The organism is uncultured Erythrobacter sp. (assembly GCF_947502395.1).
Taxonomy (GTDB): Bacteria; Pseudomonadota; Alphaproteobacteria; order Sphingomonadales; family Sphingomonadaceae; genus Erythrobacter.
The window spans coordinates 171,610-402,295 of the sequence record NZ_CANMZM010000001.1 but is presented as its reverse complement, the minus strand read 5'-3'; the positions used below and the strand labels follow the sequence as shown (position 1 = coordinate 402,295).

At 55.9% G+C, this 230,686-nt stretch carries 222 protein-coding genes, 6 tRNA genes and 1 pseudogene (2 of these 229 running past the window's edge); 115 read left to right on the top strand and 114 right to left on the bottom strand.

What is annotated here, in order from left to right:
• From Q0778_RS01865 to hflX, 4 genes are all read left to right on the top strand, one after another.
• A protein-coding gene (locus Q0778_RS01865; RefSeq protein ID WP_298305230.1) for an ATP-binding protein crosses the window boundary here: on the top strand, positions 1-374 show its 3' portion. 1,888 nt of this gene lie to the left of the window's left edge; the window shows 374 of its 2,262 coding nt (coding positions 1,889-2,262); the start codon falls outside the window, past its left edge; its stop codon occupies positions 372-374.
• 72 nt (positions 375-446) lie between these two features.
• A complete protein-coding gene (locus tag Q0778_RS01860) occupies positions 447-1,832 on the top strand; it encodes a sigma-54 dependent transcriptional regulator (protein ID WP_298305233.1) in 1,386 nt (461 codons plus the stop codon).
• A gap of 168 nt (positions 1,833-2,000) precedes the next feature.
• Positions 2,001-2,591 (top strand): RNA chaperone Hfq, encoded by a 591-nt coding sequence (gene hfq, locus Q0778_RS01855; RefSeq protein WP_298305236.1) that lies wholly within the window; start codon positions 2,001-2,003, stop codon positions 2,589-2,591.
• 17 nt (positions 2,592-2,608) lie between these two features.
• On the top strand, positions 2,609-3,907 hold the full coding sequence (gene hflX / locus Q0778_RS01850; RefSeq protein ID WP_298333588.1) for a GTPase HflX: 1,299 nt from the start codon (positions 2,609-2,611) through the stop codon (positions 3,905-3,907).
• A gap of 8 nt (positions 3,908-3,915) precedes the next feature.
• On the opposite strand, the gene mazG is transcribed toward hflX, so the two are convergent.
• The 11 genes from mazG to Q0778_RS01795 form a co-directional block, all read right to left on the bottom strand.
• Positions 3,916-4,698: a nucleoside triphosphate pyrophosphohydrolase gene (gene mazG, locus Q0778_RS01845; protein ID WP_298333586.1), complete on the bottom strand. Its 783-nt coding sequence runs from the start codon at positions 4,696-4,698 to the stop codon at positions 3,916-3,918.
• Positions 4,699-4,775: 77 nt separating this feature from the next.
• Complete coding sequence (locus Q0778_RS01840) at positions 4,776-4,958, bottom strand: hypothetical protein (RefSeq protein ID WP_298333584.1); 183 nt, start codon at positions 4,956-4,958, stop codon at positions 4,776-4,778.
• Complete coding sequence (locus Q0778_RS01835) at positions 4,955-5,737, bottom strand: MBL fold metallo-hydrolase (protein WP_298333582.1); 783 nt, start codon at positions 5,735-5,737, stop codon at positions 4,955-4,957. The genes Q0778_RS01840 and Q0778_RS01835 overlap by 4 nt, the downstream gene beginning before the upstream one ends.
• A complete protein-coding gene (locus Q0778_RS01830) occupies positions 5,734-6,510 on the bottom strand; it encodes a TatD family hydrolase (RefSeq protein ID WP_298333581.1) in 777 nt (258 codons plus the stop codon). The genes Q0778_RS01835 and Q0778_RS01830 overlap by 4 nt, the downstream gene beginning before the upstream one ends.
• Complete coding sequence (metG, locus tag Q0778_RS01825; RefSeq protein ID WP_298333579.1) at positions 6,510-8,072, bottom strand: methionine--tRNA ligase; 1,563 nt, start codon at positions 8,070-8,072, stop codon at positions 6,510-6,512. The genes Q0778_RS01830 and metG overlap by 1 nt, the downstream gene beginning before the upstream one ends.
• On the bottom strand, positions 8,065-9,039 hold the full coding sequence (locus Q0778_RS01820; protein ID WP_298333577.1) for an AAA family ATPase: 975 nt from the start codon (positions 9,037-9,039) through the stop codon (positions 8,065-8,067). The genes metG and Q0778_RS01820 overlap by 8 nt, the downstream gene beginning before the upstream one ends.
• A complete protein-coding gene (tmk, locus tag Q0778_RS01815) occupies positions 9,036-9,692 on the bottom strand; it encodes a dTMP kinase (RefSeq protein WP_298333575.1) in 657 nt (218 codons plus the stop codon). Before tmk ends, Q0778_RS01820 begins: the two co-directional genes overlap by 4 nt.
• A complete protein-coding gene (locus tag Q0778_RS01810) occupies positions 9,689-10,873 on the bottom strand; it encodes a D-alanyl-D-alanine carboxypeptidase family protein (RefSeq protein WP_298333573.1) in 1,185 nt (394 codons plus the stop codon). Before Q0778_RS01810 ends, tmk begins: the two co-directional genes overlap by 4 nt.
• Before the next feature lie 50 nt (positions 10,874-10,923).
• A complete protein-coding gene (locus tag Q0778_RS01805) occupies positions 10,924-11,985 on the bottom strand; it encodes a lytic transglycosylase domain-containing protein (RefSeq protein ID WP_298333571.1) in 1,062 nt (353 codons plus the stop codon).
• A 64-nt stretch (positions 11,986-12,049) separates the two neighbouring features.
• The gene (locus Q0778_RS01800) at positions 12,050-12,793 is read right to left on the bottom strand and encodes an HAD family hydrolase (RefSeq protein WP_298333569.1); all 744 of its coding nucleotides are present in this window, start codon (positions 12,791-12,793) and stop codon (positions 12,050-12,052) included.
• Positions 12,790-13,704 (bottom strand): aminotransferase class IV, encoded by a 915-nt coding sequence (locus Q0778_RS01795; protein ID WP_298333568.1) that lies wholly within the window; start codon positions 13,702-13,704, stop codon positions 12,790-12,792. The genes Q0778_RS01800 and Q0778_RS01795 overlap by 4 nt, the downstream gene beginning before the upstream one ends.
• 74 nt (positions 13,705-13,778) lie before the next feature.
• Here Q0778_RS01795 and Q0778_RS01790 point away from each other — a divergent pair.
• Positions 13,779-13,868 (top strand) — tRNA-Ser (locus Q0778_RS01790).
• Between the two features lie 46 nt (positions 13,869-13,914).
• Here the strand turns inward: Q0778_RS01790 and lpdA are convergent.
• Positions 13,915-15,327, bottom strand: a complete 1,413-nt coding sequence (gene lpdA / locus Q0778_RS01785) for a dihydrolipoyl dehydrogenase (protein ID WP_298333566.1) — start codon at positions 15,325-15,327, stop codon at positions 13,915-13,917.
• Positions 15,328-15,418: 91 nt separating this feature from the next.
• On the bottom strand, positions 15,419-16,816 hold the full coding sequence (locus Q0778_RS01780) for a 2-oxo acid dehydrogenase subunit E2 (RefSeq protein WP_298305276.1): 1,398 nt from the start codon (positions 16,814-16,816) through the stop codon (positions 15,419-15,421).
• A gap of 184 nt (positions 16,817-17,000) precedes the next feature.
• On the opposite strand from Q0778_RS01780, the gene Q0778_RS01775 reads away from it, so the two are divergent.
• Positions 17,001-17,453: a universal stress protein gene (locus Q0778_RS01775; RefSeq protein WP_298333564.1), complete on the top strand. Its 453-nt coding sequence runs from the start codon at positions 17,001-17,003 to the stop codon at positions 17,451-17,453.
• Positions 17,454-17,472: 19 nt separating this feature from the next.
• Here the strand turns inward: Q0778_RS01775 and Q0778_RS01770 are convergent, their stop codons facing one another.
• From Q0778_RS01770 to radA, 8 genes are all read right to left on the bottom strand, one after another.
• The gene (locus Q0778_RS01770; RefSeq protein ID WP_298333561.1) at positions 17,473-19,767 is read right to left on the bottom strand and encodes a VacB/RNase II family 3'-5' exoribonuclease; all 2,295 of its coding nucleotides are present in this window, start codon (positions 19,765-19,767) and stop codon (positions 17,473-17,475) included.
• Positions 19,768-21,318, bottom strand: coding sequence for a proline--tRNA ligase (gene proS / locus Q0778_RS01765; protein ID WP_298333559.1), 1,551 nt, complete (start codon positions 21,316-21,318; stop codon positions 19,768-19,770).
• A gap of 57 nt (positions 21,319-21,375) precedes the next feature.
• Positions 21,376-21,963, bottom strand: coding sequence for a polyhydroxyalkanoate synthesis repressor PhaR (phaR, locus tag Q0778_RS01760; protein ID WP_298333557.1), 588 nt, complete (start codon positions 21,961-21,963; stop codon positions 21,376-21,378).
• A gap of 96 nt (positions 21,964-22,059) precedes the next feature.
• Positions 22,060-23,100 (bottom strand): alanine racemase, encoded by a 1,041-nt coding sequence (gene alr / locus Q0778_RS01755; protein ID WP_298333555.1) that lies wholly within the window; start codon positions 23,098-23,100, stop codon positions 22,060-22,062.
• A complete protein-coding gene (locus Q0778_RS01750; protein WP_298305296.1) occupies positions 23,087-24,745 on the bottom strand; it encodes an MFS transporter in 1,659 nt (552 codons plus the stop codon). Before Q0778_RS01750 ends, alr begins: the two co-directional genes overlap by 14 nt.
• 71 nt (positions 24,746-24,816) lie before the next feature.
• Positions 24,817-25,269, bottom strand: coding sequence for an iron-sulfur cluster assembly scaffold protein (locus Q0778_RS01745; protein ID WP_298333553.1), 453 nt, complete (start codon positions 25,267-25,269; stop codon positions 24,817-24,819).
• Between the two features lie 5 nt (positions 25,270-25,274).
• Positions 25,275-25,799, bottom strand: coding sequence for a CvpA family protein (locus Q0778_RS01740; RefSeq protein WP_298305299.1), 525 nt, complete (start codon positions 25,797-25,799; stop codon positions 25,275-25,277).
• 13 nt (positions 25,800-25,812) lie between these two features.
• Positions 25,813-27,180: a DNA repair protein RadA gene (gene radA, locus Q0778_RS01735; RefSeq protein ID WP_298333551.1), complete on the bottom strand. Its 1,368-nt coding sequence runs from the start codon at positions 27,178-27,180 to the stop codon at positions 25,813-25,815.
• 74 nt (positions 27,181-27,254) lie between these two features.
• On the opposite strand from radA, the gene Q0778_RS01730 reads away from it, so the two are divergent.
• Positions 27,255-29,585 (top strand): patatin-like protein, encoded by a 2,331-nt coding sequence (locus Q0778_RS01730; protein ID WP_298305304.1) that lies wholly within the window; start codon positions 27,255-27,257, stop codon positions 29,583-29,585.
• 40 nt (positions 29,586-29,625) lie between these two features.
• Here the strand turns inward: Q0778_RS01730 and Q0778_RS01725 are convergent, their stop codons facing one another.
• The 3 genes from Q0778_RS01725 to dnaK all read right to left on the bottom strand — a co-directional run bounded on the left by Q0778_RS01725 (position 29,626) and on the right by dnaK (position 33,727).
• The gene (locus Q0778_RS01725; protein ID WP_298333550.1) at positions 29,626-30,516 is read right to left on the bottom strand and encodes an MBL fold metallo-hydrolase; all 891 of its coding nucleotides are present in this window, start codon (positions 30,514-30,516) and stop codon (positions 29,626-29,628) included.
• 64 nt (positions 30,517-30,580) lie between these two features.
• Positions 30,581-31,723, bottom strand: a complete 1,143-nt coding sequence (dnaJ, locus tag Q0778_RS01720; RefSeq protein ID WP_298333549.1) for a molecular chaperone DnaJ — start codon at positions 31,721-31,723, stop codon at positions 30,581-30,583.
• A gap of 66 nt (positions 31,724-31,789) precedes the next feature.
• On the bottom strand, positions 31,790-33,727 hold the full coding sequence (gene dnaK / locus Q0778_RS01715; RefSeq protein ID WP_298333548.1) for a molecular chaperone DnaK: 1,938 nt from the start codon (positions 33,725-33,727) through the stop codon (positions 31,790-31,792).
• Positions 33,728-33,925: 198 nt separating this feature from the next.
• Between dnaK and Q0778_RS01710 the strand changes: the two genes are divergently transcribed.
• Complete coding sequence (locus Q0778_RS01710; protein ID WP_298333546.1) at positions 33,926-34,396, top strand: copper chaperone PCu(A)C; 471 nt, start codon at positions 33,926-33,928, stop codon at positions 34,394-34,396.
• 50 nt (positions 34,397-34,446) lie between these two features.
• Positions 34,447-34,923: a vgr related protein gene (locus Q0778_RS01705; protein ID WP_298333544.1), complete on the top strand. Its 477-nt coding sequence runs from the start codon at positions 34,447-34,449 to the stop codon at positions 34,921-34,923.
• Here the strand turns inward: Q0778_RS01705 and Q0778_RS01700 are convergent.
• The 3 genes from Q0778_RS01700 to hrcA form a co-directional block, all read right to left on the bottom strand.
• A complete protein-coding gene (locus Q0778_RS01700) occupies positions 34,914-35,555 on the bottom strand; it encodes a hypothetical protein (RefSeq protein WP_298305323.1) in 642 nt (213 codons plus the stop codon). The genes Q0778_RS01705 and Q0778_RS01700 overlap by 10 nt on opposite strands.
• A 307-nt stretch (positions 35,556-35,862) precedes the next feature.
• Positions 35,863-36,453 (bottom strand): nucleotide exchange factor GrpE, encoded by a 591-nt coding sequence (gene grpE / locus Q0778_RS01695; RefSeq protein WP_298333542.1) that lies wholly within the window; start codon positions 36,451-36,453, stop codon positions 35,863-35,865.
• Positions 36,454-36,473: 20 nt separating this feature from the next.
• The gene (hrcA, locus tag Q0778_RS01690) at positions 36,474-37,526 is read right to left on the bottom strand and encodes a heat-inducible transcriptional repressor HrcA (protein ID WP_298333540.1); all 1,053 of its coding nucleotides are present in this window, start codon (positions 37,524-37,526) and stop codon (positions 36,474-36,476) included.
• Positions 37,527-37,606: 80 nt separating this feature from the next.
• Here hrcA and rph point away from each other — a divergent pair, with 80 nt between their 5' ends.
• From rph to rdgB, 3 genes are read left to right on the top strand one after another with little or no spacing between them, the layout of a single operon-like run.
• Positions 37,607-38,320 carry a ribonuclease PH gene (gene rph / locus Q0778_RS01685; RefSeq protein WP_298305334.1) on the top strand — a complete coding sequence of 238 codons (714 nt, stop codon included), beginning with the start codon at positions 37,607-37,609 and terminating at the stop codon, positions 38,318-38,320.
• Positions 38,321-38,324: 4 nt separating this feature from the next.
• The gene (locus tag Q0778_RS01680; RefSeq protein WP_298333538.1) at positions 38,325-38,837 is read left to right on the top strand and encodes a YcxB family protein; all 513 of its coding nucleotides are present in this window, start codon (positions 38,325-38,327) and stop codon (positions 38,835-38,837) included.
• On the top strand, positions 38,834-39,466 hold the full coding sequence (gene rdgB, locus Q0778_RS01675) for an RdgB/HAM1 family non-canonical purine NTP pyrophosphatase (RefSeq protein WP_298333537.1): 633 nt from the start codon (positions 38,834-38,836) through the stop codon (positions 39,464-39,466). The genes Q0778_RS01680 and rdgB overlap by 4 nt, the downstream gene beginning before the upstream one ends.
• Positions 39,467-39,475: 9 nt before the next feature.
• On the opposite strand, the gene Q0778_RS01670 is transcribed toward rdgB, so the two are convergent.
• Complete coding sequence (locus Q0778_RS01670) at positions 39,476-40,108, bottom strand: CAP domain-containing protein (protein WP_298305342.1); 633 nt, start codon at positions 40,106-40,108, stop codon at positions 39,476-39,478.
• A 216-nt stretch (positions 40,109-40,324) separates the two neighbouring features.
• On the opposite strand from Q0778_RS01670, the gene hemW reads away from it, so the two are divergent.
• From hemW to Q0778_RS01650, 4 genes are all read left to right on the top strand, one after another.
• Positions 40,325-41,476 (top strand): radical SAM family heme chaperone HemW, encoded by a 1,152-nt coding sequence (hemW, locus tag Q0778_RS01665; RefSeq protein WP_298333535.1) that lies wholly within the window; start codon positions 40,325-40,327, stop codon positions 41,474-41,476.
• Entirely contained in the window at positions 41,473-42,372 is a 900-nt protein-coding gene (locus Q0778_RS01660; RefSeq protein ID WP_298333533.1) for a tyrosine recombinase XerC, read from the top strand. Before hemW ends, Q0778_RS01660 begins: the two co-directional genes overlap by 4 nt.
• A 118-nt stretch (positions 42,373-42,490) precedes the next feature.
• The gene (locus tag Q0778_RS01655) at positions 42,491-43,237 is read left to right on the top strand and encodes a phytanoyl-CoA dioxygenase family protein (protein WP_298333530.1); all 747 of its coding nucleotides are present in this window, start codon (positions 42,491-42,493) and stop codon (positions 43,235-43,237) included.
• 45 nt (positions 43,238-43,282) lie between these two features.
• Entirely contained in the window at positions 43,283-44,308 is a 1,026-nt protein-coding gene (locus Q0778_RS01650; protein ID WP_298333528.1) for an alpha/beta fold hydrolase, read from the top strand.
• A 112-nt stretch (positions 44,309-44,420) separates the two neighbouring features.
• On the opposite strand, the gene gshB is transcribed toward Q0778_RS01650, so the two are convergent.
• From gshB to rsmI, 3 genes are read right to left on the bottom strand one after another with little or no spacing between them, the layout of a single operon-like run.
• Positions 44,421-45,374, bottom strand: coding sequence for a glutathione synthase (gshB, locus tag Q0778_RS01645; protein WP_298333526.1), 954 nt, complete (start codon positions 45,372-45,374; stop codon positions 44,421-44,423).
• A 12-nt stretch (positions 45,375-45,386) separates the two neighbouring features.
• Entirely contained in the window at positions 45,387-45,743 is a 357-nt protein-coding gene (locus tag Q0778_RS01640) for a YraN family protein (RefSeq protein ID WP_298305360.1), read from the bottom strand.
• Positions 45,740-46,606 carry a 16S rRNA (cytidine(1402)-2'-O)-methyltransferase gene (gene rsmI / locus Q0778_RS01635; RefSeq protein ID WP_298333524.1) on the bottom strand — a complete coding sequence of 289 codons (867 nt, stop codon included), beginning with the start codon at positions 46,604-46,606 and terminating at the stop codon, positions 45,740-45,742. Before rsmI ends, Q0778_RS01640 begins: the two co-directional genes overlap by 4 nt.
• A 31-nt stretch (positions 46,607-46,637) precedes the next feature.
• Between rsmI and Q0778_RS01630 the strand changes: the two genes are divergently transcribed.
• From Q0778_RS01630 to Q0778_RS01605, 6 genes are all read left to right on the top strand, one after another.
• Complete coding sequence (locus Q0778_RS01630; protein ID WP_298305367.1) at positions 46,638-47,861, top strand: penicillin-binding protein activator; 1,224 nt, start codon at positions 46,638-46,640, stop codon at positions 47,859-47,861.
• An 89-nt stretch (positions 47,862-47,950) separates the two neighbouring features.
• The gene (gene parE, locus Q0778_RS01625) at positions 47,951-49,927 is read left to right on the top strand and encodes a DNA topoisomerase IV subunit B (RefSeq protein WP_298333520.1); all 1,977 of its coding nucleotides are present in this window, start codon (positions 47,951-47,953) and stop codon (positions 49,925-49,927) included.
• Positions 49,924-50,463: a hypothetical protein gene (locus Q0778_RS01620; RefSeq protein ID WP_298333518.1), complete on the top strand. Its 540-nt coding sequence runs from the start codon at positions 49,924-49,926 to the stop codon at positions 50,461-50,463. The genes parE and Q0778_RS01620 overlap by 4 nt, the downstream gene beginning before the upstream one ends.
• The gene (locus Q0778_RS01615) at positions 50,460-50,828 is read left to right on the top strand and encodes a hypothetical protein (RefSeq protein WP_298305373.1); all 369 of its coding nucleotides are present in this window, start codon (positions 50,460-50,462) and stop codon (positions 50,826-50,828) included. The genes Q0778_RS01620 and Q0778_RS01615 overlap by 4 nt, the downstream gene beginning before the upstream one ends.
• A gap of 16 nt (positions 50,829-50,844) precedes the next feature.
• Positions 50,845-52,155 (top strand): serine hydrolase, encoded by a 1,311-nt coding sequence (locus Q0778_RS01610; protein ID WP_298333516.1) that lies wholly within the window; start codon positions 50,845-50,847, stop codon positions 52,153-52,155.
• Positions 52,156-52,266: 111 nt separating this feature from the next.
• Positions 52,267-53,130 (top strand): MoxR family ATPase, encoded by an 864-nt coding sequence (locus tag Q0778_RS01605; protein WP_298305378.1) that lies wholly within the window; start codon positions 52,267-52,269, stop codon positions 53,128-53,130.
• On the opposite strand, the gene Q0778_RS01600 is transcribed toward Q0778_RS01605, so the two are convergent.
• On the bottom strand, positions 53,127-54,539 hold the full coding sequence (locus Q0778_RS01600) for a methyl-accepting chemotaxis protein (protein WP_298333514.1): 1,413 nt from the start codon (positions 54,537-54,539) through the stop codon (positions 53,127-53,129). The two genes, Q0778_RS01605 and Q0778_RS01600, sit on opposite strands and share 4 nt — an antisense overlap.
• A 168-nt stretch (positions 54,540-54,707) precedes the next feature.
• Here Q0778_RS01600 and Q0778_RS01595 point away from each other — a divergent pair, with 168 nt between their 5' ends.
• On the top strand, positions 54,708-55,892 hold the full coding sequence (locus tag Q0778_RS01595; protein WP_298305551.1) for a VWA domain-containing protein: 1,185 nt from the start codon (positions 54,708-54,710) through the stop codon (positions 55,890-55,892).
• Between the two features lie 4 nt (positions 55,893-55,896).
• Positions 55,897-56,424, top strand: coding sequence for a hypothetical protein (locus Q0778_RS01590; protein WP_298333512.1), 528 nt, complete (start codon positions 55,897-55,899; stop codon positions 56,422-56,424).
• Here the strand turns inward: Q0778_RS01590 and Q0778_RS01585 are convergent.
• Positions 56,418-57,638 (bottom strand): DUF1343 domain-containing protein, encoded by a 1,221-nt coding sequence (locus Q0778_RS01585; RefSeq protein WP_298334845.1) that lies wholly within the window; start codon positions 57,636-57,638, stop codon positions 56,418-56,420. The two genes, Q0778_RS01590 and Q0778_RS01585, sit on opposite strands and share 7 nt — an antisense overlap.
• A gap of 104 nt (positions 57,639-57,742) precedes the next feature.
• Here Q0778_RS01585 and Q0778_RS01580 point away from each other — a divergent pair, with 104 nt between their 5' ends.
• Positions 57,743-58,237 (top strand): TspO/MBR family protein, encoded by a 495-nt coding sequence (locus Q0778_RS01580; RefSeq protein ID WP_298333510.1) that lies wholly within the window; start codon positions 57,743-57,745, stop codon positions 58,235-58,237.
• A gap of 7 nt (positions 58,238-58,244) precedes the next feature.
• On the opposite strand, the gene Q0778_RS01575 is transcribed toward Q0778_RS01580, so the two are convergent.
• The gene (locus tag Q0778_RS01575; RefSeq protein WP_298333508.1) at positions 58,245-58,775 is read right to left on the bottom strand and encodes a hypothetical protein; all 531 of its coding nucleotides are present in this window, start codon (positions 58,773-58,775) and stop codon (positions 58,245-58,247) included.
• A gap of 76 nt (positions 58,776-58,851) precedes the next feature.
• Between Q0778_RS01575 and tyrS the strand changes: the two genes are divergently transcribed.
• The 6 genes from tyrS (at position 58,852) to Q0778_RS01545 (ending at position 64,108) form a co-directional block, all read left to right on the top strand.
• Complete coding sequence (gene tyrS / locus Q0778_RS01570; RefSeq protein ID WP_298333506.1) at positions 58,852-60,078, top strand: tyrosine--tRNA ligase; 1,227 nt, start codon at positions 58,852-58,854, stop codon at positions 60,076-60,078.
• 158 nt (positions 60,079-60,236) lie between these two features.
• Complete coding sequence (locus tag Q0778_RS01565; protein ID WP_298305399.1) at positions 60,237-60,575, top strand: PilZ domain-containing protein; 339 nt, start codon at positions 60,237-60,239, stop codon at positions 60,573-60,575.
• Between the two features lie 69 nt (positions 60,576-60,644).
• Complete coding sequence (locus tag Q0778_RS01560; RefSeq protein WP_298333504.1) at positions 60,645-61,943, top strand: MFS transporter; 1,299 nt, start codon at positions 60,645-60,647, stop codon at positions 61,941-61,943.
• Entirely contained in the window at positions 61,940-62,860 is a 921-nt protein-coding gene (gene cysK / locus Q0778_RS01555) for a cysteine synthase A (protein WP_298333502.1), read from the top strand. Before Q0778_RS01560 ends, cysK begins: the two co-directional genes overlap by 4 nt.
• Before the next feature lie 22 nt (positions 62,861-62,882).
• Positions 62,883-63,653 (top strand): aspartyl/asparaginyl beta-hydroxylase domain-containing protein, encoded by a 771-nt coding sequence (locus Q0778_RS01550; RefSeq protein ID WP_298305407.1) that lies wholly within the window; start codon positions 62,883-62,885, stop codon positions 63,651-63,653.
• A gap of 29 nt (positions 63,654-63,682) precedes the next feature.
• A complete protein-coding gene (locus Q0778_RS01545) occupies positions 63,683-64,108 on the top strand; it encodes a GNAT family N-acetyltransferase (protein WP_298333500.1) in 426 nt (141 codons plus the stop codon).
• 12 nt (positions 64,109-64,120) lie between these two features.
• Here Q0778_RS01545 and Q0778_RS01540 read toward each other — a convergent pair whose 3' ends face one another.
• The 5 genes from Q0778_RS01540 to Q0778_RS01520 form a co-directional block, all read right to left on the bottom strand.
• Positions 64,121-66,403, bottom strand: a complete 2,283-nt coding sequence (locus Q0778_RS01540) for a penicillin acylase family protein (protein WP_298333498.1) — start codon at positions 66,401-66,403, stop codon at positions 64,121-64,123.
• Positions 66,404-66,555: 152 nt separating this feature from the next.
• Positions 66,556-68,361: an acyl-CoA dehydrogenase C-terminal domain-containing protein gene (locus Q0778_RS01535; protein ID WP_298305416.1), complete on the bottom strand. Its 1,806-nt coding sequence runs from the start codon at positions 68,359-68,361 to the stop codon at positions 66,556-66,558.
• An 88-nt stretch (positions 68,362-68,449) separates the two neighbouring features.
• The gene (locus Q0778_RS01530) at positions 68,450-68,914 is read right to left on the bottom strand and encodes a MerR family DNA-binding transcriptional regulator (protein WP_298305420.1); all 465 of its coding nucleotides are present in this window, start codon (positions 68,912-68,914) and stop codon (positions 68,450-68,452) included.
• A gap of 31 nt (positions 68,915-68,945) precedes the next feature.
• The gene (gene hisI, locus Q0778_RS01525; RefSeq protein ID WP_298305423.1) at positions 68,946-69,347 is read right to left on the bottom strand and encodes a phosphoribosyl-AMP cyclohydrolase; all 402 of its coding nucleotides are present in this window, start codon (positions 69,345-69,347) and stop codon (positions 68,946-68,948) included.
• A 409-nt stretch (positions 69,348-69,756) separates the two neighbouring features.
• Positions 69,757-70,464 carry a ComF family protein gene (locus Q0778_RS01520; protein ID WP_298333496.1) on the bottom strand — a complete coding sequence of 236 codons (708 nt, stop codon included), beginning with the start codon at positions 70,462-70,464 and terminating at the stop codon, positions 69,757-69,759.
• Between the two features lie 56 nt (positions 70,465-70,520).
• Here Q0778_RS01520 and Q0778_RS01515 point away from each other — a divergent pair, with 56 nt between their 5' ends.
• Positions 70,521-71,252 carry a methyltransferase gene (locus tag Q0778_RS01515; RefSeq protein WP_298333494.1) on the top strand — a complete coding sequence of 244 codons (732 nt, stop codon included), beginning with the start codon at positions 70,521-70,523 and terminating at the stop codon, positions 71,250-71,252.
• Between the two features lie 3 nt (positions 71,253-71,255).
• On the opposite strand, the gene ppdK is transcribed toward Q0778_RS01515, so the two are convergent.
• Genes ppdK through Q0778_RS01500 form a run of 3 tightly spaced genes read right to left on the bottom strand, consistent with a single transcriptional unit; the run spans position 71,256 to position 77,157 of the window.
• A complete protein-coding gene (gene ppdK, locus Q0778_RS01510; RefSeq protein ID WP_298333492.1) occupies positions 71,256-73,919 on the bottom strand; it encodes a pyruvate, phosphate dikinase in 2,664 nt (887 codons plus the stop codon).
• Positions 73,919-76,288: a glycine--tRNA ligase subunit beta gene (glyS, locus tag Q0778_RS01505; RefSeq protein WP_298333490.1), complete on the bottom strand. Its 2,370-nt coding sequence runs from the start codon at positions 76,286-76,288 to the stop codon at positions 73,919-73,921. Before glyS ends, ppdK begins: the two co-directional genes overlap by 1 nt.
• Positions 76,288-77,157, bottom strand: coding sequence for a glycine--tRNA ligase subunit alpha (locus Q0778_RS01500; RefSeq protein WP_366519519.1), 870 nt, complete (start codon positions 77,155-77,157; stop codon positions 76,288-76,290). Before Q0778_RS01500 ends, glyS begins: the two co-directional genes overlap by 1 nt.
• A 283-nt stretch (positions 77,158-77,440) precedes the next feature.
• Here Q0778_RS01500 and Q0778_RS01495 point away from each other — a divergent pair, with 283 nt between their 5' ends.
• From Q0778_RS01495 to pth, 6 genes are all read left to right on the top strand, one after another.
• Complete coding sequence (locus tag Q0778_RS01495) at positions 77,441-77,635, top strand: helix-turn-helix transcriptional regulator (protein ID WP_298305441.1); 195 nt, start codon at positions 77,441-77,443, stop codon at positions 77,633-77,635.
• Entirely contained in the window at positions 77,622-78,239 is a 618-nt protein-coding gene (locus Q0778_RS01490) for a hypothetical protein (protein WP_298305447.1), read from the top strand. Before Q0778_RS01495 ends, Q0778_RS01490 begins: the two co-directional genes overlap by 14 nt.
• A 78-nt stretch (positions 78,240-78,317) precedes the next feature.
• Positions 78,318-79,244, top strand: coding sequence for a TraB/GumN family protein (locus Q0778_RS01485; RefSeq protein WP_298333488.1), 927 nt, complete (start codon positions 78,318-78,320; stop codon positions 79,242-79,244).
• Positions 79,245-79,252: 8 nt separating this feature from the next.
• Positions 79,253-80,191: a TraB/GumN family protein gene (locus Q0778_RS01480; RefSeq protein ID WP_298333486.1), complete on the top strand. Its 939-nt coding sequence runs from the start codon at positions 79,253-79,255 to the stop codon at positions 80,189-80,191.
• A gap of 129 nt (positions 80,192-80,320) precedes the next feature.
• Positions 80,321-80,992: a 50S ribosomal protein L25/general stress protein Ctc gene (locus Q0778_RS01475; protein ID WP_298305459.1), complete on the top strand. Its 672-nt coding sequence runs from the start codon at positions 80,321-80,323 to the stop codon at positions 80,990-80,992.
• An 89-nt stretch (positions 80,993-81,081) separates the two neighbouring features.
• The gene (gene pth, locus Q0778_RS01470; protein ID WP_298333484.1) at positions 81,082-81,651 is read left to right on the top strand and encodes an aminoacyl-tRNA hydrolase; all 570 of its coding nucleotides are present in this window, start codon (positions 81,082-81,084) and stop codon (positions 81,649-81,651) included.
• Between the two features lie 3 nt (positions 81,652-81,654).
• Here the strand turns inward: pth and Q0778_RS01465 are convergent, their stop codons facing one another.
• The gene (locus tag Q0778_RS01465) at positions 81,655-82,086 is read right to left on the bottom strand and encodes a hypothetical protein (RefSeq protein ID WP_298333482.1); all 432 of its coding nucleotides are present in this window, start codon (positions 82,084-82,086) and stop codon (positions 81,655-81,657) included.
• On the opposite strand from Q0778_RS01465, the gene Q0778_RS01460 reads away from it, so the two are divergent.
• Both Q0778_RS01460 and ychF read left to right on the top strand, forming a co-directional pair.
• Complete coding sequence (locus Q0778_RS01460; RefSeq protein WP_298333480.1) at positions 82,076-83,068, top strand: SDR family oxidoreductase; 993 nt, start codon at positions 82,076-82,078, stop codon at positions 83,066-83,068. The genes Q0778_RS01465 and Q0778_RS01460 overlap by 11 nt on opposite strands.
• Positions 83,069-83,141: 73 nt before the next feature.
• Positions 83,142-84,242: a redox-regulated ATPase YchF gene (ychF, locus tag Q0778_RS01455; RefSeq protein WP_298333479.1), complete on the top strand. Its 1,101-nt coding sequence runs from the start codon at positions 83,142-83,144 to the stop codon at positions 84,240-84,242.
• 68 nt (positions 84,243-84,310) lie between these two features.
• Here the strand turns inward: ychF and Q0778_RS01450 are convergent, their stop codons facing one another.
• Positions 84,311-85,402 carry a carbohydrate porin gene (locus Q0778_RS01450; protein WP_298333477.1) on the bottom strand — a complete coding sequence of 364 codons (1,092 nt, stop codon included), beginning with the start codon at positions 85,400-85,402 and terminating at the stop codon, positions 84,311-84,313.
• Positions 85,403-85,430: 28 nt separating this feature from the next.
• On the opposite strand from Q0778_RS01450, the gene Q0778_RS01445 reads away from it, so the two are divergent.
• A complete protein-coding gene (locus Q0778_RS01445; RefSeq protein WP_298333475.1) occupies positions 85,431-85,604 on the top strand; it encodes a hypothetical protein in 174 nt (57 codons plus the stop codon).
• Between the two features lie 354 nt (positions 85,605-85,958).
• On the opposite strand, the gene mutL is transcribed toward Q0778_RS01445, so the two are convergent.
• Positions 85,959-87,821 (bottom strand): DNA mismatch repair endonuclease MutL, encoded by a 1,863-nt coding sequence (mutL, locus tag Q0778_RS01440; RefSeq protein ID WP_298333473.1) that lies wholly within the window; start codon positions 87,819-87,821, stop codon positions 85,959-85,961.
• Between the two features lie 192 nt (positions 87,822-88,013).
• Between mutL and Q0778_RS01435 the strand changes: the two genes are divergently transcribed.
• The 6 genes from Q0778_RS01435 (at position 88,014) to Q0778_RS01410 (ending at position 93,957) form a co-directional block, all read left to right on the top strand.
• Positions 88,014-89,057: a rod shape-determining protein gene (locus Q0778_RS01435; protein ID WP_298305482.1), complete on the top strand. Its 1,044-nt coding sequence runs from the start codon at positions 88,014-88,016 to the stop codon at positions 89,055-89,057.
• A 31-nt stretch (positions 89,058-89,088) separates the two neighbouring features.
• Complete coding sequence (gene mreC, locus Q0778_RS01430) at positions 89,089-89,994, top strand: rod shape-determining protein MreC (RefSeq protein WP_298305485.1); 906 nt, start codon at positions 89,089-89,091, stop codon at positions 89,992-89,994.
• Entirely contained in the window at positions 89,991-90,551 is a 561-nt protein-coding gene (locus tag Q0778_RS01425) for a rod shape-determining protein MreD (RefSeq protein ID WP_298333471.1), read from the top strand. The genes mreC and Q0778_RS01425 overlap by 4 nt, the downstream gene beginning before the upstream one ends.
• The gene (gene mrdA, locus Q0778_RS01420; protein WP_298333469.1) at positions 90,548-92,647 is read left to right on the top strand and encodes a penicillin-binding protein 2; all 2,100 of its coding nucleotides are present in this window, start codon (positions 90,548-90,550) and stop codon (positions 92,645-92,647) included. The genes Q0778_RS01425 and mrdA overlap by 4 nt, the downstream gene beginning before the upstream one ends.
• A gap of 50 nt (positions 92,648-92,697) precedes the next feature.
• Positions 92,698-93,771, top strand: a complete 1,074-nt coding sequence (gene rodA, locus Q0778_RS01415; RefSeq protein ID WP_298334843.1) for a rod shape-determining protein RodA — start codon at positions 92,698-92,700, stop codon at positions 93,769-93,771.
• A 110-nt stretch (positions 93,772-93,881) separates the two neighbouring features.
• Positions 93,882-93,957 (top strand) — tRNA-Lys (locus Q0778_RS01410).
• A 67-nt stretch (positions 93,958-94,024) separates the two neighbouring features.
• On the opposite strand, the gene Q0778_RS01405 is transcribed toward Q0778_RS01410, so the two are convergent.
• Positions 94,025-94,486: a hypothetical protein gene (locus tag Q0778_RS01405; protein ID WP_298333467.1), complete on the bottom strand. Its 462-nt coding sequence runs from the start codon at positions 94,484-94,486 to the stop codon at positions 94,025-94,027.
• On the bottom strand, positions 94,476-94,856 hold the full coding sequence (locus Q0778_RS01400) for a YopX family protein (protein WP_298333465.1): 381 nt from the start codon (positions 94,854-94,856) through the stop codon (positions 94,476-94,478). Before Q0778_RS01400 ends, Q0778_RS01405 begins: the two co-directional genes overlap by 11 nt.
• 367 nt (positions 94,857-95,223) lie before the next feature.
• Between Q0778_RS01400 and Q0778_RS16325 the strand changes: the two are divergent.
• The 5 genes and pseudogenes from Q0778_RS16325 to Q0778_RS01375 all read left to right on the top strand — a co-directional run.
• Positions 95,224-95,604: pseudogene (locus tag Q0778_RS16325) on the top strand (transglycosylase SLT domain-containing protein); the annotation flags it as partial.
• A 717-nt stretch (positions 95,605-96,321) separates the two neighbouring features.
• Positions 96,322-97,572 carry a 3,4-dihydroxy-2-butanone-4-phosphate synthase gene (gene ribB / locus Q0778_RS01390; RefSeq protein WP_298334841.1) on the top strand — a complete coding sequence of 417 codons (1,251 nt, stop codon included), beginning with the start codon at positions 96,322-96,324 and terminating at the stop codon, positions 97,570-97,572.
• 144 nt (positions 97,573-97,716) lie between these two features.
• The gene (gene ribH, locus Q0778_RS01385; protein ID WP_298333462.1) at positions 97,717-98,139 is read left to right on the top strand and encodes a 6,7-dimethyl-8-ribityllumazine synthase; all 423 of its coding nucleotides are present in this window, start codon (positions 97,717-97,719) and stop codon (positions 98,137-98,139) included.
• A gap of 190 nt (positions 98,140-98,329) precedes the next feature.
• Positions 98,330-98,542: a hypothetical protein gene (locus tag Q0778_RS01380; protein WP_298333460.1), complete on the top strand. Its 213-nt coding sequence runs from the start codon at positions 98,330-98,332 to the stop codon at positions 98,540-98,542.
• A gap of 394 nt (positions 98,543-98,936) precedes the next feature.
• Entirely contained in the window at positions 98,937-99,572 is a 636-nt protein-coding gene (locus Q0778_RS01375) for a winged helix DNA-binding protein (protein ID WP_298333458.1), read from the top strand.
• Positions 99,573-99,584: 12 nt separating this feature from the next.
• Here the strand turns inward: Q0778_RS01375 and eno are convergent, their stop codons facing one another.
• Entirely contained in the window at positions 99,585-100,874 is a 1,290-nt protein-coding gene (gene eno, locus Q0778_RS01370) for a phosphopyruvate hydratase (RefSeq protein ID WP_298333456.1), read from the bottom strand.
• Positions 100,875-101,068: 194 nt separating this feature from the next.
• On the opposite strand from eno, the gene Q0778_RS01365 reads away from it, so the two are divergent.
• From Q0778_RS01365 to Q0778_RS01340, 6 genes are all read left to right on the top strand, one after another.
• On the top strand, positions 101,069-101,683 hold the full coding sequence (locus Q0778_RS01365; RefSeq protein WP_298303255.1) for a hypothetical protein: 615 nt from the start codon (positions 101,069-101,071) through the stop codon (positions 101,681-101,683).
• A 34-nt stretch (positions 101,684-101,717) separates the two neighbouring features.
• Entirely contained in the window at positions 101,718-102,167 is a 450-nt protein-coding gene (locus Q0778_RS01360; protein WP_298303253.1) for a phage holin family protein, read from the top strand.
• A complete protein-coding gene (locus Q0778_RS01355; RefSeq protein WP_298303252.1) occupies positions 102,164-102,550 on the top strand; it encodes a hypothetical protein in 387 nt (128 codons plus the stop codon). Before Q0778_RS01360 ends, Q0778_RS01355 begins: the two co-directional genes overlap by 4 nt.
• Positions 102,540-103,160: a hypothetical protein gene (locus Q0778_RS01350; RefSeq protein WP_298303250.1), complete on the top strand. Its 621-nt coding sequence runs from the start codon at positions 102,540-102,542 to the stop codon at positions 103,158-103,160. The genes Q0778_RS01355 and Q0778_RS01350 overlap by 11 nt, the downstream gene beginning before the upstream one ends.
• A gap of 126 nt (positions 103,161-103,286) precedes the next feature.
• Positions 103,287-103,517 (top strand): DUF4170 domain-containing protein, encoded by a 231-nt coding sequence (locus tag Q0778_RS01345; protein WP_298303247.1) that lies wholly within the window; start codon positions 103,287-103,289, stop codon positions 103,515-103,517.
• 18 nt (positions 103,518-103,535) lie between these two features.
• Positions 103,536-104,012, top strand: a complete 477-nt coding sequence (locus Q0778_RS01340) for a GNAT family N-acetyltransferase (RefSeq protein WP_298333455.1) — start codon at positions 103,536-103,538, stop codon at positions 104,010-104,012.
• Positions 104,013-104,031: 19 nt separating this feature from the next.
• Here the strand turns inward: Q0778_RS01340 and greA are convergent, their stop codons facing one another.
• From greA to carA, 5 genes are all read right to left on the bottom strand, one after another.
• A complete protein-coding gene (gene greA, locus Q0778_RS01335; protein ID WP_298303243.1) occupies positions 104,032-104,508 on the bottom strand; it encodes a transcription elongation factor GreA in 477 nt (158 codons plus the stop codon).
• A 118-nt stretch (positions 104,509-104,626) separates the two neighbouring features.
• Positions 104,627-107,950 (bottom strand): carbamoyl-phosphate synthase large subunit, encoded by a 3,324-nt coding sequence (gene carB / locus Q0778_RS01330; RefSeq protein WP_298333453.1) that lies wholly within the window; start codon positions 107,948-107,950, stop codon positions 104,627-104,629.
• A complete protein-coding gene (locus tag Q0778_RS01325; protein ID WP_298303239.1) occupies positions 107,950-108,483 on the bottom strand; it encodes a hypothetical protein in 534 nt (177 codons plus the stop codon). Before Q0778_RS01325 ends, carB begins: the two co-directional genes overlap by 1 nt.
• Positions 108,480-108,809, bottom strand: a complete 330-nt coding sequence (locus tag Q0778_RS01320) for a hypothetical protein (protein ID WP_298303238.1) — start codon at positions 108,807-108,809, stop codon at positions 108,480-108,482. Before Q0778_RS01320 ends, Q0778_RS01325 begins: the two co-directional genes overlap by 4 nt.
• A 59-nt stretch (positions 108,810-108,868) precedes the next feature.
• On the bottom strand, positions 108,869-110,050 hold the full coding sequence (gene carA / locus Q0778_RS01315; RefSeq protein ID WP_298333451.1) for a glutamine-hydrolyzing carbamoyl-phosphate synthase small subunit: 1,182 nt from the start codon (positions 110,048-110,050) through the stop codon (positions 108,869-108,871).
• Between the two features lie 150 nt (positions 110,051-110,200).
• On the opposite strand from carA, the gene Q0778_RS01310 reads away from it, so the two are divergent.
• The 10 genes from Q0778_RS01310 to rpsD all read left to right on the top strand — a co-directional run bounded on the left by Q0778_RS01310 (position 110,201) and on the right by rpsD (position 120,105).
• The gene (locus tag Q0778_RS01310) at positions 110,201-110,665 is read left to right on the top strand and encodes a GatB/YqeY domain-containing protein (RefSeq protein WP_298333449.1); all 465 of its coding nucleotides are present in this window, start codon (positions 110,201-110,203) and stop codon (positions 110,663-110,665) included.
• Between the two features lie 60 nt (positions 110,666-110,725).
• The gene (dnaG, locus tag Q0778_RS01305) at positions 110,726-112,582 is read left to right on the top strand and encodes a DNA primase (RefSeq protein WP_298333447.1); all 1,857 of its coding nucleotides are present in this window, start codon (positions 110,726-110,728) and stop codon (positions 112,580-112,582) included.
• Between the two features lie 108 nt (positions 112,583-112,690).
• Positions 112,691-114,715 carry an RNA polymerase sigma factor RpoD gene (rpoD, locus tag Q0778_RS01300; protein ID WP_298333445.1) on the top strand — a complete coding sequence of 675 codons (2,025 nt, stop codon included), beginning with the start codon at positions 112,691-112,693 and terminating at the stop codon, positions 114,713-114,715.
• A gap of 11 nt (positions 114,716-114,726) precedes the next feature.
• Positions 114,727-115,329 carry a hypothetical protein gene (locus tag Q0778_RS01295; protein ID WP_298333443.1) on the top strand — a complete coding sequence of 201 codons (603 nt, stop codon included), beginning with the start codon at positions 114,727-114,729 and terminating at the stop codon, positions 115,327-115,329.
• Positions 115,330-115,447: 118 nt separating this feature from the next.
• Positions 115,448-116,095, top strand: coding sequence for a ParA family partition ATPase (gene parA, locus Q0778_RS01290; protein WP_298333442.1), 648 nt, complete (start codon positions 115,448-115,450; stop codon positions 116,093-116,095).
• Positions 116,096-116,312: 217 nt separating this feature from the next.
• On the top strand, positions 116,313-116,792 hold the full coding sequence (locus tag Q0778_RS01285; RefSeq protein ID WP_298303224.1) for an RpiB/LacA/LacB family sugar-phosphate isomerase: 480 nt from the start codon (positions 116,313-116,315) through the stop codon (positions 116,790-116,792).
• Positions 116,789-118,099, top strand: a complete 1,311-nt coding sequence (gene glyA, locus Q0778_RS01280; RefSeq protein ID WP_298303222.1) for a serine hydroxymethyltransferase — start codon at positions 116,789-116,791, stop codon at positions 118,097-118,099. The genes Q0778_RS01285 and glyA overlap by 4 nt, the downstream gene beginning before the upstream one ends.
• Before the next feature lie 9 nt (positions 118,100-118,108).
• Positions 118,109-118,585 (top strand): transcriptional regulator NrdR, encoded by a 477-nt coding sequence (gene nrdR / locus Q0778_RS01275; RefSeq protein ID WP_298303220.1) that lies wholly within the window; start codon positions 118,109-118,111, stop codon positions 118,583-118,585.
• A gap of 2 nt (positions 118,586-118,587) precedes the next feature.
• Positions 118,588-119,340, top strand: a complete 753-nt coding sequence (locus tag Q0778_RS01270) for an RNA methyltransferase (protein WP_298333441.1) — start codon at positions 118,588-118,590, stop codon at positions 119,338-119,340.
• 150 nt (positions 119,341-119,490) lie between these two features.
• Positions 119,491-120,105, top strand: coding sequence for a 30S ribosomal protein S4 (rpsD, locus tag Q0778_RS01265; RefSeq protein WP_298303217.1), 615 nt, complete (start codon positions 119,491-119,493; stop codon positions 120,103-120,105).
• Between the two features lie 99 nt (positions 120,106-120,204).
• On the opposite strand, the gene Q0778_RS01260 is transcribed toward rpsD, so the two are convergent.
• The 10 genes from Q0778_RS01260 to Q0778_RS01215 form a co-directional block, all read right to left on the bottom strand.
• Positions 120,205-120,519 (bottom strand): chorismate mutase, encoded by a 315-nt coding sequence (locus Q0778_RS01260; RefSeq protein WP_298334839.1) that lies wholly within the window; start codon positions 120,517-120,519, stop codon positions 120,205-120,207.
• Between the two features lie 76 nt (positions 120,520-120,595).
• Positions 120,596-122,569 carry an alpha/beta fold hydrolase gene (locus Q0778_RS01255; protein WP_298333439.1) on the bottom strand — a complete coding sequence of 658 codons (1,974 nt, stop codon included), beginning with the start codon at positions 122,567-122,569 and terminating at the stop codon, positions 120,596-120,598.
• 95 nt (positions 122,570-122,664) lie between these two features.
• Positions 122,665-123,789, bottom strand: a complete 1,125-nt coding sequence (gene tgt, locus Q0778_RS01250) for a tRNA guanosine(34) transglycosylase Tgt (protein WP_298333437.1) — start codon at positions 123,787-123,789, stop codon at positions 122,665-122,667.
• 8 nt (positions 123,790-123,797) lie between these two features.
• Positions 123,798-124,577 carry an ABC transporter permease gene (locus Q0778_RS01245; RefSeq protein WP_298303211.1) on the bottom strand — a complete coding sequence of 260 codons (780 nt, stop codon included), beginning with the start codon at positions 124,575-124,577 and terminating at the stop codon, positions 123,798-123,800.
• Positions 124,577-125,530 (bottom strand): ABC transporter ATP-binding protein, encoded by a 954-nt coding sequence (locus tag Q0778_RS01240; protein ID WP_298333435.1) that lies wholly within the window; start codon positions 125,528-125,530, stop codon positions 124,577-124,579. Before Q0778_RS01240 ends, Q0778_RS01245 begins: the two co-directional genes overlap by 1 nt.
• A 13-nt stretch (positions 125,531-125,543) precedes the next feature.
• Positions 125,544-126,581, bottom strand: a complete 1,038-nt coding sequence (queA, locus tag Q0778_RS01235; protein WP_298333433.1) for a tRNA preQ1(34) S-adenosylmethionine ribosyltransferase-isomerase QueA — start codon at positions 126,579-126,581, stop codon at positions 125,544-125,546.
• 67 nt (positions 126,582-126,648) lie between these two features.
• Entirely contained in the window at positions 126,649-127,338 is a 690-nt protein-coding gene (locus Q0778_RS01230) for a peptidylprolyl isomerase (protein WP_298303204.1), read from the bottom strand.
• Between the two features lie 104 nt (positions 127,339-127,442).
• Positions 127,443-127,955: a pantetheine-phosphate adenylyltransferase gene (coaD, locus tag Q0778_RS01225; protein WP_298303202.1), complete on the bottom strand. Its 513-nt coding sequence runs from the start codon at positions 127,953-127,955 to the stop codon at positions 127,443-127,445.
• Positions 127,956-128,003: 48 nt separating this feature from the next.
• Positions 128,004-128,918, bottom strand: a complete 915-nt coding sequence (locus Q0778_RS01220; RefSeq protein WP_298333431.1) for a polyprenyl synthetase family protein — start codon at positions 128,916-128,918, stop codon at positions 128,004-128,006.
• Complete coding sequence (locus Q0778_RS01215; RefSeq protein WP_298303198.1) at positions 128,918-129,190, bottom strand: exodeoxyribonuclease VII small subunit; 273 nt, start codon at positions 129,188-129,190, stop codon at positions 128,918-128,920. The genes Q0778_RS01220 and Q0778_RS01215 overlap by 1 nt, the downstream gene beginning before the upstream one ends.
• A 74-nt stretch (positions 129,191-129,264) precedes the next feature.
• On the opposite strand from Q0778_RS01215, the gene Q0778_RS01210 reads away from it, so the two are divergent.
• The 6 genes from Q0778_RS01210 to Q0778_RS01185 are packed head-to-tail and all read left to right on the top strand — an operon-like array spanning position 129,265 to position 134,622.
• Positions 129,265-129,669, top strand: coding sequence for a DUF2177 family protein (locus tag Q0778_RS01210; RefSeq protein WP_298333429.1), 405 nt, complete (start codon positions 129,265-129,267; stop codon positions 129,667-129,669).
• Between the two features lie 48 nt (positions 129,670-129,717).
• Positions 129,718-130,392, top strand: a complete 675-nt coding sequence (locus Q0778_RS01205; RefSeq protein WP_298333427.1) for a hypothetical protein — start codon at positions 129,718-129,720, stop codon at positions 130,390-130,392.
• A 15-nt stretch (positions 130,393-130,407) separates the two neighbouring features.
• Positions 130,408-132,663, top strand: coding sequence for a phosphoribosylformylglycinamidine synthase subunit PurL (purL, locus tag Q0778_RS01200; RefSeq protein WP_298333425.1), 2,256 nt, complete (start codon positions 130,408-130,410; stop codon positions 132,661-132,663).
• Entirely contained in the window at positions 132,648-132,989 is a 342-nt protein-coding gene (locus tag Q0778_RS01195) for a DUF6122 family protein (protein WP_298303188.1), read from the top strand. Before purL ends, Q0778_RS01195 begins: the two co-directional genes overlap by 16 nt.
• Positions 132,989-133,396, top strand: a complete 408-nt coding sequence (locus tag Q0778_RS01190; protein WP_298303186.1) for a DUF3052 family protein — start codon at positions 132,989-132,991, stop codon at positions 133,394-133,396. Before Q0778_RS01195 ends, Q0778_RS01190 begins: the two co-directional genes overlap by 1 nt.
• Positions 133,393-134,622: a TCR/Tet family MFS transporter gene (locus tag Q0778_RS01185; protein ID WP_298333423.1), complete on the top strand. Its 1,230-nt coding sequence runs from the start codon at positions 133,393-133,395 to the stop codon at positions 134,620-134,622. Before Q0778_RS01190 ends, Q0778_RS01185 begins: the two co-directional genes overlap by 4 nt.
• Here the strand turns inward: Q0778_RS01185 and Q0778_RS01180 are convergent.
• Positions 134,610-135,416 (bottom strand): Coq4 family protein, encoded by an 807-nt coding sequence (locus tag Q0778_RS01180; RefSeq protein WP_298333421.1) that lies wholly within the window; start codon positions 135,414-135,416, stop codon positions 134,610-134,612. The two genes, Q0778_RS01185 and Q0778_RS01180, sit on opposite strands and share 13 nt — an antisense overlap.
• Positions 135,417-135,505: 89 nt before the next feature.
• Between Q0778_RS01180 and Q0778_RS01175 the strand changes: the two genes are divergently transcribed.
• On the top strand, positions 135,506-136,192 hold the full coding sequence (locus Q0778_RS01175) for a nitroreductase family protein (RefSeq protein WP_298333419.1): 687 nt from the start codon (positions 135,506-135,508) through the stop codon (positions 136,190-136,192).
• A gap of 6 nt (positions 136,193-136,198) precedes the next feature.
• Here the strand turns inward: Q0778_RS01175 and Q0778_RS01170 are convergent, their stop codons facing one another.
• The 3 genes from Q0778_RS01170 to serB form a co-directional block, all read right to left on the bottom strand.
• Positions 136,199-137,074: a class I SAM-dependent methyltransferase gene (locus Q0778_RS01170; protein ID WP_298333417.1), complete on the bottom strand. Its 876-nt coding sequence runs from the start codon at positions 137,072-137,074 to the stop codon at positions 136,199-136,201.
• Between the two features lie 126 nt (positions 137,075-137,200).
• Entirely contained in the window at positions 137,201-138,034 is an 834-nt protein-coding gene (locus tag Q0778_RS01165) for a Coq4 family protein (RefSeq protein ID WP_298333415.1), read from the bottom strand.
• A 124-nt stretch (positions 138,035-138,158) separates the two neighbouring features.
• On the bottom strand, positions 138,159-139,064 hold the full coding sequence (gene serB, locus Q0778_RS01160) for a phosphoserine phosphatase SerB (protein ID WP_298333413.1): 906 nt from the start codon (positions 139,062-139,064) through the stop codon (positions 138,159-138,161).
• Between serB and miaA the strand changes: the two genes are divergently transcribed.
• The 5 genes from miaA to Q0778_RS01135 all read left to right on the top strand — a co-directional run bounded on the left by miaA (position 139,057) and on the right by Q0778_RS01135 (position 144,251).
• On the top strand, positions 139,057-139,995 hold the full coding sequence (gene miaA / locus Q0778_RS01155; protein WP_298333411.1) for a tRNA (adenosine(37)-N6)-dimethylallyltransferase MiaA: 939 nt from the start codon (positions 139,057-139,059) through the stop codon (positions 139,993-139,995). The genes serB and miaA overlap by 8 nt on opposite strands.
• A 275-nt stretch (positions 139,996-140,270) precedes the next feature.
• Entirely contained in the window at positions 140,271-142,031 is a 1,761-nt protein-coding gene (gene ilvB, locus Q0778_RS01150; RefSeq protein ID WP_298334837.1) for a biosynthetic-type acetolactate synthase large subunit, read from the top strand.
• A gap of 21 nt (positions 142,032-142,052) precedes the next feature.
• Positions 142,053-142,568, top strand: a complete 516-nt coding sequence (gene ilvN, locus Q0778_RS01145) for an acetolactate synthase small subunit (protein ID WP_298303166.1) — start codon at positions 142,053-142,055, stop codon at positions 142,566-142,568.
• A 45-nt stretch (positions 142,569-142,613) separates the two neighbouring features.
• Positions 142,614-143,633: a ketol-acid reductoisomerase gene (ilvC, locus tag Q0778_RS01140; protein WP_298303164.1), complete on the top strand. Its 1,020-nt coding sequence runs from the start codon at positions 142,614-142,616 to the stop codon at positions 143,631-143,633.
• An 18-nt stretch (positions 143,634-143,651) separates the two neighbouring features.
• Entirely contained in the window at positions 143,652-144,251 is a 600-nt protein-coding gene (locus Q0778_RS01135; protein WP_298303162.1) for a DUF4329 domain-containing protein, read from the top strand.
• Positions 144,252-144,342: 91 nt separating this feature from the next.
• Here Q0778_RS01135 and Q0778_RS01130 read toward each other — a convergent pair whose 3' ends face one another.
• Positions 144,343-144,621 carry a hypothetical protein gene (locus Q0778_RS01130; RefSeq protein WP_298333409.1) on the bottom strand — a complete coding sequence of 93 codons (279 nt, stop codon included), beginning with the start codon at positions 144,619-144,621 and terminating at the stop codon, positions 144,343-144,345.
• Between the two features lie 167 nt (positions 144,622-144,788).
• Positions 144,789-145,268: a YHS domain-containing (seleno)protein gene (locus tag Q0778_RS01125; protein ID WP_298303158.1), complete on the bottom strand. Its 480-nt coding sequence runs from the start codon at positions 145,266-145,268 to the stop codon at positions 144,789-144,791.
• A 298-nt stretch (positions 145,269-145,566) separates the two neighbouring features.
• On the opposite strand from Q0778_RS01125, the gene Q0778_RS01120 reads away from it, so the two are divergent.
• Both Q0778_RS01120 and Q0778_RS01115 read left to right on the top strand, forming a co-directional pair.
• Entirely contained in the window at positions 145,567-146,715 is a 1,149-nt protein-coding gene (locus Q0778_RS01120; protein WP_298303156.1) for an alpha-hydroxy acid oxidase, read from the top strand.
• Positions 146,716-146,786: 71 nt separating this feature from the next.
• Positions 146,787-147,230: an I78 family peptidase inhibitor gene (locus Q0778_RS01115; protein WP_298303154.1), complete on the top strand. Its 444-nt coding sequence runs from the start codon at positions 146,787-146,789 to the stop codon at positions 147,228-147,230.
• Positions 147,231-147,316: 86 nt separating this feature from the next.
• On the opposite strand, the gene Q0778_RS01110 is transcribed toward Q0778_RS01115, so the two are convergent.
• Complete coding sequence (locus Q0778_RS01110) at positions 147,317-147,871, bottom strand: YHS domain-containing (seleno)protein (protein ID WP_298303152.1); 555 nt, start codon at positions 147,869-147,871, stop codon at positions 147,317-147,319.
• A gap of 344 nt (positions 147,872-148,215) precedes the next feature.
• Between Q0778_RS01110 and leuA the strand changes: the two genes are divergently transcribed.
• The 4 genes from leuA (at position 148,216) to Q0778_RS01090 (ending at position 153,466) form a co-directional block, all read left to right on the top strand.
• Positions 148,216-149,886 (top strand): 2-isopropylmalate synthase, encoded by a 1,671-nt coding sequence (gene leuA, locus Q0778_RS01105; RefSeq protein WP_298333407.1) that lies wholly within the window; start codon positions 148,216-148,218, stop codon positions 149,884-149,886.
• A gap of 18 nt (positions 149,887-149,904) precedes the next feature.
• Complete coding sequence (locus Q0778_RS01100; protein ID WP_298333406.1) at positions 149,905-151,092, top strand: serine hydrolase domain-containing protein; 1,188 nt, start codon at positions 149,905-149,907, stop codon at positions 151,090-151,092.
• A gap of 270 nt (positions 151,093-151,362) precedes the next feature.
• Positions 151,363-152,409: an amidohydrolase family protein gene (locus Q0778_RS01095; RefSeq protein ID WP_298333404.1), complete on the top strand. Its 1,047-nt coding sequence runs from the start codon at positions 151,363-151,365 to the stop codon at positions 152,407-152,409.
• Between the two features lie 52 nt (positions 152,410-152,461).
• A complete protein-coding gene (locus tag Q0778_RS01090) occupies positions 152,462-153,466 on the top strand; it encodes a nitronate monooxygenase family protein (protein WP_298333402.1) in 1,005 nt (334 codons plus the stop codon).
• A 12-nt stretch (positions 153,467-153,478) separates the two neighbouring features.
• On the opposite strand, the gene Q0778_RS01085 is transcribed toward Q0778_RS01090, so the two are convergent.
• The 3 genes from Q0778_RS01085 to Q0778_RS01075 form a co-directional block, all read right to left on the bottom strand.
• Positions 153,479-154,054, bottom strand: a complete 576-nt coding sequence (locus tag Q0778_RS01085) for an AHH domain-containing protein (protein ID WP_298333400.1) — start codon at positions 154,052-154,054, stop codon at positions 153,479-153,481.
• 30 nt (positions 154,055-154,084) lie between these two features.
• A complete protein-coding gene (locus Q0778_RS01080; RefSeq protein WP_298303140.1) occupies positions 154,085-154,828 on the bottom strand; it encodes a hypothetical protein in 744 nt (247 codons plus the stop codon).
• A gap of 225 nt (positions 154,829-155,053) precedes the next feature.
• Positions 155,054-155,536, bottom strand: a complete 483-nt coding sequence (locus tag Q0778_RS01075) for a flavodoxin family protein (protein ID WP_298333398.1) — start codon at positions 155,534-155,536, stop codon at positions 155,054-155,056.
• Between the two features lie 81 nt (positions 155,537-155,617).
• Here Q0778_RS01075 and recJ point away from each other — a divergent pair, with 81 nt between their 5' ends.
• From recJ to phoB, 10 genes are all read left to right on the top strand, one after another.
• The gene (recJ, locus tag Q0778_RS01070) at positions 155,618-157,405 is read left to right on the top strand and encodes a single-stranded-DNA-specific exonuclease RecJ (RefSeq protein WP_298333397.1); all 1,788 of its coding nucleotides are present in this window, start codon (positions 155,618-155,620) and stop codon (positions 157,403-157,405) included.
• Between the two features lie 105 nt (positions 157,406-157,510).
• Positions 157,511-157,585, top strand: a tRNA-Glu gene (locus tag Q0778_RS01065).
• A gap of 105 nt (positions 157,586-157,690) precedes the next feature.
• Positions 157,691-158,908: an ATP-binding protein gene (locus Q0778_RS01060; RefSeq protein WP_298333394.1), complete on the top strand. Its 1,218-nt coding sequence runs from the start codon at positions 157,691-157,693 to the stop codon at positions 158,906-158,908.
• Between the two features lie 168 nt (positions 158,909-159,076).
• Positions 159,077-160,471: a porin gene (locus tag Q0778_RS01055; RefSeq protein WP_298333392.1), complete on the top strand. Its 1,395-nt coding sequence runs from the start codon at positions 159,077-159,079 to the stop codon at positions 160,469-160,471.
• Positions 160,472-160,589: 118 nt separating this feature from the next.
• Complete coding sequence (locus tag Q0778_RS01050) at positions 160,590-161,636, top strand: substrate-binding domain-containing protein (RefSeq protein ID WP_298333390.1); 1,047 nt, start codon at positions 160,590-160,592, stop codon at positions 161,634-161,636.
• Between the two features lie 25 nt (positions 161,637-161,661).
• Positions 161,662-163,038, top strand: a complete 1,377-nt coding sequence (gene pstC, locus Q0778_RS01045; protein ID WP_298334835.1) for a phosphate ABC transporter permease subunit PstC — start codon at positions 161,662-161,664, stop codon at positions 163,036-163,038.
• The gene (pstA, locus tag Q0778_RS01040; RefSeq protein ID WP_298333388.1) at positions 163,031-164,323 is read left to right on the top strand and encodes a phosphate ABC transporter permease PstA; all 1,293 of its coding nucleotides are present in this window, start codon (positions 163,031-163,033) and stop codon (positions 164,321-164,323) included. Before pstC ends, pstA begins: the two co-directional genes overlap by 8 nt.
• Before the next feature lie 38 nt (positions 164,324-164,361).
• Positions 164,362-165,108: a phosphate ABC transporter ATP-binding protein PstB gene (gene pstB, locus Q0778_RS01035; protein WP_298303402.1), complete on the top strand. Its 747-nt coding sequence runs from the start codon at positions 164,362-164,364 to the stop codon at positions 165,106-165,108.
• Positions 165,108-165,776, top strand: a complete 669-nt coding sequence (phoU, locus tag Q0778_RS01030; RefSeq protein ID WP_298303126.1) for a phosphate signaling complex protein PhoU — start codon at positions 165,108-165,110, stop codon at positions 165,774-165,776. The genes pstB and phoU overlap by 1 nt, the downstream gene beginning before the upstream one ends.
• Positions 165,777-165,818: 42 nt before the next feature.
• On the top strand, positions 165,819-166,508 hold the full coding sequence (gene phoB / locus Q0778_RS01025) for a phosphate regulon transcriptional regulator PhoB (protein ID WP_298303124.1): 690 nt from the start codon (positions 165,819-165,821) through the stop codon (positions 166,506-166,508).
• Here the strand turns inward: phoB and Q0778_RS01020 are convergent.
• From Q0778_RS01020 to Q0778_RS01005, 4 genes are read right to left on the bottom strand one after another with little or no spacing between them, the layout of a single operon-like run.
• Positions 166,505-167,248 carry an extensin family protein gene (locus tag Q0778_RS01020; RefSeq protein WP_298333386.1) on the bottom strand — a complete coding sequence of 248 codons (744 nt, stop codon included), beginning with the start codon at positions 167,246-167,248 and terminating at the stop codon, positions 166,505-166,507. The genes phoB and Q0778_RS01020 overlap by 4 nt on opposite strands.
• Positions 167,249-167,256: 8 nt before the next feature.
• On the bottom strand, positions 167,257-170,925 hold the full coding sequence (locus Q0778_RS01015) for an error-prone DNA polymerase (protein WP_298333384.1): 3,669 nt from the start codon (positions 170,923-170,925) through the stop codon (positions 167,257-167,259).
• Between the two features lies 1 nt (position 170,926).
• Positions 170,927-172,369 (bottom strand): UdgX family uracil-DNA binding protein, encoded by a 1,443-nt coding sequence (locus Q0778_RS01010; RefSeq protein ID WP_298333382.1) that lies wholly within the window; start codon positions 172,367-172,369, stop codon positions 170,927-170,929.
• On the bottom strand, positions 172,369-173,607 hold the full coding sequence (locus Q0778_RS01005) for a putative DNA modification/repair radical SAM protein (RefSeq protein WP_298333380.1): 1,239 nt from the start codon (positions 173,605-173,607) through the stop codon (positions 172,369-172,371). The genes Q0778_RS01010 and Q0778_RS01005 overlap by 1 nt, the downstream gene beginning before the upstream one ends.
• A gap of 202 nt (positions 173,608-173,809) precedes the next feature.
• Between Q0778_RS01005 and Q0778_RS01000 the strand changes: the two genes are divergently transcribed.
• Positions 173,810-174,370: a phosphoribosyl-AMP cyclohydrolase gene (locus Q0778_RS01000; RefSeq protein ID WP_298303114.1), complete on the top strand. Its 561-nt coding sequence runs from the start codon at positions 173,810-173,812 to the stop codon at positions 174,368-174,370.
• Between the two features lie 76 nt (positions 174,371-174,446).
• Here the strand turns inward: Q0778_RS01000 and Q0778_RS00995 are convergent, their stop codons facing one another.
• The 4 genes from Q0778_RS00995 to Q0778_RS00980 all read right to left on the bottom strand — a co-directional run bounded on the left by Q0778_RS00995 (position 174,447) and on the right by Q0778_RS00980 (position 178,777).
• Positions 174,447-174,782, bottom strand: a complete 336-nt coding sequence (locus Q0778_RS00995) for a PilZ domain-containing protein (protein WP_298333378.1) — start codon at positions 174,780-174,782, stop codon at positions 174,447-174,449.
• Between the two features lie 69 nt (positions 174,783-174,851).
• Positions 174,852-176,486, bottom strand: a complete 1,635-nt coding sequence (locus tag Q0778_RS00990; protein WP_298333376.1) for a DNA polymerase Y family protein — start codon at positions 176,484-176,486, stop codon at positions 174,852-174,854.
• Entirely contained in the window at positions 176,377-177,276 is a 900-nt protein-coding gene (locus tag Q0778_RS00985; RefSeq protein WP_298333374.1) for a recA-like protein, read from the bottom strand. Before Q0778_RS00985 ends, Q0778_RS00990 begins: the two co-directional genes overlap by 110 nt.
• 94 nt (positions 177,277-177,370) lie before the next feature.
• Positions 177,371-178,777, bottom strand: coding sequence for a sodium-dependent transporter (locus Q0778_RS00980; RefSeq protein ID WP_298303106.1), 1,407 nt, complete (start codon positions 178,775-178,777; stop codon positions 177,371-177,373).
• 323 nt (positions 178,778-179,100) lie between these two features.
• Between Q0778_RS00980 and panB the strand changes: the two genes are divergently transcribed.
• Entirely contained in the window at positions 179,101-179,973 is an 873-nt protein-coding gene (gene panB, locus Q0778_RS00975; protein WP_298333372.1) for a 3-methyl-2-oxobutanoate hydroxymethyltransferase, read from the top strand.
• On the opposite strand, the gene Q0778_RS00970 is transcribed toward panB, so the two are convergent.
• The 6 genes from Q0778_RS00970 to Q0778_RS00945 form a co-directional block, all read right to left on the bottom strand.
• Positions 179,963-180,931 carry a bile acid:sodium symporter family protein gene (locus tag Q0778_RS00970; protein ID WP_298333370.1) on the bottom strand — a complete coding sequence of 323 codons (969 nt, stop codon included), beginning with the start codon at positions 180,929-180,931 and terminating at the stop codon, positions 179,963-179,965. The genes panB and Q0778_RS00970 overlap by 11 nt on opposite strands.
• A 46-nt stretch (positions 180,932-180,977) precedes the next feature.
• Positions 180,978-182,444, bottom strand: a complete 1,467-nt coding sequence (locus Q0778_RS00965; RefSeq protein WP_298333368.1) for a tetratricopeptide repeat protein — start codon at positions 182,442-182,444, stop codon at positions 180,978-180,980.
• On the bottom strand, positions 182,437-183,801 hold the full coding sequence (gene prsR, locus Q0778_RS00960; RefSeq protein WP_298333366.1) for a PEP-CTERM-box response regulator transcription factor: 1,365 nt from the start codon (positions 183,799-183,801) through the stop codon (positions 182,437-182,439). Before prsR ends, Q0778_RS00965 begins: the two co-directional genes overlap by 8 nt.
• The gene (gene prsK, locus Q0778_RS00955) at positions 183,801-185,948 is read right to left on the bottom strand and encodes an XrtA/PEP-CTERM system histidine kinase PrsK (RefSeq protein WP_298303096.1); all 2,148 of its coding nucleotides are present in this window, start codon (positions 185,946-185,948) and stop codon (positions 183,801-183,803) included. The genes prsR and prsK overlap by 1 nt, the downstream gene beginning before the upstream one ends.
• Before the next feature lie 2 nt (positions 185,949-185,950).
• Positions 185,951-187,336, bottom strand: coding sequence for a TIGR03013 family XrtA/PEP-CTERM system glycosyltransferase (locus Q0778_RS00950; protein WP_298333364.1), 1,386 nt, complete (start codon positions 187,334-187,336; stop codon positions 185,951-185,953).
• 146 nt (positions 187,337-187,482) lie between these two features.
• Positions 187,483-188,817 (bottom strand): short-chain fatty acyl-CoA regulator family protein, encoded by a 1,335-nt coding sequence (locus tag Q0778_RS00945; protein WP_298303091.1) that lies wholly within the window; start codon positions 188,815-188,817, stop codon positions 187,483-187,485.
• A 149-nt stretch (positions 188,818-188,966) separates the two neighbouring features.
• On the opposite strand from Q0778_RS00945, the gene Q0778_RS00940 reads away from it, so the two are divergent.
• Together Q0778_RS00940 and Q0778_RS00935 are read left to right on the top strand one after the other, a co-directional pair.
• On the top strand, positions 188,967-190,565 hold the full coding sequence (locus Q0778_RS00940) for an isocitrate lyase (protein ID WP_298333362.1): 1,599 nt from the start codon (positions 188,967-188,969) through the stop codon (positions 190,563-190,565).
• A gap of 120 nt (positions 190,566-190,685) precedes the next feature.
• Positions 190,686-190,865 (top strand): hypothetical protein, encoded by a 180-nt coding sequence (locus tag Q0778_RS00935; protein ID WP_298333358.1) that lies wholly within the window; start codon positions 190,686-190,688, stop codon positions 190,863-190,865.
• A gap of 286 nt (positions 190,866-191,151) precedes the next feature.
• Here the strand turns inward: Q0778_RS00935 and Q0778_RS00930 are convergent, their stop codons facing one another.
• From Q0778_RS00930 to efp, 5 genes are all read right to left on the bottom strand, one after another.
• On the bottom strand, positions 191,152-192,951 hold the full coding sequence (locus tag Q0778_RS00930) for an SLC13 family permease (protein ID WP_298303085.1): 1,800 nt from the start codon (positions 192,949-192,951) through the stop codon (positions 191,152-191,154).
• Between the two features lie 80 nt (positions 192,952-193,031).
• The gene (locus tag Q0778_RS00925; RefSeq protein ID WP_298333355.1) at positions 193,032-193,817 is read right to left on the bottom strand and encodes a hypothetical protein; all 786 of its coding nucleotides are present in this window, start codon (positions 193,815-193,817) and stop codon (positions 193,032-193,034) included.
• 167 nt (positions 193,818-193,984) lie between these two features.
• Positions 193,985-194,069: transfer RNA gene (locus Q0778_RS00920), tRNA-Leu, on the bottom strand.
• A gap of 45 nt (positions 194,070-194,114) precedes the next feature.
• A complete protein-coding gene (locus tag Q0778_RS00915; RefSeq protein WP_298303081.1) occupies positions 194,115-194,933 on the bottom strand; it encodes an inositol monophosphatase family protein in 819 nt (272 codons plus the stop codon).
• Positions 194,934-194,939: 6 nt separating this feature from the next.
• Positions 194,940-195,500: an elongation factor P gene (gene efp, locus Q0778_RS00910; protein ID WP_247272426.1), complete on the bottom strand. Its 561-nt coding sequence runs from the start codon at positions 195,498-195,500 to the stop codon at positions 194,940-194,942.
• Between the two features lie 276 nt (positions 195,501-195,776).
• Between efp and Q0778_RS00905 the strand changes: the two genes are divergently transcribed.
• Positions 195,777-196,193, top strand: coding sequence for an elongation factor P (locus tag Q0778_RS00905; protein ID WP_298333353.1), 417 nt, complete (start codon positions 195,777-195,779; stop codon positions 196,191-196,193).
• Positions 196,194-196,202: 9 nt separating this feature from the next.
• On the opposite strand, the gene thiE is transcribed toward Q0778_RS00905, so the two are convergent.
• On the bottom strand, positions 196,203-196,841 hold the full coding sequence (gene thiE, locus Q0778_RS00900; RefSeq protein WP_298333351.1) for a thiamine phosphate synthase: 639 nt from the start codon (positions 196,839-196,841) through the stop codon (positions 196,203-196,205).
• A 138-nt stretch (positions 196,842-196,979) separates the two neighbouring features.
• Here thiE and Q0778_RS00895 point away from each other — a divergent pair, with 138 nt between their 5' ends.
• Complete coding sequence (locus tag Q0778_RS00895) at positions 196,980-197,411, top strand: hypothetical protein (protein WP_298333349.1); 432 nt, start codon at positions 196,980-196,982, stop codon at positions 197,409-197,411.
• 10 nt (positions 197,412-197,421) lie between these two features.
• Here the strand turns inward: Q0778_RS00895 and Q0778_RS00890 are convergent, their stop codons facing one another.
• From Q0778_RS00890 to tkt, 8 genes are all read right to left on the bottom strand, one after another.
• A complete protein-coding gene (locus Q0778_RS00890) occupies positions 197,422-197,898 on the bottom strand; it encodes a hypothetical protein (protein ID WP_298333346.1) in 477 nt (158 codons plus the stop codon).
• Positions 197,899-197,907: 9 nt separating this feature from the next.
• Positions 197,908-198,798 (bottom strand): fructose bisphosphate aldolase, encoded by an 891-nt coding sequence (locus Q0778_RS00885; protein WP_298333343.1) that lies wholly within the window; start codon positions 198,796-198,798, stop codon positions 197,908-197,910.
• Between the two features lie 84 nt (positions 198,799-198,882).
• Positions 198,883-199,341 carry a PaaI family thioesterase gene (locus Q0778_RS00880; protein ID WP_298303066.1) on the bottom strand — a complete coding sequence of 153 codons (459 nt, stop codon included), beginning with the start codon at positions 199,339-199,341 and terminating at the stop codon, positions 198,883-198,885.
• Between the two features lie 19 nt (positions 199,342-199,360).
• A complete protein-coding gene (locus Q0778_RS00875) occupies positions 199,361-199,789 on the bottom strand; it encodes a nuclear transport factor 2 family protein (protein WP_298333341.1) in 429 nt (142 codons plus the stop codon).
• 1 nt (position 199,790) lies between these two features.
• On the bottom strand, positions 199,791-200,990 hold the full coding sequence (locus Q0778_RS00870; RefSeq protein WP_298333339.1) for a phosphoglycerate kinase: 1,200 nt from the start codon (positions 200,988-200,990) through the stop codon (positions 199,791-199,793).
• Between the two features lie 23 nt (positions 200,991-201,013).
• Positions 201,014-201,436, bottom strand: a complete 423-nt coding sequence (locus tag Q0778_RS00865; RefSeq protein WP_298303061.1) for a hypothetical protein — start codon at positions 201,434-201,436, stop codon at positions 201,014-201,016.
• A gap of 15 nt (positions 201,437-201,451) precedes the next feature.
• On the bottom strand, positions 201,452-202,459 hold the full coding sequence (gene gap, locus Q0778_RS00860; protein WP_298303059.1) for a type I glyceraldehyde-3-phosphate dehydrogenase: 1,008 nt from the start codon (positions 202,457-202,459) through the stop codon (positions 201,452-201,454).
• Positions 202,460-202,475: 16 nt separating this feature from the next.
• Positions 202,476-204,488, bottom strand: coding sequence for a transketolase (tkt, locus tag Q0778_RS00855; protein ID WP_298333337.1), 2,013 nt, complete (start codon positions 204,486-204,488; stop codon positions 202,476-202,478).
• Between the two features lie 271 nt (positions 204,489-204,759).
• On the opposite strand from tkt, the gene Q0778_RS00850 reads away from it, so the two are divergent.
• From Q0778_RS00850 to Q0778_RS00825, 6 genes are all read left to right on the top strand, one after another.
• Positions 204,760-205,002: a hypothetical protein gene (locus Q0778_RS00850; protein WP_298333335.1), complete on the top strand. Its 243-nt coding sequence runs from the start codon at positions 204,760-204,762 to the stop codon at positions 205,000-205,002.
• On the top strand, positions 204,995-205,573 hold the full coding sequence (gene zapA, locus Q0778_RS00845) for a cell division protein ZapA (RefSeq protein WP_298333333.1): 579 nt from the start codon (positions 204,995-204,997) through the stop codon (positions 205,571-205,573). The genes Q0778_RS00850 and zapA overlap by 8 nt, the downstream gene beginning before the upstream one ends.
• Before the next feature lie 311 nt (positions 205,574-205,884).
• The gene (locus Q0778_RS00840) at positions 205,885-206,454 is read left to right on the top strand and encodes a 5-formyltetrahydrofolate cyclo-ligase (RefSeq protein ID WP_298334833.1); all 570 of its coding nucleotides are present in this window, start codon (positions 205,885-205,887) and stop codon (positions 206,452-206,454) included.
• Positions 206,454-206,672, top strand: a complete 219-nt coding sequence (locus Q0778_RS00835) for a DUF2842 domain-containing protein (protein WP_298303051.1) — start codon at positions 206,454-206,456, stop codon at positions 206,670-206,672. Before Q0778_RS00840 ends, Q0778_RS00835 begins: the two co-directional genes overlap by 1 nt.
• A 261-nt stretch (positions 206,673-206,933) precedes the next feature.
• A complete protein-coding gene (locus tag Q0778_RS00830; protein WP_298303048.1) occupies positions 206,934-207,269 on the top strand; it encodes a hypothetical protein in 336 nt (111 codons plus the stop codon).
• A gap of 93 nt (positions 207,270-207,362) precedes the next feature.
• Positions 207,363-208,817 carry an MFS transporter gene (locus Q0778_RS00825; protein WP_298333332.1) on the top strand — a complete coding sequence of 485 codons (1,455 nt, stop codon included), beginning with the start codon at positions 207,363-207,365 and terminating at the stop codon, positions 208,815-208,817.
• Here the strand turns inward: Q0778_RS00825 and Q0778_RS00820 are convergent.
• The 9 genes from Q0778_RS00820 to Q0778_RS00780 all read right to left on the bottom strand — a co-directional run bounded on the left by Q0778_RS00820 (position 208,797) and on the right by Q0778_RS00780 (position 217,799).
• The gene (locus Q0778_RS00820; RefSeq protein WP_298333330.1) at positions 208,797-209,357 is read right to left on the bottom strand and encodes an SRPBCC family protein; all 561 of its coding nucleotides are present in this window, start codon (positions 209,355-209,357) and stop codon (positions 208,797-208,799) included. The two genes, Q0778_RS00825 and Q0778_RS00820, sit on opposite strands and share 21 nt — an antisense overlap.
• Positions 209,350-209,682 carry a metalloregulator ArsR/SmtB family transcription factor gene (locus Q0778_RS00815; RefSeq protein ID WP_298333328.1) on the bottom strand — a complete coding sequence of 111 codons (333 nt, stop codon included), beginning with the start codon at positions 209,680-209,682 and terminating at the stop codon, positions 209,350-209,352. Before Q0778_RS00815 ends, Q0778_RS00820 begins: the two co-directional genes overlap by 8 nt.
• Positions 209,683-209,802: 120 nt before the next feature.
• Positions 209,803-209,879, bottom strand: a tRNA-Asp gene (locus Q0778_RS00810).
• 99 nt (positions 209,880-209,978) lie between these two features.
• Positions 209,979-211,226, bottom strand: coding sequence for a dihydrolipoamide acetyltransferase family protein (locus Q0778_RS00805; protein ID WP_298333326.1), 1,248 nt, complete (start codon positions 211,224-211,226; stop codon positions 209,979-209,981).
• Between the two features lie 7 nt (positions 211,227-211,233).
• Complete coding sequence (locus tag Q0778_RS00800; protein ID WP_298303042.1) at positions 211,234-212,295, bottom strand: alpha-ketoacid dehydrogenase subunit beta; 1,062 nt, start codon at positions 212,293-212,295, stop codon at positions 211,234-211,236.
• The gene (locus tag Q0778_RS00795; RefSeq protein ID WP_298333324.1) at positions 212,292-213,599 is read right to left on the bottom strand and encodes a 3-methyl-2-oxobutanoate dehydrogenase (2-methylpropanoyl-transferring) subunit alpha; all 1,308 of its coding nucleotides are present in this window, start codon (positions 213,597-213,599) and stop codon (positions 212,292-212,294) included. Before Q0778_RS00795 ends, Q0778_RS00800 begins: the two co-directional genes overlap by 4 nt.
• Positions 213,600-213,670: 71 nt before the next feature.
• Complete coding sequence (thyA, locus tag Q0778_RS00790; protein WP_298303037.1) at positions 213,671-214,618, bottom strand: thymidylate synthase; 948 nt, start codon at positions 214,616-214,618, stop codon at positions 213,671-213,673.
• 64 nt (positions 214,619-214,682) lie between these two features.
• Entirely contained in the window at positions 214,683-217,262 is a 2,580-nt protein-coding gene (locus tag Q0778_RS00785) for a M14 family zinc carboxypeptidase (protein ID WP_298333322.1), read from the bottom strand.
• A 63-nt stretch (positions 217,263-217,325) separates the two neighbouring features.
• On the bottom strand, positions 217,326-217,799 hold the full coding sequence (locus tag Q0778_RS00780; RefSeq protein ID WP_298303032.1) for a DUF3429 domain-containing protein: 474 nt from the start codon (positions 217,797-217,799) through the stop codon (positions 217,326-217,328).
• A gap of 155 nt (positions 217,800-217,954) precedes the next feature.
• On the opposite strand from Q0778_RS00780, the gene Q0778_RS00775 reads away from it, so the two are divergent.
• Together Q0778_RS00775 and Q0778_RS00770 are read left to right on the top strand one after the other, a co-directional pair.
• Positions 217,955-219,343 (top strand): AarF/ABC1/UbiB kinase family protein, encoded by a 1,389-nt coding sequence (locus tag Q0778_RS00775; RefSeq protein ID WP_298333320.1) that lies wholly within the window; start codon positions 217,955-217,957, stop codon positions 219,341-219,343.
• 88 nt (positions 219,344-219,431) lie between these two features.
• Positions 219,432-219,932 carry a low molecular weight protein-tyrosine-phosphatase gene (locus Q0778_RS00770; protein WP_298303027.1) on the top strand — a complete coding sequence of 167 codons (501 nt, stop codon included), beginning with the start codon at positions 219,432-219,434 and terminating at the stop codon, positions 219,930-219,932.
• 17 nt (positions 219,933-219,949) lie between these two features.
• Here Q0778_RS00770 and Q0778_RS00765 read toward each other — a convergent pair whose 3' ends face one another.
• Positions 219,950-220,453, bottom strand: a complete 504-nt coding sequence (locus tag Q0778_RS00765; protein WP_298333318.1) for a hypothetical protein — start codon at positions 220,451-220,453, stop codon at positions 219,950-219,952.
• A 113-nt stretch (positions 220,454-220,566) separates the two neighbouring features.
• The gene (gene recG, locus Q0778_RS00760; RefSeq protein WP_298333316.1) at positions 220,567-222,642 is read right to left on the bottom strand and encodes an ATP-dependent DNA helicase RecG; all 2,076 of its coding nucleotides are present in this window, start codon (positions 222,640-222,642) and stop codon (positions 220,567-220,569) included.
• A 55-nt stretch (positions 222,643-222,697) separates the two neighbouring features.
• Here recG and Q0778_RS00755 point away from each other — a divergent pair, with 55 nt between their 5' ends.
• Both Q0778_RS00755 and mfd read left to right on the top strand, forming a co-directional pair.
• Positions 222,698-222,976, top strand: coding sequence for a succinate dehydrogenase assembly factor 2 (locus tag Q0778_RS00755; protein ID WP_298303399.1), 279 nt, complete (start codon positions 222,698-222,700; stop codon positions 222,974-222,976).
• A gap of 87 nt (positions 222,977-223,063) precedes the next feature.
• Positions 223,064-226,561: a transcription-repair coupling factor gene (mfd, locus tag Q0778_RS00750; RefSeq protein WP_298333314.1), complete on the top strand. Its 3,498-nt coding sequence runs from the start codon at positions 223,064-223,066 to the stop codon at positions 226,559-226,561.
• Positions 226,562-226,576: 15 nt separating this feature from the next.
• On the opposite strand, the gene Q0778_RS00745 is transcribed toward mfd, so the two are convergent.
• Complete coding sequence (locus tag Q0778_RS00745; protein ID WP_298333312.1) at positions 226,577-226,978, bottom strand: hypothetical protein; 402 nt, start codon at positions 226,976-226,978, stop codon at positions 226,577-226,579.
• Positions 226,971-227,957, bottom strand: a complete 987-nt coding sequence (locus Q0778_RS00740; protein WP_298333310.1) for an EAL domain-containing protein — start codon at positions 227,955-227,957, stop codon at positions 226,971-226,973. Before Q0778_RS00740 ends, Q0778_RS00745 begins: the two co-directional genes overlap by 8 nt.
• 83 nt (positions 227,958-228,040) lie before the next feature.
• Between Q0778_RS00740 and Q0778_RS00735 the strand changes: the two genes are divergently transcribed.
• From Q0778_RS00735 to Q0778_RS00725, 3 genes are all read left to right on the top strand, one after another.
• On the top strand, positions 228,041-228,868 hold the full coding sequence (locus tag Q0778_RS00735; RefSeq protein ID WP_298334831.1) for an NAD kinase: 828 nt from the start codon (positions 228,041-228,043) through the stop codon (positions 228,866-228,868).
• 362 nt (positions 228,869-229,230) lie between these two features.
• Positions 229,231-229,305: transfer RNA gene (locus Q0778_RS00730), tRNA-Asn, on the top strand.
• 382 nt (positions 229,306-229,687) lie between these two features.
• Positions 229,688-230,686, top strand: the 5' end (the start) of a protein-coding gene (locus tag Q0778_RS00725) for a LysM peptidoglycan-binding domain-containing protein (protein WP_298333308.1). It continues 13,887 nt past the right edge of the window; 999 of the gene's 14,886 nt are visible here — the first part of the coding sequence; it begins with the start codon at positions 229,688-229,690; the stop codon falls past the right edge of the window.

Here is a 230,686-nt window from a genome sequence, read left to right as displayed (position 1 = left end):
GCGATAGGCATCAGCTCGGTCAGGCAATGACCAATGTTCTAAAGAACGCTGTCGAAGCCGTTGAGGCGCGCAGCAGTGAGGCTGAACCCGACTACCGTGGACGCGTGGCGGTAAGCATGAGGGGCGAAGGTGACCGAATTGTGATCGTGGTTGAGGACAATGGGATCGGACTTCCCACGGACCGTGAACGGATCGTCGAACCCTATGTGACCACGCGTGAAAAGGGCACAGGTCTCGGCCTCGCCATCGTGAACAAGATTGTCGATGAGCACGGCGGCGATATGAGTTTTGCCAGCGCTCCTGGCGGTGGAACGCGGGTCACATTGCGGTTCGCGCGTTCTCCAGAACCTTCGGGGGAGGGGGACGTATCATGAGCTTAACACCACATATCCCAAAGAATTCACCTCACTCCGGTCTAAAAGCCAATACACTTCATGGAGATGCGCATGGCGCTTGATATCCTTATTGTTGATGACGAACGCGATATTCGTGATCTTGTCGCCGGCGTTCTGGGTGATGAAGGCTATGAGTGTCGCACAGCCGCCGATTCAACCAGCGCACTGGCCGCGGTTGATGAACGCAGACCAAGCTTGGTACTGCTCGATGTCTGGCTTCATGGCAGTGAAATGGACGGGCTTGAAACGCTTGATGCTATCAAAGCGCGCGAACCTGATCTCCCGGTGATTATCTTCTCGGGCCACGGCAATATCGACACTGCTGTCTCTGCTGTCGGCCGCGGGGCCATGGACTTCATCGAGAAACCCTTTGAAGCTGAACGCTTGTTGTTATTGGTAGAGCGCGCGACTGAGACGGAAAGGTTGCGTCGTGAAAACAATCAGTTGCGGGAATCGAGCTGGGGTGATCCCGATTTCACAGGGAACTCGTCAGCGATCAACGCCGTTCGTGCAACGCTAAAGCGCGTTGCCAACACCGGCAGCCGGGTCATGATCTCTGGACCTGCTGGAGCTGGTAAGGAGGTTGCTGCACGCATGCTCCATGCTTGGAGCGGCCGTGCTGATGCGGCCTTTGTCCTGGTAAACTCAGCTCGGATCACACCGGAGCGCTTTGAGCATGAATTGTTTGGTGAAGAGGTCGATGGTCGGCAGGTTAAGCCAGGCCTCTTGGAGCTGGCAGACGGAGGTACGCTATACCTTGACGAGGTTGCCGATATGCCTTTGTCTACCCAAGCTCGCATCTTGCGGGTCCTTACGGATCAAAGTTTTGTGCGCGTTGGCGGGACGCGCCAAATCGGCGTAGATGTGCGCGTGGTCTCTTCCACCTCCGGCGACCTGGCCGCGGAAATGGAGGAAAAGCGTTTCCGCGAAGACCTCTTCTACCGCCTCAACGTTGTGCCGGTTGCTATTCCCTCGCTCTCAGAGCGACGCGACGATATTCCGGCACTCGCAGAGCATTTCTTCACTCGCTATTCGAGTGACCAAGGCATTGCTCCACCTGCGATAAGCGAAGAGGCCATGGCTGCCCTCCAAGCCTATGATTGGCCTGGTAATGTACGACAGCTGCGCAATGTCGTTGAAAGAACAATCATAATGACTCCGCGCGATCGTTTAACGACCGTTGAGACTGATATGCTTCCCTCAGAAATTACCGGCGGACGCCTGGCAAACTCGGGAGAGGGCCTTACAGCGATGATGGGCGTGCCTCTGCGAGAGGCCCGCGAGAGCTTCGAACGGGAATATCTCACAATTCAGATCCGCCGTTTTTCTGGGAACATCTCCAAGACAGCAACCTTCATTGGAATGGAGCGCTCCGCACTTCACCGCAAGCTCAAGCTTCTAGGGATGGCCGATCGGCGCGAGGTTGAGCGGAAGTAATTGCGAAGCAAAGCCCGATGAATTCGTAGTTTCTCCGGATTGCCGAAGAATCAACCATTGCGGCTTTGGATTGCAAGGCCCATTATAGGACTGCATTGCTTCGATATAACATTACGAAACGATGACATCGCGGACCGTAAAGACGGCCGCCAAAAATAGGAGCATAATATGTCCAGTGGGCGAACTCTCTCCCCGCGCCCTCGTCCAACCCCGGCTGAAGTGCAGCCCACCCGCTCTATTGGCGGGGCTGGGAAGCAACAAGGCAATTTGCAGGACGCGTTCCTCAACCTTCTTCGCAAGAACAAGACTCCCGTCACCATGTTTCTTGTAAAAGGCGTTAAACTTCAGGGTATTGTCACTTGGTTCGACAACTTTTCGATCCTGTTGCGCCGCGATGGCCAATCACAGTTGGTCTATAAACACGCAATCTCGACGATCATGCCCGGTGCCAGCGTGGATGCTGAACAATTCGGCAACCGGAATGGCTCTGGTAAGCAGCGCTTGCTCCAAGATGTCTTCCTTAGTCGGGTGAGCGATTCTGGCGTTCAGGTGACCATGTTCCTTGTGAATGGTGTAATGCTCCAAGGACGGATCGCGGCATTCGATCTTTTCTGCATGTTGCTTGAGCGTGATGGCGCGGTGCAGCTTGCTTACAAGCATGCTGTCTCAACGATCCAACCGGCAAGTCCCGTGGACCTCTCGGATGATCCCGATTTTGAGGGAGACGACGAGGACGATGACTATGAGAATGACTACTGAGTTTTGATGAAACCTTGATGGATGAGGTAACGCGCGGTGCGCGCTGCCTAGTCCTGTGCCCAGATATCAAGAGGCTTTCATATGACCTTGATGCCAAGGAGAGACTCGCTGAGGCAGAAGGTCTGGCGCTCGCGATCGGTGTAATCATCGCGCACAGCACCGTTTTACCCGTGCGTCAGATGCAGCCCAACACTTTGTTTGGGTCCGGCCAGGTCACAAATATTGCCACTTGGTGCGAGCAATACGAATGCGAGCTTGTGATCGTCGATGGTGCGCTTAGCCCGATCCAACAACGCAATCTTGAAGATAAACTCAAACGTAAAGTGATTGATCGTACGGGGTTAATCTTGGAGATCTTTGGCGAACGCGCAGCGACGGCCGAAGGCCGTCTACAGGTTGAACTGGCTCACCTTGACTATCAGCAAAGTCGGCTTGTGCGTTCATGGACTCACCTTGAGAGACAGCGCGGGGGCTTTGGGTTCCTGGGTGGCCCGGGTGAAACCCAGATTGAAGCCGACAGACGAATGATCCGTCAGCGCATGGGCAGGCTCCGTCGGGAACTTGAGCAAGTGCGCAAGACCCGTCAGCTCCACCGTGAACGGCGGGGTAGGGCACCATGGCCGGTGATTGCGCTTGTCGGCTATACCAATGCAGGAAAGTCCACACTTTTCAATTACCTCACAGGAGCAGAGGTGATGGCGGAAGACCTTCTCTTTGCGACGCTTGATCCCACCATGCGAGCCATAGGCCTGCCCGGTGTCGAGAAAGCAATCCTCTCGGATACGGTAGGTTTCATCTCGGATCTCCCGACACAACTCGTTGCTGCCTTCCGCGCGACCCTGGAAGAAGTAACCGGTGCCGATATCATCTGCCATGTGCGTGACATGGCCAATCCGGCTCACGCCGCGCAGAAGAAGCAAGTTATGGAAGTTCTTGCCGATCTTGGCGTGGTAGATGCCGAAACAGGTCAAAGCGACATCCCCATTTTCGAGGTTTGGAACAAGGCTGACTTGCTTGATGATGAGAGGGCGGAAGAGCTACGCGAGGCTACTGTCGGACAAGACGCAGTTCTGGTCTCAGCCGAAAAAGGTCAGGGTTTAGAGCAGCTTGAAGCTCGAATTGCCGAAATTCTGACAGAGCAGGCGAGCGAGGTCACAGTGACTTTGCCGGTTACAGATGGTCGCCGCATTGCTTGGCTCCATGCACATGGTGATGTTCTAGAAGATGAAGATGCCGGGGAAGGGGAGCAGGGCCCATTGAGGCGAATGACAGTGCGTCTCAATCCCAAAGAGATGGGGCAGTATGCGACGCTATAGGTTTGAGATTAAATTACTTTTTCCGTTTCTTTCACCTTTTTCCAATATGCTTCCTGCCGATCCAATGACAGTTCTGCAAAATCGTGACCATCAGTGGATGCCATTTCCTCCATCATTCGAAACCGGCTCTCAAACTTGCTGTTGGATGCCCTAAGCGCTTCTTCTGCATCGACACCGTACCGCCGAACAATGTTTACCGCGACGAACAAGACATCGCCAGCTTCCATCAGTTTGTCAGGCGCATCTGCGGCCTCGAGTTCTTCGAGTTCTTCTGCAAGTTTGGCCTTGGGGCCTTTGAGATCATCCCATTCAAAGCCAACTCGCGCCGCGCGCTTCTGGAGCTTTTCCGAACGCATTAAGGCCGGAAGTGCATTTGCAACGCCGTCGAGCGCGCTTGTTTCTCCAGTTTCGGCCCGCTCGGACGCCTTGATGTCCTCCCAACGTTCGCCGGTCATCATTCCACTTTCGCTCCCGAAGATATGTGGATGTCGGCTTTCCATCTTGTCGCTGATCGATCGGGCGACATCTTCAAATGAGAAATGTCCCGCTTCTGAGGCCATTTGAGCATGAAACACGACCTGTAACAGTAGATCTCCGAGTTCAGATTTGAGATCACTCATATCCTTGCGCTCAATTGCGTCAGCGACCTCGTATGCTTCTTCTATCGTGTAAGGAGCAATCGTCTCGAAGCTTTGAGCGGTGTCCCATTCGCATCCGCGCTCTGGATCACGCAGGCGAGCCATGATTGTCAGGAGCCGGTCGATCTGAGGAGGAGTGTCAGGTTGAGACATTGGCGATGATCTTTGGCAGCCTCTATAAGGATGATAATATATATTATGTTAAATAGTGCGATGTCTTGGAGAGAGCCCTAGCCAGGCAGCTTCGCCCCAAACAGATCCGCAATAACGAACAGACCGACAAAGATCGCCAGCCAAACCAAGGCCAACTGTGCCATCTTTCCCCAGCCAAGCTTAAAGCTAGCAAGCGCACTCGCGGCCAAGATCAGCCAGCCAAGCATCGCGACGATCGAAATGATCATCCCGTCATTCATGCTACCATCTCCAATCCGTCATATCCAACCGTCACGAAGTCGGGAACTTCGTCGCATAAGGTTTGATAGTCCATACTCTTGTCGAGATGACTGAGAACAAGCTCCCTTGCACCAGATCGCTCTGCTAGCTCAATCGCCATCGCAAGATGCGCATGGGTTGGATGCGGTTCACGCCTCAGGCAATCGCTCACGAGGATGTCGACCGTATCGCAAAGGTCAATCATATCGTCGGAAATCGCCGAAAAATCGGTTGTATACGCGATTGATTTCCCATCGGCTTCAAATCGAAAGCCGGTCGTTTCGCCCGGTCCGTGCTCCATCTGACACCATTCAACACCAAAACCGGCGACCATGCGCAATCGATCCAATGTGTCGATGGTGCACATCGTTGGATAACCTTCCTGGCTTGCGAAGACATAACCAAAACGCTGACGTAACCTGCGAACAGTTTCGGCGTGAGCATAGCCAGGAATTGGACCACCACGGCCATAGCGAAGGACACGAAGATCATCAATCCCGTGACAATGATCAGCATGATCATGCGTCCAAAATACCGCATCCAAGCGATTGATTTTATTCGCCAGAAGCTGTGCTCTACAATCGGAGCTTGTGTCTATGAGAATGCGCGAACCGTCGTTGCTCTCGATAGCAATAGACACGCGGGATCTTCGGTTGCGCGGCTCATTGGGGTCGCAAGCGCCCCAATCACCCGTCCCATCCTCTCCTCCTATGCGCGGCACACCCATTGACGTGCCAGAGCCAAGCATGATGAACTTCACAGCTTCGCCTTTGTGAACAGCTTGATGAAGTTGCGGGTGGTATGTTCGGCCAGAGTCTTCGGCTCCGTGCCTCGCAGTTCGGCCAAAAACCGCGCTGTGTCGGCAACGAATGCTGGTTCGCAGGATTTGCCGCGATGTGGGACCGGTGCCAGAAAAGGACTGTCGGTTTCGACCAGTAGCCGGTTATCAGGGACTTCTTGAGCAACAGCCTGCAAGTCCTTGGCATTCTTAAATGTTACGATGCCAGAAAGCGAAATCGTCAATCCTAGATCGAGAACCTTACGGCCAAAATCTGCCGAGGCTGTGAAGCAATGTATCAGTGCCGGAAAAGCCCCCTTCTCCATTTCATCGACTAGAATCTCGTAAGTGTCGTCTTCAGCATCGCGGGTATGGATAATTACCGGCAATCCAGTCTCACGCGCGACATCAATGTGCATCCGGAACAGCTTGGCTTGAACTTCGCGGTCAGAATACTCGTAAAAGTAGTCCAGCCCGGTTTCACCAATACCGATAACGCGAGCATCTCGCGTGGCTTCCAGAAGCGAGGCGCGCCCAAGGTCCTCATGTTCATCCGCCTCGTGCGGGTGAATTCCAACACTGGCGAAGACGTCGGGTTCTCGGTTGGCTGTTGAAACGACCTGTTGCCATTCAGACTGTTTGGTAGAGATGTTTAGGAACGCCCCCACCCCCGCCTCTCGCGCACGCGACAGTACCCCTGATTGGTCTTCAACAAGGCCCTTATACTCGAGATGACAGTGACTATCGATCAGCATCAGGCACCTTCCTCGGCTTCGGGTAGCTCAAGGCGGGGGAACAAGGGGCTTGGTTTTTCGATCTGAAATCCGCTCTCTGCCAGAGGTGAATACCAGTGCGAGCGAATACCCGCATAAGTCCGGCAATCCTCTGGTACGCCCATCATATCCAGGAGTTTTCGCGTGCTCGCAGGAATCACAGGCTGGATAGCGGTCGCAAGTTGAGCGATGCAGATATAGAGCGTGGCGAGCACGGTCTCCATACGGTCTGGATCGGTCTTGCGCAGCGCCCAAGGCGCTTCTGCATCGATATAAGCATTGCAGGCAAAGACAGCCCGAAGCCAAAGTTCAACTGCTTGCTGAAGTGCCAAGTCCTCAAAAGCTTGCGGGACATCTTTCGAGATTGCCTTATCGACAACCTCGAAAAGCTCAGTATCGGCTTCGGTGTGCCCATGGATTTCAGGAAGGTGGCCATCGAGGTTCTTGGCCATGAACCCTAAAGTACGCTGGGCGAGGTTACCAAAGGCATTCCCCAGTTCGCCATTGGCCCGCTCGACGATCGCTTCGGGCGAGTAAGACCCATCTTTTCCGAACGAGACCTCCCGAATTAGGAAGTAGCGCAAGGTGTCCACCCCAAACTGATCCGCGAGTGACAGCGGGTCGGTGACGTTACCAAGCGACTTCGATTCTTTCTGTCCTTTGTTAAGCAAGAATCCATGACCAAACACTTTTTTGGGCAGCGGCAGCTTCGCGCTCATCAAAAATGCTGGCCAATAGATCGTGTGGAAACGGACAATGTCTTTGCCGATTAAATGCAGGTCAGCGGGCCAGAACTTGGCCATGTTTTCCGTGTCGTCAGGGTAACCAAGCCCTGTAAGATAATTGGTAAGCGCATCGACCCAGACATACATCACATGATTGTCAGACCCCGGAACTCTCACGCCCCAGTCAAAGCTGGTGCGACTCACCGAAAGATCGCGTAGACCTTGTTCAACAAAGGCGATCATTTCATTCCGGCGACTTGCGGGCTCCAGAAAACCTGGGGATTTCAGCAGTTCAAGGAGCGGTTCTTGATATTGGGAAAGCCGGAAGAACCAGCTTTCTTCAACAGTCCATTCTACAGGAGTGTCTTGCGGGGAGAGCTTTTCACCGCCCTCGCCCTCTTTTAGCTCGCTCTCATCGTAATAGGCTTCATCGCGAACCGAATACCAACCCTCATAGCGATCGAGATAGAGGTCTCCTGCTTCTTCCATACGTTGCCAAATGGCTTGGCTTGCGCTGTGGTGATCGGGCTCAACAGTGCGAATGAAACGGTCAAAACTGATATTTAGCCGTTCGTCCATCTCACGGAAGTGACCGGCCATTTCATCGGCAAGCTCACGCGGGGTACGGCCTTGTTCTTCGGCCTTGCGCGCCATTTTTAGACCGTGCTCATCGGTCCCTGTCTGAAATCGGACATCGCGCCCTTGCAGGCGTTGAAAGCGTGCGATGACGTCCGCAGCAATCCCTTCATAAGCGTGCCCAATATGCGGACGCCCGTTTGGATAGTTGATCGCGGTGGTAATGTAATAGGGTTCAGCCATGGGCGTGCTCGCTAGCGACGTGCGCTCGGTAGAGCAAGGTGCCGATTTCAAGGCAGAGCAAGCCGGTGTCGAAATTATAGCTTGGTGCTTGGCCCGCAAGCGTCACCAGTTCCCTATGTGCTTCTACTAAGGCGGCCCGTTGTCGGGGGCCCTCTGACGAACGGGCACGATTGGCAACAATGGACTGTGCGAGCTCGAAAACTGCGCTCAATCGCTCCCGATCCGCACGTGGGCCAATGAGGCGAGAGAGTTCTCCGCGTCCGGTCATATCCCGATCACCCTGGCTAAGGAGCCGATCGATCTGCGCTGCAATAGGGCCAAGATCCTGCTCGGCGAATTGCAGTGCAGCGCCAAACGATCCCTCGGCCGCGCAAATGGCAGCATCAAAATCACTGCGTTCGCCTGCATCGGTCAACATCTTGGCGAGCTGGTCATCAGTCAGCGCAGGGAAACGCAAGATGCGACATCGTGACCTGATCGTTGGTAAAAGCCGAGCAGGCCGATGCGTCACCAAGATAAAGAATGTGCCTTCAGGTGGCTCCTCTAGGCTCTTCAGCAGAGCATTGGAGGTCGCGCGTTCCATATCATCGGCCGGGTTGATGATCACGACGCGGCGGGCACCAAGGGTTGGACGCACCGTCAAGCGGCGTTGCATCTCGCGGATTTGTGCAATCCGGATGCTGCGAGCCAACTCGTACGCCTTACCGGCTTCGAAGGCCGATTGCGCCTTCTTGTCTTTGGGCCCATATGTCACTGTTAGAATATCTGGATGTTCTCCCGGCGGTTGAGGAATGCCATCCTCCGCAACCAATTCGCGTGCAGCAGCTTGGGCAAAGGCGAGTTTTCCAAGGCCCTTCTTTCCGGCAAGGATCCAGCCATGGTGCATCCGTGCGCTGTTCATAGCGCTCTTCCACTCCTGCCACGCCTCGTCGTGATTGGGCCAGTTGGGAACGGTGCGTGCATTCACGATGCTTGATCCAGCAATAGGGGGGCTATCGCACCCATGACACGGGCGTGCACCTCAACGGGGGTTCCGGTTCCGTCTACAACTCGAAATCCCTCTGGGTCGGCATTGGCGAGCGTCCGAAAGCTCATCGCGACGGCATCATGATAGTCCGCGCTGCGCCCGCCGATTGCATCGCTTTCATCGCCGTCGCGTGCGGCAAGACGTTCGAGCCGCGCCACTTCGTCTACTTCGAGTAGAATGGTCAAATCAGGGCGTATGCCCGCACTACCAAACCCATGAAGAGCCTGAATCGTCGTATCCCCAAGGCCCCCTGCCCCGCCCTGGTAGGCCCGGCTTGAGTCGACGAAACGGTCGCTAATCACCCAAATGCCTTCGAGCGTTTTGGGTCGGATAAGACGCGCCACATGATCAGCCCTTGCTGCGGCAAACAGAAGGGCCTCCGATTGCGCGTTCCATCCCTGTCCCGGTGGAGCGAGTAGAAGTGCGCGAATAGCCTCAGCACCAGGCGTGCCGCCGGGCTCCCTCGTTACAACGACGTCAAGTCCATGTGTTTTGCGCAAGGCTTCTGCAAGCAACCGCCCTTGGGTCGACTTGCCAGTACCCTCCCCGCCTTCGAGCGCAATGAACTTTCCTGGAGTGATGCCCTTGCTCATGAGAACCACCCCCTAACGCCATTCCATATGCGCGCAACGAAGCCCGCCTGTTGAACGCTGTGCTCAGCGAGGAGCGGGATCCGGGCTGGCTCTTGTCCTGGCGCTTGGACCAGGAGAGTAGCGACTACTGATCCCGCCACAATCGGGGCGCGCAAGGGGCCGTCATAAGAAATTGAGACTTGCATCTCATTGGTTTGACCGCGCGGCACATTTACGAGCACAGGGCGGGCAGTCTCAAGCATGACCTTGCCTCTATTCCCATTCTGGACACGGGCGGAACCCATTCTCTGGCCCATGCGAGCCACCTGAACCTGTTCGAATTCGGCAAAGCCCCATTCGATTAGCCCTCGTGCAGCCTCAGCGCGGATGATTTGCCGATTGGTTCCAGCAACAACCACAACAAGCCTCTGCCCAGCGCGCATGGCCGATCCAAGATAGCCCAAACCGGACTCATTGGTATAGCCGGTTTTGATACCGTCAGCCCCCTCGACGACACCGATCATGGGGTCCCGGTTGCTTTGGGCGATATTGTTGTAGCGAAAGCCTTCCTTACCAACGTAGCGTGCGTACTTCTGCGGATGGTTGGCGGCCAAAGCCTTCGCCAAGCGTACTAGGTCAGAGGCCGTAGTGAAGGTACGTCCCTCATCGGGCCAGCCATTGGGAGTACCAAAGTGGCTGCTGGTCATACCCAGCGCCTGGGCTCTTGCATTCATACCGTCGAGCCAATTCTCAATCGATCCGGCCTGCCCTTCGGCTAGGGCGATTGAACCATCGTTGGCGGAAACATTGGCGATCCCCATTAAAAGATCATCGACAGGCACCCTGTCCTCTGCGCCGATGAACATGGTTGAACCCTTGCGGTGCCACTCGGCCCAGGTTTCTGCACGCATCTGGAATTGCTGACGCGGGTCAAGATTGCCGTCCTCAATCAACTCAAAGGCGTGGAGTAGCGTCATTGCCTTCGTGATCGAGGCCGGGACGAACCGCCGGTGCTCTTCGCGCGCGAACAGTACCTGATCGTTGGTCACATCAACCAATAGAGCGATAGGCAATTCTTCGCTGGATGGGACTGGTGGCCGAGATTGCGCAGCCGCTTCCTGTGCAGCCAATGCAAACGCCAGGAAGGCGACAAAGCCTCCGACCCGCCTCGGCGTGCTTTCAAGAATTCCAAGCCCTGTCATTGGCGTTACCATAAGCACTCACTCTCGGGGAAGCGAGAGCCGCCTACAGCTTAGTTCACGATTTCGTCCGCCAACAATCCAACGCTCATCGCATAATAGTTCGAACAGTTGTATTCGAGGATAACACGGTAGTTACCGGTCAGCAGCCATGCAGGCTGTCCAGGACCATCGGGCTGAAACAGCGAAGTAAGAGTGTCGTCTGGAAGTGGGCGCTGTGGTTGCACGCCGAGAGCGCGCCATTCTGCAACAGTCTTCCATTGGCTGTGTCGCTCATGGACGCGCGAACACACCGGTGACATCAGTTTGTTCTTGTACGCGTCTACATCAAAGCCGCGCGGGACTGAGGCGCGAACACCCCATGGTTGACCGGTGCGCCAACCGGCATCGCGGAAGTAATTTGCAATCGAAGCGAAAGTATCTGCGCGGTTGTTGAAGATGTTAGCGCGACCATCTCCGTCGCCATCGGTTGCCAGACGCAAATAGACAGAAGGCAGGAATTGCGGATTACCGAATGCGCCGGCATAGCTTCCGACGAGTTCGGATCGGGAATACCCACGATCCGCCACTTTCATCAGCGCAACCCACTCCCCTTCGAAAAGCTCCCGGCGACGCCCTTCCCAAGCGAGTGTCGCCAAGCTCCGCGACAGATCGAAGTTTCCGCGAATGCGGCCGTAGCTGGTCTCATGACCAAAGATGGCAACGATGATCTTTCCGGGCACACCGTATTCACGTTCGACCGCTCGCAAGATGCCACTGCTACTTTGATAAACCCGCTTACCGCCATTGATGCGAGTCGAATTGACATGGGTCGCAATATAAGGGGCCATCGCAGGATAGCCGCGCCTTGTCGGGCGACCCGGTTGCCCTTGATCCAAACGGATCACACGTGGGTTCGGTGTTAGCCCAGAGGCCATCCGTTGAAGCGTGCGCTCCGACACCCCTTCAGCCCGTGCCCGAGCCTTTATTCGCTCCAAATAGGCATCAAATGCGATCCCATCACGAGCTGCAACCTGCGCCTTCGCCGGTGTCGTAGGTCCAAGCTGTGAAAGCGTTCCCAAACCTAGTGTCGCAGTGGCCAAAAGGGCAAACGAGGCAAGTCTATTAAGGATCATTCGACAATTGTCTCATTAATTAGTTTAACCGGGACTGACCAAAGTTGCGCTAGCCATTACTTCTTCAAACGACAATGGCATGTTTGGAAAGATACTCATAATCTTCACGGCACGCTTCCGCTGCTTTGAGATACTCTCCATCGAGTTCTGGTAAAGGTCCGGGCGCATTGCCAAAGCCGGTCGATGCATTGACCTTATCATACCAATGCGCGCCCCAGACACCGTCTTCTGGGTGAGGCCCCTTTTCCCAAGAAAGCATTGACGGATCCCAGCCTATTCCCAACCCCTCGCATAGCGAACTTAGTGCGACCTTAGGGTTGGTGAGGATGGTGTCGGAATCGATCACCACCGGCACCTGGCCCAAGCGATCTTTTTCCCGGTCGAAATAGCTGCGCAATTGTGCGAAGCCGAGCATTTCAGGCGAGCGCAATTCGTTTTTCGCGCGATAACTTGCGACAACCCGCTCCGGGGCTCGGATCAAGAAAGCATGTGTGTGTTTAGGCATGTCTGCGATGCTAACTGGCCCAACCATATGGTGCGGCATATGCTTTTGATACCAGACTTTTCGCCGCTCGGGCGCATTGCCTGATTGTGTCGCAAGCACGCGCTCCCAGTCGCAATCCATTTCTGCAATGGTTTCATCTGCAAGCGGGTACGGTTCACCTGTGGCCTTCAAAAACGCACCGTAAAAAGGTTCATCGCTGACGGCGCAGTCTGGCCGAGCACCAAAGCTTCGCATCATCGCCGTCGAGATGTTACGCGGTCCCGACCACATCGCGATCCGGATGGGTTCAACAGCGCTCCTCATGCAACATCTCTATCCATCAAGCTCCGGTACAGGCCTTGAAGGCGTTCAACCATGGCTCCACGCGCAGGTGTAAGCCCCCGGCCATCGACTTCCGTCACGGGCACGACCCCAGCAAAAGTCCCCGTCACAAACGCCTCATCCGCACCGTAGACGTCGGTCAAAGAGAAATTCCTCTCGAACACGGGAATTCCAGCCTCGCGGCACACTTTGATTACGTTTGAACGCGTAATCCCGCCGAGACAATAGTCACCGGTTGAAGTCCAAACTTCGCCTTTGCGGACAACAAAGAAATGGGTGGAATTGCAGGTCGCGACAAAGCCATGCGGATCAAGCATCAGCGCCTCATCTGCGCCAGCCTGCGTCGCTTGAATGCACGCGGTAATGCAATTGAGCTTGGAATGTGAGTTGAGCTTTTGGTCCTGCACCGCTGGATCACCGCGCCTGACATGTACGGTGAACAGGCGAATTCCTTTCTCAACCGTAGATGGCAGCGGAGCTTTGTACTCGGGGATGATCACAATCGTTGCCGGGGAGATCACCACGCGCGGGTCCTGATAAGGTGTCGAGCGAATACCCCGCGTCACCATCATTCGGACATGCACTCCGTCCTGATCCCGCATTCCATTGCCGTCGATTGTTTCATCGATGCGGGCAGTAAGTTCTTCCCGCGAAAGCCCGATATCCATCGCAATCGCCTTGGCGCCTTCGTAAAGGCGGTCCAAATGCGCCGGAAGAAATGCAATCTTACCACGATGGAGGCGGAGCCCTTCCCACACTCCGTCGCCGAGCATAAATCCACTGTCGAAAACCGAGACGCTTGCCTCGGCACGGGGGACAAGGGCACCGTTCACATTGATCAGGATCGTCTCATTGCGAGGATCTGCTTGGAAGTCGTGCGTGCCTTGAGCCAAGAGAATTCTCTCCAAAATTCGCAAAAAGGAGGGTGACAGAATCAAACTACATCGCTAGCGGGCTATCCCCAAGCGGACAGTTGGCAGAGTGGTTGAATGCACCGGTCTTGAAAACCGGCAAGGGTGCAAGCCCTTCCAGGGTTCGAATCCCTGACTGTCCGCCACCTCTTTCTTGGCCAAACACATGTCTGTCTGAGGCCTGATGCCCCATCAAATATGCAACGCCTTGCCATAGGCACTCAGCACGCTCTCGTGCATCATCTCTGACAATGTTGGGTGCGGGAAGACGGTTTGCATCAACTCGACCTCAGTCGTCTCAAGCGTTTTACCGACAGTGTAGCCTTGGATCAGCTCGGTCACTTCTGCGCCCACCATATGCGCGCCTAAGAGTTCGCCGGTCTTGGCATCGAACACGGTCTTGATAAAGCCCTCTGCCTCGCCCAGCGCAATCGCTTTCCCATTGCCGATGAAGGGGAAGTTGCCGACTTTAAGTTCGTAGCCCTCTTCCTTCGCCTTTTCCTCTGTCAGACCAACGCTCGCCACTTGTGGGTGGCAATAAGTACAACCTGGGATGCTCGAACGGTCGAGAGGGTGCGGGTGCACCTCTTGATTGCCCAGTTCTTGCGCGATGGCCTCCGCAGCGGTCACGCCCTCATGGCTGGCTTTGTGAGCGAGCCACGGGCCCGGCGTGCAATCGCCAATAGCCCAAAGTCCGGCGGACTTGGTCCGGCCATAAGGATCGATCTGGATAAACCCGCGGTCCATCTCAGCGTGGTTCTCAAGACCGATATTTTCTGTGTTGGGAACAATCCCGATCGCGGTAATCACATGGCTGAAATCGGTGGTTTCCACCTTGCCAGACTTATCTTTGATCGTCGCTGTTACGCCTTTGCCGTCCACTTTGAGATCTTCGACACCCGCACCCGTCATGATCGAGATGCCTTGCTTTGTAAGGCTCTTCTCAAGGAACGCTGAAACGTCTGCGTCTTCGACGGGCACCATCCGGTCGAGCATCTCGACCACGGTCACATCGACGCCAATGTCGTTATAGAAACTGGCAAATTCGATCCCGATTGCGCCAGAGCCAATCACAAGCAGCTTTGTCGGTTTCTCCGGCGGCGTCATGGCATGGCGGTAAGTCCAAACCCGCTTCCCATCAGCAGGCGCAAACGGCAGGTCGCGAGCCCGCGCACCCGTCGCCACAATGATGTGCTTGGCGCTGAGCTGTTCTTCGCCCTTGTCGCTCGTCACCGTCAAAGAGGTCGGGCCGGTTAGCACGCCCTCGCCCATATGGACGGTGATCTTGTTCTTCTTCATCAGATGCGTGACGCCCTGATTAAGCTGTTTCGCGACCCCGCGGCTGCGCTTTACAATCGCCTCAAGATCGGCCTCGATCTCTTTTGCCACGAGGCCATAGTCACCTGCGTGCTGCATCTGGTGGTAGACTTCGGCCGAACGCAGCATCGCTTTTGTCGGGATACAGCCCCAGTTGAGGCATATTCCACCGAGCAGTTCGCGCTCTATTATTGCGGTTTTGAGACCGAGCTGCGAGGCCCGAATTGCGGCGACATAGCCACCTGGTCCGGAACCCAATACGATCACATCATAGTTTTGGTCTGCCATTGCGTTGGTCCTTGGGGAGGAATTGTTAGTCTTGGATCGGCTTGTTCGAAAGTAAGGCAACTGCCCGACAATTTGGTGTGGACACTGATACCTAGACCACCAGCCCCATCGGATTTTCGACGAGACTGCGGAACTGGTCGAGGAGTTTCGCTCCGTCCACACCATCAATCGCGCGGTGGTCAAAGCTCCCTGTGGCGCTCATTACAGTGGCGACAGTCAACTCGCCATCGACCACATAGGGCCGCTGTTCGCCTGCGCCGACCGCAAGGATCATTCCCTGCGGCGGATTAATTACCGCGTCGAATTGCTTGGTACCGAACATGCCAAGATTTGATAGGCTGGCCGTACCTCCCTGGAATTCATGCGGCTTAAGCTTCCCATCGCGCGCTTTCCCGGCGAGCTCTTTCATCTCCGCAGAGATCTCTGAAAGGCTTTTGCGTCCCGCATCGCGAATGATCGGCGTGATCAAGCCTGAAGGTGCGGCAACCGCAACCGAGATATCCTCACGCCTGTATTGGTGCATCACATCGCCTTGGAACGAAACATTGCACTGCGGCTCTCGCGCGAGCGCCTTGGCCAGCGCCTTGATGATCAAATCGTTGACCGAGAGCTTCACCCCTTCCGCCTCCAGCGAGGTGTTGATCTCTTTGCGCATCTTCAAAAGTGCATCTAGGCGAACGTCGACAGTGAGATAAATGTGCGGGACTTGCTGCTTAGCCTCGGTGAGCCTCCGCGCGATAACCTTGCGCACATTGTTGAGTTTGTGCTCTTCGAATGGAGCCTCGAAGTCATTGGCGGGAGCTGGTTTGCTTTCAGCAATTGGTGCTGGAGCCGCTGATTCAGCTGTGGGGACATAGTTATCGACATCGCTTTTGACGATGCGGCCGCCTGGTCCCGAACCTCGAATATCAGCAAGTTCGATACCCTTCTCGCCTGCCAGCTTCTTGGCAAGGGGTGAGGCGATGACTCGGTCTCCTGCATGCTGTGGCGCTGCACCGCGCTCACCTGAGGCCACGGCTTCGACATCCGCCTTAACAATCCGACCTTTAGGCCCCGAACCTTGAACACCTGCCAGATCAACACCTTCATTTGCGGCAATACGCCGCGCAAGTGGGCTTGCCTTGGATCCATCCCTCAATTGAGCTTCAGCCGCTGGAGCAGAAGTGGGCGTTGCTTCGGCTGAAGGTTTGTCAGCTGACTTTGGCGCAGCGGCAGCAGGCGGCGGTTTTACATCGCTCACATCCTCACCTTCCTCGGCGAGCATAGCGATAACCGTGCCCACGGCGACATTCTCAGTGCCTTCATCGATGAGGATCGCGGCAAGAGTACCCTCATCAACCGCTTCGAACTCCATGGTCGCCTTGTCAGTCTCAATCTCAGCCATGATATCGCCGGAGGCGATCTCATCTCCTACCTTAACCAGCCAGCGTGCCATTGTCCCTTCTTCCATTGTGGGAGAAAGTGCGGGCATTTTGAGTTCAATCGCCATCGGCTCTGATGATCTCCATCATTTGTTTCTTCGTCTTTGTTTCCGGTACGGCTTGCAGCCAATTGGGGCAAGTGCTTGCATACGACTGAGACAATTGATTTTGCCTGTCACTGTTCACGCCTTGCAAATTCAGGCGATTGGCAGGATACCCTCGTTGATCACGTCGCAAAGCTGAGGGGCATTAATGCGCACATTCCTGGTCATCATGGATGAAAGTGATGAAGCCCGTGCAGCTTTGCGCTTCGCTGCACGCCGAGCGATACAGGTCGGCGGTGCTGTGCACATATTGGCGCTGGTAACACAGCAGAACTTCAGTGCTTTCGGTGGCATTCAAGCCACGATCGAGCAGGAAGCGCGCGACAGAGCGGAGGTGCTGGCGCATGGGGTTGCCGGAAATCTGCTGGCGGAGAGTGGGGTCATGCCCACAATATCAGTCAAGATCGGGAATGGTCCAAAACTGGTCACAGAGTTCCTGGAAAGCCACAAGGAAGTCGCCGCGCTAGTACTGGGTGCGGCCAAAGGGACGTCACCGGGCCCACTTGTCACACACTTCGCTGCACAGGCAGGAAATCTCCCATGCCCGCTCTATGTCATTCCTTTCGACTATGACGAGAAGAGCAGCGACCACGAGGCTTGATCGCTCGCGGTGAGTGAGCTCAGCGCCGACGGCCTTGATGTCTTATATTCCCCGGGCGCCCGCGTTTGCCGTTGCTGTACTTGCCCTTCTTCGTACCACCCGGGCGTTTATACTTCGGCACTGGACGGCTCCCGCGTGGTTCGATGACATTGCCATCTGAGTCCAGCGGAGCGAATTTGAGGGCCCCTGTCAGCGGATTTGCTTCGGCCAGCTGAAGTCTGAGCCGATCACCAGCGGAGTACGTCTTGCCGGTATCCTCGCCGGTCAAAGATTGAGCGGCTTCATCATATCGGAAGTGCTCCGATCCCAGGGTTGAAACGGGTACTAAACCGTCTCCACCCAGACCAAGGATTGTGGCGAAGAAGCCAAAGCCCTGAACACCTGTAATACGTGTGTCGAACTGCTCGCCCACGCGCCCCGAAAGCCATGCGGCGACATAGCGATCAACGGTGTCGCGCTCGGCCTCCATTGCGCGGCGTTCGGTCTGGCTGATCGTGTCAGAAACCTCTTTGATGTTCGCACGGTCCTTGTCTGACAGACCACTAGTATCAGGCAGCGAGCCGGAGGGCTTGGGCTGCTCAAGCCTATACGCATCAACAAGCGCGCGGTGCACCAGAACATCCGAGTATCTGCGAATGGGCGAAGTAAAATGCGCATACGAGCCAAGCGCCAAGCCAAAATGCCCGGTGTTGGCCGGTCCATAATAGGCCTGTGTCTGGCTACGCAGCACCGCTTCCATCAGTTGAGCCCTTTCGCTCTCATCAGTGATGTCGGCGAGCAGCCGGTTGAAGAGGCTGGGTGTGATCACCTGACCCAGTGCAAGTTTTTTGCCCAAAGTCGCGACATAGTCCCGAAGAGCGATCATCTTCTCACGCGCCGGCACTTCATGGTTGCGATAGACGACGGGTGCGTTCTTGGCTTCAAGAGCCTTGGCCGCCGCAACGTTGGCTGCAATCATGAAGTCTTCAACCACGCGGTGGGCGTCGAGGCGCTCGCGCACGGCAATCTCGGCGATCTGGCCTTCCTCGTTCAACACGACGCGCCGTTCGGGCAGTTCGAGCGCAAGCGGGTCGCGCTTCTCTCGCGCCTTGGCCAATAGCTTCCAAGCACCCCAAAGGTTCTCAAGATACTCCGGCGGATTGCCATCATCGATCCGAGTTTGCGCATCTTCGTAAGCGATATTGTGGTGAATTCGCACGGTCGCGCGGGTGAATTTTCGGGCCTCCACCCTGCCCTCGCTATCGATCTGGACATGGCAAACCATCGCCGCGCGGTCCTCGCCTTCGCGCAAAGAACACACGTCTGCCGACAAAACCTCTGGTAGCATTGGGACCACCCGGTCTGGGAAGTAGACTGAGTTTCCGCGTTTCCTCGCTTCTTTATCGAGCGCTGACCCGGGACGAACAAAAAAGCTCACATCGGCAATTGCGATAAGTGCGTTATAGCCGCCCTTCCCGTCGGCCTCAGCCCAGATTGCGTCGTCGTGATCGCGTGCATCTGCCGGGTCGATCGCGACAATGGGCACATGGCGCAGATCCTCGCGTTTTTCCTCAGAAAGACGAAGGTTCGCAGCACGCGCCGCCTCCTCATGGACATCATCCTGAAAGACATGCGGGATGCCATGCTTGGCGATGGCAATAAGGCTGAAGCTCTTGGGTGCCAGCGGATCGCCAACGACTTCGACAACTTTAACCCCAGCCCTGTCAGAACGCCCAGCGCGTTCGGCGATAACCAGTTGCCCTTCCTCGGCTTCACTCAAATCGACGATCTTGGCTGAGTTGCGGACGCGCTTGTCGACTGGCGCCAGCCATGGCTTGCCCGCTCCATCCATCTCCACCACGCCCATTAGACCTTCGGTTCGCGGAGGTAGCTTCTTCATCGGAAAAGCGACCCACCCAGCATCCGTTTCTTCGGTGCGGCTCAGCACTCGGTCTCCGCGCTTGAGAGCAGGCGCGCGCTTACCACCACGCGCTTTCATCTCTTTCATTATGAGACGGGGCGGATCATTAAATGCTTCTGGTGACCAATTGTCAGGGATCGCGATGGGATCGCCATCTTCGATATCGACTACACGCAGGACGGTTACCTTGGGAACGCCGCCCATCCGGTGATAGGCGGTCTTCTTGCCGTCGATCAAACCTTCTTCGGCCATGTCCTTGAGTATCCGTTTAAGGGTGATTTTTTCCTGACCCTTGAGCCCAAAGGCACGCGCAATCTCGCGCTTTCCGGCCGGATTCTCGCTGGACTGTATGAACTCAAGGATCTGCTTTTTCGATGGCATCCCTTGAGGGCGTGTGTTCTTGCGGTTGGCCATCTAGTAGGCGCGTGCCACCAAAATTCGCTCCACCGCCGGCTTTCCAGAGAAAATGCAAATTCCATCTGCAGGTTCGCTATCACGCGGCACATTGCGGAACGTGAGCTTCTCAGCCTTCAACTTCTCGACCACCGCTTCGAGTTCCGCCCCGTTGGGTTTTGACCACTCGACTTCGACCCAGCCAGGATACTTGCCGCCCTTTCGGAATGAATTCACTACATCGTGCCATTCAGTCATACCACGCGTGATCTTGGCATCGCGGCGTTCCTTGGCCTCAGCAAACAGGTCCGCCTGAATGTCCTCAAGCAACTGGGCAGCGGTGCTCGCAAACTCATTACGTGGTGTGAACGTCATGGCTGGCTTGCCATTGTCCATGTTCCAGAGAGCATCGCGGCGGAGTACAGCAACCTTGCTGTTCTCCATATCGCGCGGGCCAACCTCCACGATTACGGGAGCGCCTTTCTTGACCCAAGACCAACGCTTGGCAGCCGCCTTGCCTGGTGTCTTGTCGAGCAGCACCCGGATGGGTTCACCCAAGGCCGAGACACCGCTGAGCGATTTGCGGACGTCCTCGCAATAAGCGAGCACAGCCTCATCTTCAGGCTTGTCGCGCAGCATTGGCAGAATGACGATCTGATGCGGCGCAATTCGAGGGGGCACTCGCAGTCCATCGTCATCGCCATGAGTCATCACCACACCGCCGATCATGCGGGTAGAGGTGCCCCAGCTCGTTGTGTGACACAGCTGATGCTCACCATCCTTATCCTGATATTGAATGCCCGCAGCGCTTGCAAAACTGGTGCCCAGGTAGTGCGAGGTACCCGCTTGAAGAGCTTTGCCGTCCTGCATCATCGCTTCGATCGACCAAGTCTCATCGGCCCCAGGGAAACGTTCGTTCTCCGGCTTTTCGCCGGCGATCACGGGCATTGCGAGGTCTTCCTCCACACATGCCCTGTACATCTCCAGAGCGCGGTGCGTTTCTTCCAACGCCTCTTCGCGGGTCGCGTGAGCCGTGTGCCCTTCTTGCCAAAGGAACTCAGAGGTCCGCAGGAACATCCGCGTGCGCATTTCCCAACGGACGACGTTGGCCCATTGGTTGAGCATCAAAGGAAGGTCTCGCCACGACTGAACCCACCGCGCCATCGCATCGCCGATAATCGTTTCCGATGTTGGACGCACTACGAGCGGCTCTTCAAGCTTCGCCTCAGGATCAGGGATCAACCCGCCCTCCCCATCCGCGATCAAGCGATGGTGCGTGACAACAGCCATTTCCTTGGCAAAACCATCCACGTGGTCAGCCTCTCGCTCGAAATTCGCAAGCGGGATAAAAAGGGGAAAATAGGCATTCGGAATACCAGCAGCCTTGATCCGATCGTCCATCAGTCGCTGCACGCGCTCCCAGATGCCATAGCCCCATGGCTTAATCACCATGCAGCCGCGAACGCCCGATTCCTCAGCGAGATCAGCGGCGTTAATGACTTCCTGATACCATTTGGCAAAATCGTCTTCGCGCTTCACGTTCAGCGCGTGGCGAATGTTGGACACTTCCATGTTTCCTGTGTTTTGCAGCCCTCGACATCGACTGCCCGATGAATGTTGGGGCTGCCGCTATTTGCCAAGCTCGTCGAGCTTCTTCTGCATCGCAGCCATTTGTTCACGCAAAGCTGCGATTTCATCACTGGAGGTTTCTGCCGGCGGCGGGCTGGATTTCTTCGCTCCACCTTTGCCTCCGACTCCTGGGATGAAGGTCTCAGCCGCTACGCGCATCATAGCCATATTGGTCTCATGAATCGCGGTTATTGGATTGTTTTGCATACCTTTACCGAAGACTTCTCGGATTTTCGACTGGTTCTCCCGAAAGTTGGTCATTGCCGCATCCAGGTACGAAGGCATCATGCTTTGCATCGAATTACCGTACATCGAGATCAGCTGGCGCAAGAAACTCACTGGGAGCATCTGCCCGCCATTGGCCTCTTCATCCATGATAATCTGAGTGAGTATTGAATGGGTAATATCTTCGCCCGATTTCGCATCGAACACAGCAAAATCCACGTTCTCTCGCACCATTTTGGCGAGATCTTCAAGCGTGATGTAGCTCGAAGATGCCGTGTTGTAGAGGCGCCGATTGGCGTACTTCTTGATGACGATTGTGTCGTCTGAGACGTTCATCGACGCTTCAGCAGATTTGCGAGCCATAACTATTCCCGAGTTTGAGACCATGCGCTCTTAGCATCTGCACAATGTGCGGTGCAACAAGAGTGATGCATCTTTGAACAAACGCGTTTGTTCAAGCTAGTTGCGATGCCAGCGTGAACCAAGAACAGTGAGCAATTCATATTGAGATAGAGAGCTTTGCTGCGCAGCATTGGAAAGATCAAACGGCACGTCAAGCCAGTCCCCTTCCTTTGTGTGCGGCGCGGCGGAAAGGTCGACAACCACCATATCCATCGACACTTTACCAAGAATTGGAAGTCGCGCCTGTCCACGCCTTAGGGCCCCACCGAGCCCACGCGAGCGCAAGAATCCGTCTCCGTAACCTAGCGAAACTGTGCCCACGCGCATCTCGGTTTGGGCAATAAATTGACCGTTGTAGCCGACCGCATCACCTGGCTTTAGTGTACGCGCCTGAATGATGGCCGCTTCGAGGTAAGCAACCTGCTTGATCTTACCAGAAAGCTCCGATCGCGGCACGCCACCGTAAAGTGCCAACCCCGGTCGGGTCAGGTTAAAAGCGTAATCGCGCCCCAGCGCAACCCCTGCACTGTTGGCCAGACTGGCCCGGCGGTGCGATACTCGAGACTGACACCGCGCAAAGGTTTCCAATTGAAGAGCGTTTGTCGCACTTTCTTCGTCGGCATTGGCCAAATGACTCATAAGGATATCGACATCCAGCTCGGCAACTGCCGGGTCAGTAAGTTCTTCAGGAGCAATGCCAAGCCGGTTGATCCCGGTATCGATCATAAGGTGACATGGTCCTCCACTCTGCCCGGTCCAACGACGTATCTGTTCGAGCGAATTAAGGACCGGACGAACGCCAGCAGCCTTGGCAAAGACGACATCTTCACCGTGTACTGGCCCATGGAGAACGGCCACTTGCTCAGGAGGTACATGGGCAAGAACCGCCTCAACTTCGCTCCAATGCGCAACGAAAAAGCTCTGACACCCCGCATCACGCAGCGCAGGTACACAAGCGTCCACGCCCAACCCGTAGCAATCGGCCTTTATCGCAGCACCGGCAGTGGCCAATCCCGATAGGCGATCAAGCGTCCGCCAGTTGTGGGTCAAGGCTTCACGGTCAACGCGGAGCCTTAAGGTTGGCTCAGGCGGTTGCATCGTCTTCGAAATCTTTGGGTGGACCGCTGGGAATGCCCCACCATGCAACGAGAATGCCGAAGGCAACCACGCCCCAAGTGTACCAAAGGCCGGCATAAATATCGCCTGTGCTCGCCACGATCACTCCTGCGATAAGCGGCAAGAACCCGCCCAGATATCCAGCCCCGATATGGTACGGAATCGACATCGACGAATAGCGGATTTTCGGCGGGAACATCTCTGACAGAAGGGCTGCAACTGATCCGTAAGTGAGTGCGGATAGCATCGCCAGAACAAGCAATATGCCAACGATGCCAAGGATGTTGAAGAAGGCAGGTTGCTGTTTTGAGAAGTCGAATCCGTAGCCACTCAAAGCGCTCCGAACACCTTCTGTAAGCGCCGTGCCGCTTTCAAACCACACTGGTTCGATCGCAATAACCTCACCGGCCACAGTCAGCGAAAGCTCATCACCCGGTGTTAGCGTGTAGGTGACTCCCGACGCTGTGAGAGCGCCAAGGATCTTTCCGCAATTGGTCTGGTCGCGATCAAACAACTCGGCAAAGGGATCGGTCACGCATTCCGGACCACTCACTACGATTGGTGTGCGCTCAGATGCTTCTGCCAAAGCCGGGTTGGCCAGGCTGCCAAGACCCCAGAACGCAGGAAAGAGCAGAGCCAAACTTGCAATAGCGCCAATCATAATCGGCAGCTTCCGCCCGACCTTGTCAGACCATTTGCCCACCAAAATGTAGAAAGTCATCCCGATGGAGCCAGCTACCAAGAGGATAACTTCCACAGTGAATGCATCCACATGCATTGGCCCTCGCAGGAAGCTCATTCCTGAGAAGAAAGCTGTGTACCAGATGGTCGTAAGAATGCCTGTCACACCGAATAGCGCGACAAAGATGCGCTTCTTGTTGCCAGGATAAGTAAAGCTTTCGACAAAAGGATTGCCTGAGGTTTCACCAGCTTCTTTCATCGCCTGAAACACCGGGCTTTCAGACAACATCAGTCGCATCCATAGCGAAATTGCGAGCAGAATGATCGAAAGAAGGAACGGCACACGCCAGCCCCACTCCACAAAATCGGCCTCTGGGATAAGAAAACGGCATGCGAGCACCACGATGATCGACAGGACGAAGCCACCCGCGACGCTCGCTTGGATATAGCTGGTATAATAGCCACGTTGATCAGGCGGGGAGTGTTCAGCCACATAGATTGCCGCGCCGCCATATTCGCCACCTAGTGCGAGGCCTTGCAAGACCCGCAAGATAATAACGATAATCGGAGCAGCCACTCCTATGGTGTCAACCGTTGGGATAAATCCAACCCCTGCAGTCGCGATCCCCATCAAGGTTACCGTTACAAGGAAGGTGTATTTGCGTCCTAACCGGTCTCCGAGGAAACCAAAGAGGATCGCGCCGATTGGACGGAAAGCAAAGCCAACAGCAAAGGTCGACCACACCAGCAGCAAGCCCAGTGTCGGATCATCCACATCATAGAACGCATCCTTGAGAATGTAGGCGAGTGTTCCGTAAATGAAGAAATCATACCACTCGAAGATCGTCCCGGCACTCGAAGCGCCGACGACAAGGCGTATTTCTTTTTTTGTCGGCTCGCGTGCCTCAAGCGCGCTCGCCTCACTTGTTGTTGCTGTTGATGACATATGTCCCCGTTTGCCTAGTCATGGCTTTTGTATTTGACTGGGCCGCGCGGCCAAGCAATTTCGAAGAGGGTTTAACGCGAGAGAGTGCCACTGGAAAGCGCCTGTGTCACTGCCGTCCACGCCAATAACAAGGCGTCGTGACGCCCCTTATGTTGCCAAGCGGGCCTAAGCGACTCCAATCGGGGCCAATCAGGAAACAGGCCAGCGTCTGCATCTTCGGAGCTGAGCCAAGCTTCAATAGCCTTTTTGGTCGACTCTATCTGCTCGGGTAAGATGCCTCGAACTCCAAGGGCCATTATTGCGGCCGAGCTTTGCCCAACAGCGCACGCGCTGATCTGCATGCCCAATCGCGAAACCTTACCATCTGGGGCCAAATCTACGCCAATTTCAATCGTACTCCCGCATGTGCGAGAACGGACTTCGGCCCTGTGTGCGAAATCCTTGTCCAAAGGGAAGTCAGCGAGCTGCGTTGATAGGGCGAGCAGATTTGGAGTGTAGAGCTTGGCAACGAGCTGATCAGCCACAACGGCTACCCCTCATCATCCTCACCTTCGCCAACGAGTTTCGCCCGGCGCTCAGAAATTTGTTTCACTAACTCACGGGAGAATGCATCGGCTGCGGGATAGGTGCGAGCCTGCGCAATCCAATCTGGCCGCCCTTGGTATCCCCACACTGTATCAAAGCCGAGAACGAGCAGCGAGAATGCAAAGACTACAATCAATGCACCCTTAATAGCACCGAACCCAAACCCAAGCACACGGTCAATGGGACCGAGAATTGATCCGCGAGACGCTTCACCCACATTGCCAGCAATAAGCTTCATCGCTGCATATGGAATGAGGAGAAGAAGCGCGAATGCAAGGATACCCGCTCCCGGATCGAGGTCGTAAATACCGAGCAAAAAATCGGTCAAATCGCCGTGCAGATAGTAAACCGAGCACGCCGCCAGTATCCAAGCCGCCAAGCTCAATACCTCTTGCACCAGCCCCCGCAAGAACCCACCAATCGCTGCAACTGCAACTATGATAAGCACAATAATATCAAACAACGTCATAACGCTTGCCGAATTATGCGTTAGCCATCACTTGGTCAACGAGATTGGAGAGTTGCCCCAGCCCTTTGTAATCAAGCTTCGATGAGCCGGTCTTTGCATCCGACGGACCGTAGCCTTTTGCAAAGCCCAGCTTCGCCGCTTCGCGCAGTCTAAGTTCGGCGTGAGCAACGGGGCGTATCTCTCCAGCAAGCGAAACTTCGCCGAACCAGGAAGACTTCTCCGGCAGTGGCTTGTCCGCAAGTGCCGAAACAAGCGCCGCGGCAACGGCAAGATCGGCGGCCGGGTCCGCGAGGCGATAACCGCCCGCTATATTGAGATAGACCTCAGCGCTTGAGAAATTGAGGCCGCAGCGCGATTCCAACACGGCTAGCAACATCGCCAGCCGCCCATTGTCCCAGCCGACAACTGCGCGCCTCGGTGTGGCACCAGATTGCAATCGGACAATCAGCGCCTGAATCTCGACCAGTACCGGTCGTGTCCCCTCGAGGGCAGGAAAAACCGCACTTCCCGCCAGAGGTTGGTCACGACCAGAGAGAAACAGCATGGAAGGGTTCGACACCTCCTCCAATCCTTCGCTGACCATGGAGAAAACGCCGATCTCGTCAACCGCGCCAAAGCGGTTCTTGAGTGCCCTAAGGATGCGATATTGGTGGCTGCGCTCGCCCTCAAAGCTCATCACCACATCGACCATATGCTCTAGCACACGGGGCCCGGCGATATTTCCATCCTTAGTTACATGACCCACAAGTACGAGTGCCGTTCCCGAAGCCTTGGCGTAGCGAATAAGCTCCAACGCACAACCGCGCACTTGGCTGACCGTTCCTGGAGCGCCTTCGATGGTGTCGGAGTGCATCGTTTGGATCGAGTCGATAACGAGCAGTGCAGGAGGGTCGCCCTGCCCCAAGGTCGTCAGAATATCGCGGACCGACGCTTCCGAAGCCAACCTGATTGGAGCGTCTGCAACCCCTAAGCGTTGAGCGCGGAGACGCACCTGTCCCGCTGCCTCTTCCCCGCTCACATAAACGACATCATTGCCGCCCCGCGCGATGGTCGCAGCAGTCTGGAGGAGCAATGTCGACTTCCCAATCCCCGGATCGCCGCCCATAAGCACAGCAGAGCCGGGCACAATCCCTCCACCCAAAGCTCGGTCAAATTCTGCCAGCCCGGTTGATTTGCGTACCGGAAGTTCTGCAGGGCGGTTGAGCGGTACAAATTCGATCCCTCTCCCTCCACTGGAGAGATCATGCTTTTGTGAGAAAACGGTCGCAGGCACATCTTCGATGAGCGTGTTCCACTCTTTACAGTCTCCACATTGCCCCTGCCAACGCGGGCTCACCGAGCCGCAATTTGCGCAAACATACCTTTTTTTTGCCTTCGCCATGGCGAAATCTGTAACCAGAACAATAGAAGAACGCAATTGCCTATTGGGACAATCATCGCCATGGAAGATAGGCAATGCGTCAAAAGGAACTTCGTCTCGCTCTTGTCTGTTATGGCGGCGTCAGCCTTGCGATCTATATGCACGGCGTCACCAAGGAGGTTTGGCACCTGGCTCGTGCAAGCCGTGCCCACCTTGATGCTGAGGAAATTGGCGGCGTTGCAGGGGTTTACCGTGAGCTGCTCGAGCAAATCGAGAAAGAGCATGACCTGCGTCTGAGGGTTCTTCCGGATATTCTGACGGGGGCGAGTGCTGGCGGGATCAACGCGGTGTTCCTTGCGCAAGCGCTGCATTCGGGTGAATCGTTGGAGCCCATTACCGACCTCTGGTTGAAGAATGCTGATGTGAGTGAGCTCACCGCGGCAGAAGCACGGCCCGTTTGGAAGTTCGCCAAATTCTGGGCACAGCCAATTGCAGACTGGTTCCTCAAGCGGAACGGCAATGCCGTTAACAAAAGTGTCTCTCCTGAAACCCGCAAAGAGGTCCGAGAGAAGGTCTCGTATCTAGTGCGTGGTCGCTGGTTTAGCCCGCCGTTTTCTGGTGAGCGTTTCTCAGAGATGTTGTTCGAAGCGCTGAAAAGCATGTCTGCTGGCGAACTGGGGCCCGTACTCCTGCCTCCTCGGCATCCGGTAAACCTGCTGGTGACGGCAACTGATTTTAGAGGCCATGCTGAGATGCTTCGTCTCAATTCTCCACCTGTGGTTCAGGAGACCGAGCATAGGATGCCGATCTGCTTCAACAGTGTTGCTCCGGAAGCGGGAGGAGAGCGACTTGCCGACCCGCTGGAATTGGTTCTGGCTGCAAGAGCAACGGCGAGTTTTCCCGGCGCGTTTCCTCCGCTTGTTCTCGATGAGATTGATCAACTTGGAGCGGCCGAGGGACATCATTGGGAAACACGCGGTAGTTTTCTCTCACGCATTATGCCAGGTCATGTCAGCGAGGGTACAGTTGATGAGGTTGCCCTCATCGACGGGGCAGTGCTGGTGAATGCGCCCTTTGGCGCCGCTCTCAACGCAATGGCCGGGCGAACCTCACAGCGCGAGGTTGATCGGCGATTTGTTTACATCGAACCGCGCCCTGATCGCTCGCCAATCAAACGCGATCTGGACGCCGATGGCGAGAGCAAGGTTGAACCGCTTGGCTGGTTTGGAACTATTTTCGGATCGCTTTCGACAATCCCGCGCGAGCAGCCTATCCGCGACGATCTGGAGCGGATTGAAAAACAATCGCACGACGCACATCGTTTACGTCAGATTGTCATGGGTCTGAGGCCACAGATTGATCGCGCAGTCGAGAAACTGTTCGGGATGACCTTCTTTCTGGACAGCCCCACGCCAAAACGGCTTTCGGGGTGGCGCGCCAAGGCACAACAAGCCGCGGCAGACCGGGCAGGCTATACTTTCAGCGCCTATGCTGAAACCAAGTTTAGCGTCATCGTTGATCGGCTTGCCGAGCTGATCCATGGCGCAGCACCGACATTGGGGTTGGCTGATCCTAGCACAATTTCCACTGCCCTTCGGCAAGAATTGGAAAAACGCGGGTTAGAAACACTGTGCTTGGAGAGCGGCGGTGCGAGTGAACAAGCGATCGAGTTCTTCCGGACCCACGATGTTGGCTTTCGGATCAGGCGCTTGCAATTGCTTGCCCGCCGGCTTTCGCGCGATTGGGAAATTGATCCGGAAATCCCTGATGACGCACTCGATATTGCGCGTTCGCGAATCTACCAGATCCTCGGCCTTTATGGCGATGCAGACGATGGGGCACATCTTGGTGAGGGGTTTGAGGCGATCGCCCTTAGCGCGCTTGAGGAGCCGGGGGCTGCACTGGACTATCTGGCCAGTAATCGCTTGCTACCCGGGACGGATGATGAAGCGGAACGCATGCTGTCCGAGGCGCTTGCAGAGATGCCGCGCAATCTCAGGCGCCGGATGCTCCTCACCTATCTGGGCTTCCCATTTTACGATGTCGCCACTTTACCTTTGTTGAGAAGCGACTGGCTTGATGAATACAACCCCGTCAAGATCGACCGGATTTCACCGGATGATGCGATGTCCATCAGAGAAGGTGGCACGCAAGACACCTTACGCGGGACAGAATTCTACAACTTCGGTGCGTTTTTTAGCCGCTCATACAGAGAGAATGATTACCTCTGGGGTCGCTTGCACGGAGCAGAACGGATGGTCGACCTGATCATATCTACCATTGATGGTGATGTTGACGAGATGATGATCAAATCTGCCAAGCGCTCGATCTTTCTCGCCATCGTCGATGAAGAAATCAAACAAGAGCGCTGTGCCAAAGAGATGCTCGACGACCTCCGCGAGGAGATTGAAGAGAAAATGGCTTAGGCATGCTTCCAATTGATCACACGGAAGCACGCCGCAATAACTAGCCAGCGCTGCTCCAAATGGCCGTTACAAAGGCATCTTCATCGATGAAACCGCCTTCACCTCGATCAATATCTGCCAAAGGCTTGGCAGCCAAAGCATCCTCAAGAGATACGCCATCGGCTCGAAGAGTATCCACACGGCCAACCGCCTCGCCCATCATGGCACGATAGGCGACAAGTTCGGCCTTGTTTGACATCGCGCCATGACCAGGAATGACCTGTGTGTCGCTGTCGATCATCGCAATCACTAGGTCCAACGATCGCATGGCGTTGTAAACATTGCCACCAGATGCAACGTCGATGAATGGATAGCCGGGAATGTTGAAATACAAATCGCCCATATGGACGATATTGTCTTCCTCCCAGAATACCACGCTATCGCCATCGGTGTGGCCACCGCCGGGGAACATCAAACGAATAGTGTCATCATTGAGGTGGAACTTAAGCCCCTGATCATAGGTTACCACGGGCAGCGCTTCATCAGGTGATGGGCCAATAGTTTGCTCGCCGCGCTGTTGTGGTGTTGAGAGGCGGACCCGCACATTTGTGTGCGCAAAAATGGTCGCGCCTGTCTTCCCGAAATGCTCATTTCCGCCAGTGTGGTCGCCGTGCCAGTGTGTGTTTACGACATATTTCACTGGGCTCGCGCCAAGTTCAGCCACTGCTGCTTCGATCTTCGCGGAGAGCGGCGCGAACTGATCATCGATCAGAACCGTTGCGTTCTCACCGTGGCTGACCGCAATGTTTCCGCCCGCTCCAAACAGAACCGCAATGCCGGGGGCGATTTCCTGAGTGCGGATTTCCACCGCATCAAAGCGCCCTTGCGCATTGGCGGTTCCCGACGCGCATACGGCCAGAATGCTCAGTGCAAGTGGTTTCAGATATTTCATAAAGTCCTCCCAAACAGCTGTTGTTCGCCGTTGAGGAAGACTAGGTTACAACCGGGGTAAAAATCTAGCCGCCAAACGCTTCTTTCAGCTTGGAAAAAAAGCTCCGGCTTTCCGGGCATTCGTCCCCGGTCTCGGTCTCGCGAAATTCCTCAAGCAGGTCTTTTTGCTTGCGGGAAAGTCTGGTCGGGGTTTCCACCTTGATCTCAACTACCAGATCTCCGCGCCCGCGCCCTTGCAAGACCGGCATACCGGCACCGCGAACACGCAACTGCTTTCCGGATTGGATACCGGTGGGGATGTCGATCGAATTGGTCGATCCATCGAGATCAGGGATATCGACGCTGCCACCAAGCGCGGCTGTTGTGAATGTCACGGGAACGCGTGTTGCAAGCGTGGTGCCCTCGCGCTCAAACAGCGTATGCTGCTTCACATGAATGAAGATATAGAGATCACCCGGAGGCGCTCCGCGTTGTCCGGCTTCGCCTTTGCCAGCAAGGCGGATGCGCGTACCGGTATCGACACCTGGCGGTATCTCAACCTCGAGCGTTTGGGCTTGGTCCAAGCGCCCCTCACCACGACAAACGCCGCAGGGGTCTTCGATTATTGAGCCCTGTCCACCGCAGCTTGGGCATGGCCGCTCAACAACGAATAGGCCCTGTTTCGCACGCACAGTTCCTGCACCGCGGCACATGTTACAGCTGCGCTCGCTTGTGCCTGGCGTAGCACCTGAACCATCACAAGTGTCGCATTCCTGACTGACTTCGATTTCAATCTCTGTTGTCTTGCCGTGGAAGGCCTCTTCAAGTGAGACTTCCATGTCATAGCGCAGATCAGCACCGCGACGCTGCCGCTGGCGACCCCCGCCCATTCCGCCACCGCCTCCAAAAGCGCTGCCGAATATGGTTTCGAAGATGTCGCCAATGTCGCCAAAGCCCTCTGGGCCATCCCCCCGTGCGCCAAATCCGCCACCGCCATTGTTCATGCCTTGTGTAAAGGCTTCGTGGCCAAAGCGGTCGTAAGCCGCCCGTTTTTGCGGGTCCTTCAGGACTTCGTATGCTTCGCCAACAGCTTTGAATTTGGCTTCGGCTTCGGCATCGCCCGGATTGCGGTCAGGGTGCCATTTCATCGCCGCCTTGCGATAGGCAGATTTGAGCGCGCCCGCCTCTACATCGCGAGTCACGCTAAGTGTCTGGTAATAATCAGCCATGGGAATGCCTTTGGGATGTTCCTGCCCTCACCGCGCCAAGCGACAGGGGCAGGAACTTCATCAAGCTTACTCTTTGCCCGGCTTTTCGTCGTCGACTTCCGAGAACTCGGCATCGACAACTTCTTCGTCGGCATCTTCAGCGGCACTAGTGTTTTCAGCGGAATCCCCGCCTTCTGCCTGTGCTTCCTGCTCTTGCTTATAGATCTGCTCACCCATTTTCATGGCAGCCTGCGTCAGCTCTTGAGCCTTCGCATTGATCTCTTCCGCATCGTCGCCTTCAAGCGCGGTTTTGGTTGCAGCAATCGCTTCCTCAACGGCAGTCTTGGTCTCGGCGTCGATCTTGTCGCCATTCTCTTCAATCTGCTTTTCGGTCGCGTGGACAAGGCTGTCAGCCTGGTTGCGTACCTCGGCCTGTTCCTTACGCTTCTTGTCTTCTTCAGCAAACTTCTCAGCGTCCTGAACCATTTGGTCGATGTCACTGTCTGAAAGTCCGCCAGAGGCCTGGATCTTGATGGTTTGCTCTTTGCCAGTGCCTTTGTCCTTGGCGGATACAGACACGATGCCATTGGCGTCGATGTCGAAGGTCACCTCAATTTGCGGAACACCGCGCGGTGCAGGTGGAATCCCGACAAGGTCGAAATTGCCGAGGATCTTGTTGTCGGCGGCCATCTCACGCTCGCCTTGGAAGACCTTGATCGTCACAGCGTTCTGATTGTCTTCAGCAGTCGAGTAGGTCTGCGTCTTCTTGGTCGGGATCGTCGTGTTACGATCGATCATGCGGGTGAAAACACCGCCCAACGTCTCAATACCCAGCGACAGCGGGGTTACATCGAGCAGCAGAACGTCTTTAACGTCGCCTTGAAGCACGCCGGCCTGAATGGCGGCGCCCATCGCGACCACTTCGTCAGGGTTCACGCCAGTGTGTGGCTTGGCTTCGAAGAACTTCTCAACCACTTCGCGAACACGCGGCATGCGGGTCATGCCACCAACGAGGATCACCTCGTCAATTTCATCCTTGGAAATACCCGCGTCTTTGAGAGCCTTTTTACAAGGGTCAAGCGTACGGTCGATCAGCTTGCCCACGAGCTTTTCAAGGTCAGCGCGGGTGATCGTCTCCACAAGGTGCAGAGGGGTCGATGCGCCGCCTTCCATACGTGCGGTAATGAAGGGCAAGTTTACTTCGGTCGTAGCCGAGCTCGAAAGCTCAATCTTCGCCTTCTCAGCGGCTTCCTTCAGACGCTGAAGTGCAAGCTTGTCAGCCTTCAGGTCCATGTTTTCCTTTTTCTGGAAAGCTTCTGCGAGGCGCTCAACAATCGCATTGTCAAAGTCTTCACCGCCAAGGAAGGTGTCGCCATTGGTCGACTTCACTTCGAAGACACCATCGCCGATCTCAAGGATCGAGACGTCGAATGTACCGCCACCAAGGTCGTAGACGGCGATTGTTTTGCCGTCTTCCTTGTCCATGCCGTATGCAAGCGCTGCAGCAGTCGGCTCGTTAATGATACGCAGAACTTCGAGGCCGGCAATCTCGCCAGCATCCTTGGTTGCCTGACGTTGAGCATCGTTAAAGTAAGCAGGAACCGTAACAACCGCCTGAGTGACCGTCTCGCCAAGATAGCTTTCCGCTGTCTCTTTCATCTTCTGGAGGATGAAAGCAGAGATCTGAGATGGGGAATAGTCATCACCATTGGCCTCGACCCACGCATCGCCGTTTTTGCCTTTGACGATGTCGTAAGGGACGATTTCCATGTCTTTCTTAGTCAGGGGATCGTCAAATCGGCGCCCGATAAGGCGCTTGATTGCAAAGAGGGTGTTGTCGGGATTGGTGACCGCCTGGCGCTTTGCCGGCTGACCGATGAGACGTTCACTGTCTTTCGTGAATGCGACGATGGAAGGCGTAGTGCGTGCGCCTTCCGAATTCTCGATGACCTTTGGTTTGCCACCATCCATAACCGAGACACAGCTGTTAGTCGTGCCAAGGTCGATACCGATTACTTTACCCATATTTTCCCATCCTTAAGGATCTAGTTGGACACCGCGCCTTCGCGCCTCCCAAAATCGGCGAGGCGGCTCGGCGGCTCGAATATGAGGCGGATATAGGTGCGGTTTTGCTTGGCACAAGAACCGCAAGGCCCTAGTTTTTGCGTCATCCACAAGAGGGACGACTTTCTGGGTTGCTCCAAACCGAAGTTAGGAATGGTGATGAAAAAAGTGGGATTGATGCTTGCGGGGGTCCTGGTTCTTGGCGCTTGTGCGGAAGAACCAGAGGCAGCGCCTGCTCCGGTGGAAGGCGTAGTGGACGGCATGTCGATTGAGAATGCGCGCCTTGTCCTTGCCCCTGTTTCGGGAAACCCGGCCGCGGTCTATTTCGACCTTTCATACGATGGCGAGCGTGCCTTGTCGCTTTACGATGCCGAGGTTGACGGGGCTGGAGACACCACCATCCATCAGTTTGGCGAGTTTGATTTCAAGGTTCAGATGATGGAAGCCCTGCCCATCGGGCTCACCGCAGGGACGAAGATCGAGTTCAAGCCCGGTGACTACCATCTCATGGCGATGGAAGTGTCTCCAGACCTTGAAGCGGGCGGCACGACGGAAGTCACGCTCAAGCTTTCAGGCGGAGGCACGCATGTCTTTGATGCCGAGGTTCGTGCCGCCGGGGATGAGCGCTGAACGAGGCCTTTCCCGCCATTTCCAAGAAGACACCGCCAACGCCATGTCCGGTGGGCGGTGACCGCGAGCTGAGCGAGGGCGAAATTGCGCTCGCTCGCTCAATCTTTAGCGATGCGATTGACTATGCACCGGTGCGGATCAAGCGGCGCAAATGGTGGCCGTTTCAACCCAAACGCATCACGATGGCACCTGATGGGCATTTGTATTTCCATCCACAAAGCAACGCCTATTGCGATGATTTTGCCAATGCGCCTTTAGCCACTCAGGCATTTTTTATCCACGAACTCACCCACGTATGGCAAACCCAGACACGCGGGCGCTGGTATCTTATTCTGCACCGCCACCCCTTTTGCCGATACAGCTACACGCTGAAGCCGGGTCAGCCACTCACCAGCTACGGCATTGAGCAACAGGCCGAGATTGTGAAGCACGCATTCCTGCTGCGCCAGGGTGTCATGATTGCAGGGGTAGGTGACAGGTCTGCATATGATGTATTGGTGCGATTTCCAGGAGAGGCTCAGAGCTGACTGTCACCAATCATCTCATCCAGTAACTCGGTAAATGCTCGCGTGATTGGCTTCCCGTAGTCAACGCTGCGAGAGCAATTGTAGTATCTGGCGACATCAAAACCGGCGCCAATCGCGCCCAAGCTGACCGCAGGTTTTGCCTCCAATTCATGGATCGCGCCGAGAAGGTTGCGCTCCAATATGAGTGGCCCGTTTTCTTGTAGGGTGCTGTCGTCGACCGGGGCACCATCACTCACCACGATCAGCACCTTTCTGCACTCAGGCCTGCTTAGAAGCTTCTCTTGCGCCCAACGAAGCGCCTCGCCATCCACATTTTCGAAAAGGGGAACATGCATCCAGGGTTTGAACTGTGGAGAATTACTTGGCTCGTCGAAGTCGTGATAAATGATGTGGAGTAGATCACACAAACGCCCGGGATAGGCAGGCCTTCCGGCATAGTGCCATTCTTGCCGTGATTGCCCGCCTTTCCACCCCAAGGTCGTAAAGCCGGCCACCATCACGGCGTTTCCATGCTTTGTCAGATGGCAGTGGATTGCTTCGATTTCCCCGGCGATCCCGAAAATCTGCTCTGCCATCGACCCGGACTGATCGATGAGGAGGAACAGGGCAGTATCGCGTAGCTCGCTGGACACTCTCGTGGCTAGCTCATTCGAACTCGCTCGGCATGCGAAGGAAAACATTTCCTCGCGCTGCTCGGTAGAAATCCCTTTCAGAAACTTCGTCGGTTCGCCGGAAACTGCATGATCCCTAACGCATTTAGCAGCATCAGCGCCCCGACATTCCACATCGAACCGGGTGGTAAACGGGACGTAAGCAATATCGGGCCTGTCTTCAGCGGGTTTCACATTCGGTCTAAAAGGCCAACTCCGCCAAAGAAGCAGGGCCAAAAGAGCTATTAAAGCCAGTCCGATAAGAGCCCCTGACCCGCTCACAAATAGCTCAGTCCGGCTTCTTCGCCACACCTACCATCGCAGGACGCAGGAGACGGTCCTTGATCATCCAGCCTGACTGCATTTCTTGAATCACCGTTCCCGCTTCATGATCCGTAGAAGGGATTTCCATCATGGCCTGATGCTGATTGGGATCGAGCGGCATGCCAATGGCAGCAACACGCTCAACACCGTGCTGTTTAAAGACCTTCTCAAGCTCGCGCTGAGTGGCTTCGATTCCTACAACCAGACCTTTCATCTTGTCATCTTCGCGAAGGGAATCTGGGATCGCATCAACAGCGCGGGAGAGGTTGTCCCAAACACTCAAGACGTCGCGCGCAAAGCCGGTGGCGGAATAGTTGCGTGCATCTTGAATGTCTTTTTCCGCGCGGCGCCGTACATTTTGCGCCTCAGCCTTGGCGTATAGCACCTCTTGTTTGGCCGTTTCCAAATCGCTTCGAAGTCCTTCAAGTGCTTCGGCCATGGCATTGTCAGCATCGCCCTCTGCTTCGCATTCACCCTTATCGAGGAATTCCTCAGGCACGCCCTTCAATTCTGCTGCTGCAGCCGCATCATCCTGCGGCTTATTATCATCATTCATTTGTCAAATTTTCCTGCGGTTTACGCGATAAGCTTGCCCAAGGATCGACTTAACGACCGGGCGGTTAAATCCACCATGGGGACCACGCGGGCGTAATTCAAGCGCGTGGGACCAATCACCCCCAATACACCGACCACCCTGCCCTCCATATCGCGGTATGGAGAAGCAATAACGGAGGAGCCTGACAGGCCAAACAATCGATTCTCGCTGCCGATGAAAATGCGTGTAGCTTCAGACTCTCGGGCACTTTCGAGCAGCGCAGCGACCGATTGTTTATCTTCAAGGTCATCAAGCAGCGATCGGACTCGGTCAATATCATCCATCGCTGCTTCATCGATGAGATTGGATGCCCCTCTAACGATCAGCACGGGCCGTTGGTTCGCATCCTCGCTCCATACAGCTAGGCCACGTTCGACAAGATCGCGGCTAGCCGCATCAAGCTGACTCTCTCCGGCTTTGATCTCTGAGCGCATGGCCTGAGAAGCCTCCGCCAATGTGCGCCCTGCGAGACGTGCATTAATGTAGTTGCTTGCGGCTTCGAGCGATGCCGTTTGTGATGAGCCCAGTTCGACAACACGATTTTCAACACCACCATCTTCACCGACCAGTACGGCCAATGCACGGCCCTCTCCAAGATCAACCAGGCTAAACTGTGCAAGCCGCTGCTCCCGTGTGGGGACCATCACCATGCCCGCGGCACCAGAAAGCTCTGACAGCAGGGCGCTCGTCTGTTGCAGCGCTTGTTCGACCGGCCCGCTTTCAGCAATTCGCGCTTCAATCTGAGCCCTCTCTTCACGGGAGGGCTCAGACACGCGCATCATTCCGTCGACAAAGATGCGAAGTCCTGCGTCTGTTGGCATCCGCCCTGCGCTTGTATGCGGTGCGGCCAAGAAGCCCAATCCCTCAAGCTCCGCAAGTACAGAGCGGATGGATGCCGGAGACAGGTTCAAGGTCCCGTCTGACGCGAGTGTTTTGGAGCCAACAGGCTGACCCCATTCCAGATACTCTTCCACCACACGTTGAAAGATGTCGCGCGCTCTTGTCGTGAGTTCGGTGATGGATGGTCCGCTCATGTGGCTAATCTTAGTGTTTGCGCTTGCGGCGACAAGCCTTGGCTGTCAGGTGAGCGTGCATTATTAACTTGGAGTAACTCATGCGCCCTTCAGGACGCGCGCCCGATGAAATGCGCGCTATCACTATCGAAACCGGTTTCACCAAGCACGCAGAAGGCTCTTGCTTGATCAGCTTTGGTGACACCCGCGTGTTATGCACGGCCTCTGTCGAAGAACGCATTCCCCCATGGCTGCGAGGTAAAGGCGAAGGCTGGGTCACAGGCGAGTACTCCATGCTCCCACGTGCTACACACACTCGCGGTAGCCGCGAAGCCGCGCGAGGCAAACAATCGGGGCGAACACAGGAAATTCAACGCCTTATTGGCCGTTCCTTGCGCGCCGTGGTAGACTTGAAAAAGCTCGGCGAGCGCCAGATCACGCTTGATTGCGATGTGATTCAGGCCGACGGCGGCACACGCACCGCTTCGATTTCGGGTGCATGGGTAGCACTCCGCCTGGCAGTCAATTCGCTCATGGCCTCGGGGGATATCTCCGATGACCCAATCACCGCTCAAGTCGCAGCGATCTCCTGCGGCATTTATCAGGGCACTCCAGTGCTCGACCTTGATTATGATGAAGATTCGAGCGCAGATGCCGATGCAAACTTCGTTTTGATCGATGGTGGTCAAATCGCAGAGGTTCAAGCCACGGCCGAAGGAGCAACATACGACGAGGAAGGCCTGCTTCGTCTCCTGCGTCTCGCCAACATTGGCTGTGATGGGATCTTCAAGGCACAATTGGATGCTGTGAAATAACCAAATGGAGGCCGCCCGCTATAAGGTAAGTGAGGAGCATCAGATCGCGTTCACGCTGTTGCATTTTCGCGCATCGATCCCTCTCTTCCTTCTAGCTGGTGGCCTAGTAACTCTGGCAATCGCAGCCGTTGCCTATGCATTAGCCGACAAGTTTGCGGCCTTGTCAGTGGCAATCGGCGGTGTGATCGGCGTCTGCCTGATGCTTGCCATCATCCGCTTTTTCTCGATTATTAGGCATGCCAAACGGGCCTATCGAGAATTCGCGCTGATCAAAGAGCCGGTTGAGCTAACTCTAAGCGATGCTGGCTTTACGATGGCACAGCCCTCGGCCCATGTCGAAGGACGTTGGGATAAAATGATCAAATGGGACGAAGACGATGAGGTCTTCGCCATCTACATCACACAGCAACAAGCCTACGTCGTGCCAAAAGACCAGGTGGAGCCCGGTCTGATTCATGTTGCTCGTAATGGGTTGATGGCAAGTGGCCTCACGACAAAAAGAAAGAAGCGCAGATGAGAAACATGGGTGGTGGGTCTCTTGTCATAGCGACACATAATGAGGGCAAACTCAAAGAGATATCGGCGCTTCTGGAGCCCTACGGTCTGAAGTGCATTTCCGCCGGATCCTTGGGTCTGCCCGAGCCAGTTGAGACTGGCAAAACCTTTGTTGAAAACGCATTGATCAAGGCACGTGCCGCTGCACAAGCCTCCGGCCTTACTGCCCTAGCTGACGATAGTGGCCTCACCGTCGCTGCATTGGATGGTCGCCCTGGAGTTTACACCGCCGACTGGGCAGAGCGACAGTGGTTCGAGGGAGAACCAGGCCGAGACTGGTATATGGCAATGGGTAAGGTCGAAGGAATGCTCCAGCAGTTGGGTCCCGATACAAATCGCACCGCTGCTTTTCATTGCGTTCTTGCACTCGCGTGGCCTGACGGCGATCATGCTGTGTACGAAGGACAGTGTCCCGGCGCTCTGACATGGCCACCGCGGGGAAAGATGGGTTTCGGCTATGACCCCGTATTCATACCTTCAGCGCGAAACGGATCAGAGACTTTCGCCGAGATCGACCCAGCAGCAAAGCACGCGATAAGCCACCGCGCTGATGCTTTTTCTAAGCTTATTGCAGATCAGTTTCGGGCTTGAGCGCGAACACTAATAGGGGAATTCGCCACTCACGTTACCAGGAGGCGCGTAGCGGCAGACCAAGTAATCTCGACCACTCCCGGTCGCCAGGCCGCAGCCAAGCCGAGTGGTGTCTCGCCAGATAATTTGGGTGTAATGCCCTACGTCCTGCCATTGCCCAGTCGTGCTTACAAAGGGAAAACGGGCGTGTTGGTAGAATCTCTTCTCATCAATCCACGCTCCTGACATCTCCTCAAAGCTGAAAGCGGACGGCGTCCCTGCCCACAGATTTTCGCCCTGCCCTTGCCGGTCGCTAGGAGGGCTGTGTTGAAACTGTCCAGTGCTCGCTAATTCTTGCGCATATTCCAGCGCTTGCGCAGTCAACTCATCGTCCAGTTCCAATGGTGGCGTACCAACCTCTTCCCTCGCCTCGTTATGGGTACGAAGCATAGCATCCAGCAATTCCTGTTGTCCGGCATTTCCACTTGGTGGCGGAGTTGGCGCAGGGGTCGGAGATGGCGATGGACTGGGTGAAGGAGCAGGTGTCGCGGTTGGTGGAGGTGCTGGAGAGCTTGCAACGGAGCCGCCTGAGGCGCCAGAACCGCCCCCACCGCAGGCTGAAACCGCCAGAGCGAGAACCGATGCTAATGCGCTCAAGGTCATCCGAGTTTTGGCTTCCGTAATCACTGCTGGGTTGTTCGCTCATCTTGTTAAAATTGGCGTCAACAAACAGGCTTAACGGTAGTTAGTCAAAACGATGCAGCTTGGTGATCCAACAGCTGATGTCGAACCCGTGTCATAATCCGGGCGAGGCGTTCTTTCCCTGCGAATCTGGGCTTTTGCATTGTCCCCGCGAGAGCGAGGCATTAAGAGTGAACAATGGCTCGCGCACTTTATATTCATTGGCCTTTCTGCGCCAAAAAGTGCCCCTATTGTGACTTCAACAGCCATGTACGCGCGAAAGTTGATACGCACGTTTGGGAAGAGGCGTTGCTCGCCGACATGCGAGTGGAGGCGGATGTCGCCGACGGAGAACCACTGACGTCAATCTTCTTTGGTGGGGGCACGCCGTCACTGATGCCCCCCAGGCTGGTTGCCACCCTTGTCAGCGAGGCGGAGAAACTATGGGGTTTTGACCCCGAGATCGAGATCACACTCGAAGCGAATCCTTCATCCGTTGAAGCTGAGAACTTTGCCGGTCTTGCAATGGCGGGAGTGAACCGTGTTTCATTGGGCGTACAATCCCTAGAAGATGAGAAATTGCGTTGGCTTGGGCGGTTGCACGGGGCGGATGAGGCGTTGGCCGCAATAGAGGTCGCTCAGAAGCACTTTGCGAGGGTCAATTTCGATTTGATTTACGCACTACCCGGTCAAACGTCGGAGCAGTGGGAGGTTCAGTTGGCGCGCGCGCTTGCGCTCGGCACTTCGCACCTCTCCCTTTATCAACTTACCATTGAACCCGGCACGCGGTTCGCCGTCGACGTGCGGCGCGGTGTGTTCGCGCCGTTGGACAATGACCAAGCCGCTGAGTTGTTCGCTATCACGCAAGCTATGACGGCAAACCATGGCCTTCCAGCATATGAGATTAGCAACCATGCAAAGCCGGGCGAAGAAAGCCGCCACAACCTCACCTATTGGCGTTATCAGGATTACGCTGGCATTGGTCCCGGCGCGCACGGCAGACGCGGCGGCTTTGCGACAACCCGACATAAAAAACCTGAGAACTATCTCAAAGCCGTGAGCGAGCGTGCCCACGGTCTTGCGGAGCAACGCGACCTTTCCAGAGGTGAGCAAGCTTCAGAGGCGCTTCTGATGGGCCTTCGTCTTGTGGAAGGGCTCGATCTGGCTGAGCTTGGCGGGCGACTTGGCTTTGATACGCACACACTCATCAACGAAGCGAAAAGCGAACATCTTTGCTCGATTGACCTATTGTGGCGCGATGCGAACCGTATTGGGGTTACGGGCAAGGGTCTGCCTCTGCTCGATGCCATCCTTGGCGAGCTTGTCACAGAGGAATTGGTGCTGTCATGAAGGCAGCGGACCTCATCGCGGATTGGCGCGCGCACTTAACCGATGCAAGGCGGCGATCACCGCATACGGTGCGCGCCTATGTGTCTGCCGCGCAGCGTTTGATCCATGCCCGTGATCTAACCTCATGTGAGGAGGTTGCGCAGGTTGAGGCACAAACGTTGCGCGCACACCTCGCATCGCGCCGGGCAGAGGGTCTTGCCAATACGAGCGCTGCTCGCGAACTTTCCGCTCTAAAGGCTTTGATTGCGTTTGCGCGGGCAGAGAGCGGCGATCCCGATCCAGCAGCCCCTCGCCTTCGCGGGCCACGTCTTAAGAAAGGCCTCCCCCGCCCCGTTACACCCGATGATGCGCTCAATATCGCTGACCTAATCGATGGGAACGCTGCTGAGGATTGGATCGGAGCCCGCGACCGGGCGGTGCTCCTTTTGATGTATGGGTCAGGTTTGCGGATTGCCGAGGCATTGTCACTGCAAGGCTGCGATGTGCCCTTGGACGCAACGCTTTTGGTGACAGGCAAAGGGGGCAAACAGCGGATTGTGCCTATTCTTCCGATCACAAAAGAAGCCGTTGCCGAATACAGCTCCCAATGCCCCTATCCCGTAGCACCGGACGAGCCGCTTTTCAGAGGTGCAAAAGGCGGTCCATTGGCGCCAGGCATGGTGCAAAAGGCGATGGCGAAAGCACGGCGGGCTCTCGGCCTGCCTGACACTGCAACACCCCACGCGCTAAGGCACAGCTTCGCAACGCATTTGCTGAGCGCTGGCGCTGATTTACGGAGCTTGCAAGAGCTGCTCGGCCACGCGTCTTTGGGGTCTACGCAAATCTATACGAAGGTCGACGCCGCAAGTTTGCTGGAGACGTATCGGGGAGCTCATCCGAGGGCGAAGAAAGGTTGATTGTCCTATAGAGCGTTAGTACCGCTTGCGACCCAGTTGCAGACATTGGGAGCCTGCTGTAAATCGCCAGCTGATGGGACACTTCGGTGATTTAGAGAGAGGATTGAACGAACGAGGCTTGATCAAGCTTGAGGGCGTTGTCCCAGTTGAAGAAGCTCGAAGAGCCTTCGAGATGGTTCTTGATCTGACGAAGGAACATGGAGTTTATTCGGCGGGACGCTGGATGCAGTCCCCAAGTCGGTTTGGGTATCCCAAGCCCTTTCGCAATGCCCTCAACTTGCTCAGCAGAGCGGAGGAATTTCCGGCCCTGATTGGTGCTCAGCTAACCCCCATGATTGAGCGGTTGATTGGCCAACCGGCAACGCCGCTTTCACCAGGTCAACAAATCCTCTTTTCCCTCCCGAGCGAGGATGATTGGTTGGTTCCGTCTGATGCATGGCATATCGACATACCCAAGATTGGCGAGAAGGCCTCGCCCGGTTTGCAGGCTTTCACATTTCTCAATGATGTCGAACCTAAAGGCGGGGCGACGCTCGTGATCGCGGGATCGCATCGTCTGGCAAACAATGCCGCGGATCTCTCATCCAAGAACCTTAAAAGCCAGCTGCAAAAGGAGCATTATTTCAAGTCGCTGCTTGATCCTAAACGCGCTCCGGTTTCAAATCTCGCAGAAACCAGAGGGTCAGTTCATGATGTTGATCTTGAAGTTGTGGAGCTTTCCGGGAAGGTTGGTGATGTGTACCTGATGGACTTGCGCCTGCTCCATACGCCAGCGCCTAATTGTTCTGACAAAGCTCGAATAATGCTTACGGGTCGTTTTCCAAGAACAACAATCGCTGCAAAGTATGCCGGTTCGGAATACTAGGTTTCCAAAGGCTTATCAGATTAATCGAATCAAGAGGCATACAGCATGAAGCGTCGATACAAGATTGGACTTGGTTTACTGGCCCTTATCTTGGTCTTCGTTGGAGTGAATGCCTATTTCTGGTTCACGAGGGAACCGCGCCCAATCGTCGTAGTAGAGGCGGGCGATGGGGGTGAGCGCGTCTCGATCAATGGCTTGCCTGCCAATTTTTATCGAGGTTTAGGCGACCGGCCGCGACCCGCTATTCTGCTACTTGGAGGTTCGGAAGGTGGCCTGCGCGAGTACCGCAATGTCTTTGCAAGGCAGCTGGCACAAGAGGGCTACTCAGTTCTCTATCAAAGCTATTACGCAACCTCGGAAAGCAATCGGTCATTCAATATGGTGCCCCTCGAAACTTTTGACGCCGCGCTTGATTGGCTGAGTTCCAACCCAGAGATACGACCCGGTCCCATCGCGGTGATTGGTCATTCAAAAGGGGCAGAAGGCGCGTTGCTACTGGCCACGCGCGACGCCCGTGTCGGAGCAGTGGTTGCGGCCATGCCTAGCGACGTTATCTGGCAAGGGTTCGACTTTGACAGCATCGATATGTCGCAGTTCAGCTCTTCGTGGAGCGAAAGCGGCGACCCGGTCGCATATTTACCGTATCAATCACTCGATTGGCACGAGTATTTTACGGTAGATGCTCTGAGACTGGAAATGTTCAAACGTAGCAGGGATGCCGCCACAGAGCATCCGTCGGCATTTATCCCAATTCAAAAAGCTACGGCGCAAATTCTGTTGATTTGCGGAAAGAACGATACGCTCTGGCCAGGTTGCCGCATGGCTGAAGAAATCAAGGCAAAGGTTGAAAAAGGAGAAGGTGCTGCGATTGAATTGCTGGTTTACGACGATGCTGGACACTGGGCCTTTGGACCCGCTAGCGATCTTGATGAAAGCGACACTCGGATGCTCGCAAGTATGGGTGGGGATGCCAATGGAGACTTAGCGGCTCGCCGTGATCAGTGGCCGCGGATACTCCGGTTTTTAGAGACCACAACCAGAGGTCAGGAGGCTGAGCAGAACTCTGACTAGAGTGTCGCACCTCTTTAGCTGCAGGTTTATGCAATGAGATATCGCTGAACCGTTCGCTTTCACTCCCAACTTCTGACAATGCCAATCTTGATGCCGGTGCTCAAAACCGGACCTAATCGTCCAACCGCGCCTCAATCGCATCCCAGATCATCCCGGCAAGGTCCGTCCCGTCAAACTCGGAAATCGCCACAATACCCGTAGGCGAGGTCACGTTGATCTCGGTCAGCCATTTGCCGCCGATCACGTCGATGCCCACAAAGGTGAGCCCAAGACGTTTGAGTTCTGGTCCCATCGCTGCGCAGATTTCTTGTTCGCGCTCCGTCAAATCAGACTTCTCCGCGCTCCCACCCATCGCAAGATTTGAGCGGAACTCACCCTCGCCCGGAATACGGTTGATTGCGCCAGCAACCTCTCCATCGATCAGGACGATGCGTTTGTCGCCCTCTGCCACTTCCGGAAGGAAGGGTTGGACCATATGCGGTTCGGGCCAAGTCTGGTTAAACACCTCGAACAGCGCCGTCAGATTGTCGCCATCAGCTGGTACGCGGAAGATCGCTTTGCCGCCGTTGCCGTGAATGGGCTTCACCACCACCGCGCCATGCTCAGCCATAAAGCGGCGCACCTCGTCTACTGAACGCGTCACCAAAGTTGGCGGCATGAAACGGCGATAGTCGAGCACCATCACCTTTTCCGGCGCATTGCGGACATTGGCCGGATCATTGACCACCAATGTCTCGTCCTTGATGCGCTCAAGCAGGTGGGTGGCAGTGATATAGCCCATGTGGAACGGTGGGTCCTGACGCATCAAGATCGCATCGATATCGCGGCCGAGGTCCAGCCTTTGTTCCCCGCCCTTTTCAAAGTGATCGCCTTGGACACGCTTGACCTTAACCGGAGAGCATTCCGCGATCAGGCGGTCATCGGCATCAAGGGTCAGGCTTTCAACATGATATTCAAAGACTTCATAGCCTCGTTCCTGCGCGGCCAGCATCAGCGCAAATGAGCTGTCGCCGTTGATGTTGATGTCTTCGATAGGGTCCATTTGGACCGCGATCTTTAGTGTCATTTTGAAAGTTTCCTAAGGCATCCAAGCGTTTTTAATGTGCGTCGGGCGCGATCCGGGTGCAAGCAGGATCACATCAATCCGTATGTCCTCATTGCCCTGCGCATATTCGTGAGCGACGACCTCTACAGCGGCAGCAACGCGGGCCAAACGATGTTCGTCTATGGCGGTGGCAAGGTCAGCTTTTCGTGCGCGCCATTTGACCTCGGCAAAGACGACTAGGCCGGGTCTACGAGCAATGAGGTCAATCTCGCCCAGCTTGGTTTTCCGCCGTTCGCCAACAATTTCGAACCCTTTTTGCATAAGAAACTGTGCCGCTTGCGTCTCGGCCTCGCGCCCTTTGCGATCGGCAATGACGCGCTTTTCGCTCATTGTCCTTTAAGCTCAACTGCGCGGGCATAAAGCGTTTGCCGGTCCAGCCCCGTTGCCTTTGCAATCTTGCCCGCCGCTTTGCTCACGCTCATATCAGCCAAAGCCTCTTTCAAGAGCGCATCAGGATCGACTGCCTTATCAATGTGCGTGAGCGGGCCAATCATCAACACGATCTCACCTTTGGGAGGATGCGCCGTATAATGTTCGATCAACTCGCTAGCAGCGTCTGTGCGGCATTCCTCATGCAGTTTGGTAAGTTCGCGTGCGACTGAGACTTCACGGCCCGGCCAAAGATCGGCGATAGCTGCAAGAGATCGCAGCAGGCGTGGGCCAGTCTCATAAAAAATGAGGGTAGCCTCAACTGACCCAAACTCTTCCAGGACACTCGCACGCGCTTTCTCTTTAACCGGAAGAAATCCCGCAAAAAGAAAACGGTCATTGGGCAGGCCGGAGAGAGTCAGACCCGCTATTGCAGCGCAAGCGCCGGGAATTGTGGTGACGCTTACACCTGCCTCACGCGCCTCGCGCACCAGCCTGTATCCGGGATCTGACACCAACGGGGTCCCGGCATCGCTCACCAAAGCAACAGGCTCCCCCCGCGCCGTTTCGATCAACCGTTTTCGAACGCTCTCCGATGCATGGTCATCATAACGCTGCATCCGGGTCTTTACATTACACGCCTTGAGCAGCTTTCCAGTCACCCGCGTATCCTCGCACGCGATCAGACTTACCGACCGCAACACGTCGACAGCACGTATCGTTACATCGCCAAGATTGCCAATAGGCGTTGCGACAATATAGAACCCGGGCTCAAGAGATTTGGGTTCACATGATTCAGGGATAAGAGTGCTCACAAGAGCCATCCTTGTAAGCAGCTTTTAGGGGTCTTCAAGAATGAAGCGGATGGGAAAGTCGGTTTTCGACATGGATTTGGAACGCTCAGGGTTTCGCCTGTTGGCGAAGACCGTTGATCGACGCACCGTCGCGCTTGCTGGTTCTGCTGCTCTGCTTGCCGGTTGTCAGGTCATTCCGCGCACCGGGCCAGTACCCAGTGCACCGCCTCCCACTCCTACACCTCAGCCGAGCGCGACTGCACTTCCTACCGATTCGACACGCCATCGCGTGGCGCTGCTTGTTCCGATGGGAGGAAGTACTGCTGAAGTTGGCCAGGCACTTGCCAATGCCACCACAATGGCTCTGCTAGACACGAGTGCAGAGAACCTTCGTATCACCACTTATGATACTTCCAGCGGAGCTGCGGGCGCCGCTCGTCGAGCGATTGCCGATGGCAACAAGCTGATCCTTGGGCCATTGCTCGCTGACAATGTGGCAGCTGTTCAAACCGCTGCAGGACCAGCAGGCGTACCGGCAATCGCCTTCTCAAATGACGCAAGTGTCGCCAGCAGCGACGTGTTTGTAATCGGCCATGTGCCGGAACAATCAGTCGCAAACTCAGTGCGTTATGCCCGCGAAAACGGTTCAGCCAGCTTTGCCGCCCTTTTGCCCGAGGGTAACTACGGGCAAAAAGCATACAGCGCTCTCCAGAATTCGCTACGCGATTACGGTGGCAATCTCGTTGGCTTCGAACGCTATGCGCGTGGCAACACCTCTATCGTCGGCGCGGCACAGCGTCTGCGTCAGCGTGGAGGCTATGACACCGTTCTGATCGCGGAAGGGGCACGACTTTCGACACTGGCCGCGGGCCAATTGCGCAGCCAAGGCGCAGAAGGCACTCGCCTTCTGGGCACAGAATTATGGAGCGGAGAAGGTACCCTCACCCGATCAGGTTCCGTAGAAGGCGCTCTCTTTTCGGCGGTCTCTGACGGCCGTTTCCGTCGGTTCTCAGAAAGTTACGAGGCTCGCTTTGGCTCCAAACCATTCCGGATTGCAACGCTCGGCTATGACTCGGTCCTATTGACACTTCGCGTGGCGCGCGACTGGCGTGTTGGTGATGATTTTCCTGTTTCTATGCTTTATGACCGTGGTGGCTTCCTTGGTGTGGATGGCCCGTTCCGCTTTATGCGCAGCGGTGTTGCCGAACGTGCGCTTGAGGTGCGGCAGGTTCGAGGCAATCAGATTGTCGAAGTCGAAGCTGCGCCAAGTAGTTTCGCCGAGTAATCCAGGCGAGCACAGTTTAGAGCGATTTCGGCGCAAAACGATGGGGTGCCCGCTTGTGAGGCGGTGCCCCCAACGCCTATATCAGGACCATGTCAGAAGACCTGTTTGAAAATGCTCCCGCTCCGAGCGGTGATTACGACTCTTCCTCCATCGAAGTTCTTGAAGGACTGGAGCCCGTCCGTCGCCGTCCTGGCATGTATATCGGCGGGACCGATGATCGCGCCCTGCACCACCTCGCAGCGGAAGTCCTCGACAATTCGATGGACGAAGCTGTTGCGGGCCATGCGAACCGGATCGAAGTCCGCCTTGAAGAAGGCAATCGCCTGAGTATTTCAGACAATGGGCGCGGCATTCCGGTTGATGAACATCCCAAGTTCCCTGGCAAATCCACGCTCGAAGTGATCCTTTCGACATTGCACTCAGGCGGCAAATTTTCAGGTAAAGCTTATGCGACCAGCGGCGGCCTTCACGGGGTTGGGGTCAGCGTGGTGAATGCGCTGTCTTCAAACACCCGTGTTGAGGTTGCGCGCGATAAGCAGCTCTACGCACAGGAGTTTTCAAAAGGGCAATCCCTTGGCCCGATCGAAGTGGTGGGAGCAGTCCCCAATCGGCGCGGCACAACGGTTACCTTCACCCCTGATACCGAAATATTTGGCGAGCGAAGTTTCAAGCCTGCACGGCTGTTCAAACTCGCGCGATCGAAAGCGTATTTGTTCGCTGGTGTCGAAATCCGCTGGAAATGTGCGGACAGTCTTGCCTCTGAAGATGTCCCGGTGGAGGCAGTGTTCAAATTCCCCGGCGGCCTGGCAGACCATCTGGCCGAACAGGTCGGGGGCAGAGAGTGCGTGACCGCCCAGCCCTTTACCGGGCGACAGGACTTTCCCGATAGTCAGGGTCGGGTCGAGTGGGCGATTGCTTGGCCGCTTTTCTCCGATGGCTCGACCAGTTGGTACTGTAACACGGTGCCCACACCCGATGGGGGTACGCATGAGCAAGGCATTCGCGGCGCTCTTACGAAAGGTCTGAGAGCATTTGGTGAATTGACTGGCGTTAAGAAGGCAAAGGACATCACTGCCGATGATGTGATGACCGGCGCTGAGGTTATGCTCAGTGTCTTTATTCGCGATCCGCAATTCCAATCACAAACCAAAGATCGGCTCACCTCACCTGAGGCAGCACGGCTAGTCGAGAACGCCGCGCGCGACCATTTCGATCACTTCCTCACCGACAATATGGAGCGCGGCAAGGCACTTTTGGGTGAGGTGATGGAGCGCATGGATGAGCGGCTCAAGCGTAAGCAAGAGCGCGAGATCAAGCGCAAGACAGCGACCAACGCCAAGAAGCTGCGCCTCCCTGGCAAGCTCACCGATTGCTCCGGCGATGGCGACAGAGAGACCGAGTTGTTTATCGTTGAGGGTGACTCTGCGGGCGGCAGCGCCAAACAGGCCCGTGATCGTAAGACCCAGGCGATCCTTCCGATCCGAGGTAAGATATTGAATGTCGCGAGCGCGACGAAAGACAAGATCAACGCAAACTCCGAGATTGCCGATCTTGTTCTCGCAATGGGGTGCGGCACTCGCAAGGACTGCGACCCTGAGAATCTTCGCTACGACCGCATCATCATCATGACCGATGCCGATGTAGACGGTGCACACATTGCCACACTTTTGATGACATTCTTTTTCCAGGAAATGCCCGATTTGGTTCGTAAAGGGCATCTGTTCTTGGCGCAGCCCCCGCTCTATCGCCTTACTGCTGGCAAAGAGAGCCGTTATGCCCGAGACGATGCGCACCGGGTGGAGCTTGAAGAGTCTGTGTTCAAAGGCAAAAAGGTCGAGGTTGGCCGCTTCAAGGGGCTAGGAGAGATGAACCCGCAGCAATTGCGCGAAACCACCATGCACCCCGACACGCGCAGCCTTATTCGCATCACCCTTCCCCTCGAGTTCGAACAACGAGCGAGCGTTAAAGAGCTCGTCGACCAGCTCATGGGCCGCAATCCAGAGCATCGCTTCAACTTCATTCAAAACCGTGCAGGCGAGATGGACAGGGACATGATCGACGCATGAGGCCGTCGCTTGGACTTTTGGCCATCGCATTGTTGGCCGGAGCGCCGTCAGTTGCCGCTCAAAAAGCGGAGCCCTCTTACCCTTTCTCCCGCTTTGTCGGTGAGTGGAAGCTTAAGGACGATCAATTTCAACAGGTCTGGGACGGAGAGACGGTTGAAACTCTCTCTATCCCCAGCCACCGAACTGTGTGCTCGCGGGTCAACACCGATAGTTCTGCTCTATGTCAGGTCGATGCGGTAGATCTTGAAGGGCACATATTGTGGGCAGTTCAAAATGATGGCAGCTCCGTCTCACACCTCTCGCACTTCGGCAGCTCTCGGTTGGGTGATGGCACGGGGACGCTTGATGGGGCCGGAAATCTATCACTGACAATACGGTTCTCTGACGAGCCGCCGGGCACCTATCGCCACTATTCATACAGTTGGGTATCCACGGATGAGTACTATATGATCTCACGGCAGTATAATGCCGAAGGTAAGCCAACAGGCAATTGGTATGGCGGGGGTTTCATACGCGTTAGGAATGAACCGAAGTGAGCAAAGACAAATACCCAGATCCCCGCGAAGATGACATTTACGCTGGCGATCGGCGGATTTCACGGCCTGACAGCGCCATTCCCGACTGGCATATCCCCGATGCGAAATATCGACCTATTCCGATCGCTTGGTTTGCGGCCGCCTTCCTCGTCCAAATGGCGGTTCTGTTTACTATTTTTATCGCACTAAGCTCACAAAACGGTTGGATCACCATCGCCCTGTGTAGCCTGGCGACAGGAGCAATTGGTATGTGGACCTGGGACCGTGGGATGAAAGATGCGGGGAGTGGATGGCGCATTGCAACAGTCGTAATTCTCATCGCGCAACTGGCGTTTGTGTGCCTTGGGGCCAGTGCGCGGATTTAGCTTCAGGAGAGATCGTTTGAGCAAGCTTTGCCAACGCATTCTCGCTACGGTTCTGCTCTCGATTGCCAATTCGAATCCTACGGCAGCCCAAAGTCTTGAGCATGAGGTGGCTCCAGCGGAAGAGCAATCCGGATTGCAAATGCGAGCGGAGCAGGTTGTGGCGCTTGTTAATGGTGAACTCGAGCCAGAGGAAGTTCTGTCCGAGAGCTTTCTTGCAGCGATACCGGCTGAGCGTTTCAAGGGCATTGCCCGCCAGCTGACAACGCAATTTGGCGCTGCAGTGGCTGTTGAAAGCCTTGATCCCTCCACCGGTCATCGGGCCGTTCTCGCCATCCGCATGGAGCGCGCCATTGCGAAGGGTGCTATCGCGATTGACCCAAGCATTGATCAACGGGTGAGTGAGCTTCTATTCCATACTTTTGACCCGGTGGATGATAGTCTTGCCAAAATCGAAGCTGATCTGGCAGCTCTCCCCGGCAAAGTCACTTGGCGGTTCGGGTCAATTGATGACAGGCTTAATGCCATCACATCTTCCGGGGCAGATGAGCAAATGCCCATCGGTTCGACATTCAAGCTCTATGTACTCGCAACACTTGCATGCGAAGTCGCCACAGGGAAGCGCAGTTGGAGCGATCAAGTGGCGTTAGGGCCAAACCGCAGTTTTCCCAGTGGAATGCTCCAAGATTGGCCCAAAGATGCGCCCCTAACGCTTCACACGCTCGCAAGTCTGATGATTTCCATCAGCGACAACACTGCCACCGATACTCTGATCGATGAACTCGGACGCGAGGCCATCATGGAGACGCTGATCGCGAGTGGCCATGCTCGGCCGGAACTCAATGATCCTTTCCTCAAGACACGCGAAATGTTTCTTCTGAAAGCAGGGCCTCCAGGGCGGCTCACAACCTACCAACGCAACGGCCCCGATGTGCGGCATCAAATATTGGACGGCATCGAAAATGTGGCTGTACCACCAAGAGAGGTCGCCGCAGCCTTCTCTGGCGCACCGGTGGCGTTGGATGTTGAGTGGTTTGCGAGTGTCCAGGACTTGGTCAATTTGCTTGATTACATGCGAAGAACTGCTGACCCGCAGGCCTTTGAGATAATGGCGATAAACCCTTCAATGCCCGAGGAGAGGCGAGCGGACTTTCACTTTGTCGGCTATAAAGGTGGATCGGAACCGGGAGTTCTCAATCTGACTTGGATGCTTGAGGACAAGAATGGTCAAGATTACGCCCTGATCTTGAGTCAGCGTGATGACGACGTGCGATTTGATCCATCTGCACTGGAACTTATCGCCCAGCGCCTGTTGTCTCTGGAACACTGATCCTCGCCCAAGCGTAGTGCTAATCAGGATCATTCGCGCAAGCCCTCTTGCACACCTCCATTTGCATCCTTATCGCGGCGCGGAACAGAATTACGTTTTGAAGGAAAACCCATGAGCGACACGAACGGCCAACGCTTTGAAGGCACCAGCAACTATATCGCGACCGATGATCTCAAAGTCGCGGTGAATGCCGCTGTGACCCTGCGCCGGCCGCTCTTGGTCAAAGGTGAACCCGGGACTGGTAAAACCGTTCTTGCCCATGAGATTTCCCAGGCGCTCGGCGCTCCGATGATCGAGTGGAACATCAAATCAACCACCAAAGCGCAACAGGGCCTCTACGAATATGATGCGGTTGCGCGCCTTCGTGACGGTCAGCTTGGCGATGAGCGGGTCCACGACATCAGCAATTACATTAAGAAGGGCAAACTGTGGGAAGCCTTCACCTCTGAGCAGCTCCCCGTTCTTCTTATTGACGAGATCGACAAGGCCGATATCGAGTTCCCGAACGATCTTCTTCAAGAGCTCGATCGGATGAGCTTCGACGTTTACGAAACGCAGGAGCGGATCGAGGCCAAAGAGCGCCCGATCGTGGTCATCACCTCAAACAATGAGAAGGAACTGCCCGACGCATTCCTTCGTCGTTGTTTTTTCCATTACATTAAGTTCCCTGATCGTGAGACCATGTCTTCGATTATCGATGTTCACTTCCCTGGCATTCAAAAGACGCTGGTGAAAAAGGCGATGGATATCTTCTACGAGCTGCGTGAAGTGCCGGGGCTCAAAAAGAAGCCATCAACCAGCGAACTTCTCGATTGGCTGAAGCTGCTGTTGAACGAAGACATGCCGTTGGAAGTGCTCCAAGACGCAAACCCCAATAGCGCGATCCCGCCGCTCCACGGTGCTCTGCTCAAGAATGAGCAGGATGTGATGCTGTTCGAACGCCTGGCCTTTATGGCGCGCCGCAATCCGAGCTAAATCCGCGATCCGTCGAGCGTGTAGGCGAACTTCAGATCGCCCCAACGCTCGCCGTTAATGCGAAGCGGAACATAGGCGCTGCGCACCACGCCATAGCCGCCACCTTCGGTAGGCTGACGGAAGACTGACAGACGATAAGGAGCCTCACTCCTTAGCGCTGCATGATCTGCATCATCCATCAGGATGCGGCCATTGCGGCAAAAGCGCGTGTCGTGCTCAAGTTCGCCAGTTGGTTTTTGCGCAAACCGTTCAATATGGGCGGGCATATACCCGTTGGTATCGGCGCACACGGTGGCAATCGATTCTTCGATGCTATCAGTTGATCGGTCCATAATTGGTTTCCAGACTCGCATTGCGAATTCGGTGATCCCGGTGGTGAAGCGCTCAGGCGCGGAGCCTTTGATGAGAGCATAATCCTGATCGAACACTGCGGCGCGACTTAGTTCACCGCTCGCGATAGCCGCTTCGGTTTCAGCAATGATTTCTCGGGCGACTTCCATGGCATGTTGAGCCATTGCGTCATCTTGAGGAGAAAGCCCTGCCTGAACCAGTCCATCGAACATGTCGTTGGCTATGCTCTCAAGGCCCACTGCTTCGCTTTGTGCGTCGGCAAGTTGCTTTTCGTTCTCGCGCGTGACGCGGTCGTAACTCTCCAGCACATCCTGCACTGCATTCACATGACCACTGATTGTCCCGGTTGAACGAGCGATGACATCGTTCTGCTTGTCGACCTCTTCAACAAGGCCACTCACATTCTCCATCGTCTTCTCGATCTGCGCAACTGAAGCTTTGGCTTCGCCGCTTGCCTGACTCCCCGCTTCGATCTTTGTGATGAAGGTGTTGGCTTCTTCATCCAGAGAGGAAATGGTGTGAGTGATCTCTTCAGTCGCTTTGCGTGTGTCATTAGCGAGGCTTTTCACCTCGTCTGCCACCACCGCAAAGGTCCGTCCGGCTTCCCCTGCGCGCATCGCCTCGATGGTTGCGTTTAGCGCAAGAATATTGGTCGTTTCAGCGATATCGTCGATATCTTTTGCGCTGCGGCGTACTTGCTCCATCGCTGCGGCAAAAGTCGTGACATGCTGGCCAAGAGTATCAACCATTTCAAGTAAATCATTGATCTGACCCAGCGAAGAATGGATCAGCGCCGACCCTTCGTTAAGCCGCTCGATCGCGCGCTCGGACAAGAGGCGAGCTTCGTCGCTCGCATCCGAGACCTTGGCCTGGTCGGCTTCCAGGTCTGCAACAGTGCCTTGGAGCGCATCATGCTCTGCCCGCAACATCTCAGAGGATGCAATCACCGCTTCAACCACGCCCGCAACCTGGCTGCATCCCACCGTAACTGCCCCGCAGTTCTCCGGGATGGCTTCAAGCGCCGAAGCGTCTGTCGCTTCAATTGCAATTGGTTTCATTAATCTGCGGCCCCATCTGTTATACGCGCGTGGTGGCGTGCCTTGGGCAGAGCGCTAACTAAGTTTGGTTAGCGAAACTTTAAAATGGGTCTCAACCAACGAGTATTCATACAAAAGCCCGCGTCTTTCAGACTGGCGTCTTAGCCTTCTAGCGGCTACATGGGGCTCATGTTTTTCAACTTCATGGATGAGTTGCGCGACGCTGGTATCGGCGCAAGTTTCAAAGAGCACCTAACATTGCTTGAGGCGCTCGAAAAGGACGTGATCGAGCAGACGCCTGAGGCGTTCTATTACCTCAGCCGTGCTACCTTTGTGAAAGACGAAGGAATGCTCGACCGGTTCGACCAGGTGTTCCACAAGGTCTTCAAAGGCATCATGTCCGATTATGGGCAGAACCCGGTCGATGTGCCTGAGGATTGGCTCAAATCCGTCGCGGAGAAATTCCTGACCGAAGAGGAAATGGCCGAGATTGAAAAGATCGGCGATTGGGACGAGCTTATGGAAAAGCTTAAAGAACGCCTCGCCGAACAGGAAAAGCGCCATGAAGGCGGGAACAAATGGATTGGCACCGGAGGAACATCTCCCTTTGGGAATTCAGGCTACAACCCCGAAGGCGTGCGCATCGGCGGCGAGAGTAAGCACAAGAAAGCCGTCAAGGTCTGGGAAAAGCGCGAGTTTAAAAACCTCGACAACACCAAGGAGCTGGGCACCCGCAACATCAAGATGGCCCTTCGCCGTCTTCGGCGGTTCGCCCGTGAAGGCGCGCAGGATCAGCTTGATCTGGACGCGACGATTGATGGCACAGCCAAACAAGGCTTTCTCGACATTCATATGCGAGCAGAGCGTCGTAACGCTGTGAAATTGCTCTTGTTCCTTGATGTGGGCGGTTCGATGGACCCTTTCATCAAGCTGTGCGAGGAACTCTTCAGTGCGGCCACCACTGAATTCAAAAACCTCGAGTTTTTCTACTTCCACAACTGCCTCTATGAAGGCGTTTGGAAGGACAACAAGCGCCGCTGGCAAGAGCGGGAAAAGACCTGGGACATCCTCCACAAATATGGCCACGACTACAAAGTGATCTTCGTGGGCGATGCGGCGATGAGCCCGTATGAGATTACCCATGCGGGCGGCTCGGTCGAGCATATGAACGAAGAAGCCGGCGCGCTTTGGATGAAGCGGGTGACGGACACTTATCCCGCAACCGTCTGGCTCAATCCCGTGCCTGAAAAGCAATGGGGCTATTCGCAATCGACCAAGATGCTCAAAGAGCTCGTGAACGACCGCATGTATGGGCTGACCTTAGAGGGGTTGGATGATGCGATGCGGGAGTTGAGTCGGAAGCAGGGGCATTGATGAATTGAATGCCTTGATTGAGTGGCTCGGTTCCAACGAGGGACTCGCTGGATGGGCGCAGTTCTTTGGATCAATGCTTGCACTTTTTCTAACTATTGTAATTGCAAGAGGCCCTGAAAAGCGTCGGAAGAGTCAGCTCAAGAAGGCAGCAGAACGGTTGTTGCAGCACGGGTACGAGGCGATCGAAAGCTATTCACGAACATCTGAATACTTTACGCCATTCCCGCTTTCCATTCGACAGGCCGCGTTAACATCGGAAGCTCTAGCGAACGACATATCAGATTTTCCAACGTACGAACTCGACGACCAAGGTCAGTTATCATTGGCCAGACGATTAACTGCCATGGCAAACGCCCTCAGATCTCATGCGCTTTCGCTGGAGGCAATCGCAAAGCAGGTAGAAGAGCTTGGCTGCGGACCGGGCGAGCTAGAGAGCTTAAAGACTATCAACTCACAGATACTAACCAACGTAACTGCACTAATAGAGGGTAAGTTACTCGATCGACCAAAACCCGAAAACTATGTTCAATAAATCAAATGCGTTCTAACAGTTTGCACCCAAGCGGCCTCGTCCGCTGACGCAATTGCATCCAGATCATCAGGCGACGCACTCGTATCATCTACCCAATCCCGCAAAGTTGGCCCGCCGTTGATCACATCGATTGCGAGCACATCGTTCGTGTACTCGTACTTAAAGTCCGTACCGCGCCACAGTTCGTAGTCCGGATAAAGTCGCCGGATCGCCTTGAACGCCAGCGCCTGCATCCTCCACGGTTTGAACGCCTCGTGATCGTATGCCGGCCCCTCCGCGTGGAGCATGATCGCATTGCACAGCTTCCCAGCGTGCTTGTGAAAGGTCGGCTCGAACCAGCAGTCGCGCATCGTCACACCAGCGCACCAATCGGGCGCTAGGCTCAGCATCTCCTTCCCAACCGCCTTCGCATCAATGTCTGGCGCGCCGAACAATACCTCTAAGGGTCGCGTGGTCCCCCTGCCCTCGCTCACTGTCGCGCCCTCGATCATCACCGTGCCGGCGTAGCATCGCGCCATGTTCAAACTCGCGGCATTGGGCGAAGGGTTGACCCAAATGCGGTCATGAGGCCACCCATAGCCGCTAGCAATGACATCGCCGCCCGCTTCAGGCTGCCAGCCCTCCATGGCAACAACCTTGTATTCTACTTCGAGCCCGAAGTGTTCAATGAACCAATGACCCATTTCGCCCATCGTTAAACCATGTCGCATGGGCATGGGCGCAGCGCCAACAAAGCTCTCATGCCCCGGCACCAGCAAAGTGCCCTCCACCGGGCGGCCAGCGGGGTTCGGGCGATCCAAAACCCACACCTCTTTGCCTAGCTTTTCCGCCTCTTCGAGGAGATAAAGGAGGGTCGTCACAAAGGTGTATATCCGGCAGCCCAAGTCCTGTAGGTCATAAAGAAACACGTCGGCAGTGCTCATCATCTGACCGGTTGGCCGCCGGACTTCGCCATAGAGCGAGAACACCGGAATTCCGTAGTCAGCATCCATCTCATCTTCGGTCTCGACCATATTGTCCTGCTTGTCGCCCTTAAGGCCATGCTGAGGACCAAACGCGGCGGTCACATTCACACCCGCCGCGATCAACGCGTCCAGGCTGTGTGTCAGATCTTCGGTAACGCTTGCAGGGTGAGCGATCAGGGCCACGCGGCGGCCTCTCAATTGTTCCAAAAGCTCAGGGCTTGCAAGCAGTCGATCCACGCCAAATTTCACGGAAGAAGTCATTGCGCAGAATTGAAGCAGTCCGACTTGGAACGCAATCCCGTTTGCATCGCTCACGCTTTGTAACCCACCGGTAAGTGTGTAGGCATGCACTGATGGATATCGATTGGACTTTGGCGATCATCGCAGCTCTCTGGGCGATCATCCTCGGCGGAGCTGGCGGTGCGCTGACAGAGATCGGCGAGTGGTACAGAAACCTCAAGAAACCGAGCTGGCAGCCACCCGATTGGCTGTTCGGCCCAGCATGGACTGTCATCCTCGGCCTTTCGGGATGGAGCTTGTATCTAGCCTACTCAAAAGCCCAATTCTTTCCCGACCATATCCTCATCGCGGCTCTTTTTGGCGTGAACTTTGTTCTGCACCTTGCCTGGTCACCGCTCTTTTTCAAATCAAAGCGGCCTGATTGGGCGCTGTTTGAGAATGTTTTCCTTTGGTTGTCGGTTGCCGCTTTGTGCTTTTTCCTGTCTGGATACTCCACCGTGGCAGCGTGGCTCAACGCGCCATACCTAGCATGGGTCAGTTTCGCGTTTGTACTCAATTGGAAGATCGTCCAGCTGAATCGTCCGTTTGGGCGAACAGCCGTCGATTAATGTGGACCTATGCGCGATCGAGCACCCATTGGCGACATGCCTCAGAATGAAACTCCGGCTTGCCTGGAGGAAAGGCCAAGGCCCAAAACTGCAAACTTCCGTCTGCGTGTTCGACGATTGCGTTCAATGCCACTTGCGCGGGGGTTGGTAAGTCACTGGCAATGTTAGCGACAAGCTCAAGTTCGCCTGCCCCGTCCGAAGAGCCATGTGCCACGCTCAATGAAATCGCATCAACCGGCGCATCGCGCATACCTTCGCGAAAACCATCGAAGTCATAGGCAGCCCACCGTCCCGAGAGCGATAGGTTGAATTCACGGTAATACGTCCCGCCAATCGGCTGCCAAAATATCTCGAAGCAGGTTGTCTTCCAAAGATCATCGGTGCGGATCGACGGAGCCGCCTCTGGCACCTTGATGCGGTCTACTCCACCATCGAGCCGAAAACGTGCCTCACAACCTACGTCTGTCGCATGAACCTCAGCGGTTACGGAGCGAATGGGGCCAAGGTCGCAAGCGTTGTGGAGCATAAGGGCTTTCATGCCGTTCCTATCGCCAAGTGAAACAAGGCGCGCAAGTGACTTCCCCGCGTCCATGCACACTGTTAAGCGCTCCCTCATGACTTACGAATCCGATCTGCTGTGTCTGCTTGAGGAACGCGGCCACTTGCACCAAATCACCGATCCGGGCGCACTGGACGCTCTTGCAAGCAAGCAGGTCATCACCGGCTATGTTGGCTTTGACCCAACCGCCTCTTCGCTCCACATCGGCAACCTTGCTTCGATCATGTTGCTGCGCCGTCTGCAACAAGCAGGGCACCGGCCGATTGTCATTATGGGCGGTGGCACAGCCAAGGTTGGCGATCCATCAGGTAAGGATGAAACCCGCCAGTTGATGACCGAGGAGCGGCTCGCATCAAACATCGCCGGGATCAAAGGTAGCTTTGAGCGTATCCTTGAATTTGGCGACAGCACAACTGGCGCGCTGCTTATCAATAATGACGATTGGCTAAGTAAGCTCGGCTATGTGGAGATGCTGCGCGATGTGGGCCCGCATTTCACGATCAACCGAATGCTGACGTTTGATTCGGTAAAGCTACGCCTCGATCGAGAGCAGCCTCTGAGCTTCCTCGAATTCAACTACATGATCATGCAGGCCTACGATTTTCTCGTACTGGCGCGCGATTATGATTGCAGATTGCAGCTAGGCGGCTCGGATCAATGGGGCAATATCGTCAACGGGATTGAACTTAACCGCCGTATTGATGCGCGAGAGGTTTATGGCGTTACTGCGCCCCTCATCACCCGCGCGGACGGTGCCAAAATGGGCAAGTCTGTAGATGGGGCCATCTGGCTCAATGAAGATGCGCTGCCCGCCTATGATTTCTGGCAATATTGGCGCAACACCGATGACCGGGACGTAGGGAAATTCCTTAAGCTCTTCACCGATTTGCCCTTGGAAGAAATCGCAAAGCTCGAGGCTCTTGAGGGTGCTGAAATCAACCACGCCAAGACGGTGCTCGCGAATGAGGTTACGGCCTTGGTGCGTGGGTTTGAAGCTGCAAAGGCGGCGGAAGCCACTGCGAGGGAAACCTTTGCTGGTGGTGGCGCAGGCGAGGACCTACCGACGTTCGCGGCGGGTTCAGGCGGAGAAAGGCTCTTGCAAGTACTGACCGGGATAGGCTTCACAGCCTCAAACGGGGAGGCCAAACGCAAGATCGCCGAGGGCGCAGTCAAGGTGGATGGCGATGTCATCCTTGACGCTGGCTTCGTCGTTCACCCGCGTGAAGGCGAGCCCTTGAAGCTCAGTTTGGGAAAGAAGAAGCACGGCCTCATTACCGTGTGATCGGATCGCCGAGTGCGCACGCGCCAAAGGTTTGGATGGCTTAGACATAGGGTTAACTTTGTAGCTGTCCCAAGCGCTTTACTAAATATCAGCCTTTCTCCGGCACTTTACAAATTGTCCGTGAGGGTGCGGACCTTTGAAGAAGGAGGGCTTGGCCTGTGGCAGCCGGAGCAAATCTGAGTGTAACCGATATGCGGCGCGCTGCGCGCCACCCAGTGGATTTCCCCGTGATCGTCGAGCATCACTCGAAAGGCGATATCAATCTGCACGTCTGCAATATCTCAGCGCATGGATTTATGGTCGATGATGCAGAAAGCCTGGGACGCGGTGAACGCGTCATCATTCGCTTGCCCGTAGTCGGTCGAATCGAAGCTTATGTCATCTGGACTCGTGAAAACCGGGCTGGTTTCCAGTTTGAGCGGATTATCCGTCTCGATGATTTTGTCACGATGATAGATACGCTTCAGCCCAATCCACGCCTTCGGCGCGATCGCTAAAACCCAGATTCTCACGACAACTGACACCACTCGCTTGGCAGGACGCTTCGCGCCTGTCATGGCGCTTGCGTGATATCCCAAGCCGCCACTCACCCGTTCCAGATCCACAATTTCCGCGCCTATTGGGCCGCGCGTCTGAGCATGACCCTTGCGCAAGACGCTATGCTTCTGGTTATCCAGTGGCAGGCCTACAATCTGGCGCGCGATGCCGGGATGAATGTAGCCGAGGGCGCTGGCCAACTGGCGATAATTGGCCTCTTGCAATTTCTGCCGCTTTTCATTCTGACTCCGTTCTCAGGCCTTGCCGCTGACCGCTTCGACAGGCGGTTGCTAGGCCTCCTGACAGTATTGTTGCAGTTCCTATGCGCCGGCGCGCTGCTATGGGGCACATGGGTCGGTGAGATTTCGCTCCCCATCCTCTTCGCAGTATCGATAGCACTCGGCATCGCCCGCGGATTTGCCGGGCCTGCCTTTTCCGCACTCTCGCCTAACCTTGTGCCAAAGGAATTGCTGCCCACGGCAATTGCACTTTCGTCAATCTCTTGGCAGGTCGGCAGGCTAGTCGGGCCAGCAATCGGGGCGGTGCTCTATGCTATTGAGCCCACCCTCCCCTACCTTGGAGCAAGCGTGCTTTTCACGGTTGCATTCATCTCGCTGGGCCTAGTCGGGAAAGTTCCCCAGCCTGCCATGCGCAAGGACCAGCGCCCTATCGGCGCAATCGTCGATGGCCTTGCTTATGTTGGGCGGAACAAGATGGTCTTGGGTGCGATAACGCTGGACCTGTTTGCGGTGTTTCTCGCTGGAGCTAATGCGCTCATTCCGGTCTTTGCACGCGACATTCTGCAAACCGACGAGATCGGTCTCGCAATGCTTGCATCAGCCACGCCAGCGGGCGCTATCGTGACTGGCCTATTCTTCTCGGTCAGGCCTCTAAAAACCAATGTTGGCCCAAAAATGCTTTGGGCGGTTGGTGTTTTTGGTGTCGCTACAATTGTCTTCGGCCTCTCGATCAGCCTACCGCTCAGCCTTGCGATGTTGTTCATTATCGGTGCCGCTGACATGTTCAGTGTCTACGTGCGCCAATCGCTGATCCAATTGCATACACCCGACGATAAGCGCGGACGCGTGTCTTCCGTTAGCATGCTCACAATTAGCGCATCCAATGAAGGCGGCGATGCGTTCTCTGGCGCTCTGGCCTATGCCATGGGCCCTGTCGCAGCACTAGTTGTCGGCGGAGTGGGCGCAATCGTGACTGTTGCTGCTTGGAGCCGAATTTTCCCTGTCCTACGCACAACGAAAACCTTCGATCCGCCAGATGATCTGCTAGAAGGTGGCGTGAAAAGAGATTCTCAGGAGGACCTGACATGAAAGCTGCAAACATTCTCGAGACAATCGGCGGTACTCCGCACATCCGCCTGTCCAAGCTGTTCCCAGATCATGAGGTCTGGCTGAAATCTGAGCGCAGCAATCCGGGCGGATCAATCAAGGACCGCATCGCGCTCGCTATGGTGGAGGATGCCGAAGACAAGGGACTGCTCAAAGCTGGTGGAACCATCGTCGAACCGACCAGCGGCAACACCGGGATCGGCCTTGCCATGGTGGCGGCGGTCAAAGGTTATGAGCTCGTCCTCGTCATGCCCGAAAGCATGTCAATTGAGCGTCGCCGACTGATGCTCGCCTATGGCGCGACCTTTGATCTGACCCCGAAAGAAAAAGGAATGAAGGGCGCCATTGCCCGCGCGACCGAGATCGTCGACACCACCGAAGGGGCTTGGATGCCGAGCCAGTTCGACAATAGCGCGAACCCCGCGATTCACGCCCACACCACTGCTCAGGAAATCCTAGCTGACTTCATTGATACTCCGGTTGACGTGATGATCACCGGCGTTGGCACCGGAGGGCACCTGACGGGATGTGCCGAAGAGCTTAAAAGGCATTGGCAGAACTTCAAAGCTTACGGAGTGGAGCCCGTTCTTTCTCCAGTGATCAATGGCGGTGAGCCTGGCCCTCACCCAATTCAGGGCATCGGTGCGGGCTTCATCCCGGGTAACCTTCATACCGATGCAATTGATGGTGCGATTAAGGTCGACGCTGAAGATGCGAAGGAAATGGCCCGCAGAGCGGCACGAAAGGAAGGCATGTTGATCGGCATTTCTTCGGGTGCCACTCTGGCTGCGATTGCGCAGAAATTGCCTGAGCTTGACGCAGGCACCCGCGTGCTCGGCTTCAACTACGATACCGGTGAGCGCTATCTCTCGGTACCCGAGTTCTTACCAGTCGAATAGGATCCGAATGGGGGGCTCTCAGATGGCTCAACATGAACACAACCAAGGGCAGGAACCACGTCCATGGATCATCAGGGTAGGCTCAAGACTGCGCCGTCGGATCGACCGGATCAGCACGGCTAGCTCAATCATCCCGGTTGAGCCATTGCTAAGCGAAGAGCATTTCTCTTGGACCAAGGCGATTGCCGAACATTGGGAAGACATCGCCGCTGAGGCAGATACGGTCATAAGACACCGCGAGGCTATCCCTCCCCTGCGCGAACTCTCACCAGACCATCGCAACACCGGGCGCGATGGCAAATGGCGTTCGTTCTTCCTGTTTGGTTATGGCTACAAAGTGCCGGAAAATTGCGCGCGGGCTCCCAAGACTGCAGCGTTGATGGAGAAAGTACCTGACCTCAATTCTGCTTTCTTTTCCATCCTTGATCCGGGCGCAACGATCCCTCGCCATCGCGGCGTCACGCGCGGGCTCATTACCTGCCATCTAGGAGTAAAGATTCCAAAGGATGCACCTAAATGTTGGATCGAAGTTGAAGATCAAAAAACCCATTGGAACAACGGGAAATGGCTGGTCTTTGACGATTGCTTTGAACATGAGGTTGCCAATGAGACTGACGAAATGCGCGTCGTCCTTCTGGTCCAGGTGAAACGCCCCATGCGGCTTTTGGGCAAGCTTGTGCACGACACATGGCTATGGGCCATCCGCAAATCACCCTTCGTCCAGGACGCACGCAAGAATTTCGACAAATGGGAAGAGGCTTTCGCGACCGCCGAAGCCAACGAGCCTGCTTAACAGCAATTCCACTTCGGAGGGCAGCGGAATTGACTGCAATCACCATCCACAAAACCGAGAAGCCGAGCGATGGGGAATACGCTAGAACCCTGGAGATCCTCAGGACATTCACTAGATCCAGTGTTCCCATCCTCGACAATCATGATTTTGCCCTTCTTCTTAAGGACAAAGCGAATGTGCTCGTCGGCGGCCTTATCGCCCAATCGCGCTGGGGCGGATTTCACATTGATATCCTCACCCTTTCCGAACATCTGCGTGGCCAAGGTTGGGGCAAAACCTTACTCAAGAAAGCGGAAACGGAAGCGCGCGCACGCAAATGCCATCACATGCGCCTCGACACATATGCCTTTCAAGCGCGTGCCTTTTACGAAGCACATGGCTTTGAGGTATTCGGCCAGATTGACGGACCAGAGCCCTACTACCCGCACTACTTTATGATGAAGCCGCTGGCTTAAGTCAGTTGGCTTCTACTCGCTGATCATCACAGTCTCCCCGATCCGGGCCGCTTCGATTTCCTCATCGCTGAACGGCAGGCGGTGCCATTTCTTCTCCGAATACAGCCGGGTCTGATCAGCGTAGAAAGGAGAAACAGGATCCGTGCTTTGTGAATAGCTCAGGATCGCATCAGCAACCGGTCCATCGTCGTCAAAACCAACGATCTGGATATAGCTTGACCCATGGCGTGGGGTAAGGCCGCCCTCCACTTTCCTTCCGATCTGCATATTGAGAATGCCGGGTCCGCCAGGACCGCCATGGATGGCGATTTTTTCGTCACCATCTGTTCGTGTTTGGACAGCACCCCAAGGTGCATCGAGCGGGATGCTCTCAGAGGTGATTTCCTCAGCTGCCTCGCGCAGTGCATTCAGAAGCTTCTCGCCTCGCTCACCCTCAACATTCAAATTGTTTGGCGTTGCAATCGGATCTTCCGGATCAAAGTCTGTAAGCCAGAAGCCCGAGTCCCTCGGCACCTTGTCCCAGAACGTCAGAAAAAGGTGCGCGCCCTTGCTCTCATTGTTCACTCGCCGATCCCAGTCGGCAAGAACACCGCATGGTTCAGCGAGCGCATTGTTGCCCGCGCAAAGACCCAGAACTTCATCCATAATCATATCAGCGACAAGAACTTTGTTGCCGAAGACAAGCTCTTGAGCGCGGGCGTGGTCCATCTGAGCCTCAGTCAGCATTGCTTCAGTCTCGGTAAAGTTTGATCGTGTGCGTAGAGACAGCCGAGTCTTGTGTTCGCCAAGGATCGGCGACAGTTCGCGGTAAGGCTCGCCCGCATGGCTGAGCCAATAGCTGTCGTTAGAATTGGTGACATAGTCGCGGCGAATGCGTGAAGCTTGATCAGTTCCGGGCATCAGACCGGGCTGAGATGCGGTTGTTGGCTGCGTCATCCAATCGCATTCAGAACGGCTCCCATCAAGAAGAATGATCTGGCTTGCGACCATCGCGGAAAACGGCGTTGCGCAGGCGGTGGCGAACTCTTTGCCCACATTGGGCACGGCGGTGATGTCAGCATGCAGAGCGCGGCCCTCTCGGTCGGCTGCAATTGTGTTCACCCACGGGATGCCGAGCGTTTCGCTAATTGCGCTTTCCACTTCGCCCACAGTACTCGAAAATCCAATACCAAGCCAAGCATCCATCCCGCGCTGATTACCGGTATTGGCATCGCGCAGTGTGAAGGCCATTTGCCGAGTCCATTGTGCACCCGCACTCGGGAGCGAGACAACAGGACCGAACTGGGTCGAATAAAGGACCGTTTCATAAGGCTCCTTCCCATCCGGCATCGGCACGCTGACAAGGGTTTCTTCCATCGGCACTGCTTCGCCATCAACCATGTAGCTAGTCGCGTCACCGTCCGCGAGTTGAAGCATGTAGACGGTAAAGTGGCGCGCAGCCGTCACCGTGTGGGTCCAGGCGACATCCTTGTTAAAGCCGAGCGTCGGAAGGGGCGTGCCGGCAATGCCAACGCCCATGACGTCATAGCCATTTGGCCCCTTTACGTGCATCTGCCAAAAACGTGCCGGCCCTTCCCACGGGAAGTGTGGATTGCCGATCAGAAGGCCTTTCCCATCCACCGTCGCTTCCGAGCCAAAGGCCCAGCCATTGCTGCCATAATTGGGGTCAGGCGGTCCGGGGAATGCTATCGATTGCGGATCAGCGATTGCCACGCTTTCGCCCGGAGGAGCCGCCTTCGCAATCGCGCCCGCAAATGCGAGCGAGCTTGCCAAAAGCATCGTCTTTTCATTGAGACGCAGCATGTCATCGGTGGTGATTGGGCGCACCCATTCCGCATCTTTGCATTCCTTAGGCAAGCTTGCCACCGGATTGTCGAAGAGGAAACGGTTATACCCCGCCACATAACCTGCAATCAGAGCCTGATTGGTCGCGCTGGACTTGGCCAACCCTTTACGCAGACCGGATATATCGATCTGGCTGCGGTAGAAAATGTCAGAGGTGAGATTATCCGCCCCACGAAGACCGAGCGGCGTTGGTGTCTCCGGCCCCCAATGCATCGAGCGCTCCCCCCGCACAGTGGTGAATTCCTCAGCGAGCATGCAGATATTGTCCTCCGCATAGGCATAAGCAACGCCGTACCCGACACCTTCCCAGGTATCCGCCTCGATATGGGCGATGTTGTGAGTGGTTCGGGTGATGTCGGCCTTAAATGGGCTATCGTCCTGAGCGATTGCCGCAGTGCCAAGTGCGGTTGATGCCAACAAGGCCCCCAGTCCAGTTGCCAGATTGCGCATACTCACTCTCCCTACTTTCCTTTGAGCACAAGGCTATTGAGGGTGAGAGCATCTGGCAAGCGTGTCTGTGATCTGCATCAACCTTTGGCGCAAAGGAAAAGCCCCCGCAGGCTCAACGCTTGCGAGGGCTTTCAATTTTTTGCGTGCGCGCTTTAGGCGGCGGTTGAAAATGCCTCTTCAGGAAGAGCCATCATGTTCTCACTACCCGCTTCAAGCTTGCGGCGAAGCGCGCCTGCATCCGGAAGGAACCGCTCAGCATAGTAGGCCGCAGACGTCATTTTCGCTTCGTAGAATGCCTTATCTTCCGGAGCACCAGCAAGAGCGGCAGCAGCCGTCTTGGCTTGCTTGAGCCAGAAGAAACCGATCGTCACGATGCCCATAATGTGCATGTAATGATGTGCACCGGCACCCAGGTGATTGGGGTTGGCCATCGCGTTTTGCATGAACCACATGGTCGCTGCCTTCTGCTCACTCAGCGCTTTCTCGATTTTGGTCGCGAGATCAGCAAGAGCATCATTGCCTTTGGCTTCAGCGATCTCATCATCGATCATTTTGAAGAAAGCTTGGATCGCACGGCCACCTTTGCTGGCGAGCTTGCGACCACAAAGGTCCATCGCCTGCACGCCGTTGGTGCCTTCATAGATCATCGCAATGCGGCTATCGCGCACGAATTGCTCCATGCCCCATTCCTTGACATAGCCATGCCCGCCATAGACCTGCTGCATGTTGTTCGCGATGTCATAGCCCTTGTCGGTGCCGTAGCCTTTGATCACCGGAGTCATGATGCCGATGAGATCGTCAGCCAGCTGACGCTCTTCTTCAGTTTGGGCCTTGTGGGTGAGGTCCACTTGGAGAGCACCCCACAGGCACAGCGCGCGCATGCCTTCGTTGAAGACCTTTGCGTCCATCAGCATGCGGCGCACATCGGGGTGCACGAAGATTGGGTCCGCTTTTGCTTCTGGCTCAGCCGGTCCCGCCAGTGCGCGGCCCTGACGACGGTCAAGTGCGTAAGTGACGCCGTTCTGATAAGAGACTTCTGCCTGTGCGAGCCCTTGAAGACCGACCCCCAGACGCGCCGCGTTCATCATAACAAACATGGCGGCCAGACCCTTGTTTTCCTCGCCCAGCATATAGCCGGTGGCTTCATCATAGTTGAGGACGCAAGTCGAGTTGGCGTGGATGCCCATCTTCTTTTCGATAGAACCACAGGTGACACCATTGCGCTCACCCGGCGCGCCGTTTTCGTCGAGGACGAACTTGGGCACGATGAAGAGCGATATGCCTTTCGAGCTGTCGGGTGCGCCTGGTGTCTTTGCCAGAACAAGGTGGATGATATTGCTAGTGAGATCGTGCTCGCCCGCGGAAATGAAGATCTTTGTGCCGGTGATCTTGTAAGAGCCATCCGCTTGCGGCTCTGCTTTGGTCCGGATCAGGCCAAGATCGGTCCCGCAATGCGGCTCTGTCAGGTTCATAGTACCTGACCATTCACCTGTGATCATCTTGGGCAGATACGCTTCCTTCTGCTCCTGCGTACCAGCAGCTTCGAGAGCCGCCGACGCTCCATTGGTGAGGCCCGGATACATGCCGAAAGCTTGGTTTGCAGAAGCTGTAAACTCTTCAACTACCATCGCGAGCGTGTGTGGGAGACCTTGCCCGCCAAACTCCTCAGGCTTCGCCAAAGTTGCCCAGCCAGCTTCGACATAGGCGTCGTAGGCTTCTTTAAAGCCATTGGGCGTTGTCACCGAACCGTCTTCGTGGCGGGTGCAGCCCTCTTCATCCCCTGACTGGTTGATCGGAGCCAGCACTTCCGAACAGAACTTGCCAGCTTCATTTACAATCGTATCGATCATATCCTGCGAGGCATTTTCGAAGCCTGGCAGATTACCGTAGCTCGCAAGGTCGAGCATTTCATTGAGGACAAAGCGTGTGTCGCGGGTCGGGGCGGTGTAAGTTGGCATCAGAAGATCCCTTTTTTCGAGCGGGTGCAGTAATATATGGTGTTCGTCATGAATCGCCTTTGGTTACGGAAAGGCGGAGTAATGTCGATCAGCCCAAATCGAGTTTTTCAATCTCATTGACAAAATCGCTGAGCTCTTTGATCGAGCTATCAATATCGGCGCGCTGCTCTTTAAGCTTTGCGATATGCGCGCGGCATCTCTCAATCGTGACGCGGCGTTGTTCAACGCGGCCGTCGTCAAGATCATAAAGGTCAATCATTTCTCGAATTTCGGTAAGGCTAAATCCCACGTTCTTGGCACGCATGATCCAGGCAAGACGTGCGCGATCACGCTTGGAATAAACGCGGGTAAGCCCCACGCGAGCTGGACTGATTAGCCCTTCATCCTCGTAGAAGCGCAATGCACGAGCGGTACAGCCGAACTCGGACGTCAAATCGGAAATTGAGAATTGTTCACGTGCAAGATCATCCGGGCGATCCAGATGTGCGCCATTGCGGCGATGCTCTTTAGAGCCATCACGGGTGTCAGTGAGCGATTCGGTGTGCGTGTCCATTTCAACGGACTACCTTACCTTTACGTCAGCGTCAAGTATTGACCTTTACGAGAGCAGATACATCTTCGGCTTCTGAAACAAGCCGCCGATAGAAGCACGACCTGCGTCCCGTATGACACGTTGGACCCGCCGGATTTGCGTAAATGACGAGCGCGTCCTGGTCGCAATCGACCAAAATCTCGACCACGTTCAAAACATGCCCGCTCGTCTCGCCCTTCATCCAGAGCTGTTGCCGAGAACGAGACCAAAAGGTCACCTTTCCGCTTTCCCGCGTTCTCACAATCGCCTCTTCATTCATAAATGCCACCACCAATACGTCTTTGGTAACTGAGTCGAGCACCACAGCAGACAACAATCCATTTTGATCAAACTTGGGCGCGAACACATCGCCCTCTTCGCGCGTTTCTGCGCTTAATGGTATGACGGCAGACAAGAATGCTCTCCCAAAACGTAACAAACTGAGACGCGAAACGATCAGAGGTTCAACACATGCGACAGAATGTTGCATGATAACCACATATGAACGCCAAAATACGTGCATTTACATGATTGGACTTTAAGATCGGGAACCGCAGTGGAACAACCTTTCTCACGGATGCCACAAAGCATCCATCCACCTAACAAACGGTGTTGTCAAACGCCGGGTTCAGGGGGTTGTCGACCAGAGCCAACAGCGGGGTGTTGGAGTGGTCGATTGAACGAATGAGGGACCAGGTCCTGAAGGCGAAGTTAGGGGGTCGCCTTCTGAGCTCTCTAAGAGCGGATCTCAACCGTTTCGTCACGTGGCGCCCGGGGCTTAACGGCCTCGGGCGTTTCGGTATCTGAGGCAGATTTTTGTTCACTTAAGCCTGCGACGCTCTGTCTGCGCGCGCAAAACAGGCGATGCGGACCGAATGAACTTCAGCACCAAGCAGTGCTTCCACACAAGCATTGCTTGTAGCACCGCTGGTTAGAACATCATCGACCAAGATAATGGCCCGATCCTTGATCGCTTCCCTGGCGTTAGCGCGTACAACTATTGCCCCCGCGAGCGCCTTATGACGTTGCTTAGCGCTCATATTGCCGAGGCTAGGCGTTCGCTTCTGTCGGATGAGAGCATCGACCTTGAGCTCACCCTTGCCCGCCTCCGCCACTTCGCGTGCTAGCAGGGCGGCCTGGTTGAAACCGCGATGCCAAATGCGCGTGCGGTGGAGCGGGACCGGGACGATGAGCGGCGCGTCCCCCTTTTCGAGTTGGATACGCGAGGCCATCATTCGGCCAAGAAGAGGCGCGAGCGCCAGTTTGCCTCCGTGCTTGAACTTCAGAATCAGGGCGCGAGACATATCATTGTAAAGGGTCGCTGCGATGATCCCTGAGTGATGCGCACCATCCTCGGTTGATGGTTTGTGCTCACCACCTGGAAACTCAAGTTCTCCCCAGCAATCAACGCACAAGGAGCCCTGGTTAGCCGTCGCAACTCCACAAGAGGGGCAGCGTGGTGGGTAGACCAGATCGACAAGCGGCCGAACGCTCTCTTTGATTTCCTTAGTAAGGTACGCAGACCATGCCATCGATCAACACAGTGCACCTCTTGCGCGACCGCGGCAAGCGCGCCTAGGGAGCCGTCATGTCGCCGCCCAAAGTCCCGCAGATTTTCAACCGTAAAGCCAGCAGCGCCAAATGGGCGCGTGCGCGCGCTCGGCAGGCGGATGTGAACAGCGCTTCCTATCTCTATGACGCGATCGCAGAAGACATCGCAGATCGATTGGGTTTCATGCGGTTTGACGCTAAGAACGCGTTGATAGTGGGTGATGTGACTGGCGGTTTGGGCGCTTCTACAAGCGCGCATCTCGGCGATTTCGATGAGGAAACTCCGGGCGCTTTCGAGGAGTATGACCTGATTGCCCATGTGCTCGGGCTTGGCACAGTGAACGATCTGCCAGGCGCGCTCATCCATGCCCGCAATGGCCTCAAAGAAGGTGGACTGTTTGTCGCAGCTTTTCCGGGAGCTGGGTCATTGCCCGTACTCCGCCAGATCGCTCTCGAGGCGGATGGAGAGCGGCCCGCGGCCCGAATGCACCCGCTGGTGGACAGCCGCGCTGGGACGGCGTTGCTCGAACGCGCCGGTTTTACGCGCAAGGTGGTAGACAGTTTCCCTCTGAAAGTGCGCTTTTCATCGCTCAGCCAACTTATGAGCGACCTAAGGGACCACGGCCTGACCCGTTCCCTTACCAGTCCCGTTCCACCATTGACCCACGATTGGATAGGGCGGGCCGAAGCTGCCTTTGATGGATTACGCGAGGACGATGGGAAGGTCACAGAGACCTTCGAAATCCTTGTCCTTACAGGTTGGCGGTAATACCTATTTGAGTGCTGCTTGAGCTGCTGCAAGCCGGGCAATCGGTACGCGGTACGGCGAAGCGCTGACGTAATCGAGGCCGACGTTCTCACAAAATGCGATCGATGCAGGGTCGCCGCCGTGTTCGCCGCAGATCCCAAGCTTAATGTCGGGCCGCGTCGCCCTGCCCCGCTCAGCGGCAAGTTCGACCAGTTGGCCAACGCCTTCCACATCAAGGCTCACAAACGGATCGCGCGCGAAAATGCCCTTCTCTACATAGGGCGCGAGGAACCTTGCGGAATCGTCCCGGCTGACCCCAAGGGTGGTTTGCGTGAGGTCATTAGTGCCAAAGCTGAAGAACGCGCCTTCCTCAGCGATTTCCCCCGCCATCAGAGCCGCGCGCGGGAGTTCGATCATAGTGCCCACAAGGTAATCAACCTCAGCGCCCTTCTCGGCAAAGACCTTTTGCGCAGTCTCATCGATAAGCGCTTTGAGGATGGCGAGCTCTTTTGATGTTGCCACCAGCGGGATCATGATCTCGGGCAATGGAGCCTCGCCAGAGGACGCTTTCACATCGCAAACAGCCTCAAAAATGGCTCGCGCCTGCATCTCGTAGATTTCCGGGAAGGTGATGCCCAAACGGCAGCCCCGGTGGCCCAGCATTGGATTGAACTCGTGCAGCTCGTTCGCCCGACGCTTGAGATGTTCAACGCCAAGCCCTGTCACATCGGCAAGCTCTTCAAACTCTGCATCTTGCGTGGGCAAGAATTCATGCAATGGCGGATCAAGTAGACGGATCGTGCAAGGCAGGCCTGCCATTACCTCGAAGATAGCAGTGAAGTCGGCGCGCTGTTCGGGAAGCAGAATGTCCAGCGCAGCGCGGCGTCCCGCGTCCTCTTCAGCGAGGATCATCTGGCGCACGGCCTTAATCCGGCTTGCGTCAAAGAACATATGCTCCGTGCGGCAAAGGCCTATGCCTTCTGCGCCGAACTGCCGCGCCATCTTACAATCCGCTGGCGTTTCGGCATTGGTGCGCACTTTCATGCGGCGGTGAGCATCGGCCCACACCATGAGGGTGCCAAAGTCACCGGCAAGTTCAGGCTCAACCGTGGGCACAATCCCCAGCATAATCTGACCGTTAGCGCCGTCGAGTGTGATCTCGTCGCCCTCTTTGAGGTCTTCGTAACCGATCTTCAAAGTGCGCGAGGCAAGGTCGATGGAAACCGCGCTCGCTCCCGACACGCAAGGCCGCCCCATGCCGCGTGCAACTACCGCTGCGTGAGACGTCATGCCGCCTCTTGCCGTCAAAATGCCTTGCGCTGCGTGCATGCCGTGAATGTCTTCGGGCGAGGTTTCGACGCGCACAAGAATGACCTTCTCACCGCGTTCCACCCATTGTTCCGCCGTATCGGCATCAAGCACAATCTTACCAGCAGCCGCGCCCGGCGAGGCTGGCAGACCAGTGCCGAGGATGTTGCGCTGCGCTTCGGGGTCAAGCGTCGGGTGAAGCAGTTGGTCAAGCGCCATGGGATCAACCCGGCCCACCGCCTCTTCCTCCGTGATGAGGCCTTCGCCTTCCATATCCACCGCCATGCGCAGTGCGGCTTTCGCGGTGCGCTTACCTGAGCGGGTTTGCAGCATCCAAAGCTTGCCACGTTCAACGGTAAACTCGATGTCCTGCATATCTTTGTAGTGACCTTCGAGCAGATCGAAGACGCGCGCGAGTTCGGTGTAAGCCTCTGGCATCGCTTCTTCCATCGAAAGCGGCTTTGCGCCTGCGGTCTCGCGGGCAGCTTTGGTGAGGTATTGCGGCGTACGGATACCCGCGACAACGTCCTCGCCCTGCGCGTTGATGAGATATTCGCCGTAATAGGCGCGCTCACCCGTTGCTGGATCGCGGGTGAAGGCAACGCCGGTGGCCGAGGTGTCGCCCATATTGCCGAACACCATCGCCTGCACATTGACGGCAGTGCCCCAGTCACCGGGAATGTCGTTGAGGCGGCGATACACCTTGGCGCGGTCTGAATCCCAGCTGTCGAATACGGCGCGGATCGCACCCCAAAGCTGTTCATTCACATCTTGCGGGAAAGGCTTGCCCCATTCAGTTTCAACGATGCCTTTGAACTCGGCGACAAGCGCCTTCCAATCGTCGGCTGAAAGCTCTGTATCGGCGTAGAAACCGTTGTCTTCCTTGCAGACTTCTAGAGCTTCTTCGAACAGGCCGTGATCAAGGCCGAGCACCACATCGGAATACATCTGGATAAAGCGGCGATAGCTGTCCCATGCGAAACGCTCATCGCCAGATGTTGCCGAAAGCCCCTCAACGGTCGCGTCATTCAGCCCCAAGTTGAGGACCGTGTCCATCATTCCCGGCATCGAAACCCGCGCGCCGGAACGCACTGACACCAGCATCGGGTCAGCCGCATCGCCAAAGCTTTTGCCAACCGATTTTTCGATATGCCCAATCGAAGCCGTGACCGCCTCGCGCAGCGCATCAGAAAATTCCGCGCCGTCTTGCAAATACGCGACGCACTCTTCGGTGGTGATGGTGAAACCGGGAGGGACCGGCAGGCCGATGCTCGCCATTTCGGCAAGGTTTGCGCCCTTGCCTCCGGTGATTGTCTTGTCGCCCTGACGCGGGTCTGAATGAGCAGCAGAGCCGCCAAAGGGGTAGACTGTTTGGACCATCAACCTTCAATCCTTGAGAAATCTGCGACTTCGTGCACCGCACTGCGTAGGCGCGCTAGGAGACCAAGCCTACTATCACGTTTAACCGTATCCTGATCATTGACCGTAACGCCTTCAAAGAACGCGTCGATGGGCGCGCGCAAGGATGCAAGCGCTTCCATAGCGGCTTCAAAATCTTCGGCTTCAATGGCGGAAGCAGCCTTTGGTTCTGCTGTATCAAGCGCATCGATCAAAGCAGCTTCGGCAGGCTCAGGCGCTGGGTTTGTCGCACCGGGCTGCCACTCCTCTTTCTTGAGGATATTCGCCGCACGCTTGTACCCAGCGAGCAGGTTTGCGCCGTTGTCGGTTTCGATGAAACGTTGGAGGGCATGGACGCGCCCGAGCAGACGGACGAGATCGTCCTCTCCGCCAAGCGCAAACACCGCGTCGATAAGATCGTGGCGAACGCCAGCTTCGCGCTGTTGGACTTTGAGGCGGTCTGCGAAGAATTCGAGAATAGGTAGGATCAAACCCCGCTTTACATACTCTAACATATCCGGATCGAGTCGCCGCTTTTGTCTATGCGCATAAAGCTCAATGGCCGAGGAAAAGACCTTTTCCCGGACATTCTCTTCCAGATTGCCCTGCTGTTGCTTTGCCGCTGTCCACGCATCGAAAGTCTTGAGCCTCTCGTATCGCTCTTGGACGCGATCAAAAATTATGAAGACCGCCATTCCGAGCGAAAAGCGAAGGCCGTTTCCGTCCATCAGCGCTAAAATCCCAAGGCACGCCCTCCTAAGAGCGAACGGATCTTTGGAACCAGTTGGTTTCTCCCCAGCGCCCCAAAGCGAAACCAAAGTATCCAACTTATCCGCCAAGCTCACAGCCACCGTCACGGGCGCAGTCGGCACATCATCGCCCTGTCCCAACGGCTTATAGTGATCGCGGATCGCGTCTGAGACTTCTTGCGGCAGGCCCTCTTTCTCAGCGTAGTAGCCACCCATCAAGCCTTGCAGCTCGGGGAATTCTCCGACCATTTCGGTGACAAGGTCCGCTTTGCATAGTCGCGCGGCTTGTTCGGCCAGGTCTGCAAGCTCCTCACTCGCGAGTCCCAGCGAAGGCTGGGACCTCCCGCTGTCTGGCGCTTCATCGATGGAGGTCCCAGCCTTCGCTGGGAATCGCTCTGATGTGACAATACCCTCCTCGCACAGCCACCGCGCAAGTTTTGCCACCCGCTCAACCTTGTCCGCGACTGTACCAAGCTTCTCGTGGAAGGTGATCCGCTCCAGCTTCATGGCATGGTCGGCCAAAGTCGTCTTCTGATCCAGCTCCCAGAAGAAGCGTGCATCGGCCAATCGTGCGGCAAGCACCTTGCGGTTGCCATCCACGACCACGGCGGGGTCAGTTGCATCAATATTGGCGGTGCAGATAAAGGCGTTGGCGAGTTTGCCGCCCCCGTTCTTGGCTGCGTCTTCGCACACAAAATACTTCTGGTTCACCCGCGCGGTAAGCTGGATGACCTCAGGCGGCACATCGAGGAAGCTTTCATCAAAGCGGCCCAAAAGCGGCGCTGGCCATTCGGTGAGGCCAGCGTTTTCAACCACGAGACCTTCGTCAGCAACCACCGTCAGCCCAGCGGCTTTCGCGGCTTTCTTTGCGCCCTCGCGGATGATCCCGGCGCGCTCTTCCTGATCGACAATCACATGGGCTGCGCGCAGTTTGGGCGCATAGTCATCAGCGTCGTCGATGCCGATAAGGCCGTTGGAATGGAAGCGGTGCCCCATGGTCGTGCGCCCACTCGACAGCCCGATGCCAACTTTCTTGAATTCAAGATTGCCGCTGGCATCGGAATAAACATCCGCGTGAGACGGCAACTCAAACTCGATCACATCACCGTCAAGCAAAGCAACAATTCCAGAAAGCGGACGAACCCAGCGAAGGCTCTCGCTGGTAATTGAGGCAGCGCCCCACCTCATGGACTTCGGCCAAGAAAATTGAGTGATAACGTAAGGAATGACGGTCGCCAAAAGGTCAGCAACCTGCTGACCCGGCTTTTCGATCACGGCAAAATACGTCGCGCGGCCCTTAACCTCGCGTTCCTCGAGTTGGTCGCGTGTGCAGCCGTTTTTGCGGCAGAAACCGTCCACGGCCTGATCAGGAGCGCCAACGGGAGGCCCCTTGGCCTCTTCACGCACCGCTTCGGTTTCCGTGGGCAGATCGCGCGCAATCAGAGCCAAACGGCGCGGGGTCGACCATACGGTGATGTCACCGGCCGCAACGCCGCTTGCCGAAAGTTCACGGGTAAAGAGCTTTTCCAGCTCAGCGCGCGCACCTTTTTGCATACGCGCAGGGATTTCTTCGGTGAGAAGTTCAAGCAGGAAATCAGCCATTATACGAGGCTCCATTCCGGGTATTTCTCGGCCCATTCAGGCGCCATTTTCTCCGCATATTTCTCACAGGATGAACGCGCGAGGTCCCTCACCCGCGCCATGTAAGAAGCGCGTTCCTGAACGCTGATCACGCCGCGCGCTTGGAGGAGATTGAACAAATGGCTTGCCTCGACCGCTTGTTCGTAAGCGGCAATAGGGACATCGGCGGCTATAGCGTTCTGACACTCAGCCTCTGCCTTGGCGAACAGGTCGAAGAGCGCGTCCGTATCGGCGACTTCAAAGTTCCATTTGGACATCTGGCGCTCGTTCTCAAGGAACACTTCGCCATAAGAAACGCCCTGCTGGTTAAACGCCAGATCATACACGTTATCAACGCCTTGGATATACATCGCAAGCCGCTCCAATCCATAGGTGAGCTCGCCCGCAACAGGCTTGCAATCAAAGCCGCCCATCTGTTGGAAGTATGTGAACTGGGTGACTTCCATGCCATCACACCACACTTCCCAGCCAAGGCCCCATGCGCCCAGCGTTGGGCTTTCCCAATCATCCTCAACAAAGCGAATGTCATGGGCGAGCGGGTCAATGCCAATTGCGCGCAGGCTCTCAAGATAAAGGTCTTGAATGTCGCTTGGCGAAGGCTTCAAGATCACCTGATATTGATAGTAATGCTGCAAGCGGTTTGGGTTCTCACCATAGCGCCCATCGGTCGGGCGGCGGCACGGTTGAACAAAGGCCGCATTCCAAGGCTCAGGACCAAGCGCGCGCAGAGTTGTTGCGGTGTGAAAGGTCCCTGCCCCCATGCGCATGTCATAGGGTTGCAGGATGACGCATCCATTGGCCGCCCAGAAATCATGCAGCGTCAGGATCATGTCCTGAAAGCTGTTGGCGGGATCACGCAGTGGAATCGCGGGTGCTGAAAGCTCTGTAGCCATGGGTTTGAGCCCATGACCGATGCCCTGTGGAGCGTCAATGGTGCAGCGCACCATGAAGATATCCTGTGCGCAGAAAGTCAGTATTTTGGCGTATTTCGTCATTTAGGCACGACAAAATGTCAGGTGTTCTTGACATAGTCGGTAGACCGGTACAGAAAGTAAGGATAACCTGACATCGAGATGGACCGACTACTCCCCCAATTGCGAGCAGCAAGGAATAATGAAAAACCGCCTCAAAGTGCTGCGTGCAGAACGCGATTGGTCACAGGCTGAACTGGCCGGACATCTCGATGTTTCACGCCAGGCAGTGAATGCAATCGAAACCGGCAAGCATGATCCCTCCCTTCCCTTGGCCTTTCGCATAGCTCGATTGTTCGACATGAGAATTGAGGAGATTTTCGATGACCAAATCTGATCAGACCGGAACCCCGACGCGCACTCGTCCATTTCTTGGCCAGATGCTGTTTTACTTCGGTGTCTCGGTGGTTGCAGGAGCAATTGGTGCCTGCTTGATGTTCATCATTCAAGGTAGACTTGACAGTGAAAATATCGGGGTCACTGCTGCTCTGATTGTGGTTGGTGCGGCCATGGTCTTCGCCGCAATTCGTGTAGGAAATTTTGACCGTCCTTCATTCTCGTCGAACACCGGGCGATCACAGTTGATTTTGCTGTCATACGTCCTGCTCGGCGCACTGCTTGCCATTTACATCAACGCAATACACTTGGACAGCATAGTGGAAGGCACATTTCAGCTCACTCGAATCGAAGCGATTGCTGGACTTACTATCCTGGCCGCTATTATTCCGGTCGCGACATTCCAATGGAAGCAGCTGGACGACTTTCAAAGAACTGCAATGAAGGATGCCATATTCTGGACATTCAACGTCTATATCTATGGCTATATGGCCTGGGTAATCGGCGCCTTTGGCGGCCTTTTCTCCCCAGTTGATCATTACGTCATCTTTGTTGTCGTAACCTTCACCTATCTCTTCGTTTGGACTTTCAAGCGATCAGGGTAGGAACCGCAGCAAGCCAACGCTCGTCTTTCTCTCAATGACGACATTACATCCAAATACCCCTACGAAAGGAATATCCTCATGAAACTGAGTTCACCATTTGCAGCCGGAGTTGCGGGCCTTGCTCTCTTCGCGTCGAGCTCCGCACTGGCCCAAGATCAGGCGGAGACCACGACTGCAGTTTTGACTGAACTTCCAGTCGGTCCGGAAGGCCCGGCGATGTGGAAAGTCTCTGACGAAGACACCACCATCTATCTTTTCGGCACAGTCCATGTGCTGCCCAAAGACCTTGAATGGTATGATGCAGAAATTGACGCAGCGCTCAGCGCGTCGGACACGGTCGTGACCGAGATCAAGATGGATCCGGCCAGCGAAGCAGCCATGACGCAATTGGCTCAATCACGCGGTGTTTTCACCGATGGCACCACTCTGCGTTCTCTTCTTGATGAAGATCAAACTGCAACATATGAAACCGCGCTGGCTGGCCTTGGCGCGCCACCACAGGCATTTGATCCGCTTAAACCCTGGCTTGCAGGTCTAACGCTTTCAATTTTGCCGCTTATGCAGCAAGGCTATGATCCCAATGCTGGTGTCGACAAAGTCATTATCTCTAGAGCAGGTGAGCGCACGCAAGACGCTTTGGAAACCGCGGAATTTCAGATCGGCATTTTTGATGGGCTTCCTCAGGAAGCTCAAGTGGCCTTCATGATGGAAGCGGTTGAGGGCATGCCGAAGGTGAAAGAAACCATCGACTCCATGGTTGCCGAGTGGGTCGAAGGTGATCCCGATGGACTTGCGGCAGTGATGAACGCTGACCTAACCGACGAAGCCCTTGCCGAAGCGCTGCTCTACTCCCGCAATGCAACCTGGGCTGAGTGGATTGAGAACCGTCTCGACAGTACACCAGGCACAGTATTCATCGCAGTCGGCGCTGGACACCTTGCCGGTGAAAAGAGTGTTCAAGATTATCTTGAGGAACGCGATATCGTCAGCGAGCGCGTCCAATAACGATGGGCGTGAGCGCCGGCAAATTGAATCGTATCCGCAATAGTGGACGAACAATTCTGGCGCTTGCCTGTCTTGGTTGTCTACTGCTTGCTCTGTCTGCGTGCAGCGATGAGACTGAGAAACCGGAGGTGGAGCCTTACCCGCCTCCCAACCCACTGCTTTACGAAATTGCAAACTCCAATGGGGAGGTCGAGGGATGGATGCTAGGCACTATCCACGCCCTCCCCGATGGCGTTGTATGGCGCACACCTGAGATAGACCACGTGGCCAGTGATGCGGACATTCTGGTGGTCGAAGTGGCCTCACTTCGCCGATCCGACGCGCTTCGGCAGATTTTTCTTGAGCTTTCCCAAACAGGTGATTTGCCGCCAATTTCAGAGCGCGTATCAGTTGAATATCGCCCGGATTTGGAAACGATGCTGGAGCGTTCTGACCTCTCCCGCAATCGTTTGAGGAACACCGAGGATTGGGGAGCCGCGATCATGCTCGCACAGGTAGACGCTCCTGGTCGGCCCAGAAACGGTGTCGACCGGGCGTTAATCGCCGATTTTGACGGTCGGGACGTGCGCGGGCTGGAAACTGCGCGGGGGCAGCTCGGTGTTTTCGATACTCTCGCTGCGCAAGATCAACGCGACTTGCTCGAAGGCACTATCGCGGAATGGGCAGCGTCCAGAGATGATCCAGAGCGCCTTTTGCGCGCTTGGCTTAGCGGCAATGCACAGGTGCTCGAGAGAGCAACGACCGAAGGGATAATGGCTGATTCTGAACTGCATGCGGCTTTGCTGGTCGATCGGAACAACCGTTGGATGGACGAGCTACTCCCGATTCTCGAGGCTGAGCCCAAACCCTTTATTGCGGTGGGGGCTGCACATCTTTTCGGCCCTGAGGGCCTAACAGTCATGCTCGAAGACGCGGGCTACACACTGGAACGACTGCCCGCATCCTAGCGCTTCTGAGTGAGTTTTCGGTTGTAATCTCTCCCGCACGCGTTATGTGCGCGCTTCTTGGCGCTCTGGTCATCCCTGGAGGCGGGGCGCAGCACACTTTGATAAACATGCATTCGAAAGGCTAATGTTATGAGCGACGCTCTGAATTTGCCCGCTGAAGCGCGCGAACGGGCAGGCAAGGGAGCCTCCCGTGCACTTCGCCGCGAAGGTCGGGTCCCCGCTGTCATTTATGGCGGCAAGGAAGAACCCCAAATGATCCACGTTGAGGAAAAGGAACTGGTTCGTCAGCTGATGACCGGTCACTTTATGAACTCGATTGTGCAGGTCGAAGTCGGCGGCAAGCCCGTCCGCACCATTCCTAAGGATGTCGCTCTGCATCCAGTCTCTGATCGCCCGACACATGTGGATTTCTTCCGCCTGTCGAAAGACGCCAAGATCGACGTGTCGATCCCAGTTGTCTTCACCGGCGAAGCAGACTCACCCGGCCTCGTTAAAGGCGGCGTTCTCAACGTTGTGCGCCACGAACTTGAGCTGGTTTGTGCCGCTGACAAAATCCCTGGTGAGATCGAAATATCGGTCGCAGGCAAAGACGTTGGCGACGCGGTCCACATTAGCGAAGTCCAGCTTCCTGAAGGCTCGGAAAGCGCGATCACCGACCGCGACTTCACCATCGTCACGCTTGTGGCTCCATCGGCCCTCAAGCAGTCTGAAGGCGACACCACTGAAGAAGGTGATGACGCACCAGCAGCCGACGAAGTCGAAGCCACTGCACAAAAAGGTGATGACGAAGGCGAAGAATAAGCCTCTCATTACACATAAGATCACCAAGACACCGGGTCCCCATGGGGCTCGGTGTTTTGTTTTTGGCGCAGCATCGTTAGGAAAGCCGCATGCAGATCTGGACTGGCCTGGGCAATCCGGGACCGAAATACGCACTCCACCGGCATAATGTCGGCTTCATGGCACTCGACGTGATCGCCGAGATGCATGGCTTTGGCCCGGTTCAAAGCAAATTTCAGGGATGGGTCCAGGAAGGACGGATCGGTTCGCAGAAAGTGCTGCTCCTAAAGCCAGCGACCTTCATGAATGAAAGTGGGCGCAGCGTCAGCGAAGCGATGCGTTTCTATAAACTCGATCTTGACGCACTCACCGTCTTTCACGACGAACTGGACCTCGCCCCCTTCAAGGTGAAGGTCAAGCAAGGTGGCGGGCTAGCAGGGCACAATGGCCTTCGCTCAATCGACAAGCACCTTGGCCCAGACTTTCGCCGTGTGCGGCTGGGCATTGGCCATCCGGGACATAAGGACCGGGTATACCCCTATGTTCTCGGGAATTATGCCAAGGCTGAGCAGGATGCCCTTGCTGACATGCTGGGCGCCATTGGTGCAGAAGCTGAGTGGCTGGCAGAAGATAACGATGCCCGCTTTATGAGCGATGTGGCGCTACGCCAAAATGACTGAACGTTAATTCGTCTTGGTCTGCCATTCGGCATCTAGTGTCTCTCCGACGCGGTCGTAATGTCCCCAGATCTCTATTTCCTGCGAATCTTCAAATCTAATGCCACCAGCTCGCACGATCATCTTGCGCAACTCATCATCCTTAAAGCCACCCAAGTGATGCTTGATCGTCTTGAAGGTCCGAAAACGGTACTTGGGATTTAGCAAGAGCCGCTTGATAAGGCGCTCAGCCTGTAGATCGAGCAAATGCTCTCGTCGAAAATTGAAGATGGCCCAGACAATTCCCCCGCTGGTCACTAACGAGGTTAGAGCCGCCGTCAAAATCGCCGTGAAATCCATAGCCCCCTCCACAAGCATTGCTGTATCGTTATAAGCAATAGAAACGCCAACACCACTCTGGTTTACCCAGCCTCTTAAGGAGCTCTCCATGCCATCCATAAATCGCCGTTCGCTCCTCGCTGGAGCCGCTGCAACCGGAGCGCTTGCCGCAACCGCTTCTATCGCCGCACAAGATGTGCTCGAAGCGAAGATCGATATGACCGGAAAATCAGTCCTGATCACTGGGTGCTCGACCGGTTTTGGACGGCTCGCGGCAGAGGATTTCGCCCGAAAAGGCGCAAGGGTCTTTGCCACCATGCGCAACCTTCCTCGTCCGGAGGCCGAGGAGCTGCGCCTGCTTGCGCTCAATGAAAAGCTCGATCTGCAAGTGATTGAGATTGATGTCACCTCGGACGAGCAAGTCGAGAATGGGGTTCAACAAGCGCTCGCAGCAACGGGTGGCACTCTGGACGTCCTGATCAACAATGCGGGCACATCCTATGGCGGCCCGCTGGAAATTCAGGATATGAAGGCGACACAGCACCTGTTTGATGTGAATGTCTTTGGCCCTCACCGCATGGCGCGCGCCGTCCTGCCCGCGATGCGTAAAGCCAAGAGCGGCCTCATCATAAATGTGTCTTCGCAATTGGGCCGAGTGATCGTACCAGCCTATGCCCAATACTCGCCAACAAAGTTTGCGCTTGAGGCTATGAGTGAGCAACTTGCCTATGAATTGGTCCCACATGGCATCGATGTTAACATTATCGAACCTGGCGGATATCCAACAATGATCTGGAAAAACTCGAACGAGAACAGCCTTGCACTGCTCGAAAGGGCCGAGGCGAGGCATACTGATGGCTATCAGGCCTTGATTGCGCAGCTGGGCGGCCGCACGGGGGGTGGTTCAACCGATCCGATGGATGTGCCGCGCGCCATGGCTGAAGTGATCGCAATGCCCGCCGGCACACGTCCTCTGCGGCGAGAAGTGCATCCTGGTGCCAAGCCGCAAATGGCGATCAACAAGGTGAGCGCTGAGGTGCAAGTCGGCTGGCTTGGTCAGAGCCCTTATGGTCCATGGATCAAGGCAGTTCACAACGCATGATTTCCAAGGCTGGTCAAGCGCCGTGCTCCCGGCTAAGGCGCGGCGCAAACCTCACTAGCGAAAGACACAAGTCATGGGTTTCCGTTGTGGAATTGTTGGGCTGCCCAATGTTGGCAAGTCCACCCTGTTCAATGCTCTGACCGAGACGCAGGCGGCACAGGCTGCGAACTATCCTTTCTGCACGATTGAGCCCAACGTGGGTCAGGTCGCAGTGCCCGATGAGCGGCTCGATAACATTGCCACGATTGCTTCAAGCGCGAAAGTTGTCGCGACACAGCTTGCCTTTGTAGATATTGCTGGCCTCGTAAAGGGCGCTGCCCAAGGCGAAGGTTTGGGCAACCAGTTCCTCGGCAATATCCGCGAAGTTGATGCGATCGTGCATGTGCTGCGGTGCTTTGAGGATGACGATATCCAGCATGTGTCAAACCATGTTGACCCAATCGCCGATGCTGAAGTGGTCGAAACCGAACTTATGCTCGCCGACCTTGAAAGCCTTGAGAAGCGGGTGTCCAATGCTGAGAAACGTGCGACCGCTGGGGACAAGGAGGCCAAGATCCTTGCATCGGTACTGGGCCAAGCACTGGAGCTCCTCAAGCACGGCAAGCCTGCACGTCTCGTTGAACCCAACGATGAAGAGGAAGCTCGGGTATTTGCTCAAGCGCAGCTCCTCACTGCGAAGCCCGTCCTTTATGTCTGCAATGTCGCCGAGGATGAGGCGGCCGGCGGCAATGAACTTTCCCAAAAGGTTTTTGCAAAGGCTGAGGCCGAGGGAGCACAGGCTGTTGTTGTTTCGGCTGCGATTGAGGCTGAACTTGTTGCGATGCCGCAAGAGGATCGCACCGAGTACCTCGCCGAGTTGGGCCTAGAAGAAAGCGGCCTCGCACGTGTAATCCGGGCAGGCTACACCTTGCTCGGGCTCAAAACGTTCTTCACCGCGGGTCCCAAAGAAGCGCGCGCCTGGACCTTCCCCGATGGTGCAAAAGCTCCGCAAGCTGCCAGCGAAATCCACACTGATTTTGAGAAAGGCTTCATCCGCGCCGAAACGATTGCCTACGATGACTACATCGCACTCAAAGGCGAATCAGGCGCGAAAGAGGCTGGCAAGATGCGCCAGGAGGGCAAGGAATACGTGGTTCAAGACGGCGACATCATGCTGTTCAAGTTCAACGTATAGAATTGCTTCGCAACGTCGCTTGTTCTGCATGATATCGCCGCTAGTGGCATAATTGCCGACATCTCGAGTTAGAATCCGGCCGTCAATCTCATACCAAGAATAACGCCCGTGTCCGCTGTCGCAACGCCGCCATCCACGACTTGCGCGTTGGCAGTCAGCTGGAATCCCTTGGCGAATTCAAAGGTGTAGAACGCCTCGACACCTTCCTCGTCTTGGAGATCAAGGAAGAAGGCAACATCATCTACAAGTTCGGTCGTGATGGAGTAACGGAACCAGGCTACACCGAAGCGGTCTTGAGGACGAAACTTTGGATTGCCCGCCATACCGAAGTATGCGCTCCAGCCTAGAAACGTCGGATCTCCATCGGAGATCTGGAAGCGGCCCAGTAAGCCCCAACCCTTGCCGGGTGCTTCAGGATAAACCTGCAGGAATTGATAGGCCGAAAGCGATAGTGCCAGTTCATTCTCTTCATCGCCGAATGCGCCACCGGGAGGCAATGGTAAAGGCAACAGCTCTGTGTTCGGGCTTGACCGAGTGGAGGCAGTGACACCGACTGAATAGAAGCCCGGATTGCGTCCGATCCGCGTTATCTTTGTCGCAGCGACAAGCCCCGCGACACCGTTCTCGAATGCAGTCTCGAACCCCGTGCGTTCGAATTGCGAGTCAACGTCGAAGACCCATGCCCGAAAGAGCCAGCCATCGGTTGGTACTTCGAGCATGGCCGCGGTCAGCGTGTTCGGAATGATTGCCGTTGGCGGTAGGGCGAGACCAAGGTTCTGAAATCCGTAATGCCCGTCGCTTCCAACGATCGGAAGGGACCCGGCAATGTCGAGCGCGTTGACCTTGCCAAGGGTCAGACTAACACCCGAATTCCAGCGTTTCCTTATGTTGATCGATACGTCGAATTCACCCTTACCACCGGGCCGGAAGGCAGCAGTATCAGTCGGGATAAGTCCAATCTCGCCGTTGGTGTTCTGGCCCCAGGTTAGCTCGGGGCGAACGCTTAGCGTGAAGCTGTTATCCAGGCCGAATACACTGCCGCCAACATCAATGTAGGCGTCGGCGCGTCCGCTGTAACGGAACGTGTTGGGCACATCGCCAGCCACTGGAATGGTGCCGAATTGCGAGACGACCAGTTTGGTCTTGAAGCGATCGGTCATTGCAGGTTGGGCGGGCGCGCCCATTGGCATGGCCACCGGCAGAATTGACGATGTCGACGCCGCCAACATTTGCGCTGTGGATTCGGCTCCAGATGCCGAGGCGAGCGATAATTGGGTTGGGTCCAAAGAAAGCGAACTCGGCAAATCCATATCCGCTAGCGGATTAGCAGAAGCACCTATCCAGAGTACCGCAGGTTCGTAGCCATTAATCTGATCAACGGCGGAGTCAGCATCATGCCCTTCATCAGAAACCCCGAAAGCCTTCTCTTCCGCCTTCACTGGGGTAGCCAAGACGAAAGTTGTTGCAGCCAATGACGACAAGATTGTGATTGTCTTCAGAGCGCGGGGCAAAATACCCTCGCAGTATGAAAGCGTAAAAGCAGCCATCTTCTCTACCCAAATTGCGAAAAATCGAGAAAGGCCATCTCAGGCACATCTCGTTTTTCATTGAACACTCCGACGAATTCTTCCGCCTGAGAATGCCAAGCTAGCGCCAGGGCAGAGGTTCGTATTTTCGATTCCAATTTGAAGTGTTCAATTTTTCGCTGATCGAGTACTAATGTCGGCCAAACAGTTTCTCGACATCTTCCATCGACAACTTCACCCAAGTGGGCCGACCATGATTGCACTGGCCTGAGCGAGGGGTTTCTTCCATCTCGCGGAGCAAGGCGTTCATCTCAGCAACGCTGAGCACCCGCCCCGCCCTAACCGATCCGTGGCACGCCATCGTCGCGAGCACATATTCGAGCCGCTCGGCAAGCAGCAGTGAACCGCTCTCCTCCTGTTTTCCATGCTTGGCGATGTCGTCTGCGAGATCACGCAGGAGTTTGCTCGTATCGGCTTTTGCAATGACTGAGGGGACAGCACGCACCAACATTGCGGCCGGACCAAAGCGTTCGAGCGAAAGCCCATAGCGCGCAAAGCCTTCTGCTGCATCGTCGAGACGGTCACAATCTGCCTCATCCATTTCCACCACATCGGGTACCAGTAAGGCCTGACTGCGCTGCACCGCTTCTTCTGCGCCAGAACGTTTCAATCGCTCGAGAACAAGTCGTTCGTGCGCTGCGTGCTGGTCAACCAACACAAGCCCGTCCTTGCTTTCCGCGATGATATAGGTGTTGGCAACCTGCCCTCTTGCAATACCAAGTGGATAGTCAGCCTGATCGTCGCTAATCGGCGCAGCCTCTTCGGCGCGCCCTTGCGGAAGTGCGGTGTCTGCTCGTGCTGCCGAATGTGGCGAAGCAAAAGATGGCCGGACTTCGGCCACACGCGCCTCAGATGCTGCAAAGTCGCGCTGGTCAAAGATCGAACGTAACGCGGGAGCTTCTTCTGAATGAGGAATAGGTTGACTAGGTTCCGCAACCCAACGCCCCATCGCTGTTCTGTCAGGACCTTGGGCGGAACGCCGGTCCCCCGTCGCAAGAGCCTGTCGCAGCCCAGAAACGATGAATCCTCGCACGCCAGCAGCATCTCGAAACCGGACCTCGGTTTTCGCGGGATGAACATTCACATCAACATCCTGGGGCGGAAGCTCGATGAATAGGGCCAAGACCGCATGCCGATCACGCGCCAGCATGTCAGAATAGGCACCGCGTACCGCTCCAGTAAGCAGCTTGTCCTTCACAGGACGGCCGTTCACGAATAAATATTGGTGATCCGCCACACCCCGGTTGTAGGTAGGCAGGCCCGCAAGACCCGTCAGCCTCATCGTTCCGTGGAGGCCTTCTCGGGTAAGGTCAATCTCTACCGCATTGTCCTTGAGTTCGCGAGCGACGATCTGAGACACGCGCGTCGCAAGCGCTTCATCGCCTTGGGTGGTCAAGCCCTTTCGCACTTTTCCATCGTTCACGTTTTCAAGCGTAAAGGCGATGTCAGGTCGTGCCATCGCCAACCGACGCACGCAGTCGAGCGCAGCGATGTATTCACTGCGCGGAGTGCGTAGGAACTTGCGCCGCGCCGGGACTTTGGCGAATATCTGCTCGACACGAACCCGAGTACCGTAGGGTAGTGCAGCCGGTCCTTCTTCGACCACCTCACCGTGATCTACAACTCGCCGCCAGCCATCGTCGGCACCCCTCACCCTGCTTTCCAGGGTCAGCCGAGCCACGCTCGCGATCGAAGGAAGAGCCTCGCCGCGAAAGCCAAGGGTGGCCACCATTTCGATGGCTTCGTCGGGCAGTTTAGACGTGGCATGTCGTTCGAGCGCCAGCGCCATTTCATCCGGTGTCATCCCGCAGCCGTCATCTGTCACTTCAAGCCGGGTTAACCCGCCATCAATCAGCGCGATAGCGATTCGCGACGCACCAGCATCAATTGCATTTTCAACCAGCTCTTTAAGCGCCGCTGCGGGCCGTTCGACCACTTCACCGGCGGCGATACGGTTGACTAAAGTCTCTGGAAGGCGACGAATTAGGGGCATTGGTCGCACGCTAGCGCCCCAGCATCGCAATTTCGAGGGTGACGGGGGAAAATCCACTTCACGGTCAACAAAAATTTTCCCTTTTTGTGTGTGTTTCGCTAGGCGCAAGTGAGCATCTCGTGTCAACACGAATTGCGGGGGGCTTACCGTGCTGGGAACAGCACTTACGGGATATCACGGAACTTTGCGACAATGAGCTTCTTTGCCAATCTTTTCAAATTCGGATCGCAGAATATGGCGATCGATCTGGGTACCGCTAACACGCTGGTTTATGTTCAGGATCAAGGGATCATTTTGAACGAGCCAAGTGTGGTTGCGATTGAAACGATCAACGGGATCAAGCGCGTCAAGGCGGTTGGCGACGATGCTAAGATGATGATGGGCAAAACGCCTGACACAATCGAGGCTATTCGCCCGCTTCGTGACGGCGTTATTGCCGACATCGAAATCGCGGAAGAGATGATCAAGCACTTCATTCGCAAGGTGCATGGCAAGCGCAATCTGTTCCGCTATCCAGAGATCGTCATCTGTGTGCCCTCTGGTTCAACTTCGGTTGAAAAGCGCGCGATCCGCGATGCAGCGTCAAATGCGGGCGCGTCCGAAGTTCACCTCATCCTTGAACCTATGGCGGCGGCTATTGGCGCGGATATGCCCGTAACCGAGCCTGTCGGCTCGATGGTCGTCGATATCGGTGGCGGCACCACCGAGGTGGCTGTTCTGTCATTGCGGGGCCTTGCTTACACCACATCGGTCCGCACTGGCGGCGACAAAATGGATGAGGCAATCGTCTCTTATGTTCGCCGACACCACAACCTCCTTATTGGCGATGCAACCGCAGAGCGTATTAAGAAAGACTATGGCATCGCAGTTATTCCCGAAGACGGTATTGGTGAAACCATCACCCTGAAGGGCCGCGACCTCGTAAACGGGGTTCCAAAAGAGATTACGATCAATCAATCGCATGTGGCCGAGGCACTTTCCGAACCCATTGGAGCGATCGTCGAGGGTGTGCGTATTGCGCTTGAGAACACCGCCCCCGAGCTTGCCGCTGACATCGTGGATCAAGGTATTGTGCTGACCGGTGGCGGCGCACTTATACGCCGCTTGGATGAGCATCTTCGTGAGGAAACGGGCCTTCCCGTCTCAATCGCGGAAGATCCGCTCACCTGCGTCGCCATCGGTACAGGCCGCGCTATGGAAGACCCCATCTATCGCGGCGTGCTAATGACCGCATAGGAAACACGTAAGTAAGGGATCAATTCAGGCCATGGCGTCGCCCAAATCGCGTCGATCGGGCTTTTCGAAAAAGCAGCAATATTCGGTGTTTACCGGATACTTGTTGGCGACCCTTGGCGCTGTTTTTGGCCTTGTGCTGCTCGTCATTTCCCTATGGCAGCCCTCAATTATGCAGCCTCTACGCGGTGGTGCCACCACTGTAGCTGCTCCGGCGGGAGAGGCCACTGCAACAGTTCGTGCCGGTGGTAACAACATCTGGGATACGATCAGTGGCTTCTGGAACGCTGGTAGCCAGAATGCAGAACTTCGCCGCGAGGTAGAGATCGCCCGTATCCGTCTAGCCGAGGCGCAAGCGGTTGAGGCTGAGAACGACCGCTTGAAGGCGTTGCTGGGCCTATATAACGGAGAGAGTCCTCCGATCGCGACCACCCGCCTCGTCGCCTCAAGCGCTTCGTCGGTGCGCCGCTTCGCCTATGTCGGTGTCGGCAGCGGTGATGGCGTAGAAATCGGGATGCCGGTCCATTCAGAACGCGGCGTGATAGGACGCATTCTGGAAACCTCGCTTGGATCGTCGCGTGTACTCCTCCTCACGGATACAGAGAGTGTCCTGCCTGTAAGGCGTGCTTCGGACCAAACTGTGGCATTTGCGGAAGGACGCGGAGACGGCCTCTTGCGCATCCGACTCATCAATCTCGGACTTAACCCTCTCGAAGTCGGAGATGTATTCGTTACCAGCGGCGCAGGCGGCTATTATCGGCCCGGTGTCGCGGTCGCGGTGCTGTCTCAAATCACCTCCGATGGCGGCATTGCGCAGTTGATCGCAGAACCGACGGCGACCAATTATGTCAGCGTCGAGCCGATCTTCGAACCATTGGCCGTGGAGGCCGCTGGCGTTCGTGAACGAGACGAACTCAGCGAAGAGGAGTTGGCCAATTGATCGATCGGCTTGATCCTCCGATACAGCGCCGTGCCTATGGCGGCGCCAAGATCAATCGGGTTCAGTCACCATGGCGCGCACGCTCCGTCCACTATGTCACGATCATTATCGGTTCGCTCATTCCTCTGTTTGTGATGGCCGATGTTATGCCCGTTGTCCCGCCATTGGGCTTTATGATTTTCCTCGGATGGAGGCTGATGCGCCCAGGGCTTTTGCCCATGTGGGCGGGAGTGCCGCTTGGCGCGTTTGACGACTTGGTGAGCGGACAGCCCTTTGGCAGCGCGATCTTCCTATGGTCTTTGACCATGATCGCGCTGGAAATCCTTGAGACTCGTTTTCCTTGGAGGGGTTTTTGGCAAGACTGGTTCACCGCCGGTTTTACCGTTCTGCTATATATCCTCGCCGCTATGCTTGTATCAGGTGCGAAGATCTCGGTCCCATTGATTAGCATTGTTGTGCCACAAATCCTGGTGTCGATCCTGCTTTACCCACTGATCGCGCGAGTAATAACGCTGGCTGATCGCTTCCGTCTGTCCCGCGCCCGGAGAGTTGGGTGAAACGCTTCTTCAAATTACGCAGCGGAGCGAGGCCCAGCGGCCAGGTCGTAAATGCCTCAACACTGCGCAACGCGTTCGAACGGCGAACGGTTGTCATCGGTGGCATACAAGCCTCTGTGGCCATCCTCCTGGCTGCACGCATGGGCTATCTGGCAATCGCGGAAAATGAGAAATATCGCCTCGAATCAGAGAGTAACCGGGTCAACCTTACCCTTATTCCACCACGTCGAGGCTGGATTCTTGACCGCAATGGTGCCCCCCTTGCGTCCAACCGAGCTGATTTCCGCGTCGATGTGATCCCTGATCGACTGACAGACCCCGCCCGCATGATCGATCAAGTCGGTGAACTACTTAACCTTGAGCCTGACCGGGTCAAAGACTTGAAGCTGGAGGTTCAAAGCGCCCGTGGCTTTGCTCCGGTGGAGGTCGCTAGCGGCCTCCAATATGAGCAGTTCGCAGCGCTCAGTGTACGCTTGCCTGACATGCAAGGGGTCGTGCCCCAACGCGGCTTCTCGCGATACTACCCCACCGCCTCTTCGGTTGGGCACCTAATTGGCTACGTAGGCCCAGCTTCAGCCGAAGAATATGAGCAAGACCGGAACCCTATCCTTATCACGCCGGGATATAAGATCGGTAAGGATGGCCTTGAAAAACAATTCGAACAGGGCCTTCGTGGAACCCCCGGGGCGCGCCGGGTAGAAGTCACCGCTGGTGGACGCATTGTCCGCGACCTTGAGACGCGCGACGATATTCAGGGCGATGCTGTGCGACTAACCATCGATGGCCCCTTGCAGGATTATGCTGCCCGCCGAATTGGCCTTGAGAGTGGCTCGGTTGTGGTCATGGACTGTCAGACTGGCGACCTTTTGTGCATGGCTTCCATGCCAAGCTTCGATCCCAACAGCTTCTCCGATGGCATCGGCTCGGTCGAGTATTCCATGCTGAGGGAAGATCAGCGAGTGCCGTTACGCAATAAGGTCTTGAAGGGACTTTATCCCCCGGGATCAACGGTCAAGCCAATGCACTGTCTGGCGTTTCTACAAGCCGGTGTCAGCCCTGACGATACGATCGTGTGCGGCGGTGGACGGCGGATTGGCAACCGTTTCTTCAACTGCCACTCCAATCACGGCGTGGTGAATATGGACAAGGCCATCGCCCAGAGCTGCGACAGCTATTTCTACCATTTCGCTCAGCAAATCGGCTTCGACAACGTGGCTGCACTGGCCAAGGATCTTGGCATGGGACAGGAATTTGAGCTACCTGTGACCAGCCAATTCTATGGAACTGTCCCCACATCTGAATGGAAGTTCAATAAGTTCGGACGCGATTGGCAGTCATTTGATACGGTCAACGCGTCAATTGGCCAAGGCTATTATCTGGCAAGCCCGCTGCAATTGGCAGTGATGAGTGCACGCCTTGCCACTGGCAACCGGGTTAATCCTCGCCTCCTTTTGGATGAGCCTGTGGCTCCAGCTGAAAGCTATGATTTCGATCCAGAACACCTTGCGTATGTACGCCAAGGCATGAACAACGTTGTTAACGGTGCCGGCACAGCGAGGCGGGCCCGGCTTCCGATTGAGGACGTGCAAATTGCAGGCAAGACCGGGACGGCGCAAGTCGTGTCCTTGAGCGTCTCCGACGGGCGAAGCGGACCCTGGAAGTTCCGCGATCACGGCCTCTTCACCTTCTTCGCCCCGGTTGAAAATCCGCGATACGCTGGCGCGGTGGTGATCGAGCACGGCGGAGGATCCGGCTCGGCCTATCCCATTGCGCGCGATGTCATGACCTTCCTTTTCGATCCGACTAAAGGCGTGGAAGCGCTACGCGCTTTGGAGAACCAATGGGGCGGCACCGCGCAAGAAAGGCTTGAACGGCGCTACGCCGCGTATGCCGCTGAACGAGGCACGACTGTCACGCCCCCTCCCCAACGCGATGAAGACATCTTTGATCGAGTGGAGGCCGAAGCCCGGCTGGAAGCGGAGCAGACCCAAGAAATCGGCGATAAGTTCGTTCAACCACGCGAGAATCAGACCGCCTCTGGTTCGCCCCCGCCTGATGCGCTGATTGGAACTCAACCCCAAGGAATTGAGCCGTGAGCGCACACACTGGCATCATTCCTGTGCCCATCGCGCGCCAGCCTTGGGGCATGCTGATCCCTTTGTTTTTGCTTGTGGGATTTGGGGCGGCAGTGCTTTACTCGGCAGCTGGTGGCAAGGTGGATCCCTTCGCGTCCTCACACCTGATCCGCTTCTGCGTATTTCTGCTTATGGCTTCGATTATCGCATCGCTCCCACGTCAATTCGTTCGATTCATGACATACCCTGCCTACGTCATTGTTTTGCTGCTGCTTATCGGAGTCGAAATCCTCGGCAATGTGCGCGGGGGAAGCCAGCGTTGGCTCGATCTGGGTTTTATGGTGCTGCAGCCCTCAGAGCTGATGAAACCAGTGATCGTGGTCACCCTAGCGCAATTCTACGCGAGCTTGCCGGTCGGCATGATCCTAAGTTGGCGTGCCTTGTTGGTGCCGGGGGTTTTGATTGCACTGCCTGTTTCACTGGTCCTGCTTCAGCCTGACTTAGGCACGTCGCTCGCCATCGCGTTCGGGGGCGCCGTGGTGATGCTCCTCGCTGGCCTGCCTATGAAGTGGTTTATCGGCGGAAGCCTCGCTGCGATCGCTGCGGCGCCCCTCGTCTTCTTTTTCGGACTTCAAGATTACCAACGACGGCGGGTCTTAACGATGTTTGATCCCGAAGCGGACGCATTGGGGGCAGGCTATCACATAAATCAGTCAAAAATAGCAATTGGTTCTGGCGGCATCTTTGGAAAAGGGTTCAACAATGGATCACAAAGCCATTTGCAATATCTACCGGAACCGCAGACCGATTTTGTATTCGCAACCATGGCTGAAGAATGGGGTTTGCTGGGCGGACTATTCGTGTTGGCAGTCTTCGCAGTAATCCTCAGCTGGGGTCTGAGGGTAGCTCGGGCCTCTCATGACCGTTTCGCTAGTCTTCTGGCAGCAGGCATGGTTGCCACAATTTTCTTCTATGTTGCGGTCAATCTAATGATGGTGATGGGAATGGCACCCGTCGTCGGCATCCCCCTGCCATTTATGAGTCATGGCGGATCTTCAATGATGACCAATATGATCTGCATAGGTGCGCTGATGATGGTCAATCGCTGGAACCGCGAGGCGCCGCGCTATGGTCTTGCTGGCTGAACACAACGCTTCGCCCTTTAAATCTCCAAATGCCGCGCTATATGAGCGCCTCGTCGCGAATCAACTTAGCCTTCATTCGGGGCATTACCCACCAGCTTCGCGAAACATATGGACGCATAGCTCAGTTGGTAGAGCAGCTGACTCTTAATCAGCGGGTCCTAGGTTCGAACCCTAGTGCGTCCACCAAACTTTTCAGACACTTACACCGACAATGACTGCCTCTTCGTCTCGGTTTAGTCTCTATTTTGTCTCCCTATTTCAGCGCCGGAACTGCCCTCTTCGTGCCGAAATCGGCATAGACGAGCGCGCCAATCTCGTCATTCAAATGCTGACAAATGGCCGTCATTGATTCTGGACTGAGGACCTGCCGGTATCCGGTCTCGATGTAGCGATCCATGATCGCATCGTTCGCCAAGCCAATCTGAGCCTCCATTTCTTCGCTGACGTGAAACTGAAACTCGGACGCTCGTTTCAACAATGCTGGAAGATCGTGGCCTAAGTTCCTGCTCCGCAGCTCGGACAACGAAACACCCTTCATCAGAAGGAACGATTTGAGATAGAGCTCGATGGCGTGGCTGAAGAGGTATCGGATTGGTGCGTCTGGATGAGTGGCGTCTACCTCAGAGCGCTCAAGTTCCAATGCACTCGCCGCATATGAGTGCGCATAATGAAAAAGCCCGATTGGTGTGGTTCGGGCTTCATCGTTATTCTGCATCGATCAACTCTGGGTTCTCGTACTTGTTACCAATGATCTTACCGGCGCTTGAAGAGTAATTGTAGTTCGGATCGTTGAATGGTTTGTACGAGGCTTTGTGCTCGTCCCATTCTACTAACATTGCTGTTCGGCTATTTGGTATGTCTGGGCGGAACCAATCGCCTTCATAAATCTCGGTGCCGTCTTTGCCTGTTAGGCCAGTGAACTGCAGGACGGAAACACCCGCATCGTCAGGGTTTCCTGTCGAGTGAAGCCCTAGGTACAAATCCAATATCTGCCCATCAGCCCACTCAATCTCACGCACGTCCCAAATCGTGTTGGTCGCAGGCTCCCATGCTCTAAATTTGATTTCTCTTTCATATGACTTCATTCAATCACACCTCAGAAATCCTGCAACCAATGGGTGTGGATTAGTCTCTTTTGAGACTCAGAAATCGTGGCCTTATGGAGCGACTGATTTTGCTAAGGAATCCAGAGCTTTGAACGTGGGTAGCAGCTGACTGATTGTCAGCAGGTCGTGTAACTGCCTGAAGTTATTGAGGTACCAACTTTGCTCTTAATCAGCGAGTCCTAGGTTCGAACCCTCGTGCGTCCACCATTTTTGCCTCGACAAATTGAAGCTTCACCCCCGGTAGAGGTGTACTCAAAGTCTTTCGTCCGGCTCATTGCCGCGTTTGCGCAAAATTCACCATTTTAGAGCAGTCCCTCTTTAACTCGCGAGCGACTACTGCGTCGCGATGTTTCGGGCAGCTGCGGCGATCAAAACCGTTTTCCTAGCGTGCGTACTTGGCGGTGCGGCACATGCTGGCACCCAAGTCCCCGAGGATCGCAATCCTGCCAGTTCGTGCTATGAAATGCTTGGAAAACAGCATGTAAGCCAGCCCACTGCTCCCCAAGGATTCGAGCAACGCCGCGAAAGGATCAGTCGCCAGTCGCACTCAAAGAAAGTTGTGATGGACGCGATCTGGACCGCGGCACAACACTCCGGCGTTGATTACCATTACCTTCTGGCTAAGGCGCATCTCGAATCTGGGCTTAATCCCAAGGCGAAGGCTAGCTCATCGAGCGCAGCGGGACTGTTTCAATTTATCGAAAGCACGTGGCTGCGGAGCTTAGAGCGCTATGCCAGCCAAATTCAGACGTTTCGCGCGAGGCAGATTGCCGAAACAGACGCCCAAAAAAGCATCGATCAGTCAGAGACTAAACGCAGTGACCGACTGGAATGGCGTCACGACCCGCACCTCGCTTCAATGATGGCAGCTGCGTATGCACAGGAGAATGGCGACAAGTTGAAAGGAGTGCTTGGGCGGCAAGCGAACAGCACAGAACTGTATGTGGCGCATTTCCTTGGCAGCGGTGGAAGCGTGCGATTTATGTCTGCCTGGAAACGTAATCCTCATCAGAGTGCCGCAAGCCTGTTTCCAAGAGCAGCACGCGCAAACCGTTCTATTTTCTATTATGGAGCCGGGCGGCCTCGCAGCTTGCAAAACGTGTTGGAATATTTCGAGCGGAAGATGAGCCGGGCTCTAGTAGAACTCGGACTAGCAGCTGACCAAAGAGGTAAAGGCATTCATGCGCTCCATAGACCCAATGACAGCATCTTTTCGTTTGGATCTAGTTCTCAGACCACCCATTTGTTACAAACGGTTAAATCGACATTTGAAGAAATGTCCTCAAGGAGAAGCGGCCAACGGCAATCGACGCAATTCGAACGCACGTATCACCCCCAAGCATCCTTTCAGTCACCCCAAGCCAACGAATGCCATCGGAGCATGCCTATATCGAGATCAGATCTCGACAATTGCAATCACATTGAAATGTGCTACCTGGGGGTTATGAGCACATCAACTATCACACTCGTCCGCAACCTGATCGACTCAGGTGCCTATACAAAAGCCGGAATTGCGCGTGCTGCTGGCCTTCACGCCAACACTTTACGCGATGCAAGCGAAACGGACTGGAATCCGACAACTGAAACTCTCGCGAAGTTGCAGAAATTTCTTGATGCGAATGATGACACGCCGGTTCTGGTTGGGGCCGAAGAGATCATCGATGAGGCGCGCAATGGACGCATGTATATCCTTGTCGACGACGAAGACCGAGAGAACGAAGGCGATCTGATTATCCCAGCGCAGATGGCGACCCCTGCTGCCGTGAACTTTATGGCGACCCATGGCAGGGGGCTTATTTGCCTTGCCCTCGACAAAGCACGGGTGGACGCGCTTGGTCTCGATCCGATGAGTCGCAACAACAAAGAAAGCATGCAGACCGCCTTCACCGTCTCGATTGAGGCGAAAGAGGGCGTAACAACTGGCATTTCGGCTGCTGACCGCGCGCGCACCATCTCCGTCGCAATCGACGCGAGCAAGGGCGCAGATGACATCGTGACGCCAGGGCACGTCTTCCCTCTGATGGCGCGAGACGGTGGCACACTAGTGCGAGCAGGACACACAGAGGCTGCGGTCGATATCTCGCGGCTTGCTGGGCTCAATCCTTCGGGCGTGATTTGCGAGATCATGAACGAAGATGGTTCAATGGCACGGCTTGATGACCTGATTGAGTTTGCGCGCAAGCACAGCCTTAAGATCGGCACGATCCGCGACCTTATCGCGTATAGGATGCGCAACGACCATCTCGTAGAGCGCATCGATGAACGCAGCTTTGAGAGCGACTATGGCGGTCAGTGGCGCATGATCACCTACCGCAACACGATCTCAGATAACGAGGCCTATGTCCTGCAGAAAGGACATGTTTCACCTGAGGAACCCACCCTCGCCCGGGTGCATCCGATCTCCGTGTTTGACGATGTCTTAGGCGCGCCGGGCCCCCGTAAGCGCACTTTGCAAAGAGCGATGAGTGCAATTGGAGAGAAAGGCGCGGGCGTTATCGTGATCCTCACTCAGCGTGTGGGCCAAGGCACCAAATGGACTCAGGATGAAGAGCACCGAAACATCGGTATCGGATCCCAGATTCTGGCCGATCTGGGCGTGCGTGAAATGATCCTGCTGTCCAACTCGCGGCCCGATCTTGTTGCGCTTGAAGGGTACGGCATTACCTTGGCGGGTCACCAGTCGATCCCGGAGTAATGATGTGAGAGCTGCAGAGCTCTAACCTTGCTTCGCGCTGAAAGCGTCTCCATTGGCTAATTGGACTTCCACGAGCGTATAAGAGTCATTGCTTTGGCCCTTCCCCACCCGCAACCGTCTCCTCTTCAATAAGGACCTCAAATAATGGCGAAAATCCTGATCGTCGAAGCGCGTTTCTACCAGTCGTTTAACGACATGCTAATTGCCGGTGCCAAGGCTGCGCTTGAAGCGGAGGGACACGAAACTGAGGTACTTACTGTTCCCGGTGCATTGGAGATCCCGGGCGCGATTGCCTTGGCAGCTGAAAGTGGTGAGTATGACGGATTTGTCGCGATTGGCGTCGTTATTCGCGGCGAGACCTACCACTTTGAGATCGTCGCAGGCGAAAGCGCTCGCGCTATCATGGCGCTCACTATGGACGGAATCGCCATTGGTAACGGCATCCTAACTGTCGAGAATGAAGCTCAGGCACTCGTAAGAGCTGATCCCTTGCAAAAAGACAAAGGCGGAGAAGCGGCCAAAGCGGCTTTGTCGTTGCTTTCGCTCGCATCGCGCTTTGATGCTTGAACTCCCACAGTGTGTCGCATTTGTATGTGGCAATCGGCGAAAAGCGGTTTGAACGTCACAACTTATACGCTCCAATTAGGTGTTTCTACGGATATCCCCATTCAGAGATAACGCCTAAGCATTTTCCCACGGGTCCAAAGGTGCACGGACCGGTGAATTCAACATATGCTGGATTGGGAGAAAGTTAGGAATGTTCCCACTCACTAAAGACGAACTGGAAGAGCTTGAGAGTTGCAAGCGCTCGCTCCAAGGCGTTCTTGTCACGCTTGACACTGCAGGTGCCGGGATAGCTGCTATCCATGTCAATGCAGCGATCGAACAACTGGACAGCAACCTACGAGCTTTACGCTCCTCAATTGCGCCTGAAAAGCCAGCGTTCCTTTTCCCGGAACACAACGACTGATCTATCCAGAATGGCGGCAAACGCCTACTTTACGTGAAAATGGCGAAAGAATAGGTCAAATCTAGGCATTCCCACTTAGTGTGTCGTATCAGGTTTCAGCTTAAGCTCCTGCTTGGGTGAGCGTTTCACTGAACCAAGCCATGCCAGTGCTGCGCTGCCCTTTTGTAGAGGAGCTAAGCCATGGGGAAAGTCTCCATGACACGTGATGTGAGAGATAGGTTTTTCCGGGCCTCGGATGCCACAAATCACAGATTGTCTTCAGACGGGCCAAGATGCTCTAAACTGCTCGACAATCGCAGTGGCCATGGAGATGCGAGGCTGAGCAGCGATCTTGTCATGTTTATCGCTCTCGATTGTGCGCACTCATCGGGTTTGATATCATGAAGGTCCGATCATGAACGAGATTAAGGACGGGGAAAAAATGCCCGTCGATTTGGCTCAGTCCAATCCCCACAGTAACGCTAGTAATAAGATCGACCTGGGCGCATTGGCCAAACACTTGGCCGTCATTGCCGATACCTTGAGAGAGACCACAGGACGCCCGACCAACGCCGACAGCACCAGCTTTTCGAAGGCATCCGCCAATGCCAACGGATCATCAGACATCGCGTCGGAAATCTTGGCAAACTATCCGATTGTGCATGCCCGGGCGAATACACAGCCTGTCCACTCCGATATCTTGATGCGGCGCTTGCAATTTGCCGCTCTTGCTCGGGAGGCTTACGCTATTCGCCGTCGCCGTACGGTGATTTTCGATAACGCTGAGCTGTTTGGGGAGCCCGCTTGGGATATCTTGCTCGACCTTTACATCGCCCAGGCCGAAAGGAAGAAGGTTTCGGTGTCGAGCGCCTGTATTGGTTCCGCGGCGCCGCCCACAACCGGGCTTCGCTGGCTGGGCGTTCTGTCGGAACAAGGGCTGATCTTGCGCGAGCATGATCCTGAAGATCAGCGCCGCGTCCTTGTCCGTCTGACCGAAAAGGGCCTTGCGTCCATGGATGACTATTTCGCTAACGCAAGCTCGAAGTTCTAGCACCCACCTCAATCAAGCTCCGAGGGATCCGAAACAACCGCGGCCAGCGTAAACTGCGCTGTCACCGAGCTCTTCCTCAATGCGGATAAGTTGGTTGTACTTGGCAAGCCTGTCTGAGCGCGCGAGCGAACCGGTTTTGATCTGCCCGCAATTGGTCGCAACCGCCAAGTCGGCAATTGTTGCATCCTCAGTCTCACCCGAACGATGACTCATGACAGAGGTATAGCGAGCACGAGTAGCCATATCGACCGCTGCCAGAGTCTCAGTGAGTGTTCCGATCTGATTGACCTTCACCAGAAGCGAGTTGGCCAAACCATCAGCGATCCCCTGAGATAATCGTGCCGGGTTGGTGACAAACAAGTCATCTCCTACAAGCTGCACGCGGTCACCAATTGCGCGGGTCACGGCGGCCCAGCCCTCAAAGTCGTCTTCGCTCATGCCGTCTTCGATAGAGAGGATCGGATAGTCATCGCAAAGCTTGGCAAGATAGTCGGCCATACCCTCGCCATTGAGACTAAGCCCCTCGCCAGAGATCTCGTATTTGCCATCGCGATAGAACTCGGTCGCGGCGCAATCGAGCGCGAGGACTATGTCTTCGCCCGGTGTGAAACCGGCCTGCTCGACAGAAGCCATTATAAAGTCGAGAGCAGCGCGGGTGCTGGCTAGATCAGGTGCAAAGCCACCTTCGTCGCCAACACTGGTGGCAAGGCCCTTGTCGTGGAGACCTTTTTTCAGCGTGTGGAACACTTCGGAACCCCAGCGGACCGCTTCTGCAATGCTGTCCGCCCCTACCGGCATAATCATGAATTCTTGAATGTCGATGGGGTTATCGGCGTGCTCACCTCCGTTGATGATATTCATCATCGGTACCGGCAAAACATGCGCAGCCACGCCGCCGAGATAAGAATAAAGCGGCAGGCCTCGCGCATTGGCGGCGGCTTTGGACACAGCCAGGCTGGTTCCGAGGATCGCGTTTGCACCAAGGCGACCTTTGTTCTCAGTGCCATCCAATGCGATAAGCGACAGATCAATATCACGCTGATCCTCGGCATCGAAAGCACCGATCAAAAGGTCGCGAATCTCACTGTTTACGGCCTCGACGGCCTTCAGCACGCCTTTGCCCTTATAGCGATCCTTATCGGCATCACGCAGCTCAACCGCCTCGTGTGCCCCGGTCGATGCACCCGAAGGAACCGCAGCCCGCCCAAAACTACCGTCGTCGAGAAGGACATCCACTTCAACCGTCGGATTGCCCCGGCTGTCGAGAATTTCGCGGCCGTGGATGTCGATAATCGCTGTCATGATTTGAACTCCGACGTGAGAGTGTTATATTAGATTAAGACACCCGGAGTTATACTTACACCGGACGTCAGCACTAGTGCTTTGCCGCACCCCTTATGCGGGAGAAAAGGACGGTGCAAGTGACATAGATTTTCATGACACAAAGTCGCAGGTGAGCTATGCTCAAACGCGCAAATCGAAAGCAAGAGATCAACATGGCTGAAAGCAAGACCACAAAGACCACTCGAAAGACCCCCGCCAAGACAGCGGCCAAGCGGACAACAGCCAAAAAGGCTGCGCCGAAGAAGGCAGGTGCCACAGCGAAGAAGGCCGAGCCCGAAGCCACAACCACATCAGGTAAAGGTGAAGCGAAAAGCCGTTTCAACGCAGCGCTTGCTGAAGCTAAGGCCGGTGCTGCAGCTCTTCGAGAGGAAGCCACAACACGTGCGGGTGACTACCGCGAGCAAGCCAAAACCCGTGGAGATGATATAATGGCTGACGCTAAAGAATATGGAGATCAGGCAAAGGTAAAAGCAAGCGAGCTGGCCGTAGAAGGCAAGGCAGCCGCGAGCGATGCCATTGCGAATCTGGGCAAAGCAGTTGGTGACACCGCTGGTCAGTTGGATGAGCGCTTTGGCGAACAATATGGCGACTACGCCCGCTCAGCCTCGCGCACCTTGGTCGAAACCTCTGCCAAGCTCGAAGCGAAGAGCCTCGAAGAAATCGGCGAAGACACACGCGAGGCTATCCGCAAAAGTCCTGCTGCTGCCGTTGGCATCGCCGCGGTTGCCGGATTTCTTCTTGCACGTCTGTTCCGAGGCCGCCGCTAAGATCTTGGTGTTGCTGCCTTTAGAGGGGGACTGAATGGAGGAGACTCAAGGGCGAGTAGGTGCGGACAGCGCTGATGCCGCCCCTGAAGTGACAGAATTCGACGTTGAGGAGAGTGGCGAAGAGTCCTCTCCCCAGCTCGACCCCTCATTGATGGAAGAGGCCAGCGCACTCATCGACAATGCGCGCACTTATGCCGAGGCTGAGTTAGGCTTTCAGAAAACGCGTGCGGCCTTTGCCGGCCGGTTAATCGGCGTTTCTCTCGGCCTTGTCGTTGTAGCTTTGATCCTTCTTCACATCGCCTTTCTCGCGCTTGCAGTCGGTTTGGTACTGGCGTTTGAACCGGTCGTAGGGATTTGGGGCGCGATCGGCATCGTCTTTGGCGGTCTGATGCTTGTGGTGGCATTGCTTGGCTGGGGTGCCTTCAGCCGAGCACAGAAGCTAGCAACTCTGTTCACCTCTTCGGATGAGGAGGATGCAACATGAGCAATATTGAGGAGCGTCTTTCCGACTATCGGTCTTTGCGTGATTCTGCTCGCAAGGTTTTGATGACGGATATTGAGCACGCGCGCACGACATTTTCCGCGAAGGGCCTTACCTCGCGCTATCTTGGCGGTGTCGCCGAGGGTGCCAAGGACGTTTATGAGGTCGCGAGGGTCCACACGGTCGACAACCGAGGGATCATTGCGATTGTGCTGGGCGCGCTTGCCCTATGGTTTGGCCGTGAACCGTTGCTTGCCGCTATGGCCGAGGACCTTGAGATGGAAGATAGGGAAGTCGATAGCGATGAACCTCTCCCCGCTGTTCAGGCAAGCGAAACGGACCCCGAACCAGAAGAAGCCTCGCCCGGAGACACTCATGACAACTAACACCACCCCTTCCTCCACCGGTGATAAGGCAAAACGTGACGAGCTGCGGCAAAAGATCGAGGCCAACGAACGCCGGATTGCTGAGCGCACTCTTGGTGATCAAGCCAAGGAAGCCGTTGATGCCGCCGTCAATTACACCCGTGCCAATCCGCTGACTGTTATCGGCGGAGCAATTGTACTTGGCCTTGCAATCGGACTCATGACAAAGCCTGGGCAACGCGTTGCGGGCAAAGCCGCCACAAGCGCCGTGAACGCGGCATCGGGTGCCGCGAGCAAGGTTGGCGATGCTGCGAGCAGTGCAGCAGGCGCGGCAGCTGGCACCGTCAAGAACGCGGCCATCGACCGCACCAACACTTTGTGGACTCTCGTTGCCGACGCACTCGTCGGCTACGCCATCAAATTCATCGATGACGCTTTGGGCGGTCCAAATGTGGGCAAGGATAAGCTTGAGGATCTGGGCGACAGCGCCGCTGCCAAGGCGAGAACTCTGCGCCGCGAGGCCAGTTATCTGGCGGGAAGCGCCGCTGATAAAGGACGGGCAGCCACACGCAGAACGAAGCGCCGGGCTGAGCGTGTAGTGCGCGATTTGACCGACCGAGTGCGGCACTGAGTTTAAACCACTTAGACATCGGTATGCAGGCACCTTGTGTTGCATGCGCGCTTCGCTTAACCGGCGAGCAATAGCGGGGCTGTTCTAAAAAGACGCCCCCTCAACTCCTCCCCAAGGAAGCAATCAATGGAAGAAGCAACCACAAACCAACGTCTACACCTTGTTATGGGTGGCCGTGTTACTGACCCGCGTGGCCATGAATTCGCTGATCCTGAAAGCGTCCATGTTGTCGGCGTTTTTAGTTCTTACGATGCCGCGGTCGATGCATGGCGGGCGCAGGCGCAGCGCACGGTGGATGATGCTGAGATGAAATATGTCCTCGTCCCCATCCACAAGCTCCTCACCCCTGACGCCTAGGGATTCGGTTCAAGGCTCGTGACCAATACGCTCCGACAGTTCAAGGCGGACGATGCCCCTGCGCTTGCCTCGCTCACTGTCGATGCGATCCGAACGATTGGGGCCCAGGCATATTCGCCTGAGCAAGTCGAAGTTTGGTCCATGGGCCATATCACTGCAGAGCGTTTCGTGGCGCGCGCTGAGGTGGGCCATCAAATCTATGTCATAGCCGATGAAAGTGATGCTCCAGTAGCCTACGCCCTGTTGGAACCCGATGGACATCTCGACATGCTCTACTGCTCGCCCACGCACGCAGGGCGTGGATTGGCTGGGCAATTGCTTATGCACGCGGAAGGGCACGCTCGTACATTGGGAGTTGCGATGCTCTACACCGAGGCAAGCGAACTGGCCCGGCCTGCATTTGAACGAGCAGGCTACAGGATAATCAGACGCCGTGACTTTAAACTGCGCGGTGTCATGATCCACAATTATGCGATGGAAAAACCTCTCAATTAAAAGGTTTGCATCTCATAGTTCAGATGAACTCGATCTTCTCGATAAGGTAGAACTTGTCGCCAGCTGGAACAGTCACCTCGATCTCTTCTTCGACCTGTTTGCCAATCAACGCGCGAGCAATGGGTGACGAGTATGAGATGCGGCCTTGCGCTGCATCTGCTTCAGTCTCACCGACAATCTGGTATTTGACAGGCTTGTCGTCTTCATCAAGCAAGGTCACCGTTGCTCCAAAGATGACCTTGTTGCCTGACAAAGTCGTCGGGTCGATTATCTGCGCCCGGCTAATCTTGCCTTCAAGATCGCCGATTTGTGCTTCAACTTGCCCCTGCCGCTCTTTAGCAGCATGATATTCGGCGTTCTCCGAAAGGTCGCCATGCGCGCGCGCTTCCTCGATCGCGTCAACAATCCGCGGCCGCTCTTCACGAAGCGCCTTAAGGTCTGTGGTCAGACGCTCATACCCTTCTGCGAGCATCGGAACCTTTTCCATCGTAGCCATTCCCGTTTCTTTCCGTGTTGTCCGTTCTCTGACATTTCACTTTCGAAATTTCACCCCTGACCGCTTCCAATGGATGCGGCCAATACCAAGCGAAATGTCGGGAGGACGGCGTAATTGCTCAACCATAATAGTCTTGCAACGACCGGACTTCAAGCTGTGAGGGTTTGAGGGCTCTAATTGAGGCAGCGACAGCACAAGAAGCGGTCGCCGTTGTGTAGTAAGGAACCTTCTTTTCGAGGGCGCTGGCGCGGATCGATTTGGAGTCGAGAAGAGATTGCCAACCCTCAGTGGTATTGAGAATGAGAGCGATCTCACCATCAATGATCTTGTCAACGATATGCGGTTGACCCTCTGCGACCTTGTTCACGCGCTCGATCGAAAGTCCTTGTTCCGAAAGGTATTTATACGTGCCAGACGTGGCAATAATGGCGAACCCGCATTCCATAAGATCTTTGACCGCTGGAACGATATTCGCCTTGTCCGAATTCTTGACCGAAACAAACGCTGTGCCGCCTTGTGGCAAGGTCATCCCAGCCCCAAGCTGTGATTTGAAGAATGCTGGTTCGAATGCGCAATCAATCCCCATTACCTCTCCCGTTGACTTCATTTCTGGCGAGAGGACAGGATCGGCACCGGGGAAACGAGCAAAGGGGAAAACCGCCTCTTTGATCGCCATGTAAGGCAGATCGCGGCGGAAGGGCTCAAAATCGGTGAGTTTTTCGCCTGCCATGACGCGCGCTGCGATCTTGGCAACAGGCTGCCCGATGGCCTTGGCCACGAAGGGCACGGTTCGGCTCGCACGCGGGTTCACCTCGATAAGGTAGACCTCGTCGTCTTTGACCGCAAATTGGACATTCATCAGGCCGCGAACTTTAAGAGCCGTGGCAAGCGCCTCTGCTTGGCGCTCCATTTCAGCGATAATTCCGGGCGAAAGTGAGTACGGCGGCAGGGTACAGGCGCTATCGCCTGAGTGCACGCCAGCCTCTTCGATATGTTGCATCACACCCGCAATGCGCACTTCGTCTCCGTCGCACAGCGCATCGACATCGCACTCTATCGCATCGCGTAAATATTGGTCGACCAGAACGGGGCTGTCGCCAGAGACGTTCACGGCGGTCTTGATATAGTCATCAAGCTGCGCCTCGCTGTCCACGATCTCCATCGCGCGGCCGCCCAGTACGAAGCTTGGGCGCAGGAGCACTGGATAGCCAATACGCGCTGCTGCAGCAGCCGCTTCATCGCGGGTGTAAGCAATGCCGTTGTCGGGTTGCTTTAGGCCCAGCTCATTGACGAGCTTGGCAAAACGTTCGCGGTCTTCGGCGTGGTCGATAGCATCGGGTGATGTGCCAAGGATCGGGATTCCGGCATCTTCCAAGGCTTGCGCGAGTTTGAGCGGTGTCTGCCCGCCAAACTGCACGATAACGCCGACAAGCTCGCCCGATTTCTGTTCAGCGCGCAGGATTTCGAGGACGTCTTCGGCTGTCAGTGGCTCAAAATAGAGGCGGTCAGATGTGTCGTAATCGGTCGAAACGGTCTCAGGGTTGCAGTTGACCATGATCGTCTCAAAACCCTGCTCTGCAAGCGCAAAACAGGCGTGGACACAGCAATAATCAAACTCAATCCCCTGCCCGATCCGATTGGGTCCGCCACCAAGGATCACGATCTTCTTGCGATCAGAAACATCCGCCTCACACTCAGGCTCGCCAAATGTCGGCGCTTCATAGGTCGAGTACATGTAGGGCGTGATAGCCTCGAACTCGGCCGCGCATGAGTCGATGCGTTTGAATACGGGATTCACACCCAGCCTTTGACGCAGCGAGTGCACTTCCTCTTCGCTGGTCGCCCCTGCCATAGCTTGAAGTGCGTCATGCAGTAGCCCGGACCGCTTCGCCTGGGTCTCTGCTAGACCACCCTTCACCCCAACAGAACGAACAGCCAGCGTAGCGAGGCGTTTATCCGAGAAGCCCATGGCTTTTAGGCGACGCAGGTCCGCTGCTCCGCGAGGCAGGCCGTCGGCCTGAACCACACTTTCCGCCTCTATAATCGCCTCGATCTGGCGCAGGAACCACGGGTCATAACTGGTGACTGCATGGATATCATCGAGGCTGAGGCCCTCGCGGAAGGCCTGCCCCACTTGCAGCAAGCGATCAGGCGTGCGCTTGGACAAAGCGGCGGTCACAACATCACGCGAGACGCCTTCCAGCTCCGTCACCCGGTTGAACCCGTCGAGCCCAGTTTCGAGACCGCGAAGGGCCTTTTGCACGCTCTCTTGGAAGTTGCGGCCAATCGCCATGACTTCGCCCACCGACTTCATCGCGGTTGCAAGATAGGGCTCTGCGCCTTTGAATTTTTCAAAAGTAAAACGCGGGATCTTGGTGACGACATAGTCGATTGTGGGCTCAAAGCTCGCAGGCGTTGCCCCGGTGATCTCATTGGTGACTTCATCGAGCGTGTAACCCACCGCCAGTTTCGCCGCGACGCGGGCAATCGGAAAGCCTGTCGCCTTGGAGGCAAGTGCGGAAGAACGCGACACACGCGGGTTCATTTCAATGACGATGAGCCGTCCATCGGCAGGGTTCACGGCGAACTGCACGTTTGAGCCGCCGGTCTCAACGCCGATCTCGCGCAGCACCTCAATCGAGGCGTTACGCATGATCTGATACTCTTTGTCCGTGAGCGTCAGCGCCGGGGCCACCGTGATGGAATCGCCCGTGTGCACTCCCATTGGATCAACGTTTTCGATTGAGCAGATGATGATGCAATTGTCCGCCTTGTCGCGCACAACCTCCATCTCGTACTCTTTCCAACCCAGCAGCGATTCTTCGATCAGCACTTCGGTGGTGGGCGATGCATCAAGGCCCTCACGCACGATCCGATCAAACTCCTGAGTGTTGTAAGCGATCCCACCGCCCGTCCCGCCAAGGGTAAAGCTGGGACGGATGATCGACGGCAATCCGGTGCGCTTCACAATCTCGCGCGCTTCTTCGATGGTGTTGGCAACGCCTGAACGCGCGCTCTCAAGACCGATCTTGTCCATCGCATCGCGGAACCGCTGGCGGTTTTCCGCCTTGTCGATAGCGTCCGCCTTGGCCCCAATCATCTCCACGCCGTGCTCTTCGAGGATGCCCATATCCTCAAGAGCCAACGCGCAGTTCAGCGCCGTCTGCCCGCCCATGGTGGGAAGCAGCGCATCTGGCTTTTCCTTCGCGATGATCTTGGCGACGATCTCCGGCGTAATCGGCTCGACGTATGTGGCGTCGGCAAACTCGGGATCGGTCATGATCGTTGCCGGGTTCGAGTTCACCAGAATGACCCGGTAACCCTCTTCTTTCAGAGCCTTAATCGCCTGCGTGCCCGAATAGTCGAACTCGCACGCCTGCCCGATAATGATCGGCCCTGCACCAATCACGAGGATAGAGGAAATGTCATTACGCTTGGGCATTATTGGCTCTCGTTTTCGGGAGTTGCATCGGTGTTATCGGGCGCGGTTTCAGGCTCAGCGGGCACGGGCCCAACGTCGATCATGATCAGCCGCATGCCCTCTTGTTGCCGGGCACAGCCGCTGGCGATCATGGTCGATTTGGGCTGGAGCCCGCCGCGCACACGGTAGAGCGCAGGGTCACGGCCAGTGAAGAATGCGCCCTTCTCATTGACCGGTGTTTGCATGAAAATATCAACGGCGGTGGAGGTTTCATTGGTCGAGGCCATCGCACGGTTGCCAGCGGTGTCGTCGCTGCCATCCACCATCAGGCGCTGCATGTCCTCGAACGCCATTTTGGTGATGTCGAAGGTGAAGGTGGGGACGCCCATTTCTTGCGCGAGTTTGGCGAATTGGGTGGTCGGGCCGAGAAGGCTGGCGACGCGGGTCAGGCATTCCTCGCTGAGTTCACTGCCCTCGCGCGGGTCCTCGGGGAAGAGGATGTGGCAGCCCGTGAGGGTGAACGCTGATGCAACAATGATAGGAAGGCGTTTCATCCGTTGGTTCCCCAATCTTTGAGCCGGACACCCGGCTGCTCCTTCTCCTTGATGCAGCCTAATTGCTTGTCGGTCAGATCATTTTTCAGGATCGCCAAGAGAGACACGCCATCGGTCGCCTGCACCAATATCGTGCGGCCCAATTCGCATTGATCAACGATAATTTGGAGCACTTCGCGGTAATTCTCGACGACAAAGCTCGCACCTTGGGTCCCCGGAATACCGCCGCCGCTGTACACTTCGATGTTGTAACGCGCGAGGCGTGCTTCATCGAAATGGTCTTCGGACGATGCCTCAAGGATTGGAGCGATATCAGAGCCTGCCACAACGTCGCTCGCGCAGGCCGAGGCTCCGACAGTCAATAAAAAGAGGGTAAGAAGGTGCCTCACCCCAGCCCCCCAACGAACTTCTCGAAGAGGTAAAAGCTATCCTGCGGTCCCGGACTTGCCTCTGGGTGATACTGCACCCCAAACGCCTGCTTGCCCTTCACCGCAATTCCGCAGTTGGAGCCGTCGAAAAGGCTAACATGGGTTTGCTCCACCGTGTCGGGCAAAGTATCCGCATCCACCGCAAAACCATGGTTCATGCTGGTGATCTCGACCAATCCCGTGGTCTCGCCCCAACCCTCGCCCACACGCTGAACCGGGTGGTTTGCGCCGCGGTGGCCTTGGTGCATTTTCACCGTCTTTGCGCCTGCTGCGAGCGCCAGCATTTGATGGCCCAAACATATGCCGAAAAGCGGCATGTCCGACTCAAGCAATTGCTGGATCACTGGAACGGCATATTCGCCGGTCGCGGCAGGGTCTCCCGGACCGTTGGAGAGGAATACGCCGTCGGGCTTTAACGCCATGATGTCGTCATAGCTGGTCTTGGCGGGCACCACAGTCACCTTGGCCCCAGCGCGCACGAGGTTGCGGAAAATGTTGTCCTTCGCGCCAAAGTCTAATGCCACCACATGCGGCGTCGCATCGTGGGCCGCGCGGCCATAGCCATGGCCCAAGCGCCAATATCCGCCTTCCCAATCCTCTTGGGATTCGCGGGTGACGCGCACGGCGAGGTCCATGCCCTCGAGCCCTGCCCACTCCTGAGCGCGTTGGATAAAAGCGGGAATGTCGAATTTACCCTCTGGCGAATGCGCGATTACCGCATTGGGCGCACCTGACTTGCGGATACGGCGGGTGAGCGCCCTTGTGTCGACACCCGACAGGCCGATTTTGCCGTTCTTCTCCATCCACTCCTGGAAGCGCTCCAAACTGCGGAAGTTCGATGGCTCGGTCACATCCTCGCGCACAACGCAGCCCACTGCGCCCTCAACTGCGCTCTCCACGTCCTCGCCGTTTGCTCCGACATTACCGATATGAGGGAAGGTAAAGGTGACGATTTGCGCCGCGTAAGAGGGATCAGTCATCACCTCCTGATAGCCGGTCATCGCGGTGTTGAAGCACACCTCGCCTACCGCATCTCCGACCGCGCCAAAGCCGCGCCCCCAGATCACAGTTCCATCGCCTAAAACAAGGACTCCCGTCGCGTCTTTTGGTTGCGCAGGACGAGTGGCAGCAGAAGCCATTTGGGGCTCTCCGTAAGAGGGGTTTTCCAGCAATGTCGCTAAGTCTCACCCGCTAAGCTTGCGCGGGGCCTACGTCAACCTATCTACGCAGCCTTAATTGGGCTAAGCCGCCCAACGGACAAATCCATCCACAAGAAAGACAATGTTCCGATGATCCGCGACGATATCAAAGCTGCCACCATCACCGCTATGAAGGCCAAGGAAAAGGAACGCACTGCGACGCTTCGCCAGATGAGTGCCAAGATCAAGGACCGCGATATTGAAGAGCGCAGCAATAAGTCTTCTGGCGGCAAGGATATCGACGACGATGCTCTAGTCACGAGCGTGCTCCAAAAGATGGCAAAGCAACGCCGCGAATCGATTGAGATGTACGAAAGTGGCGGTCGTCAGGAATTAGCGGATAAGGAAACGGCTGAGTTGGCTGTCATCGAAGAATTCCTGCCCCAGATGATGAGCGAGGACGAAACCAAGGCCGCGATTGAAGCGATCAAAGCGGAAACCGGCGCTTCTTCGATGAAGGATATGGGGCAGGTTATGGGCGCACTCAAAGCGAAGCACGGCGCTGCGCTCGATGGAAAGCTGGCGAGTGGCCTTGTGAAGGCAGCGCTTAGCTAAGCACAGACTTGTCCACCGAGAGCGCTTGAAGCAGCACTCAATCGCGAGCATTCTGCACTTATGTCTATCAGCCCGCAATGGAAGGACGAACTGCGCGCGAGGATCACGCTTTCAACCGTGATCAATCGCACGACCAAGCTTACCCGTGCGGGGCGCGAATGGAAAGCGTGTTGCCCATTCCACAATGAGGCAACGCCCAGCTTCTATGTCAATGATCAGAAGGGGTTCTACCACTGCTTTGGCTGCGGGGCGCATGGCGATGTTATCAGTTGGATGACTGAGCAGCGTGGGCTGACCTTTATCGATGCGTGCAAGGAGCTTGCGAGCGAAGCGGGGATGGAGGTCCCAGCCCCCGACCCTGTCGCCGCCAAAAAGGCAGAGAAGCGAGCTGAGCTGATTGACGTAACCACCGATGCCCAAGGGTGGTTTTACGACAATCTGCGCTCGCCTGATGGTCGGGCGGCGATGAGTTACTTGACCGATCGTGGATTAGAGCCTGAGACACTGGCTGAGTTCGGTTTTGGATATGCGCCAGAGAGCAAACAGGCTCTCAATCGTGCGCTTGCCCGCTACGATGATCAGATGCTGGTCGAAACCGGCATGCGCATTATGACCGATGATGGCACAACATATGACCGCTTTCGTGGGCGGGTCATGCTCCCTATCCAGGACGCGCGCGGTCGAGTGATCGCCTTTGGCGGGCGGATCATGGAGAGTCGAGACGGTGTCGCGAAATATCTGAATTCTCCCGATACTCCGCTCTTCGATAAAGGCCGTACGCTTTACAACCTCCACCGTGCCTCCCCTGCCTCGCGCCAGTCAGGCCGTGTTGTAGTGGTCGAAGGCTATATGGATGTGGTCGCGCTGGCTCAGGCTGGGTTTGAAGATGCGGTTGCACCTTTGGGCACAGCGCTCACGGAAACTCAACTTGAGATGCTATGGCGCATGGTTGAAGTGCCAGTGTTGTGTTTCGACGGCGACAAGGCCGGAGAACGCGCCGCGATGAGAGCTATTTCCCGGGCCCTCCCGCTGCTTGCCCCGATGCGCTCCTTGTCGATAGTTCGCTTGCCAAGCGGCTTGGATCCCGACGATCTGATCAATCGTGACGGGCCAAAAGCAATGGAAGAGCTGCTGAGTGATCCCAAGAGCCTGCTCGATGCACTCTGGGAAGGAGAACGCGATGCGCAGCCGCTGACAAGTCCCGAGGCCAAGGCTGGCCTCAAGGCGCGGCTCATGGAACATGTCGACACCATCGAGAATCGCGACATCCAAGCACTCTATCGGCGCGACCTGCTTGACCGATTCTCCGAATTTGCTTTTCCCAAGCGAGAGCCCCGAAGCCGCTCTTCAAAGAGCAGACCGGGCAAGCAAGGCTGGCAAAACCGCAACACCGCGCCGCAAAGGCTTTCTCAGGACGCACGCGACATTCTCGGCCGAGCTATGGCTGGCGGGCAGCGCGCCTCGCTCTTATCCGCTGTAATCGCTGGACTTGTGCGCCATCCGGATGAAATCTCGGCGCATTCCGAGGCGCTTTCTCGCCTCGCACAGCTCGATCCAAATGCTGCACCTGCGATAGAATCGTTGATGGAGCTGTCGGAAACACTTGATTCGCACGGGCCAAACGCCATATCGGACAACGAAGGCCTTCCTGCCCCACCGGTAAACCAACAGTTCGCCTTTCTTCGAGAAGGCACATCCCCCGGTGAAGCGCGCGAGGAATTGGCTGAAGCTGTATCGCTGCTGGCCCAGAAACCAGCGCTCGAAGCTGCTATGGCGGCAACGATCGCACGGTTTAATGAAGACCCGGAAGGGGCTTTGGCAGAACAGGACCGTTTGCGAGAACAGCTCACCAAAGTTGAAGAGCGTCTAAAGGCATTTGGGCGTAAGAAGGCCGGAGCACCGGCCAATGCGAGTTGATCCGGGTTTCAGATCCGGAGTGGGATTAACGAGAAGTGGGATTGTGAAGCGCTGGTCCGGGAGGGGATCAACCGTGGACCAACCACCGGCGAACGGACTGACAAATACATGGCCTCGAGCGCAAAAGCGAACGATAAAGACGACGCACCGCTGATCGACCTTAATGAAGCTTCCATCAAGAAGCTCATGACCAAGGCAAAGAAGAAGGGCTACATCACATATGATGAGCTCAACGCCGCTTTGCCGTCTGGCGAAATGAGCCCTGATCAGATCGAAGACATCCAGACCGCTCTTTCGGAAATGGGCGTGCAGATCGTTGAGAACGACGAAGAGGCAGAGGCGGAGGCTGAACAGGAAGCTGAAGTCGAGGCCATGGAGGTTGACGACGACAAGAAAAAGCCTGCCACCACTGCGAAACCTGCTGCGAAGAAAACTGGTACGGGCGAACGTACCGATGACCCTGTGCGTATGTACTTGCGTGAAATGGGCGCAGTTGAACTGCTCAGCCGTGAAGGCGAAATCGCGATTGCCAAGCGCATTGAAGCTGGCCGCGACATGATGATTATGGGCCTTTGCCAAAGCCCGATCACTTTCCACGCGATCATCCAATGGTCCGAAGCGCTGAATTCTGAAGATATGCAGCTTCGTGAGATCCTTGATCTTGACGCGATGCTTTCGAAGGAACCTCCGCCAGACAAGATGGAGGAAGAGAACGAGGAAGCCGAGAACGGCGGCGAAATCTCAGAAGAGACTGCAGGTCCAACCATCCGCGATGATGACGACGAAGTCGAAGATCACGAGGAAGAAGGCGAAGAGGGCGAAGAGGGCGAAGGCGCCAAGAAAGAAGAGGAAGAGGAAGAGGACAACACTCTTTCGCTTGCTCAGATGGAGGCTGCGCTTAAACCTGACGCGATTGAGCGCTTTGCCCGAATCACGAAACTTTTCAAAAGCTTCGAGAAATTGCAGATCGAGCGTGTCGATACCCTCGCCGCTGGCGACGTGTTCCCGAAGGCCAAAGAGAACAAATACGAAAAGCTTTCTGACGAGCTCACTGCGGAAGTCGAGAGCGTGCAATTCCACGCAGCGAAAATCGAATTCCTTGTCGACAACCTTTACGCCTTTAACCGCCGCCTGACCGCGCTGGGTGGTCAGATGCTGCGTTTGGCTGAGCGTCACAAAATTAAGCGCATCGACTTTCTCAAATCCTACGTCGGCAACGAACTTGACGATGGTTGGATCAAAGAGCGCGCGGCGAAGGACAAGAAATGGGCCGCTTTCCTTGAGAAGGAAGAAGGCTCGGTTGACCGCATTCGAACCGAAATCACCGATATTGCCGCGAACACCGGCATGTCGCTTCCCGAGTTCCGCCGCATCGTCAACATGGTGCAAAAAGGCGAGCGCGAGGCGCGGATTGCTAAGAAGGAAATGGTCGAAGCCAACCTTCGTCTCGTGATCTCTATCGCCAAGAAGTACACCAACCGTGGCCTGCAATTCCTTGATCTTATTCAGGAAGGCAACATTGGCCTGATGAAGGCGGTTGATAAGTTTGAATATCGCCGCGGTTACAAATTTTCGACCTATGCGACATGGTGGATCCGTCAAGCGATCACCCGCTCGATCGCTGACCAGGCGCGCACGATCCGTATCCCGGTTCACATGATCGAGACGATCAACAAGCTGGTCCGGACATCGCGTCAGTTCCTCCACGAAGAAGGCCGCGAGCCGACCCCGGAGGAAATGGCAGCGCGCCTCTCCATGCCATTGGAGAAAGTTCGCAAGGTGATGAAAATCGCCAAAGAGCCGATTTCGCTCGAAACGCCGATTGGGGACGAAGAAGATTCGCACCTGGGTGACTTCATCGAGGATAAGAATGCGATCATCCCCGTGGATGCCGCGATTCAGGCAAACCTCAAGGAAACCGTCACCCGCGTGCTTGCCTCGCTTACCCCGCGTGAAGAGCGCGTTCTGCGTATGCGTTTTGGTATCGGCATGAACACCGACCATACGTTGGAAGAAGTGGGTCAGCAGTTTTCGGTAACGCGCGAACGTATTCGTCAGATTGAAGCAAAAGCGCTGCGCAAGCTCAAGCACCCGAGCCGCAGCCGCAAGATGCGCAGTTTCCTGGATCAATAATGAGAGTAGCAATGAAGTCGTTGAGAACGCTTGCTATTGGGGCAGGCGCGCTTGCGCTCGTCAGCCCAGCCCTCGCCCAAACTGACGTTTACACGCCACCCGCAGATGAGCTTGCCGAGGCCATGGCGATCATAGATGTGATCTTCCCGCCTGCCACCCGTGAGCAGGACATGATCAATACCGCCACTACCATGGGAAACCAGATGGCGGCCTCTATGATGACAGGGCCGATCTTTGAAGAACCAGGCATCAGAGCGATTATGGATGATTTCCTCGGGGAGCTACCCGAGATTATGCGCCCAGTTATCATCAAGCATTTGCCCAGCATGATCAAGTCAACCGCAGTTGCCTACACGCGAGAGTTTTCGCTTCAGGAATTGCGGGATATCCGTGCATTTGCGTCAACGCCAAGCGGCGGGCGGTATTTCTCCAGCGTGCAAAGCTTATTGGCAGACCCCGCGGTTGCGAAAGCGAATGAGGCATTCTTTGCCGAAGTGAACGCTTCTCAACAAACTGAAGTTGAGAAGTTGCAAGGTCGGGTGGTTGAGTTCCTCCAGAATAACCCCGAGGTTGTTGAACGGTTGCAAGCGGCAGGCCTTGGTCAAGGTAGCTAAGCATAGCGTAGCGTGTGCCGAACGACTCTGAACCTTCAGGGAATCGCTATCCGCAGTTACAATACAACGATGCTTTCACAATAATTGCTGCACACAAGTTAGTCAGAGTCGAGCGTAAATGCCCAAATCTAAACTCACCACAGTCGCGATTGTCAGCCAGAAAGGTGGATCGGGCAAAACAACACTCGCTGTAAACCTTGCGACGCGAGCTGCGGGGGCTAAGCATGAGTCTTGCGTGGTCGACACCGATCCGCAAGCGACCGCGGCAGTGTGGAGCGATTGGCGCGGAGATTTTCTGCCGGTGGTGGTGACCGCTCCGCCCGCACGTCTTGGCCGTACGATCGAGAGCGCAAAGAAGAATGGCGTGGATTTTGTCGTCATCGACACCCCACCCCACGCTGATGCTGCCGCCCGTGAAGCCATCAAGGCGGCAGACATTGTGCTTATCCCGACCAAACCGCGCGCCTTCGATCTAGCGGCACTTGAGCCAATCGCAGACCTTGTGAATTACGCTAAGACTCCTGCCTTTGTCGTGCTCAATGCAGTTCCAGCGAGCGCGACGAAATTGGCAAATGACGCCCGCGAAGCTGCGAAAGCAATGGGGCTCGAAATCTGCCCAGTCGACCTGGGCGAGCGCGCCGACTTCCATCGCTCGAGCGCCAAGGGAGAGACGGCCAGCGAGTTGGCCCCTGATGGCAAAGCCGCAAAAGAGATCGACAAGCTCTGGAAATGGCTGAGCAAAACCCTAAAAAAGGGCAAAGAATAGGCTGATAGAGCCCTCTGGACTCATCTCACCGGAACGTCAGCGAAGCTTCGCACAAATTGACCAAATTCGAGCTCAACTTCATTAAAAGCCACCGGCCTGTAGCCGCACGGCAGGGAGCGACAGCGTTACGAATTTCTCCCCAATTCCTTACTCGGAAGCGTCGAAAAGCGCCATATCGGGGTGGAGTCGTCGCTCTTGCCACACTATGTATCGCTTCATGCGTATAGCTATTGCCTCCGATCACGCCGCCACCGAGCTTAAGGCCGAGCTCGCCGAATGGCTTATGGAAGAAGGTCATGAAGTCGCGGACCTGGGCCCGGAGCCCGGCGAAAGCGTCGACTACCCTGACTACGGCTACAAGCTGGCAGAAGTGATGGCCGATGGGACTGCAGAATATGGCGTTGCTCTATGCGGCTCAGGAATTGGCATTTCGATCAGTGTTAATCGCCACCCTGCGGTACGCTGCGCCTTGATTTCTGAACCGCTCTCCGCTGCATTGGCGCGGGAACATAACAATGCCAATTGCATTGCATTGGGTGCGCGGTTGATCGGCGTAGAAATGGCGAAAAGCTGCGTCGCTACATTCTTAAACACCGTATTTGCTGATGAGGGCGATCCCAGTGGCCGTCATCAACGCCGTGTTGCCAAGCTTGGCAATCCCCCCATCGATCCGGACCATATTGAGACCCACCAATGAGCACCAATCCTTCCAGCATAGCCGATCCGATGCATGGGTTTTGGCACGATGATCTGACGACCAGTGATCCTGAGATCGCGGAAGCTATCGGCAAAGAGCTTGCGCGTCAGCAAGACAAGATCGAACTGATCGCATCTGAGAACATCGCATCCAAGGCGGTGCTTGAGGCAACGGGCAGCGTCTTCACAAACAAGTATGCGGAAGGCTATCCGGGCAAGCGTTACTACGGCGGCTGTGACTATGCTGATGTGGTCGAAACGCTGGCAATTGAGCGCGCCAAGCAATTGTTTGGCTGCAACTTTGCCAATGTACAGCCGAATTCCGGCAGCCAGATGAACCAAGCGGTATTTCTGGCGATGTTGGAGCCGGGTGATACCTTTATGGGTCTCGACCTCAATTCTGGCGGGCACCTGACGCACGGCTCTCCGGTCAACATGAGCGGCAAATGGTTCAACCCGGTTAGCTACGGCGTGACTGAGGGTGATGAGCTTATCGATATGGAAGCGGTTGCCGCGACTGCACGCGAGCATAAGCCCAAACTCATCATCTGCGGCGGCACCGCCTATTCACGGATCTGGGACTTTGCCGCTTTCCGCGCGGTTGCTGATGAAGTTGGCGCTATATTGCTTTGCGATATGAGCCACATCTCGGGTCTTGTGGCAGGCGGTGCTCACCCCTCGCCCTTCCCGCATTGCGATATCGTGACCTCAACAACGCACAAATCGCTTCGCGGTCCACGTTCGGGCATAATTCTTTGGAACGATGAGAAATACACCAAGCCATTGAACATGGCGGTGTTTCCCGGCCTCCAAGGCGGCCCGTTGATGCATGTAGTAGCTGCCAAAGCGGTTGCGTTCAAGGAAGCGCTCGCACCCGAGTTCAAGACTTATGCGCACCGCATTGTCGAGAACGCGCGCGCGCTTGCAACAAGTCTTGAAGATAATGGGCTTCGCATCGTCTCTGGCGGCACGGACAACCACTCCATGCTCGTCGACCTCACAGCGAAAGATGTCACTGGTAAGGCGGCAGAAGCTGGGCTCGACCGGGCATGGCTCACTTGCAACAAAAACGGCATTCCGTTCGACACGCGCTCGCCATTTGTGACGTCAGGCATTCGCCTCGGCACGCCAGCGGGTACCACGCGCGGCTTTGGCCCGGTGGAATTCCGCCAGGTGGGACAACTCATCGCCGAAGTGGTCGATGGACTTTCCAAGAACGGTCCAGAGGGCGATGCACAGATCGAAGAGAGCGTGCGCAATCGTGTTGCCACACTTTGCGCTGACTTCCCGGTCTATCCAGAAAGCTAAGCACAACACATGCGCTGCCCATTTTGCGCCCATGAAGACACGCAGGTTAAGGACAGCCGCCCAACCGAGGACAACACCTCGATTAGGAGGCGTCGGCAATGCAATTCTTGCGGTGCGCGCTTCACAACCTTTGAACGCGTCCAGCTACGTGAAGTGGTGATCGTCAAAACGGGCCTTGATGGCTCCGAACCTCGGCGCGAGCCTTTCGATCGCGTGAAACTCGAAAAATCCGTTGCTCTTGCGTGCCGCAAGCGTGATGTTTCCGAAGAGCGTATTGATCAGCTGGTCTCCGGCATCCAACGGCAGGTTGAAACTGCTGGTGATCCTGAAGTTCCGTCATCGCGCATCGGTGAGATGGTCATGGACGGTTTGAAGCAGCTCGATTCGGTCGCTTACATCCGCTTTGCCAGCGTTTATCGAGACTTTTCAGAGGCCAAAGATTTCGAGGAATTTGCCAGCACTGTCGCCGAAGCTGCCCAAGACTAGATATGGTCAACAAGCCCATAATTGTCTTGGTCCGCCCACAGTTGGGCGAGAACATCGGCAAAGCCGCGCGGGCCATGCTTAATTTTGGACTGACCGAGATGCGCATTGTCGCCCCGCGCGATGGCTGGCCCAACCCCAGTGCAGGACCTGCTGCGGCGGGCGCGGATATCGTGCTGGATGAGGCGAAGATCTTCAGCACAACCGCCGAAGCTGTCGCTGATTGCGAACATGTTTATGCCACCACCGTTCGCAAACGCGGCGTGACTAAGCCTGTCGTAGGTCCAAATGAAGCGGCACGGCTGATGCATTCTCAAAGTGGTCGCCATGCGGTTCTGTTCGGTCGCGAAGCATCGGGGCTGGAGACAGAGGATGTCGCGCTTGCCCGCCATATCCTCACCGTTCCGATCAATCCGGAATTTGGCTCGCTCAATTTGGCGCAGGCCGTGATCCTGACCGCCTATGAATGGTCTCGCATCGGTCGCGAGCAAGAGTCGAGTGAACTGGTCCAACCCACCTCGGAGGACGAAGCCCTTCCCCCTGCCCCGCAACAGGAGCTGGAAGGCCTCATCAAGCACCTTGAAGGCATGCTCGCGCCAAAGGGCTACTTCTTCCCCGAAGCACGCGCAGAAGCTACTCTGCGCACTTTGCGCACGGTTCTCACCAAGCCTGGCTGGAACCACCTCGAGGTTCGCACTTTGCGCGGCGTGCTCACCTCGCTTGGCCGTCCCGACAAGGACCTGTCCGAAAAGAGTTGATTTCGTAAGCGGCCACTGTATACGCGCGCTCACGCAATTTGGCTCCGCACCCCGGTGAAGCGGAAGCCGCGTTGAGCATTCGCCTCAACGGTGCGCTGCCGGGTTAGACGCTCACCAATTGGGTGGGCCAGCAAAATGTAAGGAAGAACAATGACTAAGCGCACAAGCGCCAAGCATAAGCTCGACCGCCGGATGGGTGAAAACATCTGGGGCCGTCCAAACTCTCCGGTGAACAAGCGTTCCTATGGCCCTGGCCAACACGGTCAGCGTCGTAAGAGCAAGATGAGCGACTTCGGGCTTCAGCTTCGCGCTAAGCAGAAGCTCAAAGGCTATTACGGCGATGTGACCGAGAAGCAGTTCCGCTCAACTTACAAAGACGCTACGAAGCTTAAAGGCGACACCGGTCAGAACCTGATCGGTCTGCTTGAGCGTCGCCTCGACATGATCGTGTACCGGGCGAAGTTCGCTCCAACGATCTTTGCCGCGCGTCAAATCGTCAACCACGGCCACATCCTCGTGAATGGCGGCAAGTGTAACATCCCATCGCGCCGTTGCGACGTTGGTGATGTGATCAGCCTCAACACGAAAGCCAAAGAAATGGCTCTCATCATCGAAGCGCAAAGCCTACCAGAGCGTGAAATTCCTGACTACGTTGCCCCAGATGGCAACGACAAGGTTCAGTTCACCCGCGTGCCGAAGCTCGACGAAGTGCCATACCCGGTGACGATGGAACCAAACCTCGTGGTCGAGTTCTACTCCCGCTAAACCCCGCAAGGCACATCGATACAGAAGTCTGGGCGGTCCTTCGGGGCCGCCCTTTTCTTTTGTGCTTTCGGCCGGAAACCCGCGACTAAGTCCAAAAACCTAGGAGTTGCGGATTTCATCCCAATGAACAAACTCATAGGCAATTGAGCCTTCAACAAGCTCTTCCCATATCTCCGCGAAAACAGCGCCAGGTAGGCCGCGCGCCTCAGCGTCCGCCACAGCCGCAGCAATCACGCTGGCCTTACGCTCCTCATCTCGCACAGCATCTCGAGAAGCCTTGATGCGCGCCGCTGCCCGCATATAGCCAAAGCGTCGATCCAATAGCGCCACCAGTTCACGGTCGGTCGCGTCGACTCCTTCACGCACGTCCACCATGGTTTCGCAGTCAACAGGTAATTTGGCGGGGTCGTGCATTTTGGAAGGAGAGTCGGTCATGCGAAGGCCCTTGGACTCTCCCCAACGGTTTGTCGAGAGGGTCCAGAACCAATTTTCAGCGTGCAAGGCTCTCATTTAGGAATTCGTCAATCGAACCCAGCATCTCTCTGCGAGCATTGCTGTCACGCAAGCCATGTTGCAGGTCCTCGAACTCCGTGTAAGTCACCTGCTTGCCCGCATTCTCAAGCGCATTGGACATGTCTCGCGAGTGCCTTACATCCACATTGATATCGAGCGAACCGTGAAAGAGCGCGACCGGAGCAACAAATCGCTCAGCATGCCGCCTCGGACTGCCGGCTGCGATATGTGGGCCTCGCCCTAACTGCCCATCACGAAAGCGGAAATTGGTGTACGCGCGCGCATCGGATCGCAGATATTCAAGGTCCGTGACAGGTGCGATAGCAACGACTGCTTTGTAGAGCTCCGGTGCGACAACCTGTGACTGTAATGCAGCGTATCCTCCGTAGGACCAGCCAACGATGGCCATCTTTTCAGGGTCGGCAATGCCTTGTGACACAAGCCAGCGGCCTGCATCGTTCACATCGCTGATAGCGACATCCCAGGCCTGATAGCCATTGCGTCCGAACCAAGCCTCTCCATAGCCCGCCGATCCACGGTAGTTGGGTTGAAGCACCGCGTAACCGCGTGCGGTGAGGAATTGAACAACCCAGTCGAAGCCCCAATAATCACGCGCAGCAGGTCCGCCGTGCGGGAGGACGATCGCAGGAAGATTTGTCCCGTCCGAGCCCGACGGCAAGGTCAAATAGCCAGGAATTTGAGTACCATCGCCCGCTGGATAGCTCACCGGACGCATTTCTCCCATGGCTCGGCCAACCAACGGATCGCGCATTGCTAAGAGCATTTCGAGATTTTGCGAAGTCTTATCGAACAGATAAACGGTGCCTGGGTCTGTGTCTGACGATGCGATGATGACGAACTTACTTTCATCTGCGCTCGCACCGGCGAAGTTTATCAGCGGCTGTGTTGGAAGGGCTTTGCCAAGCGCCTTCGCCAAAGCTGCAAGCTCTTGATCGAAATACTCAACCGAGCGCTTTTCGGTTGCATAGCTCACACCAACAACCCGGCGCTGACGCCCAATCCGGATCAGCCCATCGACATCCACATCATTTCTAGCCGCGATAAGCCTTGCCTCGTTACCACCATCAAGTGGCACTCCGATTAGCGCCCGGTATCCTCCAAGCGATGTGTAAGCGAAGAGCGAATTTGAAACCGCATCGACCGCTACAGGAGAGAAGCTCACAGGCTGTCCGTTCAGTGAGATATCTTCAAGTCTGCGCCACGAATTTCCGCCGGGGTCTCGAACCATAAATGTGCGCTCATCGGTGAGACGCCCGCTGCCATCGCTTCCACGGCGGACTTTTAGTCGCAGATTGCCGTCGTCATCCGCGAGATAGTAGCTCGCGCCTTTGTCTGGCTGGACCTGCACCTTCCTGCGGCCTGTTTGCACATCGAACAGATCAACCCCCAAGCCCTCTTTGCTGTTCGCAAGCCGTGTGCCGGTTGTGCGCTCTTCGATATAGTTCCGCGTTAGGAGAAGCTGCCCCTCCTCGCCATCAACATCAAGAGCAACAATGTCGCCGCCATCCTGATTGAAACCCAGTGCCCTCGAAGAACGGCGCTCGTTCAGTCCAATAGGGTCGGTCCCATCATCGCTCAACGCGAACATGCGCGTATAAGGCAGCAGCACACCATCAGACCTGCGCGCCATACCATACACTTCGCAGACAATGCGCTTGTCTGTTGCCCAATCGCAGCGACCAAGATCAGCCTGAATCTCATCATTGTAAGACACTTGAGACACGCCACCGCCGTGCTCAAGATCAATGACATAAAGCACTTCAGTATGCCCTGGTCCCGGAGCAATCCAAGCAAGCTTTGAGCCCGATGGGGACAGGCTTACATCGAGAACAGATGAGCGGGCCCCAAACCGTTTTGCTTCATCACTTGGCTCAGATGCAGCCGCTGGCGCGCAAACCCCCACCAATGCAATCGCAGCAGCAGCGAACATTGGACGCCAAGGCGCCCCTCCCCAATCTTTCATAAAATTCAGCCCCGAATGTTAACAAGGCCAAGTATTGCTAAGGGTGAAAGCTTTGTCAAAGCTCAATCCCCAAGATAATTGCGCCGAAATTCTCTCGCGAATTCTGAGAGGTGCTTTTCACTAATTGCCTCGCGCATTTTCTGCATTAGTGCCTGATAGAAGGATAGGTTGTGCTCGGTGAGAAGCATTGCGCCGAGGATCTCATGCGACTTGTGCAGATGATGCAAATAGGCCTTCGAATAGTCGCGCGAGGCTGAGCAATCGGATGTCGGGTCAAGTGGTTCCTGATCCTCTGCGAAACGGGCATTGCGCAAATTGATCGGGCCATTCCAAGTAAACGCTTGTCCATTGCGGCCAGAACGTGTCGGCAGTACGCAGTCGAACATATCGATGCCACGCTCAACAGCGCCAACAAGATCGTCGGGTTTTCCGACGCCCATCAAGTATCGTGGACGATCTTGCGGGAGCATTTCGGGCGCATAGTCCAGTACGCCGAACATCGCCTCCTGCCCTTCTCCTACTGCCAGCCCGCCCACAGCATAGCCATCAAAGCCGATATCGGTCAGTTTCTGAGCACTTTCCCGGCGCAAGTCTTCGTCAAGTGCGCCCTGCTGAATACCAAAAAGCGCCGAACGCGATGCGTGCTCCTCACCGCGGTCAAAACCATCGCGGCTCCTTTTGGCCCAACGCATCGAGAGTTCCATCGAGGCGGCAATCTCGTCTCGAGGACGATCCGCGCGCGGGCATTCATCGAAGCACATTACGATGTCCGAACCGAGCAACCGCTGGATTTCCATCGAACGCTCGGGCGTAAGCATATGTTTGGAACCATCGATATGGCTACGAAACTCGACACCCTTTTCGGTCAGCTTGCGCAACTCAGAGAGGCTCATCACCTGATAGCCACCGCTGTCGGTCAGGATCGGACGATCCCAATTCATGAAATTGTGCAGCCCGCCAAGGCGCGCGACGCGTTCAGCACCAGGGCGCAGCATCAGGTGGTATGTATTGCCAAGAATAATATCAGCGCCGATTGCGCGCACGCCTTCCGGCTTCATCGCCTTGACTGTCGCCGCGGTCCCAACCGGCATAAAAGCCGGAGTGCAGATTTCCCCGCGCTGCATGGTGATCTTGCCAGTGCGTGCGCGGCCGTCGGTGGCGTGGAGCTCAAATGAAAAACGGGTCATTGACGCGACTACTCTCTTAAGCGCCAACCGGTTTTGAAGATAAAGGCGATGACTGCCACGCAAACCGCCAGGAAGCCGAATGTGAGGCCGAGAGAGGTCCAGATCGAGACATCGGACGTGCCATAAAAAGTCCAGCGCAGGCCGCTTACCAGAAAAGCAATGGGGTTTGCATAGGCAATCGTTGACCAGACCCCGGGAAGGTCATCGATCGAGTAGAAAGTGCCGCCCAAGAAGGTGAGCGGCGTTAGGAACAACAAGGGAATAATCCCAAGTTTCTCAAAGCTGTCCGCCCAAATGCCGAGAATGAACCCGAAGAGAGAAAAGCTTGCTGCCACGAGCATAATATAGCCGACCGCCGCGAGTGGATATTTGATCTCGTAATCGACAAAGAAAGTCGCCGTGCCAAGAATGATCGCAGCAAGGATTAGACCTTTCGTTGCCGCTGCCCCGACGAAGCCGATGAGAGTTTCAGCGACGCCCACCGGAGCTGACAAAAGCTCGTAAATCGTGCCCGTGAAACGCGGCATGTAGATACCGAAAGAAGAGTTGCTGGTCGTCTCACCAAGCAAGGTGAGCATCAAGAGACCGGGGATTATGAAAGCCCCGTAAGCAACCCCATCCACCGGTTCCATACGCGCGCCGATCACCGTCCCAAACACCACAAAGTACAGCGAAGTCGTGAGCACAGGTGAAAGAATTGACTGAAACGCCGTGCGCATTGCGCGCATCAGTTCGCGGACATAGATCGACCAAGCGCCGCGCGCGTTAAAGGTCCCGCCCAGTGCCATCACGCCGTCCCCTCCTCGCGTTCAGAGACCAGGTCGACAAAAATGTCTTCCAGCGACGAATCGTGAATATCGATCCCGACATAGTCAATCCCCGCGGCAATCAATGCCTTGGTGAGACTCGCCACTTCAACGTTGCCGCTTGAAGCGTCATCCCCGCTGCCACCTCGATAGATCAATGAGCAGCCATCCTCGCTCAGAGTGACAGGATATGCAGAAAGGCTCTCTGGAACCGCTTGGAGGGACTGCGCCAAAGAAATGATCGCCTCAGTGCTACCCATCTGCTTCATGATCGAGGCTTTGTCATCGACCATAAGTATCTGACCTTTAAGGATAATACCTACACGATCGGCCATCAGCTCAGCCTCTTCGATATAATGCGTGGTGAGGATAATTGTGGTGCCGCGTTCACTCAGGGCACCGATCTGCTGCCACATGCCTTTACGCAGTTCGACATCAACACCCGCAGTGGGCTCATCAAGAAACAGAAGGTCCGGCTCATGTGCCAGAGCCTTTGCAATCAGGACACGTCGCTTCATGCCGCCAGACAGTTCACGGATCTGGCTGTCCTTCTTCTCCCAAAGGCTTAGCGAGCGCAGGATTTCCTCGATCCGCGCTTTGTCGGGAGCAAGCCCGAAAAGCCCGCGGGAATAGGCCACCGCGCGAAAGACAGTCTCGAACATATCGGTCGAGAGTTCTTGGGGAACGAGGCCGATACGCGCCCTCGCCGTTCGCCAATCGCGGGCAAGGTCGCTGCCGAACGCAACCATAGTTCCGGAGGTAGGGCGAACAAGCCCGCAGACCGCGCCAATCAATGTCGTCTTGCCTGCTCCGTTCGGGCCCAATAGCGCAAAAATCTCTCCCTTCCGAATGTCTAGTTCAACATTATCGAGAGCTTTCACACCGCCGGAATAGACCTTGGTGAGGCCTTTGATGGATAGGATGGGATCAGGCATATTGAGCGTTGCGCTAGGGCAGAAGCAGCGATGAGTCACCATAGGAATAGAAACGGTATTCGTTCTTGATCGCGTGGGCGTAAACCTGCATCACCCGCTCGCGACCTATCAAGGCGCTTACGAGCATCATCAGAGTTGATTTGGGCAGATGGAAATTGGTCATCAGCCCGTTCACCGCGCGAAATTGATATCCAGGCGTTATGAAGATGTTGGTGTCACCAGCGAATTCTTGAATGCGGCCATCTTCGCCAGCGGCACTTTCGATGAGACGCAGAGAAGTGGTACCCACCGCAATCAAGCGTCCACCGGCCTCTCGTGCAGCGTTCAACCGTTGTACCGTGCCCGCGCTGATCCGACCGAATTCTGAATGCATCTGGTGGTCATCTGTATCGTCGGCCTTCACAGGCAAGAAGGTCCCTGCACCCACATGCAAGGTAAGCGTCTCACGGCCAATTCCCCTCTCATCAAGTGCGTCGACAAGCCGGTCAGTGAAATGCAGACTCGCCGTTGGTGCTGCCACTGCTCCGTCTTCGGCAGCAAACATGGTCTGATAGTCCGCAAGGTCTTGCTCATCGACGCCCCGACGTTGAGCAATATAGGGAGGAAGAGGCATCGTGCCGGCACGATCAAGTAACACCTCAACGGGCTCTTCACCTTCGAACATTAGCGTAAGCGACCCATCCCTGTGGCGCGCCTCGGCTATGGCCGTGACCTCGCCACCAAAGATCAGCTGATCGCCTTCTTTCACTCGCTTGGCATTGCGCACGAATGCCTGCCAACGGCGCAGATCAATGCGCTTGTGCAATGTAGCCCCGATACGCGCTTCACCCCCTGCCCGGCGCCCTTCAAGCTGAGCGGGCAACACGCGTGTATCGTTGAAAACAAGCACATCGCCCGGTCCAAGGCAGTTTGGCAAATCGAGCACGCCTGCATCTTCGAGCGCTGAGCCTTGCCCTCGCACTACCAACATGCGTGCAGCATCGCGCGGTCGCACCGGACGAAGGGCTATACGCTCTTGTGGAAGCTCAAAATCAAACAGATCAACACGCATGGACCTCGCCCAATAGGGACTTCGCCCGACTGCGAAAACCCACTTTCTGCTGTCGATGAAACCTGGCTTACTGTGATTCTAACGGAGCGCTCAACAAATCAGCCGTCACTTCAGGTTCAGCCTGGGCCGGAGGCGCATTCACCGGGACCGGGCGATTGTCGCTCGCCAATGATGCCTGGAGAATGCGTGTGGGCTGACTGGGTGGTTCGCCCTTATTGATGGCATCCACAGCTGCCATATTCTCAATCACGCGGCCGAAGTTTGTGTAACGCTTGTCGAGACTAAACCGTGGGTAGAATACGATAAAGAACTGGCTGTTCGCGCTATCTTCTTCGGTTGCGCGGGCCATGGACACGGTACCGCGCACGTGCGGCATCGGATTGAATTCTTCGTTGAGGTTCGGAAGCTCTGACCCGCCCTGCCCCGTACCGGTCGGATCGCCGCCCTGCGCCATAAACCCGTCAATCACACGGTGAAAAATGATGCCGTCATAAAACCCTTGCTGTGTAAGAGTTTTGATCCGCTCGACATGTTTGGGAGCCCATTCTTCCATCAAACGAATCTTGACCCGCTCACCATTAGAAAGGTCGAGCACCCAAACATTCTCTGGCTTTTCGCTCTGATCGAAATTGACCGTGGGATAAGTGCGCGTATCGAGCGTTGGAGCCTCTTCTTCGGCCTCATCTTGAGCCAAGGCAGGACCCGAAAAGGCGAGCATTGCAAGAGCGCTCAGAGATGTCGTCAGTGATTTAAGCATGCGTGTGGTCTTCGATCCATATTAAGTCTGTCGGCTCCATCTAACGAGCCGTCCCTGACACTTCAATGAATGAGTGCGCCCAGCACACAGGCAAGTATCATATTCTAATAATCGCCCTTACGCCCCGTCTCCTCGACGCGAGCGTTTACTTCGGACCTGACATCTGGGCTTACGAACGGAGTAATGTCTCCGCCATAGACCGCGATTTCCTTGACTAACTTTGAAGCAATCGGCTGGAGTGAGACATCCGCCATCAGGAACACCGTTTCGATCGCATCATCCAATTGCTGGTTCATTCCGGCCATTTGATACTCATATTCAAAATCGGCCACGGCGCGCAGGCCGCGAATGATCACATTGGCACCCTGCTTCTGAGCGAACTTCACCAGCAAGGCATTAAATCCCACCACCTTAACGTTGGTAAGCCCAAGGTACCTTACCTCTCGCTCAACCATGGCAAAGCGCTCTTCGGTGGAGAACATTGGGTTTTTTGAGGGGTTGGTGGTCACCCCTATGATAAGTTCATCGACGAGTTTGGACCCACGTCGAATGATGTCAGCATGGCCCAAAGTGATGGGGTCAAAGGTTCCGGGATAAATCCCGATGCGCTGGCTCATCAGTGGTTCCTCTCAAATCTTCCGGGTGCTGCCGTCCGCATTGTGCGTCTATCTATCACGCTCAACTATAAACTGGGCGAGCGCACGCAAGGTATCCGCTTCGCTCCCGTACGAGCTTAAATGTCCAATCGCTTGATCGACGAGCACTCTCGCCTGCTCGCGCGCCTTGTCGACGCCCATGAGAGTCACAAAAGTCTGCTTGCCTTGCTCCTCATCCTTGCGCAATGCCTTACCAGCTTTTTCGGCATCGCCTGTGACATCGAGGAGGTCATCAGCAATCTGGAACGCAAGGCCAATGTCGCGTGAATATGCGCGCAAGTGAGCGCGGCCTTCGACGGGAACTTTGCCCAGAATTGCGCCCATTTCTACGGAGCATGAAAGAAGCGCGCCGGTCTTTAACTGCTGCAACCTCGTGATCGCTTGCAGGTCGTAAGTCACCCCGTCTTCGTCGGCGACCATATCCATCATCTGCCCGCCAGCCATCCCGTTCATACCGCTGGCAAGGCCAAGGGTCGAAATAAGTTCGCTGCGCACAAACGGGTCGGCACTGGTCTCCGGATCAGCAAGGATCTCGAAAGCCAGCGCATGAAGCGCATCTCCGGCCAACACCGCTGTCGCTTCGTCATAGACCTGATGCAGCGTTGCCTTTCCGTGCCGTAGGTCGTCATCGTCCATGCAAGGCAGGTCATCATGGATAAGCGAGTAGCAATGAATAGCCTCCAACGCGGCTCCAGCTCGCAAAGCCGCCGTGCGATCAACGCCAAACAGTTCCGCCGTGGTCACCACCAGAAGTGGTCGCACACGCTTGCCACCTCCTATGGCCGCGTAACGCATCGCTTCAACAAGCCGTGCGCGGGTGTCTGAAGGTACTGGTAAAAACGCGTCGAAAACCGAATCAATCTCACTCTGAACCCGTGCAAGGCCATCTTTGAGCAGGTCGCCTTGCATTCCGACTACGGTCATCAAGCATTGCCCCCATCCAAGGGAACAGTGCCGCTGGGAGCCCCATCAGTTCCAGCGACGATCTTCTCAATGCGAGCCTGGGCGCTATCGAGCCTCTTTTGACAGGCAGCGCGCAGTTTTTCGCCGCGTTCGTACAAGGCAATCGATTGATCGAGCGGCACATCGCCGCGCTCCAATTGCGTGACAATCTCTTCAAGCGCGGTGAGCGCTTGTTCGAAGCTCATCTGTTCGATGTCCGGCAGTGCACCACCGGCAATGTTTCCCTCGTCCATGGCATGGAGCATTGACGCTGAGCACTCGCCCGGTCAAGGCCCGTCCAAAGCGATTGCCAACAGGGAATTAGGTGATGAGCAGATATTTGATCGCATTTGTCAGCGCGGCTCTAATTTTTGGAGCGCTGGATGCCGCATGGCTCAATTGGGCAGGCCCCAATCTGTACGAACCGAATATCGGCGAGATCATGGCTGAAAACTTCAATGTAGCGCCCGCTGGTGCGTTCTACGTTCTCTATCTTCTCGGCATGACTTGGTTCGCGATCCGGCCAGGTATTGAAAGCGAGAATGTGCGTCATTCGCTTCTCAACGGCGTGCTCCTTGGTGGACTGTGTTACGCAACCTTTGACCTTACCAGCCAGGCTGTTTTCAAGGTCTGGGCCACCAAGGTGACCCTCTACGATATTTTTTGGGGAGCATTTGCGACAGGGATCACGAGCACTCTTGCCTGTTGGATAGCATTGCGCTTCACCCGCTAACACAGCTAACTCAGACAACAAAACAAACGGGCGATACTCGGGGCACTCATGTTCATCGGTCACTTTGCACCAGCTTTCGTTGCAGCGGCATCCTATTCGCGTGGGCCAAAACTGGCGACTTATTTTGTCGCTGCTCAGTTGGTGGACTGGGGCTTCTTCATCCTCGCGATGGCCGGAGTGGAGAAGATGCGGATCGATCCGGGAGCGACCGTTATGGTGCCTTTTGATCTCCATCACATCCCCTACACTCACAGTCTCCTAGGGGCAGGGATTTGGGCGCTGGTCTTTGGGATAGTGGTTGCAATTTGGCATCGTGATAGCCTCGCTGGATTGCTGTCGGCAAGCGTGGTTGCCTCGCACTGGGTCCTCGATTGGATCACCCATCGGCCCGATCTCACATTGACAGGAGGCGGAGAGGCCTATGGATTGGGCCTTTGGAACCACCCCGAGATTGCAATGCCGCTTGAGATAGGAATCGTTCTGGCAGCCTTTCTCTTCTACATAAGGCGCTCCCGCGGGCCCGTCGTGCAACCTCTTATACTTCTTTTGGTGATGCTCGTGTTCCAGGCAATCAATTGGTTCGGCCCTCAACCATCCGAGGCTGGCATCATGCTTTATCTGCAAGCATTGCTCTCATTTGGCGTCTTGACCGGACTGGCCATGTGGGTGGGGAAGAATCGCTATTTTACCCAGAGAGGCGGGTTGGCGGCAGCGAGCCTCTAGATTAAGGGGGCGCTCATGAGCGAAATCACCCCTGAAGTAGTCGAACAGCACGGTCTTTCACCCGAAGAGTACGAACGCGTGCTTGCAGGACTTGGCCGCGAGCCCAATCTTGTTGAGCTTGGCATTTTCTCGGTCATGTGGTCCGAGCATTGCTCTTACAAATCGTCGCGCCTTCATTTGAAGAAGCTGCCGACTGAGGCCGACTGGGTGATATGCGGTCCTGGTGAGAATGCTGGGGTCATCGATATTGGCGACGGGCCTGATGGACAAAGGATGGCGGCGATCTTCAAGATGGAGAGCCACAACCACCCTTCTTACATTGAACCTTACCAAGGCGCGGCGACGGGGGTCGGCGGCATCTTGCGCGATGTCTTCACCATGGGCGCACGGCCTGTGGCGAATATGAACGCTCTGCGCTTTGGCCGTCCAGATCACCCCAAGATGAAGCACCTGGTGCAAGGCGTGGTGGCTGGCATTGGCGGCTATGGCAATTGCGTTGGCGTGCCCACCGTGGGCGGCGAAACCAATTTCCACCCGGCTTACGATGGCAACATCCTTGTAAACGCCATGACCGTTGGCATCGCGGATGCGGACAAAATCTTCTATTCAGCCGCGACAGGTGTCGGGAACCCGATTGTCTATGTCGGCTCCAAAACCGGTCGTGACGGCATCCACGGCGCGACTATGGCGAGCGCGGATTTCGAGGAAGATGCAGAAGCCAAGCGTCCCACCGTTCAAGTGGGTGATCCCTTCACGGAAAAGCTCCTGATCGAGGCCTGCCTTGAGCTGATGGCAACCGATGCGATTGTGGCCATTCAAGATATGGGCGCAGCGGGCCTCACCTCTTCCAGCGTTGAAATGGCGACCAATGGCAAGGCGGGCATCCGTCTCGACATGAACATGGTCCCCTGCCGCGAAGAGGCGATGACGCCTTACGAAATGATGCTGTCTGAGAGCCAAGAGCGCATGCTCATGGTGTTGAAACCCGGCAAAGAAGAGATGGCTGCGGCGATCTTTGAGAAGTGGGAACTGGACTTCGCGGTCATTGGCGAAGTGACAGATACGCAGCATATGGTCCTTGAGTTCAACGGCGAAGTTGTTTGCGATATTCCGCTTGGCCCTCTCGCCGCGGACGCGCCTGAGTATGACCGGCCCTACGTTTCGAAAGACGAATACGCGGCGTGGGCTGGGATTACGCCGATGAGAGACGCGCCAGACACCAGCGATCCAGGCACGGACCTATTGAAACTGCTCGCCTCCCCCAATCTTGCCTCACGCGGTTGGATCAGGGAGCAATATGACAGCCAAGTGATGGCTGACACGCTGCAGACCGGTGGAGATGCCAGCGTTGTGCGGGTGCACGGCACCGACAAGGCTCTGGCGATGAGCACCGATTGCACGCCCCGCTATGTCTATGCAGACCCCTATGAAGGAGGCAAGCAAGCCATCGCCGAGGCCTATCGCAACATCTGCGCGGTTGGTGCACGGCCTCTTGCCGTCACCAACTGCTTAAACTTTGCCAACCCGCAGCGCCCTGAGATCATGAGCCAGTTTGTCCACGCTCTAGAAGGCATGGGCGATGCTTGCCGCGCGCTCGACTTCCCGATCGTTTCGGGCAACGTCTCGCTCTATAATGAAAGCAAGGCGACGGGCGGCGGCTCGGCGATCCTTCCAACGCCTGCGATTGGCGGCGTGGGCATTCTGGAAGACGCTTCGAAAATGGTAACGCCCGCGTTTAAAACGGAAGGCGATGCGATCTACCTTATCGCGCCCGAATTCTGGGCGAAACCTGATCCGACGCGCTCGCACCTTGGCAAATCACTTTGGCTAGACGTCGTTAAAGGCCGCGATGAAGGCCGTGCGCCTCCTGTCGATCTTGCCACAGAAAAAGGCGCTGGACAAATTGTCCGTAAGCTCATTTGCGAGGGGCTGCTGACCGCAGTTCATGATCTTTCGGATGGGGGGCTTGCTGTGGCTTTGGCCGAAATGGCGATGTCCGGTGGTATCGGAGCCGAAGTCGCGGCAAACGATGCCTACACTGTCGCGCAGTGGTGGTTTGGCGAAGATCAGGCGCGCTATGTCGTCACAGTTTCACCAGACAACGCGGACGCATTCAACCGGATCGTGGCCGAAGGGCCTGACATTCCAGAGGCGGAATTGATAGGCTTCACAAGGCTCGGCACAGTTGGCGGCGACAGCCTTTTGGGTGTTTCACTCGAAGACTTGCACTCCGCTCACAACAGCTTCTTCGCCGATTGGATGGGCGTATAGAGTTTCTTCAACCCATCCTCCATTACGGTGGCCATTTCATCGCTCCATTGCTGATTGCGGCCGCACTCTGGAGATCGGAATGGAGACGCTACGGCGCTGTCATGGTCGCGGCGAACCTGATTGACCTCGATCACCTGCTCGCTGATCCGATCTTTGATCCAGAGCGTTGCTCAGTCGGATTCCATCTCCTCCATGGATGGGAGGCAGGGTTAGCCTATCTTGCTATGATGCTCGTGCCACGCTGGTGGGTCCGTGCACTTGGTGCTGGAGCCTTTTGGCATCTGACAGTGGACTATGGCGACTGCGTCATGCAAACATTGCCGTGATGACAGCAGGTTACTCCGGAACACCGCTAGCGAAAAAGCTGACACTGAGGGACACCATGCGCGTCCTGTTCGACGGCATGCCTGACAGTATCAGGCGCGAGATTGACCATTATAACCTCGACTTGCGTCCAGTTGGAAATGACAAGGGCACCTTTGATGCTGCGCATCTCTTTGTGACCGACGCGGTCGATCTTACCGAGAAAATTCGAACTCTACGCCAGTCAATGGATAGAAATGGTCAGATCTGGGTGAGTTGGCCCAAGAAGGGATCAGGTCAGGAAACTGCATTGGATCAAGTTGCAGTGCAACGCATCGGAATCGCCGTGGGCCTCGTCGACATAAAGAAATGCGCCGTTGACGACGTCTGGTCAGGTCTCAAATTTGTCATCCCAAAGGCTGATAGATGAGCGAGAAAGCGACTCCCGCGACGCTCTTCATCGTCGCGCTGATTGTCTTTATCGATATGCTTGGGATTGGGCTCATCATCCCGGTGCTCCCCGGCCTCTTGGAAGAGGTCACCGGGCTTGGTCTTGATGAGACCGCGCGAATTGGCGGGTGGCTGCTGTTTGCCTATGCGATGATGCAGTTTCTGTTCGCACCGATCATCGGTGGGTTATCGGACCGCTTTGGACGTAGGCATGTCTTGCTCGCGACGCTGTTCATGCTCGGTATTGATTACGCTATTATGGCTTGGGCTCCGACGCTGTTCTGGCTATTCATCGGTCGCATATTGTCCGGCATAATGGGTGCAAGTTGGGCGGCGGCGAACTCGTGTATCGCTGATGTCGCAGGGCCAGAGACGCGCGGAAAATACTTCGGGATTATGGGAGCCGCTGGCGCCAGTGGTTTCGTAATTGGACCGGGGCTTGGCGGACTGCTCGGCTCGATTGACGTTCGCTTTCCTTTCGTCGCAGCAGCCATCATCGCGATTGGCGGCACGATTGCAGGTTACTTTCTGCTCAAAGAAACTCTGCCAGAAAGCCAGCGCCGGAAATTCAGCATGGCACGCGCAAATCCATTGGGCACGCTGGTTCAGATGGCTCGTGTGCCGGTCGTGGTCGGCTTCTTGGCCGTGATCTTTTTTTCGCAACTGGGCGCGCAATCACATCAGACCGTATGGGCTTATCACACCGAACTGGTGTTTGGTTGGGACGAGCTTGAGATTGGTCTAAGCGTTGCCCTTTTCGGCATTATGCTCGTGATTGTACAAGGTGGACTTACTGGAAAGGTGATCGAGCGCATCGGCCCCGGACGCACAATCATGCTTGGTTTTGCGGTCTCACTTCCCGCCAACCTACTCTTCGCTTTCGCTCCCGCAGGATATGTCATGATCATCGGAATCGTAATCGGAGCGATTGGCGGCCTCACCTTCCCGGCAATGCAGCAGATGATGAGCGCGCGGATTTCAGAAGATGCCCAAGGCGAACTTCAAGGCGCTATTGCAAGCACAATGAGTATTACCGCGATTATCGGTCCCCTTATCATGACAAATGCGTTCAGCACTTTTGCCGATGATGTGGGCCTGTTCTTCCCAGGTGCACCCTATTTACTGGCATTCCTGTGCGGCTTAACCGCGATGGGCATAGCGTTCTGGAATATCAGGCGAAGTAAACTTGGCGCTCAAGCAGCCTGAGGGGCCACCGGATCTTTCTCTGAGAGGTCAAGCGACTCTTTATCAAAGCCTTCTGCTTGGAGCGCTGCGAGGCACTGGCGGTAGATCACCGGCTTTCCAATACCCAACCTTGCCCGGGCCTCATCGATGTCTTCGCGCATCACTGCGGCAACGTCCATATGCGCCAATTTTTGAGCAGCTTTTCCAAGCCGCTGTCCCTCGCGCACGGCTCTAAAGAGCGGAGCATTGGTGCCAGTTAACTTTTTGATTTGCCGCGCAGCCGCGTAGCCAATGAAGAGGATGCCCGGGTTGTAATTCTGTGAATAGGTGAAGCCCAAAAGTGCAGCTTCACCCAAGGCATCGCGGCCATAGCCCGTCAGCACATGGAAGAGATCATGCGTGTCCCGTAGCCGATTGAAGTACCACTCGGTCTGATCATTGGGACGACGTTCGGCAGGTGCCCATTTGTGGCTCTCGTCAACAAGACCCTGCGCGCTCAGGCCTTCGCGCTTCATGAACGCAATGTACTTCTTGGCAACGCTGTTGTCGGGCAGGTCCGCCCAATCCTCGTGAGCATCAAGCATTGTGGGAATGTCGACTTCATCCCGCAGGAACCGCTGGCCGTCCTCAGACGCGATAAAATCCCATGCCTGCCGGTGAGATTTCTTGCCCTTCGTCGCCTCGATAATGTGAAAGACCTGCTCTGTGTCTTCCTTATCTTCGACAAGTTTGCCAAAATGATGGAGCACCTTGAACGGCCGAAAACCGGAAACAACACGCTCGGGCGCAACCATGGGCAGGTCCAACAACGCCATAATATTTCTCCTATTGAGCCCGCTACTTACATCAATGTAAGTTAAGAGTCCACTAGCCTTTTTTTGAATAAGCGGAGATAGGAAGCCCCATGCGTGATCATTATACCGTTCCCTATTCGCTCGAGACACTTCCCGATGACGAGAGCGTAGCCCGTGCAAGAGCTTTGCGTGATCGCCTGAAGGAACGACGGACCTGCCGATATTTCTCAGATGAGCCGGTTCCCCGAGCAGCGATTGAGGCAGCGATCGAAGCGGCCGGCACGGCGCCCAACGGCGCCAATCACCAGCCATGGCACTTTGCTGTCGTGTCGTCAGCAGAGAAGAAACGCGCGATCCGCGAAGCGGCAGAAGCCGAAGAGCGTCGCTTCTACGGTGCAGGTGGCGATGACCCAAAGGCGAGCGAAGAATGGCTCGGCGCACTCAAAGAGCTTGGCACTGACGAAGACAAGCCGTTCCTTGAAACCGCCCCCTATCTCATCGTCGTCTTTGCCCAGCGCAAAGGCGGGATCGAGGAAGACGGAAAGACACAGAATTACTATGTCAGTGAAAGCGTAGGAATAGCCTGTGGGATGCTCATCGCGACCTTGCATGAGGCAGGTCTAGCCACCCTCACCCACACGCCATCTCCCATGGGCTTCCTGCGTGAGGCATGTGAACGCCCGGAATGGGAAAAACCATTAATGATCGTGGTTGTGGGCCGGCCCAGCGAAGACGCGACCGTCCCAACCCATGCACTCAAAAAGAAACCATTGAGCCAGATTGCCAGCTGGCTCTAAGAAATCTCACGCCACGTTGGACAGCGCCATTGGTTTCGTTCCCTGAGCCGCGAACATCTCTTCAAACTTTGCACTTGAATGCGGGAATTGGAACGCATTCGCTCCCATCGGCACCACCATTCCTTCCGCGATCCCAGGGCGGAAGTAATTCCCTTGGTAGCGATTGGGATGAGTGCACGAATCGTGCTCGCCATAGACCTTGCCAATTGGCACAAAAGTTAGCGCAGTCCCGAAGACAGCGCACAGTGCCATATCGACAAAATTCATATGGTCGAGGTTCCCTCGGAGATGTGTGTCTTGCGCGATGATAGAATGGAGCTTTTCTCGCACGAAACTTAAGGCGGAAAGATCTCGCACAACTTGATTGAAATCATGCGCGCCATCGTGATGGATGATTGAGCGATCACCGCTGTTATCCGGCAACATGACATCGCGCACGTAGTCGGCAACTTCGCCCTGGTAGAGGCGTACCCGACCCGTTGCTTCCGGAAAGGTTCGACGAACTCGTTCGTAGGAGAACTGCAAGTAACCAGCGTCAATGTCGATAAGGTCGAGGTCGAAATCGAACCTACCCGAACAGCCGGCCAACATGACGGACGCTCCGCCCATGAACACTCCGACTTCGACGACCCTATCATATTCGCCATTGAGATCGCGCAATGTCCGAATGATGTCGAAGTAATAGTCGATCGAGCATTGATCTTCATAAGGCACATCGAAGCTGCTCGCCTGCTCAACGATGGCGTCGAAGATTCGGAACTGACCTACAAACTGGTCGGCATGCGGTGCTGACTTGTATCCTGAGTAGATCGGAAGATTAAGCGCCTCATGCGGCGTCTCAGATGTTTCAATGTCCTGATTGGGTGTGATGAATTGTCCCATGAAAGTGGCTCCTTCGGTCCGCATTGTGGCGGCAAGGAGCATGCAACTTCATAGTTGGAAGAATCAAAAGCGCCCTCCACGTGCTACCGCGTGGAAGGCACCTTGCTAACGCGTAGGTGAGGCCATTCAGGCCGAGGCAAGTTCCTCAGAACCGCTTTCGCTGGCGAGAAGGTTGTAAGGGTCTATGCCCTCTTCAGCCCAGATGCGATGGCATTCGCGATATTGCGTTGGCTCAGGAATGTTGAGGAGGCGGCGAACCTCATCCACCGGCTGCTTCAAAAGTTCACGGATCGGTTGCTCTATCATTCTTGGCGCTCCGCGCCCGGTTGCTTTGGCCTGGCGCACTGCACCCATAACCGGAGCTTTGGAACCCCAGACCATTTTTTTGATGTTGGCAGCTCCCGCATAACCGATAAGCAGGTGCCCCTGCGTCGGCGATTGCCCGTGGGTGAAGAGGAGAACACACTGCTCACCCAGCGCATCACGGCCATAGCCGGTGAGTACATGGAAGAGATCGTGCGTATCGCGTGACCGGTCACCGAACCACTGAACCAAATCGTTGTACTTGGGACGCCCCAAACGGTCGCTTTCTGCTACGAGGCCAGCAGCGGTGAGCCCTTCGTTTTCCATGAAATCGCAATAAGCATGCGCAAGGCTACCCTTAGGCGTTTTGCGCAGCTCAGCGTGGTCGTCGAGGATTTCGGGAAGGCTTGGTTCCGAAGAACGAAGCGCCTCTCCGCGCTCTGACAGCATCAGCTCTTGGACACGCGGCATGAAGTCCTTCGAAGGCAAGGATTCGTAAATCTTGAAGACGAGGCTCGTGTCTTCCTTGTCCTTCATCAGCAGGCGGAAGTTCTTGACCGCACGAGGCAGAGAATACCGCGGAGCGGGCCGATCAGGATGGCGGAGGACTGTGCCGTCCGCAGCGAACATTTTTGTGTAGCGGGCTGTGTCTGACATTGTACGCGGACCTCGAGAAACGGAGTGCTGAGTAAGCTCTAAAGCTCGTTACTTACATTAGTGTAAATAACGACATCAGTTCCCTTTTGCAACCCTATTTATCTTGAGCCTTCACCCCATCCCCTTATGACCAGTCTGCTTGAGATATGCCAAGCAGCGAAAGGACCGTCGCCAAATCGCCATCGTCGATAATTCCGTCTGCCGCTGCACGCGCCTTTGGCTTTGCATGATAGGCAAACCCGTAAGTCGCAGCCTCGATCATAGGGATGTCATTTGCCCCATCGCCAATAGCCAAAGAGATCGCTTGTTGATCGATTTGGGCAACCTCTCGCTCAAGCACAGCACGCTTAGTCGCACTGTCGACAATCGGCCCATCCAATTCACCCGTGAGCACCCCGCCCTCGACGGCAAGGCGATTACCCACAACCATATCAAAACCGAGCGCCTCAGCGACAGGATCTGCGAAGTGATGGAAACCGCCCGTAACTAGAATGGTCTTGCAACGTCTGGACTTGAGAGTCTGCACCAGTTCCCTTGCACCAGGGTTGAAGCTAATACGCTCATCAAGGCACTGCTGTATTGCAGTTTCCGGAAGGCCTTTGAGAAGCGCGACGCGTTCCTTTAGAGCGCTCCCAAAGTCGAGCTCGCCGAGCATTGCCCGCTCTGTGATCGCCGCAACTTTATCTTTCAGCCCCGCATAGTCGGCAAGCTCATCGATGCACTCCTGCCCGATCATGGTGGAATCCATATCCGATACAAAAACCTGCGGAACTCTGATCAATTCGTGAGCAAACAGCTTGTCTGCCAATCCAAAGTGAATCTTGAGTACATTATTCACGACCTTTCGGTCCTCCATCCCAAGATGAAGTTCGACCACATCTTGCTCGATTGGCAGCCGCACACCAGAGTGAAACTCCCAACCTGTTGGCGACCATGACGATCTGGGCGAGATTTTCGGGAAGGCTTTTCGCAGGTCCTTGATCCCTGTTTCCCAATCCAGATTGTCTGCTATCAGACGCGCGATGAGCACGAATACTTCTCCTTCAGACACCGCATCCGCGCGGCCGGTTTGGCTCATTGCAGGGCCGACCGCCAGCGGCAAGAGCGCATGCGCACTGCAATTGGCAAAAGCGCTTGGCAAGCAAGCTCAGACCGCCGTCATCATCAACGCTGATAGTATGCAGCTTTATGCGGACATTCCCGTCCTTTCTGCAGCCCCGAGCGAAGACGAGCTCAAGCAATGTGAGCACCGTCTCTACGGCGCTTGGGATGGAGCGGTGGCGTGCTCTGCTGCCAATTGGGCGACGCACGCCAAAGCCGAAATAGAAGAAGCGCATCAGGCCGGGAAAACTCCGATTTTGGTCGGCGGCACCGGCATGTATCTCAAGGTCCTGCTTGAAGGCATTGCCCCAATCCCCGCTATTGAACCCGAAGTGCGCGATCAGGTGCGCTCGCTTGAGACCGCAGATGCCTATGCGGCTTTACAGATCGAAGATCCCTTACGCGCTGATGTGCTCGAACCCGGTGACAGCCAGAGGATCGCCCGCGCCCTGGAAGTCAAACGCTCCACCGGAGTAACCCTCGCCGATTGGCAACAGGCGAAGTCTGGCGGAATTGGTGAAGAGGTGACGTTGCACCCACTCGTCATGATGCCAGAGCGGCAGTGGGTTTATGATCGCTGCGACACACGTTTCGAAAAGATGCTGGCGAACGGGGCGGTAGAGGAAGTCGAAACGCTGCTTGGCCGCGGGCTTTCAGCGGACCTGCCGGTGATGCGTGCAATTGGCGTTCCCGAGATCGCTGCGATGATCCGCGGCGAGTTGACCCGTGAAGAAGCAATTTCGGCGGGCGGTCAGGCAACACGGCAATACGCCAAAAGGCAATTCACATGGCTCCGCAACCAATGCCCAGAGGATTGGAAACGGATCGCGCCTGACGAAATTGCTGAAAATCTACCTTGATTATAATATTATTTTAACATGAGTGCTTGACTTATTAGATTCTGGCCAATAGCGAGCATATCAAGGTACCAGGCTCTGACTTGGCTCGTTCTTCGTAAACCGCTATATGCGAAAGCATCACAGGCGGTGTGACTTGTAACAAATGCAAAAGGCTCAATCGATCATGGTCGTCGTCATTCTTGTAGAAGATTTGGGCTGATCGGGACCTTTGAAATAAGCACCTGACCGGCCCGATGCGAATGTGCACCGGGCCGTTTTTTATGCGGGAGTAGTTTATCGTGGGACAGCGCTCTGGAGCCGCCCTTTTGATGGAATGCCTAATCGATCAGGGGGTCGAGTATGTCTTCGGCTATCCCGGCGGCGCGGTCCTGCCCATCTATGATGAGCTTTTTGGGGATGAGCGTATCCGCCACATCCTTGTGCGCCACGAAGCAGGCGCTGCCCATGCCGCCGAAGGTTACGCACGTGCCACAGGCAAGCCGGGCGTAGTGCTGGTCACCTCAGGCCCCGGCGCTACCAATGCCGTGACAGGCATCGCCGATGCGTGGATGGATTCGATCCCAATGGTGGTGATCACAGGACAAGTCCCCTCCACTCTTATCGGCACCGATGCCTTCCAAGAAGCAGACACGGTTGGAATCACCCGCCACTGTACCAAACACAACTATCTGGTGAAGGACCCGGCGGAGCTGGTTGCGACACTAGAGGAAGCGTTCCGCATCGCTACCACGGGCCGGCCCGGCCCGGTCGTCGTCGACATTCCCAAAGACGTGCAGATCGCGGTCCCATCCGAAAGCCGTCCACATGCCACACACCACGGCTCGCACCGTTATTCCCCGCAGATGGTTGCCCCGCCAGAGCAGGTTGCCGAGGCGATTGAGGCATTGGCAGCGGCTGAAGCTCCGATCTTCTATACTGGCGGCGGCGTGATCAACTCTGGTCCGCGGGCGAGCGAATTGCTTCGTCAGTTTCAGGACCTCACCGGCGCCCCCACCACGTCGACTTTGATGGGCCTTGGTGCCTTTCCCAATACCCACCCCGATTGGCTGGGCATGCTGGGAATGCACGGCACGTACGAAGCCAATATGGCGATGAACAAATGTGACGTAATGGTCTGTATAGGTGCACGCTTTGATGACCGCGTGACTGGGCGGCTTGATGCATTTTCGCCGGATTCCAAGAAGATCCACATCGATATCGATCGGTCTTCCATCAACAAGACGGTGCCCGTTGACCTCGGTATTGTCGGCGACTGCGCAACCGTGCTTGAGCAGCTTATTGCTGCTTGGGGCGACAGAAAACCGCAGGATCTTGGCGAATGGAAGGCGCGCATTGCCGGATGGCGCGCGCGCGAATGCTTGGCCTATCCGGAAGTCTCCAGGGCTGATAAAAATGCCATCATGCCGCAGAAGGCGATCGAGCGGCTCTGTTCCCTCACGCACGAGCGATCACCCATTATCACCACTGAAGTGGGCCAGCACCAAATGTGGGCCGCGCAATACTTCGGTTTTGATAAGCCCAACAAATGGCTGACTTCAGGCGGGCTCGGAACGATGGGGTATGGGCTTCCTGCTGCCATTGGAGCGCAGTTGGGGAACCCGGACAGCCTCGTCATCGACATTGCTGGCGAAGCCTCTATTCAGATGAATATTCAAGAACTTGGGACGGCCTCGCAATATCGCCTGCCGGTCAAAGTCTTCATTTTGAACAACGAATACATGGGCATGGTTCGACAGTGGCAGGAGCTAACCTATGAAAGCCGCTATTCGAACAGCTATTCCGACAGCCTGCCCGATTTCGTGGCATTGGCAGAGGCCTATGGCTGGAAAGGCATTCGCATCACCGACAAGGCCGATCTCGATGCTGGTATCCAAGCGATGCTTGACTATGATGGCCCCGTTATCGTCGATTGCTGTGTCGCCAAGGACGCGAATTGCTTCCCCATGATCCCTTCAGGCGCAGCGCATACCGAGATGCTGCTCTATGGTGATCAGGTCGAAGGCACGATGAACGACGAAGCCAAAGCACTGGTTTAGGGCGTTAGGAACACTTAACAGATGAAAATCAAGAACGCCCAAAGCGAGCGCCACGTCCTCACCATCACGGTCGACAATGAGCCGGGCATTCTCGCCAAAATTACCGGCCTCTTCACCGCGCGCGGCTACAATATCGACAGCCTCACGGTTGCTGACATTTCTGACGACCACGCAATCAGTCGAATCACCGTTGTGACGAGTGGTCCGCCCGAGGTGATCGACCAGATCGAAGCGCAATTGGAGCGGCTTGTTCCGGTTCACAAGGTCACTGACCTCACTGCCGCTGGTCCACATGTGGAACGTGAACTTGCGCTCATTAAAGTAGCGGGCACGGGAGACAAACGTGTGGAGGCGTTGCGTGTCGCTGAGATATTCCGCGCCAACGTCGTCGATACGACCATCGAGAGCTTTGTATTCGAACTCACCGGCCCGCCCGACAAGATCAACAGCTTCATCGCTCTTATGCGCGAACTTGGCCTCGTCTCAGTTGGCCGTTCTGGCGTGGTCGGCATGATGCGTGGCTCTGGCGGCACTTAAACAGTTTCAACCTTACAACTTATCGAAGAATCAAAGGGAACCCCCATGAAAGTCTATTACGACGCTGATGCTGATCTTGGTTTGGTCGCATCCAAGAAGATCGCTGTGCTCGGCTATGGCAGCCAAGGCCATGCTCACGCGCAGAACCTGCGGGATAGCGGTGTTGCAGAAGTGGCCATTGCCCTTCGCGAAGACTCTGCGACCGCCAAGAAGGCCGAGGATGCGGGCTTTAAGGTTCTGTCGAACAAGGAAGCGGCAGAATGGGCAGACATCCTCATGATCCTTGCCCCCGATGAGCATCAGGCAGCAATCTACGCCGACGACATTCATGGCCGCATGAAGCCGGGCAGCGCGCTTGCATTTGCCCATGGCCTAAACGTCCACTTTGGCCTGATTGAGGCGCAAAGCGATATCGACGTCATCATGATCGCGCCGAAAGGCCCGGGCCATACGGTCCGCAGCGAGTATAAGCGCGGCGGCGGTGTCCCCTGCCTGATCGCAGTGCATCAGGACGCAAGCGGCTCAGCCAAAGACGTGGCCCTCGCCTATGCGTCCGGTGTCGGTGGTGGCCGCTCGGGCATTATTGAAACCAATTTCCGTGAAGAATGTGAAACGGATCTCTTTGGCGAGCAGGTTGTGCTGTGTGGCGGAATTACCCACCTTATCCAGGCAGGCTTCGAAACCTTGACCGAGGCCGGCTACGCCCCTGAAATGGCCTATTTCGAATGCCTTCACGAGACCAAGCTCATAGTCGATTTGCTCTATGAGGGTGGCATTGCGAATATGCGCTATTCGATTTCGAATACAGCGGAATATGGTGACATCACCACGGGCCCACGGATCATTACCGAGGAAACGAAGAAGGAAATGAAGCGTGTGCTTGAAGACATTCAAGCCGGACGTTTTGTGAAAAACTTCGTTCTCGACAACCGCGCTGGACAGCCCGAGTTGAAAGCTGCTCGGAAGCGTGCAGAAGCCCATCCGATTGAAAAGACGGGTGCGGAGCTTCGTGCAATGATGCCATGGATCGGAGCGAACAAGCTGGTCGACAAGACGAAGAACTAAGGCCACGGGTGGGAGACGATGCAATTGTCTGCCACCCGCCTCCTCTATGTCCTGTGTGCTATCGCCTTCTTGGTGATCATCGCGCGGGCCTATCTCAATGTGAAGGGTCCCGAGGCGCTTCAGCCAGTGGTACCGCAATATGACGTTGAAGCCTTCGCCCGCGAACAACTGAATGCGCTTCAGGAACGCAGCTTCAATGAGAATATCGAACTCTGCGGGATCATCTTTGAAACCAGCGATGGAGAATTAGGAGCTTCACGCAAAACCGGGGGCGATGAAGCCACTTGCGATCTGTCCTTCTTTGATGAGCCCGGAATGGTGCCAATTGCCAGCTTCCACACCCACGGGCGTTTCAGCCGCGAATATGATGGAGAGGTGCCGTCTGTCACCGATATCAGAAGCGATATCGCCAATGGGATGGATGGCTATGTATCAACACCGGGCGGACGTTTTTGGCATATCAACCATGTGACAGGCGTGGCCCGTCTTGTTTGCGGGCCCGGCTGCGTGACACAGGATCCGCGCTATCAAACCTGTGCCGGCGATGCGATTGAGGACAGGTATACAGTAGAAAAATTGGCGCAGCGATTTAGAACCGCTGCGCCAATATGTTTGTGAACAGCCTGCTTATTGATCGGTGCGTGCAAGAAGAGTGTGGCCAGAGGGGCTAGGAGGAACGACCCTCCAACCACACTCAAGTGCACGCCCGTCAGGCAGCAGGCGCACAACCCGTGAACGGATCAGTCGTCGGCCGCGCCGCAGCATCCAGCTGCACAGCAACCCGCAGCGCAGCAACCAGCAGCGCAGCAACCAGCAGCACAAGCAGATGCGGCACAAGCCGATGCAGCGCATCCGGCAGCCGCACAACCAGCGGCAGCGCAACAGGCAGCGGCACAGCAACCTGCGGCAGAACAAGCGCTCGCCTTACAGGCAGCGGCGGTACAAGCGGCGCTGCACTGAGCAGCGGCTGGCGCACCAGCAGTCGCAACGGCGAGGCCACCTGCAACCATCAACATTTTCGCGAAACTTGTCTTCTTGGTCATGGGAATTTCCTTTCAATCTCTCTCAAATATTCTGGGGATCGTGGGCGGCTGCCGCTGCGGCTAAGCAGCAAGGGGGCAAAGGGAGGGTTTGCAGCCGCCACACGAAAAGGGATCAGTCGCCGAACTTCTTACCGTCCGGAATCTTGGTCCAGGCTGGATCTGACTTGGCAATGAAGCCTTCGATGTCGCCGAGCCACGTGCTCTGCACATTGCGATTGAAGTTCAGATAGAGCTTGCCATCGTGAATTTTGTAGAGGGTCGGATCACCCGGTGCCAGCGAACCGCGGCTCATCGCCCATGCACAGTGGCCGCCATATTGCGGAGCATACTGGTCTGGGCTCGAAGCAAACAGGTCAGCATTGGCCTGGCTGGAGAAGTGATAGACTGCTCCACCGTGGTTCACCTTGAACTGGGCAGAGCCGCGAACTGGCTTTCCACTGCCCTGAAAATAGCTCACGGTGTCGTAACCGCTCACAGCAACATTACTGCCTTCTACGCCTACGAAAATACCACCATCGGCCAATACCGGAGCGGTTAATGCAACCGGAGCTGCAAACGCGACGGCAGCTGCCATCAAATACCTGATCTTCATAACTTATCTCCTTTGAGTCCGCTTTAAAAAAGCGTCGTGCGGCGATCGCAAAGCGGTTTGCAGGTCAAGGGGGGCTAGGGTGTAAGCTGGCTTAAGGGGGAAACCAGCTGGAACCTGCCGAGCGCCTTGCGACCGCGCACATCTGTTGTTTCGCGGGGGCAGCTCAATTGGTGACACTCATCTGAAAAAAAATTGATGAGACGCAGGGCGACTTGTCATAAGGCCGGGCCAAGACGAGCGACTGAAGCAGATCCCCGCGTATCGCACGAAGGTGATCCACCCAATAAGAGCGAGGGCCATGCGTCTCACCGATTGTCATAATATCGATGACTTCCAAAAACTTGCGAAGGCACGTCTGCCCTTCCCCGTGTTCGATTACATTGACGGCGCGGCAGACGATGAGCTGACCAAGGCTCGCAACACGGCAAGCTATTCTAGCATTGATCTAGTGCCCGACGTTCTCGTCGGGGTGGAGACTATCGATACAAGTTGCACAATTCTCGGTCGCAAGAGCGCGCTTCCACTGATGCTGTCTCCCACTGCGGTTCAACGTGCATTCCACTGGCAGGGCGAAACGGCAGTTGCCAAGGCGGCCGAGAAGTTTGGTTTATGGTTCGGCATTTCGAGCCTTGCGACACGCTCCATCGAAGAGATAGCGGAACTCACGAATGGCCCGAAGATGTTTCAACTCTATGTCCACAAGGACAAGGGTCTGAACACTCATATGATTGAACGATGTCAGGCGGCGAAGTTTGATGCTCTGGCTCTGACAGTCGATACGATTGTCTCGGGGAAGCGCGAGCGGTGTCTGCGCAGTGGCTTCACCACCCCACCCCGCTTCACGCCTGCAGGTATATTGAGCTATGCGACGCGTCCTCGATGGACGTTCGATTACCTATTTCGGGAGAGATTCAGCCTGCCCAATCTCGATACGCATGTGAACGAGGGTTCGAGCCAAGCGGTTAGCATCGCGGAGTATTTCAACACCATGCTCGACACCTCGATGGATTGGGGCACCGCGGCAAACATTCGCGAAGATTGGGGTGGTACCTTTGTTTTGAAAGGTGTGATGAGCGCCCGCGACGCAAGGCGTGCGGTCGAGATTGGGGCGGACGCGATCATGATCTCCAACCACGGTGGGCGGCAATTGGACGGCAGCCGCGCACCCTTCGATCAGCTACCGGAGATCGTCGATGCGGTCGGTGGCGAGATTGAAATCATTTGCGACGGAGGCGTGAGGCGTGGCACTCATGCGCTCAAGGCTCTGTGCACAGGCGCAACCGCAGCATCCGGCGGGAGGCTTTATCTCTATGCTCTTGCTGCTGCGGGACAAGATGGGGTCGAACGCGCGCTCTCCATCCTGAAGGATGAGATTGAACGCGGAATGCGGCTTATGGGAGTAACAGGTGTGGACCAGCTCACCCGCGAACGTCTAAGAACACGGTAGAGGTGATAAGAACGGACCACTGATGACGTCATGGCGTCGTCAGATCATTCGACTCAAAGGGGGGGCAGATCATGAAAAAATCTTCCACGGTTCTTGCGTGCTCCTTGATGGCTGTTCTTGCCGCGTGCGATGCCAGATCTGAAGGTGACGCAAGCTCTGCCGACGATTTTGCGGCTCGAATCAACGGTGGAGCGCAAGGCGGAGCTGCGTCAGAGGCGGCCGATGCGCCGAGCGTCGCCGCTCCTCTACCCGTTGCCGGGAACAGCTCTGATGTGCCAGGCACAATGGCCGACCCCGCTAGTTCGATTTGCGGAGCCAATTTGATGGAACCCTACATCGGTCAGAAATACGACGATGCGGTTCGCGTTCAAATTGTTGAGACCGCTGCGAACAATGAGGGCGGCGTGCGCTTTGTCCTTCCTGGGACTGCGACGGTCCAGCCAGACCCCACAAGTCCGCGGCTCAGCATAATGATCGATAACCTCGGTGTTATCAGAGACGCACGCTGCGGATAGCTCCGACAAAGGCATCACAGAAATACAAAAAAAGCCCGGCGTCGATTGCGTGATCGATGCCGGGCTCTTAAATTTATGGACGCCAATTAGCTCTTGAAGTGCTCATCAGCTGAGTGGGTTGGATAGTTCACATCACCTTTTTCGATGAAGCCGGGGATGTCTTCTTCCCAGCGTGTCTGAACGTCCTTACTGAAATTCAAGTAGAGCTTTCCGTCAACAATTTCGAAGACTTCCGGATCGCCTGGCGCAAGCGCGTCATTGGCACCAATCGCCCATGCGCAATAACCACCGTAAGCGGGGGCATATTTTGCAGGATCTTCGACAAATGCGTTGGCATTGTCTTCATTGGCGAAGCGATAGTCAAAACCATTATAGCGAACGGTCAGCGCTTCGCTGCCTTCAACCGGAGTACCGTCACCGACAAAGTAGCTGACAACATCATATCCGCGCACAGCCAGCGTGTCACCGATCTCTTGGGTGTAGATCGGATTTTCGGCTTGACCGCCAAGGTCAGCGAAAAGCGCAGCGCTTTCAGATGCTTCTGCAGCGACTGCAGCATCGGGTTCAGAGGCATTCTCAACAGGAGCGCTACAAGCCGCAACACCTGCGAAAAGAGCGAGGGTAAACAGTGATTTCTTCATGGGATTATTCCTCCTGAATAAAGTTCAAATTGTCCAACAGCCTGATCGTTGGCTCACGTCCTCTTTCGCAACACATCAAATGTTGGTTACACAAAATTATTCGAGCTGTCGGAAAAAGTAGGTAAAAGGGCCCAGTTTCGCGGCACTGGGCAAATCCCTCGGCTTGCCTTGCTCACACAAATCAGCAATGGTTACGGCATGACTTACGGCAAAGCTCTTCTACTACGACTTATCCGCCCTTGGGCGGTGTAGGGCTTTTGCGCACAGGAATGGCGCGGCCCACCGTTCAAGGGACCGCGAAGCCATCTTCCCAAGAGCAACGTCAAGAGCGACCAGCCTGAGCCATGCTGAAAAATCCATACAACAAATATCGCCCCTTTCCGCAGATCAATCTGCCCGACCGCCAATGGCCTGGTCGTGTGATCGACAAAGCCCCACGCTGGCTTTCGACCGATCTGCGCGATGGCAATCAATCTATCATCGATCCAATGGACGCAGTGAAGAAGCGACGTTTCTTTGATCTACTGGTCGAAGTTGGGGTCAAAGAGATCGAGGTCGGCTTTCCTAGTGCAGGGGCGACAGAGTTCGACTTTATCTCAGGGCTTGTTCAATCCGGCGCTGTCCCGGGAGATGTCACCGTCCAGGTGCTGACCCAAAGTCGCGAAGACCTTATCCGCACATCGTTTGAAAGCCTTCGCGGAGCCCGCTCTGCAATCGTGCACCTCTACAATGCGGTGAGCCCAGCATGGCGCGACATCGTTTTTCGCATGAGCAAAGAGCAGGTGCGCGACATTGCCATGACCGGTGCGAAGGTAATGCGGGATTGCGCGGCTGAACAACCGGACACCGATTGGCATTTCCAATATTCGCCGGAGACTTTCTCAACCGCAGAGATCGACTTCTCAATCGAAGTGTGCGCGGCAGTAATGGAGGTGCTTCAGCCGACCTCTGAAAAACCCATCATCCTGAACCTGCCGGCAACGGTTGAGGCAGCGACTCCTAATATCTATGCCGATCAGATCGAATATTTCTGCCGCAACCTTCCCAATCGAGACGCAGCAGTAATCTCTCTCCACACGCATAATGATCGTGGGACAGGCGTGGCGGCGGCTGAGCTTGGCCTGATGGCTGGAGCAGACCGGGTCGAGGGATGCCTGTTTGGAAATGGAGAGCGAACGGGCAATTGCTGTCTCGTTACCATGGCGCTCAACATGTACACGCAAGGCGTTGATCCTGGGTTAGATTTCTCTGACATTGATCGGGTGATCGAAACGGTTGAGTATTGCAATGATCTGCCTGTCCATCAGCGTCACCCCTATGGTGGAGAGCTTGTCTACACGGCCTTCTCCGGAAGCCATCAGGACGCAATCAAGAAGGGCTTCGAAGCCAACAGCACGCAAAACGACGAACTTTGGCGGGTGCCTTACCTGCCCATCGATCCCGCCGATTTGGGCCGCGACTACGAAGCCGTCATCCGCGTCAATTCACAAAGCGGCAAAGGCGGCTTTGCGTGGGTGCTGGAACAAGATCAGGGTCTTAAGCTGCCCAAGAAGATGCAGGCCGATTTCTCCCGATACGTGCAGCACATGGCAGATGAGCTTGGACGCGAGCTCAATGCGGCGGACATTTGGGAAGCGTTCAAGTCTGCTTATCATGTAAAAACATCGGACAAAAAGTTCCAACTGGTGGATTACGAAGAAAGCCGCGCCTCCGATGGCACGCGTTTGTTCGTGGGCAAGATCGCGGTCGATGGCGGCCAGCAAAGCGTATCTGGACGGGGCAACGGTCTGATTTCCAGTGTGCTCACCACACTCGAGGATGCGTTTGATCTCGACATCAAAGTCCTCGATTATACTGAACACGCGCTCGGCACGGGCCGCGATGCAAAAGCAGCAGCTTACCTCATGTGCCAATCAGGCGACCAAGTAATCTGGGGCTGCGGCATCGACGAAGATGTCGCCACGGCCAGTGTACGGGCAGTCCTAAGCGCAGCAAATTCAGCGATGGCGGAGTAGCAAGAAAGAGGGGCACAAATGACAACCCGCAAGGTATTCATTGCCTGTGCATTGACTGGCTTGGCGGTGCTTGGAAGCTCTCTTTTCCTATTTGGGCACCTTGATCCCACGCTTGACCCGGCGTTCGAAGACAAGTTGGCGGCGGCCGAAAACCATCAGGCTGAAACTCTAATCGCTCAGGAAGCAAAGAGCCTCGGAATCACAGCTTTGGATGTCGCAACCATCAAGGATGGTGAAACGGCAAGGACACTTCATTTCGGTCGGTCAAAAGAAGGGGCACTGATGCAAGCAGCAAGCCTGTCCAAGGCGGTTGCAGCTGCAGTCATTCTAATTCAGGCCGAGCGGGAGAATGTTGAGCTTGATGACGACATAAGAACCCAGATTACGTCGTTTGACATCACGAAACTCAATGGCGGCGACAGGCCTGTTACGCTGCGCCAATTGTTGTCTCACACAGCAGGCGCGTCGCAATCTGGCTATGCCGGCTATCCACGCGGCAACAGACCCCCCAGCATCGCGGAGGTGATCTCATCGCCTCCACGCTTCTTCGAATTTGCCCTCGCCTTCGATGGCCCACCCGATGAGTTTCGCTATTCGGGTGGCGGCTATTCACTCGCACAATTATGGGCCCAGGACGTTTCGGGAAAGGGGTTCACTCAGCTTGCTGATGAGCTGTTGCTAAGGCCTCTAAACATGAAGCATAGCACGTTCGAACAGCCGATTGAGAACGGGCCAAACTGGCCATTGAAGATCACAGGTGCTGACGCGCGCATTGATCCAACCCAAGCCCTTTTCTCTCCCCTCACCAATTCATGGCACAATTACCCGGAACAAGCTGCGGCAGGCCTGTGGACTACGTCTGAGGATTATGCGCGATTTGCCTTGGCGTTAGTCAGAGCTTCAGAAGGGCAAGAGAATGCTATCCCTCCCAGTGTCGCCGAAGCGATGATGACTCCGCAGGTGAAAACCGGTTGGGAGACTGACACCGGTCCGAGCCACTATGGTCTGGGAACAATGTTGGAACTGGATGAGGACGGTGCACTTCTTAGCGTATCCCATACAGGAGCAAATGCGGGATACAGAAGCCATTTTCTGGCGCGCCCAGCAGCGGCAGATACTCCGGCAAAGGTTATTGTATCCATAGGCAACACACCAAGTGCGGCCCCGCTCAACAAAGCCATTGTCAATGGACTAAATCAGAATTGACAGGCCCTCATCTTCGCGGAATCGGTGCGCTATAGACAGCCCCCTAGTCAGCATTCGTTCCGGCGAAAACGGTTGCAAATTTCCTACACTTGGGTCGTCGTCTAAAGCCTGACGCATGGCTTTTCGTTTCCTCTATCATGTCCTTTTTCACAGCCCGATTGCTTCCAAAGGTTTTTTGCTCTTGAACAGTGTCTCAAGTGTCTCAAACGCGACTTATTTGTACGGGAATGCCTCCAATGAAGGACTTCCCCAAAAGGAGATAACCCAGCTATGACCGAAGCCATTCTGGAAGCTGACCTTCCGATCATCGATCCCCACCATCACCTATGGGACCTTCGCGCTATGCTGCCGATGTTCCCGGAACCACGTCACCGTTTTATCGAAACACTCATTCCCGTCGCGCACTACACGTTTGACCAATTGCAAGAAGAAGTCGCCGCCAGCGGACACAATGTCATCGCCACCGTCTTTATGGAATGCGGTGCGTTCTACAACGGCGCATATGGCGAAGCGCTCAAGCCGATTGGCGAGGTGGAATTTGTGAATGGGGTCGCTGCGCAAAGTGCGAGCGGTCTTTATGGTGAAGCACGCCTGTGTGCAGGGATCGTGGGCCACGCAGATCTGATGCTCGGAGCAAGCGCTGGTGAAGTTCTTGATGCGCTACAAGCTGCGGCGCCCGATAGGTTCAAGGGTATCCGCCACCAAGGTGCGTGGGATGCCGATCCGGAAGTCTTAGGCCCTCCTTTCCATGCGCCTCCTGAGCTTTATCGCAATGAAACATTTCGGGAGGGATTCGCTGAGCTCGGCAAGCGTGACATGAGTTTTGACGCCTGGATATTGGAGCCACAGATTGGCGATGTGACCGATCTGGCGCGAGCTTTTCCCGATACGCCGATTTGCCTCGACCATTGCGGCACTCCGCTCGGCAATGCGAGCTATTCCGGGAAACTCGAAGAACGCTTTCCAATCTGGCGCGATGCCATTCTGGAATTGGGTCAATGTGAAAATGTCATGGTGAAGTTGGGCGGACTCGCGATGCACAATTGCGACCTTCCCCCGGAAGGCCCGGCTGCTGGCTGGTCCTCTGAGAAACTCGCGCCGCTTTGGAAACCTTACATCGAAACCTGCATTGAAGCCTTCGGTCCCTCACGGGCCATGTTTGAGAGCAATTATCCGGTTGATCGCTGGGGCGCGAGCTATCCGGTTTTGTGGAACACCTTCAAACGAATCACCGCTGGCGCAAGCGCCGATGAAAAAGCGGCGCTCTTCGCCGGGAACGCAGCGCGGTTTTATGGGTTGGAAGAGCGGCTTGCTTGATTTCAAAATGCAACCTAACGCTATCGCGCACAGTCACTAGGAGAGAAGCTGCATGTCCCTGCCCGCCCCGTTTGATCGCCTTCGCTTGCCCCTGATCGGATCGCCGCTCTTCATCGTCTCCGGCCCAGAACTGGTGATTGCGCAGTGCAAAGCGGGGATTATCGGCAGCTTCCCTGCGTTGAACGCGCGCCCGCAAAGTCTGCTTGATGAGTGGCTCCACCAAATTACCGAAGAACTAGCCAAGCACAATCGTGAGAACCCTGACAAGCCGGCCGCCCCGTTTGCGGTTAATCAAATCGTCCACAAGTCGAACGATCGCGTGATGGCCGACATGGCAACCTGTGAGAAGTGGCAAGTTCCGATGGTGATTACATCACTGGGCGCACGGACCGAAATCTTCGACGCTGTGCGCAATTGGGGCGGCATCACTATGCACGACGTGATTAACAACCGCTTTGCCAATAAGGCGATCGAGAAAGGCGCAGATGGCCTTATTCCCGTGGCTGCCGGTGCCGGTGGCCACGCAGGCGTGCAATCGCCCTTTGCTCTCGTACGCGAAATTCGCGAGTGGTTCGATGGGCTGATCGCGCTGTCAGGTTCGATTGGTCACGGTGCCTCTATCCTTGCGGCCCAAGCGGTGGGCGCGGACTTCGGCTATGTCGGCAGTGCCTTCATTGCAACAGATGAAGCCAATGCCGATCAGGGATACAAGCAGGGCATCGTCGATGGTTCGGCTGAAGGCATTGTCTATTCTAATCTCTTTACCGGAGTACACGGCAACTATTTGCGCTCTTCGATCGAGAATGCCGGAATGGACCCGGACAGCCTCCCCGAAAGCGACCCTTCAAAAATGAATTTTGGCTCTGGTGGGAACACCAAAGCAAAAGCTTGGAAAGATATCTGGGGCTCCGGCCAGGGGATCGGCGCAGTCAAATCGGTCGGCTCCGTGGAAAGTATGGTTGCGCGGTTTGAGCGCGAGTATCACGAGGCGAGAGCACGCATGCTTGATATCTCTGACTACACTGCATGGACCGCGCTTGCGGAAGCGGCGGAATAAGCCGCTTAGCGATCAGGTTGAGGACCAGAATTGCTCGGCCATTGCGTCCAAAGTGTCGAAATTGAAGCCCGTTCCTAGCGGGTCATTCCGGTTCAGCACGAAGCCCTTTCGCTCATTCAGCAAACGGATGCGCAGCGCTCTTTGCAGCAGGCGCATCCGATCCAGTGCTTCATTGCACGCGCTCTCTGGGTCCTTTCTAGTCACCGATTCCCAATGGCTTTCGATTGATCCAACCCGCTCGATCACAAGCTCATTATAGATGGGGTGAGGCCCGCGATGGAGAGGGAGACCCGTTCGCATCGAAGCTTGTTCGGTCGCTGGAAGAAGCAAACCGTTGAACCTGAAATCGTCAAAGCCCACGCGCACCCGGCCAATGCTCTCAAACATCCGACCGAAGTACCGCTTGCGCAGGAGTTGTTTGGGAAGAAGATGGTGACGTTGAAGCCCGGGATCGTAGTTAGGCGATCCACAACGATTAATAGAATGAAAAGAGAGAGTGCTCCGGGTAGCCCGACTGGGCCGCGTACCCTGCACTGTCGCCTGCAATTGTGCACCAACTGTTCTGCGCGCCGTTGCCGGCGCTATCATCCCAGACAACTGATCCCTCGTCGTGGGCGGTCACTCTCGCCATACTCTTACAAGTTTTCCATTGCGGGAGGGGCGCATCACGAGCGTGGTGCCATCAGGCGCAACCACCCGCTCGCCCTTCTCTAAACCACCAACCAATACCAATTGGTTTATGAGGCGCACACCAAGACGAGTTGCAGATACCTTTTCAGCCGAAAGCGGCGGTTCGAGCCGCACCTCCTGATTGATCCAGAAGTCCAGCCCCTCGCTTTCCAAGGCTCCATCAGCGGTCTCCCGAAACGCCGTGAGGCCGAGAGCGGGAAACGGCCCACCGTCCAACCATGCGGTAATTACGGATTCAAAAAACTGGTGGCCGATCACGCTCATCGCAGGCGGCCAAATCACCCCGGCCAATTCATCGAAATGATCGACTAGATCACGCGCAAGGCCGAACAAACACATGGAGACAGGCAAGAGACGTTCCCCACCCGAAAGATGATGGCCAGGTGCCAGATGCAAGACTTCATATTCACACGGCTCTGGAAGATGATCGATATCAAACCTGTGCTTAACTAGGGGAAATTCTGCGCCTTCCCCTGGTGCTAGGCCGGACAAATCGAAGGTCAGCCCATCGCGCACAAGTTCCATAGCATGTCTGTCATCGCGGGCCCCTGCCAGAGTTTCCCCACGATGCTCCACGCTCTCACCATCGGTTGCGATAAGGTGAATGGATGCGTCTCCTGCCGGATCATGGCTGATTGCGACGTTTGGATAACAAGCAGCAAATTCCCTCATCGCACGACGGTCTGGCCGGTGCTCGCGAGAGAATAGCAGATATAAGCCCGTAGGCCCGGAAAGGCTCTGTTCAGTGATAGCAAGTCCCCCCTAGGTCAGTTCTGGCGGGTAACATGACAATGGACATCAGCATCGCTTAGAAACTGAAAAAAGGCAAATAAGCCATCATCCTGCACCGACTTCTGCACTCCATTACACCCCATCTCTCCGTATTGCGACAATGAATCAGAACACTCCTAAGGCAATTCCTTCAGAAATCGACCGCCCTAACTCATGGCACGCTTTCAGGGTATCTGGCTTCAATTCCTTTGGATTCCAAATCTCCTCAGCAGTCTGCGCCGAAAAGTTGACAATCATTGGTTCAGCTACGCGCTTAAGGCGCCAACCAGTGGCGATACGATCGATCTGCCTCTGGGCCCCCTCCCCATCGGAACCTGCGGCTATGATCGAAGCATATGCGCGTCCCTCCAGCTTCCCAAGAACTGTATAGTAGTTGATATCAAACATCTCTTTCATTTCGCCGCTCATTGCGGCGAGATTCTCGGGGCACACAAACAGATACGCAGATGCGCTAAGCAACTCGTCCGGCGTAACATCGCGTGATCGCATCAAACGCGCATTCTCGTGAGATGCAGCAGCCTGCGCCATTTGCTGACTTGCGCCGGTTCGGCTGTGCCAAATTACAAGAAGTGTCCGATCTTCGCCCATATCAGCGACAAGCCCAACAGACTGTCGATTGTCAATGCTTGGTACCTGTTGTCGGACCGTGTCATCAGTTAACTGAAGTCCATGGCTAGTCGAACGCTCTCAAATGTCCTCGGTGTCTCCCAATCTTTGGCTGGGCGCGGTTGGCTCTGGCGGGGCGGGACGATGGACTGCGGCGACGAGACCTTTGGGCTGAGCGACAGTATTCTTGAGCAATTGCTAATGTCGCGCGGGGTTGCGCGCGAGGACATCGCCAAACACACATCGCCCACCATGCGCGAATTCCTTCCCAATCCGTCCGAGTTTCGGGACATGGAGAAAGCCGCTGAGCGTATTGCCAGCGCCATAACCTCGGGAGAACAGATCACCGTATATGGCGACTATGATGTCGACGGCGCGACCAGTGCGGCCTTGCTGATCGACTTGTTGGGCGCTTTGGGAGTCGAGGCAGGTTACTACATTCCTGATCGCTTGCTCGAAGGTTATGGGCCTAGTGGAGAGGCACTGGTTCGCTTGGCAGAGCAAGGCTCAAACCTCATCGTGACAGTCGATTGCGGAGCTATGGCGCATGAGGCTTTGACGATGGCGAGAGAGGCTGGCGTTGATGTGATCGTTGTAGACCATCACAAATGCGCGAGCGAGCTTCCCCCAACCGCTGCTCTTGTTAATCCCAATCGTCTCGATGAAAGCGATCTCGCCGCCTCACATGGCCACTTGGCGGCGGTAGGTGTGGCGTTTCTTTTGGCGATTGCCCTTGTGCGGACACTACGTGCCAAAGGATATTTCGAGAGCCGCAAAGAGCCTGATTTAATGAGCCTGCTTGATCTGGTTGCACTAGGAACAGTTGCCGATGTCGCAGCGCTTCATGGCCTCAATCGTGCGTTTGTCGCCCAAGGGCTCAAAGTTCTCGCTCGGCGAGACAGGATTGGCATGGCCGCATTGCTTGATGCTAGCCGTTTGAAACGGGCACCGATTGCTTCCGATCTGGGATTCGCCCTGGGTCCGCGGATCAACGCTGGAGGACGCATCGGAGAATCGACACTTGGAGTGCGCCTGCTCACAACAAGCGATGCAGAAGAAGCAAGAGAAATCGCTGAACAGCTCTCTGCGCTTAACGAAGAACGGCGAGCCATCGAAGCAGAAGTGCAAGAAGCTGCTGAGGCACAGCTGGTTGGTCAGGACAATATGGCTGTCCAAGTGCTTGCAGCATCCGGGTGGCATCCGGGGGTCATCGGCATTGTCGCTGGGCGCATCAAGGAGAAAACGGGTAAGCCTTCCATCGTCATCGCGCTCGATGGCGACGAAGGGCAAGGCAAAGGATCAGGCCGATCAATCAGCGGAGTCGACCTAGGCGCTGCCATCATTGCCGCGCGCGAAGAAGGGTTGTTGGTTGCTGGTGGAGGACACGCCATGGCTGCCGGGCTCACCATCGATCAAGCCAACCTTCCTGCTTTCAGTGAATTCCTCGACACCCGCTTGGCCAAGGATGTTGGACGCGCGCGTGCTGGGCAGTCAATGCATATCGATCTTTCACTCACACCTGGCGGTCTCACACCAGATCTGGTGAACACACTGGAAGCAGCAGGGCCCTATGGCGTGGGCTGGCCTGCTCCACGTGTGGCTGTAGGTCCGGTGCGGATCGTGAAGGCTGACATTGTGGGCAAGGACCACCTGCGTGTCATCGCTGCTGGCGCGGACGGCAAAAGTTTCAAGGCGATCGCTTTTCGGGCCGCTGAGACTGAGATGGCGCAAACTCTCCTTCATCGAAGTGCGGCACGCAGGTTCCATCTGGCTGGTCGCGTTAAGATTGACGATTGGGGTCCGCGCCCTGCGGCCGAACTGCATCTTGAAGACGCGGCATTTGCCGATTGAACGGCGGCTTCGAATAGGCGTACCAAAATTTTTTCCAAACTTCGCATCACAGGGCTTGACCAAGACTCGCAGCGCCCCTAGATGCGCGCTCTCGCAAACGAGCGTGGCCCCTTCGTCTAGCGGTTAGGACGCGGCCCTTTCACGGCTGAAACACGGGTTCGATTCCCGTAGGGGTCACCAACTTCTTTTGCTCTTGGCAATTGGTTTGCAGGCTGGGGCGAAAGAGCTCCCTCTCAACTGAAAATCACATTTGACCTGAGCTGCGTGCGCGGTAGAGCGCTGCATATGGATGAGCCTCGCACATTCCCAAAGACCGGCGTCTGGCTTGCCCTTTTGACTTGCGGTGTGATGGTCTTGCTTGGGATGGACCTCATCCTCAGTTTTTCCGTGTTTGTCGTCTGGATGTGCTCACTGTTTCTAGTCACAAGCAGACCGCCCGAGTCCCGCTCATCGAAAACTAAGACTTCGCTTAGCCTGACATCGATGCGCGAGCTTGTTGAGAACTCCTCAACGCCGATCCTGGTTACAGAACGAAACACGATTGCTATCGCCAATCGTACCGCTCGAAAACTCTTGGGCACGCATATTGTAGGACAGGATGCGCGCCTAGTTTTCCGCCAACCTGCTGCAATTGCTCTTCTTGATAAGGAGCCCGGTGGACAAGCAACGGTACGCGGCCTTGTGCGGCGGCAGGACATTTGGAGAATCAATCGCCAGTCGATCGACGATGAGCTGGCCGTGCTCGAGTTGATTAGTCAAAGCGCTGAAGCCGATATTAGCCGAGCGCACACTGACTTTGTTGCCAATGCCAGCCACGAGCTTCGGACCCCCCTCGCCTCGATTCTTGGCTATGTCGAGACGCTAGCTGAAAGCGGCGCGGACTTCGATGAGCCCACTTCGCAGAGATTCTTGAACACAATTCAGCGCGAAGCTAAACGGATGCAAAACCTGATCGGCGACCTGATGAGCCTTTCCCGTGTAGAAGCGGAAAAACATGATCTGCCGGAAAACACCTTGGACTTGGCTCCCATTATTGAGCAGGCAGCACTTGAGGCAGCGGGACCCGAGCAGGCTGACAGGCTGGATTTCCAGATGATCGAGCAACCAGTCATCCAGGGGGATCAGCAACAAATCGAACAGGTTATTCGCAATCTGGTCGAGAACTCGCTCAAATATGGTGCTCCGGAAAGTGTTGTCAGGGTACGCTTGGATCATTCGCGTCTGGGCGAGGCGCGCATTACTGTTAGCGACAAAGGCGACGGTATCGCGCCAGAGCATGTGCCACATCTCACACGCCGGTTTTATCGGACCGATCCTGGCCGCAGTCGCGCATCAGGAGGCACTGGCCTAGGTCTTGCCATCGTCAAACATGTGGTTGAACGTCATCGTGGACGTCTCGATATCGAAAGCCAGGAAGGCGTCGGAACACGGGTGATTATCCGCTTGCCGATTGACGTTTCTGATGACGAAGGCATTCAAGCGGTGGCTGTGACAAAAGCCTGAATACATTCATGTTTTTCCTTTGGCTTGTTGAGCTTCACATCAGCCAAGGCAAAGTTATCCCCCAATGTCATTTTTCTGAAACAGTTTAGTCATTTCAGCGTCACATCACCATCATATCTGCACCTCGACTCGGCCGGTATTCCTGCCGAAAGAAGGGGAAGGAAAGATATGAAAGCCCACAAAAAGATCGCGATGGTTGCCGCGATACTGAGTTGTTCTGTATCGAGTCAGGCAATTGCCCAAGATTCTCAATCAAATGCAGACGAGATTGAAACGCTGCGTGCAGAGCTCCTTCGGTTGTCACAGCGCATCCAAGAGCTCGAAAGCAATATCGCACAAAACGCTCAGGATGCGCAGATTGCCCAGAATGCGGCAGCTGAAGCCGGCAGAGTTGCACAATCAGCATCGAAAAGTGCTGAGGAGGCAACACTCGCTGCAAACTCGCTCCCCGAAGTTAACTTCAAAGCAGCACCAGAGATCAAAGACGGCAGTGGCTTCACGTTTAAACCGCGCGGCCGGGCCAACATAGACGCAGGTTATGTCAGCGCCCCTAACTCGACAGGTGCAGACAGTGGCTTTGATGCCGAGGCACGTCGCATTCGCCTTGGCGCGTCCGGTAGCATCCCCGGAGGCTTCGGATACAAAATTGAAGCTGATTTTGCTGAAGACGAGGTCAAGCTTACCGACGCAATCGTCACCTACAAGCATGACGGATTGACGATCACTGCTGGTCAACACAACACATTCCAAGGTTTGGAAGAACTCTCGAGTAGCCTCCACACCTCTTTCATCGAGCGCTCTGCATGGACCGATGCGTTTGGTTTTGAACGCCGCGTCGGTCTTTCTGCCCAATACAAAACCGGGGACGTCCTTGTTCAAACCGGTGTCTTTAGCGACAACAGCTCGGACCTTCCCAATGGCAACACCAGCTTTGATACGCGTTTTGTATATGCTCCAAAAGCAGGTTCAACCCAGCTGCACTTTGGCGGATCAGTGCACTACAATGATCTGGGGGAAGGCAGCGAGTTACGTTATCGCCAGCGTCCCTTGGTGCACTTTACTGACAATCGGTTCCTCAATACGGGCCGTTTCTCCGCAACAAGTGAAGTTGGTATAGGCTTAGAGGCGGCAGCAATTGCTGGTCCGTTCCACGTCGCGCTTGAGGGCTTCAATCAAAGGGTCAACCGCCCTGGCGATTTGGCCAATCCAGATTTCCTAGGCGCATCGGCCGAGGTTGGCTATTTCCTTACCAGTGGAGATAAGCGCGGCTATAAGAGCGGAAAGTTTGACCGGGTTAAACCAGCCAATCCTGTTGGTGAAGGTGGCATTGGTGCCGTTCAGCTGAACCTGCGTTATGATTATCTAGATTTGAACTCACAGGGCATCATCGGCGGTGTACAAGACTCGGCGCAGGCCTCGCTAATCTGGACGTTTACCGACTACACTCGAGTTCTTCTCAATTACGGCTTGTTGTCCTATGACGATGCAGCCTTCCCAACTGCAACGGGTGACACATCCTACAACGTCCACGTGTTTGGGGCCCGTGCACAAATCGACTTCTAACGAAAGATATGCCGACCACACATCAGCGGGCTTGTCTCCTGATTTGTGGCCGAAATGTCTCCAAGTTGAAACATCCATCCTTTTTTGGACCACTCACTACTCAGGAGGAGTGATTAATATGAAACTCATCAAATCTGCCGTATTGCTTGCCGCATCAAGCCTCGCACTTGGCGCTTGCGCAGACGAACTTGGCACCGTCGAAAGAAGCGAAACCATCCGCTCAGTCGGCTCATCCACCGTCTTTCCTTTCGCTAAAGCGGTTTCAGAATCGCTTGCGCGTTCCAACCCTGAACTGCCTGCGGTTGTCATCGAATCAACCGGCACCGGGGGCGGAATGAAACTGTTTTGTTCGGGCGCAAATCTTGACAGCCCTTCAGTCACCAACGCGTCGCGTCGCATGAAAGCATCGGAATTTGCCGATTGTCAGGAGAACGGCGTTGCTGATGTCATCGAGATGCAAGTGGGTCTCGACGGGATTGCCTTTGCGTCTGCACAAGGCGGCATTGAACTGAACCTGACCCCAAAGATCGTCTATGAAGCGCTTGCCGCTGCCCCTTATGGCGGCGAGCAAACAACCCAGACTTGGGCCGACGTTGACCCATCGCTACCCGCCCTCCCCATCCTTGTTTACGGCCCGCCTACCACCTCTGGCACGCGCGATGCTCTTAAGGAGCTGATCCTTGAAGTCGGCTGTGAGAGCAATCCTGAGATGGATAAACTCAAAGAGGAAGACGAAGACAAATACGACCAAGTTTGCACCGAAGTGCGCGCCGATGGTCTCTATGTCGATCAGGGCGAGCAGGATAACCTCATCGTTCAAAAGATCGAAGGCAATGAAAATGCAGTTGGCGTTTTCGGCTATTCATACCTCGAAGAAAACGCCGACAAAGTTCAGGGCCTTCCTATGAACGGCGTTGATCCAACGTATGAAAATATCTCGAGCTTTGCCTATCCTGGTGCCCGTCCGCTGTTTGTCTATGTCAAAAAAGCGCACGTCGGCGAAGTGAACGGCCTTGCTGAATATCTAACAGAGTGGACAAAAATGTGGGAACGCGGTGGCCCTCTGGCTGGCATTGGACTAGTGGCTTCGCCAGAAGACGTCATGGCTGCGAATCTCTCAGCCGCGACTGAGTACACGACCCTTGATGGGGCCGAGCTTAAGTAAGTCACTTTTGTGTTAGGATAGAACGCTGGCAGCTTCTCTTCTTTTGGTTTTGGGCTTGGCCCTTGCCGGGTGGCTGTCAGCACGCAGCCGCGCGTGGGCGCTCCGTGCGGATTCCGGCGGGCGGCTTGCCAGTCTTCCTAATTATCACGGTTGGTATGTGGGTCTTTGGATCTTCATACCGACCGTGCTTTTCGTGTTTGTCTGGAATGCGATCTCACCAGGGCTCGTACTTCAGTCCGTTCTCGGAAGCCCTGCCGCAGAGGGCCTGCCAGCGATTGAAAGCGCGCGACTTGATGCATTGAGAGAAGCACGTGACGTTGCGACAGGGGCTGCCTCTTCCACAACCAATCCTGACGCATTGCCGATGATAGCACCGTTTAGCGATGCCCTCTCGCAGTACCGTTGGATTGGCATTGTGCTTACGCTCATCATCGCGGGGGCAGCAGGGGCTTGGTCCTATCTTCGGGTGAAGCCCGAATTTGGAGCACGCACCCGGGTAGAGCGGGTGATCATGGCGGTTCTCATACTTGCCTCATTGGTCGCTGTCTTCAGCACGTTTGGGATTCTGGCGAGCCTGATTTTCGAGACCTTTCGCTTCTTCGAAATGGTGTCGCCAATCGATTTCCTATTCGGGACATTCTGGTCTCCCGATCCAATGGCGAACCCGGATAATCCGGACCCTACCCGTTACGGCGCAATCCCACTTTTTTGGGGCACGCTTTTGATTGGCGCGGTTATTGCGATGATCGTGGCCATACCGATTGGTATGATGAGCGCCATTTACCTTACGCAATATGCGCATCCTCGTTTTCGGGCCTGGGCAAAACCAGCGCTAGAGATCCTCGCCGGCGTACCAACTGTGGTCTATGGCTATTTTGCGGCCCTTACCGTTGCCCCGATGATCCGCGATCTTGCCATGTCGGTAGGCATCGCAAATGCCTCCTCGGAAAGCGCTCTTGCGGCGGGGATTGTCATGGGTGTGATGATCATTCCCTTTGTCTCTTCCATGGCAGATGACAGCATTGCCGCCGTCCCCCAGGCGATGCGAGATGGCAGTTTGGCTATGGGCGCGACGACCTCCGAGACTATTAAGTTAGTCCTTGTCCCGGCAGCCCTGCCCGGAATTGTTGGCGGCGTCATGCTCGCAATCAGCCGCGCGATTGGCGAGACGATGATTGTGGTTATGGCCGCATCTACCGCGGCCAATCTCTCTGCAAATCCCTTGGATTCGATGACAACTGTGACGGTGCAGATTGTCGCTATGCTTACCGGTGAAGGTAGTTTTGACCACCCAGCAACGCTCAGCGCCTTTGCCCTCGGATTCGTCTTGTTTCTGGTCACGCTGGGATTGAACTTCGTCGCTCTCAGCGTCGTCAAAAGGTATCGCGAAGCTTATGAGTGACGCCATCACCCCTCCCGCAGGCGAACCTCACGCTGGCCTAGAGCCAGTCAGCGCGCACAGCACAGCGCGCTTCGAAAAGCGCTTGAAGGCTCGCTATGCTCAGGAAAAACGCTTCAAGGCTTTGGGTCTTGCTGCGATCTCATTCTCGGTCGTGGTTCTGATCCTGCTGCTGAGCAATATGCTGTTCAACGGCCTTGGTGGTTTTCAACGGGCTGAGCTGTCGGTTGAAATCGACTTTGTCCAAAGCGGGCTTCAAGCTCCCGCCGAAGGAGCAACTGCGCCAGAAACTATGCGAAGCCTTGATGATCAAGGTTTACGGTCTGTCGTATTTGGCGCTGCCCAAGAGAGTCTTGGCGCCAAAGGCGCAGAGCAATTGAATGGTGAAGCTTGGCGTGAAGTCGCCAGGATGATCCATGCAAACCCCGCAATCCTGACCCGCAAGGAAATGCTCTCTCTCCCTACATCCGCGGACCTATCTGCGGGCTTTTCAGGCGAAGGCAGGGCTGAGATGCAGGCACTGGCGAATGACCTTGTGTCCAAAGGGGTTTTGGAAAGAAACCTCGACCTTGGCTTCCTTCAGCGCTCGGATGCCACCGACCCTCAGCTAGCGGGCATCTGGGGAGCGCTAAAAGGTTCTGTGCTCACAATGCTGGTAACCTTCGTGCTTGCCTTCCCCATTGGCATTATGGCCGCGCTTTACCTTGAAGAATACGCACCCAAGAATCGCTGGACCGATTTCCTAGAAGTCTCGATCAATAATCTTGCAGCCGTCCCATCGATAATCTTCGGCTTGCTTGGCTTGTTCTTCTTGATGACGACCTTTCCCACACTACGCTCGACTCCAATAATTGCGGGTATCACTCTTGCACTGATGACAATGCCTGTGATCGTTATTTCAGGTCGCAATGCCATCAAAGCCGTGCCTCCCTCGATACGTGACGGTGCTTTGGCCGTGGGTGCGTCACCTGTGCAGGTGGTGTTCCACCATGTACTGCCGCTCGCAATGCCGGGAATGCTGACAGGCACGATTATCGGCATGGCACGCGCTCTTGGCGAAACCGCTCCGCTGATCCTGATAGGTCTTCGCGCCTTTGTCGCGACGCCGCCTGAAGGCTTCACGTCCGCTGCCACGGTATTGCCGGTGCAAATCTTCCTGTGGTCCGATGAAATCGACCGCGGTTTTGTCGAACGCACAAGTGCCGCTATTATCGTACTTCTGATCGTTCTCCTCTTGATGAATGGCCTGGCCATCTATCTGCGCAACAAGTTTGAGAAATCCTGGTGACCAAAATCCATCCCAATCTTGAAGCCGTTGACCCAAAGATGAACGCCGAGAGCGTCTCAGTCTATTATGGTGATAAACAGGCGATCAAGGATGTCTCTATCGGCATTCCGGCGAAATATGTGACGGCCTTCATTGGTCCATCTGGCTGTGGTAAATCAACTTTCTTGCGCGCTCTCAATCGGATGAACGATACGATCCCGTCCGCACGGGTTGAAGGTCAGATTGAGCTTGATGGCGAGAATATCTATTCCAACAGCATGGATGTGGTGCAATTGCGCGCCCGTGTCGGGATGGTCTTCCAGAAGCCCAATCCCTTCCCTAAGTCTATCTACGACAACATAGCCTATGGCCCGCGCATTCACGGCATTTTTGAACAAAAGGGCGATCTTGACGGAATCGTTGAAAACTCACTGAAGCGCGCGGGCCTTTGGGAAGAGGTCAAAGATCGATTGAATGATCCGGGAACCGCATTGTCCGGTGGTCAACAACAGCGACTTTGCATCGCGCGCGCCATTGCGGTTGATCCTGAAGTTATTCTGATGGACGAGCCATGCTCTGCACTCGATCCCATCGCGACTGCCAAGATTGAAGAACTAATCGCGGAACTTTCCGGCCGTTACGCCATCGTGATCGTGACGCACTCAATGCAGCAAGCGGCGCGTGTATCGGATCGAACAGCGTTCTTCCACCTTGGTGAGATTGTTGAATACGGACGCACCTCCGATATCTTCACCAATCCGATTGAGCAGCGCACCAAAGACTACATCACTGGGCGGTACGGCTAATGACAGACCATACAGTTAAAGCGTTTGATGAGGACATCACCCGGCTTCGCGGCCTCATCGGTGAGATGGGCGGCTTGGCCGAAGTCGCTATCGAAGAGGCGTTGGCCTCGCTTGTCACCGGTGATACCAAGCGCGCAAAAAAGGTTGTCGAAGGCGACAAGAAACTTGATGAGCTGGAGATGCAGGTCGATAAGCTTGCGATCCGGGTGATCGCGCTGCGGGCTCCAATGGCCGATGACCTTCGGGAAGTGATCGCAGCTCTCAAGATCGCCGGCGTCGTGGAACGCATTGGCGATTATTCCAAGAACATCGCGAAGCGCGTTGGCAGCATTGAGGGTAAGGATCGTTTCGAACCACTTACCCTTTTGCCTGCCATGGGCGAAGTCGCAGCCGAAATGGTTCACGATGTGCTCACCGCCTATGCCGCGCGCGACCCGGATCTCGCTCGTGAGGTCATCGCGACTGACAATAAGGTTGATGCATTTTACAACAGCATTTTCCGCAATCTTGTCAGTTATATGGTCGAAAACCCTGCGACCATTTCCAGCGCTGCACAGCTTCTGTTTGTTGCTCGTAACCTTGAGCGTATCGGCGACCATGCCACCAATGTTGCTGAGATGGTCCATTTCGCAGCAACCGGCGCCTATCCTCCAGAGGATGATCGCTAACCGCTCGGTTTTTTGGGATCGAATATTGAGGAGGCCAAGCTCATGCTCGCTGTCAAATTGCTCCTAGTTGAAGACGATCCTGCCCTTTCCGAACTGCTCGAATATCGTTTTCAGAACGAAGGGTATGAAGTTCGCTCCACGAAGGATGGCGACGACGCTTTGATCCTTGCCCGCGAAGAAATTCCCGATCTCGTAATCCTTGATTGGATGATCGAGGGCACGAGCGGCATTGAAGTGTGTCGCCAGTTGCGCCGTAGCAAAGAAACGGCCCATGTGCCGATCATTATGCTCACCGCCCGAGAAACCGAAGACGACCGTGTACGCGGGCTTGAGATGGGAGCGGACGACTACCTCACCAAACCCTTTTCCCCGCGCGAGCTTCTGGCCCGCGTCGCGGCCGTTATGCGGCGTATTCGCCCAGCGCTGGCCGGAGAAACGATAGAAGTTGGTGATATCATGCTTGATCCGGTGGCGCATAAAATTGAGCGCCGTGGTCAAGCCTTGCAATTGGGCCCGACCGAGTACCGGCTCCTCAAGTTCTTCATGGAAAGTCCCGGCCGGGTATTCAGCCGTGGTCAGCTCTTGGATGGTGTCTGGGGAACAGGTAGTGATATCGAATTACGCACGGTTGATGTGCATATTCGCCGCCTGCGCAAGGCGATCGAAATCGAAGGCGTGAAGGATCCCATTCGCACGGTCCGGTCGGCGGGATACGCGTTGGAAGCGATCTAGCGGCAGTTTCCAACAAAGGTGCCGCCTTGATCGAAGTGGAAATGATCGACATGGGCCGCGTTATAATCGGGTGAAAGCACGACAGCGAAAACATCGCAGGCATCATCGCGAATTGTCCTTAGGAAACGCGCTTTTTCGGCATCGCCTTCCCAGTCGTCAATCAAGCTGATCCGTGTTCCATCGCTAAGCACTATTGCGCTTATATCAATCGCATTGCCGGTGGAGTGCTGGCTCCACGCTCTCGAACTGCCCCCTCGCATCCGCCGGCAATTGTAGACCCCCATATGTTCAAAGCGGACAACTTCTCTGTCGAAAATATCCTGTGCGGCAGGCTCCACGCTTTGTGTGCGCCATAGCTCAAGCGCCGCTGCGACCGGGCATGTGGTGACCGGAATGCTGGGTGAAAGCGGAAAGGCAGAGAGCTTGGTCCGATCAGAACGCGCACAGGGGCCTTCGCCTGTTGCTGGGAGAGCGCTGTAAGCAATCTCGCTGCGATCCAGCACTGCTCGGCAGGCGGGAATATCATCGCGCAAGGCGACAAGTTTTAGAGAGGTTGCAAGACCGATAGGCACGCGCAGATCGAGAGGGGCCCAGGGGTTGTGCTGAGGATGCCGTTCAAGCCAGTTCCATCCAGCAAGCCCTGCAACAGCCACAACCATGAGCGTTGCAAGGGTGAATGATGCGCGTTTTGCTGTCTTGCGCCCGCGCTTCTTTGGTTTTGGACGTGCCCGTCGTGCCATCGGAAGCCTTAATGAAAATCGCGCGATTTGGGGATGATCCGGTGGTTGCGCGGATGCCCTTTGGGGCTTGGTAGCTGATCGATCATGTCGCGCGGATGTACTGCTTGCTTTTGAGCCGGAGTTTTGCGCCCCTGGGAATGGGAATGCAACGGCGCATTAACATGATCGACACGCGCAACAGGCGAATTCAGCATGTCATCTGACAACGCGTAGAGGCGATCGGTTGCATCGGTCAGGTGGTGCGCGATGACATGGATCACCTCATCATCATATTCGACACGTCCCCTCACCTCCATCAGGCGCGCGCCCATTATCACCTTTCGCTGCTTGGCCATCAGGTCAGGCCAGATCACAAGGTTCACCACCCCGGTCTCATCCTCAAGCGTGATGAAGCAGACACCCTTGGCAGAGCCGGGGCGCTGACGGATCAGCACCACCCCTGCGACCTTCACAATGCTGCGGTATTTGCGGTGTCTGAGGTCACAGGCGCGCACAAAACCACGTTCAACAAGGTTCGGGCGAAGGAAGGATAGCGGATGGGCTTTGAGGCTGAGGCGCGTGGTCTGATAGTCATTCACCACCTCTTCTGAGAGTGGCATTGTAGGGAGCTTCGTGGGCGTGCTTTCCGCCCCTTCGTCACGCTCCTCAGCCACCCGGAAAAGCGGCAGGTCAGGCCCGGCAATAAGGCTCCTTGCATCCCACAAGGCTTGGCGGCGGGGAAGGTTCAGCGAAGTAAAGGCATCGGCGCTGGCAAGCCGCTCGATATGCGACGGTGACAAACCTGCCCGCTCGCGCAACTGAGCGACATCGCGGTAAGGGCCGTTCTCAGCGCGCCCTGCCACCAACTGTGCCGCCACATGTTCATGTAGGCCGTCCACCTGGCGTAGCCCCAAGCGAAGGGCAATATGTTTGTCTTGGCGGCCCTGATCGCGCCCTGCCCACCACGCTTCGCTAGGCAGCAAGCTGCCAAGCTCCGCCCCCCTCTCACATGCGGGAGGGACAGTGAGACTTGCGTCGGCGCTGGTCGCAGCGGGGTGGATCTGCACAGGTTCAAGCGTACAATCCCACTCCGACGCATTCACATCTGCAGGCAACACCTCCACCCCGTGCTCACGCGCATCACGGACAATCTGCGCTGGCGCGTAAAAGCCCATAGGCTGCGAGTTGAGAAGCGCGGCTGCAAACGCCGCAGGGAAATGGCATTTTAGCCAGCTTGAGACATAGACCAGATGGGCAAAACTTGCGGCGTGGCTCTCCGGAAAGCCGTATTCGCCAAATCCCTTGATCTGATTGAAGCAACGCTGTGCGAAATCCTCATCATATCCGCGCTCGACCATCTTGCCGACCATCAGGTCCTCGAGCTCATCAACCTTCCCGCGTGAACGAAAGGTCGCCATGGCTTTGCGTAGGCGGTTGGCCTCGAGCGAAGAGAATTTGGCAGCGTCGAGCGCAATCTTCATCGCCTGCTCTTGGAAAATCGGGACACCTAAAGTGCGTTCGAGAATGCTCGACAGTTCATCAGGTGGCCCATGCGCAGGCGACGGCTTGGGAATCACCACCTGCTCCGCACCGCGGCGACGCTTGAGATAAGGGTGCACCATATCGCCCTGGATCGGCCCAGGGCGCACAATCGCGACCTGGATTACTAGATCGTAAAACTCGCGCGGGCGAAGGCGCGGTAGCATGTTCATCTGCGCGCGGCTCTCGACCTGAAAAACACCCAAGGAATCTCCCTTGCGCAGCATCGCATAGGTCTCCGGGTCCTCTCGCGGGACCGTGGCAAGGGTCAGGGGTCGATCATGATGCGCCTCTAACAGGTCGAGACATTTCTTGATGCAAGTGAGCATCCCCAGCGCCAACACATCGACCTTGAGGATACCCAACGCCTCAATATCGTCCTTATCCCACTCAATGAAGGATCGCTCTGGCATGGCACCATTGCCAATCGGCACCGTCTCAGTCAGCGGACCGTCAGTGAGAATAAACCCGCCCACATGCTGCGAGAGGTGACGCGGCATACCAATCATCTGCTCAGTAAGGGCGAGCACACGCTTGAGATGCGGATCGCTGAGATCCATACCGATTTCTTCGACATGCGCCTCCCCGATCTCGCGTCCATGACCACCCCACACCGTGCGTGCGAGCGCGCTGGTGATGTCCTCGGACAGCCCCATCGCCTTACCCACTTCGCGGATTGCCATACGGGGGCGATAATGGATGACGGTCGCGGCCAGACCAGCACGCGCGCGGCCATACTTGGCGTAGATATACTGAATCACCTCCTCGCGCCGCTCATGCTCAAAATCGACGTCGATATCGGGCGGCTCTTTGCGCTCTTCGGAAATGAAACGGTCGAAGAGGAGCTGGTGCTTGGCCGGGTCCACACTAGTGATTTCAAGACAGTAGCAGACGGCAGAATTCGCCGCAGAGCCCCTGCCCTGACACAATATCGGCGGGTCCACTGAGCGTGCAAAATCGACGATATCCTTGATGGTCAGGAAATAGCGTGCGAGGTCGAGTTTCGCGATCAGGGCAAGTTCGCGCTCCAGCGTATCGTGGACGCTTTCCGGAACGCCATTGGGGTATCGTCGGAGCGCACCTGCCCATGTTTCAACCTCCAGATATTCCTGCGGAGCCATACCATCGGGATAGATTTCCTCCGGATACTCATAGGCGAGTTCATCAAGCGAGAAGTCACAATTGTCCGCCACTTCGCGCGCGGCATGCACGGCATGAGGCCAACGTTCAAACAGGCGGAGCATCTGTTCAGGCGATTTCAGGTGCCGCTCTGCATTAGCGTGGAGCAGGTGTCCGGCCTGCGCCACAGTCGTCTTATTCGCAATCGCCGTCATAACGTCCTGTAAAGGGCGACGCTGGGCTGCATGGTAATGCACATCATTGGTCGCAAGGAGAGTGAGGGTGTTGTCGCGGGCTAACCTGTCCAGCTGGTCGATGCGAGCCACATCATCACCGCAGTAGAGGTAGCTTGCTGCAAGGTAGCGAAGGTTTGGGAGTTGCTCGGTCAGGTGGGGAAGAAGCTTAGGAAGAGAAGCGGTCATGCTCACTTTATCGTCATCCCGGCCCCCGAGCCGGGATCCAGCTTGCTTCTCGCTGGCTTCAAGTGAGCTAGACCCCGGATCAAATCCGGGGTGACGGAAAGGGATGACATTGCTCTCAACCTCTATAGTGAATTCCGCGCTCAAATCATCGGGCGCAAGGAGGATCAATTGCACGCCACCGCTGTGTTCAGCGAGCATCTCCAGGCTGATCTCGCACACGCCTTTCTCCTGCCATTCCCCCTCAAGCGTCTGCATCCGCCCCTGACTGATCAGGCGTGAGAGACGACCATAGGCAACACGCGTTTTGGGATAGGCGAGGAAGGCGAGCCCTTCGACCGTCTCAATTCTTGTGCCGATAACGGGGCGCAATTTGAGGGTCTTTGCTTCTGTGTGAAGTCTCACAACACCTGCAAAACTGTTAGCGTCCGCGATCCCCAGCGCATCATATCCCAAAGCTCGCGCCGTCATCGCTAAGTCCACCGCATCGGACGCGCCACGAAGGAAGGAGAAACAGCTCACCACCCCCAGCTCCACAAAAGGCGCTTTGGGTGGCGGCCCGATCAGGTCAGGATCAAGCTCCAGCGTGCGTTTATCAGGGGTAAGCGGGGCCTCTGGCATATCACGCAAGCACCTCAGTACGCGCCTTCACCGCCGCCAGATCGCGCGCAAACAGCTCCTCTTGAGCCGCCCTCGCCTCGCCATCAAGACGCAGGAGATAGGATGGGTGCGCGGTGATCCAGAGCTCGCTTCCGTCGTCCAACGGCACCGGGCGCCCGCGCTCTTTCGCAAGGCTTACGGTGCGCCCCAACAGCGCCCTTGCAGCACTCGCGCCAAGGGCCAATACCACACGGGGGACGACCACTTTGCGTTCCGCCTCAAGCCAAAAGCGGCAAATATCGATTTCCTTGGCTTGAGGGGTCTGGTGGATACGCCGTTTCCCACGCGCCACAAATTTGAAGTGCTTGACCGCATTGGTGACGTAGGTCGCCCCCCGGTCAATCCCTACCCCAGCGAGATACTCATCCAGCAATTGCCCAGCAGGTCCCACAAAGGGTTTCCCCACCAAATCCTCCTGATCCCCCGGCTGTTCACCAACGATCATCAAGTAAGCACCCACAGCACCCTCGCCCATAACGGCCTGCGTCCTGCATTCGGCTATCGGACAATCTCGGCAAGCGATGATGCCAGCTTCGATTTCCTCCAAGCTTGAGGGCACCTCCCTCACCTTGCGCCCACCCGCGGCAACCATGCCCGCCTCTCTCGCCTGTGCCCCGGCGATCAGATCTGGGATAAGCTCCGCCTCAGGCATGTTTTTCCAATATTTCTTCGGCATTTCGGACAGCATCGCGCCTACCTTGAGGCGCGCCGGGTTGAAGATTGAGACGTAATAGGACTTCCAAAGTGCCTCCACCGGATCACCCGCTGGCGCATCTTCGCGCCGTGCTGGAGGGCTCTCGCGCATGGTCGTGCCGTCCCAATGGATGCAGCCTCTGGGCGTCAGGATCGACCAGTGCATATTGGCAAAGCGGCGCATGAAAAAACCTGCCTCGCGGCGCACGATGTGGTGGTCAGGCTCAAACCACGCGACGTAGTGCTCACCGCCCTCATCCTCGACTTCACGAAAGCGTACGAAGGCGTGCATTTTGTGGGCATCACGGCGAACCTCTTTGTCGAGTTCTTCGATGCGGCGCACGTCTGTATCGGCGCTGTCTTGCATCATCCCGGGCCGCGATTGGAGCCGCCATAGCGTGCGGTAAAGTAGGCTAAAACGCTCTGGATCAGAGTGAACCGAAACATTGCGGGCAAGGCGCATAAACCGCTTGGACGCGCGCACTTCAGGTGCACCGGTATCGGGCACAGGCAGGCGCTTCTCACCCCGAGATGGCCCTTCGTAAGCAAACAGATCACCGGTCCCCCCCGGCTCCGCCCAGCTCACCCGATCTGGGGGCACATCGCATTGGATCAATTGGCGTGCACGCTCGCGCCAGAAGGCAAAGTCATCGGGCCTGGGTAAGTGAACGACGTAGTGTGCGCCTAGGGAGACGTGTTGGAGCGCTGTCATCAAAACAGCTCCAACTGTTCTGACTTGGGCGCAAGCATGCTGCGCAAATCCGCCCGGTCGGTAAGCCGCGTGGGCCGCCAATCAGCCGCAACCAAAAAGGGACGCACTTTGGCGATGGACTGCGTAAGCCTGCCCACATCCTCAAGCCGCAAGCGCCGATATCGCCGCGCTTTCAAAATCCGCCCCACCGCCGTCGTTCCCAGCCCCGGCACGCGCAAGAGCTGCTCCTTGGAAGCCCGATTCACATCGACCGGAAACTGCCCCCGGAACTTCAGCGCCCAAGCAAGCTTGGGATCAATATCAAGCGGGAGATTTCCATCATCTTCCGTCGCATCGGCCACATCATTGGCGGCAAACCCATAAAACCGGATCAGCCAATCAGATTGATACAAGCGATGTTCGCGCATCAATGGCGGGCGTTTCAAAGGCAACACCGCGCTCGCATCAGGGATCGGCGAAAAGGCGCTGTAATAGACGCGGCGCAAGCCAAACTGGTTGTAGAGGCCGCTCGCCCGGCCAACGATCGCTGCATCATTGGCGTCATCTGCGCCCACAATCATCTGCGTCGATTGACCCGCGGGGGCAAAACGCGGCGCGTGACGGAAACGCTTCCTTTCATCCTTCGCCTGGATGATACGCGATTTGGTCTTAGCCAGCGCGCCCTCAATCTCCACCTCATCCTTGTCAGGCGCAAGCTTCGTCAGCCCGGCTCTGGTCGGTAATTCCACATTGATCGACACGCGATCAGCATACATCCCCGCCTGCTCGATCAGCTCAGGGTCCGCCTCGGGAATGGTCTTCAAGTGAATGTAGCCGCGAAAATCATACTCTTCACGAAGGATCCGCGCTGTTTCCATCAGCTGCTCCATCGTATGATTGGAGTTTTTGATAATGCCTGAGGACAGGAACAGCCCTTCGATATAATTGCGCTTGTAGAAGTTGATCGTGAGGTCAGCGACCTCTTGCGGCGTGAACTTCGCACGCGGCGTGTTCGAGCTCTTCCGGTTGATACAATAATGGCAGTCGAAGATGCAGTGATTGGTCAGCAATATCTTCAACAGCGAGATGCACCGGCCATCAGGCGCGTAGGCATGACAAATGCCCATCCCTTCGGTTGAGCCTACACCTTTCCCGCCCAGCGAGTTCTTCTTCGCCGTGCCAGAAGACGCGCAAGACGCATCATATTTCGCCGCATCAGCGAGGATTTCCAATCTCTGGCGCAAGGATTTTTGAGACATATGTTCTATATATGTTCTTTTTGGCAATTCAACAAATGCAAATTGTGCAATCCGCCGGAAACACAAGATAGGACACAGGCGACACCTCAATCTTACATAGGCCACCCGGCCTACACCTGCCGGGGAATTTCGTGCCCCTCCCCGTTCCCGTATCAACCTAACGGTTCATCATTTGGGGCCATCATGCCCTTGGGAGTAAAATATGAAGAAACTTGCATATCTTGGCGTTGTTAGCGTCGGTTCATTGGCTCTGGCCGCATGCGGCAATGCAGAAGCGGCATCGGATGACATCACAAATCCGATTAGCGCAGAAGAAGTCGCTGCTGCTCAGCAAGCCTGGGGTGAAGGCATTGTCGCAATCGGCTCAACCTTTACAGAAGGAGGCGATTTTAGCGCACGCGCTTCCGAGCACATCGCGACGCACTATGCTTACGGCGCAGAAACGATTTTGTTCAAGCCAACACTGGCTGCAGAAGACCAATTCCGTGAAACAACCGAAGAAGCTCTCAGCTACTTCGTGGGCACAGAAGGCACCGAAGATGGTGGTTTCGCTATTGCGCCTTACACCAACGTGCGTTGGGAAAATAATGGTACCGTCATTTCAGATAGCGGTGACATGGCAGTAGCTATGGGCAACTATTTCTTCACCGGCACCGACGGCAACGAAACCAAGGTTGAGTACTCGTTCGCCTACGAAAAAGACGAGAGCGGCGACCTTAAGATCGTCCTGCACCACAGCTCAATGCCTTACAGTGCAAGCTGACTGGGCAAGCTAATCGGCAACTTTGTTGCTAACGGAAAAGGGTCGGACGTTCTTCCCGGCCCTTTTTTGTGCCTGCTTACATGCGGTGCATGGTTTGACGTTCGTGTTGAGTGGCTTCGTCCACGCTCGCACATAGGTAATCCAAGACAGCGACATGCATGCGGCTCTCGAAAGCAACGCCGGCGACTTTGCCTTCGATCCACACGACCTTGCCCAAGGGCGCGTTGATACCGTTCAGGCGCATAGTGACGCGATCACCCACACTGGCGAAGCCTGAGCTTGCGCGCAGCTTACAACCGCCTTCCGATATGTCGATCAGATCGGCATAAATGGCGCGCGATTGCACGCGTCCCTTGATCATAAGATGCAAGGGGCGGCGGTTGGACGTGCGAGAAGGATCCTCCTGAGCCATGCGTGTTTTATAGCAGAAGGTGGTAAACAAAGACTAACCAAGCCGTTTATAGAAACTTTCCTAGACTTTTCATACATCTATACCGTGGAGAAACCAATCCGGGATGCCCCCCCGCCCATCACCTGCGAGCCCTGAACGATAGATCCAATAGCGCGCGCCTTTCCCATCCTCGATGCGGTAATAATCGCGCAAACGCACACTCGAACGCTCACGCCACCATTCGGGTGCAATCCGCTCAGGTCCTTCGACACGGGCGACTTCATGCACACGGGCACGCCATCGGAAACGCTGCGGGTAGCCATCAGGAGAGGCATACAGCACCGCAATTTTCTCAGGTCGATCAAGCAGTTTGAGCGGTCTTGCGCGGCGGCTTGTGAGAGTGTCGGGGGCGGAGATGGGAGCAAGCGGAGCCTGCCAGCTTTGTGCGCGCTCGGGCACGTGGCTCGCATAGGCGACCGGGCGGCGCACAGCATGGGCTCCAAGCCTGACGCTCAGCCGGTCAATACAGGCGGAAAGCGAGGTGCCGTGTCTCTCAGCTGCCTCTTCGACATCACCTTGGCTTGCAGCAAAGGGTTCCGCCCAGTTGGCTCGCAAACGCACGGTCTCAATCCCGAAGCCTGCCTCAATCCCGTCTAACTTTTCAGCAAATAGCCTTGTGATATGTGCTGGATCGCGGGTGGCAGCAGCGAGTTCTAGACGGCGCACAATCACCTCACCATCAACCCTCCACATGCCGAGCTCGAGCCGCCTTGCCCCCTGCCCCTGCGCTTCGAGTTCGCGCGCCATATCCTGCGCCAAGTCTTCCAACACTTGGTCGAGGAGCGAGCGATGACGCAAAGGTTCCATCAAGCGGCGTTGCACCAAAGGCATATGCTGCGGCACCACAGGGAGGAGTGGCTCAGGTACGCGACCGAGCAATTGATCAAGCCGGATCAGCGGGTTTGCGCTTGGAGACTTGCGACCGCGGAACCGGCGGTGAAGCGCGTCGCGTGCAGCGGCCTCAGTCCGGTTGATGGCGCCGGTAGTGATATCGGCAAGATCGCCGAGACGTTTAAGACCAAGACGGCGAAGTACGGTGAGGACGTCAATATCAAGCCTCAGCGCTGCTGCGGGCAGGTCGGCAAGCTGGCGCATCATGACGTCTCTATCGGAAGAGCTATTCAAGATAGACCCACGCGGTCCATAGTGAGCCAGCGCCCAGGCCGCACCTGCCGTGGGAGCAATGCTCGCGCGCACTGCCAGGTGGCGCTTAGCAAAGGCGCGCTCCACATCGGCAAAGAGCCTCCGTTCACCGCCGAAGAGGTGCGCGACCGCTGTTACATCCACCAGCACCCCATCGGGCGGATCAAGCGCGCTCCATGGCCCCCAGCGCTGGGCCCACACAGCCAGTTTCTCTAGGAAGGCAAGATCACCCGCTGGGTAAGACGGAGCGGTCTGCAACTGCGGGTAGAGCGCCCGCGCATCAGCGAGCATCATGCCTGAACGCGCACCTGCAACGTGCCCAGCCTCATTCACCGCATCGATACGCGGGCCGTGAGCGGTTTCTGTGATCAGGACGGTAGGCGGTTCCTCTACCCCCTCTGCTCTCTCCTCACTATCGGCGAGCGACAGCCGCCAGCGATCGACCGAAAGTCGCGCGCACCAGATTGCCAGAATACGGCGACCGGCTTGTGGTGGGGTGTTTTGGGAGTGAGAGAGGGACATTTGTAGACTGCTCAAGAGGACGTTTGGGTTGCTTGGGAAGAGTACGGACCCGCAATCGCCCTTCTCCTTGGTGCTCACCCCCTTGGCCCCCGTCCTCAAAGCCAAGATCCCATTTCCCCGGGGCATGGCTACGCGCCCGGAACAGTTCCGCCTGCCACACAGCCTCCCCCGGTCCATTCATATTCCAACGTGGAGCTGACGAAACACCGGGTCGCGCGCGCCACCGCATGCGTGCCGAGGACAAGTCCGCCTCAGCCTCCAACCGCACCAGCCACAAGGCCACACCGTGCTTCTCTGCCGCCAGGCTAAGCCTTCGCGATGCGGTGAAATCGAGTGCGCGTGGATTGCCCACAATCTCTCCGATCACGCAGGCGAGGTCCCGGCATTTAAGCCCCTCTTCCAGAGCAAATAGCGCATCCTCAGGCCTCCGCGCTTCGACACAGATCACCCGATCACGCCATTCATCTGGCAGGGCATGAAGGTAGGGTCGACCGTTCATCTCCACCGCGCGTTTATCCTGCACCCACAGGAGCTGCCGCCGGTCCTCCGCCTCAGCCAGAACATCCTCATGTCCATCCGTAATCGCTAAAGCATCACGCGCCAAAGCCAGCGCCAACCCCACACCGCTGGCATCGCGGCTACTTGCAAAAATCTCGTTATGCAGCGGCTGATCGGCCAGCCCCGGACGCCAACGCGTCTCCCGTTGCTTGGATAGCGCAGCAATATCCTTGACCGAGAGGCGCGGGAGCGGCGGCATATTGGGCCGAGAAAGAGAAGCAGGCTTGGTCATTGAAACACATCAAAAGACTCATAGTGAACCCTTTGTTCCTATTATGTTCCATATATAAGGAGCGATTGCAACTCGCAATCGCTCCTAGTTCCTATTAACCAGTCAGACCCACAACCAAGATTACCGCCAGTACAATCGGGCACACATAGCGGACCAAAGCGCGCCATGTCTGATGAAGGACGCCATCAAGGCCGTTCTCTTTATCAATCAACCGCGCATCCGCGATCCAACCCACAAAGATACACGTCAGGATTGCGCCAATGGGCATAAACAGCTTGGCTGTAACCCCATCGAGAACATTGAAAAGATCCTGTCCCTCAAACAAGGCAAGCGAGGCTACCCCTGGAACAGGCGCTCCCCAGAACCAACCGGAAAGCGCACCCAGAACCGCAGCCCCCGTGCCTACAATGATGGTTGCTACCGGACGCGCCAGCTTAAACTTCTCAAACACCCACGCCGTTGGTGCCTCAAGCAGTGAGACCGAGCTGGTGAGAGCCGCGAAGAACACCATGATGAAGAAAGCCAGTCCGATAAGCGAGCCAAACGGCATCGCCTGAAACGCAATCGGCAGCGACTGGAACATCAAACCCGGACCGATGCTTGCAGACAGGCCGGCGGCAAACACAATCGGAAAGATTGCAAGACCGGCAAGCAGCGCAACCCCCGTATCCGCACTTGCGATAATCCCGGAAGTCTCGCCCAAATTGGTCTCGCGATTGGCATAGGCACCATAAGTCATCATGCCTGCCACACCCAGGGAGAGCGAGAAGAACGCCTGCCCAACAGCCGCCAACATCACTTCCCCGGTCAGTTTCGAGAAGTCGAAGGTAAAGAGATAGGCAACAGCTTCGTTGAAATTACCGGTGAAGGCGCCATAAATCGTGATCCCCAGGAACAGCAGGAAGAACAGCGGCATAAGATAAACCGCGACCCATTCAATCCCGCTCGACACACCGCGCGAGACGAAAAACATCGTCACTGCGAGGAAGCCGAGATTGAGCCCGACCATAAGGCCACCATTGCCAAACAGACTTGGAAGCAGGCCCTCGATGTCTTCAGCCGCACGTCCTTCAAATGCGCCTCCGGTAAGCCCTGTCTGGAACAGGTCGCTCGCAAAGACGCCAATGTAGTAAATCACCCAACCGCCAACGACACAGTAGAAACTGAGGATCAGAAAGGCGGCAAACACGCCCATTGAGGCGAGTACGCTCCATCCTTCCGATGCCTTGGAATCGCGCGCAACACGCCGAACACTTTCAGGCGCGTTGGCCTGTCCATGGCGGCCAATCAGTACCTCGGACAAGAGCACCGGCAAACCGATGAGCAGCACACAGAAAATGTAGAAAAGGACGAAAGCCCCACCACCGTTCTCGCCCGCTTCTGCGGGAAAACGCCACATGTTGCCCAGCCCCACAGCCGAACCCACGGCTGCCAAAATAAACGCGCTGCGCGATGACCAGTTCTCGTGACCAGCTCTAGCACCCGAACCTGCTGCTGCCATGTTTTGGTATTTCCTCTCATCAGCGCTTGTATTGAGCGCCATCCCTCGATTCAGTCAGACGTTGTGCAACGATTCTCCCCCCGCGCCAAGGGCTGACTTGGGAGAATACGTGCAAGACTGACAATAAGCCGCTCGACAACATGCACAGCCAGCAATTCTCAAAAGCTATCTTGCGCATCGGCAATCGCTTTCACATCGGTTTCACAAAACCTTTGATAGTCCTGTTAAGCGATCCAATCACCTCACACATTCAAAGATCCGCAGCAAATTCGAAACTCAAAAGCATTGCCGAATACGAACTCCCAGCGTTAGAGGACTTCATCATGTCTACAACATTCCAGCTCGATACGAGCACCAGCCGAGCCACCCCTACACCAAAGCCGCGCAAAAGGCTGACCGTTCCGCGCATTCGCGATCGTAAGAAGGACGGTCAAACCAAAGAGCCGCTAGTGATGCTTACAGCTTACACCGCTCGCCAAGCCCAACTGCTCGACGCTCACTGTGACATTCTCCTCGTGGGCGATTCCTTGGGTCAGGTTGTTTACGGCCTCGATTCCACACTTCCTGTAACAGTCGACATGATGATTGCTCATGGTGCCGCTGTCGTGCGCGGCAGCTATCACAGCCTTGTGGTCGTCGACATGCCCTTTGGGTCGTATGAAAGATCAAAGGAGCAGGCCTTTGACACTGCGAGCCGGATCATGGCCGAAACAGGGTGTGCAGCGGTCAAGCTTGAAGGTGGTGAAGCTATGGCAGAGACCATTAGTTTCCTTACCAATCGCGGCATTCCGGTGATGGCGCATGTCGGTTTGACGCCTCAAGCGGTCAATGTGCTTGGTGGGTACGCCGCGCGTGGCCGGTCTCAAGAAGAACATGACAAGATCATTGGCGATGGCATGGCCGTCCAGAATGCTGGAGCTTTTTCTGTCGTTGCTGAAGGCGTCCTTGAACCCATCGCCATCGCACTAACAAAATCGCTTGAGATCCCGGTGATTGGAATCGGTGCATCAGCCCAGTGTGACGGGCAGGTACTTGTGACAGAAGACATGCTCGGGATGTTTGAGCGCGTGCCGCGTTTTGTGAAGCGGTACGAGGACATTGCGAGTGTCATCGACAAGACGGTTGCGCAATATGCCGAAGAGGTGCGCGAACGCTCCTTCCCGACGGCCGATCAAACCTACCAACCTAAGAGCTAGCCTTCTTTGCCAGTATATTCGCCAGTGGCGCTGCGATCATCAATTGGAGCAGATGATAAAGCAGCAGCGGGGCAATCACGAAGCCGGCCACATCAGGTGCGAACAAGATAGCGGCAAGTGGCGCACCGATTGCGACGCTTTTCTGCGCGCCGGCAAAGAGGAACGCGATGCGATCCTCACGGGATATCTTGAGAATATTGGCCATTAGCCAAGCGCCACCTGACGCCGCGATCAAATAGAAAATGATCAGGCCAATGAGCGCCAACCAGCCAATTGGACCAAAAATTTGCCCCAAACCTTGCTCGACCGCTCCGGAGAAGGCGACATAGACTGCGATCCCTATCACAATCCGATCGAGCCAAGCGACATTGCTCTTACGCTCTTGAAGCCAATCAATCGTCCATCCCTGCACCGCCTGACCAATCAAGAATGGCAAGATGAGAATCACCCCAATGCGGACAATCGTTTCGGTCCCGATATCCGCTGCCTCGCTTCCTGCTAGCAATGCGAAAAGCGGCGCAGTGATGAAGACCCCAGCAATGTTGATGAGAGCTGCTCCAACAACCGAAAGCGCGACATTGCCGCCTCCTAGGCTAGTGTAAGAGGTTGCGGATTGGATCGTCGAAGGCAGTGCGCCAAGGAACAGGAACCCCAAGGCTACCAGCGGTGGGAGCAGGTTTGTGGCCACGTTAGAAAGACCAAATCCGATAAGTGGCATCGCTCCAAAGACCCATGCGAAAAGAGGCAGGAAGAAACGCCAATTCGCAAGCCCTCTTGCAATTTCTCCCCGAGCAATCCGCATGCCGTTGACAAGAAAGAGGAGAAATATTGCGACGTTTGAGGTCGCTTGAGCGATTATTCTCGCCTCCCCAGTTGCGGGGAGGACACTGGCCAAGAGCGTCGCTAAAAGCAGGACTGCGATCATCGGATCAGCAAGGATGGATAAGCGCTTGAGCATGGGTCAAGCGCCCTGCCCGCTCAGGAACCGATTGTCGAGCCGCGCTCTAACGGAATGGCGCTGGCAAAGTATCTGCCAAAAGCGCATTTGCTTGCGCAGCATCGCTTTCGTTACCGAGTTCATGCGCCGCTTTCGCCCTCAGAGCGAGCACAGCAGGATCACTGCCTGCCCCTTGTGCAATGGCCGTATCCAGCAGCACCTGAACACGTAACCAGTCGCTTTCCTCGGCGCTCAGCCTGGCAAGGACGATCATCGCATCAAGATTGAGCGGATCACCTCTAAGATACCGCGATGCAACCGCCTTAGCAGGCTCACTTTCACCAGCTTCAAGCATTGCGGCGATGAGTTTGCGGGTTAGCGGCCAAGACCGACGAACTTTGGCTGAAACCTGATAGGCTTCAATCGCAGGCAAAGGATTGCCTCCAGCAAGAGCTATATCACCCACAAGCGAGAACGCGTCGCCTGACTGAGGAAACTCGCGTAGAGTTTGATTAGACACTGAACGAGCCACGCTCAAATTCTGCGCTGCGACCAGATTCCGCAAACGGTTCGTTGCAGCAGGAAGGGCTTCGTCTTCTGACAAAACATAAATTGTTTGACTATCGAGCTGACTTGCTCGCTCAAGATAAGGAATGGCGGTCTCACGATTTCCCATCCTCTCTAAAGCGCGCCCGACAAGCATGGTAAGATATGAAGAGGCACTTGGTCGCCCGGCTATCTCTTCGAAACGATCCGCAATTTGGCTGTCTCGTCCCCCTTGCCACCAAGCCTGTGCCAATAACTCCTGCACGCGCACGTTGGCAGGTTGCTCGTCCGCCAAAGCTTCGAGCGTGTTTGCCGCAGTATCATAATTGCCTTGCTGCATATTGATCATTGCGAGCAGCATTCTTGCGGCGGGCACGCCGTTTTCGACATATCGGCTGCGCTCAAGCAGTCTCGCGGCCAATCCGGGGTTATCAGCGCGAGCCGCCAGCACCGCCTGAAGATAGTACGCTTGCGGCTCATCGGGTGCAAGCTCAGCAAGATCACGCACTGCCAAGAGCATATCGCGGTTATACCCGAGATCACCCAAGGTCGCGGCATATTCTCCCAATATCTCAGGATTGTTTGGGTCGATAGAGGCTGCAGATTCAAACCACGGCAAAGCTTCTTCCAAGCCATTGGCATCGCGCACCATCTGAGCTCGCAGCAGAAGCGCAGGCGCATAACTCGGTCCGAGTTGGAGAGCATAGTCAGCCGCTGCGATCGCGCTTAGTTGTTCCCCGCCCAAAAAACGCAGCCGAGCAATATCTACCCAAAGCCCCGGATTCTCAGGCTCAATCTCAAGCGCCTGATCGTAGGATTGCCCCGCAGCGGCAAGATCACCCCAACGCACATGCCGCCGCGCTTCCTCAACCGCGTCCATAAAGGCATCGCTGCCGGTGAGTTGCGTAGAGCTCGCCGGCGCAGGATCGCTGGAACATCCGGCAGCCAGTAATGCCAGCACAGAGACAAGGGCCAAACGCTTAGACATGGAGATCGTACTGCTTCAGCAGATCGTAAAGTGTCGGGCGGCTGATACCGAGCAGTTTGGCGGTGCTAGAAATATTGCCTTCGCTGCGAGCCAGCGCATGACGGATCACCCTGCGATCGGACTGCTCGCGCGCTGATTTAAGGTTCAGGACTTCTTCGCCCTCTTCATCGTCCCCGTCGAAATCAAGGTCGGCAGCGCTCACTAACTTGCCATCGGCCATGATCACCGCGCGTTTCACCCGGTTTTCAAGCTCGCGCACGTTGCCCGGCCAATCGTGTCCATCGATAGCCTTGAGCGCATCCGGCGCGAAACCCGTGACTGAGGGGTTCATTTCTTTCGCAAATCGCTTGAGGAAGGCCTTGGCCAAAAGCACTCCATCGCCGTGACGCTCTGCTAAGCCGGGGATGCGGACGACGATCTCGGCCAGCCGATAGAAGAGGTCTTCCCGGAAAGTGCCCTCCGCAATCATGCCTTCTAGGTTCTGGTGCGTGGCACACACGATCCGCGTATCGACAGCAATGGTCTTGCGCCCACCAATCCGTTCAATTGTGCGTTCCTGCAAGAAGCGAAGGAGTTTGACCTGAAGTGGCAATGGGATGTCACCTACCTCATCGAGAAAAAGCGTGCCGCCATTGGCGCTTTCAATCTTACCTTCAGTAGTTTTCACCGCGCCCGTAAAGGCGCCCTTCTCATGCCCAAACAGTTCACTTTCAAGCAGATTCTCAGGGATCGCAGCGCAATTGATAGCAACGAAGGGCTTGTCGCATCGATTGCTCGCATCATGCAGGCCTTGAGCAAGCAGTTCTTTGCCTGTCCCACTTGCTCCCAATAGCATAATCGAAACGTTAGTTGAGGCCACGCGCTCGATCGTCCGGGCGACTTTCACCATCTCCGGTGCGCCCGTAATCAGTCGGCCTAGCACCGTTTTATCTTCGCTCGCATTGGCAACGAGGCGACGGTTTTCGTCTTCAATAGTGTGTAGATTGAACGCGCGGCGTACGATCAAACCGAGTTGATCAATATCAACCGGCTTCTGGTAAAAATCATATGCTCCGTGCTCAATCGCCTGGAGTGCGCTTTCCCGTGCCCCATGACCGCTGGCAACGATGACTTTGGTATCAGGCTTCAATGCCATGATCGCATCAAGCACAGCGAAACCCTCGGTCGTCCCGTCAGGATCAGGCGGCAGGCCAAGATCGAGCGTCACGACTGATGGAGCCTCACTGCGCAACGCGGCGATGGCGCTGTCACGGTCGCCAGCGATGACGACTTCGAAATCCTCATAGGCCCATTTAAGCTGTGCTTGCAGGCCTTTATCGTCTTCAATGACAAGCAGAACAGGTTTCTTGTCGGCCATCAGGCAACCTCTTTATTTTCTGGTGTTGATCCGTCAGGAAAGGAATGCTTGGAAGCGCTCGCATCGATCATGCGCACCGCTTCTGGTATGGGCAAACTCACCGAAAAACGCGACCCGATGTTCTCGCGAGATTCGACCACAAGACGGCCTCCCATCGCCTTGATCATCTCGCGCGCTTCAAATGCTCCAATACCGAAGCCACCCTGTTTGGAAGAAACGAAGGGTTTGAAGAGGCCGGTGCGCAGGAATTCGGGTGACATGCCCACACCTGAATCGACCACTTCGAGCAAACCTGTGAGCCCGTCTCTCACTGTGTTGATAATGACCGGTTCCCCATTCTCGCTAGCATCGACCGCATTTTGGACGAGATGAAGTACAGCTTGTTCCACCCCCTCACCATCAGCCAGCACAATCACACTATCGGCTCGTGCAAGCTGAACAGGATGCACGCCTTTGAAGCGTTCGCAAACATTGGCTGCAAGCGCAGCAAGGTCGAGTTCTTTGGCGGCCTGCGTATGACCAGCGCCATAACGACCTAGACGAGATAAAAGGGCGTTCAGCTTGTCACTGGAATTGCGCAAGGTGACGAGCATGTCGGCTCGAAAATCGGGATTGTCCGCATGCTTTTGTGCATTGCCTGAAAGCAAGGAAAGCTGGCTCGCGATATTCTTGATATCGTGCATGACGAACGCCATGCGCCGATTGAATTCGTCGAAGCGGCTCGCGTCCATCAGCGCCTGCTGACCGGCCTGTTCAGCAAGGTAGCTGGCAAGTTGATGTCCAGCGACGCGGAGCAGATCAAAATCCTCCCAATCAAGCCGGCGTTCGATCCGTGGGCGCGCTAAGACAATAACTCCGACCAGACGATCGAAATGAATAAGCGGCACTAGGGCCCAGGCATCTTCGGCTTCGCTCAGCCAATCGGGAATATGGGCAAGCTCACCAAAGTACTCGATGCCTGAACGCGCCTCATCGAGGGCAAGGATATGATTGTGCTGCTCAAGAAGGCTTGGCAGCAGGTAATCGCTGGCAACCGCAGGCACATCGAGCGTGGCCCAATTCCACCTGGCATTGAGTTCGAGCTGCGCTTCCTCATTCGGCATCAATAGAAGGCCTGCAGGGCTATCCGTAATGTCGGCAATCGCCTTGACCGAGCGCTCTTTGAAGCTACTGCCAGGGCTCGAAACATGGCCGATAGTGCGAGTGAAGCGCAGCCATTCCTCACGGTAGTCATAGCGGTGCTGAAACAAATGCTTGGCCACCATGACTCGCAAGGACCGGCGTACTCTTTGCGAGGGTAGCCAGATGATGGCTGCGGCGATCCCAAGAACAAGGAAAGCAATCTGGCTGGCGCGGCCCACGTCGCCGCCCAGCAATGCAAGGCTGCGCGTGACGAGAACCATCACGATTAGATAGGTGCCGATGACCAACAATGAGAGTGTTTGGAAGGTAACAGCTCTCGATGGCCGAAATTCCAATCCGGCACTACTCGAATTGGCTCCAATCGCCATCATCACTGCCATAAAGCCCGCAACAATCCCTTGAAGCGCGACGAACGCTGGCGGGTTGGCCTCGCCCAGATAGGCCAGCGTATGGAGGTTGAGGTCGTAACCAAAGAACGCAGCCAGACCTATCCCGCTCCAAAGAATTATCCGCCGCGAGGAAGATGCCGCGCCAGCGTAAAGATTGTGCAAAAGAACCAACGATCCAATTGCGATCATCATACTAAAAAGATCGCTGATTTCGCGTGCAAGCTGCATCACTTGCGGGAATGCGCTGGCTTGGGTCTCAACCAAGATAAGCAAGAGCTGAAGCAATTGAACCAAAGCGAGGGTGACGACCACAGGCCGCGTTGGTTTCAGGCTTTCGTCACGACCATCCGCGGCAAAAAGCTGGAAAATGACAGCAAGAAATGCCAGGTTGCGCGCCGTTTCAGCGATGGTAATTGCGACCGTTTCTGGTTCTGAAACGATGGACAGGCTGCACCATACCACCGTCGTCGCAAGTGCTACCAAGGCGGCTTTGCGATCAGGCCGTAACCGATCACCTGCGCGAGCGATCCACACGCCAGCACCCGCAGCGGCCACTCCGCCAGTAAGGTAGCAAATCAGTGCAATCATCGCTTCAAGATCGGAAAAGCCCAGCACTTTTAGCGCGCTCCTTCAGGCCACAGGACCACGCGCACTGTCTGCAACAGGATCACAAAATCGAGGAAGGGCGTGTAATTCTTGGCGTAGTAGAGATCGTATTCGAGCTTCTTCCGGCTGTCCTCAGTAGAAGCACCATAAGGATAGTTGATTTGCGCCCAACCGGTGATGCCCGGTTTGACCATGTGGCGCTCGCCGTAGAAGCGAATTTCTTCTTGCAGGTCATCCACAAAGGTCGGTACCTCGGGGCGCGGCCCCACAAAGCTCATCTCGCCTTTGAGCACGCTCCAGCTTTGCGGCAACTCATCGATGCGCACCTTCCTAATGAAGCGCCCGACGCGGGTAATCCGATTGTCATTCTTTGACGCCCATTTTGCCCCGTCTTTTTCCGCGTCGACGCGCATCGAACGAAGCTTGATAAGATAGAATGGCTCCCCGAACAGCCCAACGCGTTTTTGCTTGAAGAAGGCCGGTCCTTTGCTGTCGAGCTTGACGAGCAGCGCGAACAGCAAAATGACGGGTACTGTCAGAAACAGCAAAATTAGGCTGGCGACGACGTCAAACACACGCTTCACCGCGCTCGACAGCATGCGGCCACTGGAAAACCCATCGGAGAAGATCAGCCAGCTGGGATTAACAGTATCGAGATCAACCCGACCCGTTTCCCGTTCGATGAAGCTCGAGAAATCGTTGACGTGGACACCCTTGGTCTTGATCCGCAAAAGATCGGTCAGTGGAAGCGAGTTGCGTCGTTCTTCAAGCGCGAGCACCACTTCGCTCACACCCAAGTTCTCCACGAACCGACCAAGGTCATGAATCGCATCGCGAGCGATTGCTTCTTCCACGACCCGCTCAGGCTCTCCCATCGAGATGTACGACACGATCGCAAAACCGGATTCGGGTCGGTCGCCAAGTTCGCGAAGGCGCTGTGCTCTCCCCCCTGCGCCAAGAACCATCACGCGCCGACGAAAGGCGGATGAGCCGAGGAAGCTGTTGAGCAGCAAACGATCCACTACAAGTACCAGGATCGAGAGCCCCATCGCATAGAGCAATGTCGAACGCCAAAAGGTCTCGCCGGGCAAGAGCCAGTCGATCGCCGCCAAAGCGATGATCCCCAGACTGATCGCGACCAATAGCCGAGCGCTCGCAAATCGAAGGCTTCGCAACGAGTTGGGCCCGTAGACCCCAACCGCGATCATCGCCAACCAGACCACTCCGGCCGACCCCAACAGCGGCAACCAGCGCTCATCGATAGGTCCCGGATCCATCCCGATTTGGCCTGCCCGCAACTGCCACGCCGTCTCGCTCGCTAACACGAGAAGCCCGAAGTCGAGCATGCCAAGAAGCATGACCGCATGGGGTATGTAGTGTTTGAACAAACGGATCATTACTGCGCGAAGCCTTGGGCCTGAGGGACGTTTCCAATCCTCCCTTTACGCAGGAGTGTTTAAGTGTCGGTAAACTTTACAGTGCCCTCGTGAGGCCCATAAATGCGGGGCCATCCAGAGTTAACGGGGCTTAAGAGAATACACGTTTAGTTCCGTCCAACGGCCAAGCGGGCAGGTGCTGGTGTCAAGCAATCTGCACGCCCACAGCGGGGACACCCCACTCCGAGTGGCACTGCATCTTGAGGGTCAAGCGAGACACCACGCGCTTGAGCCAAGACGCTTGCAAACCTTGCTTCTAGCCCAAGCACGATCGAACGCCGTGCAGAACAAGCGGCTCCGTCGACCTCAATTGTACGCGCCATGGTGAACCAGTGCTTAGGCGCAGCTTCGCCTTCCCCGAAAGTCACAGCCTGCGTGTGCATTGTACCTCGGCTCTCGAAAGCAGCGTAGGGCGCCCAGGCGGGCCATCTTGCGCCGTCCAAAGGGTAGAGCGCCCCGCTTGCGCCGGTGCTGAAATGAACTAGTCGCCCCGTTCGACCGAACCAAGCGGTGAAGAAGGGCAGCCCGCGTTCCCCAACGCGCTGAAGGGTAGTAAGCCTCTGTGCAAGCTGGTCAAAGCTCACTGCAAATCGGCGGGAAAGAATGGGCAGGTCATAGCCGGTCTGCTCGCATGCCCTCAGGAACCGACCATAAGGCATGAGCAATGCCGAGGCGACATAGTCGGTGACATGTTCGCGGAACCTCTCGCGCGCTTCGGTTGATGTCAGGTTGCTGCCTTCAACCACCAGTTCAATTTCTTCGCGCTGCTCCAAGCTGGCGATCTGGCGCGCGATTTGGAACCTGCGGGCCGCCCCGCCCAGCATTTCAGAAAGCTGCAATTGCCGGGCGTGCAAGTCGAGCCGGTGTACGAGGCCCGGCACCACTTCGGCGGGGAGCACACGCACACTGAGCCTGTGCTGTTCACGAAGACGTTCGATCAAGGCTACGCTGATATCTCCGCGCGAGAGGCGCAGCTCATCTGCGAGCCTTTCGGCACTGTGGTCGAGATCAGCAAAGTGGTTTTGCCAGCGCTCTACCGCTTCGCGCACTTCGCCAATTGGATCCTCTCCGCCGGCCTCGCGCTGATCTGAATTGTCATAGAGCCGCGCGAATGCCGCGGCAGCCTGAGGCGCTGCCGATAAGAACTCCTGTAACTCTTCACGGTCAATATTGAGGTCAACAAATCGCTTGTCCGCCATCCGGCGTGCAAGGCCATCAATGCCTCCAATTGCCTCATCTTCGCGAAGGTCGCGTGGATCAAAGTCGAAGCGTTCGATCACTTGTACAAGCACCCGTGCGGACAAAGGCCGCTGGTTACGCTCGATCAAGTTCAGGTAGCTGGGTGAAATACCCAGGGATGCTGCCATGGCAGCCTGGGTAAGCCCTTCGCGTTTGCGCAGACGGCGTAGGGATGGTCCAGCGAGGAGTGATGAGTCAGTCATACCGTCTTTGTAAATATATTTACAGCATTACACAAGAATTGCCGAGATTGGCGCGATAGAGACAATAAAGTCTGTAAGTTTTTCTGTTGTGCTGCGCTGCACCATGGCAAGAAGCGGTCATACCTCTCACACCGATTAAGGACCTCCCCATGACCTATCAAAACAAGATTGCCGAAATGGGCAACACCATCGCAGCTGCTGGCCCTAGCTGGGGTGCAATCGACCCAGAAGCGGCTGCTCGCATGGCGATCCAGAACCGTTTCCCCACCGGTCTCGACATTGCCAAATACACCGCAAAGATCATGCGCGCCGATATGGAAGCCTATGACGCTGACCCCACGCACTACACGCAGTCGCTGGGTTGCTGGCACGGGTTTATCGCTCAGCAAAAGATGATCTCGATCAAGAAGCACTTCGGCTCCACGAAGCAGCGTTATCTCTACCTCTCTGGCTGGATGGTTGCCGCGCTTCGCAGCGAGTTTGGTCCCCTTCCCGACCAGAGCATGCACGAGAAAACCAGCGTTCCTGCGCTGATTGAGGAGCTGTACACCTTCCTTAAGCAGGCTGATGCCCGTGAGCTTGGCGGCATGTTCCGTGAACTCGACGCGGCACGCGACGCTGGCGACGAAGTGAAAGCCAAGCAAATCCAGAACGACATCGACAATTACGAAACGCACGTCGTTCCGATCATTGCCGACATCGACGCTGGCTTCGGTAACGCCGAGGCCACTTACCTCCTTGCCAAGAAGATGATCGAGGCGGGCGCTTGCGCACTCCAAATCGAGAACCAGGTGTCTGACGAGAAGCAATGTGGTCACCAGGACGGCAAAGTGACTGTTCCTCACGAAGATTTCTTGCAGAAGATCCGCGCCTGTCGCCACGCTTTCCTTGAGATGGGCGTTGAAGACGGTGTCATCGTTGCCCGGACCGACTCGCTCGGCGCTGGCCTCACCAAGCAGATCGCTTTCTCAAAAGAGCCAGGCGACCTTGGCGACCAGTACAACGCCTTCCTCGACTGCGATGAAGTTGATCCAGCCAACATCACCAACGGCCAGGTCTTTATTAGCCGTGACGGCAAGCTGATGGCGCCCAAGCGTCTTCCATCGAACCTTTACAGCTTCCGCCCTGGAACGGGCGAAGATCGCTGCGTCCTTGATTGCATCACTTCGCTGCAAAATGGCGCTGACCTGTTGTGGATCGAGACCGAGAAACCCCACGTGGAGCAGATCGCTGGCATGGTAGACCGTGTTCGCGAAGTCATCCCGAACGCAAAGCTGGTTTACAACAACTCGCCTTCGTTCAACTGGACACTCAACTTCCGTCAGCAAGTGTTCGACGCTTGGGAAGAAGCAGGCAAGGACGTCTCCGCATACGACCGCGATCGTTTGATGAGCATCGACTATGACGCGACCGATCTCGCTATCGAAGCCGATGAGAAGATCCGTACCTTCCAGTCTGACGCTGCGAAACGTGCTGGTATCTTCCACCACCTGATCACTCTGCCGACGTACCACACGGCGGCTCTGAGCACGGACAACCTCGCCAAAGAGTACTTCGGTGAACAAGCAATGCTTGGCTACGTCAAGAACGTTCAACGCGAAGAAATCCGCCAGGGTATTGCCTGCGTCAAGCACCAGAACATGGCTGGCTCTGACATGGGCGATGACCACAAAGAGTACTTCGCTGGTGAAGCAGCCCTTAAGGCTGGTGGCAAAGACAACACCATGAACCAATTCGCTGCAGCTTAATCTGGCTTGAGAAAGGGTCCCGCAGGGTTGGTCAAAAGACTGGCCTTGCGGGAACCGAACCAACCCTTCATTAGCTTGACTATCATCCGGTCTATCAAAGGCCCATGGAAGAGAGATACGATGAGCGATACCGATACCCCGAAGACAGAACCAAGCCGCGCCCGCGCGCTTCTTTCGACTGCTGACATGAAGCTCTTGCGCCGCGCGCTTGAGAGCCATGCGCGTGGCACGGAAGACCGCGAGGAGCTGGCCAAGATTAACGCCCTGCACCACCGCCTTGGGACATATGTGCCAAGCTAAAATCTAGGGCCTCCCCCACATCAATTTCTCCTGGGGAGGAGAACACGGCCATCAAGCGGGATTTTGATCCTGCTTGGTGGCCGTAACTGTTTGTGCACCAGCTTAGGGTTTCGCCTCCATTCGCCATTACAACGAAATAAGTTTGAGACACTTGAGACACTGTCCAAAGGCGAAAAATCAATCGATCACAGAAGGGCTATTTGATCGGGAAAAGCGTTTGAAGAATGAGCGTCAAATTTCGCATCTGCTACTCATCGCAGAACGCGAAGGAGTAGGAAAACTGGGCTCACAGCCCATAGCTCATCACCAATAAAACCGACAATGTCGCCACCATGATCACCACCAAAGGCACACCAGTGCGGATGTAATCGGCAAACTCATATTTGCCCTCGGCCATGATGAGCATGTTGGTCTGGTAAGCAATCGGCGTCGCGTAACACAGGTTACAGCCAAACAGCACAGCCAGCACCAGCGGCTCTGCGGGTAGGCCCAATGTCGCGGCGATGCTAAAGGCGATTGGTGTGCCAACAGTGGCTGCGGTCGCATTGGAGGCGAAATTGGTCAGCACCGTCACAAATGCCATGATCGCTGCAAGCACCAGGGCTGGTGGCAAGTACACCAGCCCCAGAGATAAGCTCTCGCCCAACCAGGCTGCCGCGCCGCTTTCATCGATGAACCGGCCAATGGTGATGGAGGCCGCAACAAGGACTATGACCTGACCTGAGAGTGCCCTTCCTACCCGGTCAAACTTTACACAGCCGGTCACAAACATCAGGATAGCGCCCACAAGCGCGCTGATTGCGATGGGGAGAATCCCGAGGGCGGCCATGACCACAGAGAAACCCATGATCGCCGTCGAAAGCACAGCCTTGGATCGGCGAGGAAGCTCCCGCGCGCCTTCCAGCATCAGCAGAGCATCTGCGCGGGCGAATTCTTGAAGGTCAGGTTCGATGCCCATCACCAGGAGGACATCGCCTTCCTTGATGCGAAGATCGCCGCCGTCAGAATATTGGTCGCGCTCTCCCATAAGGCGATCTGGCCGGTGAATGCCGAGCACCGCAACGCCGTAAAGGTCAGCGATGCCGGAGCTGGGCAAAGTGCGCGTAATAAGGCGCGAATCTGCCGTGACGGTCATCTCGACCACCATCTGGTCGAGGCTCTTGGCAGAGGCAGTTCGCTTAATCCGGTCGATAACCCAAGACGGCGCAAGCTCGCCGCGAAGGGCGCGCGTTGCGTCCTCTAAAGCTTCGTGTGAGCCGGAAATGTGAACGCGCTGCTGCGGCTGGAAGGGGCCTATCGGATTGCCATGGAAGGTGATTCCGGAGGGCAGCTTTTCCTCGATCTCCTTCAGCTCATTTCCGGCCAGCATCGATTCGTTGCCAACTCTAAGTAGTGTATGGAACATCCTCGCAGTAGCCGCCGCCTCGACGCTGTTGTCCTTGAGAAGGCGCGGCATGACGAGCCACATATAGGGAATAGCGACAAGCGCTGCGCCGAGCACAATGGGGGTGAAATCAAACACCCCGATTTCGCGCATACCCAAGTCTACCGCGATCGAGACCACAAGAATATTGGTCGAGGTGCCGATTGTGGTGGCAAGCCCGCCAATAAGGCTCGCCGCGTTCAAGGGCATAAGCGTCTTGGAAGTCGGCAGCGCGCCTTTGCTCGCCAGTGCTGCAAAGATCGGGATCATCAACACCAAAACCGGCGTATTGTTGACAAACATCGACAGCACCAGCGCAATGATCAGAGAGATCAGCAGACCCAATTGCAGGTTGAACTTAAACAGTCGTTCCAGAATGCGCGCAGCAGGCTCTAGAGCGCCCGTCACCACCAGACCTCTGCCCATTATCATGAGTGCGCAGATGGTGATGAGCGCATAGTGACCGAACCCGCCAAAAGCGAGTGCAAGCCCATCAATCGGACGCGCATCAGGCAATGGGAAGAAATAGAGCCCCACCGCAATCACTGCGATGGTCAAAAGCGAAACAATCTCAATGGACAAACGCCCGCGGACGAACTCGATAAACATCAAGACCGTGACGGCCATTGCGGCCATAGCGTGATAGGAAGGAAGCTCGATCATGGTCAGCGTCTGCAGCCTGATGTCTCAATTTGCGGATGCGATGGCAAGTGTTTTCGCGGAGATGCAATGGTCACAGGCCGCTACCCTTTGGCGTCCTGCACGTCTTTTGGGTCGGCAAGTGTCGAAAACACCCTACCCTGCACCATCCAGGAAACACCATAGGTCAAAAGGCAAATCGTCTCACCGACATAAATAAGCCTGTATTGACGGACCACTTGCTCATCGAGGAGGAATGCGAGCCCGGTCGCACCAAGTGAGAGAAGGATGATTGTGCCCGAGATTCGGTAAAACCGATTGCGCGACTTCTTGGTTGGGATGAGCTCACCGTCGGGACCGACTTGATCCGGTGTCACGCGAGTGAATACGAAAAAGCAGAACCAAGCGAGGATCAGAAAAACGATCACTGAAGCCCAGAGGTGTACTTGGTCGCTTACCAGTTCAAAAATGACACGCCCGTTGAACTCATCCTGTTCGACCTCATTCAGCATGATCCAGCCATCTGCCGGGAACAACGCGACCAGGAACATGCACACCCCGCAAAAGCTGGCCAGCGTCGCAATTTTGGAGTGCCATCCCTGATAGGCAAACATCGCTATGCCCAGGAAGATGAGGCATCCGACAAAGATATCGCCCAATAGGAACTCTTGATAATAAAAGGCGCTGAGGCTTTCGGTAAAGTCGCCCAATTCGAAAACGCTCAGAATTAGCCCGCCAAGGGCCAGCACGACGGGCATTCCAAGCGCGACATAGCCAATGATCGCCGCCAGTCGCTTCTGCGTGTTGCGCTTCACCGGGTTCTGCGCATGGACATTGCCTTGTTCGAGCGGATAGCGCTCTTGGCCCACTTCAAATGGCTGTAATCGCATGTGATCCCCCAATCCGATCGGTTGCCGCTAACAGCAATCAAGGGATTATAGAAGTGGCGACGTGCGACGAACTCACCAGGTTGGAAAGCTTAACCACGCGCCCCCAGTCACCCTGAGGTCGTCCCACAGCGTGAGCAGAGAGAACAACGGCGCGGAAGGGTAGGAAATGGTGCCCCTGGCCCGACTCGAACGGGCACTCCGTTAGGAATTCGATTTTGAGTCGAACGCGTCTACCAATTCCACCACAGGGGCACACCTGCGAGAAAGCAGAAGCGCGCTGTTAGCTGGGTGCGGCGATTACCGCAAGCTTCCCGCTAGAATCTTGTGCAATTTGGAATGCAAAGCATCGTTTGCAGCCAAAATCTGCTTCGAATGTATTTGTTCAGAGCGTCCACGATAGTCGGAAACAAACCCGCCAGCTTCACGCACAAGCAAACAACCTGCAGCCGTATCCCAATCGTTGAGCCCGCTTTCCCAGAAGCCGTCAAAACGACCCTGAGCCAAATACGCAAGATCAAGCGATGCGGCGCCAAAGCGGCGGATGCCGGCGACTTCTGGACCGATGGCTCCGAAAATGCGGCTCCATTCTGCAAAGTCACCGTGCCCCTGGAAAGGGATGCCCGTGGCGATCAGCGCGTCGGACAGATTGCGGCGTGCAGAAACACGCAGACGCGCATCTTGCAGCCAGGCACCCCGGGTCTTTTCGGCCCAGTAGGTTTCGTCATTGATCGGGTTGTAGATCACCCCGGCGGAGACCTCACCCCACCCTTTCCCGTCAAGGCGTGGTTCCTGCACCGCGATGCTGATCGCGAAATGGGGAATGCCGTGAAGGAAATTGCTGGTCCCATCGAGAGGATCAACAATCCACCGTGGCTTATCCGGAGCGCCTTCGATGACCCCAGCCTCTTCCATGACAAAGCCCCAATCAGGGCGTGCATGGAGCAGCTCGTCATAGATTGCGCGCTCTGCCCGCATATCGGCTTTTGAAACAAAGTCTGCGGGTCCCTTGCGGCTCACCTGCAGATGCTCAACCTCGCCAAAATCGCGCCGCAAACGCCCGCCCGCCTTGCGCGCAGCGCGCTCCATCACGCGGATGAGGCCTGAAAACATGCTCATGGGAAGTTAGGCCTTCCCAACATAGGTTTGTTCGTAAACGTCAACGATGATGCGCGTGCCGCTTTCGATGTGGGGCGGCACCATGATGCGCACGCCATTGTCGAGCACGGCTGGCTTGTAGCTGGACGAGGCGGTCTGCCCCTTCACCACGGCATCAGCCTCGGTGATCTCGGCCTCGATTTGTGCGGGAAGCTGAACACTGATCGGCTTTTCTTCCCACAGCTCGAGCATGACCTGCATACCGTCCTGCAAGAACGGGCGCGCGTCGCCAAGAAGGTCGTTGGGCAGGTTGATCTGCTCGTAAGTGTTGGTGTCCATGAAAACGAGCATGTCGCCGTCCTCATAAAGGAACTGATAGTCCTGTGTATCGAGGCGCACTTTCTCAACCGTGTCGGCGCTGCGGAAGCGCACGTTGGTTTTGCGGCCATCTTGCAGGTTCTTCATCTCGACCTGCATATATGCGCCGCCTTTGCCAGGCTGCGTGTGCTGAATCTTGGCAACCTTCCAGATGCCTTTTTCATACTCGATGATATTGCCGGGACGGATATCGACGCCGCTGATCTTCATGGGACAAGTGCTTTCGAAAGGTGTTGGCGAAAAGTGTGGGAGCGCCGCGCTTGCGTGAACCGCGCAGTCTGGAAAAATAAGCCGCGCCAATAGCCGTTCAGACCTGCCTCGGCAAGCGCAGTGGGACGAGCAGTGGGACGACAAGGGGACGACAAGGGGACGACAAGGGGACGACAAGGGGAAACTTGGACCTGCGTCACAAGGATTTACGGTTAATGCGCTGGTAGTTCACAGGGTAAACACGTATATCTCGTGCCAATAGGTGCTCAAAACTTCATGCGAACATTCATTATCACCCTTCTGACGGTAAGCGGCGCGGTTCTCGCGACGGCAGGACCGGTGTTTTCTCAGTCTGAAGAGCGCGGTGGAACAAAGCAGCCCGTGCTTCCTATCGGCGGGATGCTCCGCACAATGCCACATGGTGTATATGAATGCGCACTGCCTGGGGATGCGGGCGGCAGCGCTTACGGAGTTGTGGCAACGGAAGGTTTCCGGATCAGCACTGCCTCTCGCTACACCGATGACAATGGCGATGGCACATACATCCTTCGTGGCAACAGGCTGACCTTCACCGCTGGTCCCAAGAATGGCCAGCGATTTGAGAGGGTTGGTCAAAATCAACTGCGTAAAGTGGATGTAGAAGGCAAACGCAGCGAGCTGCTTTGCACAAGGCTCGCCGACCGCCGCAGATAGCGCGGCTCCTTAGGCTGCGCTGTCAATAGCAGCCTTGAATGCAGCGATCGCCCTCTGTTCGTCGCCATTCCAGACTGCGCCCGACACCGCGAGGAAATCCGCCCCCGCGGCGACCAGCGGTGTGCAATTGTCGGGCGTAATCCCGCCAATCGCCACAACCGGGATTTCGAACAGCTTTACCCACTGCTCAATCATTTCGAGTGTGGGGCGCTCAGCATCGCCCTTGTCCTTGGTCGTGCTGTCAAAGAAAGCACCAAACGCCACATAGTCCGCCCCTGCCTCACCCGCTTCCATCGCCAGATGTATACTGGCGTGACAGGTGACACCGATTTGAGCCTCGTGACCGAGCTCCCCCCTCGCTTCTTTGGGATCGCCATCATCCTGTCCCAGATGAACGCCGTCGGCTTTGAGCCGCTTGGCCAGCGGAACACTGTCATTCACGATGAATGCCACCTCATGCGCTGCGCAGATGGAATGAAGAGGCTCAGCAAGGCGCGCGGCTTCATGCTGGTCGACACCCTTCACCCGAAACTGAAACGCAGTGATCAAGCCCTTTCCCGCTTCCAATGCGCGGGTCAGTCTTTCGGGAAAGTCTCCACCAACATCGAGAGGGGAGATTAGGTAAAGTTGTGTTGCCAAGTCGTTCATAATTCTCGCCATAGCGCCGCAAATACGACCCGCCAATGCCCGACTGATGCACCTAACTGTCCGAGCGCGGCACATCCCCATTAAGCGATCCCCAGATTGTGGTTATCGTGGTATTAACATTGCAAAGGAGATCGAGCGATGAATTGGGCGACGATAAATTGGGCGACCCGGATTTTGATGATGCTAGGTGGCGCGGCGATGATAACATCTGCTCCCGTATCCGCTCAATCGCAATATCAGCCCATTATCGCCTACGATCTCACCTTCTTTGAGCGGGCAAAGGTCGGTCCACTTGAGATTACTCCCTTTGGCGTGGTGCGCGACCAGCGCTGCGCCGATGCTCGCTTTTGCTATCGCCCCGAGGACCTGCGCATCTCCGTCATTTTGCATGACCAACGTATTCCGCGCGAAGTCGTTCTAACCCTTGGGCAAGCGACCCAAGTTCCGGGTGGTGTTCTTGTGCTGCGCGATCCCGGCACACGCCCACGTTCTCGCGGGGCGTTGGCCTTGACCGAATATGCGCTGGATATCGAGTTTATTCCCACACCAAGACGCGGCCGCCGACTTTAGCTGGCGGCGTTCACTCGATCTCAAATCCTTGAGATTCTAAGGCGCGGTCAAATTCTACTGCATCGTCCAGCCGGATGAAGATGCGGGACTTACCCTTTTCAATTGGATCTTTCAGCTCAAGGCAGCGGTTCGGGTGCGCAATCGCAGCGAAATTGATGATGCCCTTCTTATCAAGCGCACCCTGTTCCCAAGCGGATGTGATGCGTTTCACATTTCCAAGCTCGACCTTAAGGATCTTCATCGTTCCTAGCCGCAATGTGAGCACGCTTTCGCAGAGCTCATGCGGCAAGCGCTTCATTGAGAGAATCCACCAAACGAGCCAGATCGCACCGAGCGCCGAGATTGTGGTGAGCGTCCGCCCGATCATTGGCCATTTGAGCGCGACGAAAAAGTGCACCACAACCAACTCAATGAGCGAAATCGCAAAGAGGACCCACATCATCGGCGCAATGCCTTGATGATAGGAGAACTCAACCTTTTCGCTCACAGCATGACTCTATCCAGCGACGCTTGCCGCCTGAATTTGATCGATTGCCTTGCCAAGAGCGCCGTCGAATTCGTCATCTGACTGGCTTTTACGCAGATCTTGCAGGAGACCACGGCTGAAGCTTGCAATCATGCCGGGGTTCTTGGCAAGTCGGTCGCATGCGTCGTCGGTTGAAAAACCACCTGAAAGCGCCACTACGCGCAGCACGTTGGGGTGCTCGATTGCAGGGGTGTAGAGGCCCTCCTTCACCGGGATTGAGAGCTTAAGCATCACCTTGCGACCCTCGGGAAGGGCATCAAGGTTCTTCATGATTTCGGCGAGGAGGATGTCTTCACCTTCAGCGCGGTCTTCGGCTGTGATGTCATATTCCGGCTCAATCATTGGGACGAGCCCGGCATCGGCGATCTGATTTCCAACATCAAATTGCTGAGCAACAACCGCCGCGATGCCAGCTGGGTTGGCCGATTTGATGACAGAGCGCATCTTGGTGCCAAACATGCCGTTGGCGACGGACTTTTCAAGCAGCGCGGGAAGCTTGTCCAAGGGCTTCATCAACTGCACGCCATCGGTTTCGTCAGCGAGCCCCTGATCGACCTTGATGAAAGGCACAATGCCGCGCGCTTTAAGAGCATCGGCGGTGGACTTGCCGTCAACCTCACCATCCATGGTCTTCTCAAACAGGATCGCGCCGATGACCTTGCCACTGCTGAAGCATGGCGAAGTGATGACCCGGCTGCGCATTTTATGTATCTGAGCAAACATTTCATCATCGCCCGACCATTCGCCGTCCTCAACACCATATCCGCGAAGCGCCTTTGGAGTGGAGCCACCTGATTGGTCCAGCGCTGCAATAAAGCCCTCGCCCGTGGCGATCTTGGCGGTCATCTGTTCTTGGTTCATCTTGGGAACGCCCCTCTATGCATTCGTATGCGTAAATCTCATCGGCCCTTTAGCCAGAGCGCGTGGTGCCCGCAACCGACCTTGTCAGGTGCGTGGTGAGAATTTGCGGATAATGCCAGTAAAGCTCAACACAGGCTTTGCATCACCGGTTATGAGACCGCGAATGAAGATGGTCTTGCCACCCCCTCGAGTGACCTCACCGCGCGCTTCCATCAATGCGCCAGGGCCCGCCGCGCCAAGAAAATCACTCGACAGGTTCATGGTCACGCCCATTTGGTCTACCATTTCATCAGTCGCGATGGCGAACAGTGCGAAATCGGCGAAGGTCATTAGGCACCCACCGTGCATCGACCCCGCGCCGTTCATATGGCGCTCCTCGGCACGGAAAGCGCTAAGATAACTTCCATCATCCTCACGCCGCATGAAGAATGGGCCAGACGCCGTCTCAAAGGGGTCATGATTCCAGTTATACCAACCAGCAAATTCACCCTCTTGGCACTGGACTGCATTGCCATAGCCATATTCGGTTTTCTGCTCAGTCATAAGGTGAAATATCCTCGGATCATCGCCACAATTGCAGCGCGCGGATAGCGTCACACAGCTTATCGCCGGGCACGGTTGGTGCAATCGAACGTTCGGCTAATTGCCAACGGCGCTTGATTGTCCCGCGACGCCAAAGATCAGTTAGAAGAAATGTTCCAGACCAATCGCTTGCGCCGATTTTAAGCTCAAGATCGACCTGCCCAGAATACCAAGCGGCAGAGCCGTACTTGCGGGCGGAGGCCTCATGAAAACGGAACCCTTTACAGACGAGGCCCCGGTCAAGCCCTGCCAAAAAACTGGGACGATCGAGCAATGCAGGCGGCTGAGTGCCAAACAGCATCAGGCAGTCGCGTGCGACCATAGAGCGCACTTCATCAGGGTCACGGTTCATCCACGCGCGCATCAGGCGTGTCTCATCGACTTCGAGTTCGGCTTGAATTCTGCTCATTCTATTTCTCTAATGCTGCGACACCGGGGAGGGTTTTACCCTCCATCCATTCGAGGAAAGCCCCACCCGCGGTGGAGATGTAAGTGACATCATCGGTCACGCCTGCCTGCGCCAGCGCGGCAACAGTGTCGCCCCCGCCTGCAACGCTGATAAGCGAGTCCTCAAGCGTGAGCGCAGCGACATGATTGGCGAGCGCCATGGTGGCGGTGTCAAAGGGCTCTGTTTCAAACGCACCCAGTGGGCCGTTCCAAACCAAGGTGCGGCAGGTTTTGAGCACATCGGCGAGCGCTTCGGTCGCCTGCTGGCCAATGTCGAGAATCATCTCATCTTCGGCCACTTCATGGACATTGCTTGTGCGCAATGACGCTGGGTTCGCCGCAAATTCCTTGGCCACCACCACATCATACGGCAGATGCACAGTGCAGCCTGCGTGATCGGCCTCATCCATGATCTTTGACGCTGTTTCGGTGAGGTCATGCTCGCAAAGCGACTTGCCCACATCGACCCCGCGCGCGGCCAAGAATGTGTTGGCCATGCCGCCTCCGATAATGAGATGCTGCACACGCCCGACAAGGTTTTCGAGCACTGCAAGCTTGGTCGAAACCTTCGCCCCGCCAACGACAGCGGCGACAGGTGCTTCTGGATTACCAAGCGCGCTATCGAGCGCCTTGAGCTCCTTCTCCATCGCGCGGCCTGCATAAGCGGGAAGGACGTGCGCAATCCCCTCGGTGGTCGCATGGGCGCGGTGCGCGGCGGAGAAAGCATCGTTCACAAAGAAATCGCCATGGGCAGCGATAGCCTTGGCGAAGTCCACATCATTCGCTTCTTCACCTGGCCAAAACCGGGTGTTCTCCAAAAGGCCCACATCGCCATTGCGTAAGATACCCAGAGTTTGCTCCACCACTGGTCCAGAAACCTCTGGGATGAACATTATCTCTTTGCCGATTACACTCTCAACATCGCCCACAACCATACTGGTCGAAAGCACAGAGGAACGCTTACCCGCCGGCCGGCCAAAATGAGCCAGAAGCAGCACTTTTGCGCCCTTGTCGCTCAGTTCGAGAATGGTCGGCTTCACCGCCTCAGCCCGGGTGAGATCAGTTGCGGAGCCATCTTTCATCGGAAGGTTCAGGTCGACGCGCACCAATGCGACTTTGCCAGCGACATCGCCCAGATCATCTAGAGTTTTGAACTTTGACATAGAACCGAGTTCTCCGAAGCTTCTTAGGCGAAGTCTAGAAATAGAGGGATTGCCCCAAGGAAGGCCACTATAGAAGTAACAATCCCGAGCAACCTGGAGCGCGACCAACCGCTTACTCCGATAGCGGCAAGCAGCGCCAATGAACCAACCCCAAAGCTCAACGACATGCCGAGCTGTACTGCGACGATTGAGTTGCCAGCCATTTCGGACGGCGCATTGGGGTGACTGTTAGCGATCACCCCGACGCTCATATAGGCAGTCACAATAAATGCCACGGCAGCAACGGCTGCCAATCCAATTGCCCAGCGCACCACTTTACCTGGCTTTGCCATCGTCAGCAGCGTGACAAAAAGCGTCGCCGAAACACCGCCGAGGAACGCACCCAAAAACCCAAACTGCCGCGCAAGCGCCGCGAGGTATTCAGGGTGCAGTTCCGTGAGGTTCATCGGCTGAGGCGAGCCTTAGAGGAAGGTCGCCATCACCTTAGCGGTGTCGATCATGCGGTTGGAGAAGCCCCACTCATTGTCGTACCAGCTGACGACGCGGGCAAGCTTGCCTTCCATCACGCTGGTCTCAAGGCTGTCCACCGTCGAGCTTGCCGGGTGGTGGTTGAAGTCCGAGCTCACCAGCGGATCGGTGGTGTAATCGAGCACGCCCTTCATCGGACCTTCGGCAGCGGCTTTAAGCGCAGCGTTCAGTTCCTCAGCCGTGGTATCGCGGCCCGGTTGGAACACGAGGTCAACGAGGCTGACGTTCGGCGTAGGTACGCGGATTGAAGAGCCGTCGAGCTTGCCAGCAAGTTCAGGGAGAACCAGACCAACAGCGCGCGCAGCGCCGGTGGTGGTCGGGATCATATTTTGAGCCCCACCGCGTGCGCGGCGCATATCACCGTGCATTTGGTCAAGCATACGTTGATCATTGGTGTAGGAGTGAACCGTGGTCATAAAGCCCCGTTCAATCCCGACTGTGTCGTTCAGAACCTTGGCAATCGGCGACAGGCAATTGGTGGTGCAGCTTGCGTTCGATACGATCACGTCTTCTGCGGTCAGAACATCGTGGTTCACACCGTAAACCACGGTCGCCGAAACGCCTTTTGCCGGGGCCGAAATCAGCACGCGCTTGGCACCAGCGGCGAGGTGCGGCCGGCATGCTTCATCGCTTTGGAAGAAGCCAGTGCATTCCAGAACAATGTCTACGCCCTGCTCGCCGTGGGGCAAGTTGGCTGGATCACGCTCAGACGTCACAGCAATACGCTGACCGTTGACGAGAATCGCGCCTTCTTCGACTTCGACAGTGCCGGGAAAACGGCCGTGCGTGGAATCGTATTGGAAAAGCAGAGCGTTTGACTTGGTGTCGGCCAGATCGTTGATCGAGACCAGCTCCATATCATCATCGCTGCGCTCAAGAATGGCGCGCGCGACAAGACGGCCGATGCGGCCAAAACCGTTAATTGCAACCTTAGTCGTCATTGTAAGGGTTTCCTGATTAGTTGCTCAATTTGTTGAGAATTTGTGGAACAATCGCCTCTGAGGTGAGGCCGAATTTTTCAAACAGCTGTCCGGCTGGCGCGGAAGCTCCGAAGCGGTCGATGCCGATGTTGAGGCCGCCAAGGCCTGTGTAGCGCTCCCACCCTTGGGTGACGCCTGCTTCGATCGAAACGATCAGCGTGCCTGATGGCAAAAGGTCCGCTTTGTACGCGGCGTCCTGAGTGTCGAAGAGTTCCGTGCACGGCATGGAGACAACGTCAGCGCCGATGCCCTGTTTTTCAAGCTCAGCAGCGCAATCAGTTGCAAGAGCGACCTCGCTACCGCTAGCGACGAGCACAACCTTGCGGGGCCCCTTGGCCGATTGGAGGCGATAGCCGCCCTTAGCGCAGCGGTTGTCAGCGCCAGTCCATGCCTCATCACCCTCGCCCCGCAGTTGTGGCAAACCTTGACGAGAAAGCGCAAGGACACTCGGAGACTCGGTCGATTTCACGGCCAGTGCCCAGCATTCTGCGGTTTCGATCGTGTCACACGGGCGGAAGGTCAGAAGGTTCGGAATAAGGCGAAGGCTCATCACCTGCTCAATCGGTTGGTGAGTTGGTCCATCTTCGCCGAGACCGATGCTGTCGTGGGTCATGACGTAGATCGCGCCCACTTGCTGCAGCGCCGAGAGACGGATCGCATTGCGGCAATAGTCCGAAAAGATCAGGAAAGTGCCGCCATATGGGGTCACACCGCCATGCAACGCCATCCCATTCATTGCTGCCGCCATGCCGAACTCGCGAATGCCGTAATAGACATAACGGCCGGAGTAATCGCCATGAGTAAATGGCGCAGTCGATGCAGTTTTGGTGTTGTTGGAACCGGTGAGGTCTGCCGAACCACCAATAAGCTGTGGCAGCTTCTCAGTAAGAGGGCCCAAAGCCATTTCGGACGCTTTGCGTGTTGCAACCTTCTTGGGCTCAGCAGCAAGACTGCGAATATAGTCCTTAAGCGCTTCATCAGCACCCGCAGCGGGGCCAGCCATTTGTGCCTCGAACGCATCACTGTGCGATGAAGCAGCAAGCCGTACATCCCACGCAGCACTGGCCTCAGCGCCTCTGATGCCGAGCGCATTCCAGTTGGCTGCGATGTCCGCAGGGATGACAAACGGCTCCGCGTCCCAACCAAGCTCGGCGCGCGTTGCAGAGACTTCATCAGGTCCAAGCGCCGCACCGTGAGTGGCACTGGTGCCCTGCTTATTGGGAGCGCCCTTGCCGATGATCGTTTTGCACGCGATCAAGGATGGTCGCGGGTCAGCCTTGGCCGCCTCAAGCCCTGCATCAATGCTCTCAAAATCGTGGCCATCACAGCGCACCACATGCCAACCGGTTGCTTCATAGCGCGCGCAGATGTCTTCGCTGGTCGACATGTCGGTGCCGCCATCGATGGTGATCGCGTTATCGTCCCACAGTACGTTGAGTTGCCCCAGCTTCAGGTGGCCAGCCAAACCAATCGCTTCGTGGTTGATGCCTTCCATCAGACACCCATCCCCGGCGAGGACCCAAGTGCGGTGATCGACCAAATCATCGCCAAATATCGCGTTGAGGTGCCGCTCAGCCATAGCCATGCCAACCGCCATCGCGAGCCCTTGACCCAAGGGTCCTGTGGTGCACTCAACGCCGTCGAGCAGGAAGTTCTCCGGGTGGCCGGCACAAGGTGAGCCCAGCTGACGGAAGTTGGCAATCTCTTCCATTGTCGGGCGCGCATAGCCTGACAGGTTCAGAAGAGAGTAAATGAGCATCGAGCCATGACCTGCGGAAAGCACAAACCGGTCGCGATCCGCCCAATCAGGGCGTGCTGGATCAAATTTGAGGTGACGGTCGAACAGAACTGTCGCCACATCGGCCATGCCCATCGGCATACCGGGGTGTCCCGAATTGGCGGCTTGCACTGCATCCATCGACAAGGCGCGGATGGCGTTGGCCATGGGCTGAAGGCGAGCCAAGTCAATAATGGCGGGATCGATGGTCATTGTGCCTAAGGCTCCTGCAGGCGCGCGTTATGCAAGCGCGCCTCTTTTGTTTATCGCGAATTTCGAAGCAAAACAGTTGCAGCAAAACATTATGGGCGATTCGCTCAGCCATCCCGCCGCAAAAGGCCATTGCTGAGCGACTTCACGAGGTCAACACTTGGACCCCCAGTGATGCCCGAGCATGTCAAAAACGCTTAACAGTCAAGAACACTTATCAACAGGGGCATGCAAAGCTTTGCGAATGGCCGCAAACTTGGTATTTCCCGTGGTCATGAGTGCAGAACGCATCGATGAGGCGATGGCCCGGATAAATGCCGCAATGGCGCGCATTGATGCCGCGCGGCTTGAGATCAAATCATCAGCACAAGAATCCGTAAGTGGGCAAGGTTCTGAAGGAACACAAGGCTCCGCTCGGGTCATGGCTCTGGTCAATGCACATGAGAAGCTTCGTGAGGAAGTCGCTGATACCCTTGGTGAATTGGACACGTTGATCGAGGAGCTTGAGGGTGAATAGTGTCAAGATCCAGATCGGCCCACGCAGCTATCAAATTGCATGCGATCCCACCGACGAGGACAAGGTGCGCAAGTTTGGCACGCTGATCGACGAGAATTATCAGAAGCTTGGAACTGCACGAGCTGCTCAAGAAGCGGACAATCTGGTCTTCGCAGCACTGTTCATGGCGGATGAGTTGGATGAGGCTCGCCAAGACCTGAGCGGGGCTCGCACAGAGCTTGCTCAGGCGAACGCAGAACTCTCGCGCGCAAAGGACGATATCACAAACGCAACGCGCAAAGCGAAAGCAGATGTCGAGCAGGACATTGAGAAGGCGAGCAAGGGCAAGGCAGAGCTTCATGCCGAGATTGAGACCTTGCGCAAAGCTGAAGAGCACTCACGCAAAGAGGTGACAAAACTCAAAGAAGAAGTTTCCTCCCTAAAGGAAGAAGCGCGGCATCAGCATGACCTGTTCGGAAGCGAAGAGGACACTGCGGCGCACAGCAAGGCCTTGGCTGAAAAACTTGAAGCGTTGGCCAAACGCGCGGAAGCGACCGCAAGTGAGCTTGAAGGGCAAGCGAAGGCATCCTAAATGCATCCGCGGCGGGGCTGCCCGGCACGAGCCAACGAATATCCCTGAGGCTATAAGCAATCCAAGGGAGCTGTCCCTGCTCTGAGTTACGGGTTCGTCCTGGGGCTTGGAGTATACGGCGCCCACCTGACGTTTTAGGCGTCAGAGGATTTCACGGTCCGGCCCATGGTGGTTCCGTCACGTTTTTTGTTTCATGAGAACGCGTCCGCGTTCTCGTCCTAGCTAGACGTCCTGCGCTAGCACTTCGGACCCGCTGCGGGCGGGTCGTCACCCTTGCAGCCCTTCGGGCCGATTGATGCTGGAACGTCGCCATCACTAAGTCTGATCTCCGCAAAGTCCTACGCAAGGCCCGTCGCGAGCATGTATTGGCGCAGCCTGACATGGTGCGCGGGCTGTTGTTCAACATGCCCCCTCGGCCGCTGTTGGCTAAGATCGATGCAAGCGCGAGCATTGGCCTCTACCATGCCACCCAATTCGAAGCGCCAACAAATGCTTATGCGCGGTTCTTTCAAGACGCAGGGCACACGGTCGCCCTGCCCAGCTTTGCAGACGAAAATGCCGACATGGAGTTTCGCGCGCACACCGATCCGCATGCAGAAACCGATCTTGAACCGGGCCCCTTTGGCCTTGTTCAACCCTCGCAAAATGCCGCCCTCATCTCTCCCGACGTAGTCTGCGTACCTTTAGTTGGCTTTACACCAGAGCTCGAGCGCATTGGGCAAGGCGGCGGGCATTATGACCGCTGGTTGGCAGCACATCCGAATGCAATAGCAATCGGCCTCGCCTGGGATGTGCAATTGTGCAAAGAGCTTCCTGTCGAACCACATGATATGAGACTGGATGGGGTAATCACCCCAACTCGAATGTACGGATTGGATTGATGCGCGAGACCCCAACCTGGAGAATTCCTGTTGGCATTATTGGCCTGTTTTTGGGCCTCATTGTCTATGGCGTTTTGATTGCAGTATATCTTGCCGACCCCTTGAGCACCCTGCCATGGTACATCCAGTCGGTGATCTACCTGATCCTTGGCGTGATCTGGCTTTTGCCATTGAAGAAGTTCCTGATCTGGATGGAGACCGGCAAATGGGGCGTTTAGAGAATTAGTCCTGGAGCTGGCAATTTTTTAGTCAAATGGGCACCAAAGCTAGCTTTTCAAAACCACCCTAGGAGAGCGCGTATCCCTAACTCCGTCAAAAAACCTATTGCCTTTGCGTTGGTCCTCGCGTTCGCAACAACACCAGTGTCGGCCCAAAAGTCAGGCGCAGAAAAGCTAGCAGATTTCGCAGCCGTAAGTGCCGAGAATCGATTTTATTGCGAAGCGATCCCCCGCACTAGTGTCACCAATAGCACTCAACTCATGATTGATTTCGTCGTTGAGGATGAAGGTCAGGTCACAGCCAAGATGGCAGTCACGGGTCGTGTTGGTGGCAGATTCTATGTGACTCGCATCGGCTGGCGCGGGATTGTCAGCGTTGAAGGAGATGAGGCACGCGTCGTTCTTGACGAGGTCTTAAGCGTAAATGCCGATCCCCTGCCGGGCAACGCCCGGTGGAGTGACCCAGAAGGTGACGTAATCTCGTTGCAGATAGAGCCATATTCCGGACCCCGTGATCAAAATCTCTCCCTAACTGGATTTCAGGAAACCGAGCTTGGGACGAATAACATGAAATGCCGGGACAGCCCTCGCGTCTGATATCCCAATCGGTCGATGGCCTATCAATGACGACCACGCCCATTGCCAGAGTGCGAATACCCGCTTAGCCTCCCTCCTTGGAGAGAGTAATATATGGCAAGCACGCCCAAGGCAGACGAAAGCTCTGCCGCGCCCAGCGTTTCTGCCCCCGTTCCTTTGGGGCTCAAGATCACGCACGGCTTCGGGTCGTCAGCGCTGGGGATCAAAGAGGGAGGTTTCAACTATTTCCTCTTATTGTTTTACGGCACTGTGGTGGGATTGGAGCCCGGTCTCGTTGGCCTTTCCATCCTCATCGCGCTCATCTTCGACGCAATTACTGACCCAATCGTTGGCTATTGGTCAGACAATTTTCGCTCGCGCCTCGGCAGACGTCATCCCTTCATGTATGCCTCCGCCATCCCTGTCGGCCTCAGCTATTTCCTATTGTGGAACCCGCCCGACTGGTCGCAAATGGGCTTGTTCTTCTATCTGACCTTTCTTGCAATCACGATCCGCACTTTCATCACCTTCTACGAGACGCCGTCCTCATCACTTCTGCCAGAATTGACCAGCGATTATGAGGAACGCACAAGCCTTCAGTCTTTTCGGCTTTTCTTCGCCTGGATAAGTGGCAATTTAATGAGTGTTCTGCTGTTCGGCGTTCTACTCGCCGGACCATTGGGAATGCAGGACCGCAGCGGTTTTGAGACGTATGGAATAATCGCAAGCTGCGTGATCTTTGCAGCGATAATTGTCTCATCGGCAGCAACCCATCACCGCATCCCAACGCTCAGCAAGCCGAGCAAAAGCGCCGAGCCGTTCAGCATACGGCGAGTCACTCGCGAGATGTTCGAGATTCTGAGCGAGCGCAGTTTCATCGCGCTGTTTATCGCAACGGTGGTATTTTCGATTGCCTTAGGATTGAATACCTCGCTTGCCTTCTTGATGCTCAGGCACTTCTGGGGTTTTTCCGAAGAGCAGATCTTTCTGTGGACCACGACAGTGTTTCTTTCGGCGGGCATGGCCTTGGTTCTTACACCGATCGTGGGGAAGCGGATGGGCAAAAAGAAGGCGACATTACTGATCGGTTTCTTCGCCTTCACGATTCAACCAGCGCCTTATCTGTTACGGCTTGCGGGCCTGATGCCCGAAAATGGCGATCCGATGCTTTTTCCTTTGATGCTTTCGATCAATATAATCGATCTGTCTCTAATCATTGCGGTGCAGATGCTGAGCTACGCCATGATCGCCGATCTGGTGGAATCCAACCAGTTGCGCACAGGCCGCCGTAATGAGGGCGTTTATTATGCCGCCATGACTTTCACGCGAAAGTCAACGCAAGGACTGGGCGTCTTAAGCGCAGGCATCATCTTGTCGGCCATAGCTTTTCCGCAAGGCGAAGAGCTCGCCAATATACCAGCGGACACTCTGTGGAAGCTCGGAGCATTATATGCACCTGCGCTGCTAATCCTATGGATGACAGCGCTGTTTTGCCTATCGCGCTACAAGATCGACAAGGCCCAACATGAGGCAAACCTCGCGGCTCTATCAGAACGCTCTCCGACGTGAGTATTCTCCGGCATTAGACTTTTGCTCATACTCGGCTTCGAGTTGTTGATCACGCACCCAGAAGTCGCTGGTTCGCTGGCCTACAAGAACCTCGCCAAGAAGATCGAAATGGCCGTGCCACCCGGCAAACACGCCAATGAGCATCTCGCGACCAACCACGCCTGTATGCACGAGATGCAGCTCAGTTGAGGCACCATCAATTGGATTCAATGATATCTCAACCTTGCTCGACGTGGTTCCCGTCGATTCAAACCAAGTGAAAGCCAGTCTTTTGGGCGGATCATATTCGAGGATCTCGGCATGATGCGTCGCAGTCTCTTCCGAAGCGTATTTCTCCGGCGGTGCGCTTTCTGAAAGGCGGCGGTGGTCGAAATCCATCACGATCTTGCCGCCAACATGATCATCGGTCGATCCGCCGCAAAACCATAGCTGCCGCTTCTCCGGTTCGACGAGGAATTGCCAAACCCTCTCAATAGGTGCCGCAAAGGTTCGAGTGAACTCCAAGCTGCCCGGCCCTGTCTGCCGTCCGTAATCAGTCATTCTCATCCTCCCGCAGTGCTCTATCAAGCGCATCAAGCCGCGCGTTCCAGAAGGTCGAGTAATGCTCGACCCATTGGCGAGCGGCTTCAAGTGGCTCGGTTTGTAATACGCATAGTCTTTCGCGCCCGCGCTTGTGGCGTGCGACAATACCAGCCTTTTCAAGCACACCGACATGCTTCGACGCACCCGCAAAGCTCATATTCAAAGGCTCAGCCAATTCACCGACGGTAAGCGCCCTCTGTGAAAGGCGCTCAACCATAAGCCGCCGGCTGGGATCACCCAGGGCGTGAAACACGAGATCAGCCACAGACTTTCGCTCAACCATTTGGTTAAGTGATCACATAAGGCGCACAAAGTCAACCATTCGGTTGAATGTCGTACGCACACCCGATCCCGCAGCAACATGGACCGCAATTAACCGCATTGTTGAAGAAAATGTCCCAAGTGGCGCGAGTGACGGGACTCGAACCCGCGACCCTCGGCGTGACAGGCCGATACTCTAACCAACTGAGCTACACCCGCGCATTTGAGCGGCTAGCGCCTCTTGGGAGACGCGCCTCTAGGCCACGTGGGAAAGGCTGTCAACGCCCTCTTATGGCATAAAAGCGCTTTTTTCCTGAACTAGTCAGAAAGCAGCAAAACCGGCGTTTCGATGAGCTGCTTGACCTCCTGAATATAGCTCGCGGCATCGTACCCATCGACCACGCGGTGATCGCAGGAAATCGAGATATTCATCAGCTTGCGCTTCTCGATGCGCTCCCCACCCTGCCCGTCTGAAACGAACATGGGGCGCTCAACAATCCGGTTGGGGCCAATGATCGCGACTTCGGGGCGGTTGATAACCGGCGTAGTCGCAACGCCGCCAAGGGGACCGAGCGAGGTGACGGTCAGCGTTGAACCGGAGAGCTCATCAGACTTAGCCGAGCCATCTCGCGCCGCAGCAGCGAGGCGACCAATCTCTGTTGCGAGTTGCCACAAATTGCGTGCCTGCGCGTCGCGAATGACTGGCACCATCAGCCCGTTGTCTGTTTGGGTTGCCATACCAAGGTGCACCGAGCCGTGACGGGTCACGATGCCCGCTTCATCATCGAAACGCGCATTGATCATCGGGTACTTCGGAAGAACCTTGCAAAATGCGGTGATGAGTAGCGGCAGCATGGTCAGCTTCGGCTTCGACCCGCGCGATGCGTTCAAATCTGCACGCGCCGCTTCCAACGCAGTGACATCGCATTCTTCGACATAGGTAAAGTGCGGAATGTTGCGCTTGGCCGCGCTCATATTTTGAGCGATGCGTTTACGAAGACCAATGACCTTGATCGCTTCGTCGTCACGCTTGCCTCCCGCCGAAGCAAAGCCACCACCAGCATTGTATGCAAGGAACTGATCAAGGTCGGCATGCCGCACGCGGCCATCGCTCGCAGGCTTTACTTCCTCAAGATTGATGCCAAGCTCACGCGCTCGCTGACGCACCGCTGGGGACGCGAGGACCTTCGCAGCGGGCGCTGCTTCGACAACTTCGGGCTCAGGCTCGGGTGCTGGAGCAGGAGCTGGTGCTGGCGTCGGTTCAGGAGTCGGCGCAGGTACGGGAGCTGCCACTGGTGCCGCCTCAACCTCAGGCACATCCTCGCCCTCGACTTCAACCACCAACAGCATAGAGCCAACAGCAACCACATCGCCAACTTCGCCAGCGACTTCGATCACGGTGCCGTCGACCGGGCTTTCAATGTCGATTGTTGCCTTGTCCGTCATGACGTCAACAAGATGCTGATCTTCGGAGACTTTATCGCCAACCTTGACCATCCAATCGACGATCTCGGCCTCTGCAACGCCCTCGCCCACATCGGGCATGTTGAATGTAAACTTTGCCATCGTGCGCTTACTCGCTCAAAATTTTGTCCATTGCCTCGCCGATACGGACCGGGCCTGGGAAATAGGCCCATTCGAGACTGTGGGGATAAGGTGTGTCGAAGCCGGTAACCCGCTCAACAGGGGCTTCGAGATGATAGAAACAGCGCTCTGTCACAAGCGCCGACAATTCCGCGCCAAAGCCGCTCGTGCGGGTCGCTTCGTGAACGATGAGGCAGCGCCCGGTCTTTTTGACCGACGCCTCAATCGCCTCAATGTCGAGCGGTACGAGCGTGCGAAGGTCGAGGATATCTGCATCCACGCCCTTCTCCTTGGCCACTGCTTCGGCAACGTGAACCATCGTGCCATAGGCAAGCACGGTCAGCGCTTCGCCTTCTTGGACTGTGCGAGCTTTGCCTAGCGGGATCTTGTAATACCCCTCTGGCACTTCGCTCGCATCGTGTTTTTTCCATGGCTCAACCGGTTTGTCATAAAAGCCAGTGAACGGGCCGTTGTATATACGCTTAGGTTCGAAGAAGATGACCGGATCATTGTCTTCGATGGCGGAGATCAAAAGCCCCTTCGCATCGTAAGGCGTCGAAGGGATCACCGTTTTGAGACCAGAGACATGAGTGAACATGCTCTCAGGCGATTGCGAGTGGGTTTGCCCGCCGAAAATCCCGCCACCAAACGGCGAACGCACCGTCATCGGCGCGATGTATTCGGTCGCTGAACGGTAACGCAGGCGCGCCGCTTCACTGATCAACTGGTCAATTCCGGGGTAGATGTAGTCCGCGAACTGAATTTCGGGGACCGGGCGTAGGCCATAAGCCCCCATGCCCACAGCCACACCGATAATGCCGCATTCGCTAATCGGCGTATCAAAAACCCGGGTCTTGCCGTGCTTTTCTTGAAGCCCAGCGGTGCAGCGGAACACGCCGCCGAAATAGCCCACATCCTCGCCCATCACGATCACATCTGGATCGCGCGCCAGCATCGTGTCGAGCGCTTCGTTGATTGCCTCGATCATATTGATCCGGCGCCCACTTACCGTGGAGGTGTCCTTGGTGGCGGCTTCTACTGAGGTGCTCATTGGCCCGATCCCTTTCCGGCGAAATCCTTGGGATGCTGATCGGGCCACTTGATCTGCCGCTCGCGAGTGGCCTGAGCTGCTTGCTCTTCCAGATGCCAAGGCAGCTCTTCGAAGACATCTTCGAACATAGTATGAAACGGATGGTGCAGGCCGTGGCCAAGAATGCCGTTTTTCTCGGCCTGCTTGGTGGTTGCTTTGACTTCCTCAGCGCATGCCAAGTCCATTGCCTGCTGACGATCTTCGTCCCATTCGCCAAGGGCGATAAGGTGGTTCTTGAGCCGCATCACCGGATCACCCAGAGGCCACTCTTCGCGTTCTTGCGCCGAGCGGTAACCAGATGGATCGTCCGAAGTGGAGTGCCCTTCGGCGCGATAGGTGAAATACTCGATCAATGTCGGACCTTGGTTCGCCCGAGCCCGATTGGCCGCCCATTGCTGAGCGGCGAAACACGCTAGCGCATCGTTGCCATCCACACGAAGTCCGGCGATGCCATAACCCAAAGCGCGCGCCGCGAATGTTGTGCGTTCAGCACCAGCAAAACCGCTAAAGCTGGAAATCGCCCATTGATTGTTGATCACATTGAGGATCACCGGCGCGTTGTAGACGCTCGCAAAGGTGCAGGCCGAGTGGAAATCGCCTTCCGCGGTCGAGCCCTCGCCTACCCAGGTAGCAGCAATCCGGCTGTCGCCCTTGATCGCGCTTGCCATGGCCCAACCCACAGCCTGCGGGGTTTGGGTCGCAAGGTTTCCAGAGATCGAGAAGAAGCTGTGTTCACGGCTCGAATACATGATCGGCAGTTGGCGACCTTTGAGCTTGTCGCCCGCGTTCGAATAGATCTGATTGATCATCTCGATCAGCGGATAGCCGCGCACGATTAGAATGCCTTGCTGACGATAGCTGGGAAATACCATGTCGTCTGAGGCAAGCGCCATGGAGGCAGCAACACTGGTCGCCTCTTCGCCAGTGCACTTCATGTAGAATGAGGTTTTACCCTGACGCTGCCCGCGGAACATGCGCTCATCAAAGGCGCGCACCATCGCCATGTGGCCAAGCATCGTGCGCAATGTCTCTGGCTCAAGCTTCGGGTCCCATGGCCCATGCGCCTTGTTGTCGTCGCCTAATACGCGGACGAGATCGTAGGCAAAGTCCTTCATCTCTTCAGGTTTCACACCTTCGTCAGGGCGGCTTTGCGCGCCTGCTTCGGGAATATGAATCTCGCTAAAGTCAACTGGATCGCCGGGCCGCGATTTGGGCTCGGGTACGTGCAAGGCAAGCGTTGGGCGATTGGAGGCCGGATCGGCCATAACTGCTCTCCCGGAAAAAGCGTGTGAGGCAGCGTTAAACGCGCTTGAAAACTCTGGTCAAGCCGCGTGAATCAAACCGCAACAGGAGCCTTGATTGGAGGTAGAGGTGCGTAATCATGCACCACAAAGTCCTCGATTTTGTAATCGAAAATTGTTTCAGGCTTTCGGGTGATTTCGAGCGTCGGGTGACCAGACGGTGTGCGAGTCAGTTGCTCCTCGATCAAATGGGCGTGATTCAGATAGAGATGCACGTCCCCTCCCATCCAGATAAGCTCGCCCGGCTCAAGCCCCACTTGCTGTGCCAGCATCCGGGTCAAAAGCGCCGCTGACCAAAGGTTAAACGGGAGGCCCAAAGCGACATCGCAAGAGCGTTGGTAGAGCATGCAATTGAGCCGATCATCGGCGACGTGAAACTGATAGGTCTTGTGGCACGGCGGTAGGGCCATCTGGTCGAGTTCGGCCACGTTCCAACCTTCGATGATGTGGCGACGGCTTCCGGGGTTGTTGCGCAAGCTCTCCACCACATCGGCAACCTGATTGATTCCTTGCCCCTTTTCGAAAAGGCCATCTTCGCGTCTTCGGTAGGTCGGCCAATCGACCCATTGCTTGCCGTAGACCGGACCAAGGTCGCCCCATTTTTGAGCGAAGGCCTCATCATCGGCAATTCGCTGAACGAAGTCTTCGAGCGCGATCTCCTTGCCTGTCTCTTTGACGTAGCGAGCATGCGGCCACTCATTCCAAATCTTCACGCCTTGCAAGACAAGAGGACGAATATTGGTTTCACCCGTCAGGAACCACAGCATCTCGCGCGTCGCTGTCTTCCAATAGACGCGCTTCGTGGTGAGGAGCGGCATCGCGCCATCACCCAAATCATACCGCAACATCGCCCCTGCAATCGAGCGGGTGCCCACTCCAGTGCGATCCGAGCGCTCGCTTCCAGCAGTCCAAATCTGCCGCATGAGGCCGAGATATTGCTGCTCAGGATGTGCGCTCACGGTCGGAATCGGTTGGGTAGCCATGGGCGAAACTATAGGCGCGAGGTGGCGCGCTTGCTACCTTGCCTATCCACACCCTGACAGCGCACTATTGACCGTGGACGTGCCCACCCTGCTCGGCATATTCACCGCGCGGGGTATCAATGAGACCTGAGAAGAACAGCGCATTCATCAGCAGCTTCTCCGTGCCAGGGTAGGTCCCGCGAAACACAGGATTATCTGCCATCAGTACGACAGTCCCCTGCCCTTTTCGCTCGGCGACGACAGAAGGCGTTCCGCCAATCTCTTCCAAGCGGCGATCGGACGCATAGCCGGTCAGCAAAGGATCGTCCTTATATTGCACTGGCACGGCGTAAGGGTTCTCCTCGGGCACTTGCAAAGTAAAGCTCACATTGCGGTGCACGGGCAGATCACGATCGCTAAAGCCAAAGCCTAGCGGATGCGAGGTATCGAGGTCCGCCGCAAAGATAGCGCCGCCGATCACATGCTCGGCATCGCGAAGGTTCAACTCTTCGAAATTCAGGCGCTCGGTCTGTTCTTCGTCACCTTCCTCATCCTCGTCATCCTCTTTGCGCCCCAGGATATGCTCCTCGGCCCACAAGGATGCATCACGCGTGGCGATCAGTGTGCCGCCTTGCTCGATCCAGCGGTCCAAGCCTTGGGTCACCGGTTCAGACAGCCCAGCGTTTCCGCCAACCAAGACAAGGTGCGTGTAATCGCTCCAGTTCAGGCTGTCCAAACGGTCCTTACTCACCAAGGTCACCGGCATTCTGTGCCCATGATCGAGGGTCCACCATACTTCCCCGGCATCGTAGTAAGAAAGGCCGCCGCTGTAAGCGAGAACCACGCGGGGCTGTTCAAGCGAACGGAAGATATTGGAAGCGCCCAGATCGCGGCCTGTCACAGGCGTGAGGCCAGAAGTAGCGGCATAAACGGGCACGCCATCTTCAGATGCAATGGTCTGCATGATCGTGAAAATCGCGTCGTGCGACACCTTTTGGCGATCCAGCGGCACAAAGATCGCACCGCGGCCAAGTTCGACTTCGCCGCCAGTGGTGAGAACAACTGTTCCCTCCATCGCCGCTCTTGCCATGACACCCTTTGACAAAATGCGATTGAGTGCACGCGGAGCGTATGTGTGCGACCAGTCGAAGACATAACCATAAGGTGCACGGTCGGGCGCGCTAGCGCTTTGGAACGCTCCCTTTGCAGGCTCAGCCAAAGATGGTGCCCGGCTCACTTCAGCATAATCGAGGTCATAGGCAAGCGGCAAAGTCCAACCAGACACATCGTAGAAGATGTTCTCCTTGAAGCTCGTCACGCGCTCAAAAATGCCTCTGATCATGCGGTTATTGGTTTGCGACATTGAGACGAAATAGCTCGAACCTGCAGAATATCGTTGCCCGCCAATGGTAAGATCGGACGCCAGAGCGCTGACCTCAATATCATGCATATCGAGAAGCCGAACAAAACGGCTTGCGCGTTCGGGGTCACCCTCGGCAGTGAAAACCCAACCACCTCTAGAGGCTTGGCGAGCATTCTCAGCGAAGAAGTCGCGTTGATAGGCGGTAATCTCACCGCGTAGATCGAGCGCACCCTGAATACTGGTCAGCGCCGTGCGGAACTGCGTGCGCACATTTTGCGCGGTTTTGACTAGGCCCCGCTCCGTCTCGATCGCGCCGCCCCTCGCCGCGCCCGCTTCGAACAAAATTCCAAGCGCACCGTTGATCTGAGGATAGGTCGAACCCTTGCCGATATAGTAATTATCGAAGCGTTCTTCGGTTGTGTAGAGGTGCCCCACACTATCGAGATAGTCTGCGTGGCGCGTGGCGATGCCATAGGTAAGCTCGCGCGCACGATCTGGGATCAGCGGGTTCCGGCGAAGCTCTTCACCCGGGTGGAAATAGTACGGCGCGTTCGATCCCATCTCATGGTAATCGACCGACAGCATGGGCTTCCACTTGTGCCACTGCTTGATCCAAGCCTGCGATTCTGGCTGAGTTAAAAGCAGCCACTGACGGTTGAGGTCGAACCAATAGTGGTTGGTGCGCGCCTCGATCCACAGATCGTGCGCAGCGTCATTGGGATCGGTGTTGTCCGAATAGGACCAGAAGGTGTCGACGTGATCTATCCGGCGTGTGTGGCCGTCCGGATTAAACGGCACCGTGAACAGCAGAACTGTGTTGTCGAGCTGCGCTTCGACCGCTGCACCTTGCGCCGCAGCGAAGTGATAGAGCACCGGAACAGCGGCTTCCATGCCAGAGGTCTCCGCCCCGTGCACGCCGAAGTTGAGCCATAGCACCATGGGCGCTGCATCGGGAGCCGCCCTACCTTCTAACCGTGCCAAATGCACTTGCCTAATGCTCTCCAGATTGGCGTGGTTTTCGGGACTGGTGACGATGAAGGTCAGGATCGGACGGCGCTCATGCGAATAACCGATGGTTTCGACCACGATCCGGTCCGAATTCGCTGCAAGGCCTCGCAAATAAGGGACCATATCACCAAGGCGCACGGGTCTTTCGCCGATCTCATATCCTACAGCGTCCTCATAGGCGGGCACGCTATCGTCGTATGTCACCCCTTCAACCTGGAAGTAGCTAACCGGCTCTGCCCATACGGGCGACGCGATCAGAAACAGGGAGAATGCGACGAGAAAACGGCCCAACATGGAGGCTCCTTCAAGATTCTTGACTGTGCGAGTGCTTACTAACCGTTCACTGGTGCTGTAAACTCAAACGGCAAATTGACCGCGCATAAGGTTCATTGAGGCGATACCAAGGGCGATGGTCAACCCTCCCAGCCCCAAAGACAAATGCCACCTTAGGCGCATGAAATCCGGCGCTGCGAAACCAAGCGCACGATCGACCGTTGGTGACAGAGCAATCAACGCGCCCAGGTAGAGCAATGCAGGCCCCGGCCATTCCCAGCCGATACTCCAAGGCAAGAAAAGTGCTACTGCAAGCAGGCTTGGCATCACCGCTACAAGATATGCACCGGCACCGGCTCTCCCGCTTTGGATCGCCTGACCCCACCAAACGCCGCCTAGGAAGCTAAAGATCGCGGCCGCATAGGCAAAGCCACCAGCAATTGCAGTGAAAGCGTATTCGCTCTGCGTCACGGTGAGACCAAGGCATATGATCTGCGGCAGTAATCCTGCATATCCAAGCCATCGCGAAGCCGGGGTAAGCGAAGTGTGAGAGGTCATCTGTTGTCTTCTTCGTGAATAGGGTGCCGAATTGGGATCGTCGATAAAGTCGCGCAAGGAGGCTGCGTGCGCATAACAGCACCTTAACCTTGGAAAGTGGAACTCGGTTCCCACATGGCCGTTGTAACGGCAAACCAACAATTTGAGAGATTTCCGTGTCTGACAAAGAGCCTGACGACAGTTTTGGCACAGGCTCAACGCCCGAGCGCGCGCGCGAACGCGCCGTTCCCTCAAGTCGGATCGCCCGGATCGGATCTTTTGGAAGGCTGGTGGGCGGAGTTGCAGGAGGCATGGCAGCCGAAGGCGTTCGCCGGATTGCCAGCGGCGAAGGTGTCTCCACACGCGATTTGATCCTCACGCCCGGTAATATCACTCGCATGACCGATCGCCTCTCGCACATGCGTGGAGCCGCGATGAAGATGGGTCAGATGATCAGCATGGACGCTGGTGATTTCCTTCCCGAAGAGCTCTCCAGCATCCTCGGCCGTTTGCGCGATCAGGCGAATTTCATGCCGACCAAGCAATTGGATCAGGTGCTTAAGAGCGAATGGGGCAATGATTGGCGGCGCCAGTTCAAATGGTTCAACCCGCGCCCCATCGCCGCCGCCAGTATTGGTCAAGTCCACAAAGCCATGACCCGCGACGGTCAGGAACTGGCAATCAAAGTCCAATACCCCGGCATTGCCAAAAGCATCGACAGCGATGTCGACAATGTCATGACACTGCTAAAGGTGGCGGGTTTTGCCCCTCCAGAGCTGGAGATCGACAAGCTCCTCACCGCAGCTAAGAAACAACTCCATGAGGAAGCCGATTATCAGCGCGAAGGCGCGCAGATGGAGCTGTATCGCAAGCGGTTGGAAGGCGAAGATGGATTTGTGGTGCCGCGCCTGCATGAAGGGCTGACCCGTGGATCAATCCTCGCCATGAGCTTTGAGGCAGGGTCGAGCATCGAAGACCTCAAGGACGAACCCGAAAGCCGCATCAATGAGGTGACCGAACGAATGATGCGTCTGGTTGCGCGCGAATTGTTCGAGTTTGGCGTGATGCAGACCGACCCCAATTTCGCCAATTTTCGCTATCGCCGAGATACTGACCAGATCATCCTTCTCGACTTTGGCGCATGCCGAGCTGTAGATCCTGAAGTGGCGAATGGCTATCGCAAGATGTTGCAAGCTGGGCTCAATGGCAACCGTGAGGAAGTGCTGGCCGCGACGATTAAAGCCGGTTTCATGATGCCTATCGTGGCAGAGCGTCACCCAGAGCGCGTGGGGCGGATGATCGACATTGTCATCAATGAGATGCGCGAAGATACTGCCTTCGACTTCGGCGATCGCAGCTTTGTTCCACTCCTGCGCGACGAGGGTTGGGAGATTGCGCAGGACAAAGCCACCTGGGCCTTCCCTCCTATCGAAACGCTTTTCGTACAACGGAAAGTTTCAGGCACCGCTCTATTGGGCGCTCGACTGAAGGCCAAAGTCAATGTTCGGCGAATGACCGAAGAAATCCTTGAGAAAACCGATCCCTTTGTGGTTAGCGTAGTATAATCTTTAACCCATAAATTGATTGGTGATATTTTTCCAATTCGTTAGTTGTATTTGTTGCAAGATCCTCAAGTGATGATAAGCTTCATTTATGCATTGGGGAAAAGATCAAGACCTGTCGGTCCTATTCGTGTGCCTAGGCAATATTTGCCGATCACCGATGGCTGAAGGCGCATTTCGAGCCGCTGCGGAGAAGATTGGGCTGAAGGTGCACACGGATTCAGTGGGTACCGCGGGCTATCATGTTGGTGAGAACCCTGATCCGCGTGCTGTTCATGTGGCGCGACAGCATGGAGTTGATATTTCTGCTGCGCGTGGACGACAACTTGCTGATGAGGACTTCACCGCATTCACGCATATCTTAGCACTCGACACGGCCAATTTGGCCGGAATCAAAGCCCGCGCACCACGCATTCGCAAGGCGGAGCTTGGTCTGCTTTTGAACGTATTTGAGGGTCGCAATGACGGCTCTGTGCCCGATCCCTACTATGGCGATGAGAGTGATTTTGCCGAATGCTGGGATCAGATTTCCGAGGCGACGGAGGAGTTGGCAAACCAGCTAAAGCAACAGGACGAAAGCTCAAACGCGTAAGGCACTTCGAACGGTCGTCAGACCATTTTTCGTCCAAATCCTCGTGCTCTTTGTGGAGCTGGAGAAGAAGCGTTTGGTGTATTGCCTCTTTCCATTCGACGAGCGGGCCTCGCCTGAGGGGCGAGAGCTTCATCAGGTGCGTTAGTGATCGCATCGAGAATACCTTCCAGCATGCCCGCGCGTTTTTCGAGCATCATCTCCGCTATTCGCGCCCTGCCCAAGCTTTGGTCGGCCGACTTGATCACCAAATGGCGTTGCGAAATGAAGTTGACGCTAGTGGTTTCGATGTCGATGCTGGTGATCTGGTCGTAGCGGATTGTCTTTGAACCCAACAGTCCGAAGAATTCCAGTGAGTTGTGACCGATCTTGGCGATTTGGTTGTCTGCGAGATATCGAACGCAGAATGCGAGAGCGAAAAGCATGACGGGTGTCAAGATTGCTCCTGCAAATGCGACCTTCCCTTCAAAGCTAAAGAAGGCCCACAACCCCGCCCAAAGCATGAGGCAAGTTGCGGCAGCCATAATGCTAAGTTTTACTCGCGAATAACAAACAGCCTTCATCGATCACCCCTTGTACTGGAAAAACCAATAGGAGGAAGCTTCGAAGACTTTGTTAATTGGGGGAATTTTTCCGGCTACCCGCCGCGCAAGAGCTGCACTCCCCAATCCCGCTCAAACAGATACAGCAGTATCCGCGCCGCCTCCCCTCGCTCGGAGGTGAGTCCCCCGTCGCGCTCCATTAAAAGCCTTGCATCAGCGTGGGCTGCGGGAAGGAGTTTTTGCACCTGCTCAAGATCAGCAATGCGGAATGCGGCCTCGCCCGATTGGCGCGTGCCCAGAAGTTCGCCCCCGCCGCGAAGTTCAAGGTCCTTCTCGGCAAGGTAAAACCCGTCTTGAGATTCCTTCACATAGGTAAGGCGCTTCTTGCCGGTTTCAGAAAGTTCGTCTGACCGCAGGAGCACGCAGCGGCTTTTCTCCGAGCCCCGCCCGACACGCCCGCGCAATTGATGAAGCTGCGCCAAGCCAAAGCGCTCTGCCTGCTCGATCACCATAAGGGTGGCGCTGGGCACATCCACTCCGACTTCGATAACGGTGGTCGCGATCAGCAGCTTGGCCTTACCGCTCGCGAAAGCCTCCATGTTTGCGTCTTTGATCTCTGGGTGCAGTTGACCGTGAACCATCACGACTTGGTCGCCGAAATGTTCGGCAAGCTGAGCATAACGCGCCTCTGCCGCAGCAATGTCAGACGTTTCAAAGGACCCGCTAGCCTCGCGCACCATAGGACAAACCCAATAGGCTTGTTGCCCGGTGGCGAGGTGACGTCCGACCGCTGCGACCATTTCTTCCAAGCGGCCTTGGGGGAAAACCAGCGTGTCGATTGTCTGCCTGCCCGGAGGCAACTCATCAAGGCGGCTGACATCCATCTCGCCATATTGCGCAAGAGTTAAGCTGCGCGGGATCGGCGTTGCGGTCATAGCGAGCGTATGCGGCGCGCGCTTGCCTTTCCCCGCAAGTGCCAAGCGCTGGGCCACGCCAAAGCGGTGCTGCTCATCGATCACAACCAGCCCCAAATCCTTATAGGTGACGCTGTCTTGAAAGATCGCGTGGGTGCCAACCAGAATGTCGATGTCGCCTTGGAGCAGGCTCATCAAAAGCCCCTCGCGTTCGCGTCCCTTGGCTCTGCCGGTCAGGAGCGCAACTTCGACACCCGTCGGCGCTGCCATTTTGCGAAGTGTCTCGAAGTGTTGGCGCGCAAGGATTTCGGTGGGAGCAAGAAGCGCAGCCTGTTTTCCTGCCTCGTTAGCAATCAGCATCGCTTTGAGGGCAACCACCGTTTTTCCAGCCCCCACATCGCCTTGCAGGAGGCGAAGCATGGGTGCTTCCTGCTGCAAATCACCCTCAATCTCTGTAACCGAGCGCTTTTGTGCACCCGTCATTTCGAACGGCAGATCGAGTTTGGCGCGAAGGCTAGCATCGCCTTGAAGCGCCTGCCCTTTACGCCGACGACTGTCCGCTTTGACCAGTAGCAAAGCGAGGCTGTTTGCCAGCAGCTCATCATAGGCAAGGCGATTGCGTGCAGGCTCATTCAGGCCCTTGTGTGCCTCCCGCACCGCTTTTTGCCAATTGGGCCAGCCTTCCTTCTCAAACTGCCCCGGTTCGATCCATTCGGGTAGTTTAGGCGCCTTCGCCAGAGACTGCTCCACCAAAGATATCACCCGGGGCTGAGTGAGACCTTCGGAAAGGCGATAGACCGGCTCCGTCATCCGCCCCATATTAGCGTCGCTTGTTTCCTCAACGTGGTCGGGATGTACGATCTGGAGCATATCGCCATAGCGGTCCAGCCTGCCCGCGACCCAGCGTTTCTCACCAATAGGTAACTGTTTCTTGCCAGTGTAAGACGCGCGCCCAAAATAGGTGATCGAGCAGATATTACCCACTTCATCCTGAGCCAAAATGCGAAAAGGCCCTCGCCCAGGATTGCGCGCCGCACGGTGCTCAGTAGGCGTAAGCGCAACGATGACCTGCTCGCCCTCGCCCGCCTCATCAAGGTTAGTGATAGCGCGACGCGTCACGAACCTTTCTGGCAGGTGGTAAAGCAGATCGCGCACCCGTGTCAGGCCCAGCTTTTCCAATGGCTTGGCCAACTTGGGCCCAACGCCATCAAGCGTCTGACTCTCAGCAAACAGGGGATTGAGTACGTCGGGCCGCATAGCGATTACTTATACGCGGTTGCAGGGCGGTGACGAGTGCCTTACCTGCATAATCATGCCGGATATGCCCACATTAGAGACCCGTTTGGCCCGCGCCAAATTCCGCGCCTGGCACAGAGGCACGCGCGAGGCCGATTATATGATCGGCGGATATTTCGATCGCTACCATGCCGAATGGGGCGAAACGGAAATGGATTGGTTTGAGGACTTGCTTGCCGAAGACGATGTGGATGTGATGGCATGGGGCCTTCAGACACAGGCTGTGCCAGAGCGGTTTCAAGGCGAGATGATCGAGAAGATGCAACGTCTCGACTACGTCGATATTCCAAGCTAAGCGCGCTGACGAAAACCATTGATAGGCCCCTCGGGAACCCCGCGGGGCCCAATTGCATTTGCACTAAACGCCGCATTTGGACCGAACATGCCTGACCTTTCCCGCATTCTCTCTGCGAAATCGCCGTTGACCTTGTCCTCGCTCCCTCGCGGCGCACAGTCCTTAGTGCTGGCCGACCTTGCACGCGCAGCAAAACGACGCGCCGTGTTTATCGCGCCCGATGATGCTGCAATGCGGTCATTGGCAGAGGCCGCGCGGTTCTTTGCGCCAGAGATTGAGGTGTTGGAGTTTCCAGCATGGGATTGCCTTCCGTATGACCGCGCTTCGCCCGCCTTGTCGGTGAGCGCTGCACGATTGTCGGCTCTGTTCCGCATGCAGCGCCCCTCTTCCAGCTCGCAATTGGTGGTCACGACCGCCAACGCCGTCCTGCAACGCGTGCTCACACCGTTCCGAGTTCGGGAGAGCGTTCGCGAGTTCAAAGTCGGCACAACGATTGGCCATGACAGTTTGGCAGCTCTTCTCACCCGCCAAGGATACTCGCGCACCGACACTGTCATCGACCACGGCGAATTCGCAGTGCGCGGTTCTATCGTCGATATTTTCCCCTCGTCACTCGATGAGGGCCTGCGGCTCGATTTCTTCGGTGATGAGCTAGAAAGCCTTCGCCTTTTTGACCCTTCGACTCAGCGGTCCACCGGGCGCTTGCAAGACCACCTGCTGCTGCCCGCATCAGAGGCGCTGATCGACGATGACAGCATCAAGCGTTTCCGCTCTCGCTACCGCGAATTGTTCGGCGCGAATGCGACGCAGGACCCGCTTTATGAAGCGGTGAGCGATGGTCGGAGGCTTGCGGGGATGGAGCATTGGCTTCCGCTGTTCGAGGACAAGCTGACTACCCTATTCGACCACCTGAGCGCCGAAGATGTTGTGGTGATTGACAGCGGCGCAGTTGGTGCAGCGGAAGAGCGCCTTTCTGACATCACCGACTATCACAAGCAACGCGAACGCATCGCCAGCGAAAAGTCTGGCAGCTATCGCCCGCTTGGCAAAGACGCGCTCTATCTCGCAGAGGACGAGTTCAGGACCGCCCTCGCCTCGGTTACCACCCACAAAGCCAGCGTCTTCGCGGAACCAGAAAGCGCCACGACACTAGACTTCGGCTTCAAAGCTGCCCGCGACTTTGCACCCGAGCGCGCGCGCGGTGACAATATCTATGAGGCCGCGGCAAAACACTTCGGCGCTATCACCAAATCCGGCAAGAAAGCCCTCTTCGCCGCCTATTCCACCGGAAGCCGCGCGCGGATTGCCTCAATCCTAGAGGAAGCAGGCGCACCATCGGTGATCGCCGACAATTGGCAAGAAGCCCAAGGGTTGGCGGCCAAAGGCAAGATCGCCGCTATGGTCTTGCCGCTCGACACAGGGTTTTCCAATGAGGGTCTAGAGATCCTCACCGAGCAGGATGTGCTTGGCGACCGGCTTGTCCGCCGCAAGAAAAAGCGTAAGGATTCCGATGCGTTTCTGGCGGAGCTTCAAGCGCTCACCAAAGGCGATTTGGTGGTCCATGTCGAACACGGCATCGGCAAGTACATGGGCCTCGAAGGCGTGCCCGTAGGCAAGAGTAAGCATGACTGCGTGCAGCTTGAATACAAGGGCGGCGACAAGCTCTTTATCCCCGTCGAAAACCTAGAAGTCCTCTCACGCTATGGCTCCTCCGAAGATGCCGTCATGCTTGACCGATTGGGCGGAGAAGCATGGCAGAAACGCCGCGCGAAACTCAAAGAGCGCATCACCGCAATCGCAGGCGAATTGATGAAGGTTGCCGCAGAACGCGCGCTTAAGAAAGCCCCCGTTTTCCAAGCCGACGATGCGAGCTTCAACCAATTTGTCGATCGCTTCCCTTGGGAAGAAACCGAGGATCAGGACGCAGCCATTGGCGACGTTCTGCGCGACCTTGAAAGCGGCAAGCCAATGGACCGCTTGGTGTGCGGCGATGTTGGCTTTGGCAAAACCGAAGTGGCTTTGCGCGCAGCCTTCGTCGCCGCCATGAACGGTCAGCAAGTGGCGATTGTGGCCCCCACAACTTTGCTCGCGCGCCAGCATTACACCAACTTCAAAGAACGCTTTGCGGGCTTCCCTTTGAACATCGGCCGCCTCTCGCGTCTAGTCGCTTCCAAAGAGATGACCGAGACGCGCGAAGGTCTGGCTTCGGGTCAGATTGATATCATCGTTGGCACCCACGCAATCCTCTCCAAATCGACCGAGTTCAAAAACCTTGGCCTCGTGATCGTCGACGAGGAACAGCGCTTTGGCGTGACTCACAAAGAGAAGCTGAAACAGCTGCGCTCTGACGTTCACATGCTGACCCTGACCGCAACGCCGATCCCGCGTACGCTGCAAATGGCGATGACGGGTCTGCGCGAGCTTTCGACCATCCAGACCCCTCCCGTCGACCGCCTTGCGGTGCGCACCTATGTGATGGAATGGGACGATATGGTGATGCGCGAAGCGCTGCTGCGCGAACATCACCGCGGCGGGCAGAGCTTTATCGTCGTGCCCCGCATCTCCGATATGCCGGACGTTGAGGAATGGCTGCGCGAAAACGTGCCCGAGGTGAAATCGATCAGCGCCCACGGCCAAATGGGCGCAGGCGAAATCGAAGAGCGGATGAGCGCGTTTTACGAGGGCAAATATGAAGTCCTCCTAAGCACGACCATCGTCGAAAGCGGCCTTGACCTGCCCTCTGCCAACACCATCATCATTCACCGCGCCGACCGCTTTGGCTTGGCTCAGCTCTACCAACTCCGTGGCCGCGTGGGCCGCTCCAAACTGCGCGCCTATGCCTATCTCTCCTACGAGAAGGACGTGCAGCTCTCTGAAATTGCAGAGAAACGCCTCAAGGTGCTTGGCGATCTCGACTCGCTTGGCGCAGGTTTCCAACTCGCCTCCCACGACCTCGACATACGCGGGGCAGGCAACCTTCTCGGCGATGAGCAATCCGGCCATATCCGCGAGGTCGGCTTTGAACTCTACCAATCCATGCTCGAAGACGCGATCATGGCGGCGAAGGCTGGCGAAATGGGTCTGGAGAAAGCCCAAGACGCCTTCTCACCGCAAATTACTGTCGATGCCCCCATCATGATCCCAGAGGATTACGTGCCCGACTTGGCCGTCCGCATGGCGCTCTACCGCCGCCTCAACCAGGCGAATGACAAGGCCGAGATCGAGGCGATGGCCGCCGAGATGATCGACCGTTTCGGCGACCTTCCAGCGCCCACACAAAACCTCGTCAAGCTGATCGAGATCAAGCACCAAGCCATCGAAGCCAACATCGCCAAGATCGACGTGGGCGCGCGCGGCACTCTCGTGACTTTCCACAAGGACGACTTCCCCGATGGCCCGGGCCTCATCGCCTATGTCGACCGCCTCAATGCAAACGGCCAAGAAACCGCCAAGCTGCGCCCTGATATGAAACTCGTAATCAACCGCGCCTGGGGCAGCCCCGAAAGCAGACTCAATGGTTTGTTTCAGCTGACCAAGGGGCTTTCAGGCATAGTTCGAAAGCACAAGGGTAGGAAAGCGGCCTAAGCGTCCCCCGTGCCTTTAGAACTTTCGTGCTCCAGGCTCGGCAACAACTTGATGTTCATCCTGCCAAATAACGTGTCCGGGATCACGAGTGGTCAGAATGTCTACATGCACGCCGCATGCTTCAAGAGCGAGCTTGAGTTGATGCATTTGCTTGATGTGTTCTGTCGCAACTGGCTTGAACCAAGAAAGACCCGGCTGGCCACGTCCTTTCCAGCCACCCCGAGAAAACTTGCTAGGCACCGTTAGATTGTCTTGGAACCAATCAGATAACTCGCCGATCTGCTTGAGTGCCCAAGATGGTGCGAAATCACAATCTCTCGCCTCATCAAACGCCTGAAACAACCCAAGCCGTTGCTTCTGGGACTCAACTCGGCGATAGCAAACGAAGCGGATGAAGGTCCGTTGAGGCTTACCCATGCCCCCGCCCCCGCGCTGTCGCAGCTAGCGCCAACACCTCACCGCTCTTCATCGGCTCGGCGCGCAAGAAACCCTGCCAGTAATCGCAGCCCTCTGACGTGATCGCCGCGCGCTGCACATCGTCCTCAATCCCTTCAGCATAGATCGCCAGATCAAGCGCTTTGCCCAACTGGATAATCGCGCGCAGCACCGCCAAAGCCTTGGCATCGCCCGGCACACCGTCGACCATGATCTTATCCAGCTTGAGCGCATCCAATGGCAATTCCCGCAAATAACGGAAGTTGCAAAAGCCTGCGCCAAAATCATCGAGCGCAGTGCGAAAACCCAGCTTCCTCAGCGCCCGTAATGCCGAAGACGCCTGCTCCAAATTGCGCAAAAGCACGTCCTCGGTGATCTCCAGCATAATCCGTTCAGGCTCAATCGCGCTCTTGGCGATGACCTGCGCAAAGTCGGCAGCGAAACGCGGGTCTCCCAATTCCTCAGGCGTAATGTTGAGCGACACTGTCAGCTCGCGGGGCCACTCACCCGCATCTTCCAGAGCTCGAGCCACCACGTGCCGCGACAAAGGCGCCACCAACGCCGCCCGCTCGGCAATCGCAAACAGATCGCGCGCGCCAATCGTGCCCAAGGTAGGATGTTGCCAACGCGCAAGAGCCTCAGCCCCCACAAGAGCGCCGGTGCGGCAGGAAAACTGCGGTTGAAACAGAACTTCAATCTCACGCCGGTCCAGCGCGCGCAGGAGATCTGCATCGAGCGCTCCTGGTTTCACACCCGGAAACTCACCTGCCACAGGCCCACGAAGCGACCCCGTCAAGGGTCCAGAAAGCCCGCCAGCCTTTGAAGTTTTGCCTTTGCCCATTCCGGTTCCTTTAGCGCTCACTTCACCAATTGCTCTGACTGATTGCAATCCGCCCGATTTTGGAACATCAGGGTCAATCACTAGCGCCGAATATTGGGGGGCGCGTTGCCGGTCTGCCATACACTTTCTCCTACGAGGTGAGTGCGTTGGCAAGGCAACGACGGAGAAACTTGCGGAGAATGCATATGGCGACGGCTACCGGCATGGACGTGAACGAAAGCGCTGTCAGCAGTGGTGACAGCGATGTGGTCAAACGGTTTGAAAACATTGCTTTGGTCGCCTCTGAAACTCCACGCGCGCAAGAGGCCTTTTCCAACCTCGAATCTCAGCGTGATTGGGTTCCAATGGATGCGGCCGATGCCGTGGTTGTCCTCGGCGGTGACGGCTTCATGCTGCATACGCTTCACAAGATGCTTGAACGCGGCCGAATTGTGCCTGCGTATGGGATGAACCGGGGCACCGTGGGCTTTCTCATGAACCGCTACGATGTGCGCGCCAATGTGATGCGGCGGCTTGAGAAAGCCCGCGGCAAGACAATCTCGCCTCTGCGCATCACGGCTGTGACGCAAGATGGTGAGATGCATCGGATGCGCGCGATTAATGAACTCTCCTTGCTGCGTGAGACGCGCCAGACCGGCAAAATCGAAGTCACTGTTGGTAGCCGCGTGCGTATTGAGGAGCTTGTGGGTGATGGCATTCTTGTCTCCACCCCTGCAGGCTCGACAGCGTATAACCTTTCCGCGAACGGTCCGATTCTTCCTTTGGACAGCCGAATGCTGGCGCTGACACCAATCAGCCCGTTCCGTCCTCGACGCTGGCGTGGAGCTATTCTTCCCGACGAAATGCCGATCACCTTGCGAGTGCTTGAACCGGCGAAGCGACCAGTGGCGGCGGTCGCCGACCAAAAAGAGTTGCGCGACATCGCCGAAGTTCATGTGGAGATTGACCATTCTTCAGCGCTCGAATTACTGTTTGACCCGGGACAGTCTTTGGCTGAGCGCATTGTCTCTGAACAATTCGCCGTGGATTAAGACCCGTGCGCAATCTCGCTGACACAGCGAACTGCGTGTTTGGGAGAAAATGCGCGTACCCTGCAAAAGTCTGAAAAACAGGGCAAAGCCGCCAATCGGAGCGGTGCGATGTGTCAACTTTCAAAATTCTCTCAACGGCGCTCGCGATGAACAGCGATTGAAGGCAGGCTAACGGGCGGCCAGCGAGTAGGAAAACGATGCACCATAGACACGCTTCTACGGAGCGCCCGAAACTCCGCAATTCCGGATTTCCTCCTCCGACATGAGCAAGAACGCAAAAAACGTGTGAGACCTCTTGCCAAGGTCGCAAAGCCCCCATATAGGCGCGCTCTCGCTTCCCTTTATACCGCTTGGGAAGCTGCTCCCCGATAGCTCAGCGGTAGAGTAGGTGACTGTTAATCACTTGGTCGTTGGTTCGAATCCAACTCGGGGAGCCATCATTTCTCACATTGACGCACGCATCCACTTGTTGGGATGATAGAGCGCTGACTGACTACGCAGATAGCCCAACACGCGTTTGACTCTCAAAGCACAGCGAAATTGATGTGTGGGGCTGGATAGCCTGCGCTGCGATAAGCAGTTTTCCAATTGAGGAGTCGGGTTGAGCCTGTCTCACGTTGAATCCAGTTAGCCAGGCCTGATCGGAAAGCTTGCCGCAATTCCCGGAGGTCGTCGAAACCCCAAGACAAATTCAAAAGCGTTTCTCAAAAAGAATCTCAATAACCACTAAACATTCCTTCGGATCGGTGGATGGTAGCAAAGAAGAGGAAGTAATATTCCGATTTCTTACTCACAAATTCGCTCTCAAAGGTTCAATGGATGGTCGCGATTTTCACCGGGTTCGGTGCAGGCGTAGAACGTGGTTCAACTAACATTCTGGGTGGCGCAGGCCAACTAGGCGGTGCTGGCATCGGCAGAGGCGGAGAGAACGTCTCTGTCAACGCTGCTACTGGCAACCTAGTCATCTCGCGGCGCGATGAGTTTCTAACCGGCGTTGGTCCCGATGCCGCGGTCTCACGCAGTTACAATAGCCTTGTCCACACCAGCGACCGGGACAATGGTGACCAATGGCAACAGTCGACCACCAGGCGTATCTTCGCCGTCCATGGTGATGAAAACACTGACGGCAGCACCGTGCAGAGATTGGGTGCTGATGGATCGGTCATCAACTACAAATACTCGGTGCGCGACGGCGAGCTAGCCTATTGGGCGATTGACGGAGCTGGTGCGCATGATCGGCTCGACTTCGATGGGTCGCGTTGGACTTGGACGGATGGGGACAGCCTCACTCGTGAGGTCTACGAAGCGACTGTTGAGGTAGTCGGAGAATATCGCCTTTCTGAGCTATTCGATGTGAACGGCCAAAAGCTGACCTACAGATATGAGGATGGTAGTGATCGCCTGCATCGCATCGAGACCCAGAATGGCGATTGGCTCGAATACACTTGGAATGACGACAAAACTCGCATCACGCAGATCGTCAGCAGCTACATCAAGATAGATGAGGAGGAGGTCGGTGAGGCAGCGGTCGGCACTCGCCTTTATCAGTATCGTTCAGCCTATGAGTATGACGCGCAAGGGCGGCTGAGCCAGGTCACGACCGATCTGACTCCTGAGATTCGCTCGGCCGACGATCATGTGTTTGATCATGATCAGCAAAGCAGTGACCTGTACTCGATCAATTATCAGTATGTGGATGCGACCAGCAATCTGGTCAGCAAGATCTCGCAAAGCGACGGGTCCGAGCTTTCGATCACATACACTGCAGATGGCCGAATTGAGACGCTGACGCAGAAGGTCGCAAGGCCGGGGCAAACC

Coding starts and splice junctions, on each gene's coding strand:
- Q0778_RS01860 (WP_298305233.1), top strand. CDS start 447: ATGGCGCTTGATATCCTTATTGTTGATGACGAACGCGATATTCGTGAT.
- hfq (WP_298305236.1), top strand. CDS start 2,001: ATGTCCAGTGGGCGAACTCTCTCCCCGCGCCCTCGTCCAACCCCGGCT.
- hflX (WP_298333588.1), top strand. CDS start 2,609: ATGGATGAGGTAACGCGCGGTGCGCGCTGCCTAGTCCTGTGCCCAGAT.
- mazG (WP_298333586.1), bottom strand. CDS start 4,698: ATGTCTCAACCTGACACTCCTCCTCAGATCGACCGGCTCCTGACAATC.
- Q0778_RS01840 (WP_298333584.1), bottom strand. CDS start 4,958: ATGAATGACGGGATGATCATTTCGATCGTCGCGATGCTTGGCTGGCTG.
- Q0778_RS01830 (WP_298333581.1), bottom strand. CDS start 6,510: ATGCTGATCGATAGTCACTGTCATCTCGAGTATAAGGGCCTTGTTGAA.
- metG (WP_298333579.1), bottom strand. CDS start 8,072: ATGGCTGAACCCTATTACATTACCACCGCGATCAACTATCCAAACGGG.
- tmk (WP_298333575.1), bottom strand. CDS start 9,692: ATGAGCAAGGGCATCACTCCAGGAAAGTTCATTGCGCTCGAAGGCGGG.
- Q0778_RS01810 (WP_298333573.1), bottom strand. CDS start 10,873: ATGACAGGGCTTGGAATTCTTGAAAGCACGCCGAGGCGGGTCGGAGGC.
- Q0778_RS01805 (WP_298333571.1), bottom strand. CDS start 11,985: ATGATCCTTAATAGACTTGCCTCGTTTGCCCTTTTGGCCACTGCGACA.
- Q0778_RS01800 (WP_298333569.1), bottom strand. CDS start 12,793: ATGAGGAGCGCTGTTGAACCCATCCGGATCGCGATGTGGTCGGGACCG.
- lpdA (WP_298333566.1), bottom strand. CDS start 15,327: ATGGCAGACCAAAACTATGATGTGATCGTATTGGGTTCCGGACCAGGT.
- Q0778_RS01780 (WP_298305276.1), bottom strand. CDS start 16,816: ATGGCGATTGAACTCAAAATGCCCGCACTTTCTCCCACAATGGAAGAA.
- Q0778_RS01775 (WP_298333564.1), top strand. CDS start 17,001: ATGCGCACATTCCTGGTCATCATGGATGAAAGTGATGAAGCCCGTGCA.
- Q0778_RS01770 (WP_298333561.1), bottom strand. CDS start 19,767: ATGGCCAACCGCAAGAACACACGCCCTCAAGGGATGCCATCGAAAAAG.
- proS (WP_298333559.1), bottom strand. CDS start 21,318: ATGGAAGTGTCCAACATTCGCCACGCGCTGAACGTGAAGCGCGAAGAC.
- phaR (WP_298333557.1), bottom strand. CDS start 21,963: ATGGCTCGCAAATCTGCTGAAGCGTCGATGAACGTCTCAGACGACACA.
- alr (WP_298333555.1), bottom strand. CDS start 23,100: ATGCAACCGCCTGAGCCAACCTTAAGGCTCCGCGTTGACCGTGAAGCC.
- Q0778_RS01750 (WP_298305296.1), bottom strand. CDS start 24,745: ATGTCATCAACAGCAACAACAAGTGAGGCGAGCGCGCTTGAGGCACGC.
- Q0778_RS01740 (WP_298305299.1), bottom strand. CDS start 25,799: ATGACGTTGTTTGATATTATTGTGCTTATCATAGTTGCAGTTGCAGCG.
- radA (WP_298333551.1), bottom strand. CDS start 27,180: ATGGCGAAGGCAAAAAAAAGGTATGTTTGCGCAAATTGCGGCTCGGTG.
- Q0778_RS01730 (WP_298305304.1), top strand. CDS start 27,255: ATGCGTCAAAAGGAACTTCGTCTCGCTCTTGTCTGTTATGGCGGCGTC.
- Q0778_RS01725 (WP_298333550.1), bottom strand. CDS start 30,516: ATGAAATATCTGAAACCACTTGCACTGAGCATTCTGGCCGTATGCGCG.
- dnaJ (WP_298333549.1), bottom strand. CDS start 31,723: ATGGCTGATTATTACCAGACACTTAGCGTGACTCGCGATGTAGAGGCG.
- dnaK (WP_298333548.1), bottom strand. CDS start 33,727: ATGGGTAAAGTAATCGGTATCGACCTTGGCACGACTAACAGCTGTGTC.
- Q0778_RS01710 (WP_298333546.1), top strand. CDS start 33,926: ATGAAAAAAGTGGGATTGATGCTTGCGGGGGTCCTGGTTCTTGGCGCT.
- grpE (WP_298333542.1), bottom strand. CDS start 36,453: ATGAATGATGATAATAAGCCGCAGGATGATGCGGCTGCAGCAGCAGAA.
- hrcA (WP_298333540.1), bottom strand. CDS start 37,526: ATGAGCGGACCATCCATCACCGAACTCACGACAAGAGCGCGCGACATC.
- rph (WP_298305334.1), top strand. CDS start 37,607: ATGCGCCCTTCAGGACGCGCGCCCGATGAAATGCGCGCTATCACTATC.
- Q0778_RS01680 (WP_298333538.1), top strand. CDS start 38,325: ATGGAGGCCGCCCGCTATAAGGTAAGTGAGGAGCATCAGATCGCGTTC.
- rdgB (WP_298333537.1), top strand. CDS start 38,834: ATGAGAAACATGGGTGGTGGGTCTCTTGTCATAGCGACACATAATGAG.
- Q0778_RS01670 (WP_298305342.1), bottom strand. CDS start 40,108: ATGACCTTGAGCGCATTAGCATCGGTTCTCGCTCTGGCGGTTTCAGCC.
- hemW (WP_298333535.1), top strand. CDS start 40,325: ATGGCTCGCGCACTTTATATTCATTGGCCTTTCTGCGCCAAAAAGTGC.
- Q0778_RS01660 (WP_298333533.1), top strand. CDS start 41,473: ATGAAGGCAGCGGACCTCATCGCGGATTGGCGCGCGCACTTAACCGAT.
- Q0778_RS01650 (WP_298333528.1), top strand. CDS start 43,283: ATGAAGCGTCGATACAAGATTGGACTTGGTTTACTGGCCCTTATCTTG.
- gshB (WP_298333526.1), bottom strand. CDS start 45,374: ATGACACTAAAGATCGCGGTCCAAATGGACCCTATCGAAGACATCAAC.
- Q0778_RS01640 (WP_298305360.1), bottom strand. CDS start 45,743: ATGAGCGAAAAGCGCGTCATTGCCGATCGCAAAGGGCGCGAGGCCGAG.
- rsmI (WP_298333524.1), bottom strand. CDS start 46,606: ATGGCTCTTGTGAGCACTCTTATCCCTGAATCATGTGAACCCAAATCT.
- Q0778_RS01630 (WP_298305367.1), top strand. CDS start 46,638: ATGAAGCGGATGGGAAAGTCGGTTTTCGACATGGATTTGGAACGCTCA.
- parE (WP_298333520.1), top strand. CDS start 47,951: ATGTCAGAAGACCTGTTTGAAAATGCTCCCGCTCCGAGCGGTGATTAC.
- Q0778_RS01620 (WP_298333518.1), top strand. CDS start 49,924: ATGAGGCCGTCGCTTGGACTTTTGGCCATCGCATTGTTGGCCGGAGCG.
- Q0778_RS01605 (WP_298305378.1), top strand. CDS start 52,267: ATGAGCGACACGAACGGCCAACGCTTTGAAGGCACCAGCAACTATATC.
- Q0778_RS01600 (WP_298333514.1), bottom strand. CDS start 54,539: ATGAAACCAATTGCAATTGAAGCGACAGACGCTTCGGCGCTTGAAGCC.
- Q0778_RS01595 (WP_298305551.1), top strand. CDS start 54,708: ATGTTTTTCAACTTCATGGATGAGTTGCGCGACGCTGGTATCGGCGCA.
- Q0778_RS01580 (WP_298333510.1), top strand. CDS start 57,743: ATGGATATCGATTGGACTTTGGCGATCATCGCAGCTCTCTGGGCGATC.
- Q0778_RS01575 (WP_298333508.1), bottom strand. CDS start 58,775: ATGAAAGCCCTTATGCTCCACAACGCTTGCGACCTTGGCCCCATTCGC.
- tyrS (WP_298333506.1), top strand. CDS start 58,852: ATGACTTACGAATCCGATCTGCTGTGTCTGCTTGAGGAACGCGGCCAC.
- cysK (WP_298333502.1), top strand. CDS start 61,940: ATGAAAGCTGCAAACATTCTCGAGACAATCGGCGGTACTCCGCACATC.
- Q0778_RS01550 (WP_298305407.1), top strand. CDS start 62,883: ATGGCTCAACATGAACACAACCAAGGGCAGGAACCACGTCCATGGATC.
- Q0778_RS01540 (WP_298333498.1), bottom strand. CDS start 66,403: ATGCGCAATCTGGCAACTGGACTGGGGGCCTTGTTGGCATCAACCGCA.
- Q0778_RS01535 (WP_298305416.1), bottom strand. CDS start 68,361: ATGCCAACTTACACCGCCCCGACCCGCGACACACGCTTTGTCCTCAAT.
- Q0778_RS01530 (WP_298305420.1), bottom strand. CDS start 68,914: ATGGACACGCACACCGAATCGCTCACTGACACCCGTGATGGCTCTAAA.
- Q0778_RS01520 (WP_298333496.1), bottom strand. CDS start 70,464: ATGGCATGGTCTGCGTACCTTACTAAGGAAATCAAAGAGAGCGTTCGG.
- Q0778_RS01515 (WP_298333494.1), top strand. CDS start 70,521: ATGTCGCCGCCCAAAGTCCCGCAGATTTTCAACCGTAAAGCCAGCAGC.
- ppdK (WP_298333492.1), bottom strand. CDS start 73,919: ATGGTCCAAACAGTCTACCCCTTTGGCGGCTCTGCTGCTCATTCAGAC.
- glyS (WP_298333490.1), bottom strand. CDS start 76,288: ATGGCTGATTTCCTGCTTGAACTTCTCACCGAAGAAATCCCTGCGCGT.
- Q0778_RS01500 (WP_366519519.1), bottom strand. CDS start 77,157: ATGATCCTGACGCTGCATGATTTCTGGGCGGCCAATGGATGCGTCATC.
- Q0778_RS01495 (WP_298305441.1), top strand. CDS start 77,441: ATGAAAAACCGCCTCAAAGTGCTGCGTGCAGAACGCGATTGGTCACAG.
- Q0778_RS01490 (WP_298305447.1), top strand. CDS start 77,622: ATGACCAAATCTGATCAGACCGGAACCCCGACGCGCACTCGTCCATTT.
- Q0778_RS01485 (WP_298333488.1), top strand. CDS start 78,318: ATGAAACTGAGTTCACCATTTGCAGCCGGAGTTGCGGGCCTTGCTCTC.
- Q0778_RS01475 (WP_298305459.1), top strand. CDS start 80,321: ATGAGCGACGCTCTGAATTTGCCCGCTGAAGCGCGCGAACGGGCAGGC.
- pth (WP_298333484.1), top strand. CDS start 81,082: ATGCAGATCTGGACTGGCCTGGGCAATCCGGGACCGAAATACGCACTC.
- Q0778_RS01460 (WP_298333480.1), top strand. CDS start 82,076: ATGCCATCCATAAATCGCCGTTCGCTCCTCGCTGGAGCCGCTGCAACC.
- Q0778_RS01465 (WP_298333482.1), bottom strand. CDS start 82,086: ATGGATGGCATGGAGAGCTCCTTAAGAGGCTGGGTAAACCAGAGTGGT.
- ychF (WP_298333479.1), top strand. CDS start 83,142: ATGGGTTTCCGTTGTGGAATTGTTGGGCTGCCCAATGTTGGCAAGTCC.
- Q0778_RS01450 (WP_298333477.1), bottom strand. CDS start 85,402: ATGACCGATCGCTTCAAGACCAAACTGGTCGTCTCGCAATTCGGCACC.
- Q0778_RS01445 (WP_298333475.1), top strand. CDS start 85,431: ATGGCCACCGGCAGAATTGACGATGTCGACGCCGCCAACATTTGCGCT.
- mutL (WP_298333473.1), bottom strand. CDS start 87,821: ATGCCCCTAATTCGTCGCCTTCCAGAGACTTTAGTCAACCGTATCGCC.
- Q0778_RS01435 (WP_298305482.1), top strand. CDS start 88,014: ATGAGCTTCTTTGCCAATCTTTTCAAATTCGGATCGCAGAATATGGCG.
- mreC (WP_298305485.1), top strand. CDS start 89,089: ATGGCGTCGCCCAAATCGCGTCGATCGGGCTTTTCGAAAAAGCAGCAA.
- rodA (WP_298334843.1), top strand. CDS start 92,698: ATGCTGATCCCTTTGTTTTTGCTTGTGGGATTTGGGGCGGCAGTGCTT.
- Q0778_RS01405 (WP_298333467.1), bottom strand. CDS start 94,486: ATGCAGAATAACGATGAAGCCCGAACCACACCAATCGGGCTTTTTCAT.
- Q0778_RS01400 (WP_298333465.1), bottom strand. CDS start 94,856: ATGAAGTCATATGAAAGAGAAATCAAATTTAGAGCATGGGAGCCTGCG.
- ribB (WP_298334841.1), top strand. CDS start 96,322: ATGAGCACATCAACTATCACACTCGTCCGCAACCTGATCGACTCAGGT.
- ribH (WP_298333462.1), top strand. CDS start 97,717: ATGGCGAAAATCCTGATCGTCGAAGCGCGTTTCTACCAGTCGTTTAAC.
- Q0778_RS01380 (WP_298333460.1), top strand. CDS start 98,330: ATGTTCCCACTCACTAAAGACGAACTGGAAGAGCTTGAGAGTTGCAAG.
- Q0778_RS01375 (WP_298333458.1), top strand. CDS start 98,937: ATGAACGAGATTAAGGACGGGGAAAAAATGCCCGTCGATTTGGCTCAG.
- eno (WP_298333456.1), bottom strand. CDS start 100,874: ATGACAGCGATTATCGACATCCACGGCCGCGAAATTCTCGACAGCCGG.
- Q0778_RS01365 (WP_298303255.1), top strand. CDS start 101,069: ATGGCTGAAAGCAAGACCACAAAGACCACTCGAAAGACCCCCGCCAAG.
- Q0778_RS01360 (WP_298303253.1), top strand. CDS start 101,718: ATGGAGGAGACTCAAGGGCGAGTAGGTGCGGACAGCGCTGATGCCGCC.
- Q0778_RS01355 (WP_298303252.1), top strand. CDS start 102,164: ATGAGCAATATTGAGGAGCGTCTTTCCGACTATCGGTCTTTGCGTGAT.
- Q0778_RS01350 (WP_298303250.1), top strand. CDS start 102,540: ATGACAACTAACACCACCCCTTCCTCCACCGGTGATAAGGCAAAACGT.
- Q0778_RS01345 (WP_298303247.1), top strand. CDS start 103,287: ATGGAAGAAGCAACCACAAACCAACGTCTACACCTTGTTATGGGTGGC.
- greA (WP_298303243.1), bottom strand. CDS start 104,508: ATGGCTACGATGGAAAAGGTTCCGATGCTCGCAGAAGGGTATGAGCGT.
- carB (WP_298333453.1), bottom strand. CDS start 107,950: ATGCCCAAGCGTAATGACATTTCCTCTATCCTCGTGATTGGTGCAGGG.
- Q0778_RS01325 (WP_298303239.1), bottom strand. CDS start 108,483: ATGAAACGCCTTCCTATCATTGTTGCATCAGCGTTCACCCTCACGGGC.
- carA (WP_298333451.1), bottom strand. CDS start 110,050: ATGGCTTCTGCTGCCACTCGTCCTGCGCAACCAAAAGACGCGACGGGA.
- Q0778_RS01310 (WP_298333449.1), top strand. CDS start 110,201: ATGATCCGCGACGATATCAAAGCTGCCACCATCACCGCTATGAAGGCC.
- dnaG (WP_298333447.1), top strand. CDS start 110,726: ATGTCTATCAGCCCGCAATGGAAGGACGAACTGCGCGCGAGGATCACG.
- rpoD (WP_298333445.1), top strand. CDS start 112,691: ATGGCCTCGAGCGCAAAAGCGAACGATAAAGACGACGCACCGCTGATC.
- Q0778_RS01295 (WP_298333443.1), top strand. CDS start 114,727: ATGAAGTCGTTGAGAACGCTTGCTATTGGGGCAGGCGCGCTTGCGCTC.
- parA (WP_298333442.1), top strand. CDS start 115,448: ATGCCCAAATCTAAACTCACCACAGTCGCGATTGTCAGCCAGAAAGGT.
- Q0778_RS01285 (WP_298303224.1), top strand. CDS start 116,313: ATGCGTATAGCTATTGCCTCCGATCACGCCGCCACCGAGCTTAAGGCC.
- glyA (WP_298303222.1), top strand. CDS start 116,789: ATGAGCACCAATCCTTCCAGCATAGCCGATCCGATGCATGGGTTTTGG.
- nrdR (WP_298303220.1), top strand. CDS start 118,109: ATGCGCTGCCCATTTTGCGCCCATGAAGACACGCAGGTTAAGGACAGC.
- Q0778_RS01270 (WP_298333441.1), top strand. CDS start 118,588: ATGGTCAACAAGCCCATAATTGTCTTGGTCCGCCCACAGTTGGGCGAG.
- rpsD (WP_298303217.1), top strand. CDS start 119,491: ATGACTAAGCGCACAAGCGCCAAGCATAAGCTCGACCGCCGGATGGGT.
- Q0778_RS01260 (WP_298334839.1), bottom strand. CDS start 120,519: ATGCACGACCCCGCCAAATTACCTGTTGACTGCGAAACCATGGTGGAC.
- Q0778_RS01255 (WP_298333439.1), bottom strand. CDS start 122,569: ATGTTCGCTGCTGCTGCGATTGCATTGGTGGGGGTTTGCGCGCCAGCG.
- tgt (WP_298333437.1), bottom strand. CDS start 123,789: ATGACCCGTTTTTCATTTGAGCTCCACGCCACCGACGGCCGCGCACGC.
- Q0778_RS01245 (WP_298303211.1), bottom strand. CDS start 124,577: ATGGCACTGGGCGGGACCTTTAACGCGCGCGGCGCTTGGTCGATCTAT.
- Q0778_RS01240 (WP_298333435.1), bottom strand. CDS start 125,530: ATGCCTGATCCCATCCTATCCATCAAAGGCCTCACCAAGGTCTATTCC.
- queA (WP_298333433.1), bottom strand. CDS start 126,581: ATGCGTGTTGATCTGTTTGATTTTGAGCTTCCACAAGAGCGTATAGCC.
- Q0778_RS01230 (WP_298303204.1), bottom strand. CDS start 127,338: ATGCTTAAATCACTGACGACATCTCTGAGCGCTCTTGCAATGCTCGCC.
- coaD (WP_298303202.1), bottom strand. CDS start 127,955: ATGAGCCAGCGCATCGGGATTTATCCCGGAACCTTTGACCCCATCACT.
- Q0778_RS01220 (WP_298333431.1), bottom strand. CDS start 128,918: ATGACCGTAGTCGGAATGCAAGGCGACCTGCTCAAAGATGGCCTTGCA.
- Q0778_RS01215 (WP_298303198.1), bottom strand. CDS start 129,190: ATGGACGAGGGAAACATTGCCGGTGGTGCACTGCCGGACATCGAACAG.
- Q0778_RS01210 (WP_298333429.1), top strand. CDS start 129,265: ATGAGCAGATATTTGATCGCATTTGTCAGCGCGGCTCTAATTTTTGGA.
- Q0778_RS01205 (WP_298333427.1), top strand. CDS start 129,718: ATGTTCATCGGTCACTTTGCACCAGCTTTCGTTGCAGCGGCATCCTAT.
- purL (WP_298333425.1), top strand. CDS start 130,408: ATGAGCGAAATCACCCCTGAAGTAGTCGAACAGCACGGTCTTTCACCC.
- Q0778_RS01190 (WP_298303186.1), top strand. CDS start 132,989: ATGACAGCAGGTTACTCCGGAACACCGCTAGCGAAAAAGCTGACACTG.
- Q0778_RS01185 (WP_298333423.1), top strand. CDS start 133,393: ATGAGCGAGAAAGCGACTCCCGCGACGCTCTTCATCGTCGCGCTGATT.
- Q0778_RS01180 (WP_298333421.1), bottom strand. CDS start 135,416: ATGGCGTTGTTGGACCTGCCCATGGTTGCGCCCGAGCGTGTTGTTTCC.
- Q0778_RS01175 (WP_298333419.1), top strand. CDS start 135,506: ATGCGTGATCATTATACCGTTCCCTATTCGCTCGAGACACTTCCCGAT.
- Q0778_RS01170 (WP_298333417.1), bottom strand. CDS start 137,074: ATGGGACAATTCATCACACCCAATCAGGACATTGAAACATCTGAGACG.
- Q0778_RS01165 (WP_298333415.1), bottom strand. CDS start 138,034: ATGTCAGACACAGCCCGCTACACAAAAATGTTCGCTGCGGACGGCACA.
- miaA (WP_298333411.1), top strand. CDS start 139,057: ATGAGCACGAATACTTCTCCTTCAGACACCGCATCCGCGCGGCCGGTT.
- ilvN (WP_298303166.1), top strand. CDS start 142,053: ATGAAAATCAAGAACGCCCAAAGCGAGCGCCACGTCCTCACCATCACG.
- ilvC (WP_298303164.1), top strand. CDS start 142,614: ATGAAAGTCTATTACGACGCTGATGCTGATCTTGGTTTGGTCGCATCC.
- Q0778_RS01135 (WP_298303162.1), top strand. CDS start 143,652: ATGCAATTGTCTGCCACCCGCCTCCTCTATGTCCTGTGTGCTATCGCC.
- Q0778_RS01125 (WP_298303158.1), bottom strand. CDS start 145,268: ATGAAGATCAGGTATTTGATGGCAGCTGCCGTCGCGTTTGCAGCTCCG.
- Q0778_RS01120 (WP_298303156.1), top strand. CDS start 145,567: ATGCGTCTCACCGATTGTCATAATATCGATGACTTCCAAAAACTTGCG.
- Q0778_RS01115 (WP_298303154.1), top strand. CDS start 146,787: ATGAAAAAATCTTCCACGGTTCTTGCGTGCTCCTTGATGGCTGTTCTT.
- Q0778_RS01110 (WP_298303152.1), bottom strand. CDS start 147,871: ATGAAGAAATCACTGTTTACCCTCGCTCTTTTCGCAGGTGTTGCGGCT.
- leuA (WP_298333407.1), top strand. CDS start 148,216: ATGCTGAAAAATCCATACAACAAATATCGCCCCTTTCCGCAGATCAAT.
- Q0778_RS01100 (WP_298333406.1), top strand. CDS start 149,905: ATGACAACCCGCAAGGTATTCATTGCCTGTGCATTGACTGGCTTGGCG.
- Q0778_RS01095 (WP_298333404.1), top strand. CDS start 151,363: ATGACCGAAGCCATTCTGGAAGCTGACCTTCCGATCATCGATCCCCAC.
- Q0778_RS01090 (WP_298333402.1), top strand. CDS start 152,462: ATGTCCCTGCCCGCCCCGTTTGATCGCCTTCGCTTGCCCCTGATCGGA.
- Q0778_RS01085 (WP_298333400.1), bottom strand. CDS start 154,054: ATGATAGCGCCGGCAACGGCGCGCAGAACAGTTGGTGCACAATTGCAG.
- Q0778_RS01080 (WP_298303140.1), bottom strand. CDS start 154,828: ATGAGGGAATTTGCTGCTTGTTATCCAAACGTCGCAATCAGCCATGAT.
- Q0778_RS01075 (WP_298333398.1), bottom strand. CDS start 155,536: ATGGGCGAAGATCGGACACTTCTTGTAATTTGGCACAGCCGAACCGGC.
- recJ (WP_298333397.1), top strand. CDS start 155,618: ATGGCTAGTCGAACGCTCTCAAATGTCCTCGGTGTCTCCCAATCTTTG.
- Q0778_RS01060 (WP_298333394.1), top strand. CDS start 157,691: ATGGATGAGCCTCGCACATTCCCAAAGACCGGCGTCTGGCTTGCCCTT.
- Q0778_RS01055 (WP_298333392.1), top strand. CDS start 159,077: ATGAAAGCCCACAAAAAGATCGCGATGGTTGCCGCGATACTGAGTTGT.
- Q0778_RS01050 (WP_298333390.1), top strand. CDS start 160,590: ATGAAACTCATCAAATCTGCCGTATTGCTTGCCGCATCAAGCCTCGCA.
- pstA (WP_298333388.1), top strand. CDS start 163,031: ATGAGTGACGCCATCACCCCTCCCGCAGGCGAACCTCACGCTGGCCTA.
- pstB (WP_298303402.1), top strand. CDS start 164,362: ATGAACGCCGAGAGCGTCTCAGTCTATTATGGTGATAAACAGGCGATC.
- phoU (WP_298303126.1), top strand. CDS start 165,108: ATGACAGACCATACAGTTAAAGCGTTTGATGAGGACATCACCCGGCTT.
- phoB (WP_298303124.1), top strand. CDS start 165,819: ATGCTCGCTGTCAAATTGCTCCTAGTTGAAGACGATCCTGCCCTTTCC.
- Q0778_RS01020 (WP_298333386.1), bottom strand. CDS start 167,248: ATGGCACGACGGGCACGTCCAAAACCAAAGAAGCGCGGGCGCAAGACA.
- Q0778_RS01015 (WP_298333384.1), bottom strand. CDS start 170,925: ATGCCAGAGGCCCCGCTTACCCCTGATAAACGCACGCTGGAGCTTGAT.
- Q0778_RS01010 (WP_298333382.1), bottom strand. CDS start 172,369: ATGACAGCGCTCCAACACGTCTCCCTAGGCGCACACTACGTCGTTCAC.
- Q0778_RS01005 (WP_298333380.1), bottom strand. CDS start 173,607: ATGTCTCAAAAATCCTTGCGCCAGAGATTGGAAATCCTCGCTGATGCG.
- Q0778_RS01000 (WP_298303114.1), top strand. CDS start 173,810: ATGAAGAAACTTGCATATCTTGGCGTTGTTAGCGTCGGTTCATTGGCT.
- Q0778_RS00995 (WP_298333378.1), bottom strand. CDS start 174,782: ATGGCTCAGGAGGATCCTTCTCGCACGTCCAACCGCCGCCCCTTGCAT.
- Q0778_RS00990 (WP_298333376.1), bottom strand. CDS start 176,486: ATGTCCCTCTCTCACTCCCAAAACACCCCACCACAAGCCGGTCGCCGT.
- Q0778_RS00985 (WP_298333374.1), bottom strand. CDS start 177,276: ATGACCAAGCCTGCTTCTCTTTCTCGGCCCAATATGCCGCCGCTCCCG.
- Q0778_RS00980 (WP_298303106.1), bottom strand. CDS start 178,777: ATGGCAGCAGCAGGTTCGGGTGCTAGAGCTGGTCACGAGAACTGGTCA.
- panB (WP_298333372.1), top strand. CDS start 179,101: ATGTCTACAACATTCCAGCTCGATACGAGCACCAGCCGAGCCACCCCT.
- Q0778_RS00970 (WP_298333370.1), bottom strand. CDS start 180,931: ATGCTCAAGCGCTTATCCATCCTTGCTGATCCGATGATCGCAGTCCTG.
- Q0778_RS00965 (WP_298333368.1), bottom strand. CDS start 182,444: ATGTCTAAGCGTTTGGCCCTTGTCTCTGTGCTGGCATTACTGGCTGCC.
- prsR (WP_298333366.1), bottom strand. CDS start 183,801: ATGGCCGACAAGAAACCTGTTCTGCTTGTCATTGAAGACGATAAAGGC.
- Q0778_RS00950 (WP_298333364.1), bottom strand. CDS start 187,336: ATGATCCGTTTGTTCAAACACTACATACCCCATGCGGTCATGCTTCTT.
- Q0778_RS00945 (WP_298303091.1), bottom strand. CDS start 188,817: ATGACTGACTCATCACTCCTCGCTGGACCATCCCTACGCCGTCTGCGC.
- Q0778_RS00940 (WP_298333362.1), top strand. CDS start 188,967: ATGACCTATCAAAACAAGATTGCCGAAATGGGCAACACCATCGCAGCT.
- Q0778_RS00935 (WP_298333358.1), top strand. CDS start 190,686: ATGAGCGATACCGATACCCCGAAGACAGAACCAAGCCGCGCCCGCGCG.
- Q0778_RS00930 (WP_298303085.1), bottom strand. CDS start 192,951: ATGATCGAGCTTCCTTCCTATCACGCTATGGCCGCAATGGCCGTCACG.
- Q0778_RS00925 (WP_298333355.1), bottom strand. CDS start 193,817: ATGCGATTACAGCCATTTGAAGTGGGCCAAGAGCGCTATCCGCTCGAA.
- Q0778_RS00915 (WP_298303081.1), bottom strand. CDS start 194,933: ATGAGCATGTTTTCAGGCCTCATCCGCGTGATGGAGCGCGCTGCGCGC.
- efp (WP_247272426.1), bottom strand. CDS start 195,500: ATGAAGATCAGCGGCGTCGATATCCGTCCCGGCAATATCATCGAGTAT.
- Q0778_RS00905 (WP_298333353.1), top strand. CDS start 195,777: ATGCGAACATTCATTATCACCCTTCTGACGGTAAGCGGCGCGGTTCTC.
- thiE (WP_298333351.1), bottom strand. CDS start 196,841: ATGAACGACTTGGCAACACAACTTTACCTAATCTCCCCTCTCGATGTT.
- Q0778_RS00895 (WP_298333349.1), top strand. CDS start 196,980: ATGAATTGGGCGACGATAAATTGGGCGACCCGGATTTTGATGATGCTA.
- Q0778_RS00885 (WP_298333343.1), bottom strand. CDS start 198,798: ATGAACCAAGAACAGATGACCGCCAAGATCGCCACGGGCGAGGGCTTT.
- Q0778_RS00880 (WP_298303066.1), bottom strand. CDS start 199,341: ATGACTGAGCAGAAAACCGAATATGGCTATGGCAATGCAGTCCAGTGC.
- Q0778_RS00875 (WP_298333341.1), bottom strand. CDS start 199,789: ATGAGCAGAATTCAAGCCGAACTCGAAGTCGATGAGACACGCCTGATG.
- Q0778_RS00870 (WP_298333339.1), bottom strand. CDS start 200,990: ATGTCAAAGTTCAAAACTCTAGATGATCTGGGCGATGTCGCTGGCAAA.
- Q0778_RS00865 (WP_298303061.1), bottom strand. CDS start 201,436: ATGAACCTCACGGAACTGCACCCTGAATACCTCGCGGCGCTTGCGCGG.
- gap (WP_298303059.1), bottom strand. CDS start 202,459: ATGACGACTAAGGTTGCAATTAACGGTTTTGGCCGCATCGGCCGTCTT.
- tkt (WP_298333337.1), bottom strand. CDS start 204,488: ATGACCATCGATCCCGCCATTATTGACTTGGCTCGCCTTCAGCCCATG.
- Q0778_RS00850 (WP_298333335.1), top strand. CDS start 204,760: ATGAGTGCAGAACGCATCGATGAGGCGATGGCCCGGATAAATGCCGCA.
- Q0778_RS00835 (WP_298303051.1), top strand. CDS start 206,454: ATGCGCGAGACCCCAACCTGGAGAATTCCTGTTGGCATTATTGGCCTG.
- Q0778_RS00830 (WP_298303048.1), top strand. CDS start 206,934: ATGATTGATTTCGTCGTTGAGGATGAAGGTCAGGTCACAGCCAAGATG.
- Q0778_RS00825 (WP_298333332.1), top strand. CDS start 207,363: ATGGCAAGCACGCCCAAGGCAGACGAAAGCTCTGCCGCGCCCAGCGTT.
- Q0778_RS00820 (WP_298333330.1), bottom strand. CDS start 209,357: ATGACTGATTACGGACGGCAGACAGGGCCGGGCAGCTTGGAGTTCACT.
- Q0778_RS00815 (WP_298333328.1), bottom strand. CDS start 209,682: ATGGTTGAGCGAAAGTCTGTGGCTGATCTCGTGTTTCACGCCCTGGGT.
- Q0778_RS00805 (WP_298333326.1), bottom strand. CDS start 211,226: ATGGCAAAGTTTACATTCAACATGCCCGATGTGGGCGAGGGCGTTGCA.
- Q0778_RS00800 (WP_298303042.1), bottom strand. CDS start 212,295: ATGAGCACCTCAGTAGAAGCCGCCACCAAGGACACCTCCACGGTAAGT.
- Q0778_RS00795 (WP_298333324.1), bottom strand. CDS start 213,599: ATGGCCGATCCGGCCTCCAATCGCCCAACGCTTGCCTTGCACGTACCC.
- thyA (WP_298303037.1), bottom strand. CDS start 214,618: ATGGCTACCCAACCGATTCCGACCGTGAGCGCACATCCTGAGCAGCAA.
- Q0778_RS00785 (WP_298333322.1), bottom strand. CDS start 217,262: ATGTTGGGCCGTTTTCTCGTCGCATTCTCCCTGTTTCTGATCGCGTCG.
- Q0778_RS00780 (WP_298303032.1), bottom strand. CDS start 217,799: ATGACCTCTCACACTTCGCTTACCCCGGCTTCGCGATGGCTTGGATAT.
- Q0778_RS00770 (WP_298303027.1), top strand. CDS start 219,432: ATGCATTGGGGAAAAGATCAAGACCTGTCGGTCCTATTCGTGTGCCTA.
- Q0778_RS00765 (WP_298333318.1), bottom strand. CDS start 220,453: ATGGCTGCCGCAACTTGCCTCATGCTTTGGGCGGGGTTGTGGGCCTTC.
- recG (WP_298333316.1), bottom strand. CDS start 222,642: ATGCGGCCCGACGTACTCAATCCCCTGTTTGCTGAGAGTCAGACGCTT.
- Q0778_RS00755 (WP_298303399.1), top strand. CDS start 222,698: ATGCCGGATATGCCCACATTAGAGACCCGTTTGGCCCGCGCCAAATTC.
- mfd (WP_298333314.1), top strand. CDS start 223,064: ATGCCTGACCTTTCCCGCATTCTCTCTGCGAAATCGCCGTTGACCTTG.
- Q0778_RS00745 (WP_298333312.1), bottom strand. CDS start 226,978: ATGGGTAAGCCTCAACGGACCTTCATCCGCTTCGTTTGCTATCGCCGA.
- Q0778_RS00740 (WP_298333310.1), bottom strand. CDS start 227,957: ATGGCAGACCGGCAACGCGCCCCCCAATATTCGGCGCTAGTGATTGAC.
- Q0778_RS00735 (WP_298334831.1), top strand. CDS start 228,041: ATGGACGTGAACGAAAGCGCTGTCAGCAGTGGTGACAGCGATGTGGTC.